The 230,686-nt window shown below is 39.2% G+C and carries 235 protein-coding genes and 2 riboswitches (1 of these 237 cut by a window edge); of the genes, 56 read left to right on the top strand and 179 right to left on the bottom strand.

All coding sequences use genetic code 11. The annotated features are described in order from the left end of the window. The 8 genes from IW510_RS05895 to IW510_RS05860 all read left to right on the top strand — a co-directional run. Positions 1-764, top strand: partial view of a T7SS effector LXG polymorphic toxin gene (locus IW510_RS05895; RefSeq protein WP_202057777.1) — the 3' portion only. The gene continues 154 nt to the left of window position 1, outside the view; the window shows 764 of its 918 coding nt (coding positions 155-918); its start codon lies off the left edge, out of view; the stop codon is at positions 762-764. 107 nt (positions 765-871) lie between these two features. Next, positions 872-1,252: a hypothetical protein gene (locus tag IW510_RS05890; protein ID WP_202057775.1), complete on the top strand. Its 381-nt coding sequence runs from the start codon at positions 872-874 to the stop codon at positions 1,250-1,252. 21 nt (positions 1,253-1,273) lie between these two features. After that, positions 1,274-1,609, top strand: coding sequence for a hypothetical protein (locus tag IW510_RS05885; protein WP_202057774.1), 336 nt, complete (start codon positions 1,274-1,276; stop codon positions 1,607-1,609). Between the two features lie 387 nt (positions 1,610-1,996). After that, positions 1,997-2,335, top strand: a complete 339-nt coding sequence (locus IW510_RS05880) for a hypothetical protein (protein ID WP_202057773.1) — start codon at positions 1,997-1,999, stop codon at positions 2,333-2,335. Positions 2,336-2,415: 80 nt separating this feature from the next. After that, positions 2,416-2,799 carry a hypothetical protein gene (locus tag IW510_RS05875; RefSeq protein WP_202057772.1) on the top strand — a complete coding sequence of 128 codons (384 nt, stop codon included), beginning with the start codon at positions 2,416-2,418 and terminating at the stop codon, positions 2,797-2,799. Positions 2,800-3,026: 227 nt separating this feature from the next. After that, positions 3,027-3,953, top strand: a complete 927-nt coding sequence (locus tag IW510_RS05870; RefSeq protein ID WP_202057771.1) for a manganese-dependent inorganic pyrophosphatase — start codon at positions 3,027-3,029, stop codon at positions 3,951-3,953. Between the two features lie 169 nt (positions 3,954-4,122). Then, entirely contained in the window at positions 4,123-5,022 is a 900-nt protein-coding gene (locus IW510_RS05865) for a DUF1803 domain-containing protein (RefSeq protein WP_202057770.1), read from the top strand. Positions 5,023-5,091: 69 nt separating this feature from the next. Continuing rightward, positions 5,092-5,550: a helix-turn-helix domain-containing protein gene (locus IW510_RS05860; protein WP_202057769.1), complete on the top strand. Its 459-nt coding sequence runs from the start codon at positions 5,092-5,094 to the stop codon at positions 5,548-5,550. On the opposite strand, the gene IW510_RS05855 is transcribed toward IW510_RS05860, so the two are convergent. Both IW510_RS05855 and IW510_RS05850 read right to left on the bottom strand, forming a co-directional pair. Further along, positions 5,510-6,445 carry a PTS sugar transporter subunit IIB gene (locus tag IW510_RS05855; protein WP_202057768.1) on the bottom strand — a complete coding sequence of 312 codons (936 nt, stop codon included), beginning with the start codon at positions 6,443-6,445 and terminating at the stop codon, positions 5,510-5,512. The genes IW510_RS05860 and IW510_RS05855 overlap by 41 nt on opposite strands. 156 nt (positions 6,446-6,601) lie before the next feature. Further along, positions 6,602-7,135 (bottom strand): DUF2179 domain-containing protein, encoded by a 534-nt coding sequence (locus tag IW510_RS05850; RefSeq protein WP_202057767.1) that lies wholly within the window; start codon positions 7,133-7,135, stop codon positions 6,602-6,604. A 737-nt stretch (positions 7,136-7,872) separates the two neighbouring features. Here IW510_RS05850 and IW510_RS05845 point away from each other — a divergent pair. From IW510_RS05845 to IW510_RS05815, 7 genes are all read left to right on the top strand, one after another. Next, positions 7,873-9,774, top strand: coding sequence for an endonuclease MutS2 (locus IW510_RS05845; protein WP_202057765.1), 1,902 nt, complete (start codon positions 7,873-7,875; stop codon positions 9,772-9,774). Between the two features lie 303 nt (positions 9,775-10,077). After that, complete coding sequence (locus tag IW510_RS05840; protein ID WP_202057764.1) at positions 10,078-12,750, top strand: AAA family ATPase; 2,673 nt, start codon at positions 10,078-10,080, stop codon at positions 12,748-12,750. Beyond that, positions 12,747-13,733 (top strand): HNH endonuclease, encoded by a 987-nt coding sequence (locus IW510_RS05835; RefSeq protein ID WP_202057762.1) that lies wholly within the window; start codon positions 12,747-12,749, stop codon positions 13,731-13,733. The genes IW510_RS05840 and IW510_RS05835 overlap by 4 nt, the downstream gene beginning before the upstream one ends. A gap of 83 nt (positions 13,734-13,816) precedes the next feature. Beyond that, positions 13,817-14,374, top strand: coding sequence for a histidine phosphatase family protein (locus tag IW510_RS05830; RefSeq protein ID WP_442896393.1), 558 nt, complete (start codon positions 13,817-13,819; stop codon positions 14,372-14,374). A gap of 252 nt (positions 14,375-14,626) precedes the next feature. Beyond that, positions 14,627-15,646 (top strand): hypothetical protein, encoded by a 1,020-nt coding sequence (locus tag IW510_RS05825; RefSeq protein ID WP_202057758.1) that lies wholly within the window; start codon positions 14,627-14,629, stop codon positions 15,644-15,646. Between the two features lie 381 nt (positions 15,647-16,027). Beyond that, positions 16,028-18,514, top strand: coding sequence for an ABC transporter permease (locus IW510_RS05820; RefSeq protein ID WP_202057757.1), 2,487 nt, complete (start codon positions 16,028-16,030; stop codon positions 18,512-18,514). 148 nt (positions 18,515-18,662) lie between these two features. Further along, on the top strand, positions 18,663-19,388 hold the full coding sequence (locus IW510_RS05815; RefSeq protein WP_202057755.1) for an ABC transporter ATP-binding protein: 726 nt from the start codon (positions 18,663-18,665) through the stop codon (positions 19,386-19,388). Positions 19,389-19,431: 43 nt separating this feature from the next. On the opposite strand, the gene IW510_RS05810 is transcribed toward IW510_RS05815, so the two are convergent. Beyond that, positions 19,432-20,172 carry a 4'-phosphopantetheinyl transferase family protein gene (locus IW510_RS05810; RefSeq protein WP_202057753.1) on the bottom strand — a complete coding sequence of 247 codons (741 nt, stop codon included), beginning with the start codon at positions 20,170-20,172 and terminating at the stop codon, positions 19,432-19,434. A gap of 518 nt (positions 20,173-20,690) precedes the next feature. Between IW510_RS05810 and IW510_RS05805 the strand changes: the two genes are divergently transcribed. The 4 genes from IW510_RS05805 (at position 20,691) to IW510_RS05790 (ending at position 44,482) form a co-directional block, all read left to right on the top strand. Next, positions 20,691-30,434 carry a non-ribosomal peptide synthetase gene (locus IW510_RS05805; protein WP_202057751.1) on the top strand — a complete coding sequence of 3,248 codons (9,744 nt, stop codon included), beginning with the start codon at positions 20,691-20,693 and terminating at the stop codon, positions 30,432-30,434. 42 nt (positions 30,435-30,476) lie between these two features. Then, on the top strand, positions 30,477-42,632 hold the full coding sequence (locus IW510_RS05800; protein WP_202057748.1) for a non-ribosomal peptide synthetase: 12,156 nt from the start codon (positions 30,477-30,479) through the stop codon (positions 42,630-42,632). A 91-nt stretch (positions 42,633-42,723) separates the two neighbouring features. After that, the gene (locus IW510_RS05795) at positions 42,724-43,410 is read left to right on the top strand and encodes a thioesterase II family protein (RefSeq protein ID WP_202057745.1); all 687 of its coding nucleotides are present in this window, start codon (positions 42,724-42,726) and stop codon (positions 43,408-43,410) included. Positions 43,411-43,477: 67 nt separating this feature from the next. After that, a complete protein-coding gene (locus tag IW510_RS05790) occupies positions 43,478-44,482 on the top strand; it encodes a 4-hydroxy-3-methylbut-2-enyl diphosphate reductase (protein ID WP_202057743.1) in 1,005 nt (334 codons plus the stop codon). A gap of 68 nt (positions 44,483-44,550) precedes the next feature. On the opposite strand, the gene fabI is transcribed toward IW510_RS05790, so the two are convergent. Next, positions 44,551-45,306, bottom strand: a complete 756-nt coding sequence (fabI, locus tag IW510_RS05785) for an enoyl-ACP reductase FabI (RefSeq protein ID WP_202057742.1) — start codon at positions 45,304-45,306, stop codon at positions 44,551-44,553. 389 nt (positions 45,307-45,695) lie between these two features. Here fabI and IW510_RS05780 point away from each other — a divergent pair, with 389 nt between their 5' ends. Beyond that, entirely contained in the window at positions 45,696-46,034 is a 339-nt protein-coding gene (locus IW510_RS05780) for a DUF3958 family protein (RefSeq protein ID WP_202057741.1), read from the top strand. A gap of 111 nt (positions 46,035-46,145) precedes the next feature. Next, positions 46,146-46,679 (top strand): ATP-binding cassette domain-containing protein, encoded by a 534-nt coding sequence (locus IW510_RS05775; protein ID WP_202057740.1) that lies wholly within the window; start codon positions 46,146-46,148, stop codon positions 46,677-46,679. A 442-nt stretch (positions 46,680-47,121) separates the two neighbouring features. Here the strand turns inward: IW510_RS05775 and IW510_RS05770 are convergent, their stop codons facing one another. The 10 genes from IW510_RS05770 to IW510_RS05725 form a co-directional block, all read right to left on the bottom strand. Further along, positions 47,122-47,316 (bottom strand): hypothetical protein, encoded by a 195-nt coding sequence (locus IW510_RS05770; protein ID WP_202057739.1) that lies wholly within the window; start codon positions 47,314-47,316, stop codon positions 47,122-47,124. A 278-nt stretch (positions 47,317-47,594) separates the two neighbouring features. Next, entirely contained in the window at positions 47,595-48,719 is a 1,125-nt protein-coding gene (locus IW510_RS05765; RefSeq protein WP_202057737.1) for a replication initiation factor domain-containing protein, read from the bottom strand. Between the two features lie 260 nt (positions 48,720-48,979). Next, positions 48,980-49,243 (bottom strand): hypothetical protein, encoded by a 264-nt coding sequence (locus IW510_RS05760; RefSeq protein ID WP_202057734.1) that lies wholly within the window; start codon positions 49,241-49,243, stop codon positions 48,980-48,982. 2 nt (positions 49,244-49,245) lie between these two features. After that, positions 49,246-49,959 carry an ATPase gene (locus IW510_RS05755; protein ID WP_202057733.1) on the bottom strand — a complete coding sequence of 238 codons (714 nt, stop codon included), beginning with the start codon at positions 49,957-49,959 and terminating at the stop codon, positions 49,246-49,248. Positions 49,960-50,065: 106 nt separating this feature from the next. Further along, on the bottom strand, positions 50,066-50,320 hold the full coding sequence (locus IW510_RS05750; protein WP_202057732.1) for a hypothetical protein: 255 nt from the start codon (positions 50,318-50,320) through the stop codon (positions 50,066-50,068). Further along, the gene (locus tag IW510_RS05745) at positions 50,310-51,485 is read right to left on the bottom strand and encodes a hypothetical protein (RefSeq protein ID WP_202057731.1); all 1,176 of its coding nucleotides are present in this window, start codon (positions 51,483-51,485) and stop codon (positions 50,310-50,312) included. Before IW510_RS05745 ends, IW510_RS05750 begins: the two co-directional genes overlap by 11 nt. Positions 51,486-51,604: 119 nt before the next feature. After that, entirely contained in the window at positions 51,605-51,868 is a 264-nt protein-coding gene (locus tag IW510_RS05740; RefSeq protein ID WP_202057729.1) for a hypothetical protein, read from the bottom strand. A gap of 57 nt (positions 51,869-51,925) precedes the next feature. After that, on the bottom strand, positions 51,926-52,087 hold the full coding sequence (locus IW510_RS05735; protein ID WP_202057926.1) for a hypothetical protein: 162 nt from the start codon (positions 52,085-52,087) through the stop codon (positions 51,926-51,928). Positions 52,088-52,104: 17 nt separating this feature from the next. Continuing rightward, on the bottom strand, positions 52,105-52,605 hold the full coding sequence (locus IW510_RS05730) for a hypothetical protein (protein WP_202057728.1): 501 nt from the start codon (positions 52,603-52,605) through the stop codon (positions 52,105-52,107). Positions 52,606-52,608: 3 nt separating this feature from the next. Continuing rightward, positions 52,609-52,854, bottom strand: coding sequence for a hypothetical protein (locus IW510_RS05725; protein WP_202057727.1), 246 nt, complete (start codon positions 52,852-52,854; stop codon positions 52,609-52,611). 253 nt (positions 52,855-53,107) lie between these two features. On the opposite strand from IW510_RS05725, the gene IW510_RS05720 reads away from it, so the two are divergent. Further along, on the top strand, positions 53,108-53,461 hold the full coding sequence (locus tag IW510_RS05720) for a helix-turn-helix domain-containing protein (protein WP_202057726.1): 354 nt from the start codon (positions 53,108-53,110) through the stop codon (positions 53,459-53,461). 603 nt (positions 53,462-54,064) lie between these two features. On the opposite strand, the gene IW510_RS05715 is transcribed toward IW510_RS05720, so the two are convergent. The 10 genes from IW510_RS05715 to IW510_RS05670 all read right to left on the bottom strand — a co-directional run bounded on the left by IW510_RS05715 (position 54,065) and on the right by IW510_RS05670 (position 59,797). Continuing rightward, positions 54,065-54,259 carry a hypothetical protein gene (locus IW510_RS05715; protein ID WP_202057739.1) on the bottom strand — a complete coding sequence of 65 codons (195 nt, stop codon included), beginning with the start codon at positions 54,257-54,259 and terminating at the stop codon, positions 54,065-54,067. A 278-nt stretch (positions 54,260-54,537) separates the two neighbouring features. Then, on the bottom strand, positions 54,538-55,662 hold the full coding sequence (locus tag IW510_RS05710) for a replication initiation factor domain-containing protein (protein ID WP_202057737.1): 1,125 nt from the start codon (positions 55,660-55,662) through the stop codon (positions 54,538-54,540). A gap of 260 nt (positions 55,663-55,922) precedes the next feature. Beyond that, on the bottom strand, positions 55,923-56,186 hold the full coding sequence (locus IW510_RS05705) for a hypothetical protein (RefSeq protein WP_202057734.1): 264 nt from the start codon (positions 56,184-56,186) through the stop codon (positions 55,923-55,925). A gap of 2 nt (positions 56,187-56,188) precedes the next feature. Beyond that, positions 56,189-56,902 (bottom strand): ATPase, encoded by a 714-nt coding sequence (locus IW510_RS05700; protein ID WP_202057733.1) that lies wholly within the window; start codon positions 56,900-56,902, stop codon positions 56,189-56,191. A gap of 106 nt (positions 56,903-57,008) precedes the next feature. Beyond that, a complete protein-coding gene (locus IW510_RS05695) occupies positions 57,009-57,263 on the bottom strand; it encodes a hypothetical protein (protein ID WP_202057732.1) in 255 nt (84 codons plus the stop codon). Next, positions 57,253-58,428 (bottom strand): hypothetical protein, encoded by a 1,176-nt coding sequence (locus IW510_RS05690; RefSeq protein WP_202057731.1) that lies wholly within the window; start codon positions 58,426-58,428, stop codon positions 57,253-57,255. The genes IW510_RS05695 and IW510_RS05690 overlap by 11 nt, the downstream gene beginning before the upstream one ends. 119 nt (positions 58,429-58,547) lie before the next feature. After that, entirely contained in the window at positions 58,548-58,811 is a 264-nt protein-coding gene (locus tag IW510_RS05685) for a hypothetical protein (RefSeq protein WP_202057729.1), read from the bottom strand. 57 nt (positions 58,812-58,868) lie between these two features. Further along, positions 58,869-59,030 (bottom strand): hypothetical protein, encoded by a 162-nt coding sequence (locus IW510_RS05680; RefSeq protein WP_202057926.1) that lies wholly within the window; start codon positions 59,028-59,030, stop codon positions 58,869-58,871. Between the two features lie 17 nt (positions 59,031-59,047). After that, positions 59,048-59,548 (bottom strand): hypothetical protein, encoded by a 501-nt coding sequence (locus IW510_RS05675; RefSeq protein ID WP_202057728.1) that lies wholly within the window; start codon positions 59,546-59,548, stop codon positions 59,048-59,050. Between the two features lie 3 nt (positions 59,549-59,551). Next, positions 59,552-59,797, bottom strand: coding sequence for a hypothetical protein (locus IW510_RS05670; protein ID WP_202057727.1), 246 nt, complete (start codon positions 59,795-59,797; stop codon positions 59,552-59,554). Positions 59,798-60,050: 253 nt separating this feature from the next. Here IW510_RS05670 and IW510_RS05665 point away from each other — a divergent pair, with 253 nt between their 5' ends. Then, positions 60,051-60,404: a helix-turn-helix domain-containing protein gene (locus IW510_RS05665; RefSeq protein ID WP_202057726.1), complete on the top strand. Its 354-nt coding sequence runs from the start codon at positions 60,051-60,053 to the stop codon at positions 60,402-60,404. Between the two features lie 386 nt (positions 60,405-60,790). Here IW510_RS05665 and IW510_RS05660 read toward each other — a convergent pair whose 3' ends face one another. From IW510_RS05660 to IW510_RS05580, 17 genes are all read right to left on the bottom strand, one after another. Continuing rightward, positions 60,791-61,783 (bottom strand): IS30 family transposase, encoded by a 993-nt coding sequence (locus tag IW510_RS05660; protein WP_202057725.1) that lies wholly within the window; start codon positions 61,781-61,783, stop codon positions 60,791-60,793. Between the two features lie 114 nt (positions 61,784-61,897). Further along, complete coding sequence (locus IW510_RS05655; protein ID WP_202057724.1) at positions 61,898-62,137, bottom strand: thioredoxin family protein; 240 nt, start codon at positions 62,135-62,137, stop codon at positions 61,898-61,900. 23 nt (positions 62,138-62,160) lie between these two features. Further along, the gene (locus IW510_RS05650) at positions 62,161-63,147 is read right to left on the bottom strand and encodes a permease (protein ID WP_202057723.1); all 987 of its coding nucleotides are present in this window, start codon (positions 63,145-63,147) and stop codon (positions 62,161-62,163) included. 20 nt (positions 63,148-63,167) lie between these two features. Next, complete coding sequence (gene arsC / locus IW510_RS05645) at positions 63,168-63,584, bottom strand: arsenate reductase (thioredoxin) (protein ID WP_202057722.1); 417 nt, start codon at positions 63,582-63,584, stop codon at positions 63,168-63,170. Beyond that, a complete protein-coding gene (gene arsB / locus IW510_RS05640; RefSeq protein ID WP_202057720.1) occupies positions 63,584-64,660 on the bottom strand; it encodes an ACR3 family arsenite efflux transporter in 1,077 nt (358 codons plus the stop codon). Before arsB (IW510_RS05640) ends, arsC (IW510_RS05645) begins: the two co-directional genes overlap by 1 nt. 27 nt (positions 64,661-64,687) lie before the next feature. Continuing rightward, positions 64,688-64,981 carry an ArsR/SmtB family transcription factor gene (locus IW510_RS05635; RefSeq protein ID WP_202057719.1) on the bottom strand — a complete coding sequence of 98 codons (294 nt, stop codon included), beginning with the start codon at positions 64,979-64,981 and terminating at the stop codon, positions 64,688-64,690. Positions 64,982-65,318: 337 nt separating this feature from the next. Then, positions 65,319-65,735, bottom strand: coding sequence for an arsenate reductase (thioredoxin) (gene arsC / locus IW510_RS05630; RefSeq protein WP_202057718.1), 417 nt, complete (start codon positions 65,733-65,735; stop codon positions 65,319-65,321). Further along, entirely contained in the window at positions 65,732-66,811 is a 1,080-nt protein-coding gene (gene arsB, locus IW510_RS05625; protein WP_202057716.1) for an ACR3 family arsenite efflux transporter, read from the bottom strand. Before arsB (IW510_RS05625) ends, arsC (IW510_RS05630) begins: the two co-directional genes overlap by 4 nt. A gap of 27 nt (positions 66,812-66,838) precedes the next feature. Continuing rightward, entirely contained in the window at positions 66,839-67,132 is a 294-nt protein-coding gene (locus tag IW510_RS05620; protein ID WP_202057715.1) for an ArsR/SmtB family transcription factor, read from the bottom strand. Between the two features lie 231 nt (positions 67,133-67,363). Next, on the bottom strand, positions 67,364-67,840 hold the full coding sequence (locus IW510_RS05615) for a GNAT family N-acetyltransferase (protein ID WP_202057710.1): 477 nt from the start codon (positions 67,838-67,840) through the stop codon (positions 67,364-67,366). A gap of 58 nt (positions 67,841-67,898) precedes the next feature. Next, complete coding sequence (locus IW510_RS05610; protein WP_202057709.1) at positions 67,899-68,450, bottom strand: PIN domain-containing protein; 552 nt, start codon at positions 68,448-68,450, stop codon at positions 67,899-67,901. Positions 68,451-69,327: 877 nt separating this feature from the next. Next, entirely contained in the window at positions 69,328-69,984 is a 657-nt protein-coding gene (locus tag IW510_RS05605) for an SdpI family protein (RefSeq protein WP_202057708.1), read from the bottom strand. After that, a complete protein-coding gene (locus IW510_RS05600; RefSeq protein ID WP_236674620.1) occupies positions 69,981-70,253 on the bottom strand; it encodes an autorepressor SdpR family transcription factor in 273 nt (90 codons plus the stop codon). The genes IW510_RS05605 and IW510_RS05600 overlap by 4 nt, the downstream gene beginning before the upstream one ends. Before the next feature lie 174 nt (positions 70,254-70,427). Further along, the gene (locus tag IW510_RS05595; protein ID WP_202057707.1) at positions 70,428-71,108 is read right to left on the bottom strand and encodes a flavodoxin; all 681 of its coding nucleotides are present in this window, start codon (positions 71,106-71,108) and stop codon (positions 70,428-70,430) included. 178 nt (positions 71,109-71,286) lie between these two features. Beyond that, on the bottom strand, positions 71,287-73,083 hold the full coding sequence (locus tag IW510_RS05590; RefSeq protein WP_202057706.1) for a penicillin-binding transpeptidase domain-containing protein: 1,797 nt from the start codon (positions 73,081-73,083) through the stop codon (positions 71,287-71,289). A 55-nt stretch (positions 73,084-73,138) separates the two neighbouring features. Further along, positions 73,139-74,071 (bottom strand): phosphotransferase family protein, encoded by a 933-nt coding sequence (locus IW510_RS05585; protein ID WP_236674619.1) that lies wholly within the window; start codon positions 74,069-74,071, stop codon positions 73,139-73,141. Between the two features lie 42 nt (positions 74,072-74,113). Beyond that, complete coding sequence (locus IW510_RS05580; RefSeq protein WP_202057705.1) at positions 74,114-74,809, bottom strand: class I SAM-dependent methyltransferase; 696 nt, start codon at positions 74,807-74,809, stop codon at positions 74,114-74,116. 339 nt (positions 74,810-75,148) lie between these two features. Between IW510_RS05580 and IW510_RS05575 the strand changes: the two genes are divergently transcribed. Next, positions 75,149-76,945, top strand: a complete 1,797-nt coding sequence (locus tag IW510_RS05575; RefSeq protein WP_202057703.1) for a heavy metal translocating P-type ATPase — start codon at positions 75,149-75,151, stop codon at positions 76,943-76,945. 113 nt (positions 76,946-77,058) lie between these two features. Here the strand turns inward: IW510_RS05575 and IW510_RS05570 are convergent, their stop codons facing one another. Next, a complete protein-coding gene (locus IW510_RS05570) occupies positions 77,059-77,742 on the bottom strand; it encodes an HAD family hydrolase (protein WP_202057702.1) in 684 nt (227 codons plus the stop codon). A 32-nt stretch (positions 77,743-77,774) separates the two neighbouring features. Then, complete coding sequence (locus IW510_RS05565; protein WP_202057701.1) at positions 77,775-78,515, bottom strand: class I SAM-dependent methyltransferase; 741 nt, start codon at positions 78,513-78,515, stop codon at positions 77,775-77,777. Positions 78,516-78,680: 165 nt separating this feature from the next. Between IW510_RS05565 and IW510_RS05560 the strand changes: the two genes are divergently transcribed. The 3 genes from IW510_RS05560 to IW510_RS05550 are packed head-to-tail and all read left to right on the top strand — an operon-like array spanning position 78,681 to position 80,589. Then, positions 78,681-79,259, top strand: coding sequence for a histidine phosphatase family protein (locus tag IW510_RS05560; RefSeq protein ID WP_202057700.1), 579 nt, complete (start codon positions 78,681-78,683; stop codon positions 79,257-79,259). Positions 79,260-79,300: 41 nt separating this feature from the next. Further along, positions 79,301-79,741, top strand: coding sequence for a MerR family transcriptional regulator (locus IW510_RS05555; RefSeq protein WP_202057699.1), 441 nt, complete (start codon positions 79,301-79,303; stop codon positions 79,739-79,741). After that, positions 79,738-80,589, top strand: coding sequence for an aldo/keto reductase (locus IW510_RS05550; RefSeq protein ID WP_202057698.1), 852 nt, complete (start codon positions 79,738-79,740; stop codon positions 80,587-80,589). The genes IW510_RS05555 and IW510_RS05550 overlap by 4 nt, the downstream gene beginning before the upstream one ends. A gap of 70 nt (positions 80,590-80,659) precedes the next feature. Here IW510_RS05550 and IW510_RS05545 read toward each other — a convergent pair whose 3' ends face one another. From IW510_RS05545 to IW510_RS05505, 9 genes are all read right to left on the bottom strand, one after another. Beyond that, positions 80,660-81,244 carry a GNAT family N-acetyltransferase gene (locus IW510_RS05545; RefSeq protein WP_202057697.1) on the bottom strand — a complete coding sequence of 195 codons (585 nt, stop codon included), beginning with the start codon at positions 81,242-81,244 and terminating at the stop codon, positions 80,660-80,662. Between the two features lie 30 nt (positions 81,245-81,274). After that, positions 81,275-82,144, bottom strand: a complete 870-nt coding sequence (locus tag IW510_RS05540; RefSeq protein WP_202057695.1) for an aminoglycoside 6-adenylyltransferase — start codon at positions 82,142-82,144, stop codon at positions 81,275-81,277. A 59-nt stretch (positions 82,145-82,203) separates the two neighbouring features. Further along, entirely contained in the window at positions 82,204-82,638 is a 435-nt protein-coding gene (locus tag IW510_RS05535) for a GNAT family N-acetyltransferase (RefSeq protein WP_202057693.1), read from the bottom strand. 42 nt (positions 82,639-82,680) lie between these two features. Further along, the gene (locus tag IW510_RS05530) at positions 82,681-83,217 is read right to left on the bottom strand and encodes a GNAT family N-acetyltransferase (protein WP_202057691.1); all 537 of its coding nucleotides are present in this window, start codon (positions 83,215-83,217) and stop codon (positions 82,681-82,683) included. A 17-nt stretch (positions 83,218-83,234) separates the two neighbouring features. Beyond that, positions 83,235-83,687 (bottom strand): MarR family winged helix-turn-helix transcriptional regulator, encoded by a 453-nt coding sequence (locus IW510_RS05525; protein ID WP_202057689.1) that lies wholly within the window; start codon positions 83,685-83,687, stop codon positions 83,235-83,237. A gap of 234 nt (positions 83,688-83,921) precedes the next feature. Beyond that, positions 83,922-84,401: a GNAT family N-acetyltransferase gene (locus IW510_RS05520; RefSeq protein WP_202057687.1), complete on the bottom strand. Its 480-nt coding sequence runs from the start codon at positions 84,399-84,401 to the stop codon at positions 83,922-83,924. Further along, complete coding sequence (locus IW510_RS05515) at positions 84,394-84,948, bottom strand: GNAT family N-acetyltransferase (RefSeq protein ID WP_202057686.1); 555 nt, start codon at positions 84,946-84,948, stop codon at positions 84,394-84,396. The genes IW510_RS05520 and IW510_RS05515 overlap by 8 nt, the downstream gene beginning before the upstream one ends. Before the next feature lie 66 nt (positions 84,949-85,014). Beyond that, a complete protein-coding gene (locus tag IW510_RS05510) occupies positions 85,015-85,548 on the bottom strand; it encodes a YcxB family protein (protein WP_202057684.1) in 534 nt (177 codons plus the stop codon). A 27-nt stretch (positions 85,549-85,575) separates the two neighbouring features. Next, on the bottom strand, positions 85,576-86,079 hold the full coding sequence (locus IW510_RS05505) for a hypothetical protein (protein ID WP_202057682.1): 504 nt from the start codon (positions 86,077-86,079) through the stop codon (positions 85,576-85,578). Between the two features lie 85 nt (positions 86,080-86,164). On the opposite strand from IW510_RS05505, the gene IW510_RS05500 reads away from it, so the two are divergent. Beyond that, a complete protein-coding gene (locus IW510_RS05500; RefSeq protein WP_202057681.1) occupies positions 86,165-86,476 on the top strand; it encodes a hypothetical protein in 312 nt (103 codons plus the stop codon). 90 nt (positions 86,477-86,566) lie between these two features. Here IW510_RS05500 and IW510_RS05495 read toward each other — a convergent pair whose 3' ends face one another. From IW510_RS05495 to IW510_RS05430, 14 genes are all read right to left on the bottom strand, one after another. After that, complete coding sequence (locus tag IW510_RS05495) at positions 86,567-87,433, bottom strand: aminoglycoside 6-adenylyltransferase (protein ID WP_202057680.1); 867 nt, start codon at positions 87,431-87,433, stop codon at positions 86,567-86,569. Positions 87,434-87,539: 106 nt separating this feature from the next. Beyond that, positions 87,540-88,145 (bottom strand): LysE family translocator, encoded by a 606-nt coding sequence (locus IW510_RS05490; protein WP_202057679.1) that lies wholly within the window; start codon positions 88,143-88,145, stop codon positions 87,540-87,542. A gap of 90 nt (positions 88,146-88,235) precedes the next feature. Next, positions 88,236-89,042 (bottom strand): HAD family hydrolase, encoded by an 807-nt coding sequence (locus IW510_RS05485; RefSeq protein ID WP_202057677.1) that lies wholly within the window; start codon positions 89,040-89,042, stop codon positions 88,236-88,238. Between the two features lie 19 nt (positions 89,043-89,061). Next, the gene (locus IW510_RS05480; protein WP_202057676.1) at positions 89,062-90,084 is read right to left on the bottom strand and encodes an ROK family protein; all 1,023 of its coding nucleotides are present in this window, start codon (positions 90,082-90,084) and stop codon (positions 89,062-89,064) included. Between the two features lie 599 nt (positions 90,085-90,683). Next, entirely contained in the window at positions 90,684-91,244 is a 561-nt protein-coding gene (locus IW510_RS05475) for a GNAT family N-acetyltransferase (RefSeq protein ID WP_202057675.1), read from the bottom strand. 118 nt (positions 91,245-91,362) lie between these two features. Continuing rightward, positions 91,363-91,773, bottom strand: a complete 411-nt coding sequence (locus IW510_RS05470; protein ID WP_202057674.1) for a GFA family protein — start codon at positions 91,771-91,773, stop codon at positions 91,363-91,365. Positions 91,774-91,892: 119 nt separating this feature from the next. Beyond that, entirely contained in the window at positions 91,893-92,333 is a 441-nt protein-coding gene (locus tag IW510_RS05465; protein ID WP_202057673.1) for a hypothetical protein, read from the bottom strand. 81 nt (positions 92,334-92,414) lie between these two features. Next, positions 92,415-92,870 carry a GNAT family N-acetyltransferase gene (locus tag IW510_RS05460; RefSeq protein ID WP_202057672.1) on the bottom strand — a complete coding sequence of 152 codons (456 nt, stop codon included), beginning with the start codon at positions 92,868-92,870 and terminating at the stop codon, positions 92,415-92,417. A gap of 157 nt (positions 92,871-93,027) precedes the next feature. Next, positions 93,028-95,139, bottom strand: a complete 2,112-nt coding sequence (locus IW510_RS05455) for a hypothetical protein (protein WP_202057671.1) — start codon at positions 95,137-95,139, stop codon at positions 93,028-93,030. A gap of 277 nt (positions 95,140-95,416) precedes the next feature. Next, positions 95,417-95,824, bottom strand: coding sequence for an FMN-binding protein (locus tag IW510_RS05450; protein WP_202057669.1), 408 nt, complete (start codon positions 95,822-95,824; stop codon positions 95,417-95,419). An 11-nt stretch (positions 95,825-95,835) separates the two neighbouring features. Continuing rightward, positions 95,836-96,447, bottom strand: a complete 612-nt coding sequence (locus IW510_RS05445; RefSeq protein ID WP_202057668.1) for a TetR/AcrR family transcriptional regulator — start codon at positions 96,445-96,447, stop codon at positions 95,836-95,838. Between the two features lie 151 nt (positions 96,448-96,598). After that, positions 96,599-97,081 carry a GNAT family N-acetyltransferase gene (locus tag IW510_RS05440; protein WP_202057667.1) on the bottom strand — a complete coding sequence of 161 codons (483 nt, stop codon included), beginning with the start codon at positions 97,079-97,081 and terminating at the stop codon, positions 96,599-96,601. A 143-nt stretch (positions 97,082-97,224) separates the two neighbouring features. Further along, on the bottom strand, positions 97,225-97,485 hold the full coding sequence (locus IW510_RS05435; protein ID WP_202057666.1) for a hypothetical protein: 261 nt from the start codon (positions 97,483-97,485) through the stop codon (positions 97,225-97,227). Between the two features lie 105 nt (positions 97,486-97,590). After that, on the bottom strand, positions 97,591-98,442 hold the full coding sequence (locus IW510_RS05430) for a leucine-rich repeat domain-containing protein (protein WP_202057665.1): 852 nt from the start codon (positions 98,440-98,442) through the stop codon (positions 97,591-97,593). Between the two features lie 134 nt (positions 98,443-98,576). On the opposite strand from IW510_RS05430, the gene IW510_RS05425 reads away from it, so the two are divergent. Continuing rightward, positions 98,577-99,128 carry a DUF1697 domain-containing protein gene (locus IW510_RS05425; protein ID WP_202057664.1) on the top strand — a complete coding sequence of 184 codons (552 nt, stop codon included), beginning with the start codon at positions 98,577-98,579 and terminating at the stop codon, positions 99,126-99,128. Between the two features lie 176 nt (positions 99,129-99,304). Continuing rightward, positions 99,305-99,706 (top strand): organic hydroperoxide resistance protein, encoded by a 402-nt coding sequence (locus IW510_RS05420; protein WP_202057663.1) that lies wholly within the window; start codon positions 99,305-99,307, stop codon positions 99,704-99,706. Between the two features lie 105 nt (positions 99,707-99,811). Here IW510_RS05420 and IW510_RS05415 read toward each other — a convergent pair whose 3' ends face one another. From IW510_RS05415 to IW510_RS05405, 3 genes are all read right to left on the bottom strand, one after another. Then, positions 99,812-100,396 carry a DUF1349 domain-containing protein gene (locus tag IW510_RS05415; RefSeq protein WP_202057662.1) on the bottom strand — a complete coding sequence of 195 codons (585 nt, stop codon included), beginning with the start codon at positions 100,394-100,396 and terminating at the stop codon, positions 99,812-99,814. 98 nt (positions 100,397-100,494) lie between these two features. Next, a complete protein-coding gene (locus IW510_RS05410; RefSeq protein ID WP_202057661.1) occupies positions 100,495-100,920 on the bottom strand; it encodes a cupin domain-containing protein in 426 nt (141 codons plus the stop codon). 161 nt (positions 100,921-101,081) lie between these two features. Continuing rightward, on the bottom strand, positions 101,082-101,858 hold the full coding sequence (locus tag IW510_RS05405) for a DUF4097 family beta strand repeat-containing protein (protein ID WP_202057659.1): 777 nt from the start codon (positions 101,856-101,858) through the stop codon (positions 101,082-101,084). 454 nt (positions 101,859-102,312) lie between these two features. Between IW510_RS05405 and IW510_RS05400 the strand changes: the two genes are divergently transcribed. Continuing rightward, entirely contained in the window at positions 102,313-103,599 is a 1,287-nt protein-coding gene (locus IW510_RS05400; RefSeq protein WP_202057657.1) for an MFS transporter, read from the top strand. A gap of 98 nt (positions 103,600-103,697) precedes the next feature. Here the strand turns inward: IW510_RS05400 and IW510_RS05395 are convergent, their stop codons facing one another. After that, complete coding sequence (locus IW510_RS05395; protein ID WP_202057655.1) at positions 103,698-104,366, bottom strand: HD domain-containing protein; 669 nt, start codon at positions 104,364-104,366, stop codon at positions 103,698-103,700. A gap of 205 nt (positions 104,367-104,571) precedes the next feature. Here IW510_RS05395 and IW510_RS05390 point away from each other — a divergent pair, with 205 nt between their 5' ends. Then, positions 104,572-105,111, top strand: a complete 540-nt coding sequence (locus IW510_RS05390; protein WP_202057654.1) for a LysM peptidoglycan-binding domain-containing protein — start codon at positions 104,572-104,574, stop codon at positions 105,109-105,111. Between the two features lie 15 nt (positions 105,112-105,126). Here the strand turns inward: IW510_RS05390 and IW510_RS21235 are convergent, their stop codons facing one another. The 10 genes from IW510_RS21235 to perR form a co-directional block, all read right to left on the bottom strand. Continuing rightward, entirely contained in the window at positions 105,127-105,447 is a 321-nt protein-coding gene (locus IW510_RS21235) for a GNAT family N-acetyltransferase (protein WP_236674618.1), read from the bottom strand. Continuing rightward, on the bottom strand, positions 105,341-105,628 hold the full coding sequence (locus IW510_RS21230) for a hypothetical protein (protein WP_236674617.1): 288 nt from the start codon (positions 105,626-105,628) through the stop codon (positions 105,341-105,343). The genes IW510_RS21235 and IW510_RS21230 overlap by 107 nt, the downstream gene beginning before the upstream one ends. 21 nt (positions 105,629-105,649) lie before the next feature. After that, the gene (locus IW510_RS05380) at positions 105,650-106,531 is read right to left on the bottom strand and encodes an SPL family radical SAM protein (RefSeq protein ID WP_202057647.1); all 882 of its coding nucleotides are present in this window, start codon (positions 106,529-106,531) and stop codon (positions 105,650-105,652) included. 79 nt (positions 106,532-106,610) lie between these two features. Next, entirely contained in the window at positions 106,611-107,105 is a 495-nt protein-coding gene (locus IW510_RS05375; RefSeq protein ID WP_202057646.1) for a cysteine hydrolase family protein, read from the bottom strand. A gap of 191 nt (positions 107,106-107,296) precedes the next feature. Continuing rightward, complete coding sequence (locus tag IW510_RS05370) at positions 107,297-108,163, bottom strand: YitT family protein (protein WP_202057644.1); 867 nt, start codon at positions 108,161-108,163, stop codon at positions 107,297-107,299. Positions 108,164-108,379: 216 nt separating this feature from the next. Next, entirely contained in the window at positions 108,380-109,432 is a 1,053-nt protein-coding gene (locus IW510_RS05365) for a helix-turn-helix domain-containing protein (protein WP_202057642.1), read from the bottom strand. Positions 109,433-109,577: 145 nt separating this feature from the next. Then, on the bottom strand, positions 109,578-110,210 hold the full coding sequence (locus IW510_RS05360) for a YczE/YyaS/YitT family protein (protein ID WP_202057640.1): 633 nt from the start codon (positions 110,208-110,210) through the stop codon (positions 109,578-109,580). Between the two features lie 182 nt (positions 110,211-110,392). Beyond that, positions 110,393-111,742: an NADH oxidase gene (locus IW510_RS05355; RefSeq protein ID WP_202057638.1), complete on the bottom strand. Its 1,350-nt coding sequence runs from the start codon at positions 111,740-111,742 to the stop codon at positions 110,393-110,395. Positions 111,743-112,197: 455 nt separating this feature from the next. Further along, a complete protein-coding gene (locus tag IW510_RS05350) occupies positions 112,198-112,578 on the bottom strand; it encodes a RidA family protein (RefSeq protein ID WP_330932584.1) in 381 nt (126 codons plus the stop codon). Positions 112,579-112,585: 7 nt separating this feature from the next. Further along, entirely contained in the window at positions 112,586-113,026 is a 441-nt protein-coding gene (gene perR, locus IW510_RS05345) for a peroxide-responsive transcriptional repressor PerR (protein WP_202057635.1), read from the bottom strand. Between the two features lie 359 nt (positions 113,027-113,385). On the opposite strand from perR, the gene IW510_RS05340 reads away from it, so the two are divergent. Then, complete coding sequence (locus IW510_RS05340) at positions 113,386-114,030, top strand: hypothetical protein (protein WP_202057632.1); 645 nt, start codon at positions 113,386-113,388, stop codon at positions 114,028-114,030. A gap of 87 nt (positions 114,031-114,117) precedes the next feature. Here the strand turns inward: IW510_RS05340 and IW510_RS05335 are convergent, their stop codons facing one another. Continuing rightward, positions 114,118-114,768, bottom strand: a complete 651-nt coding sequence (locus tag IW510_RS05335) for a phage head-tail adapter protein (protein ID WP_202057630.1) — start codon at positions 114,766-114,768, stop codon at positions 114,118-114,120. Between the two features lie 172 nt (positions 114,769-114,940). Then, positions 114,941-115,870, bottom strand: a complete 930-nt coding sequence (cysK, locus tag IW510_RS05330; protein ID WP_202057628.1) for a cysteine synthase A — start codon at positions 115,868-115,870, stop codon at positions 114,941-114,943. Between the two features lie 161 nt (positions 115,871-116,031). Between cysK and IW510_RS05325 the strand changes: the two genes are divergently transcribed. Continuing rightward, positions 116,032-117,030 (top strand): 4-hydroxy-3-methylbut-2-enyl diphosphate reductase, encoded by a 999-nt coding sequence (locus IW510_RS05325; protein ID WP_202057627.1) that lies wholly within the window; start codon positions 116,032-116,034, stop codon positions 117,028-117,030. A gap of 57 nt (positions 117,031-117,087) precedes the next feature. Here the strand turns inward: IW510_RS05325 and IW510_RS05320 are convergent, their stop codons facing one another. The 3 genes from IW510_RS05320 to IW510_RS05310 all read right to left on the bottom strand — a co-directional run bounded on the left by IW510_RS05320 (position 117,088) and on the right by IW510_RS05310 (position 120,573). Further along, the gene (locus IW510_RS05320) at positions 117,088-117,942 is read right to left on the bottom strand and encodes a glucosaminidase domain-containing protein (RefSeq protein WP_202057625.1); all 855 of its coding nucleotides are present in this window, start codon (positions 117,940-117,942) and stop codon (positions 117,088-117,090) included. Positions 117,943-118,237: 295 nt separating this feature from the next. Beyond that, positions 118,238-120,232 carry a transketolase gene (tkt, locus tag IW510_RS05315; RefSeq protein WP_202057624.1) on the bottom strand — a complete coding sequence of 665 codons (1,995 nt, stop codon included), beginning with the start codon at positions 120,230-120,232 and terminating at the stop codon, positions 118,238-118,240. A 98-nt stretch (positions 120,233-120,330) separates the two neighbouring features. Next, complete coding sequence (locus IW510_RS05310; protein WP_202057622.1) at positions 120,331-120,573, bottom strand: DUF896 family protein; 243 nt, start codon at positions 120,571-120,573, stop codon at positions 120,331-120,333. Positions 120,574-120,791: 218 nt separating this feature from the next. On the opposite strand from IW510_RS05310, the gene lexA reads away from it, so the two are divergent. Beyond that, positions 120,792-121,412: a transcriptional repressor LexA gene (gene lexA / locus IW510_RS05305; protein WP_202057620.1), complete on the top strand. Its 621-nt coding sequence runs from the start codon at positions 120,792-120,794 to the stop codon at positions 121,410-121,412. A gap of 125 nt (positions 121,413-121,537) precedes the next feature. Here lexA and IW510_RS05300 read toward each other — a convergent pair whose 3' ends face one another. From IW510_RS05300 to IW510_RS05190, 23 genes are all read right to left on the bottom strand, one after another. Continuing rightward, on the bottom strand, positions 121,538-122,377 hold the full coding sequence (locus IW510_RS05300) for an alpha/beta fold hydrolase (protein ID WP_202057618.1): 840 nt from the start codon (positions 122,375-122,377) through the stop codon (positions 121,538-121,540). 39 nt (positions 122,378-122,416) lie between these two features. Next, positions 122,417-122,911: a dihydrofolate reductase gene (locus IW510_RS05295; protein ID WP_202057616.1), complete on the bottom strand. Its 495-nt coding sequence runs from the start codon at positions 122,909-122,911 to the stop codon at positions 122,417-122,419. A 22-nt stretch (positions 122,912-122,933) separates the two neighbouring features. Then, complete coding sequence (locus IW510_RS05290; protein WP_202057615.1) at positions 122,934-123,881, bottom strand: thymidylate synthase; 948 nt, start codon at positions 123,879-123,881, stop codon at positions 122,934-122,936. Positions 123,882-123,895: 14 nt separating this feature from the next. Next, positions 123,896-125,788, bottom strand: coding sequence for an ABC-F family ATP-binding cassette domain-containing protein (locus IW510_RS05285; protein ID WP_202057613.1), 1,893 nt, complete (start codon positions 125,786-125,788; stop codon positions 123,896-123,898). A gap of 198 nt (positions 125,789-125,986) precedes the next feature. After that, entirely contained in the window at positions 125,987-126,457 is a 471-nt protein-coding gene (locus IW510_RS05280) for a hypothetical protein (RefSeq protein WP_202057612.1), read from the bottom strand. A gap of 40 nt (positions 126,458-126,497) precedes the next feature. Next, on the bottom strand, positions 126,498-126,707 hold the full coding sequence (locus tag IW510_RS05275; RefSeq protein WP_202057611.1) for a hypothetical protein: 210 nt from the start codon (positions 126,705-126,707) through the stop codon (positions 126,498-126,500). A gap of 222 nt (positions 126,708-126,929) precedes the next feature. Further along, on the bottom strand, positions 126,930-127,778 hold the full coding sequence (locus IW510_RS05270; RefSeq protein WP_202057610.1) for a DegV family protein: 849 nt from the start codon (positions 127,776-127,778) through the stop codon (positions 126,930-126,932). Positions 127,779-127,858: 80 nt separating this feature from the next. Further along, complete coding sequence (locus IW510_RS05265; protein ID WP_202057609.1) at positions 127,859-129,016, bottom strand: LCP family protein; 1,158 nt, start codon at positions 129,014-129,016, stop codon at positions 127,859-127,861. Positions 129,017-129,126: 110 nt separating this feature from the next. Continuing rightward, the gene (gene pheA / locus IW510_RS05260; protein WP_202057608.1) at positions 129,127-129,978 is read right to left on the bottom strand and encodes a prephenate dehydratase; all 852 of its coding nucleotides are present in this window, start codon (positions 129,976-129,978) and stop codon (positions 129,127-129,129) included. 8 nt (positions 129,979-129,986) lie between these two features. Further along, a complete protein-coding gene (locus IW510_RS05255; RefSeq protein ID WP_202057606.1) occupies positions 129,987-130,490 on the bottom strand; it encodes a shikimate kinase in 504 nt (167 codons plus the stop codon). Further along, the gene (aroA, locus tag IW510_RS05250) at positions 130,491-131,783 is read right to left on the bottom strand and encodes a 3-phosphoshikimate 1-carboxyvinyltransferase (RefSeq protein ID WP_202057605.1); all 1,293 of its coding nucleotides are present in this window, start codon (positions 131,781-131,783) and stop codon (positions 130,491-130,493) included. 130 nt (positions 131,784-131,913) lie between these two features. Further along, positions 131,914-133,011, bottom strand: coding sequence for a prephenate dehydrogenase (locus IW510_RS05245; protein ID WP_202057604.1), 1,098 nt, complete (start codon positions 133,009-133,011; stop codon positions 131,914-131,916). Positions 133,012-133,037: 26 nt separating this feature from the next. Next, positions 133,038-134,204, bottom strand: a complete 1,167-nt coding sequence (gene aroC / locus IW510_RS05240) for a chorismate synthase (RefSeq protein ID WP_202057603.1) — start codon at positions 134,202-134,204, stop codon at positions 133,038-133,040. A gap of 5 nt (positions 134,205-134,209) precedes the next feature. Continuing rightward, entirely contained in the window at positions 134,210-135,274 is a 1,065-nt protein-coding gene (gene aroB / locus IW510_RS05235) for a 3-dehydroquinate synthase (protein ID WP_202057599.1), read from the bottom strand. After that, positions 135,275-135,772 carry a GNAT family N-acetyltransferase gene (locus IW510_RS05230; RefSeq protein WP_202057597.1) on the bottom strand — a complete coding sequence of 166 codons (498 nt, stop codon included), beginning with the start codon at positions 135,770-135,772 and terminating at the stop codon, positions 135,275-135,277. Then, the gene (gene aroF / locus IW510_RS05225) at positions 135,762-136,781 is read right to left on the bottom strand and encodes a 3-deoxy-7-phosphoheptulonate synthase (protein WP_202057596.1); all 1,020 of its coding nucleotides are present in this window, start codon (positions 136,779-136,781) and stop codon (positions 135,762-135,764) included. Before aroF ends, IW510_RS05230 begins: the two co-directional genes overlap by 11 nt. 28 nt (positions 136,782-136,809) lie before the next feature. Next, complete coding sequence (locus IW510_RS05220; protein WP_202057595.1) at positions 136,810-137,679, bottom strand: shikimate dehydrogenase; 870 nt, start codon at positions 137,677-137,679, stop codon at positions 136,810-136,812. A 508-nt stretch (positions 137,680-138,187) separates the two neighbouring features. Continuing rightward, on the bottom strand, positions 138,188-138,871 hold the full coding sequence (locus tag IW510_RS05215) for a hypothetical protein (RefSeq protein WP_202057594.1): 684 nt from the start codon (positions 138,869-138,871) through the stop codon (positions 138,188-138,190). A 248-nt stretch (positions 138,872-139,119) separates the two neighbouring features. Next, the gene (locus tag IW510_RS05210) at positions 139,120-139,572 is read right to left on the bottom strand and encodes a hypothetical protein (protein ID WP_202057593.1); all 453 of its coding nucleotides are present in this window, start codon (positions 139,570-139,572) and stop codon (positions 139,120-139,122) included. An 84-nt stretch (positions 139,573-139,656) separates the two neighbouring features. Next, entirely contained in the window at positions 139,657-140,016 is a 360-nt protein-coding gene (locus IW510_RS05205; RefSeq protein ID WP_202057592.1) for a thioesterase family protein, read from the bottom strand. 2 nt (positions 140,017-140,018) lie between these two features. Then, the gene (locus IW510_RS05200; protein ID WP_202057590.1) at positions 140,019-141,233 is read right to left on the bottom strand and encodes a CCA tRNA nucleotidyltransferase; all 1,215 of its coding nucleotides are present in this window, start codon (positions 141,231-141,233) and stop codon (positions 140,019-140,021) included. Next, positions 141,230-142,015, bottom strand: coding sequence for a 4-hydroxy-tetrahydrodipicolinate reductase (gene dapB / locus IW510_RS05195; protein WP_202057589.1), 786 nt, complete (start codon positions 142,013-142,015; stop codon positions 141,230-141,232). Before dapB ends, IW510_RS05200 begins: the two co-directional genes overlap by 4 nt. Further along, complete coding sequence (locus tag IW510_RS05190; RefSeq protein ID WP_202057587.1) at positions 142,008-142,352, bottom strand: nucleotide pyrophosphohydrolase; 345 nt, start codon at positions 142,350-142,352, stop codon at positions 142,008-142,010. Before IW510_RS05190 ends, dapB begins: the two co-directional genes overlap by 8 nt. A 114-nt stretch (positions 142,353-142,466) precedes the next feature. On the opposite strand from IW510_RS05190, the gene IW510_RS05185 reads away from it, so the two are divergent. Further along, positions 142,467-143,357 (top strand): YitT family protein, encoded by an 891-nt coding sequence (locus IW510_RS05185; RefSeq protein WP_202057586.1) that lies wholly within the window; start codon positions 142,467-142,469, stop codon positions 143,355-143,357. Positions 143,358-143,425: 68 nt separating this feature from the next. Here IW510_RS05185 and IW510_RS05180 read toward each other — a convergent pair whose 3' ends face one another. From IW510_RS05180 to IW510_RS05160, 5 genes are all read right to left on the bottom strand, one after another. Further along, the gene (locus tag IW510_RS05180) at positions 143,426-143,968 is read right to left on the bottom strand and encodes a ReoY family proteolytic degradation factor (RefSeq protein ID WP_202057584.1); all 543 of its coding nucleotides are present in this window, start codon (positions 143,966-143,968) and stop codon (positions 143,426-143,428) included. Positions 143,969-143,976: 8 nt separating this feature from the next. Next, positions 143,977-145,236, bottom strand: coding sequence for a tetratricopeptide repeat protein (locus tag IW510_RS05175; protein ID WP_202057582.1), 1,260 nt, complete (start codon positions 145,234-145,236; stop codon positions 143,977-143,979). Positions 145,237-145,240: 4 nt separating this feature from the next. Then, positions 145,241-146,293, bottom strand: coding sequence for a hypothetical protein (locus IW510_RS05170; RefSeq protein ID WP_202057581.1), 1,053 nt, complete (start codon positions 146,291-146,293; stop codon positions 145,241-145,243). A 432-nt stretch (positions 146,294-146,725) separates the two neighbouring features. Beyond that, entirely contained in the window at positions 146,726-147,994 is a 1,269-nt protein-coding gene (locus IW510_RS05165; RefSeq protein WP_202057579.1) for a hypothetical protein, read from the bottom strand. Further along, entirely contained in the window at positions 147,972-148,484 is a 513-nt protein-coding gene (locus IW510_RS05160) for an RNA polymerase sigma factor (protein WP_202057577.1), read from the bottom strand. Before IW510_RS05160 ends, IW510_RS05165 begins: the two co-directional genes overlap by 23 nt. 213 nt (positions 148,485-148,697) lie before the next feature. On the opposite strand from IW510_RS05160, the gene IW510_RS05155 reads away from it, so the two are divergent. Then, positions 148,698-149,015 (top strand): phage repressor protein, encoded by a 318-nt coding sequence (locus tag IW510_RS05155; protein WP_202057576.1) that lies wholly within the window; start codon positions 148,698-148,700, stop codon positions 149,013-149,015. 416 nt (positions 149,016-149,431) lie between these two features. On the opposite strand, the gene IW510_RS05150 is transcribed toward IW510_RS05155, so the two are convergent. Beyond that, a complete protein-coding gene (locus IW510_RS05150; RefSeq protein ID WP_202057574.1) occupies positions 149,432-149,584 on the bottom strand; it encodes a hypothetical protein in 153 nt (50 codons plus the stop codon). Between the two features lie 435 nt (positions 149,585-150,019). On the opposite strand from IW510_RS05150, the gene IW510_RS05145 reads away from it, so the two are divergent. Further along, positions 150,020-150,259 carry a hypothetical protein gene (locus IW510_RS05145; protein WP_202057572.1) on the top strand — a complete coding sequence of 80 codons (240 nt, stop codon included), beginning with the start codon at positions 150,020-150,022 and terminating at the stop codon, positions 150,257-150,259. A gap of 217 nt (positions 150,260-150,476) precedes the next feature. Here the strand turns inward: IW510_RS05145 and IW510_RS05140 are convergent, their stop codons facing one another. The 5 genes from IW510_RS05140 to IW510_RS05120 form a co-directional block, all read right to left on the bottom strand. After that, positions 150,477-150,794: a hypothetical protein gene (locus IW510_RS05140; protein ID WP_202057571.1), complete on the bottom strand. Its 318-nt coding sequence runs from the start codon at positions 150,792-150,794 to the stop codon at positions 150,477-150,479. Positions 150,795-151,006: 212 nt separating this feature from the next. Beyond that, complete coding sequence (locus IW510_RS05135; RefSeq protein WP_202057569.1) at positions 151,007-151,282, bottom strand: HU family DNA-binding protein; 276 nt, start codon at positions 151,280-151,282, stop codon at positions 151,007-151,009. Positions 151,283-151,520: 238 nt separating this feature from the next. Beyond that, a complete protein-coding gene (gene der, locus IW510_RS05130; RefSeq protein ID WP_202057567.1) occupies positions 151,521-152,831 on the bottom strand; it encodes a ribosome biogenesis GTPase Der in 1,311 nt (436 codons plus the stop codon). Between the two features lie 91 nt (positions 152,832-152,922). Further along, entirely contained in the window at positions 152,923-153,390 is a 468-nt protein-coding gene (locus IW510_RS05125; RefSeq protein WP_202057565.1) for a GNAT family N-acetyltransferase, read from the bottom strand. Continuing rightward, complete coding sequence (locus IW510_RS05120) at positions 153,387-154,904, bottom strand: helix-turn-helix domain-containing protein (RefSeq protein WP_202057563.1); 1,518 nt, start codon at positions 154,902-154,904, stop codon at positions 153,387-153,389. The genes IW510_RS05125 and IW510_RS05120 overlap by 4 nt, the downstream gene beginning before the upstream one ends. Positions 154,905-155,091: 187 nt before the next feature. Between IW510_RS05120 and IW510_RS05115 the strand changes: the two genes are divergently transcribed. Then, positions 155,092-155,538 carry a hypothetical protein gene (locus tag IW510_RS05115; protein ID WP_202057562.1) on the top strand — a complete coding sequence of 149 codons (447 nt, stop codon included), beginning with the start codon at positions 155,092-155,094 and terminating at the stop codon, positions 155,536-155,538. 132 nt (positions 155,539-155,670) lie between these two features. On the opposite strand, the gene rpsA is transcribed toward IW510_RS05115, so the two are convergent. The 5 genes from rpsA to IW510_RS05090 form a co-directional block, all read right to left on the bottom strand. After that, complete coding sequence (rpsA, locus tag IW510_RS05110) at positions 155,671-156,882, bottom strand: 30S ribosomal protein S1 (RefSeq protein ID WP_202057560.1); 1,212 nt, start codon at positions 156,880-156,882, stop codon at positions 155,671-155,673. Positions 156,883-156,997: 115 nt separating this feature from the next. Beyond that, positions 156,998-157,675 carry a (d)CMP kinase gene (gene cmk / locus IW510_RS05105; RefSeq protein ID WP_202057918.1) on the bottom strand — a complete coding sequence of 226 codons (678 nt, stop codon included), beginning with the start codon at positions 157,673-157,675 and terminating at the stop codon, positions 156,998-157,000. A gap of 236 nt (positions 157,676-157,911) precedes the next feature. After that, entirely contained in the window at positions 157,912-158,442 is a 531-nt protein-coding gene (locus IW510_RS05100) for an SAG1386/EF1546 family surface-associated protein (RefSeq protein WP_202057559.1), read from the bottom strand. Positions 158,443-158,516: 74 nt separating this feature from the next. Continuing rightward, positions 158,517-159,947 (bottom strand): RecQ family ATP-dependent DNA helicase, encoded by a 1,431-nt coding sequence (locus IW510_RS05095; protein WP_202057557.1) that lies wholly within the window; start codon positions 159,945-159,947, stop codon positions 158,517-158,519. After that, a complete protein-coding gene (locus tag IW510_RS05090; protein WP_202057555.1) occupies positions 159,937-160,986 on the bottom strand; it encodes a helix-turn-helix domain-containing protein in 1,050 nt (349 codons plus the stop codon). The genes IW510_RS05095 and IW510_RS05090 overlap by 11 nt, the downstream gene beginning before the upstream one ends. A gap of 44 nt (positions 160,987-161,030) precedes the next feature. Between IW510_RS05090 and IW510_RS05085 the strand changes: the two genes are divergently transcribed. Next, positions 161,031-161,246: a ferredoxin gene (locus IW510_RS05085; RefSeq protein ID WP_202057553.1), complete on the top strand. Its 216-nt coding sequence runs from the start codon at positions 161,031-161,033 to the stop codon at positions 161,244-161,246. Here the strand turns inward: IW510_RS05085 and IW510_RS05080 are convergent. Both IW510_RS05080 and IW510_RS05075 read right to left on the bottom strand, forming a co-directional pair. Continuing rightward, positions 161,243-161,971 (bottom strand): alpha/beta hydrolase, encoded by a 729-nt coding sequence (locus IW510_RS05080; RefSeq protein ID WP_202057551.1) that lies wholly within the window; start codon positions 161,969-161,971, stop codon positions 161,243-161,245. The genes IW510_RS05085 and IW510_RS05080 overlap by 4 nt on opposite strands. 29 nt (positions 161,972-162,000) lie before the next feature. Next, positions 162,001-162,423: a GNAT family N-acetyltransferase gene (locus tag IW510_RS05075; RefSeq protein WP_202057549.1), complete on the bottom strand. Its 423-nt coding sequence runs from the start codon at positions 162,421-162,423 to the stop codon at positions 162,001-162,003. Positions 162,424-162,655: 232 nt separating this feature from the next. On the opposite strand from IW510_RS05075, the gene IW510_RS05070 reads away from it, so the two are divergent. Then, the gene (locus IW510_RS05070) at positions 162,656-163,483 is read left to right on the top strand and encodes a formamidopyrimidine-DNA glycosylase (RefSeq protein ID WP_202057547.1); all 828 of its coding nucleotides are present in this window, start codon (positions 162,656-162,658) and stop codon (positions 163,481-163,483) included. 89 nt (positions 163,484-163,572) lie between these two features. On the opposite strand, the gene IW510_RS05065 is transcribed toward IW510_RS05070, so the two are convergent. The 10 genes from IW510_RS05065 to IW510_RS05020 form a co-directional block, all read right to left on the bottom strand. Beyond that, positions 163,573-164,187 (bottom strand): ECF transporter S component, encoded by a 615-nt coding sequence (locus IW510_RS05065; protein WP_202057545.1) that lies wholly within the window; start codon positions 164,185-164,187, stop codon positions 163,573-163,575. Positions 164,188-164,369: 182 nt separating this feature from the next. Then, positions 164,370-164,492, bottom strand: a riboswitch (FMN riboswitch). Positions 164,493-164,712: 220 nt separating this feature from the next. Continuing rightward, on the bottom strand, positions 164,713-165,363 hold the full coding sequence (locus IW510_RS05060; RefSeq protein WP_202057543.1) for a GNAT family N-acetyltransferase: 651 nt from the start codon (positions 165,361-165,363) through the stop codon (positions 164,713-164,715). 22 nt (positions 165,364-165,385) lie between these two features. Next, positions 165,386-166,105: a pseudouridine synthase gene (locus IW510_RS05055; RefSeq protein WP_202057541.1), complete on the bottom strand. Its 720-nt coding sequence runs from the start codon at positions 166,103-166,105 to the stop codon at positions 165,386-165,388. After that, complete coding sequence (gene scpB, locus IW510_RS05050) at positions 166,106-166,723, bottom strand: SMC-Scp complex subunit ScpB (protein WP_202057539.1); 618 nt, start codon at positions 166,721-166,723, stop codon at positions 166,106-166,108. Next, positions 166,720-167,499: a segregation/condensation protein A gene (locus tag IW510_RS05045; protein ID WP_202057538.1), complete on the bottom strand. Its 780-nt coding sequence runs from the start codon at positions 167,497-167,499 to the stop codon at positions 166,720-166,722. Before IW510_RS05045 ends, scpB begins: the two co-directional genes overlap by 4 nt. Positions 167,500-167,651: 152 nt before the next feature. Beyond that, positions 167,652-168,008 (bottom strand): GNAT family N-acetyltransferase, encoded by a 357-nt coding sequence (locus IW510_RS05040; protein WP_202057537.1) that lies wholly within the window; start codon positions 168,006-168,008, stop codon positions 167,652-167,654. A gap of 17 nt (positions 168,009-168,025) precedes the next feature. Then, positions 168,026-168,919 (bottom strand): site-specific tyrosine recombinase XerD, encoded by an 894-nt coding sequence (xerD, locus tag IW510_RS05035; protein ID WP_202057536.1) that lies wholly within the window; start codon positions 168,917-168,919, stop codon positions 168,026-168,028. A 60-nt stretch (positions 168,920-168,979) separates the two neighbouring features. After that, on the bottom strand, positions 168,980-169,903 hold the full coding sequence (locus tag IW510_RS05030; RefSeq protein ID WP_202057916.1) for an alpha/beta hydrolase: 924 nt from the start codon (positions 169,901-169,903) through the stop codon (positions 168,980-168,982). 29 nt (positions 169,904-169,932) lie between these two features. Then, positions 169,933-170,565 (bottom strand): NUDIX hydrolase N-terminal domain-containing protein, encoded by a 633-nt coding sequence (locus IW510_RS05025; protein ID WP_202057535.1) that lies wholly within the window; start codon positions 170,563-170,565, stop codon positions 169,933-169,935. 185 nt (positions 170,566-170,750) lie between these two features. Next, positions 170,751-171,842, bottom strand: a complete 1,092-nt coding sequence (locus IW510_RS05020) for a DUF871 domain-containing protein (protein ID WP_202057534.1) — start codon at positions 171,840-171,842, stop codon at positions 170,751-170,753. Positions 171,843-172,023: 181 nt separating this feature from the next. Between IW510_RS05020 and IW510_RS05015 the strand changes: the two genes are divergently transcribed. Continuing rightward, positions 172,024-172,752 (top strand): peptidylprolyl isomerase, encoded by a 729-nt coding sequence (locus IW510_RS05015; protein WP_202057533.1) that lies wholly within the window; start codon positions 172,024-172,026, stop codon positions 172,750-172,752. A 57-nt stretch (positions 172,753-172,809) separates the two neighbouring features. On the opposite strand, the gene IW510_RS05010 is transcribed toward IW510_RS05015, so the two are convergent. Together IW510_RS05010 and IW510_RS05005 are read right to left on the bottom strand one after the other, a co-directional pair. Further along, entirely contained in the window at positions 172,810-173,304 is a 495-nt protein-coding gene (locus tag IW510_RS05010; protein ID WP_202057531.1) for a type II toxin-antitoxin system death-on-curing family toxin, read from the bottom strand. A gap of 91 nt (positions 173,305-173,395) precedes the next feature. Then, the gene (locus IW510_RS05005) at positions 173,396-173,941 is read right to left on the bottom strand and encodes a TetR/AcrR family transcriptional regulator (RefSeq protein WP_202057529.1); all 546 of its coding nucleotides are present in this window, start codon (positions 173,939-173,941) and stop codon (positions 173,396-173,398) included. Between the two features lie 202 nt (positions 173,942-174,143). Here IW510_RS05005 and IW510_RS05000 point away from each other — a divergent pair, with 202 nt between their 5' ends. Together IW510_RS05000 and IW510_RS04995 are read left to right on the top strand one after the other, a co-directional pair. Beyond that, a complete protein-coding gene (locus IW510_RS05000) occupies positions 174,144-175,478 on the top strand; it encodes a DUF1576 domain-containing protein (protein ID WP_202057914.1) in 1,335 nt (444 codons plus the stop codon). After that, complete coding sequence (locus IW510_RS04995; RefSeq protein ID WP_202057528.1) at positions 175,444-175,782, top strand: hypothetical protein; 339 nt, start codon at positions 175,444-175,446, stop codon at positions 175,780-175,782. The genes IW510_RS05000 and IW510_RS04995 overlap by 35 nt, the downstream gene beginning before the upstream one ends. Before the next feature lie 64 nt (positions 175,783-175,846). On the opposite strand, the gene IW510_RS04990 is transcribed toward IW510_RS04995, so the two are convergent. The 5 genes from IW510_RS04990 to IW510_RS04970 form a co-directional block, all read right to left on the bottom strand. Then, entirely contained in the window at positions 175,847-176,392 is a 546-nt protein-coding gene (locus IW510_RS04990; RefSeq protein WP_202057526.1) for a TIGR01440 family protein, read from the bottom strand. Positions 176,393-176,478: 86 nt separating this feature from the next. After that, the gene (locus IW510_RS04985) at positions 176,479-176,724 is read right to left on the bottom strand and encodes a KH domain-containing protein (protein WP_202057524.1); all 246 of its coding nucleotides are present in this window, start codon (positions 176,722-176,724) and stop codon (positions 176,479-176,481) included. Positions 176,725-176,735: 11 nt separating this feature from the next. Then, entirely contained in the window at positions 176,736-177,011 is a 276-nt protein-coding gene (gene rpsP / locus IW510_RS04980; RefSeq protein ID WP_202057522.1) for a 30S ribosomal protein S16, read from the bottom strand. Positions 177,012-177,159: 148 nt separating this feature from the next. After that, on the bottom strand, positions 177,160-178,059 hold the full coding sequence (locus IW510_RS04975) for a metallophosphoesterase (RefSeq protein WP_202057521.1): 900 nt from the start codon (positions 178,057-178,059) through the stop codon (positions 177,160-177,162). A gap of 236 nt (positions 178,060-178,295) precedes the next feature. Continuing rightward, the gene (locus IW510_RS04970) at positions 178,296-179,102 is read right to left on the bottom strand and encodes a GNAT family N-acetyltransferase (protein ID WP_202057520.1); all 807 of its coding nucleotides are present in this window, start codon (positions 179,100-179,102) and stop codon (positions 178,296-178,298) included. 192 nt (positions 179,103-179,294) lie between these two features. Here IW510_RS04970 and IW510_RS04965 point away from each other — a divergent pair, with 192 nt between their 5' ends. Then, positions 179,295-179,849 carry an NADPH-dependent FMN reductase gene (locus IW510_RS04965; protein WP_202057518.1) on the top strand — a complete coding sequence of 185 codons (555 nt, stop codon included), beginning with the start codon at positions 179,295-179,297 and terminating at the stop codon, positions 179,847-179,849. A gap of 47 nt (positions 179,850-179,896) precedes the next feature. On the opposite strand, the gene IW510_RS04960 is transcribed toward IW510_RS04965, so the two are convergent. Continuing rightward, entirely contained in the window at positions 179,897-181,081 is a 1,185-nt protein-coding gene (locus IW510_RS04960) for a cation:proton antiporter (RefSeq protein ID WP_202057517.1), read from the bottom strand. Positions 181,082-181,123: 42 nt separating this feature from the next. Then, positions 181,124-181,202, bottom strand: a riboswitch (Fluoride riboswitch). Positions 181,203-181,378: 176 nt separating this feature from the next. Next, entirely contained in the window at positions 181,379-181,942 is a 564-nt protein-coding gene (locus IW510_RS04955; protein WP_202057515.1) for a DNA-3-methyladenine glycosylase I, read from the bottom strand. A gap of 174 nt (positions 181,943-182,116) precedes the next feature. On the opposite strand from IW510_RS04955, the gene IW510_RS04950 reads away from it, so the two are divergent. The 3 genes from IW510_RS04950 to IW510_RS04940 are packed head-to-tail and all read left to right on the top strand — an operon-like array spanning position 182,117 to position 184,478. Further along, positions 182,117-182,500: a GntR family transcriptional regulator gene (locus IW510_RS04950; RefSeq protein WP_202057513.1), complete on the top strand. Its 384-nt coding sequence runs from the start codon at positions 182,117-182,119 to the stop codon at positions 182,498-182,500. After that, complete coding sequence (locus IW510_RS04945) at positions 182,497-183,393, top strand: ATP-binding cassette domain-containing protein (protein ID WP_202057511.1); 897 nt, start codon at positions 182,497-182,499, stop codon at positions 183,391-183,393. The genes IW510_RS04950 and IW510_RS04945 overlap by 4 nt, the downstream gene beginning before the upstream one ends. After that, positions 183,390-184,478 carry a hypothetical protein gene (locus IW510_RS04940; protein WP_202057509.1) on the top strand — a complete coding sequence of 363 codons (1,089 nt, stop codon included), beginning with the start codon at positions 183,390-183,392 and terminating at the stop codon, positions 184,476-184,478. Before IW510_RS04945 ends, IW510_RS04940 begins: the two co-directional genes overlap by 4 nt. Positions 184,479-184,583: 105 nt before the next feature. Here IW510_RS04940 and IW510_RS04935 read toward each other — a convergent pair whose 3' ends face one another. Next, positions 184,584-185,567: a helix-turn-helix domain-containing protein gene (locus IW510_RS04935; RefSeq protein WP_202057508.1), complete on the bottom strand. Its 984-nt coding sequence runs from the start codon at positions 185,565-185,567 to the stop codon at positions 184,584-184,586. 124 nt (positions 185,568-185,691) lie between these two features. Here IW510_RS04935 and IW510_RS04930 point away from each other — a divergent pair, with 124 nt between their 5' ends. Then, positions 185,692-186,981, top strand: a complete 1,290-nt coding sequence (locus IW510_RS04930; RefSeq protein WP_202057507.1) for an MFS transporter — start codon at positions 185,692-185,694, stop codon at positions 186,979-186,981. Positions 186,982-187,065: 84 nt separating this feature from the next. Here IW510_RS04930 and IW510_RS04925 read toward each other — a convergent pair whose 3' ends face one another. The 7 genes from IW510_RS04925 to IW510_RS04895 form a co-directional block, all read right to left on the bottom strand. Further along, entirely contained in the window at positions 187,066-188,505 is a 1,440-nt protein-coding gene (locus IW510_RS04925) for a glycoside hydrolase family 1 protein (protein ID WP_202057506.1), read from the bottom strand. Positions 188,506-188,615: 110 nt separating this feature from the next. Then, positions 188,616-189,887, bottom strand: a complete 1,272-nt coding sequence (locus tag IW510_RS04920) for a PTS sugar transporter subunit IIC (RefSeq protein ID WP_202057505.1) — start codon at positions 189,885-189,887, stop codon at positions 188,616-188,618. Positions 189,888-190,051: 164 nt separating this feature from the next. After that, the gene (locus IW510_RS04915; protein ID WP_202057504.1) at positions 190,052-190,831 is read right to left on the bottom strand and encodes a MurR/RpiR family transcriptional regulator; all 780 of its coding nucleotides are present in this window, start codon (positions 190,829-190,831) and stop codon (positions 190,052-190,054) included. Positions 190,832-190,912: 81 nt separating this feature from the next. After that, positions 190,913-192,331, bottom strand: a complete 1,419-nt coding sequence (gene ffh, locus IW510_RS04910; protein ID WP_202057503.1) for a signal recognition particle protein — start codon at positions 192,329-192,331, stop codon at positions 190,913-190,915. Between the two features lie 6 nt (positions 192,332-192,337). Next, positions 192,338-192,676, bottom strand: coding sequence for a putative DNA-binding protein (locus IW510_RS04905; RefSeq protein ID WP_202057502.1), 339 nt, complete (start codon positions 192,674-192,676; stop codon positions 192,338-192,340). A 48-nt stretch (positions 192,677-192,724) separates the two neighbouring features. Continuing rightward, the gene (locus IW510_RS04900; protein ID WP_202057500.1) at positions 192,725-193,369 is read right to left on the bottom strand and encodes an NUDIX hydrolase; all 645 of its coding nucleotides are present in this window, start codon (positions 193,367-193,369) and stop codon (positions 192,725-192,727) included. Continuing rightward, positions 193,356-193,838: a DUF523 domain-containing protein gene (locus tag IW510_RS04895; RefSeq protein ID WP_202057498.1), complete on the bottom strand. Its 483-nt coding sequence runs from the start codon at positions 193,836-193,838 to the stop codon at positions 193,356-193,358. Before IW510_RS04895 ends, IW510_RS04900 begins: the two co-directional genes overlap by 14 nt. Before the next feature lie 485 nt (positions 193,839-194,323). Between IW510_RS04895 and IW510_RS04890 the strand changes: the two genes are divergently transcribed. Beyond that, on the top strand, positions 194,324-195,037 hold the full coding sequence (locus IW510_RS04890) for a response regulator transcription factor (RefSeq protein ID WP_202057496.1): 714 nt from the start codon (positions 194,324-194,326) through the stop codon (positions 195,035-195,037). Continuing rightward, on the top strand, positions 195,034-196,794 hold the full coding sequence (locus IW510_RS04885) for a sensor histidine kinase (protein WP_202057494.1): 1,761 nt from the start codon (positions 195,034-195,036) through the stop codon (positions 196,792-196,794). The genes IW510_RS04890 and IW510_RS04885 overlap by 4 nt, the downstream gene beginning before the upstream one ends. Positions 196,795-196,856: 62 nt before the next feature. Here IW510_RS04885 and IW510_RS04880 read toward each other — a convergent pair whose 3' ends face one another. From IW510_RS04880 to IW510_RS04860, 5 genes are all read right to left on the bottom strand, one after another. Then, positions 196,857-197,681: a YwqG family protein gene (locus tag IW510_RS04880; RefSeq protein ID WP_202057493.1), complete on the bottom strand. Its 825-nt coding sequence runs from the start codon at positions 197,679-197,681 to the stop codon at positions 196,857-196,859. 143 nt (positions 197,682-197,824) lie between these two features. Further along, positions 197,825-198,412 carry a DUF1129 family protein gene (locus tag IW510_RS04875; protein ID WP_202057491.1) on the bottom strand — a complete coding sequence of 196 codons (588 nt, stop codon included), beginning with the start codon at positions 198,410-198,412 and terminating at the stop codon, positions 197,825-197,827. 1 nt (position 198,413) lies between these two features. Then, on the bottom strand, positions 198,414-198,734 hold the full coding sequence (locus tag IW510_RS04870) for a PadR family transcriptional regulator (RefSeq protein WP_202057490.1): 321 nt from the start codon (positions 198,732-198,734) through the stop codon (positions 198,414-198,416). Positions 198,735-198,943: 209 nt separating this feature from the next. Next, positions 198,944-199,831, bottom strand: coding sequence for a phosphate ABC transporter substrate-binding protein PstS family protein (locus IW510_RS04865; RefSeq protein WP_202057488.1), 888 nt, complete (start codon positions 199,829-199,831; stop codon positions 198,944-198,946). Positions 199,832-200,530: 699 nt separating this feature from the next. Next, on the bottom strand, positions 200,531-201,697 hold the full coding sequence (locus IW510_RS04860; protein WP_202057484.1) for a pyridoxal phosphate-dependent aminotransferase: 1,167 nt from the start codon (positions 201,695-201,697) through the stop codon (positions 200,531-200,533). A 484-nt stretch (positions 201,698-202,181) separates the two neighbouring features. On the opposite strand from IW510_RS04860, the gene hisC reads away from it, so the two are divergent. Next, positions 202,182-203,228, top strand: a complete 1,047-nt coding sequence (gene hisC / locus IW510_RS04855; protein WP_202057483.1) for a histidinol-phosphate transaminase — start codon at positions 202,182-202,184, stop codon at positions 203,226-203,228. Between the two features lie 129 nt (positions 203,229-203,357). Here hisC and IW510_RS04850 read toward each other — a convergent pair whose 3' ends face one another. From IW510_RS04850 to IW510_RS04770, 17 genes are all read right to left on the bottom strand, one after another. Further along, positions 203,358-204,260 carry a LysR family transcriptional regulator gene (locus IW510_RS04850; protein ID WP_202057481.1) on the bottom strand — a complete coding sequence of 301 codons (903 nt, stop codon included), beginning with the start codon at positions 204,258-204,260 and terminating at the stop codon, positions 203,358-203,360. Positions 204,261-204,272: 12 nt separating this feature from the next. Next, the gene (locus IW510_RS04845) at positions 204,273-204,983 is read right to left on the bottom strand and encodes a carbonic anhydrase family protein (RefSeq protein WP_202057478.1); all 711 of its coding nucleotides are present in this window, start codon (positions 204,981-204,983) and stop codon (positions 204,273-204,275) included. A 268-nt stretch (positions 204,984-205,251) separates the two neighbouring features. Next, the gene (gene pyrE / locus IW510_RS04840; protein WP_202057477.1) at positions 205,252-205,884 is read right to left on the bottom strand and encodes an orotate phosphoribosyltransferase; all 633 of its coding nucleotides are present in this window, start codon (positions 205,882-205,884) and stop codon (positions 205,252-205,254) included. Next, a complete protein-coding gene (pyrF, locus tag IW510_RS04835) occupies positions 205,885-206,601 on the bottom strand; it encodes an orotidine-5'-phosphate decarboxylase (protein WP_202057475.1) in 717 nt (238 codons plus the stop codon). Then, positions 206,598-207,527, bottom strand: a complete 930-nt coding sequence (locus tag IW510_RS04830; RefSeq protein WP_202057471.1) for a dihydroorotate dehydrogenase — start codon at positions 207,525-207,527, stop codon at positions 206,598-206,600. Before IW510_RS04830 ends, pyrF begins: the two co-directional genes overlap by 4 nt. Then, complete coding sequence (locus IW510_RS04825; protein ID WP_330932581.1) at positions 207,527-208,333, bottom strand: dihydroorotate dehydrogenase electron transfer subunit; 807 nt, start codon at positions 208,331-208,333, stop codon at positions 207,527-207,529. The genes IW510_RS04830 and IW510_RS04825 overlap by 1 nt, the downstream gene beginning before the upstream one ends. 172 nt (positions 208,334-208,505) lie before the next feature. Beyond that, the gene (gene carB, locus IW510_RS04820; RefSeq protein WP_202057468.1) at positions 208,506-211,694 is read right to left on the bottom strand and encodes a carbamoyl-phosphate synthase large subunit; all 3,189 of its coding nucleotides are present in this window, start codon (positions 211,692-211,694) and stop codon (positions 208,506-208,508) included. Beyond that, a complete protein-coding gene (locus tag IW510_RS04815) occupies positions 211,687-212,772 on the bottom strand; it encodes a carbamoyl phosphate synthase small subunit (protein ID WP_202057466.1) in 1,086 nt (361 codons plus the stop codon). The genes carB and IW510_RS04815 overlap by 8 nt, the downstream gene beginning before the upstream one ends. A 2-nt stretch (positions 212,773-212,774) precedes the next feature. After that, positions 212,775-214,058, bottom strand: a complete 1,284-nt coding sequence (locus IW510_RS04810; protein ID WP_202057459.1) for a dihydroorotase — start codon at positions 214,056-214,058, stop codon at positions 212,775-212,777. 10 nt (positions 214,059-214,068) lie between these two features. After that, complete coding sequence (locus IW510_RS04805) at positions 214,069-214,995, bottom strand: aspartate carbamoyltransferase catalytic subunit (RefSeq protein WP_202057457.1); 927 nt, start codon at positions 214,993-214,995, stop codon at positions 214,069-214,071. A gap of 135 nt (positions 214,996-215,130) precedes the next feature. Beyond that, a complete protein-coding gene (uraA, locus tag IW510_RS04800) occupies positions 215,131-216,441 on the bottom strand; it encodes a uracil permease (protein ID WP_202057455.1) in 1,311 nt (436 codons plus the stop codon). Between the two features lie 33 nt (positions 216,442-216,474). After that, positions 216,475-217,017: a bifunctional pyr operon transcriptional regulator/uracil phosphoribosyltransferase PyrR gene (pyrR, locus tag IW510_RS04795; protein WP_202057453.1), complete on the bottom strand. Its 543-nt coding sequence runs from the start codon at positions 217,015-217,017 to the stop codon at positions 216,475-216,477. Between the two features lie 278 nt (positions 217,018-217,295). Continuing rightward, complete coding sequence (locus tag IW510_RS04790; protein ID WP_202057449.1) at positions 217,296-218,198, bottom strand: RluA family pseudouridine synthase; 903 nt, start codon at positions 218,196-218,198, stop codon at positions 217,296-217,298. 49 nt (positions 218,199-218,247) lie between these two features. Then, positions 218,248-218,715 carry a signal peptidase II gene (gene lspA / locus IW510_RS04785; protein ID WP_330932580.1) on the bottom strand — a complete coding sequence of 156 codons (468 nt, stop codon included), beginning with the start codon at positions 218,713-218,715 and terminating at the stop codon, positions 218,248-218,250. Positions 218,716-218,720: 5 nt separating this feature from the next. Next, entirely contained in the window at positions 218,721-219,428 is a 708-nt protein-coding gene (locus tag IW510_RS04780; protein ID WP_202057443.1) for a CBS domain-containing protein, read from the bottom strand. Continuing rightward, positions 219,418-219,810 (bottom strand): hypothetical protein, encoded by a 393-nt coding sequence (locus IW510_RS04775; protein WP_202057441.1) that lies wholly within the window; start codon positions 219,808-219,810, stop codon positions 219,418-219,420. Before IW510_RS04775 ends, IW510_RS04780 begins: the two co-directional genes overlap by 11 nt. Before the next feature lie 586 nt (positions 219,811-220,396). Beyond that, positions 220,397-222,067 (bottom strand): formate--tetrahydrofolate ligase, encoded by a 1,671-nt coding sequence (locus IW510_RS04770; protein WP_202057439.1) that lies wholly within the window; start codon positions 222,065-222,067, stop codon positions 220,397-220,399. Positions 222,068-222,248: 181 nt separating this feature from the next. Here IW510_RS04770 and IW510_RS04765 point away from each other — a divergent pair, with 181 nt between their 5' ends. Then, positions 222,249-222,449 carry a cold-shock protein gene (locus IW510_RS04765; RefSeq protein ID WP_202057437.1) on the top strand — a complete coding sequence of 67 codons (201 nt, stop codon included), beginning with the start codon at positions 222,249-222,251 and terminating at the stop codon, positions 222,447-222,449. Between the two features lie 149 nt (positions 222,450-222,598). On the opposite strand, the gene IW510_RS04760 is transcribed toward IW510_RS04765, so the two are convergent. After that, entirely contained in the window at positions 222,599-223,018 is a 420-nt protein-coding gene (locus tag IW510_RS04760) for an Asp23/Gls24 family envelope stress response protein (protein WP_202057435.1), read from the bottom strand. A gap of 410 nt (positions 223,019-223,428) precedes the next feature. Next, entirely contained in the window at positions 223,429-224,658 is a 1,230-nt protein-coding gene (locus tag IW510_RS04755) for an acyltransferase (RefSeq protein ID WP_330932577.1), read from the bottom strand. Positions 224,659-224,979: 321 nt separating this feature from the next. Here IW510_RS04755 and IW510_RS04750 point away from each other — a divergent pair, with 321 nt between their 5' ends. Beyond that, a complete protein-coding gene (locus tag IW510_RS04750) occupies positions 224,980-225,156 on the top strand; it encodes a hypothetical protein (protein ID WP_202057433.1) in 177 nt (58 codons plus the stop codon). A 127-nt stretch (positions 225,157-225,283) separates the two neighbouring features. On the opposite strand, the gene IW510_RS04745 is transcribed toward IW510_RS04750, so the two are convergent. Both IW510_RS04745 and gdhA read right to left on the bottom strand, forming a co-directional pair. Next, positions 225,284-226,633, bottom strand: a complete 1,350-nt coding sequence (locus tag IW510_RS04745; RefSeq protein WP_202057431.1) for a glucose-6-phosphate isomerase — start codon at positions 226,631-226,633, stop codon at positions 225,284-225,286. 256 nt (positions 226,634-226,889) lie between these two features. Beyond that, positions 226,890-228,236 (bottom strand): NADP-specific glutamate dehydrogenase, encoded by a 1,347-nt coding sequence (gene gdhA / locus IW510_RS04740; RefSeq protein WP_202057429.1) that lies wholly within the window; start codon positions 228,234-228,236, stop codon positions 226,890-226,892. Between the two features lie 313 nt (positions 228,237-228,549). On the opposite strand from gdhA, the gene IW510_RS04735 reads away from it, so the two are divergent. Next, positions 228,550-229,836 (top strand): NAD(P)/FAD-dependent oxidoreductase, encoded by a 1,287-nt coding sequence (locus IW510_RS04735; protein ID WP_202057424.1) that lies wholly within the window; start codon positions 228,550-228,552, stop codon positions 229,834-229,836. Positions 229,837-230,057: 221 nt separating this feature from the next. Continuing rightward, positions 230,058-230,489: a hypothetical protein gene (locus IW510_RS04730; protein ID WP_202057422.1), complete on the top strand. Its 432-nt coding sequence runs from the start codon at positions 230,058-230,060 to the stop codon at positions 230,487-230,489. The last annotated feature ends 197 nt before the right edge of the window (positions 230,490-230,686 follow it).

The raw sequence follows: 230,686 nt of genomic DNA, 5'->3' as shown, positions 1-230,686 counted from the left end.
AACTATATTTCACCACTGTCTACCCGCCACTGGTCAACGGAGTAACAATGGTTTGCGATGCTCTGACTGAAGCACATCAAAAATTCCCGAATGAGTTTGAAAGCTCAGTGGATACTTGCGATGTGAAGGAAAGTGAACTCAGTGAGAAAATCGCACAGGGAGGACAAGTATTGAAGGCCCAATATGCTGCGATTGATAGCCTGGAAAAGGCTGACCCGGTATTGGAGCGCAGCATTATGCGGACACAGGCAGCAATTGCGAAATTAGAAGAGACGCGGAAGCATCTGTATGAGTTCAACGCTTCCTCTGCCGGCATTTTTTCCGAAGTTGAAAGCTTATTAAGCCAGCTTAACCAAGGAATTGCCGAGGTAGGAAAGGGCAGCGCATGGAATGCCAGTACCGGTACTTTTGAACTGGACCGTATGAGTCTGTCATGGATTCAACCGTTGAATGAGAAGTGGAACACACGCAATCAACCAAAAATGGATAGTGAACGCAACGAGGAACTGAAAAAGTACACATTAATCAAGTGTTACGATGAAATCACCGATAGTGTCACTTGGTCCATTGAGCATAATGGAAAACGTTTAGACAACGCTGAATTACAAGCTTATTTGAAAAAAGTAGGCGAATATTTAGATGAATCAGACTATGATATACTAAAACTGAGCCCCAAAGAATGGGAAACACGCATCAACAACCAATGGAAACATGGAACAGAATATTCAACGGAACAGATGTCCCTTGGTTCTACCAAGGCCTAGGACACATTCAAGACTTCGTCGGCAAGAGACAATCGGATGGGACTTGGGATTTAATTATTAATTTTGGCTATGTTTATGCGTTCAATAAACTGCAGAGTATGTATAAAGTGGGTGTTAAAAAAGCCAGTGGGGTTAACACCTTAAATCCAGAACTTCAAAAATTACATGGGGAATTGGATATTTTAGCGGAGAAACATTTATTACCACAATTCAGTGAGATAGATCCTAATCTTGAGGCTGGATATACTGGGTCATTTAAAACGGGTACAGTTGGTAACCCAAATAAAAGTACTTTTGGTCAACCAATAGATTTAACTAATTATGATATAGATTTCTATATAAAAAGTGATGTATTATATGAATTGTATGGAAATAGTGTCAAAGCAAACCCGCAATTCCGAGAAATATTGTCACAAACACCAGGATTTGAAGGTTTAAAGCCAAATAAACAAGGATTTTCAATTAAATTTTTGCCATCAGGTAATTAGAGATTAGGAGAGTAATTAATTATGAACGAGAATAAGTATGGAATGAAAGCAAGAGTAAGAATAGTGTTTCAAGGTGACTTAGAACAATTATCTGTTTTGTTACAAGAAAAGTTAAATATACCAGAATTTTGGTTTGATACAGATGAACAGCCACCTCATGGTGAAATTGGATTTTGTGAGGTGTTTGGGTTGGAAGTGGAGATTAAAAATTTTGAAGGTGATTCGACAAATTACATCTTAGATGTTATCACAACAGATTCTTTTACGGAAATAGCAGCTGGTAGGATGTATGACATCTCTCAATGGCTTGCAGATTATATTGCCTTCTCATGCAAACTAACAACATTTACTGATTAAATATTTCATGTATACAAAGAAATATTTTTTGTGTGTAAGAATATTTAAGATGTGCGTAAAAGTGATGAGGAAAATAAAAAGGCACTCTACCGATTGACGGGAATCGAGGAGATAGAGCCTTGACTAGTAAGAGCGAACTCACTAATCAAGTTTGAACATCAAAATTCATTAGAAGGGAAATTAAGTGTTTTATTCGAGGAGAATGTAAAACAAACTGTGGAAGTAGTGACTTCTAGATATGTTGCTCATACAGTCTTTCTTTTTTTGTAGCAGACTAAAACAATAGATTATCCGAAAGGGATATTATAAAAATAGAAAATATGTTTTTATTATCCCTGATGGAACAATCATTCAGAATATGGTAAAAGTTGAGAGGAAGTTTGTTTTATGTGGAAAGAGTTGAAATTGAGTAATGTACAAAAAATTGAAAAAGTATCTGCAGAATTCGTGATTTGGATGCACTCAATATTACCTTATGGAAAGATGAAAATAAGAGTTTATGAAGATCAAGAAGGAAGCTTTAGTGGACTTACTGATTTGCATGTAAAAAGAAAATTTGATGGAGATTTCGAAGCGGCTGTAGGCTTTGGAAAAACGATTGAGGAAGCTTTATCTGAAACTATTCGTAACTTCAATGAAATCATTGAACAGGATTATCCAAAAGATCAATATCCTAACGGTCTATCAGAACATCACATTGAATACACCGAGCCATCAGATTTTTAACACATGTAATTGTCGACTAGAGGCTTCAATCCTTTTACAAATTTAGAAGATAGGTTGAGTAACTCAGTAGGAGGAAGCTCATGCAGTGGATTATATTAGTTGGGAATGAAAATCTAACGATTCAAGAGATAAAGAAAAAAGACTACTACAATTGTAAACAAGTAACACAATTAGAAAATGATAGAGTAGTAGTGGACTATGGAGCTGAGCATGTCTTTTTCGATTTTTTAGATAACTTGATTGAGGATTATGAGAAGGAAGAGCTAGAACTGCTCCCCTTTAAAAATCCTCATTTTATAATGATGACATTTACTTCAAAGAAAATTTTAAAGCAAGTGCTGATGCAAAATAATTTCCCAACGAATTTGTATGTTGATGATGACGATGGAATGATTATGAAAATGGATAAATATATCAGATTATTGAACGAGAATAAAGATAATCCTAGAGGAAAATTTAAGTAATAATTCGTTGATACGGTTATGGAATAAGATTTCCTCTACAACTTAGAATATAAAGACTAAATCCGTCATAAAATTGTTGTTCTTTTTAGAATTTTTGTTATTATTAATAATGAATGATAAAGTGTACCCGTTCAATCATCAATTGGATAGTGGACACAGGACCTGAAAAAAACAGAGAAACATGTCTGGTTATTCTAGGTCAATACGTTAGAGGAGTGAAAACAACTATGTCAGAAATTTTTGTTTTTGGACATCAAAACCCCGATACAGATGCAATCGGAGCAGCAATCAGCTTTGCTTATCTACAAAAGGAATTAGGAAAGAACACTGTTCCGGTGGCTTTAGGAACACCAAGTGAAGAAACACAATACGCATTGGACTATTTTAATGTTCCTGCACCACGAGTTATTGAAGAAGCTGGTTCAGAAACAAAGCAAGTCATGCTTGTCGATCATAATGAGTTTCAACAAAGTGTTTCAGATATCAAGGACCTGACAATTTTGGCAGTAGTCGATCATCACAGAATCGCTAACTTTGAAACTGCGGATCCATTGTACTACCGTGCTGAGCCTGTAGGTTGTACCAGTACAATTATTTTCAAAATGTTTAAAGAAAATAATGTTGTTATCCCTACACAGATTGCCGGTATGATGGTTTCAGCGATTATTTCTGATACATTACTGTTCAAGTCTCCAACTTGCACAGAAGAGGACGTACAGGCGGCTAATGAGCTGGCTGATATTGCAGAAATTGATTTAAATGGCTATGGTTTGGATATGCTGAAGGCTGGAACGAATTTAAGCGACAAATCAGCAGAAGTATTACTGGACCTAGATGCAAAAAGCTTTCCTCTTGGAGATATAAATGTGCGTATCGCGCAAATCAATACGGTTGATTTCAATGATATTCTTAGTCGTCAAGCGGAATTAGAAGCGGCCATGACTGCTGAAATCACAGCCAACGGCTACGAAATGTTTATCCTAATTATCACGAACATTTTGGATAGTGATTCTGAGCTATTAGTTCTTGGCAATTCATTAGACAAAGTAGAAAAGGCCTTCAATATTACATTAGAGAATAATCGCTCCTTCCTGAAGGGTGTTGTTTCTCGTAAAAAACAAATTGTACCTCAGTTAACAGCAGCATTTAATTAACAGAATAAGCAGGCGGGACTTGGATCGTGAACGGCTAAGTCCCGTTTTTCCAGTACATAGGCAGAAGATGTCATGGCACAGTTTCCGAATAAGCTGCCGGCTTGATGACAACTCTTTAAATGAAGACAATTGTCACATTATTTCACGATGTTAGGTTAGGAGAAGAAGAATGACAGTCACTTACTATTTTCAACATAAGAATCAAAAAAAATTAGAAAAACTAGTGAATAACCCGCTGTTCAATCAAATTGTTACTTACTTTAGCGAGCACAGAGCAGAGAAAATTATCTTAAGAGAGTTGAAAAAAATATTTCAAGAAAGAAATTTTGAGCAATTTTTAGAAGAGATGATTGATTTTCAGTTGATTCGGCGAGAAGAACGACGTTACTATATGGAGATTCCTTTTTTCAATACGAATGGACTTGAGAAGGAAAAAGAAGCAGCCAAGTTATTTGTTAAAAAACATAAAGACGAAAACGTAGAAGAGTCCTGCTATTTATTCGGAGAAGCATTGTGGGATGAGCTTTTTAGCGCGGAAGATTCCTTCTTTTTTGGTGTAATTGATTCATCGGATAACTTTTTTGAAAAACAAGCTTATGGGAATGAGCAATTGACATTTGTTTCGATTCATCAGAAAAATAGTCAACCACTTGATTTTGCTTCTTATTTTGCAGCAATGGAAGCGACATCCGGTGACAAGTTGCCAAAGGTCTACCAGCCTTTGCAGGAACTAATTGGAGATGTGGATAGTAATTATTTTGCAGCACAGACGTATAGAATCATCCGAGCAGTCCTTAAAAATAGAAGGGTAGCAGATAAAAGAAATATTTTTCTTGAATCTCTAGTGATGATTGAGCAGCTTAAGAAGACAGAAGACGGGTGGCAGCTCCTAGCTCCTGTAATTCAAAGAGAAACCTCAATCTCGAATGAACAGCTTTATACTTATGTAGCAACGTATAAGCAAATTGATGACCACAATCAACGTGTGTTTCATAAAATGTACTTCTACTTTGAATGTTTAACAACATTTTTAGCAAATCAGGAATCATTAAGTTATTTGGTTATCTAATTAACTATAATTATATTATGTAAACTAAATAAACTCAACTGTGGAGTGAATACGAAAGGGGAATCATTGATGGTAGACTTAACACAAGTGTTAACCTTTACAGAAGCAGCTGAAAAGTGGCAGCTGGCAGGTGGGAATACCTTACGGCAAGCAGTAGCTAGAGGGCGATTTCATGAAGAGGAAATTCGGAAGAGTGGAACTGTCTGGTTGACTACCTACGAAGCAATGACTCGTGTTTTCGGTCCGATACCAACAGCTCAAGAGCAGAAAGCTCCGTTGGTTCTTGAACAAAAAACAGTTTACCTATCACTAAAAAAAGGTAGAACTTCACTAGAGTTTCTTGAAATAGAGAAAAAGGCCGCCCTTGCTTTCAGCGAACAAAGGCAGCTTCATATCAAAGAGACCATTTTTGGAAAAGAATTCATTTTATACGTATTTACGGACCAAGATAAGTGGAATAGTTGGGTTACTTTAGCAGAACGCTCCTTTATTCCCAACTCACCAGACCAAAAAAAGCCGACTTTCTAATTTTTCTGGGCGGTGGGGTTTCCCATTCTGCCGAGCTAATTTCTCTTGTATACTCTGAATTATAAACAAGACCATTAAGTATTGTTTCGAAACGGTGAGCTTCTGCTTCACCGTTTTTTATTGCAAGACAGGTGGCTTCAAAGACAAATACAGGAATGTCATAGTCATTGAACCATTGTTTTTTCTTTTCAAGTACAGGATTAGAAAAGGGAACGATCAGCACAGCATCAATTCTTCTGGAAAGTTTAGCAAATTCCTCCTTAACAATCAAATCCGAACTGCCAAATAATACTCGAACATCAAAATCATTCTTTGGATGAAAATCGTAGAGTGACTCCAAAGAGTAGCTCTCTGTAAGGACTCGTAGCTCAAGGGACTCCCAGACACTAAAAAATGAGGTGAAAAAGGAATCTGATTGATCAGCACCGAGTATAAGCAACTCAATGTTTTTGTCACCATTTTTTGTTTCAGGGTGTCTTGAAGAGACATAGGAGCGTTCATAGTCTATCCCAATTAGTTCGTCCAATAAATTATTGTAGGCCACAGGACCATCCATAGTTCCAAATGTTTTCATTTCAATATCCTTGACGATAACCGGATAATCCTTTAAAATTTCCTGTTTGCTCTTTGTCATATGCCGCATCTGCGGAGAAACGAAGACAACGTCAAAAATTGTACCGAAGTCATAGGCATTGTATGCTTGAATATAATTGATTCCACCATAAGCAAATACTAAATCATAATTTCCTTCAAATTCTTTTTTTCTCCGTATGATAGTTCCTATATCATCAAAGACTGCTTTTAGTGGTGATTCAACAGCATCGATTGCTTTTACAATTCTTTGACAAAACATGCTTGAGGTCATTCCTCCGGAGCAGCCAACATAGATAAACATAAAGTAACCTCCTTCCTTGTCACTAAGTCGTTACATGTATTTTAACAAATATTTTGCTATTTGGAAAGCCTGAAGGCAAAGCAAAGACAAAAACAGCGATTCATCTGCTTGTGAGATGATGAATCGCTGTTTTATTAGGAAAATAATAGGGGATAGCTAATTTCGATTTCTTACTTTCTTTGTCCAAAAACCACCGGAAATATATTTGGGTTCATAGGAAATGATAAAGGCTCGAGGTTCAATATCATTAATCAGCCGATAAAGTTTTCGTTCGTTTTTTCTCGGAGACAGTATTTCCAAGACCAGCCGTTCACCATCACGTCCCATTGCTACACTCTCAGTAACACCGTATCCGTTTGAACGCAAATTATCAGGGAGGTTTAACTGCTTTGTAGTCGAGGGAAGAATGACAGTAACCATAATATAGCCAAGTGCCAGATGATCCTCAATCTTAATGCCTACACTGATACCGACTGCATACCCTAAAGCATACACTAATAGATTTAGGGGCTCGTCCAGTCTATTTAAGACCATACTCAAGCCTAATACATAAATAGTGATTTCAGCCATACTCACAATTGGAGCGAGCACTCTATACCCCTTCATCGTCAACATAAATCGTATGGTGTTCAGGGTAATATAAGCGAAATTAATCACAAAAATCATTGCAAGCATCTTAAAGTCAACCATTTTTATCCTTCTTTCCAGCACGTATGATAGGTCATTATAGTAATAAATAATTAAGAAGTCAAAGAAAATGAGGGGAGATATTATAGAAAATATCTGTTGTTTTCTTATTCAATAAAATCAATCTATCCATGGTTTTTCAAAGGAGAAAGCAACTGCATTGAACTAGGGGAGAAATGCCAGTATCAAAGCTTTTACGGTATAGCTCACGACTGTTAAAAGAGGAACGGTTGAAAGCAGTCAAGCAGGGAAGATTACATAAGAGAGATTGTGAACAGTCTATGGTTTAGAAGAGCATGAAAGGAAGTAACGAAGCTTAGAATGATTTTAAGTAATTACTTTTTATAAAATAAAAGATTGCATTTCTTTCCATTTTAAGTATAATAGTCTTTGTGAACAAAGTTGTTCAATAGAAGAAATGAGGTATTTTGGTGAGTGTTTTAGGTATCTAACTAAGCAATTTAATAGATGAATAAGAGATGCTTATTTGTCATGCTCATGAGATACCTGTCAAATAAAGAGTAATTAGTAGGTGCACAAACAAAAATTCGGCACAAATTCATAAAACATTCGTAGATGTTTGTAAGAGTTTGCTTTGCTGAGTAATTGTTTTTATGTGCCACTTCATTCGAATTTAATGGGTAGGGCAATTTTCAGATTGATGATTGCCTTACCCTTTTTTTGAACAAATTTTGTTGACATCATGTCAGGTATCTCTTCTGATGAAAGGAATGGATATCATGAATAATAAAATCTATCAAGCAGTACAATTTGATACAATAAAAAACGAATTAAAAAAATATGCCTTCAGTAATTTTGCTAAAAAGGCCATTGAAAAAAGAGAACCATCTTCTTCTTTACCAACCGTTCAACGATGGTTGGATGAAACAGAGGAAGCAATCACAATTTTAGCCAGTGGACAACATGTACCCTTTATGGGCTTAACAAGAGTTGAACAGCTGACGAATCAAATAAACAAGGGTATGGTTTTAGAGCCCGGAGAATTAATAGAATATGCGGACTTTTTGAGAAGCTTCCGCTTAATTGCTAAGCTATTTGAAAAAAATAAATATCAGACACCAATTTTATATTCCTATACCAATGACTTAACTGATTTTTCTCAAGTAGATGCAACAGTTTACGAGTTTATTCAGGGAAACAGAGTCAAAAGTGAAAGCTCAAAAGCATTGAAGCAAATTAGAAATCAGATTGCCAAGCTGGAAAAGGAAATCGATCAGCGCTTACGGAAATTTATGGCCAACAGCCAAAATCAAGCGAAGCTGCAGGACCGCCTAATCCTAATTAAGGATGATCGCTATACAGTTCCAATAAAAGCAGAATACAAGCAAAAAATTGGTGGGACGATTGTCGATCAATCCTCCAAAGGAACAACCGTTTTTGTTGAACCTGAAACAGTAAGAAAATACAATGATCAATTAATTATGGAAAAGGCAGCTGAAGTAGGTGAAGTATATCAAATTCTTGCTTACCTGACCGGATTAATTGGAGAGCGAATGTCAGAAATCACCTATTGTATTGACGTAGTCACTGAACTAGAGGTCATTTTTGCACGAGCAAAATATAGTCGGGTAATTGACGGGAAGAAACCAAAGATTAATAAAGAGGAACGTATTATTTTCAATCAGGTGAAGCATCCTCTGTTAAATAGTCCAGTTCCGCTAACCTTAAACCTTGGCATTGACAATCGCGCCCTAATCATTACAGGAGCGAATGCCGGTGGTAAAACAATCGTACTGAAATCTGTTGCATTAGTTTCCTTGATGACAATGACAGGAATTCTAGTTGCCAGCGGTGAAGGAACCGATATTGCTGTCTTTGATGACATCTTTATCGATATCGGTGACCAACAAAGCTTGGAAAATTCCTTAAGTACATTTTCCGGGCATATGCAAAATCTTTCAGAAATCATCAAAAAAGTGAAGCGGCATACACTCGTTCTTTTAGACGAAATCGGCAGTGGAACAGATCCAAATGAAGGCGCCGCATTGGCTATTGCTTTGATGGAGGAGATGTATAGAAAGGGTAGTTTGGTAATTGCAACCACTCACTTTGGCGAAATCAAAGAATTTGCAGTAAAGCATGAAGATTTCACTACTGCCGGAATGGCATTTGATGCTGAAACACTGACACCGAAATACAAGCTGCTTTTAGGTGAGACCGGTGAAAGTCACGCATTCTGGATTGCTGATAAAATGAAAATCAACGAACGTGTTCTAGCGAATGCAGCTGAATACTTGGAAAACCGATCCTATGATTTAATAAAGCAAGATTTCCAGCCAACAACTCAACCACAACAAGCTATCACCGCAGCTAAGGTATATGATTTCTCTAAAGGGGATCGTATACGTGTGAATGACACCGGAAAAATTGGATTGTTTTACGAGCCAATAGATGATTATCAAGCAAATGTTTATCTTGAAAAGGAAATGCTCGAAGTTCCTTTACGACGACTAACACTAGTATCAACAGCAGAAGAGCTATATCCAATGGGGTATGACCTGGATACGTTGTTTGAAGACTTTGCTGACCGAAAATACAAAAAGGACTTAGCCCGCGGCTCAAAGAAAGCCCATAAAAAGCTAAACAAAGAAATGAAGCAGCGAAGAGAGCTTGCTGAATGAAGAATGATTAACAAAGATAGGAGAAAAGCTGGATAAAAACAGTTTTTCTCCTTTTTTCCATCCCAAAAGAACTATCTTTCATAATTGTTGGTATGGTATGCTGAAAGTAATAATAAATGATAGGGGGAGATTGTCTTCTTTTTCTTTAATCAAATTATTGACAAGGACAAAGTGATTGGCATTTACCATAATATTTTTATAAGCTGGGAGCATGATATAGACGAAATGCTCAATTCAATCATTAAAGAGTTATCACTTGAGGTAAATAACCTCGAAAATGAGCTTTATGCTAAAGTAGAAATCATGGATATAATCTTGGGGACACTTTCAGGAAAAATTAGTGAAGAACTAGAAACTGAGTACTACTTTTTTGCAGTGGAGCTTATCGATGCAGATATTTCTCTTTTTATGGAAAATTTCCAAGTAGAAGCTGAAACTTTTGAGTTTGTCATGGCTCGATATCCTAAAAACTATAGTCTTAGTAATGATACCTGGAATAGTGTATTAACACATGTTTTATCCTGCTATGTTAAAAGATCCGGAACTGTTGATAATCTAGGATATTTGTATTCTGGATTGAAATTAATCGAAACGTATATAGGCCGAATACACACAAATATACTTCTGAAGCTTTTGGCAGCGTTTGATCCAACAAGCATAATCAGAGATGAATTGACCCGTCATCAGATAGTTACCATCATTTTAAAAATGGAATTGTCTGAACAAGAAAAAGTCTATCTGAAAGCATTACTTATTGATGTATTGCTGATTGTTGATGCAGGATTTAGAGAAGGAAATAGATTAGTTGATTGGAATACTGTTTATGATGGAAATACTAATGTAGGTGATGTGTATTCTGCAAGGATAGATTCTGACTTGCTCATAAAAAGTTGGGAGCGTACCATCGATTTTTTGATTTCCTCTTCAAATCAATCAGAGGAAATAGAGGTATCACTCAAGCTTCATTTTTCCAGCGGAAGTGTTACTATCATTCATCCGGAACATGAGCGCATCGAAATGCAAGTTTATCTATTATCAGAAAAAAATGATTTTTCTATACGAATAGACACAGCGACAATTGCTACCGGTGATATAAATGATTGGCGAATCAACTGGTTTTCTGTACGGCAGCAACGAGAAGAAATTCACGCTGCTATTTCAAGCATTATCCAGCCTGGCGCAGTCATTCAAGAACATACTACTGCATATAGAGATTTTTCTTTCAGCTATGTCTATCTAAGTAATTATAGAGGAATAGAGGAGCGCAGCTTTTCTTTTGATCAAGCTTGGCATTTAGAAGAAGGGGTTATTGTTGAAGACCACACAGAAAACGGCAAAAGATACTCAACTGAAATCTCTGATTTAAGCTGCATTGTTGGAAAAAACGGTGCTGGAAAGACAACCTTCATCAATTTTTTAAAAGATGAATTTCCAACTTTAGTGGAAAAAACATATAAAAAAAAGACTGAAGAAGTCTACGAGTATTTAGTCATCTATAAACTCAAAAATCAATATTACTATTTAACGAATATGTCAGTAAAAACCAATAAATCTAATCTGCACCTACACTATGCTGAGGTATTGGCAGATTGGCAAAACATTGGGAAAATCCATTATTTCTCTAATATGATGAAAGTGGAACCCTTAACAGAAAAAAGCAGCCAAATTCTCGTAGATTTTTCTGAACAAGCAACCCTAAACCGATATATTGCGCAATTAACGGTTGAAAAGAACAGAGTTTTACCTAAAAAAAACAAACAGTCACTACTTTCGACGGACCTCCTATACCAACTATTTTTCTTACGAACGATTAAGCCGGAGTTGCTGCAACGCTATTTTGAAAATAAGCTGAAAAAAGAAAAATTAACTCTTGATTCCGGAAGCGAGCAGTCAAAATTTTTCCAGCGTATGCTTGATAAAAAAAGGAAAAAAAGTGGAGACCTTGAACACCTAATCATGTTGCTAAATGAAAATGTGAAAATTTCAAATCTATCCTCAGGTCAGCAAGCAAAGCTTCTGTTTCTTTCAAAGTTGTATTGGTCTTTAAATAAGCAATATGTATTGAAGGATGCCTTAATAAGCGAATTAACCAAAGTAGATGGCAATTTGATTGATTACAATGAGTTTATCGAAGAAGGAGATGCTTCTGTCATTTTTATCGATGAAGGAGAACTGTATTACCATCCAGAATGGCAGCGTAATTTTCTTAGTGAAATCATTGAACTTCTTGAAATTAGCCGCTCAACAACGGAGGGGGTTCATCGAAGTATTCAATTGGTCATTTCAACAAACTCACCATTTATTTTATCCGACATTTATCAGGAAAATATTATGTTCTTAAGTGATGATAAAACACTGAATACTCTCGCAACTTCTAATTCGCTAACTTTCGGGCAGAACATTCATACACTACTGAAAAATAGTTTTTTCTTGAATTACACAATAGGCGAATACGCAAGAAAAGAAATCACTAAAATGATCGAACTTTTAAGCCCTCCAAAAGTCATACCATTTACTGAATTTAAAATGATGCACCCAGAATATCCTATTTCTCTACCTCTTACGATTGATGAGAAAACGAGGGAAGATATTCTTATTTATGTGGAGGATAGTCAAAGCTTTGAAAAGAAATTGGGGAAAGAGAACTTAAAAGAGATTGTTTACACTAAAAAAACAACTACATTGAAAAAAGAATACAGAAGTTTTAAGGAATCACTTAGGCGCTTCTTTCAACCAAAAATCCCGACTGCAAAAGACTTAACCGTCCAGCAGCTCTTAAAGTATTTAGATATGGAGATAGAGGCTGTAGGCGAACTCGTCTATAAGGAGCTTTTAGAAGAATTGAGAGATGTGTGTATAAATAGATTTAGTGAATTTTTGATAGTAGATAAGGAAGTACTGGAAAAAGAGAAAGAAAAGCTTATGAAAAGATTATCAGAAATAGATACACAGCTTCTTGATGAGGGACCTTTATGATATATGTCGGACGTTATCCCGAAGAATTAGTAAAACAGTTTGCGGAAGAAGCTGAAAAGAAATTCAAAAATAAGCTAAAAAGGAAATATGTTGCTCATATCCAGTCTTTAAAATACCAAGAAGCTTTAGATGAAATAAACAGAGTATTTGATCCTATCGTAAAAATTGCGAATATTCAAGAACTCTTTCGTTTCTCACCGGAAGAGCTAAGAGAAATCAGCATTTTTCTTGAAAGCAAAGATAGGGCACCTAGTTATTTTTATAATGGTGAAGCAATACAAAATAATTTGAAATTTCCTTACAAAGAAATCTATGACCTATACACACCAATGTCTAAGTATCCGCTATTGTTTGCGGGAAGTCCGATGTCGTACGGGGATATCTATGAACCAGTTACTCAAAAGATAAAAATGAGTGTATTAATGACACTGTGCTTAAACCTTCAGGTCTGTCCCTATTGTAATAGGACGTATATCAATTACCGAGGTTATAATAACGGTGGCGCTCAATTAGATCACATTTTAAGCAAAAATAAGTACCCTATTTTCGCAAGCAGCATAAATAATCTAGTTCCCACATGCGGGACATGTAATCTCACAAAGGGAACATCGGAGACTAGTTTTTCTCCATTTATACAAAATGAGGGAAATGAGTATCATTTTTCCTTTGATCCCACAGAAAATGAGATAGGGATTGATTCAAAAAATCAAAGCACAATCGATTTTATTGAATCTATACGTCTAAAAGAAGCCTATCAAATACACCGTATGGAAGCAGCTGATATTTTGAAGAAGCTTGAAATCTATAATCGCTCTCAGAAAAATGAGCTACAGGAGGTCATCTATCAAGCAAGTGGCTCAACAATCAACATAGAGGAACTGCTATTTGGAAAGGGACTCTTTTCCAGGGAAGAGTACAAAAGATACCCTCTTGCTAAGCTGCGTACAGATATACTACGAGCCAATAATTTTAAAAGAAAGTAAGATGAACTACTGACTTGAAGCACGTATTAAACTTTATATAACCACACAAAAAAGGAGGACTATTTTTGAAGAAAACATTCTATATGATGAGACATGGACAAACACTTTTTAATGTTAGAAGAAAAATACAAGGAGCATGCGATTCTCCGTTAACAGAAATCGGCAGACAGCAAGCAGAAATTGCCGGTGATTTTTTGAAGGATATTGCCTTCGATCACTTCTATAGCTCATCAGCGGAAAGAGCCTGTGACACACTTGAAATTGTTACACAAAATAAGCAGCCCTATACGCGATTGAAGGGTCTAAAGGAAATGAACTTTGGTGCCTTTGAAGGCGAAAGTGAAGATTTGAATCCGGAGAATGAAAAGAAAAGTACATTCTTTCTGGCATATGGTGGAGAATCAAGGGAACAAGTCGAAAAGAGATTGGTGGCCACTTGTCGAGAAATCATGAGACAGGAAGACCATCACACTGTTTTGGCCGTTTCTCATTCCGGAGCCTGCCTTTATTTTTTGGGTGCATGGCAAGACCCGACACCTGAACTTGAAAAAGGATTTCCCAATTGCATGATATTAAAATACGAGTACGAAACAGAGGATGAATCCTTCCGTCTACTCGAAATTTATCGTCCAGTAGATTAATATAGCGCATCAACTAACCAAGTCACTGCACGCGCTTGGGGCAGACAATCTCAAAAATGGGGAGACCTATTTACAGATTGTCTGTTTTGGCATTAGTTCTCTATGAACAGAATGGCTACTAGCGAATCCCATTCAAATCAGTGTTTGAGAGCTGTGCTGAAGGGGCTTTTTTGAGCGTCATCATTTTATTGTTTATGGTATCAATGAAATAATCTATTTATAATAAAGAAAAAGAAAAAATGGAGGAAGAAAATGTTTAGGTTGTTTAAACAAAAAGAAGTGTCAATTTATTTGCGAATTTGCGAGGAAATAAAGCAGTATCACCATATCAGACCAGCTTTCGAGCTGACAAAAAGCGAAGAAGGGCAGCTTAGGTTTGCTCCGGGTGCAGCGGATGGGATGATTATCTATCATTCTTTCGGCAATCGAGAGGATGGAATTTGTACAGAGCTGTTTTCTTTAATTGAAACCTATTTAACTACTGGAAATAAACGGAGCCTTAAGGCAGTCATTGATTTCATCGATGCAAGTAACTCTCTGGCGATTTCGGCAGCGGACATATTGATAAGAATGGTCATGGAAAACATAGACTTAATCAATACACATATAGAACGTTACGCCAATTTAGCCTACATTTTACTTACTGAAACATCTTCTGTTGAGACGGTAAAATTCGGAATAATACTTTCTGAACCGCTGATTGGCCCCTATAGTGAGAAGTTCATCAATCCATTAAAAACAATTGCCTATTATGATGAATTTACTTATTTCTGCCTTATTTCCCTTAAAAATAAGCTGGAAGCTTCATCGTTCAATCACCTTTGTATTGACTATGCAGACAGTACAGATGGCTGGGGAAAGGTTCATAGTATTTCAATGCTTGAAAATCCAGACAAGGAACAGCAAGAATGGATTATTAAGAATGGTTGTTCAACCAGTACCTTGGACATGTATTTAGGGCATGAGTGTTTAGAGAAAGGGAATGTTCGTCAGTTATTAGAATCAACCAGCCCATTGGACAAAGAATTACTTGATGGGATTACAAAAATATTTTTAGAATTACTAAACAATGACGGTCCGTTAGCGGGCTTTGAGGTAGTAGTGAATGATCTTGACTTGTTTGCCGCTTACATCAAGCAGCTGCAGCCACACGCCCTGACAGCAGACCAGAGAACGGTGCTGGGCAAGCTCGCTGTGTATATTCCTGAACAGCATGAGGCTTCTGCGGAAGGGCAGAGGCTTGTTAAAGAAATAGAACAATTAGAATCGTAAAAACAAAAGGCGAAGCATACTCGTCTTTAGGAAGGTGTTTGTTATTGTTCCAGCAGATAGCTGAGAAAAAAGAAGGCGTTGCTCGTTATCCATCCGTTATTACCTGTAGCCAAAGATTAACTTGGCACTATTGACGTCTAAAATTTATAAGTACATTTTTATAATGGCTCTTGTATATATGTAGAAGTACTGAAGCCGCTATGTTTTATTCAGAATAATGAATAGAGCATAGCGGCTTCTTTGTATCAAAAAAAATAACAATACAATTTGGTTGTTATTTATATTTAAAAGTCCGCTTTGTTGTGTTACTATTGTTTTGTTATGTTGTAAATTATTTACAAAAGACACATATTTATTAACAAAAGTTGGAAGGAGCGGGTTATGAGAATTCTGATCAAATATATTTTGAAAAGTATGATAAAAAACAAAGGCAGGCTTTTAATGCTCATTGTCTCCATTGCTTTAAGCACGGGATTATTTATTGGCAGCCAAAAAGCATTTGAAACAGTTATGGATTCCCAGAAAAAAATTCAGATGGAAGCTTATGAGGGAAAAGAGGTTTCTATTACAAAGAATGACTATTCATCGGGAGCTGGGATTGATCCAAAGGAACTTGAGCTTGTAAAAATGAAAAATGAAGTACCTGAAATTCTCTTGAACAAAATCAAGCTGAAGGAGAGCTCAGCTAAGTTTGACAGCTCATTGACTCTCCGAGGGCGATTAGAAAAGGATCTTCCAAAAGCATCGGCTTTTACAGAGATTTCGGGAAAGAACTGGTATGAGAACAGCGTTAGTATTAGTCAACGTGCCAGCAAAGAATTGAAGGTTGCGCTTGGAGATACACTGACTATCCATATCAATAATAAGGATCATCAGTTGAAGATTGGTGCAATCGCTCAAAATCAAGGAATGTTTTATAATGACACACGCGGAAACTATACGATTCTATTTGAAAAAGAATACTTAAAAGAAATTTCCGGGTCAGACTATACAGTTATATTCGCCGAAACCAACAAGAGCACAGTTGTTGAAGCCATTAAGGCGTTTAATCAGAAAAACAGCGACTATACAGCAACTGAGGTCTATGATTCCGGTCAGATGGAACAAATTGTTAATCAGATTACTATGGTTATCACGTTTATGTTTTTAATGGTGGTTCTAGCAAGTATCTTGATTATTAATGGTGCCTTTCGTCTAACGATTACTGAACGAATGAACACGGTAGGAACATTTCTAAGTCAGGGAGCCACACATAGACAAATTCGCCTGTTGTTTCTTTCTGAAAGCGGCATTTACGGTCTGGTCGGTGGTCTTCTGGGTGTGCTAATCGGCTACGGACTTACGGTCGTAATCAACCGAGTGTCATCACCATTGGCAGAGTATGGCATTTACGAAGCTGTTTCGTTCTCACCTATGTTAGTTCTAACCGGCTTATTATTCTCAATCGGATTAAGCTTAGCAGCAGTTTTACTGCCAGTTGTCCGCTTGAAAAAATACTCAGTCAAAGAGGTCATCCTCAATGAGTTTACGGTCGAAAAGCAGGCCCGATGGACCAATTTCTTTATCGGTATTTTATTGCTGCTTATTTCTTTAGGCGCATATTTTCTTTTTGGCGATCAGCTCCTTGTTATCATTTTACTTCTTGTTTTGGTATTTATTGCTTTCTTGCTTATCTATCCAAAATTAACAGAAAAACTGATGAACGGTCTGTTTTCCGGACTTAAGAATAAGATGAGTTTGCTGGCTTTATCTGCCCAAAATATGGGTACCTCTAAAATTATCCGGAGCAACATCACCTTGTTTGCTGTAGGTCTGATGGTTATGCTTTTGATTAATGGTATTGAAAACAGTATGAGAAATACGATGACCAGTGTTTACGCCGGCTATCACTATGATATAAATGTTCAGGTTCCGGCAAATGGCTTGAGCAGTCAGCAAGAGGAAGTTACGGAAAAGCTTCAGGAAACAGGTTTAATTGAGAGTAATTTCCATAGTGAAATTTTAACAAATATCAAAATCGATAACTATGCTTATAATCTAATCGCTTTCGATGATCCGTCAGCATATAGGAACTACTACTCTTATATTGACTGGCAGGATAAAAGCTATGATGCTGTTTTTGAGCAGCTTGGGGATGGGTCTGATTCCTTTATGACCACGTATAGCTATGCGGAAAAGCTTTCGCTAAAGGTGGGAGATACAATTGTCTTTCCGTTTGGTAATGAGGAAAAAGAAATGAAGCTCGTTGGCTTATATAAAAACAAGTCATCCTTTAATTACTTTTTACTAAATCTTGATCGATTACCGGAAAATGTCCGTGCCTCATTAACAACAAATTATTATTTCAACTCAACGAAGAAACAAAATGAATCACAGAAAATCCTTAAGAAGGAATTAAACGATTATACGGCGGATGTCTACACGAAAGATGAACAAACACAGCAGAATACAGAGCAAAATGAATTGATGATTACCATTTTCAGAGCGTTCTCCTTAATGACAATCATTATAGGAAGCTTTGGGATTATCAGCAATACCACAATCAGCTTCCTGCAACGTAAAAAGGACTTTGCTCTCTATGCCTCATTAGGTATGACTCAAACGCAACTGATGGGAATGCTGCTGTGGGAAGGGTTTCTGACGGTTGTCATGACCTTTATTGTCGGCGTTCCATTATCCTTTGCTGAAGCCCATCTTGTTGAAAAAGTTATGGAGCAATTAATGGAAACTGATTTTCCAATAACTATCAATGTGGGGTATTTACCAATTGTTTTCGTCTTGCTTTGGTTGATTGTCATTGTCTCTTCCATACCGGCACTTTGGAAATTACGAACACTGACAATTATTGAAGAGCTGAAATATGAGTAAAGATTGCAACAGGTCGTTCAAACACAAAATATCAAGCTGATATCTGAAGCCGATTCATTAGATGAAAATACTATTATGTTTAAAAAACAGAGTGGAAAACTGGAATCTGTACCAGCTTCCTCAACTATAAATAGCAAGGAGAGAACCAATGAGAAAGAAGGAATCAAAAAATATCATTCGTGTAGAAAATGTTCAGAAAACCTTTGAAGTCAATCCTGAGTTGCAGGTTCAGGCCTTGAAGGACATTTCATTCTCAGTAAAAAAAGGACAGTTTTTATCCATTATGGGCCCTTCCGGTTCAGGAAAATCGACACTGCTGTACATCCTAGGGGGGTTAGATGACCCAACAGCCGGTAAAATATGGATTGATACAAAGCCTTTAAGCAAGATGTCTGCAAAGGACAAAAGCCTTTTAAAGCGCAGAGATATAGGCTTCATTTTTCAATTTTATAATTTAGTTCCTAATTTGACAGTAGAAGATAACATTTTATTGCCACTAATCTTGGATGGGAAAAATATCAAGGATTATCAGGAGAAACTGGATATTTTGTTGAAAAAAATTGGTATTCGGGATAAAAGAGAGGCATATCCAAATGAATTATCAGGGGGGCAGCAACAGCGGGTGGCCATCGCACGAGCGTTGATTATTGAACCTAAAGTTATTCTTGCCGACGAACCAATCGGAAATCTTGATTCAAAAAATGGACAGGCTGTTATGGAACTTCTGAAAAAAATTAATCAGGAAGAAGAAACAACCATCGTACAAGTGACACATTCCGAGGAATCTGCCGAGTACGGATCTCATGTCCTGCATATGAAAGATGGCGTAATTATTGAACACAAAAAAACCGATAGGGAACTGAAAAAAGACTAAATGAGCCTGCTCATGAAGTCAATCAGAGTAAACAAGCGCGGAATCATACGAAACCGCGCTTTTTCCTATTAACAAGAGGAAATTCGTTCATTAAAAGCTCATCTAACCCGGAAAAAAAGACTGCTGAAGATAGGTGATTCCTAGCAAAAGGAAGGTCGGTATTTTCCTGCGTACAAATCGTGTAGGGATGTTTTGCATCAAGCCAATCAGAATAAAAAAAACAGTCAGCTGAATTATCTGACAGAGAAAGCCCTTCATTTTTTTCTTCTATGGAAAAAGAAGAGAGAGGGCAGCTAAGTCCTTTACCTAAATATTTTACATAGCTTTCCTTTGCAGTCCATATTTTATAAAAGTATGGCAGCTGTTTATGTTTACGTAAGTCTTGAATCTTTCTGTGCTCCTCTGGATGAAAGAAATGCTTAGCGATATCAAGATAATCAAAAATGATTTCAGTTTTTTCCACGTCTATGCCAATAGGTGTGTCACTCCAAGCACAAAGCAGCCAGTCACCGGAATGAGAAATATTGAAATGGAAAGGTGCATCCAAGAACTGTGGTTTCCCCTGAGCATTGTTAATCAATATAGCTTCCTTTTTGTTCATTTGGTAGCAGCACCTTGCTACATATTGAAGCAGCAATCCTGAAACAGCGCAGACAATACGATCCTTTTCAAATTGTAAATGCTGAATTCGAAGCAGACGTTCTTGTTCTAATAAAGGGTAATAATCCGCATAGTTTATTGTTGCAGCAAAATCCTTCAGGTCAATTGTATATAGCTGAATCATCTTTTATCCTCCTCAAATAACTTCTAAACAAATTATAATACAAATAATACTTGTTGGAAATAAAATATGTCGAATATCACAAAAACAACGAGCTTCAAAATAAAACGGCACACACTTCTCCGTATAAACTATTTTTTACACAAGAGAATTGTTATTTTACACTATATAAGCAATTTTGTATTGAATTCCATTTTCGTTTTATGTATACTTTAGTTTACCAAATGTAAAATAACGTTTGTTTAATGGTTGACTAGCATTTGAGAATGTCATTTCCTTTGAAAACAGTGATATAAAAAAGATGTTTTTATTAAAAATAAATAATGAGAAATTTAAAATAAAAACATATATTATATGTAATATATTAATTACTTAAACGAATTTATACATTACTTTCAAAGGTGTGGCAAGGAAAAGCTGTAGTTATTTTGTACGCATAAATTTTTTTAACTATGCCTTATTTTTTTATTTTTTATACCTGTTTTATGCGTAAGATTGTTATTGAAAAGGGAGATGGATGAATGAGCAACAACAGATATACCAAAAAGCACAACCAACATATTCAATTGGACGGAAACAGAGTAAACAGCCTTTGTGAAAAAAGTGGACTAACAAGAGATGAATTTTTTGCGAATGTCTTTCTTATTCTTATGTGCAAAACGAAAGGGAATAATGCTTACTCAATGGAGTTGGTTCAAAAAAATCAATTTGTCGGTACGTTAACCTGCACTATACCTAAGCAGGGAACCCTTTTAGATGTATTGACTGCCGCCACATTAAAAGCTTCAAATGCAGACAAGCAGACAAATGATGGAATTAAGGGAATCGTTTGGTCGAGTGAAATGTCTGCAGCCTTGCAAGAGCAGATTCTTTGCGAGTTACTGATACAAGTGAATGAGGATGCGGAGCAAAATTTGTTAGTTGATTACTTCTATTCTTCTGAAGTATATGAGGAAGAAGAAATAGATATCCTTCATCTTCATTTCCAGACATTGCTTACAGCAATCCTACAAAATGAGCACGGGGAGATATCTGCATATGACATTGTTTCTCAAAAAGAAAGAGACTTACTAGTTGAAGTAAATCAGACAGATTATGATTTTTCTACAGATGCATGTGTTCATGAAATCATTGAAGATACTGTAAAAAAATACCCAAATAAGACAGCTCTTGTTTATGAAGGCGAAGAGATTACTTTCGAAGAATTCAATCGACGCTCGAATCAGATTGCTGCTTTTCTTAAAAAACAAGAGATACAAGCAGGTGATTATGTTGCGATTATGGCTGTCCGTGGCATTGAGCTGATTTGCTCAATCTTTGGTGTTTTAAAAAGCGGTGCTGCGTATGTTCCGATGAATCCTATCTTTCCAGTTGATCGCCTCCGTTTCATGCTTGAAGATAGCCAAGCAAAAATGATTTTATCAACAGGCTGTCCGGAAGAACTAAGTGAGTTTTGCCCAATTGTTGATTTAAACGATTCAGCACTGTATGAAGGAAATGCAGGTAATCCAGGCCGACAGGCGGGTTCAGATGACACCCTTTGTCTGATTTATACCTCGGGAACTACCGGAAATCCTAAGAGCGTAAAAATCAATCATGGCGCAATCGTCAATTATTGCGAGTTCAATGCCTTTGATTTCTTAAAGCTGAATAAAGACGATAGAGTACCACAATTTGCGCCAATCACGTTTAGTACAGCAATCAGTGAGATAACGACAACCTTGCTTTCAGGTGCAACGTTGTATCTTGTCACAGACGAGGTAATTAAAAACATTCCTCTTTTCAATGAGTTTATTAATGAAATTCAAGCCACTATGTGTTTGCTTCCACCAATTTATTGCGATTATGTCCAGTTACCAAAATCTGTTCGCATGGTGGAAACCGGTGGATCTGCTTGTCATAAAGAAGCGGCAGAACGAATGGTTGCACAAGGCGCAAAATATTACAATGCTTATGGCCTTTCTGAAGGAACGGTCATCAGTGTTTGGGAGCACCAGCCGGGAGAAGAAGTGAAGAAAATTCCGATTGGTAAACCTGTTGCAAACAGTAAGGTTTATGTAATGAATGGCGACAAGGTCAACGGACTGTATATGCCAGGAGAGCTTTGTGTGACTGGTATGGCTGTCAGTAATGGCTATCTAAACCTGTCTGAGCTAAATGAAAAACGTTTTATCCCTAATCCTTTCGGTAAAGGAAAGATGCTGAAAACAGGGGATATTGTTCAATGGAACCATAAAGGGGAGTTGGAATACGTTGGTCGTAGTGACAATCAAGTCCAAATTCGAGGAATGCGCGTTGAGTTGGAAGAAATTGAGCATTCACTTCTGAGCGATCCCGCCATTGTCAACGTCGCGGCTATCAGTCGAGATGACCAACATGGAGAAACCAGCATTGCTGCTTTTGTTACCAGTAAAGAGCAGCTGGATATCCGAGAAATAAAGAAGCAGCTGCGAAAACGATTAGTGGATTACATGATTCCTGCAAACATTGTTCAGTTGGAGACTTTACCGTTGACCGTTAACGGCAAGGTCGATAGAAAAGCTTTAGAAACAATTCCGATTGAAGAGCAGACAACCTTTGTCGCTCCGGAAACAGCAGTTGAGAAGCAGGTTGCACAATTTTTCGAAGAAATATTAAAAACAGACAACATCGGAAAGCAAACGGATTTCTTTGAAGCCGGTGGACACTCATTGCGACTGACTCGATTAATCAATTCGATTGAATCATCCTTCAACATTCGACTGTCAATTGCAGACATCTATGAACATTCTACGGTTGAAGCGATCAGCTCTCAAATTGAATCTGGCACTCATCAGGAACGAGAAATGATTGCACCTGCTGAAGAAAAAGAATTCTATGCGTTGTCCTCGGCACAAAAGCAGATATATATTGCAACAGAGCTTGATGATACAACGAAATCCTATAATGTTCCGGTCATGTTGTCATTTGATGGACCATTGGAAAAAGAAAAGCTGACTCACGCCTTCCAACAGCTGATTGAACGTCATGACAGCTTGCGAACAGCCTTCAAAACAATAGACGGAAAGCCCGTGCAGCATATAAAAGAAGCAATAACAGCGATTGTCGAGACTGAAGAAGTCCAGAAAATATCTACGAACACAGCAGAACAGAATTTCCATTCATTTGTTCGTCCGTTTGATTTACAGCATGCGCCATTGATGCGTGTGAAGCTTTTAACCAATCAAGAAAAAAGTTATTTGTTCATTGATGTTCATCACATTATTTCGGATGGCGGTTCCTTCAATGCACTGATAGAAGAATTTTCTTTGCTATACAGCGGCCAAACATTAGCACCATTACCAATCCAATACAAGGACTATAGTGAGTGGCAAAAGCTGCAAAATTTGGACAAGCAAAAGCAATTTTGGGTTAAACAGTTTCGTGATGCGCCGGAGTCTTTGGACCTGCCATTAGACTATAAACGAACGGCAAGACAAAGCTTCAAAGGGCAGACTGTAAAATCAATGATTCCGGCTGAGACAAGAGACGCTTTGAAAAAACTCGCTGAGAAAACCGGAACGACAGAATATATGGTATTGCTAAGCGTAGGAATGATTATGCTTGGAAAGTACAGCCGACAGGAGGATGTGGTTGTCGGGACTTCTATTTCAGGAAGAACACGTCAGGAAATAGAAAACGTTCAAGGGATTTTTGTTAACACATTGGCTATGCGCGGACGTCCAACGAGGAAGAAAACAGTCCATGACTTTCTTCAAGAGGTAAAAGAAACTAGCTTACTGGCTTATCAGAACCAAGAGTTTCCATTTGACGAGTTGATTGCATCTCTGGATATTCCACGAGACCTTTCTCGAAACCCACTGTTTGATGTTATGTTTGTTCTGCAAAACAATGAGCAGCCTGAACAGCATTGGGGAGATGCAGCCATTGTCTCAGCCGTTATGGAGGAACAGGGAGCGAAGTTTGACTTAACCTTTAGCATTTCAGAAACCTCTGAAGGCTACGAGCTTTCACTGGATTATCGAACGGCCTTATTTAAAGAAGAGTCCATGAAGCAAATGCTGCAGCATTATCTAGTGCTCCTTCAAAATGCCGCTTCTAATGCCACACAGAAAATAGGTGAGCTTTCGGCTGTAAACGAAGAAGAGAAGCAAAGAATTATGACTCAATTCAACAAACCTCAAGAAGTATCTGGCTACAAAGACCAGACAATTACTGAAATTTTTGAAAAGCAAGTTGCTTTGTTCCCGAAAAAAGAAGCTGTAATCTATCAAGATCAGGTACTGACCTATCAGGAATTGAACAACAAAGCAAATCAGCTGGCACATACCTTACGAGAGGCTGGTATCGGTACAAATGATTTTGTTGCAGTAGAGGCGAGACGAGCACCGGCAACAATTATCGCCATTTTAGGAATCGTCAAGGCAGGAGCAGCTTATGTACCAATCGATTCGGAATATCCGGAGGAGCGAGTGACGTACATGCTTGAGAACTGCCAAGCGAAGGCAGTTCTGGCTACAGATAGTTTCACTCATCAAACAGCAAGACTTTCTCTGCCTTTTTACTCCTTGAATACATTGCTGGAGGAATCAGCTAGTAGCGATAATCTCTCAGTCATTAATAAGGCAGACGACTTGCTTTATCTGATGTATACTTCCGGAACGACTGGTAAGCCCAAAGGAACCATGATTGAGCACCGCAATGTGTTTCATCTTCTTGAAGATTCTGAACCAGTCGGCTTAAGTCCCGATACGATCATGCTACAAGCGGGTTCACTGAGCTTTGATGCAGCTACCTTTGAAATTTGGGGAAGTCTGCTAAAAGGCGGAACATTGGTGCTTACAGATAAAGAAAACTTCTTGAACAGTCAATTATTAAAACAGACAATCGAAGACTATAAAATCAACACACTGTTTCTGACAACTGCGCTATTTAATCAGCACATTGAGCTGGAACCGCATGTTTTCAATCACCTAGATTGTCTTCTGTTCGGGGGAGAAAAGCTGTCTGAACGTCATGTGCGTCAGTTGCTGGAAGAAAATCAACACACTCAATTACTCCATGTTTATGGACCAACGGAAGGAACGACATTCTCTGAATTCCACCTCATTCAAAAAGAAGAGCTGGATACCGTTGTTCCAATCGGAAAACCTTTTCCAACAACAACTGCCTATATCTTATCGGATGATGGAACTCTTTGCGGTGTTGGTATGAAAGGGGAGCTGTACATCGGAGGAACAGGACTTGCCAAGGGCTACTGGCAAAATCCGGAGCTTACAGAAAAAGTATTTGTTGATTCGCCATTTGGACGGTTGTATCGTACCGGTGACTTGGCAAAATGGCGCGCGAATGGGTCCATTGATTTTCTTGGAAGAGTAGATAACCAAATCAAGTTACGGGGCTTCAGAGTAGAGCTGGAAGAGATTACTAATACAATTTTACGAGTAACAAAGATTCGTCAGGCAATTACCATTCTAACTCCTGAACAACAAATTGCCGTGTATCTTTCTAATGATACCTCAATAAATATCAAAGAATTGAAGGAAGAGCTGCGGAAGACACTGCCTGAATATATGCTGCCTGAATTGATTCTGCAGCTGGATGAACTGCCGGTTGCACCAACAGGAAAAATTGATCGAAACGCTCTACCACGCATCGATGAATTGCCTGTCGAGCAAGGTCTGGCACCAAGAAATGAACTTGAGAGCAAGATAGCTTCAGTATTTTCAGAGGTGTTGGGACACGAAATCAACAGCATCTCAACAAGCTTCTTCGATCATGGCGGACACTCATTAAAAGCAATGCAGCTCTTAAATAAACTGGAAGCAGAATTGTCTACTAGAATTCCATTAAAGGACTTTTTTGAAAATCCAACGATTGAAGGTATTGGGAAAAGGGTTGAGGCGACTGCGTCAGGTACCTATGAACGTATTGAAAAAGCAGCGAATCAAGAGGCTTATCCTGCTTCTTCAACACAAAAAAGACTCTATGTCATTCAAGAGTTTGACGAAACAGGTATTGCCTATAATATTCCGGTTGGTCTTTCCTTTAATCAGGTAATTAACTTGAAGAAAGCCGCGCAATGCTTTGAACAGCTGATTGAACGCCACGAAGCATTAAGAACCTCTTTCTATACGGCGGCTGATGGAATGGTGATGCAAAAAATCGTGAGGACGGATCAGGTTTCGTTTGTTATTGAAACAGGCCAGATGAAGAACAAAGACGAGCTTACAGATATCCTGCAAAGCTTTGTACGACCATTTGATTTATCAGCAGCACCGCTATTCAGAGCAGGAATTATTACTACATCTGATGGAGGGTCATTGTTCTTACTTGATATTCATCATATTATTGCGGATGGTTTATCGGTTCAGCTTCTTCTTAAAGAGTTTGCAGCGCTATACAATGGACACTCATTGAACAATCAGGAGCTGCAATATAAGGATTACAGCGAATGGCTGAGAAAACGTTCTATGGACGAGCATGAAGCTTTCTGGAAAAAAGAATTAGCTGACGATGCGCTTCCGGTACTTGAACTGCCATTGGATTATCGACGTCCGCAGCAGCAGACGTTTGCCGGAGCAACCGTAAGTGCTCGAATTGATGGTGAAATGAAGGAAAAACTCGCTGAGCTGGCGAATAAAACCGGAACAACCGAATACATGATTTTACTGGCTGTTTACCAGATTTTACTGCATAAATACAGCCGACAGGAAGAAATCGTTGTCGGAACTTCTGTTTCAGGTCGAACCCACGCAGATGTTGAATCAATGCTTGGTATGTTTGTTAATACGCTGGTTTTGAAAGGGAAACCGGAGAAACAGAAATATTTCACTGACTTCCTTGCAGAAATCAAGGAGCAGAACCTGCAAATGTTGGAGCATCAGGACTTCCCATTTGAAAAAATTGTCGAACTATTGGATTTACCACGAAGTATGTCTAGAAATCCATTGTTTGATGTTATGTTTGTTTATCAGAACCAACAAGACGAGGAGATTTCTTTAGAAGGGAATCAAGGAACTGAGATTGAGGCAGAAGGAACGATTGCAAAATTTGATTTATCCTTCCGTTTTACTGAAACAGCAGAAGAGTATCAGTTAATTGTGGAATATGCTAAAGACTTGTTCCGAGCCGAAAGTATTCATTACATGCTTGGTCATTTTCTTGTTTTACTGGAGGATGTTCTTACTCATTCTGAAAAGAGAATTAGCGACCTTGTGTTGATTGACGAACAGGAAAAAGTACTGGTTTTAGAGCAGTTTAATCATCGTACTGAAATTGTTGATTTAGAACAAACAGTTGTTTCCAGCTTTGAAGAACAGGTAGACCGTTGGGCGGAGAAACCGGCATTAGTTTACCAGTCACAGCAGATATCCTATAAGGAATTCAATCAGCGGGCCAATCAAGTTGCTCATTATTTGAGAGCAAATGGCGTTGGAAGAGATGACTTAGTTGCCGTTCTCGCTGAACGAAGTGTTGAAATGCTTGTCTGTATGTTGGGAATTATCAAAGCAGGGGGTGCTTATGTACCAATCGATCCATCTGCACCTGAAGAACGAAGAGAATATTTGCTGACCGACAGTCAGCCCAAAGCATTGCTTACAACCTTTGAACTGCCGGAACAGCTATATGGAATTCCTGTTGTTTCTGCTGAGTTGGAGACCTTCCGTTCCTTCAGTACAGAAAATCCTGAAAGAATCAACCACAGCAACGATTTACTGTACTGTATTTATACCTCAGGAACAACAGGTAAGCCAAAAGGGGTATTAGTTGAACACAAAGGCATACTCAATGTAAAACAGTACTTTAATCAATCCTTGGGTCTTACTAGCGACGATCATATGCTGCAATTCTCTAATTATGTGTTCGATGCATCCGCATTGGAAATATTCACTGCGTTGTTAAACGGTTCTGCTCTTCATCTAGTTGATGCAGAGGACTTAAAAAATCCAACATTTATTGAAAACTATTTATCCGAGCACATCAGTTTCGCTATTTTGCCGCCGCAATATGCAGCGAGTATTCAAATCAACAATGTGGGTACAGTAATGACCGGTGGTTCTGTTGCCACTCGTAAAATCGTTTCAAAAGAAAGCGGCAATACGATTGAGCATTACTTGAATGCTTATGGACCAACAGAAGCGACTGTTTATACGACGAGCTGGTCTTACCGTGCACAAGAAGGTGACATCGAACTGCCTGAACAGCTGCCGATTGGACAACCAATTACAAATGTGGAAGTTCACATTATAGAAGAAGGACAGCTTTGCGGCGTGGGCATTATTGGCGAATTATGCATCAGCGGTATCAGCTTAGCTAGAGGCTATCTAAACCAGCCTGAGTTAACTGCAAAAGCCTTCATTGATCATCCGTTCGGAGAAGGCAAGCTCTATCGTTCCGGTGACTTAGCACGCTGGACGCCTGATGGACAGCTGGAATATCTTGGTCGTGTTGATGAACAGGTGAAAATTAGAGGATATCGAATCGAACCAGGTGAAATCGAGAGTATTCTAAGAACCGCAGAATTTATTCAAGATGCAGCGGTCATTGTAGATACTTCAGAACAAGAGCCGAAGCTGGCAGCATATTTCGTCAGCGAAACAGCCATTGATAGTCTGGAAATACAAAAATATCTTGCAACACAGCTACCGGAGTATATGATTCCAACAGCAATTATGCAGCTTGATGAAATTCCAGTGACACCAAATGGAAAATTGGATAAAAAGGCCTTACCGTGCATCGTTACAACAGGTACAGAACAGCTGATTAAACCGACAAATGCGATAGAAAAGCAATTGGTACAAGTGTTCCAAGAGATACTTGGGCTAGAAGAAATCGGAACAAATCAACACTTCCTGTCACTTGGAGGAGATTCGATTAAGGCAATTCGAATCGCTGCGAAGATTAGAGAAAACGGGTATGAGATTTTAGTTAAGGATATCCTTCAATATTCAACGATCGCACAAATCAGTCTGCAGGTTCAGACAACCGGTGATGATCGAATGGCTGCAGCTCAGGCAGAACAAAGTGGCGTGGTTGCTTTGACCATGGTTCAGAAGCAGTTACTGAATGATTCATCAATAGAAAATCACACCTTGCATTTACACTTTGACACAGTCATTGACGAACAGCTGTTAACCACAGCATTTGATGCATTAATTCATCATCATGACATGCTGAGAGCTGTTTATCAAAACAATCAGCAAGAGCTGCTGCGAAATGAAGACACTGCGGCATTCCAATTAACGACAGCGACACATCAAGATAATCTGCGGCAAGAGCTGGTAGTACAAGCAGAGAAAGACCTGCAGCTAGTGTCCAAACAGGAAGAAAATCTATTAAACGGACATCTTCTGCAATTCCAAGAAGAAAGTCATCTGGTTATCGGTATCTCACCACTAATTGCTGATAGGGTATCTGTACAGATCCTACTTGAGGATTTAATTGCAGCGTATCGCAGCTTAGCAGAAAAGGGACAGGTGCTGCTGTCGGAAAAAACACTTCCATTCAACACATGGATTGAAAATAATCAGCTGCAGCAGAAGGAGTTATCTATCCTTAGTACAGGTGGGGAGTTACCAAAAATCAAGGCTTCCAGAAATCAGCTGCAGTATAGCATAAAGGAAACGTTATCTATCAACCAATTAGAAACAGCAAATCAAGCCTTCTCAACAACAATAGAAGAGTTATTATTAACAGGTCTTGTTACTGCCTTTGAGGAGTGGCAGCAGCAGGCAGTATGCGAGGTGATTCTTGAAAGAGATGGCAGAGCACATGATGCACAAGCCTTCAATCGAACAGTAGGTCAGTTTACAGAGCTTCAACCACTTCAATTACAACGTGGTGCGAGCTTGACAGAAACCATTCTCCAGACGAAAGAAGGCAATCGAAGAGTACAGAAGCAAGCAGACAAGGAAAAAGTTTTAGAGTTGACCAATCCAGTCCTATTCCGTTTAAAAGATGCAGAACAAGCATTTTTAGATACTGAAACAGAGAAGCTATTCAGTAAAACAGTTGATTCAAGAAAGTTGTATACGCCATGTTATGCAGATTTGGAGCTATCCATTGTGTTGAATGGCACAGAGGTCCAGTTGACCGTCGATTATGCCGTACAGGCGTTTTCAGAGGAACAGATTAGAGCCTTCCAAAAGAATTATGAAGACGCACTGGTACAGCTAGTTGATTACTGCTTGATGCAGGAGGATTCATTTAGAACCGTTGAAGATTTTGACGTGTTCGATATGGAAGCTGATGAGATTGACTTGTTAAATACACTATTGGACTAAATGGAATAAGGATTTGTGTTTGGATTTGAGAGGGGATTGCTCATGGTACAAAAAATGAAGCAGCGGACAATCAACAAAAACGTTGCAGGTATATACGATTTAACAGCGATGCAATCTGGAATGATTTATCACAAGCTATTAGATGAAGCATCCAGTGAGTATTTTCTACAGCAAAGCTTTCAATTGAACGGGACAATTGATGAAGAACAGTTAACGGCCGGGATTCAGCTGTTAAACAGGAAGTACGAAAGCTTACGAACCATTTTTCTCTATAGAAAAACGGCGAAGCCCAGACAAATTGTTTTAAATGAAAAAGAACAGGAAACAACTGTGATTGACCTACGTGCTTACGAGCCCAAAGCACAGGAACAACGCTTGGAAACAATTAAGGAAAAGGATGTTGCACGAGGTTTCGATTTGGAACGAGATTCATTGCTTCGAGTGAGCTTTGTTCGATTGAGTGAGAAAAAGACAGTGATGATTTGGAGTGCGCATCATATTATTCTCGATGGCTGGTGTTTTTCAATCCTGTTCAAAGATTTTATTCACTATTACAACGCACTGCTTTCAGGTAAATCGTTTGAAGACCTTAAAGCAGAGGCGGAACAGGAAAAGACAACCATTTTTTCTTTCAAGGAGTATGTTGATTGGCAAAAACAACAGGACCTCTCACTAGGTATGGACTATTGGAAAGAAACCTTGACGGACTATTCAGAGGTTGCCGAAATCCGCCCGATGTACACCGGAGATTCGACTGATCCACAGCAGGTTCGAACTGAAAAAATTACGCTTGATGAAAAGATTTGTCAGGAGCTTCATCAAGCGACACTCTCTATGCAGATCACCATGAGTTCGCTCATGGAAACTGCTTGGGGAATTACACTGCAAAAATACAATTGGACAGATGATGTTGTGTTCGGAAAAATAGTTTCCGGAAGAAATGCGCCGTTAAAAGGTATTGAAGAAGCGGTTGGATTATTTATCAATACAATTCCTGTCAGAGTGGATGCACGAAACCAGAAAACACCGGCGCAGCTGCTTCAAACAATGCAGCAGCAAGCGACAACAAGTAGTAATTTCGATTACTTCTCCTTAGCAGATGTGCAGCAGCAAAGTGAACTAGGCAGTGATTTGTTTAAAACATTGCTGATGTATGAAAACTATTTTGATGCTGATTCATTCAAAGAAACAATGACAGACATTGATGTTGTCCCCGATTCAATGCGGGAACAAACAAATTATCCATTAGCGATGAAGGTGTACCATTCTGCGGACACGCATTCTCTAAGCTTAGAAGCACTTTATAATCCAAGGATGTATGGCAGTGAAGAAATGAAGCAGCTGCTTGAAACCTTCAAAATGATTTTGATTGAAACGGCACTACGACCTGGACAAGAAATTACTCACATGAGCTATTTGACAGAACCCGAAAAACAAAAGGTTCTTTATACCTTTAATGAGACAGAAAAACCTTGGAAAAAAGGCAAAACGATGGTAGAGCTGTTTGAATCAGAGGTTGAGAAAACGCCCGAAAAAGTCGCTGTGATTTTTAAAGATGAGCAGGTTACTTATCACGAACTAAACCAGCGTGCCAATCAGTTGGCGGTCGAGCTTCGAGAGCTAGGCATTCAACCAGATGACCGAGTGGCCTTATTTACCGCTCGAAGCGTAGAGCTTTTGGTGGCGATGTTGGGTGTTATCAAGGCTGGCGGCGCCTATGTTCCGATTGATCCAACATTTCCGGAGGAACGCATCCAGTACATGATGGAGGACAGTGAAGCGAAAGCCGTTCTAACTGCACATCGTGACTTTCCTTTAGAAACTGCGTTGCCTATTATTGATGTGGCAGCGAACAAAGAGAAGTATGCGGTCGATATTTCCAATCTTCCAACTGTGAATAAGCCGACAGATTTGTTCTGTTGTCTCTATACATCAGGAACAACAGGTAAACCGAAGGGGGTTATGCTGGAGCACCGCAATATCGTAAACTATTGTACCGGAAAAATGGCTTTTGGCGATTCTTTCCTTAGTCATCCGAACCCAACCTTTGTTTCTGTGACGACGTATTGCTTTGATATCTTTATTAAGGAAAGCTTTTTACCGCTTTTGAATCAGATAAAAATCGTACTGGCAGATGAAGAGGAACAGGAAAGCCAATATTTGCTGGCACAGCTGATAGAAAAGCATCAGGCCAATTTGCTGGTCACAACGCCTTCTAAAATGAAGATGTTTATGATGGACGAAGCCAATTGCGACTATATGCGTCACCTCACTACAATTATCCTTGGAGGAGAAGTATTTCCAGGTACGTTGTATGAACAAATGCGTGAGAATACAGATGCACGCATCTTCAATATGTGTGGTCCAACCGAAGCAACGGTTTTAATTGTGACCCATGAAGTAACGGACAGCGGCTATATCCCACTAGGAAAACCGGTGCCGAATAATCAAATCTATGTCATGAATGAAGATGTACTTTGTGGTGTGGGAATACCTGGTGAGCTTTGTATCAGCGGAGAAAACCTTGGTCGTGGTTATATGAAACGGCCTGAGCTGACAGCAGAAAAATTTGTCCCCAATCCGTTTGGTTCAGGCCAACTGTATCATGCCGGAGACTTGGTTCGCTGGCTGCCGAATGGTGATTTGGAATACCTAGGTCGAATTGATGAACAGGTCAAAATTCGTGGATTTCGTGTGGAGCTAGGTGAGATTGAAAGCGTGTTGCGCAAACAAGAAGCTATCAGCAATGCGGCTGTAATCGTAAAAAATGATCGTAATGGGGATCGAGCAATCCATGCCTATGTTGTTTCTGATCAAGCAATTGATTTGCAGCACATGCGCGATATCTTGAGAGAAGAGCTGCCTGAGTTCATGATACCGCCATATATGATGCAGATTGAACATATTCCGGTAACAGCAACCGGAAAAGTCAATCGACGAGAGCTCCCTGAGATTCAAACAAATTCAGATGAGAAAGTACGTGTAGCACCTGTTAACGAGCTTCAGCATATTATCGCGGATATCTTTGCGGAAGTATTGAATACCGAAGAGGTTAGCATCACTGACAACTTCTTTGAAATAGGTGGTCATTCACTTCGTGCGACTCAGGTTATCAACAAGCTGGAGGCGGCAACGGCTGTTCGCTTACCTTTACGTATGCTGTTCAGTGCACCGACAGTGGAACAGCTAAGTGAGATTGTCCAAGAACAAAAACAGCAGACAGCCTATCAACCAATCCCTAAAGCAGAAGAGCTGGATTATTACCCAATGTCTTCTGCACAACGAAGGATTTATGTGATGAACGAGCTGAATGATTTAGGCGTTGCCTATAATTTACCGGCAGCTATTCGTTTTGAGGGAGCTTTGGATATTCTCAAAATGAAAACGACCTTTGAAAAAATTGTACAGCGACATGAAATCCTGAGAACCAGCTTCCATACAATTGAAGGTGAAGCAGTTCAAAAAATACATGAGCAAGCAGATGTAACGTTTACCCATGAAACAAGCCATTCATTAGAGGAACTTTCGCATTTATTCAATCTTTTTGTTCAACCATTCGATTTATCTCAAGCACCTTTAATGAGAATCAAGCTACTTACATTTAGCGAGAATACACATGTGCTGTTCTTTGACATTCATCATATCATTGCAGATGCAATCTCAATCAGTCAGCTTTTCGAAGAATTTTCGAGTCTTTATGCAGACTCAACCTTGGAGCTCCCTGCTCAGACAGCTTCCTATAAGGACTACAGTCAGTGGTTTGCTGCGAAAGACCTGCAAGAACAAAAGAAATTCTGGACGGAGCATTTTAATGATGAACTGCCTGTTCTCGATTTACCATTAGACCATCCAAGACCGCTTCAGCCAACCTATCGTGGGGCAATGCTGAAAAAAATATTGGTACCGGAGCTGAAACAAGGGGTTATGGAACTAGCTCAGAAATACGGGGCAACAGAGTATATGGTTCTACTCTCTGTTTGTATGTTACTGCTTCATAAGCACAGTCGCCAAGAGGATATCATTGTTGGTACATCAATTTCCGGACGGACACATAAAGATACCGAAAAAATTCTTGGTATGTTTGTTAATACACTGGCGATGCGAGGAAAACCAACACCTGAAAAATCCTTTGACACTTTTCTGCGAGAAATCAAAGACGAGAGCTTAAAGGCTTATGAGCACCAAGAATATCCATTTGAAGAGGTCGTTGAAGACTTATCATTAGCCAGAGACTTCTCAAGAAACCCATTATTTGATGTTATGTTTGTTTTGCAGAACAATGAAGCAGCCAATTTCAATTTACAGGATATCACCGTGGAAGAGTTAACACTGAATCATCCTGCTGCAAAGTTTGACTTAACCTTCAATTTAATTGAAAAAAATGAGGGCTATGAATTGAGTGTGGAATATGCCACTGATTTGTTCAATGAAGACTCTGTTCACTACATGATTGCCCATTACGAGCAATTGTTGCATGAGGTTGTTCATCAGGCGCAGCGCCCAATTCGTTCACTTCAGGCAGCACCACTTGGAGAACAACAGTTGGTTCTTCAAGAATTCAACAATACAGAAACACCTTCAGAAAAAGGCAAAACCATGGTTGAGCTTTTTGAAGCTCAGGCGGCTCAGACGCCAGATAAAGTAGCTGTTGTTTTCAAAGATCAGCAGGTCACTTATCACGAGCTGAACCAGCGGGCAAATTGTCTCGCTTGGTACTTACGTTCCATTGGAGTTAAGCCGGATGATCGTGTCGCACTTTTCACGGCTCGAAGCGTAGAGCTTTTAGTCGCAATGTTGGGAGTCATCAAAGCCGGAGGGGCTTATGTGCCAATCGACCCAAGCTATCCGGAAGAGAGAATCCACTATATGCTGGAGGATAGTGAAGCAAAAGCCGTTCTGACAGCTCACAGAGAGCTGCCGCTTGATGTAGATATTCCAGTTATCGAAGTCACAGCTCCGCATGCAGATAAGGAACTGCCTGAGCTAGGTAATTTGCCGACAGTAAACACACCAACAGATTTATTCTGTTGTCTGTATACTTCCGGAACAACCGGCAAGCCAAAAGGAGTTATGTTGGAGCATCGCAATATCGTGAATTATTGTACTGGGAAAATGGCCTTTGGCGATTCCTTCCTTAGTCATCCGAACCCGACCTTTGTTTCAGTGACGACCTACTGCTTTGATATCTTTATCAAGGAGAGTTTCTTACCGCTTCTGAATCAAATCAAAATTGTGTTGGCAGATGAAGAAGAACAGGAAAGTCAGCAATTATTGGCTCAATTGGTGGAGAAGCACCAAGCGAATTTACTGGTAACAACGCCATCTAAAATGAAGATGTTTATGATGGATGAAACAAATTGTACATTCATGCGTCATTTCACCACCATTATCTTAGGCGGAGAAGTGTTTCCCGGAAGTCTCTATGAGCAAATGCGCAGACACACGGATGCACGAATTTTCAATATGTGTGGTCCGACGGAAGCAACCGTTCTAATCGTGACACATGAGGTAACTGACAGCAGCTATATTCCTTTAGGAAAGCCTGTACCAAATAATCAAATATATGTAGTAGATCAAGGCGAGCTTTGTGGAGTAGGGATGCCGGGTGAGCTCTGTATTGCCGGAGAAAATCTTGGTCGTGGCTATATGAAACGCCCGGAATTGACAGCAGAAAAATTTGTTCCGAATCCGTACGGTCCCGGACAGCTCTATCATGCCGGAGATTTAGTACGCTGGTTGCCAAACGGAGACTTGGAATACCTAGGACGAATTGACGAACAAGTGAAAATCCGCGGCTTACGAGTAGAGCTTGGTGAAATCGAGAGTGTACTGCGTAGACAACCAGATATCAATAATGCTGCTGTTATCGTAAAACCAGATCACACAGAAGAGCCAGCCATTCACGCTTACTTGGTTAGCCAGACAGCACTGGACTTGTCAGCATTAAGAGAAGTATTGCGACAAGAACTGCCAGACTTTATGGTACCTCCATATATGATGCAGCTTGAGGAAATTCCCGTTACATCAACTGGTAAAGTAGACAAGCGCCGATTACCACAAATAGAAATTTCAACTGAGCGTGACTATGTTTCGCCAAGTAATGAGATTGAGCATTCTCTTGTTTCTGTTTTTGAAGAGGTTTTAGCTGTATCTCCAATTGGTATCACAGACAGCTTCTTTGAGCTTGGTGGGGATTCAATCAAAGCAATACGTGCTGTATCTAAGATGAGAGAAAAGGGTTATGAAGTTAGCGTAAAGGATATCATGCAGCTTTATACCATTCAATCAATTGCCTTACGGATCGGAACAGCAGCAGTTGTCACGTATGAGCAAGGCGAGGTAAACGGAGCAGCAGCGCTGACCCCTGTACAGAAGCATTTCTTTAACACAGGCTATAAACACCCAGAGCATTTTAACCAATCCTTGATGTTGAAGTCTGCCGAACGGTTGGATAAAGGATTTCTGAAGAAGGCAATCAATCAGGTTGTTCGTCAGCACGATCAACTGAGAGGTGTATATCAAGAGAGACAGCAAACTATTTTAAGTACCGAGGAAAGTGCACAATCGGAATTTCAATTTGTCGATTGGCAGCAGGAAACATCCGTTGAAGAGAAGATTATTGACGGAAATAACCGCATCCAATCGAGTATGAGCCTTGAGAAGGGACCGCTTGTAAAAGCTATTCTTTATCGCTTAAGCGATGCAGATCATCTCTTTATCTGTGTGCATCATCTAGTGATTGATGCAGTGTCGTGGCAGATTATTTTGGAAGATTTGGCAGTAAGCTATCAGCAGCTAGTACAAGGGCAAGCAATTGCTCTTCCTGAAAAGACGGCTTCCTTTAACCAATGGGCAGTTACTTTAGAAGAGTATGCTCAAAACAGAGAGTTAAAAAATGAAGTTCATTTCTGGCAAGGTATTTCCGATGAAATCAATGAAGCTGGAACTGAAACCGAACAGACGACGGAAGGGAATTCAACCTATAAAGAAGCTAGTTTAGCGTTGGATCAGAAGGTAACAGATATCCTTCTTTATCAAGCAGGAAAGGCTTATGGGACAGAAATCACGGAGCTGTTGCTTAGTGGGTTGAGTCGCGCAGCTGCACAGCTTTTAGGTAAAGAAAAAATCAGTATCCAATTAGAAAGCCATGGACGGGAAAAGCTTCAGGATTTCCCTGCAATTGACCGCACAGTTGGTTGGTTCACAAGTCTCTATCCATTTGTCTTAACAGACTATCCGGAGTTGACAGAAACAATTGTTCAAACCAAAGAAGCAGTACGAAAAATTCCGAATAATGGATTGGGTTATGGAGTTATCAAGTACAACAGTCAGTATGAGCTGCCGAACATACGCACAGAAGTGGCCTTTAATTATCTAGGCAACAACTCACAGGCGGCCAATGATTTCTTCCAACCATCCAGCTACAGTACAGGGACTAATATTGCTGAAAATAATAAGATGGAACAGCCATTAACCATCAACTGTTCCATCATTTCGAAGCAACTACAGGCAGCGATTATCTATGATGCGGATAAATATTCCGAGAAGGCAATCAATGATTTTTGTGAAAACTTCAAGAAGCAGCTGCAGGAGCTGGCAACACATTGCTTCGCTCAAAAAGAGCCTGTATTGACTGCTTCAGATTTCAGCTTGAATATACCGGTAGAAGAATTCAACCAATTGCAACAACAGTTACCGTTGGAGGAAGCTGAAGCTATTTATCCATTAAGTCCGATGCAATCCGGTATTCTATATCATCGCCTGAAAAATAACCGTTCCGGAGAGTATTTCATGCAACAGATTCTTCGTTTAACGGTTGCGGCAGATACGGAGCTACTACTTGAGAGCTTTAGACTGCTGCAATACAAATATCCTGTCTTACGAACAAAAATCTTATTTAAGGATTTAATTACTCCTGTTCAAGCAGTGATGAGGACGATGGAGCTGGAAACAGCAGTTGTTGATTTAACACAATCTGTTGAACTGCAAGAGATTGACACGATTGAAGCTGATGTAGAGCGCGGCTTTGATTTTGACAAAGACTCATTGGTCCGTCTAACCATTCAGCGTACTGAAAGCGAAACGTTGTTGATTTGGAGTGCCCATCATATCATCCTGGACGGTTGGTGTTTCCCAATTTTGTTTAAAGATTTTATGGAAAATTACCAGAAGCTGGCAGAAGGAATGAGTAGTAAAGCTATTGCTGAAAAGGCGAGGGCAGAGGAGACACAGCTGCCGGATTACCAACAGTACATTCAATGGCAGCAAGCACAGGATAAGGAAGAGGCGCTCGGTTATTGGCAGGAGTTGCTGGTGGATTATTCTGAGACTGCGGAGCTTGTACCGATGTTAGGTGAGAGGGAAGCGACAGATGAACAGGTAGCAGATGCACATACTCAGTTGACAGAAGAAGAGAGTAGGGGACTGGTTGAGCTTTCTGTCAAGAACCAGCTGACGATGAGCAGTATCCTTGAAACCGCCTGGGGGCTGACGCTGCACCAGCTAAATCACACGAAGGACGCCGTTTTCGGAAAAGTTGTTTCCGGAAGAAATGCGCCGCTGACGGATATCGAAAAAGCAGTAGGCTTGTTCATTAACACAATTCCTGTACGTGTAACCAACGAAAAGGATCAATCGATTATTGAGCTATTAAAAGGGATTCAACAACAATCGATTGACAGCAGCAGCTTTGACTACTTACCACTAGCGGAGGTTCAGCAGCAGAGCAGTTTGGGCTCTGAGCTTTTCAAAACGCTGTTTATCTTTGAAAATTATTACATTGACGAAAATGTCCGTAAATCTGTGGAGCAGGGCACGGCCTTTGAAACAAAAGCTGTCCGAGAACAGACAAATTACCCAATTACTGTGAAGGCCTTCATGAATGAACAGTTAACGATTGAAATTCTGTATGATCCGACGATTTATAAGAGTGAAGAAATTCAGTTACTCTTAAAACGAATGAAACAGCTTGTTCAAGTAATAATCAACCATCCGGAACAGCAGTTGAGCCAAGTGAATCTGCTAGATGAAGAAGAAAAACAGCTCGTCATGGTAGATTTCAACAATACTGAAATACCTTATGCAAAAGGAAAAACAGTCGTGGAGCTTTTTGAAGCAGAAGTGGAGAAAACACCGCAAAAAACAGCGTTGATTTTCAGAGGAGAAGAGGTTTCATACCAGACCTTAAATCAACAAGCGAATCAATTGGCTGTGAAACTCCGCCAAATGGGGCTTCAACCAGATGATCGTATTGCCTTATTCACCGCTCGCAGCGTAGAACTCTTAGTTGCGATGTTAGGGGTTATCAAGGCGGGTGGTGCCTATGTACCAATTGATCCTAGTTATCCGGAAGACCGAATACAATACATGCTGGAGGATAGTCAGCCAAAAGCTGTTTTGACTGCCCACACAACACTGCCAATCACTACAGGCATTCCGGTGATTGACCTTTACAAGAATTCAGAATTGACGCAATTACCAGATGTAAACCTGCCAACGGTCAATAAGCCAACTGATTTGTTCTGTTGTCTCTATACTTCGGGCACAACAGGAAAACCGAAAGGCGCAATGTTGGAGCATCGTAATATTGTCAATTACTGTACCGGGAAAATGGCTTTCGGAGATTCCATGATGAGTCGTCCGGAACCAACCTTTGTTTCGGTAACAACTTACTGCTTTGATGTATTTATCAAGGAAAGTTTCTTACCACTCTTGAATCAGATGAAGATTGTATTAGCCGATGAAGAACAACAGGAAAATCAAGCGTTACTGGCTGAGTTAATGGAAGAAAGCCAAGCAAACTTAATGGTTACGACACCGTCTAAAATGAAAATGTTTATGATGGATGAAGAGAACTGCAGCTATATGAGACATCTTACAACGATTGTTTTAGGTGGAGAAGTCTTCCCCGGCAGCCTGTATGAACAGATGCGCAGACATACAAATGCACGAATCTTCAACATGTGCGGACCAACAGAAGCGACAGTTTTAATTGTGACCCATGAAGTCACAGATAGCAGTTATATTCCACTAGGTAAACCCGTACCAAACAACCAAATTTATGTAATGAATGAAGGAAGACTTTGTGGTGTTGGTATGCCGGGCGAGCTGTGTATTACAGGAGAAAATCTTGGTCGAGGGTATATGAACAGACCGGAGCTGACTGCAGAAAAATTTGTACCAAATCCATTCGGTTCAGGTCAACTGTATCATGCAGGAGATTTAGTACGCTGGCTGCCAAACGGCGTACTGGAATACATGGGCCGAATCGATGATCAAGTGAAAATCCGAGGTCAGAGAGTGGAGCTGGGCGAAATAGAAAGTGTTCTTCGCAAGCAAAAACAGATTCAAAATGCAGCAGTAGTCGTCAAGCCGGATCATACCGGAGAATCAGCGATTCATGCGTACATGGTCAGCCAAGAGGAATTAAATCTCTCTCAATTGCGAGAAGCAGTACGAGCAGAGCTTCCTGATTATATGGTTCCGCCATATATGATGCAATTGACCTCTATCCCTGTTACTGCGACAGGTAAAGTGGATAAACGAAGTCTTCCACAGATAGAATTGAAAACCGACAGACAGTATGAAGCCCCCGTTGGAGACAATGAGAAGATGCTGGCGGAAATGTTTGAAAAGGTACTGGGATTAGCTCAAGTAGGAAGAACAGATGATTTCTTCGAGCTTGGAGGAGATTCCATTAAGGCCATCAGTATTCTGTCATTGCTAACCAAGAAGCAAATAAAGCTTTCCGTTAGAGATATCTTCCAGTATCGAACAGTGAAGGAGCTTGGCAGTAAAATTACAAGCAGTCAACAGGAAACCGTTCAGGTGGTTTCATCAAACAATGATGTTGAGGAATTGAACGCCAACACAGCAAAATCAATTGATGAACAGCTAGAGCATGCACAAAAAGAAATTGAGCAGTATAGCAATGAAATACTCTCAGCAAAAGCTGTTGGAACAGTACCATTATCTGCCTCTCAAAAAGCGTTACACACGATGGAGGTTATGGGATCATTTGGTCGTATTCAGGTAGCACGTCCTTGGCGCAAACAGGAATTTCTTGCCATTTGGAACGCATTACTGCAAGAACAGGAGATGCTGCGCACTCAAATCAATTTGGAACAGCAAACAATGACACGCTTTGATAAAAAGTCAGTTGAAACAATTCCATTTATTGATTTATCTGTTTATAACCAGAGGAACAGAGCGGACTATCTCAAAAAAGTCGAAGCACAGATTGAATGTTACAGTAAGCCTGAATACCCTCTTCATAAGAATCTGACACATCATTTGGTAGTAGTTAAGATGGATGAACAGCAATACGAAGTCCTGCTTCCTGTGTCACATTTAACCTTTGACGGTTTCAGCAGTGAAGTGTTGAATGCAAGATTTTATGAGTTGTTAGCCATGGAGCAGCCTAAACCAGCTGAAATTGCTTGTTACGAAAGCTATACCCAGCTATTAGCGCAAGGACCTACAGCAGCTTCAGAGTCTGAGCTTGTTGAAGCGTTAGGACTTTCAGTGTTCGATCAAGCCTTAACAAGCTATCAGACTGAAAAAGCTGCAACAGACTATACAAGCATTACCTATCATCATGAGATGAATGACTATGATTTGGCAGAGGACGAAGGCTTCATGTTAGCTGAACACCTATATTTAACTGCTTTGAAGCATACATTCCCGGAAATTGATATTCCACTCTTGATGATTCAGATTGGCAGAAGCTATGGGAACGAGCAATTTACAGAGCAAATCGGCAGCTATATCGATTTACTGCCATTAACAGTCAAGAAGGATCAGAATCAAACCTTGACGGAAACAAGTCGCAAAAGTCTGGATTATATGAGCAAATACCATGTCCATTTATTAAGTCTGATGGAGAATCCGGCATTGCAGCAAAGCTATCCGAGAGCAGCTGATATTGTTCAAAGGATAGACCTGACTGATTTACCTACTCAAATCGTGAACTTCCTGATGATGTTCGATCAGGAGAATAGTCTGTTCGATGAGCGTCAGCTATTAGCAAGTGACGAAGTGGTTGGTAATGCCAACAGCAGCAAAGTAGCAAATATTCTTCATACGAAAGAACGAATTATTTTAACAAATCTTGAATGCAAGCGTGGATTAGAGGATGAACTGATAGAAGCACTTAATTATGAGCTGGAACAGTTTGTCCGTTCTATGAAAAAGAAATGATCACTCGCTTCGGCGGACATTTAGGTATTGTCCGCCGAGCGTGATTCATTATAAACAAAAGTGTAAACAATTTATAACAGGAGGTCTTGTAATGGGAGTTATCAACATACTTTGCCTTCCTTATGCCGGAGGCTCTGCATCTGTAGTAACGGATGTGCTGGCAGGAAAGCTGGACAAAAATAGATTTACTGCCGTCCCCTTGGAATTACCAGGGCGGGGGATGCGTTTTGGAGAAGAATGTGCCTTGACGACAGATGAGCTCTATGAAGCTATCGATTCACTATTGTCGGACTATACACAACAAGCAGCACCTTATTATCTTCTTGGTCATAGTATGGGAGGAGAGCTTTTACCTCATTTATACCATAAGATTATTGAACGCGGCGGAACTCCCCCGAAAGGCCTTATTATCTGTGGAGCGGAGCCGCCTGAGCATTTGACATTGGCGGCGACAGATGAAGCTTCACTTCTAACTGAAATGAAGAAGGGGGGTGCAACATCTGAAGAGTTCTTTGAAAGTCCGGAGCTGGTAGAGCTGTTTCTGCCAATTGTTCAAGCGGATTATCGGTTATTAAACTCGTTGGTTTCACAGATACCTGAACCGATAGATTGTGAACTGATTGTAATCAACGGGAAAGAGGATGCTGAGGCCTTGGAACATCATGAAGACTGGCGCAGCTATACTACCGCCGAATGCAGCTTCTTTCAAGTAGATGGCGGTCACTTCTTTATCACAGAAAACACTGAAACCGCGGCAATTATTAATAAAGCTATATAGCACCTACTTCATACGTATTTAAATGAAACAAAAAATTTATCCAAAACAGAAAAGGGGATTTTATTAAATGAATGTACTGAATATTACACCAAGAGGGCACTGTTACGGCGTTGTTGATGCACTGGTTTTATCAAAAAATGTAGTGAAGGATACAAGCTTGCCTCGTCCAATCTACTCATTAGGGTATGTTGTCCACAACACAATTGTCGCAAAAGCATTTGAAGAAGCTGGAATCATCGTAATGGAAGGGGACCGGGAAGAGATGCTGGAAAAAATCGATTCCGGTACAGTTATCTTCACCGCACACGGTGTATCACCCAAGGTTAGAGAAATAGCTGCGTCTAAAGGCTTGGCTGTCGTTGATACGACTTGTCCGGAGGTTGCCATCATCCATGAGATTGTTGAGCAAAGAGTCAATGACGGTTTTGACGTTCTTTATATAGGCATGGCCGGACACCCAGAAGCTGTAGGAACAATTGGCATCAATCCTGAGAAAGTCCATCTAATCACCTCTCTTGAGGATGCAGAAGCAATTGAAATTGATAATGACAAAGTGTATATCTCGAATGAAACAACAATGAGTCAGTGGGATGTAGAAGAGATGACGGAATACTTGATGAAGAAATTCCCGAATGCTATTTACAATAAAGACATCTGCAGTGCGACAATCGAACGTCAAGCTGCAGTCGTTGAACAAGCAGGGGACTGTGATCTTTTGCTTGTAGTCGGCGATGCGAAAAGTAATAATAGTAACCGCTTGGCACAAGTATCGATTGAACAAACTGGCACACCGGCTCATCTGATTGAAGATATTTCTGATATCAAAATTGAATGGCTGAAGGATGTCAATGTCGTTGGAGTGACCGGCGGAGCCTCTACACCAACATATGTAATTCGTGAGACGGTTAGTTTCCTGACCCAGTTTGATTACGCAGACCCAATGACTTGGGATCGCGAAAGCAAATGTACGTCAGATAAAGTCTTGCCAAAAGGCAGTACAAAAGAAATCAGCCAATCCAGAGATCGTAAGATGGATCAGCTAAGAGAACGCTATATGCAGGTACACGCTTAATATAGAAAAATAGTAGAAGGGGTTGAGACATTAATACGTCTCAACCCCTTTTCAAACTATACCTAGACTTAAGTTAGATGAACACCTTTATCTACATAAACAATATCTCCAATAATTCCACTTGAAAGAGGACTCATTAGAAAGGCACAGGTATTTCCAACCTCTTCAATAGTAACACCGACTTTATCCGGTGTACGGTCTTCAGAGAGCTGAATCAGCTTTTGATAATCCTTAACACCTGTCACAGCCAATGTCTTGATCGCGCCGGCAGAAATACCATTAACACGCACGCCTTTTGGAGCAAGCTCCGCTGCCAGATAGCGAATAGCAGACTCCAACGCCGCTTTAGCAATCCCCATCATATTATAATTAGGAATTGCTCGGACAGCACCCAAATATGAAAGGCTGACAATTGCACTGTTTTCATTTAATACTGGTAATGCATATTTAGAAACAGCAAGGAGAGAGTAGCTGCTGATATCCTGAGCCAAAGCATAGCCATCTCGACTTATGTCCGTTACATTTCCGGAAAGCTCTTCTTTTTTTGCAAACGCAACAGAATGAACGACACCATCAATTTTACCAACCTTGCTTTCGATTGTCTCAAAAGCGGCAGCAATACTTTCATCACTAGCCACATCACACTCAATAAGCAACGCTGCATCATCGACCAGTTTTTCGACTGATTTTTTCATACGTTCATTTTGATAAGTGTAGATTAGTTCCGCTCCTTGCTCCAGCATAGCATTTGCACATCCCATAGCAATACTGCGTTTATTGGCTACACCCATAATTACAATTTTTTTACCATCTAAAAATCCCATCTACTGTTATTCCTCCTAATCGGCTTTAACATTCATGCTGTTTTTTCCGTCATATAATAATTGCATCTTCGATTGTTGAAGACTCTATTGACTATTATTAAATAAAATACTTTGATTGTCAAAATAATTATTCTCAATAATACCATATCCTCAGTAAAATAAACTGTCTCAATTTTTAAAAAGATTAACTACATAAAAATTAAACAGTTTTTTCTAAAAATATTTGATGTACAGCAATTGATCCGAGAGAGAGGGGAGAAATACGTTAAAATAGAAAAAATATTCTTGATACTAATAGTCTTATAAATTAAACTATAGAAAATAGACAGTTTACAGATAAAAAGTATCTGAACTATAAAATTTTATCAGAGAGGAGTTATTTGCAGTTTATGGAAGGAAACGAAGAGCAGCTTAACCAAAAATTAACCCAAGTGTCGATAGATCAGGAATTGAATCGGAAGGAACGTTGGCAGCTAGAAGAACTGGAGCGTGATTATCAACGATTATCTATGCAGCATGAGGAATTTCTCACTGATATCATTCAGTCAACCCAGGATAAGAAAACAAGCCATTATTTTTCATCGATGGAAGAAGAAATAGAGTATCTCCATAAACATAATCTCTCCGATTTGGAAGATAAAAAGGAGTATCTGCAAAGAAAAGCAAAAGAGTTTATTCATTCAGAGCAAACACTTATTGAAGAACGAAAGAAAAAATTTCAGGAATAATAATACACAGCTTTCTAACAATGGTATAATAAGTACGCGTTAAGAGACAGATCGAAGTTCCTAATTCGTTTTGTCTTTTTGTGTTACAGGTGGACAGAGAGGAGAAATGATATGAAAATTATGATTATCGGACATAGCGGTTGTGGTAAATCAACATTAGCGTCATATCTTTCAAAAATGAAGCAGATTCCGCTTTTACATCTAGATCAGGTGTACTTCAACACCGGTTGGCAGCCAAGAGACACGGAAGAAGCTCTTTCTATTGTGAAGCAGCAGTTGGAGAACGAAAGCTGGATAATCGAAGGAAATTATCAAAGCCTTTATCAAAAAGAACGTTTAGAGCAAGCAGATCAAATTATTTTCTTGGATTTTCCTCGGTTGTCCTGTCTAAAAAGAGTCATTCAACGCTATGCCAGATATCGTGGCAAAACGAGACCCGATATGGCTGATGGTTGTATAGAAAAGCTGGATATGGACTTTATCTGGTGGATTCTTTACAAAGGTCGAGACAAGAAAAAACGGCTGGCATTCAACAGTATTGAAAGAAACTATAAAGACAAACTGAGGATCATCAAAAATCAAAAGGAACTGGATATGTTTTATGCTGCTATGGATAAGATAAAGCAACCAGAAGGAGAGGCATAGCAAGAGAGCCGACAGCCCGTGATAAATGGTTAGTTGAATAAAATCATTTTTACTAGTTTACATAATATATATTATACGAAGTTGTTTTATACCAGTTTTGAACCTGTTTTGCATTAAACTTATTGCGGAGTTTGCTAGATAAGCCAATCAGTAAACCATGCTACTAATTGAACTAGCAGAACTATAAGCCCTACAACAAGCCCGAACAGCAAAGCGAACCAGTCCTTTTTTCGTCTTGCACGATATTCTGCTGGAGTTTCTTTTCTTCTGTTAAATCTAAGACGTGCCAAAATATTTCCACCTTTACTATTCTTAGTTAAGTATATTATACACTACAAATAATAAAACTAAGCAGAAAACTCAATACAGCACCCACGCAAAAAACTATTACAATAAATTCTAGAGCAATTCTAAATCTATCTTTTTGCATTCCGTCCACTGGCTATAATTCCTTTCCTTCAATACGACGAATTATCTTATCATTTTCTATCAGCATTTCAATAACGTCGCTTTTTGTCCATTTTTTGTCCCAACCATATAATTTCTTGTTTTTTTCGTCAGCAAGCTTTTCTAAATATTTCCATGATGAATCGTAAAGCGTAACATTCGCCCTTGTTTTCCCTTTTTTTATACCCATTCTCTTGCACGTCCTTTTCTTTTCTAAGTCCTTCAGCAAAAAGTGAGTCACCACTCCTGAACAAGTGAGCCACTTTTACCTTCAGAAGAAAGTGAGACACCTTTTGCCGGTGGCAAGTGACCCACCTTTATCCAGGATAAAAGCGAGCCACTTTAAATCGATTTTCATAATTGAGCTGAAAGCTCCACAATTCTCAAACACAACAAACATATATATACCGCAACTATTCCCATAAAAACAAGTACATTATCTTCTTCATTCAATGTCCTACACCCCTTTCACAATTCATTAAATAGACACTTGTGCAATTCTTTAACAACATTATCTGTAGATTGTTTATCTATGATTATATTTGCGTGTGAAGCTTCTTCTATGATTCCCTGTAGTAACATTTGAATATCCGAATCTGTTAAGTTGATTCTTTGTGATTGGATACGTTTCAACAAGGTGTCAAGGGCAGTATCAGCGCCATATACGAAGAAATCACGCATATATAACATTAGTTCAGCCTTATCGGGTCCATGATTCTCTAACCAGTTTTCTTTTTTCTTAAGTGTGGGCTTATCAGATTCAATCAGTAGTTTCGTCTCTTTCGCACCGTTTAGAAACTCTTTCCACCACTTTGCATTATCACGCCGAGAACGGTTTTTATCTCCTGTAAGGGTAACAAATCGATAATGGGCAGATAAAATGCCTGCCCAAAGATCCGCAAGCGCCCGACCGTCAGCAAGTTCTAAAACAGCCATATGTGCCTTATCTCCAAATAACCGAAGTTCCCACCTTGTCCAATTCTCAACGTCATACTCTTCTTTGGCTCGGTCGAAACGTTCCCCTTTTTTGTCGTATATATTAAGCTGTTGTGGCTTGTCTCCAATGTAAATACTAGCGTTGAAATCTGTCCCAGTTTTTGTGTTAATCTTGTTATACCGCTTTACATTCCCCCGATAAATCAATGTTTTCTTATAGATTTTTTCAAGTAAAAACTGCCATGTATATCTTGAATTTATGAAGTCCTGAGCGATATCACAACGAGTAAAACGAGCACCAGCCGATACTAATTCTTGGATAGTGTTATACCATGTCCATTTACGGTTATCAGACCACCGAAATAGTTCGAACTGTCTGCAAGCTTGACCGCTAAGATTGACTGTAATACCTGAGTTCATACCGTTCTCAATGTCTGCTTGAGTAGAATAATACACATGGATATGTTCGAATTTCGCAGTATTTCCATAGTGATATTTGCGACCAACACCGCCAGATTCAAAAATGAAGTCTCTAAAATTCATATGAAGAATTTCATTGATAAATTCATAAACGTCCATTTCCAAATTGAAACTAGCAGTTAAAAAGTCAAGTGTGATATAGCGAACTTCTTTTGTTTTAGCTGATATCTCTTTCATAAAAAGCCCCCGTTATGTTTTTTTGGCAGTAGTCTTGCCATTAACAAACCCCTGTATCTCTTGTGCCTGTAGGTGTGTACCTACTAACTATGTATTGTAGACCCCCTTGTTAATGTGTGGGGGTCAATCAAAAATCTGTTATTTTATCTTTGTTCTGTCTAACGTCGTCAAGCGCAACCGCTTTGACGAGGCGACCGCCTGACAGATTCGGAAGTCCCTTCCCAATCCGCCCGACCGTCGAATGTCAAGTGTTGACTAAATCACGAACAAAGTAGCAAGCCGTTGACACAAAACCGTATCTGTTGGACACCATTCCCACATTGGAAGAATCGAAGATTCAGCTTGACCTTATCGCCTTTTTTCAACTCGGAAATATCGTACTTGTTCGCAATGCTTAAGCTGAAAATTTCACGAGATTCAGGAAAGCGAAACTGCAATGTTTGAGTGCGCCACCTTTGGCCGAATCGATTTATTTCGGTAACCAGCGACTTATGTACGATGACATATTCATATTCCGTATACATGATTACACCTCGTTTTGAATAATGACAACATTCCGAGGGTTATTCTTTTCTTCTTTTGCCTGTTCCTGCAATGTCTTAATAACTGCATAACTGTCAAAGAGTTCTCTTAGTTCGTCAGTTTGAACGAATTTCAATGTTCTAATACGGTGCAAACGTCGCTTCTCTCGTGGTTTATCAATGTTTTGACTATATTCTTCGGCGTCGTAGAACCGAGCTTTTGTATAACGTTTCAGCAAGGTGTTACATTCAACAACTTCAAAGCATTGTTCTCTCAGAGCCTTGGAAACACGTGTAAATACTTGGCTAGTACCGAGTATCTTTATTTTTTGTTTCCGCTGTTGTGTAACGATTTTGAGAACGTCCCTAGAAACTTTACTGAAACTATCAAAATCATTTTGAATTTCGTCCCAAAGAATCAAGACACCTGCCTTCTTCAATCCTTTGGCAATCAAAATAGCTTCTGGAATATCGGCTAAAGATTTTAGTGCCATATCAGCATGAATATAGCCGAAGTTAGAACAGATAAATATATTTTCATGTTTCTCTCTCAGGCGTTCAGCTTCAAATACCATACTCATGGTTTTACCGCTTCCTTGTCGCCCTGTAAACAACGTAAGACCAAACTCATTAAAAGGACGAATCCCCTGCTTTATGAGCCCCCTATAACGCTTATAATCGATATATTTGTATTTAATAAGTTTAAGAGCATTTCCCATTCAAACACCCCTTTCTTTGAGTTTTAAATCTATATAAACTATTTCCGTTATAGTTGGTAAGGTCTAAAATGCTTACCTGCTCGCGCAGGTCTGCATTTTTAGATCCTTATCCCCCTATAAATGGAATTTTCTTTATTATGAAATTGAAAATCTTCAAAATAAATTGGATATTTTGAACAGCGAGAAGCACAGCTATAGCAGTAACCATGGTGCCGATTGGGAAAAAATAATCAGCAAGCCCTAAGAACTCAGAAAAGGCAGTAGTGTCAGGCATTTCAAAATTGAAGTCTATAGCAGGAATTAAAGAGAGAAACAAATCAACAAGACCAAATATAAGCTTGAAAAACAACTCAATTATCATTGATAAGGTCCCCCTGTCCTGTCAGTTTTCTATACAGGTAAATCGCAACAATAAACCAGATAAAAAGTGAGATTACAGCACGAAACTTCGGAACATATTTATCAAGTGCCGGCTTTCCTTCGTTTGCGTCGAAACTCACACCCATGAACTCAAAGCTTACAGCGTTTAGAAAATCTGTTTCTGTAGGTGTGAAAGCTGATTTTATCTGCCCGCTTAAATCTAAAATGAATGAAAATTTACCAGTGAATTTATCACTTATATCACTAAAACCGTCGTCTAAAAAGTCAAGATTTTCAGGAACAATCAGGCTTATAAGAAGTTTCGAAAGCTCCAGAAGCAAATTAGATAATGTTTCAATAATCTCCGCAGTTGCTTTTATGACTTCTCCGCTTAAATCAAAAATACCGTCAACCAATTTCCCTAGAACGTCCCAAATGTTAGTACCAGCTTCATTAGTAATATTCTGAAAAATATCTCCAAAATCAATACTTCTTAAGGCTTTTATAATTTCGTCCAGCTTTTTTATAATGTCACTTGAATTACCACCAGTAATATTTCCTGTATTCGTCGCTATTTGTTTTATCCAGTAAAACAAGCCTGTACTTGTCGTCCCTTGCACAAAATTAGAATAGAGCTTGAAGGCACTCAATAAAGCGCTCAAGTCTTGACCTATTTGTTTTATCCAGTAGAACATGCCTGTACTCGCAGTCCCTTGCATGAAATTAGAATAGAGCTTGAAAGAGCTAGATAAACTGCTCAAATCTTGACCCATTTGTTTTATCCAATAGAACATGCCTGTACTTGTCGTCCCTTGCATAAAATTAGAAAAGTTCGTAAAACTGGTTGCATACGATGAAAGGTCTTGACTAGTCTTTCTAACCCAATAAAACATACCTGTAGAAGTCGTTCCCTGCATAAAACTGGAATAGCTGCCAAAGCTCGTTGCATACGTTGATAAGTCCTGACTGGTCTTTCTAACCCAATAAAACATACCTGTAGAAGTCGCTCCCTGCATGAAATCAGAGAAGCTTGTGAATGCTTTTGAATAACTACTAAAATTATTCGATAAAGTGGATAAAACGTAATATAGTTCATTGTGCTTAGTCACAAGTAACTTCGCTTCAACAAGTAACGCCCTTAAAATGTCAGCTTGACTGGAAAACATAGTCGTTAGACTCACTTCAAAGCTTAACCACTGCCGACTGATAAAATCTTCTATATTCTTCCCGAAGTCATAAAATAACTTGTCGAAAAAATTGAACAGCGAATCTAATAATGAGTCTATTATTCCGCTCCAGAATCCCCCTTCGTCGTCATTCTCCGTCCCCGACGCTCGATATTGAATAACTTCCGTAGTGTAATAGTATCTCGGTTCTGAATCGCTTTGAACGCTAGATATACCGCTCTCAGAAGATACAGACAAATAGCGAATATTACCGTCAATACTGTTAGCCTCAGCAACAATGAAGCCAGAAGTTCGAAAAAAGGGATAAATACCACAACTACCAATAAAAGTAGTCCTATCATAATTTTCTTGAATGCTTTCATGTGATTCTCCTTTCCAAAGAAAAAAGGCTAGAGCCTAAACTCTAGCCCACTAATAAATTAAGCTCGATTGATAAAGCCTTTGATTAGGGCAAAACCTTTTTCAGCAACGAATGACACTGCCATGATTGAAGCACCGACACCAACGGCAATAGGTACGATTGATGTAATACCTGTAACAACAGGCTCAAACATTTCAGCAGTAATAATGGCTCCTAGCATTTAAACACCTCCTTAAATTAAAGCGCAGTAGAGATAATTCGATAAAGTACTTTATAAAACAAGTAAGCAGGAACGCAACCAAGTAGAAAAAATATGAGTGTAAGGTCTGAGAATCTGGCTATTTCGTTCGCTGTTTCTTGCTTGTCTAACTGTTCCACCAACGCAGTCAAATTTAAATCTATTGATTCCAGAAGCTCCTTATTTTGATCGCTCGCACTTTCCGAAAGTTCGTCTAAACTTTCTAAAACAGACAATCTAAACGTTGATAACTCCTGTTTCTCAATCTCGTTTGTTTCAGCTTGAGAAGCTTCCTGTTCTGCTTTCTCAGCTTGTTCGATTTCACGTGCTTCTTTTTCAGCCTGTTCAGCTTCCAATTTTTCGGAGGCTAACTTCTCATTCTCAGTAGCAAGTTCTTCTCTTTCGCTATTTTGACGTTGAAGTTCTTTTTCATACAGTTCTTTAAGCGTTGTAATTTCACTTTTCAGCTCGTTCAAATCTTCCTTAGTGACTTCGCTCATATCTTAGCTCACGACGGTTACAGACTTACATGTAAGATTTTGATTGAAACCGTTTCGTGACAAATCAAGCTCTACTTTACAAGGTTTTCCCATGACACCAGCGTCAACAAAATCACTTGTAACAAAAAACTCATACCGTTCATACTTCGCAGGGTCAGCAACGTACAGAAGTGTAAACTCTCTTCCAGTCTTATTGCTTTTCTTCGTTTCTGTACCTTGGTAAATTAATTCTCCGTCATTTGATAACATTCGCATTCCCCTTTCTATCTGATATATATATTAAACACTAAAAAGCGTGTAATACCGTTCGTATTTTGTTCGTATATATTTAGTACAATTAGCAAAACCAATTCTCGTTTGGGCATTCTAACGCTTTAACGTTTAAGTTAACGCATTAGTATTAACTAATATCAGATTAACACAATTGCGTTAATTGTCAACACTAAAATGTTAATTTTTATCTAAAAATTGGTTATAATTACATAGTAAGGAGGGAAGTAAAATGGCTAACGAAGAACACGAGCTAATAGTACAACGAATACAATACTATTTGGACGAACAAAACATAACACAAAACAGACTCGCTCAATTAGCAGGTATAAGTCAATCTACCCTAAATGCGTTAATGAACAGAAGCACAGCAATTCCAAAAGTCACACTAATTCATAAAATATGCCTTGGATTAGGTATTACTGTTAAAGAATTTTTTGATTTTCCACCCTACAATTCTATCGATGAAGAAGTCTCTGAAAAAGAACTTGGTCAAACTTTAGTGAGTATCAAACGTGAAATAGCAGCATTAGAAAAAAAACTAGCAGACAGACACTCAAATAACCTTGATATGGGAGTTGATTAATATAATAAACCGAAACAACTTCAAAAAGATTAAAGGCAGTATAATCAACTACGCAAGCATTGAGGATATTATCGAACTAGCTGAACTATTGAAAGAGCGTAAAAAGATTTTAGAGCTACAACACGAAGCAGAAAAAAGCGGTTTAATAATCAAAAAATTAGTAAAGAAAAAAGACTAGCACATTCACGTGTTAGTCTCTTTTTGGTTCAAATATTAAATAACATTCTATATATTATACGAAGTTGTTTTATACCAGTTTTGAACCTGTTTTGCATTAAACTTATTGCGGAGTTTGCTAGATAAGCCAATCAGTAAACCATGCTACTAATTGAACTAGCAGAACTATAAGCCCTACAACAAGCCCGAACAGCAAAGCGAACCAGTCCTTTTTTCGTCTTGCACGATATTCTGCTGGAGTTTCTTTTCTTCTGTTAAATCTAAGACGTGCCAAAATATTTCCACCTTTACTATTCTTAGTTAAGTATATTATACACTACAAATAATAAAACTAAGCAGAAAACTCAATACAGCACCCACGCAAAAAACTATTACAATAAATTCTAGAGCAATTCTAAATCTATCTTTTTGCATTCCGTCCACTGGCTATAATTCCTTTCCTTCAATACGACGAATTATCTTATCATTTTCTATCAGCATTTCAATAACGTCGCTTTTTGTCCATTTTTTGTCCCAACCATATAATTTCTTGTTTTTTTCGTCAGCAAGCTTTTCTAAATATTTCCATGATGAATCGTAAAGCGTAACATTCGCCCTTGTTTTCCCTTTTTTTATACCCATTCTCTTGCACGTCCTTTTCTTTTCTAAGTCCTTCAGCAAAAAGTGAGTCACCACTCCTGAACAAGTGAGCCACTTTTACCTTCAGAAGAAAGTGAGACACCTTTTGCCGGTGGCAAGTGACCCACCTTTATCCAGGATAAAAGCGAGCCACTTTAAATCGATTTTCATAATTGAGCTGAAAGCTCCACAATTCTCAAACACAACAAACATATATATACCGCAACTATTCCCATAAAAACAAGTACATTATCTTCTTCATTCAATGTCCTACACCCCTTTCACAATTCATTAAATAGACACTTGTGCAATTCTTTAACAACATTATCTGTAGATTGTTTATCTATGATTATATTTGCGTGTGAAGCTTCTTCTATGATTCCCTGTAGTAACATTTGAATATCCGAATCTGTTAAGTTGATTCTTTGTGATTGGATACGTTTCAACAAGGTGTCAAGGGCAGTATCAGCGCCATATACGAAGAAATCACGCATATATAACATTAGTTCAGCCTTATCGGGTCCATGATTCTCTAACCAGTTTTCTTTTTTCTTAAGTGTGGGCTTATCAGATTCAATCAGTAGTTTCGTCTCTTTCGCACCGTTTAGAAACTCTTTCCACCACTTTGCATTATCACGCCGAGAACGGTTTTTATCTCCTGTAAGGGTAACAAATCGATAATGGGCAGATAAAATGCCTGCCCAAAGATCCGCAAGCGCCCGACCGTCAGCAAGTTCTAAAACAGCCATATGTGCCTTATCTCCAAATAACCGAAGTTCCCACCTTGTCCAATTCTCAACGTCATACTCTTCTTTGGCTCGGTCGAAACGTTCCCCTTTTTTGTCGTATATATTAAGCTGTTGTGGCTTGTCTCCAATGTAAATACTAGCGTTGAAATCTGTCCCAGTTTTTGTGTTAATCTTGTTATACCGCTTTACATTCCCCCGATAAATCAATGTTTTCTTATAGATTTTTTCAAGTAAAAACTGCCATGTATATCTTGAATTTATGAAGTCCTGAGCGATATCACAACGAGTAAAACGAGCACCAGCCGATACTAATTCTTGGATAGTGTTATACCATGTCCATTTACGGTTATCAGACCACCGAAATAGTTCGAACTGTCTGCAAGCTTGACCGCTAAGATTGACTGTAATACCTGAGTTCATACCGTTCTCAATGTCTGCTTGAGTAGAATAATACACATGGATATGTTCGAATTTCGCAGTATTTCCATAGTGATATTTGCGACCAACACCGCCAGATTCAAAAATGAAGTCTCTAAAATTCATATGAAGAATTTCATTGATAAATTCATAAACGTCCATTTCCAAATTGAAACTAGCAGTTAAAAAGTCAAGTGTGATATAGCGAACTTCTTTTGTTTTAGCTGATATCTCTTTCATAAAAAGCCCCCGTTATGTTTTTTTGGCAGTAGTCTTGCCATTAACAAACCCCTGTATCTCTTGTGCCTGTAGGTGTGTACCTACTAACTATGTATTGTAGACCCCCTTGTTAATGTGTGGGGGTCAATCAAAAATCTGTTATTTTATCTTTGTTCTGTCTAACGTCGTCAAGCGCAACCGCTTTGACGAGGCGACCGCCTGACAGATTCGGAAGTCCCTTCCCAATCCGCCCGACCGTCGAATGTCAAGTGTTGACTAAATCACGAACAAAGTAGCAAGCCGTTGACACAAAACCGTATCTGTTGGACACCATTCCCACATTGGAAGAATCGAAGATTCAGCTTGACCTTATCGCCTTTTTTCAACTCGGAAATATCGTACTTGTTCGCAATGCTTAAGCTGAAAATTTCACGAGATTCAGGAAAGCGAAACTGCAATGTTTGAGTGCGCCACCTTTGGCCGAATCGATTTATTTCGGTAACCAGCGACTTATGTACGATGACATATTCATATTCCGTATACATGATTACACCTCGTTTTGAATAATGACAACATTCCGAGGGTTATTCTTTTCTTCTTTTGCCTGTTCCTGCAATGTCTTAATAACTGCATAACTGTCAAAGAGTTCTCTTAGTTCGTCAGTTTGAACGAATTTCAATGTTCTAATACGGTGCAAACGTCGCTTCTCTCGTGGTTTATCAATGTTTTGACTATATTCTTCGGCGTCGTAGAACCGAGCTTTTGTATAACGTTTCAGCAAGGTGTTACATTCAACAACTTCAAAGCATTGTTCTCTCAGAGCCTTGGAAACACGTGTAAATACTTGGCTAGTACCGAGTATCTTTATTTTTTGTTTCCGCTGTTGTGTAACGATTTTGAGAACGTCCCTAGAAACTTTACTGAAACTATCAAAATCATTTTGAATTTCGTCCCAAAGAATCAAGACACCTGCCTTCTTCAATCCTTTGGCAATCAAAATAGCTTCTGGAATATCGGCTAAAGATTTTAGTGCCATATCAGCATGAATATAGCCGAAGTTAGAACAGATAAATATATTTTCATGTTTCTCTCTCAGGCGTTCAGCTTCAAATACCATACTCATGGTTTTACCGCTTCCTTGTCGCCCTGTAAACAACGTAAGACCAAACTCATTAAAAGGACGAATCCCCTGCTTTATGAGCCCCCTATAACGCTTATAATCGATATATTTGTATTTAATAAGTTTAAGAGCATTTCCCATTCAAACACCCCTTTCTTTGAGTTTTAAATCTATATAAACTATTTCCGTTATAGTTGGTAAGGTCTAAAATGCTTACCTGCTCGCGCAGGTCTGCATTTTTAGATCCTTATCCCCCTATAAATGGAATTTTCTTTATTATGAAATTGAAAATCTTCAAAATAAATTGGATATTTTGAACAGCGAGAAGCACAGCTATAGCAGTAACCATGGTGCCGATTGGGAAAAAATAATCAGCAAGCCCTAAGAACTCAGAAAAGGCAGTAGTGTCAGGCATTTCAAAATTGAAGTCTATAGCAGGAATTAAAGAGAGAAACAAATCAACAAGACCAAATATAAGCTTGAAAAACAACTCAATTATCATTGATAAGGTCCCCCTGTCCTGTCAGTTTTCTATACAGGTAAATCGCAACAATAAACCAGATAAAAAGTGAGATTACAGCACGAAACTTCGGAACATATTTATCAAGTGCCGGCTTTCCTTCGTTTGCGTCGAAACTCACACCCATGAACTCAAAGCTTACAGCGTTTAGAAAATCTGTTTCTGTAGGTGTGAAAGCTGATTTTATCTGCCCGCTTAAATCTAAAATGAATGAAAATTTACCAGTGAATTTATCACTTATATCACTAAAACCGTCGTCTAAAAAGTCAAGATTTTCAGGAACAATCAGGCTTATAAGAAGTTTCGAAAGCTCCAGAAGCAAATTAGATAATGTTTCAATAATCTCCGCAGTTGCTTTTATGACTTCTCCGCTTAAATCAAAAATACCGTCAACCAATTTCCCTAGAACGTCCCAAATGTTAGTACCAGCTTCATTAGTAATATTCTGAAAAATATCTCCAAAATCAATACTTCTTAAGGCTTTTATAATTTCGTCCAGCTTTTTTATAATGTCACTTGAATTACCACCAGTAATATTTCCTGTATTCGTCGCTATTTGTTTTATCCAGTAAAACAAGCCTGTACTTGTCGTCCCTTGCACAAAATTAGAATAGAGCTTGAAGGCACTCAATAAAGCGCTCAAGTCTTGACCTATTTGTTTTATCCAGTAGAACATGCCTGTACTCGCAGTCCCTTGCATGAAATTAGAATAGAGCTTGAAAGAGCTAGATAAACTGCTCAAATCTTGACCCATTTGTTTTATCCAATAGAACATGCCTGTACTTGTCGTCCCTTGCATAAAATTAGAAAAGTTCGTAAAACTGGTTGCATACGATGAAAGGTCTTGACTAGTCTTTCTAACCCAATAAAACATACCTGTAGAAGTCGTTCCCTGCATAAAACTGGAATAGCTGCCAAAGCTCGTTGCATACGTTGATAAGTCCTGACTGGTCTTTCTAACCCAATAAAACATACCTGTAGAAGTCGCTCCCTGCATGAAATCAGAGAAGCTTGTGAATGCTTTTGAATAACTACTAAAATTATTCGATAAAGTGGATAAAACGTAATATAGTTCATTGTGCTTAGTCACAAGTAACTTCGCTTCAACAAGTAACGCCCTTAAAATGTCAGCTTGACTGGAAAACATAGTCGTTAGACTCACTTCAAAGCTTAACCACTGCCGACTGATAAAATCTTCTATATTCTTCCCGAAGTCATAAAATAACTTGTCGAAAAAATTGAACAGCGAATCTAATAATGAGTCTATTATTCCGCTCCAGAATCCCCCTTCGTCGTCATTCTCCGTCCCCGACGCTCGATATTGAATAACTTCCGTAGTGTAATAGTATCTCGGTTCTGAATCGCTTTGAACGCTAGATATACCGCTCTCAGAAGATACAGACAAATAGCGAATATTACCGTCAATACTGTTAGCCTCAGCAACAATGAAGCCAGAAGTTCGAAAAAAGGGATAAATACCACAACTACCAATAAAAGTAGTCCTATCATAATTTTCTTGAATGCTTTCATGTGATTCTCCTTTCCAAAGAAAAAAGGCTAGAGCCTAAACTCTAGCCCACTAATAAATTAAGCTCGATTGATAAAGCCTTTGATTAGGGCAAAACCTTTTTCAGCAACGAATGACACTGCCATGATTGAAGCACCGACACCAACGGCAATAGGTACGATTGATGTAATACCTGTAACAACAGGCTCAAACATTTCAGCAGTAATAATGGCTCCTAGCATTTAAACACCTCCTTAAATTAAAGCGCAGTAGAGATAATTCGATAAAGTACTTTATAAAACAAGTAAGCAGGAACGCAACCAAGTAGAAAAAATATGAGTGTAAGGTCTGAGAATCTGGCTATTTCGTTCGCTGTTTCTTGCTTGTCTAACTGTTCCACCAACGCAGTCAAATTTAAATCTATTGATTCCAGAAGCTCCTTATTTTGATCGCTCGCACTTTCCGAAAGTTCGTCTAAACTTTCTAAAACAGACAATCTAAACGTTGATAACTCCTGTTTCTCAATCTCGTTTGTTTCAGCTTGAGAAGCTTCCTGTTCTGCTTTCTCAGCTTGTTCGATTTCACGTGCTTCTTTTTCAGCCTGTTCAGCTTCCAATTTTTCGGAGGCTAACTTCTCATTCTCAGTAGCAAGTTCTTCTCTTTCGCTATTTTGACGTTGAAGTTCTTTTTCATACAGTTCTTTAAGCGTTGTAATTTCACTTTTCAGCTCGTTCAAATCTTCCTTAGTGACTTCGCTCATATCTTAGCTCACGACGGTTACAGACTTACATGTAAGATTTTGATTGAAACCGTTTCGTGACAAATCAAGCTCTACTTTACAAGGTTTTCCCATGACACCAGCGTCAACAAAATCACTTGTAACAAAAAACTCATACCGTTCATACTTCGCAGGGTCAGCAACGTACAGAAGTGTAAACTCTCTTCCAGTCTTATTGCTTTTCTTCGTTTCTGTACCTTGGTAAATTAATTCTCCGTCATTTGATAACATTCGCATTCCCCTTTCTATCTGATATATATATTAAACACTAAAAAGCGTGTAATACCGTTCGTATTTTGTTCGTATATATTTAGTACAATTAGCAAAACCAATTCTCGTTTGGGCATTCTAACGCTTTAACGTTTAAGTTAACGCATTAGTATTAACTAATATCAGATTAACACAATTGCGTTAATTGTCAACACTAAAATGTTAATTTTTATCTAAAAATTGGTTATAATTACATAGTAAGGAGGGAAGTAAAATGGCTAACGAAGAACACGAGCTAATAGTACAACGAATACAATACTATTTGGACGAACAAAACATAACACAAAACAGACTCGCTCAATTAGCAGGTATAAGTCAATCTACCCTAAATGCGTTAATGAACAGAAGCACAGCAATTCCAAAAGTCACACTAATTCATAAAATATGCCTTGGATTAGGTATTACTGTTAAAGAATTTTTTGATTTTCCACCCTACAATTCTATCGATGAAGAAGTCTCTGAAAAAGAACTTGGTCAAACTTTAGTGAGTATCAAACGTGAAATAGCAGCATTAGAAAAAAAACTAGCAGACAGACACTCAAATAACCTTGATATGGGAGTTGATTAATATAATAAACCGAAACAACTTCAAAAAGATTAAAGGCAGTATAATCAACTACGCAAGCATTGAGGATATTATCGAACTAGCTGAACTATTGAAAGAGCGTAAAAAGATTTTAGAGCTACAACACGAAGCAGAAAAAAGCGGTTTAATAATCAAAAAATTAGTAAAGAAAAAAGACTAGCACATTCACGTGTTAGTCTCTTTTTGGTTCAAATATTAAATAACATTCTATATATTATACGAAGTTGTTTTATACCGGCACTTGTCAATATTAAATGCAACATCTTAAGTAAATCTTAATAACGTTCTTAATAGTTTTCATTATACAATTTTGTTCCGCTTTTTTCAATGGTTTGTTTGGAAATGCTTTTCATTGAATAACATTGTTTTCATGTTTTAGCGTATTCCAAATGGAATTTATGGTTCGCTGATCTCCATTTGAATAGCTTTCTTGGCCGATCATTGATCTCGTTTGTTGATTGATCGATCTTTATCTGAGATACCTTATTAAAATCTGTAGGCTTTGGAAAATACTCTCTGAGCAGCCCGTTATGGTATTCGTTTGACCCACGTTCATGTGGCGCATATGGATGTGCATAATACGTTTTAATACCATAGGTATTCTCCATGTGTTTCACATTATTGAAGTTCACAAATTCAATTCCACGATCACAAGTGATTGATTTCACGCCGGTTGGATACATTTCGACGAGACGTTCCATTGCAGCCAACATACAAGCACTGTCCTTTCGAGTCATTTTAATGGCCACATAGTGTCGTGATTTGCGTTCTACGAATGTAGCTAGACAAGTTTCTACACCACGCTTGGAAAGCACTGTATCAGCTTCCCAGTGCCCAAAATCAGTTCTTAGAATCGTTGCTTCAGGTCGATCAGTGACCAGACGATTCTCATAGAATTGCGGTGATGGGGTTTTCTTCAGTAATCTACCGCTATATTTTCTCCGGTATCTCTTCCCTTTCAGTCGCAGCTTCTTTATTGGAAATTTGATCAAACCAGAGTAAATCCAGTTATAGATGGTATTTGTAGACACATTGATGCTACGTACACCATGAGCGATTTGTTCCGGAGAGTATTTCTTCTTCAGGTATTTCAAGATAGTTTTTGTATTATGTACTGTTGCTTTGGTAGTGGTTCCGCAGTTTCTTTTTCTCATGCCAGCCAAATTCCCAGCACTTGAAGCCTGGTAGCGCAATGCTGCCAGGCTGTTTGCTTTTCTCTCTTCACTGTTTCTCCGGATCTCCCTGGAGATTGTTGAACGATGCCGGTCTAAACGTCGAGCGATTTCAGCTTGTGATAACCCTTCGTCCAAATATGCTTCAATTTTTCCCCGATCTTCTGCTGTTAAGTGATTGTAGCTCATTTGAATATTTCTCCTCTCAAATACTTGTAGTAAGATTGATATTACATTCACACTGTGAAAAAACAAGGCTACATTGTACTCATAGCCCCGTTTATAGCTAATTTTGAAAAATTTCTATTTATCCTTTTGGAGCAGCTGTATGATTTCTTTAGGTTTTGCTACACGGCCACTTACGACTACTTGATCGTCAATAATAAGACCAGGGGTCTTTAATACACCTGTTTTAACGATTTCGGCCATGTCTTCAATTTTAGTAACCGTTGGTGTGATTCCCAACTCAGAAATAGCCGTTTCTACGTTCTCTCTTAGCTTCTGGCAGTTTTTGCAGCCAGGACCTACTATCTTTATATCCATGTCTTCTCTCCTTTGTAATCACTCTATAGAGGTACGCTATTGAAAATAAAACCAATCAATAGAATACCAACAATACAGATAGCGATGAATGTCTTTAAAAGTTTAGGTTTTACTACTCTGCTTAACATAATTAAAGAGGGTAACGATAATGTTGTGACAGACATCATAAATGCCATAAGAGTTCCAACAGGTACTCCCTTTGAAAACAATGCTTCTGCGATAGGCAGCACACCAAAAATATCGGCGTAGATTGGCGCACCAATTAATGTAGCCAATATCAATCCGAGCGGATTATTGTTACCTAAAATTGTTTGAATGAAGCTTGTAGGAATCCAGTTATGAATCAATGCACCGATACCGACTCCTACAAGGACATATGGCCAAACTTTACCGGCAACTTCCTTTACTTGTTCCCAGCCGTAGGCAACTCTTTTCTTGAAATCATACGTTTCAGTTTGGCTAAGTCCTTCTTCCATTTCACGAATATAGTCTTGAATCTCATTCTCCATATGCAACTTATCGATAAGTGTTCCGCCGGCTACAGCTAAAATCAGTCCTAAGACTACATACGCCAGGGCGAACTTCCAACCAAAAAAGGACATTAACATGATGATTGATGCGATATCAACCATTGGAGAAGAGATCAGAAACGAAAAAGTAACTCCTAAAGGCAAACCAGCTGTTGTGAAACCAATGAATATCGGTATACTTGAACAGCTGCAGAAAGGTGTCACGGTTCCCAATAAAGCCCCAAGAAGGTTGCCTTTCCACCCCTTTAAACCACCTAAAAGAACTTTGGTTCTTTCCGGAGGGAAAAACGTCTGAATGTATCCCATAAAAAATATTAGGACCGTTAATAAGATGAATATCTTAATTGTGTCGAAAAGGAAAAACTGAAGACTTGCTCCAACCTTACTCTCAACAGAAAGGCCAAACAACTCGACAAATTTTCCAGCTAAATCATTTAACCAGACCATTTTGAAGATCTGGTCACTAATCCATGTCCACATGCATAGTACAACCCCTTAACTCATGAATTGAGCGTAGTGGCTAACTCAATCATGCGTTTTTCAATTTCGTCTCTTGTTTGCTGAAAAGCAGCCGTTATTTCTTCTTCTGACCCAGTTACTTTCGCAGGGTCTTCTAAATCCCAATGCTCATGTACACTTCCTTTGGGAATGACAGGGCATTTGTCAGCGGCGTCTCCGCAAAGCGTGATAATTAAATTTGATTGATTGAAATACTCCGGATCGATCAAATCAGACGTTTGGGAGGAAATATCGATACCCGCTTCTTTCATGGCTGAAACAGCCCTAGGGTTTAGACCGTGGGTCTCAATGCCGGCACTATGAACTTCCCATTGCTCCCCTAAATATTTTTTTGCGAAGCCTTCAGCCATTTGACTGCGACAAGAATTTCCTGTACATAAAAAGTAAATCTTCTTCATTAGTTGTCCCCTTTCTCTGCTGGAAACCAGCTGCGTGTATGATTAACCATTTTTACCAATAACAACATAACTGGGACTTCCGTGAGTACACCAACCGTTGTGACAAGAACGACAGGTGAATTAACACCAAATAGTGTAATTGCTACAGCGACAGATAGTTCAAAAAAGTCTGAAGCACCAATTAAAGCTGCCGGAGCTGCCACATTATGTGGTTGTTTCGTCCATTTACAGGTAAAATAAGCAAAGTTTGCTGTGATAACGTTCTGTAAAACCAATGGAACAGCGATCATAAGCACATGCCAAGGATTGTTCAATATAATGTCTCCTTGGTAGGTAAAAATGATTACTAGGGTCAGTAGTAGTCCAATGGTCGTGATCGTGTCAAACTTAGGTAAGAATTTTTGGTTGAAATACTCGATGCCTTTTCGTTTGATCATAAAGTATCGAGTGAATGCTCCCCCAACCAATGGAACCACGACAAACAGAACCACTGAACCAAAAAGAATGTTCCAAGGAACGAACACATTGTTCACACCTAATAGGAATGAAACGATCGGTACGAAAAGTACAATAATCAGTAGGTCATTGACAGATACTTGGACCAACGTGTGAGCTGGATCTCCTTTTGTTAGATTAGACCAAACAAATACCATTGCGGTACATGGTGCTGCACCCAACAAAACAGCTCCGGCGACATAATCTTTGGCCAAGTCAGCTGGTATGAAATTACTGAAGACAACATAGAAGAAAAATGAAGCTAATCCGAACATAAGAAACGGTTTGATCAACCAGCTAGTTATACTGGAAATCAATATTCCTTGATACGTCTTTCGAACGTTTAAAAGAGATTTAAAATCGATCTTCAACATCATAGGAAAAATCATGACCCAAGTCAGAACAGCGATCGGTATGTTTGTATTCAATACTTGATAGCTTTCTAATCGATCTGCTACACCTGGTAAAAAAGTACCAATGAGCATACCGGCAGCCATACATAAAAGTACCCATACCGAAAGGTATTTCTCGAAGAAATCAATCCCAGGTCTTTCTACTGCTTCATTATTAACATTATTCATTTCAAAGGCTCCTTAAGTTCGTTTGATTTAGCTTACAGTTGATTCACTTAGAAGCAACCCTTTTAGATCGGATAAAAATTGCTGAACAAATTCTTCCTGTAAAGAGTAATGATGCCACTGGCTCCTTTTTTCTACTTTCACGATGCCAGCCTTTTCGAGTATCTTCATATGATGAGATAACGTAGGCTGAGTAAAATCAAAGTGTTCAAGTACGTCACACGCACAAAGAGATTCGGCAGCAGAAAGAAGATCAATGATTTTAAGGCGCTTAGGATCAGCTAAAGCTTTGAGAATGACAGACGTCTGTTCATATTTTTCCATAAAGGTTCCCCCTATTTTATAAGATAGATAATTATCTATATATAATATAGACGAATATCTATGTATCGTCAACAGTTTCTGTCTCAATACTTCTATCTTTTTTATTCCATAACAAAAACACCCAACAAGAGTATGCTGAGTGTTGCATTTTATTCTGACATGTAGGAGTTGTTTTAAATATAGATATATGTATAGTAATTAGTTAGCTAATCAAAAAGCAACACTACGCAGCTCACATAGCATTGCTTTTTAGTGAATCTTTGAATTTGTTGATTCCTTTCAATTGTACTAAGTTTTACTGCTTGAAAACCTAGACACTATCTATAAACATATAAAGTTACGAATTGACTGTTGCAGCTAATTCAATTATACGTCTTTCAATTTCGTCTCTTGTTTGCTGAAAAGCTGCCGTTATTTCTTCATCTAATCCAGTTACTTTTGCCGGGTCTTCTAAATTCCAATGCGTGTGAATACTTCCTTTTGGAATGATGGGACATTTGTCAGCTGCGTCTCCACAAAGCGTGATAATCAAATTTGATTGACTAAAATACTCTGTATCAATCAAATCAGATGTTTGCGAAGAAATGTCAATTCCTGCTTCTTTCATAGCCGAAATGGCTCTAGGGTTTAGACCGTGAGTCTCAATGCCGGCACTGCGAACTTCCCATTGCTCCCCTAAATATTTTTTTGCAAAACCTTCAGCCATTTGACTGCGACAAGAATTTCCAGTACATAAAAAGTAAATTTTCTTCATTCAGTGTCCCCTTCCTTCGCTGGAAACCAGCTGCGTGTGTGATTAACCATTTTTACTAATAACAACATAACGGGTACTTCTGTAAGTACACCCACCGTTGTCACAAGAACTACTGGTGAATTAACGCCAAAAAGTGTGATTGCTACAGCGACAGATAGTTCAAAAAAATCTGAAGCACCAATCAAAGCTGCCGGAGCAGCCACATTATGTGGTTGCTTTGTCCATTTGCAAGTAAAATAGGCAAAGTTTGCTGTAATAAGATTTTGTAAAACCAATGGAACAGCAATCATGAGTACGTGCCAAGGATTATTTAATATAATGTCTCCTTGGTAGGTAAAGATGATGACCAATGTCAGTAGTAGCCCGATGGTTGTTATCGTGTCAAATTTAGGTAAGAATTTATGATTGAAATACTCAATTCCCTTTCGCTTAATCATAAAATATCGAGTGAACGCTCCCCCTACCAATGGAACTACGACAAAAAGAACTACTGAACCAAAAAGAATATTCCAAGGAACGAATACATCGTTCACGCCTAATAGGAATGAAACGATTGGTACGAAAAGCACAATAATCAGTAAATCATTGACAGATACCTGTACCAATGTGTGTGCCGGATCTCCTTTGGTTAGATTGGACCAGACAAACACCATTGCGGTACAAGGTGCTGCACCCAGCAAAACAGCTCCGGCGACATAATCTCTTGCCAAGTCAGCTGGTATAAAGTTGCTGAAGACAACATAAAAGAAAAATGAAGCTAACCCAAACATAAGAAACGGTTTGATTAACCAACTGGTTATGCTTGATATCAGGATTCCTTGATATGTCTTTCGAACGTTCAAAATGGATTTGAAGTCAATTTTCAACATCATAGGAAAAATCATGACCCAAGTTAATACAGCGATTGGTATATTGGTATTTAACACCTGGTAGCTCTCTAATCGATTCGCTACACCTGGTAAAAAAGTACCAATGAGCATACCAACAACCATACACAGAAGTACCCATATAGAAAGGTACTTCTCAAAGAAATCAATCCCAGGCCTTTCTGCTGTTTCATTATTAATAGTATTCATTTCAAAAGCTCCTTGAGTTCGTTTGTTTTAGCTTACAGCTGATTCACTTAGAAGCACCCCTTTTAAATCAGATAAAAATTGCTGAACAAATTCTTCCTGTAAAGAGTAATGATGCCATTGGCTTCTCTTTTCTACTTTCACGATGCCAGCCTTTTCGAGTATCTTCATATGATGAGATAAAGTAGGCTGAGTAAAGTCAAAGTGTTCGAGTACGTCACACGCACAAAGAGACTCTGCAGCAGAGAGAAGGTCAATAATTTTAAGGCGCTTAGGATCAGCTAAAGCTTTGAGAATGACAGACGTCTGTTCATATTTTTCCATGGAGGTTCCCCCTATTTCGTAAGATAGATAATTATCTATGTACAATATAGACGATTATCTATATATCGTCAACAGTTTCTGTCCTATGCCTTCTATTATTGTTATTCCATGACAAAAACCCTAGTCTTAAGATTAGGGTTTTTTGCGCTTTATTCTGAAGTGTTGGCCTCGTTCCAAAGATAAAATATAAAACTCTTAATTACTTGAATAGTTTCTAAATAATGTTTTTTCCTATTTTATTTTTTTCGAAAAAATAAGGAGTTGTCCATAGTCGGTTGGAACAATTTTGTTCGTATCTTGAAAATGACATTTAAGATATAGATTTATCGCTGGTTGATTTTTAGCATTTACAGCCAGCACAACTTCATTTATTGAGGGGAAAAACTCTCTAATGTATGGACTCAGAAGCTTCAATGAAGCCTGCGCATACCCTTTACCTTGATAGGCATAATTGGTTGAGAAACTTCTGAGTAAAATAGCATGTTCATTTGTTGAATAGGGTTCTACCCCTTGGTTTTTATGAAGTATAAAGAACACTGGCAACTTGTCTTTATCAATCAAAAACAATGGATGTTTGTCCGGATTACTTTTAGCGGATTGGATTGCATCTTTCGGTACTCCTGAAAAAATGGCTTGTTTATCTGGAAGCTGATAATTATTTATTGCTGGTATAAACTCTGGCTGACCACAATATTCTATTAATTCCATGTCTCTTCACTCCTACCAAAAACACCCAACAAGAACATGCTGAGTGTTGTACTCGATTCTACAGATGTGGTTTAGCAAATTTATAAATCTTCTTTCCTAGCTCTCCATAAGTCTGGACGAGTTCATTATGTATATCACACAATTTTTTATTTTTTCCTTTGACTATTTTAACAATGTCTTCAAAGGTACTTTGATTGATATCAGGAAATAATTGCTTAAATTTCTCTTCAAATTCAGTCGTTTTATTACTCTTTTTAGATTTAGAAGGCAAATCTCTTTTTACTTTAATAGTGATATTCATTTTTCTCCAAAAATTTACGACAAAATCATAGCCATAATCATTACTAACAATCGTAAACCCTTGTTTCTCACCAACCTCCTTTGCAATTAAATAGCCCAAATAACTACTTAACTGAAAATCTAGCGCGTTTTGTCCAGAGCATACTTTAATAAGGTACCAATCAGCCAGCGCTATTGCTTGTAGTTGATCCAATGATATTTTCTGACATTTATCTGTATAGAAAATATAAATTTTATCTTGAATAGTAAGTTCTCCAAGCATTTCATGAAAATTCGCAGAGACATTTTCAAAATCAATTAAATAATTCATATAAAATCACCTCTTCTACCACACGACTAAAAAACACTTTCTTTGCTATGTTAAGTCTTCCTTGAATCTCAGATAAAAAAATACATAAACGCAGCAGCCAATACAACAACTAATAAAACTACAAGCAGTACATTATTGCTTTTCTTTGAGTTCTTCGTACTCTTATTAGAATATCGCTTTCTATAATAATCTCTATCCTCAATGCCCATATATATCACACCTTCCGATGCCGTTATTAATTCAATCCAATAAATAGTAATCTACAGCTAGGAAAAGCCTAAAATTTGATTGTATTTCTATTGTATAAATAAACTCCTATAAATACAGCTAATACAATAAGGAGAATAGTAGCAATTGAAACAAGAAATTTATTCGCCCCTCTCTCCTTTTCCCAAGAATATTGCGCCTTTTTTCTTTTTCCCAAAATTGAAAATAATAGTATTCCAATGATGATAAAAAAAGACAGTTCAATAAAAAACAAATTGACCATTTCACCGCTATTAGTAATCCACACATTATCCACCCCTTATTTTACATTTCAAATTAATTATATCATAAAAAACGGATTAAAAAGATATTTAAAAGATATAAATAAATATCATATCAATACATAAGCGTTTTTTTCTTAACATTTTTTATTTATGATGTCTTAACTATTCATTTGATTAATAATTTTCACCATATTTCTATAAACACTTTATGCATATATTTGTTTCATCTACTTTTGATAAGCAGAAAACCTGTTGAAAATGCCCATCATTAATAAATTCCAGAATCAATTCCATCACAAAAAACACCCAACAAGAATATGCTGAGTGTTGTACTTTAATTAGTTTTGCTTGAAGCCTCACTTTATTTCACGAGCCTACTTCAACAGTCAAGCATTCGTTTTCACATATGCTATATAAGAAAGTAAATAGCTGCCTAGAACAAAAACTCCAATTGGGACCAAAAGAATAACAGCAAAATTGTTGATTGGTAAAAGGAGATTGAGTAAGATAATAATCATACCACAAGCCATGCATAATATACCCACTAATTTCTGAGAATAAATCCATGTTTTCTCGTTGCTGATACTCCACACATTTTTAAACCCAAAAGCACTTTTAAAGGAGGCCCTTGGTAATTGATTCCCATAAACAAGTAATAAGATACCTACAAAATATAGTGTAAAATTAGTAGTAATCGTAATGCCTGATTCAGGGAATGATGTGTTGCTGCCCATTCCTGCAAAAAGTATCCAGATGACTAGTGCCTGAAGTAGGAAAACAATAACTGTTGCAAGCGACATAACGAAGCGTCCATTTTTTTGCATGCCCCCCCTCTCCCCTCTTGCAACCCAGAAGTAACAGCCCCAGCCGATAGCAACCGGAATAAGTACAAATACTATCAATTCGTAGCGGCTGCCAAATCGAGCAGGAACGCCATCCAATTCATATTGCCAAGCGAATTGCTCTTTCATAAATGGCAAAAAGCCGAGTAATAGCAATGGTGTTGTAGAGAATATTTTTAGCATAGCTGCCCGTGATTTCATTCTTCCTCATCTCCTTTTATGGTCTTCAGCCAAATGATTAAATTATCAAAAACAGTTGTATTCAACTCGTAATAAATAAAATTTTTATACTTGCTCTCGTAGATTAGGTTTGCTTTTTTTAAAATAGTCAAATGATAGGAAATTGCTGGCTGCGTAACATTAAAGTGGCTCGCGATATCTCCGGCAGACATTCTCCCTTCTTTTAGAAGGTCTAATATCTCTCGCCTCATCGGAACTGCCAAAGCCTTAAAGCTTTCAGATATGCTCATAACATTTCTCCTTGCATCTATTTAAATATTTCTTTAATTAGATTGTATCAGCAAAAGACGTAAGTATCAACTCTATTTAAAAAAACATTTAAATAGAATTGATACTTACGTTTTATATAATATATAGATCCAGCAAGTGTACATGAAATTTAGGGCAACGTCTCTTTGCTTGTACTAAAGACCTATATCCAGTAACCAATCACGCACGTCATCTTTAGAGTCAGAAATATCATTTCTGGAAATTGTAAGTACATTTTCTGTTTCAACTTCTGCATCTGGCTGTAAATTAGCAATAGTAGAGATAGTAGTTGAAAAGCCGCTGCCGCCATGCGTGGAGAATGGGATAATTCTTTTTCCTGATAAATCTGTGTTTTCCAGAAACGTATAAAGAGGTGTCGGAATATCTGACCACCAGATAGGATAGCCAATAAATATAGTTTCGTAATTATCCAAGTTTTCTACAGTAGTGATCAATTCCGGACGAAAATCGCTTGAAAGCTCTTCTTTCACTTGATCTACCAACTTTTCGTGGTTTCCTGGATACGCATTGACAGTTACAATTTCGTGGATATCACTGTTTGTTTCCTCCGCAATCCATTCGGCCATCAATGCCGTATTTCCAAGTATTCGATTATCATATTCTGCTCTGCTTGCACCAGCTACTGCATCTGTTCCTTCAGACTCCGGTTCCGAATAATAAATGATAAGTGTGTTGCTTTGGCTTTGTTTGTTTTGTACAGTTGTAGATTCTCTACTGACTGTTGTCTTTTGTTGATTGCTGTCAGTATCAGCTGAACAACTACCTAGCATAGCCGTTACTAACAGTGTAGTCCCAAAAATAATACTATTTTTCATCAAATCTCTCCCATCCTTTAATACAAAGAGATACACTCTATGTATTAAAGGATAAACGATGAAGTGCACTTCATAGCAACAGTTATTTTGGATATTAGGAAAATAATCAAATTTGCCTCTCACATTTAAAACACACTCCAAAAAATGGCGGAACAGAAAAAAGATTCAACTATTATGCTTAGTTGCTTTCTCTGAGAGTCATTGCACGAGTCAGCATTTGATTAGATACCGTTGAAATAATATCATTTGCTGTTGTGCCGTCTAAAGTCGGTGCTTTAATTGTCATATAAAAAATATATTTAGGGTCTTCTTTTGGTGCGATTTGTACAACGGAATGGAGATAGCTTTGTTTATTATAAATACCATTCTCAGAGAATTCAGCTGTTCCGGTTTTAGCGACGGTGCTGATTCCTTCTATTGCATACTGATTCCCTGTTCCATACTCAGCATCATGAACAACATCACTCATGTATTCCAGCACTCTCTCTGAAACTTCTTTTGAAATTGGTGTTCCCACAACCTCAGGATTTGTTACCTCCTCTGTACCATCCGGATAAGTAATCTTCTCTACTAGATATGGCTTCATCATCTTGCCTTCATTGGCTATTGCGGTATAGGCTTGCTGCATCTGTAAATGTGTCACCGAGATTGCCTGTCCATAAGAAGTCATTGCTCTATCAACAGGTGTTCCGGTCTGAACTGTACCGGAAACTTCATTCGCCACCTTGATATCTGTTGACTTCAAGAAACCGAATAACTCAATATATTCTTGCCATTTTTCAGGCATCCGCTCTTCAAGAGTGACCATGCCTACATTACTTGACCATGCCAAAGCTTGGCGAAAGGTCATTTCTCCTTTTCCTTCACCATTATTCCAATCATTAATTGACACATCATAAAATTCCAGTTGGCCGGAAAGAAAGCGCTCATTCTCATCATAGATTCCTTCTGACATCGCTGCTGCCATGGTAAAAGGCTTCATTGTTGAGCCGGGTTCATAATCCTCTTCCGTTAATAGATTTAGCCACACAGCACTTTCTTCATCCAGTCCTGCCAGTGTTTCTGGTTCAAATGTTGGTCGCTGTGATAATGCTAACAGTTTGCCCGTCTCAGCTTCCATCAAACTCGCCGTAATTAACTGTGGTTTATACTTATCTGCTGTTTCCTGCAATAGCTCCTCTAGCTTGAGCTGCAAAAGACTATCTAAAGTTGTGGTGATAACCGCACCATCCTGTGCAGGCTCTATTACCTGTTCTGTACCTGGAATACTGTTCTGATTCTTATCTTTTTGATAAATGACAGACCCTTCTTTTCCCCTTAAAATGTCATCATAGGCTGCTTCAATTCCCATCATCCCAACCTCTTCATTTTCCGTGATGCTTGTATAGCCTAAGAAATAAGAAGCAAACTTACCATTCAAATATAAGCGCTTCTTGCCCTCCCTAAAGTAGATACCGGAAATCTCTTTTTTCTCTAACTCGTCCTCGATTTTATTCTTTACATCAAAGTTAAGCCCGTTCCCTTTTTCACCAAACTCCACTGTTGTAATTAAATCGCCCGCTTCATTTTTTTGAGGGGTTAGCTGCTTGATAACCAAGCTTTTTTCTATACCGGCATGGGTATGTAAGATATTAGCAATTGTTTCTCTATGTTTTTCCTCTACATATAGTTTTGTCCCGTCTGTCTGTACATATTCTTCGTCCAACACTGCATAGATAGAGAATGAAACGGAATCTTCTGCCAAAATATTGCCGGAGCTGTCTAAAATACTGCCTCTTTTTGCTGAAATTTTGTCCATGCCATTATATAACTCTTTGGTTTTTTCTTTCAGAGATACACCGGAAACCTCATCACTTGCCACGATTTTAATTAGCCTGCCTGCTAATACAACAAATACCAACAGCGTAGTCAGCAATAAAATGATACCCACCATTTTTCTGTTCTTTTGTGGACTATGCTTACTTTTTAATTTCATACCATACACCTCTACCTTTTTGGTTTATTTTCATATTCACAGAAGTTCATTACTCCTAGATGTAGTAAACATAATTTTGCTTGATTAAAACATGTTCTTCATAATCCTGTATCCCTTGCTTTAGCGACGCCAATGCTTCTTCAAGCAGATCCTTCATATCAAAAGAATAACCCAAAAAGACATTTTCGAATTGTGCATAAAATGCATTAAAGCCGCATTTCTTTTGGAGTATGTCTAGCTGATTATAGTTATAGTATGTTAGCAGAGTCTTTACAAATTCTTGGTCAAAGCCCTCTTCTTCACTCTGAAGAAGACAGACAAAGTCGATATCTCTATCGTAAATCGCAACATCTCCAAAATCGATAATCCCGCATATCTGATTCGATGCTCTATCAAAAAAGACATTACTTGCCCCAAAATCATTATGAACGAGACAGGTTGTATCTTCAAAATCAGCAGTCAAAATGTGTTTGTACAGTGTATTGATTTTGTCTCTTGAATCTGAGGATACAGCTGGAAGAACCAATGACTTGATGACGTCAAACTCCTTTTGACATTTTTCTTTTTTATCGACGTGAAGTCCTTGAATGGATGTTGTCAGCTTAATCTGGTGCAATGCGCTAAAAAATCCGGCCAGTTCTTTTGCCAGCTTGTTTAGTACCGCTTCATCAAGCGTTTGAATAATTTCAGGAGTCAGTGCTTCTCCCTGTATTCTTTCATAGCCGACAAACACCATCTGCTTAAAATCATCACTTGGTCCAGTGAATAAAACTTGAGGGACATTTATTTGTAATTGGTCTCTTATTTCCATTAACACATGAGCTTCCTTATAAAGATTGGCAGCGGCTGTTGCATGCCTTGGAAACTTAAAGACAAATTGCTCGTTCACAGCATAGGCTTCGCTGTCATAGCCAGCACCTAAAAACTCGATAGATGTTACTGTGAGCTCTGGATAAAAACTGTTTATCATGCATATCTTATCTTTCAATAGGCTTCTACCTCCTTAATGAAAAAACTGCTTGGAATAAAATCAAGAAGTAACTCTAAGAAAATATTGAATCATAGGACCGACTTTTTCTTTACTGACAATTTCAAATTTATCACAAAGTAATCCTTCAAATTCTTCGGTAGACAAATTGTACTTGTCTGGTCTTCCTAAGTACTCCTCAATCATCATGGAAATACGATTTTCCGGACTACCGATATCAGGAACATCAAGCACCAGCTTTGTATTCGGCTTCATGATTCGATGTATTTCCTTCAAAACACTTTCAACAAACGGCTGGTCAAAGTATTCAAGTACACCAATGCATGCACCAATATCAAACTGGTTGTCTGCAAAGGGCGTTTCATGAATGCTACCACAATGCAGTACCCCAACAGTCAAATGTTCAGATTCAACAAAATGCTGCAATAGCTGAATCGTTTTGCTGCTAATATCCACACCATAATAGGTCGAAGGCCATTCCTTGTACCCGCGAAACATCAAATTTAGACAACAGCCTAAATCAACAAATGATTGGCTCGCTGTCGGATTCAGATAGGCAGCTATTTCTTTACGTCCGCTATCAGAAAGTGTGTTGTTTTCGGCAAGTCTTTGATAAGCTGGGTAATCCGGATCATCAATAATGTATTTTGGCAGCTCTTTATACAAATCAATCCCTTTTCTGCCATACTCAATTGCTTTATCATAGGATTGCCTAATTTGTTCAATCTGTTGCTCCACCCTTATTCCCTCCTTATTACGGCTCAATCTGTTCTTTTGTAATAAGTGTATCATAGTTTTTATATGGCTAGAAAACTTTCTTTTATTAAAAGCTGTCAGCGTAAAATTATTCGGTGAAGCATAGCAAAGTGGGGATTCGTTTAACATGCTTATAGCCCTTTTGTGTTTATCTCTGTTAGCTGTTCGAGTGGTATGACTCTAAATTTTGGGTCCCTACTCCCCTTTAGATACAGCTTGAAATCGCTTATAATGATTCTCGTTTTCACTTAGCCCTATTTGTTATTCCTTGAATCAGCCTGATGCTATACTTAATCTAACGAGTCTAAATGAGGTGTTAGTATGAGTAATTTCAAAAAATTTTTAAGTACAATTGCTATAGGAGCAGCTGCGTTAATCAGCGAGTTCGTTTTTAATCAGCCAAATATCGCATTTTGGTTGATTGTTCTTGTTGGCGGCATTACAACCATCTCCATGCTAGTGGGGATGATTCAAACACTAAAATCAGGAAAATATGGTGTAGATATTCTGGCAATTACTGCAATTGTCGCTACCCTTGCAGTTGGCGAATACTGGGCAAGTCTGATGGTTCTGATTATGCTGACAGGCGGAGATAGCTTAGAGGATTATGCCAGTAAACAAGCCGGCAGAGAGCTGCGCTCCTTACTTGATAATTCTCCGCAAACAGCTCATCGCATCCTGTCAAACACCATTGAGGATATTGCTGTAAATGATGTCGAAGTAAATGATTTGCTTCTAGTTAAGCCAGGTGAATTGGTTCCGGCTGATGGTCTTGTTCTTGAAGGGGAATCCTCTGTTGATGAATCTTCATTGACCGGTGAATCAAAGCCTATAGAAAAAAAGCGGTCTGATGAGTTGATGTCCGGTTCAGTAAACGGTGATGCTGCACTTCGGATTAAGGTAACAAAAAAGGCCGCTGACAGTCAATATCAGACGTTGGTTAAGCTAGTCAAAGAGTCTGAAGCAAAACCCGCACACTTTGTTCGTTTGGCAGACAGATATGCAGTCCCTTTTACAATTGTTGCCTATATTATCGGCGGCTTGGCCTGGTTTATTTCAAAGGACCCTGTCCGTTTCGCTGAAGTTTTAGTCGTCGCCTCTCCCTGTCCCTTGATTCTGGCAGCCCCAATCGCTTTAGTTGCCGGCATGAGTCGTTCCAGCCGTAATGGTATCGTTGTTAAAAGCGGGACAACAATTGAAAAGCTGGCACGGGCAAAAATGATTGCCTTTGATAAGACAGGTACGCTAACTGAAGGCAGGTTATTTGTTGATTTAGTCGAACCTGCTTCTTCTCATTTTTCTGCTGAAGAACTACTACGGTTAGCTGCCAGTGCAGAACAGGAATCCTCACATATTCTTGCTCGTTCATTGGTTGCTTATGCAAAAGACACAGAACTGCCGCTCTATTCCGTATCCAATTTAGAAGAGCAAACCGGTCAGGGAATTCAAGCTGAGGTCAATGGGCATTTGGTCAAAGTAGGAAAAGCTGCTTTTGCAAGTGCTCCGCAAGAGGATATGGCTGAACAAACAAGTGTCTGGATAGCCATCGATCAAAAATATGCCGGAAAAATCAGCTTTAAGGACAGTATCCGTCCAGAATCAAAAGATACAATTGCCACATTAAAACAATTAGGATTACAGCGTATCCTAATGCTTACCGGCGATCAGTCCGCTGTTGCCAATCAAATCGCTAATCAAGTGGGGATTACCGAAGTACATGCTCAATGTCTGCCAAAAGAAAAAATTGACGTGCTAAATCAGGCGCCTGAATCTGACCGTCCTGTAATCATGGTTGGTGATGGTGTTAATGATGCACCGGCTTTAGCTATTGCAGATATTGGTATTGCGATGGGCGCCCGTGGTTCCACAGCTGCCAGTGAAAGTGCCGATGCCGTTATTTTGAAGGATGATTTAACTAGAGTATCTGAAGCAGTTAAGATATCACAGGATACAATGCGCATCGCCCGTCAGTCGGTATTAATCGGCATCTTCATTTGTGTATTTCTAATGCTTGTTGCAAGTACAGGGGTTATTCCAGCATTACTGGGCGCTGCCCTTCAAGAAGTTGTTGATACAGTCTCTATCCTATCTGCTCTGCGTGCACGACGAGAGCGATGAATCGCATTAAGGAAGAAAAAGCCGGTGATAACTCCCCTTTCGGTCTTATCACTGGCTTTTTTAGTATAAATAATTAGACTTTGCTGATAATTGTAGGGTAAAGAAACGAATCTTTACCTACGATTTAGATTCTCAAAATGAGCAGTGATGATCGCTCTGATTTCACACATATCTTCGCCTGAATAATCAGCTTCTGACTGGTCGATAGCCATACGTGTCTCTTTATAGGCAATGGTCTGTATTCCTGCCTCTTTGGCTGCCCGTATCCCATGACTGGAATCCTCAATCGCTAACGCGTTTTCAGGAGTAACCCCTAGCTTTTCCAATGTTTTTCTATAGATTTCAGGATTTGGTTTGCTTTCCTTTACGAATTCACCACTGTAAATCACATCAAAATACTTGTCAATCCCACAAGCTTCAAGCACTTCGAGGATATGAGCATATTCTGAAGAAGAAGCAACAGCTAGTAAGCGATTCTGCTGCTTTGCTTCTTCCAAAATAGCTTTGATGTCCTTTCGAAAGAGCGCCGGATAATCTAAGCTATGGTATCTTTCTTCATTGAAGCGAATAAATGCCTGCTTCAGCTCCTCCAAAGAATACTCCTTATTGAGAAACGTCTGCATTGTTCGATACAAATCATCATAGGAACGTCCAACTAACGCACTGTAATCAACAGCTTCATCGTTTGAAACGGCCCCATTTTCTCTCGCAATAAATTCCTTCTGAAACTGATAATCTAAAAACTCAGTATCAACAATAACGCCATCCATATCAAAAATAATCGCCTGTTTGTTCATGCTTTTCCTCCGAATGTTTTTCGTTAAGTGTTCTACTTTACAGCAACAAAGGTTACTAGAGAACTATTGGGGTCTTTTCCATAGCCGATGTCACTCTCTACTGAAGAAAAACCGACAGCTTTCAGAAGCATGGTAAATTCTTCAATTCCGTACCAATAAAGAACGAAGTTAGAAACCTCAGTTTTTTCTATCAATCCTTCTCTCACCAAATCATATCGGTGAATATAGGCCGTTTTTTGTTCGTGCCAATTCATCGTTTGTGCTGTACTGGTGAAGAGAATACCAGATTCCTTGTCCATTGGATAATGACTTGTCGTGACTTCATTTTCAACAAACCATGAAGGCAGTTCCAAATCAATAATTACTTTTCCTCCAACAGTCAAGTGGGTATAAAATGAATGCAGCACAGCAGCAGCATGGCTCTTAGGCAACAGGCAAAAACTGCCAGTCGGCATCATGATTGCTTCATAAGCCACGTTCAACTGAAGCGCTGTCAAATCACCTTGATAAAGCTTTCCCTCGAGCCCTTCTTTTACTAAATTCTTTTTGCATTGCTCCAACATGTGTTCAGAAAGGTCCACACCCTCAATAGTTAACCCTTTCTTGATAAAGGGAATCATCAATCTGCCGGTTCCTACACCTGCTTCTAAAATTTTCCCTTTAACTGATGCCAGCTGTTGATAGTAATATTCCAAATCGCCATTTATTGAATAGCCGATTGGCTTGGTCAGCTCATACATTTTGGTACTCAACTCTCCATACTCAACAAACATAACCATCCTCCTTAAAATCATATTTTCCTATAAGCCAAGTGTAGCGTATTGCTTTCTGATTGTATACCAGTCAATAAAAATAAAAATTTTTTAGTTTTCGCTTGCCTTGAAGTCTACTTCAGGGTTTATGATAAAGGTAAGAAATTGATGAAAGGAAGCGAAAATATGAAAACATTGTATCTGATGCGCCATGGAGAAACACTATTCAATCAACAGAAAAAAATTCAGGGCTGGTGCGATTCTCCCTTAACTGAGAAGGGAAAACAGCAGGCAACGATTGCCAGAGACTACTTTATCTCAAATAACATTCAGTTTGACCAAGCCTTTTCCTCTACCTCTGAACGAGCTTGTGATACATTGGAGCTAGTAACAGACAGTGACTACAAGCAGCTTAAAGGACTAAAGGAATGGAATTTCGGCTCAATGGAAGCGGAGCATGAATATCTAAATCCTCCACTTCCCTATGGTGACTTCTTCGTAGCTTACGGTGGCGAGGAGGAGCAGGCGTTCAAAAAGAGAGTTTCTGACACCCTGCTGAAGCTTATGCAGGAAAGCACTGGTGAGACGATTCTTGCCGTCTCTCATGGCGCTTCCTGCAGACAATTCATGAGGAATTGGGCACATACAAGTACCGTTGACCAAAAAAGCAGGATTGGCAACTGTTGCATTTTAAAATTTACCTTTGAGCAGGACTCGTTTGAGCTTGTAGAAATAGTCAATCATGACTTTTCTGCTCTTGATTAGCTTAGAGATGCACCCTAATTTAATACAGAAAGGAAAAGCCTATGAATATTAAGCAAGTGGCCGATATGTTTGATTTGACTGTCGAAACGATTCGCTATTACGAGCGTGTTGGTGTTATTCCGCCGGTGAAAAGAGACAAGAATGGGTACCGTATATTTACAAAACGTGACTTAAACTGGGTATTTCTAGCCAAAAGCCTTCGAAATGCTGGGCTTTCTATCGAATCTTTGATTGAATTTGCTGCGTTATCTCAATATACGGATGATAAGCGCTTGGCCCAGAAAGATATCTTGAAGGAACAGTTGAAAGAGTTGAATGACAAAATTGAGGATATGGTCCGTGTTCGTGACCTTTTGGAATATAAGATAGAAACCTACGATGAACATCTTGCGAAATTCAGGAGCGGCGATTTACCAGATGACGAAGTTGAGGAACTATGGAAAAGAACGCATTTAAAAGATAATGGAGGGAACCTTTTATGAAAACAATAAAAATGAATAATGGTGTCGAAGTACCTGTTTTGGGATTTGGCACCTTCCAAATTACTGATCCAGAGGAAGCAAAGCAAGCAGTGATGGATGCGATTCAAGCCGGCTATCGACATATTGACACTGCTCAATCTTATCAAAATGAGAAAGCCGTTGGTCAAGGAATTGCCGCTTCCGGTATTGATAGAAATGAGCTGTTCATTACAACAAAAATTTGGGTGGAAAATGTTTCTTACGAAGGCGTCAAAGAGTCCTTCCAACGTTCTCTTACACGACTAGGGCTTGATTATGTTGACCTATTACTAATCCACCAGCCCTACAATGATGTCTATGGTGCTTGGCGTGCAATGGAAGAACTGCTTGAGCAAAAGCTTGTCCGTTCTATTGGGGTTTCAAACTTCCCTGTCGATCGTGCAGTTGATTTAGCCGAGTTCAATAAAGTTACTCCGCAAATGAATCAAATAGAAATCAACCCCTTCAATCAGCAAACAGAAGTTATTAAGGCCTTGAAGGACGAAGGCATTATTCCCGAAGCCTGGGCACCTTTTGCAGAAGGAAAAAATGATATTTTTAACAATCCAACGCTTAATGAAATTAGTAAAAGACACAATAAAACAGTCGCTCAGGTCATTCTCCGCTGGCTTGTGGAGCAAGAGCTTGTCGTTTTGGCAAAATCGGTCAAGCCAGAGCGTATGGCAGAAAATTTAGCGATTTTCGACTTCTCTCTAACGACTGAAGATAAAAATGCTATTGCCTCCTTAAATCAAGGTGAAAGTCAGTTCTTCTCTCATGCTGATCCGGCAATGATTCGATGGATGGCAGAAAGAAAGATGGATGTATAGACTTTGAAAGACAGGCAATCCTGCAGAAGAACATTATCTCTGTCAGGATTGCCTGTCTCTTTATTTCTCACTATTCGATTCCCTTTTCTATAAAATGCTCAGGATACTGCTCCCAATACCCTTGGTACGTGTCATTTTTCTCATCAAAATCAAGCTGATACATTCTAAAGGTCACTTGCTTATTTTTAGGCTGCCATTGTTCCTTATAGGAATACCTGTAGGTTAGTCCAAGCTTTTTCATGACTGCTCCACTTGCAGGGTTATTGATATCATGTGTCGCAGTAATATAGGGCCAGCCTTGATTTCGCAAAAAATCAATGACTGCTGCTGCCGCTTCGGTTGTTACGCCTCGATTCCAAAAATCCTTTCTCACGCCATAACCGAAATCATGATTCTTCTCACCGCTTGCTGTAACATAGCCGATTGGTCTATTATCTTCCTTAAAACATATGGCAAAATAGAAGCCAGCTTCTGTTGAGCAATTTCTCTTCGCAATTCTTTCATGATAAAAATCCAGCGCTTCCTTTTGGCTTTTCAATGGAAACCATGGAAGATAAGTATTCACTTCCTCATCTGCTAAAATCTCATACAACGCCGCGATATCTTTTTCTGTAGATTCAAAGGCTCTAAGAATCAGCCGGTTTGTTTCTATCATTCTTTTCCTCCCACTCATGCTTTTCCTCTATCACTCAAAATAAGCAGCCAGCTTTGCTTGATTTTTACTTTTCAAGTATTTTGTCGGCACCTCATTAAGAGCAGTCAGCTGTTCAAACTGAAACCCACCGGCTCGACCAAGGAGAGGCATATACTTCTCCTCTAGTCTCTTCATCTGCTTAAGAGCAGAAAAAATTTTTTCCTGCGAACCTGTATCAAAGGTTTGAAGCAGCTGCTCTCTTTCCAAATCACATAAATAGTCTAAAACTCGTGTATGCTGCTTTCCATAATTCATTTCATACCCATTATCACAAGCAACTGTCCATGTCATTAGTTGAATCAGCTCTGCTCTTGTAAGATTTAAATAGAACTGTGCCAACAATAGCTCCCCTCTGATTGTCGCCTTTAACGTATTATTGAATTCCCACCAAAACTCTTTAATTGACTGCTCATAGCTGAGCTGTGTTGGCTGCTTCAACCAGTAATCAGAATCATCAGGCATCGGTTTAGTTTCCACCAGTCCTTCTTTGTCTCCAATAATCAAGGTCAAGCTGTCTTCTTCGAGATAAGCAGCTAAAGACGCCAAGGAACGGAACTGGCAATCAATCCGGACGCCATTCGTATATTGCACCAGATAAATGTAGCCATCTCCATTAGGAAACAGCGGTGTTACTGCATCAAGCTCCGGTTCTGTATAAAGAAGAACCTCACCAAATTGAGCTAAAAAGTCCTGATTTTCCTTGTACTTTGAAACCTCTTCAGTAAAAAAGACTACATCATAATCCTTGAAGCAATCATCCGGAATAGCTGCATTGGTTTTTGAACCATTCATTCCAAAAACAAGTAAATCATTATTGCTCTCAAAAAAATCAAGCAGCTGCTGCATCGTTTTATCTTGCAAAAAGACCTCTCCTTATTTTAAGATATTTTCTAATACATTCTTCTATAAATTTCGTCTACCTATAGTAAGATGCTCATCTTGTAATCGTCAATTTCAAGGTGCTCATTACGGATAGGACCATCAACCACAATAAATCCGCATTTTTCATAGAAAACTTTGGCTGTAGCTCGTGCATCAACATTTACTCTTTTGAACCCGCTCTCTGCCAAGTCAGTCACTAAAAAATCCAACAACAAACGGCCATACCCCATTTTCTGATAAGCTTCCTCAACTGCAAAAGCAGTCACATGTGCAATAGAGGGCGCCTCGTCATACGCGCTAATTGTTGCGATCAGCTGCTTATCAACTAAAATACCGTAAAATTTGTTTTGCCGTTCAATTGAAAGGTCCTCTGCAAAGATATCTTTCCCAAGAGGCAAACGTAATATTCGGTTACGAAGCATCAATGACTCTTGATAAATTATTGAATTGCTTTCATATTTAATGCGTTCCACGCTCTTCCCCCTTAATCAGATAATGCACGACTTATTATGTGTTTATACTTCAGTCTGCGCCTCAGCCAAAGATTTCACCATAATCAAATCTATTTGTTCGTCCTCTCCCATAAAAAAGGAATGCTGACCGGATTGAACAAACCCCATTTTTTGATAAAATTTGCGAGCAGCAAGATTCTCTTCCCAAACACCCAACCAAATATTCTTTTTCTTTTTTTCCTTTGCTAGTGCGATAGCCTTTTCAAGTAGTCGATTTCCTAAGCCCTTTCGTTTAAAATTGCTACGAATATAAATACGTTCGACCTCTAGTCCCTCTTCTATAGGATGTTCTGTCTGTGCAGCATTGATATTAAGCTTTAGATACCCCGCCAGCTCTTCCTCCATGTAGATAAAGAAGAAGAAGCTTTCCAGCTGTTGCATTTCCTCTGTTAATTTTTCCAACGTATACGCCTTTTCCAGATATGCAGTAAGATTCTCCTGTGTATTCTGAGCGGCAAACGTATCTGTAAAGGTCTCTATACTGATTTTTTGAAGCGTCTCTAAATCATCAATGGTACATTCTCTAATAAATACTTTCATTCCATTTCCTCCTTTTGCTAATATGAACGACTATTTCCCTTTTTGACATATTCCCAGTCACCTTCAACATTGCTTCTCACTCTTTGAAGCAGCTGCGAAAGTACTTCTGCTTCCTCCAAACTGAAGCCTTCCAGCGCTCGACCATTGGAGTAAATATTCTCTTTGATGATATAAGCTGCTGCCTGCTCTCCTTTTTTTGTTGAAAAGAGTCGTTTATTTTTCTTGTTCTCTTTGTCCATTTTCTTTTCAATAAAGCCATTGCTCTCCAGTTTTTTTATTGCCCTGGCAGCTGTTGTGCGATCCACTTTGATTGTCTCAGCCAGTTTATCTTGAATAATACCGGGATTTTCAAAGATTCTAACTAAATAGAGATACTGCCCTCGTGTAAGCGCAAGGTCCTTGAACTCGATGTTGGCGATAGAATCCAATGCTCGATTAATGATACCAATATCTCTAAGAATATCTACCATCGTCTATTTCTCCTCTCGTCTATTCTCTATTATTCATCTTAAAACAATTTAGTTGCAAATGCAACAAAAATAAGTTTAATTTCTTTTTTAGTTTACATAACATAATTATAGTTAACTTAACATTTATCAATACGATACACATACTTAAAACTTAATTTTTACAAAAAAGCTGAGTACATCTCTGCACTCAGCTTCTATATCAATTCTTATCCCCAAAGACACACTTACTTCTTTTTATTCACCTTTAAAAAGAAATATTGGTAAAGAACGATTGGGAATCTGAGTTTCCTGTTCCCCAACCAACAAAAAGCCCAGCTTTTCATAAAAACCTTTTGCATGTGGATCAGCAACTAGATAGAATGATGTGGCATGTTCCCTTACACACCAAGCAATTAAAAATTCCACTAACTGCTGACCAAGCCCCTGTCCAATGTAGTCAGGCTCTATAAATAAATTGTCTAAAGAACCACTGACCACAAAACGATGTGACCCAATTTCCAGGTCCTTGTTTTCTTGAATAAATGATACATAACCAAGAATTTCCCCTTCATCCTCGAACACAAATACCGTATTCATTTCAATATACTGTTCATGTATCGTCAGGTCCTCTGCCCAGGCATCCATGTAATTCTCCGGATAGCCCCAGTGCTGTTTTGAGCGTTTCGTCAGTATGGTAAGTAGATTCGCTTCTCTTGGCAAAGCCTTTCTAATCATTGTATTCAATGTCCTTCAGTTCAGAATAAGGAATAAATTCCCGGTGTTCTTTAGACTTCAATTTTTTTTGCATCCAAACGACATCGTACCATGTGTCAAACTTATAACCGACTTTTTCAAAAACGCCAACATATTTGTACCCCAACGCCTCGTGGAATCGAATGCTACCTTCATTTTGACCGGTGATGCATGCAGTCAGATTCACCACTTGCTGTGCAGCAAGCTCTTTCTCAAGTGCTTGATACAATAGCTTTCCAGCACCCATCCCTTGAGCAGCTTCCGCTACATAAACAGTCACTTCCACCGTCCAGTCATAAGCTTTTCTTGGTTTATAGTTATGTGCATAAGCATAACCAACAATTCCCTGCTTCTCATCCTCTGCAACAAGATAGGGGTAATTAGGTAAGGTGTCTAACACCCTTTGCTTAAACTCTTCCAGCGAAGGAACACTGTACTCAAACGTAATGGGTGTCTTCAATACATAAGGTGTATAAATAGCGAGTATTGCCTCGATATCCTTTTCTGTAGCTTGCCGAATTGTTAACATAGTAAAACTCCTCCCGAATCCTTCATTTTTCCCGATTTTATTGACTATTTGCTACTTTCTTTCCCTTCAAGAAAACCAGTCAATCACTTGCTGCTCGTTCACAAGCTGCTTCAACGGAATAATCGAACCATCATATTTACTTGTATAGAAAAAGATATACTCATCTGTAATTTCCGTCAGATTAATATCTGATTTCCTAATTGTTTTTGTCCGATCTTCTGAGATGATTGTTAGTTCCTCTTCTGAAAATGCTGCTTCTATTGGTACTTTCTTTTCAACATCATTTTCAAAAAACAGCTTAATCATATCTTTTTTTGCCTTCAATCGATACCTTTTCCAATACAGCTTTGTGGCATTCATCCAGAGTAACCCAAACAGTGCCAACGCAGCCACCGTAATGATTGCAGTAATCTTGACAGAATTTGTTACCATAAACGTAAACAACGGATACAATACAACGATTAATAAAAAAGAAAACCTAGTCCATCGTCGAATACTATCTATGATACTTGGATTTTTATTACTTAAAAAGACCTTTTCTTGATAAATTAAATTATCATCTACTGTCAACTCATAGGAAATCCTAAATTGCTTATCCATCCTTTTCCAACACCAGCTTTCATCAATCTATTTCAGCTCTATTTCAAAAAAACGCAGCTCACAATCATCAATCGTCTGAATCGAACAGGTCTTTCCACCCCAAGGCTCTATCTTGACCGGAGAAATATCTGACCAGCCAGCTTTCTTCACAAAGCTATGTAGCTGTTCAATTCCAGAAACCTTTAAGAAAGCGACCATGCCTTGCTTAGGCTCTCCATAGAACAAATGAATACCGGTAAATGGAGCCAAATGTAGATTCTCGAAGACCGGTGGTGTATCGTAAACACAGCCGTATAGCCCATCTCCGTTTGAGTTCCTTTCATCCACTTCACTATACCAGCCGAGAACAGTTTCAAACCATTGAATGGTCCGCTCCATATTCTTTGTATAGTATACTGGTCCTGTTTCTCTAACAACATACCCTCTTTTCTGGAACGTTTCCACTTCACTCACCTCTCTCAGCAAATTATACCAAAAACACTTGATGTATTTAGCAAAAATATGCTTTTTCTCTACTTTTTTATTTGACATGGCAAGCCTATAAACGAACCGCTCTGATACTGAATAAAAGGATATATGATATAATAGTATAAGATTCAGACAGGAGATGAACAAAATGAGTATGGGTGATAAGCGCTGGTCTGTTGGAAAAAATGATATCGATCGAGATAACAAAATGCTAAGCCGAGATCCTAATCTTTCTGCCTATGTTCCCTCTGATGACTCTATTACGTCGAATTACTCGAAGAAAAACGTTCGAAGAAGAATAATTGCGTTAGTTTTTGCGATAGCCACATTTGCTGCTTTCTACTTTGGCGGAAAAATCCTTCCACTAGAATTATATGACACTATCTGGTTCTTGTTAATTTCCTTGATGGCAAGCTTTGCAGTATATAGATTTTCTGTTAGAAAACGGAAAATGATTTGATGAAACCGCTCTGCTGAATGTACGATCAGCAGAGCGGTTTTTTACTATTACTGTTTTGCTATTCTGTCACTTCTCTATTTAAAGTAAAAATCATTCAGCAAGAAAGTGATTGTTCTTACTCTTAATCCAATGAATGACATTCTCTTGTAATCCGTTCTCAACGTCAATATTTGCGATTGTCTGGACACTATTAATCAATTGCACAAATAATTTGATTGAATGTTCCAAGGCTTTCCAGCTGTCAGCCAATTCAAAATGACCAAAAACATCAAACAGCTCAGCGTAAATATCAGGTTCTGCCCATTTTTTTAGGAAACGACCCCCATGCCATGTATCATAGTCCGCTCCATGCAGGCATTGCTCGTACCATTCAATCAATTGTAAAAGAATGTTCTTATAGTCCATATCTCTAGCTTTAGCCGACCAGTTTTCTTCGCGCAAAAGCTGCTTGCTAATATACATAGTCATAAACCAAAACATTTGGTTAACCTCATTCAGTGTTGCTTCATTCAACGGGAGCTTCTCCGGCAGTACCTCTTGCGTTGGGAGTAACTGCTCTGCCCGCTTGTCATGAGCCAAAATCAGTTTGGCGCCTCTTTTAAATAACCAGGGAATTTCTCCGGAAGCAATATAGCCTTCATATTCCTTACTATCCTTTACGACTAAATCGACCTGATAGCCTCCTGCAAAAAGTGTGAGCCGCTCACTATCACCACCTAGAGTTTTCGTTGTGAAGGAACTCCATATTTCTCCAAACTGAGTCAGGTACTCATTGCTTTTTAAATAATAATCCGGCGTATCTGAGTACATCAAAATATCCAAATCAGACCATTCGTCTGCGGGATGCTTTTTCCTTGCTCGAGAGCCGATAATATAGGCAGCCTTTATATCTTTTCGCTTTTGCCCGACTACTGCAAACTGTTCAACAAATTCAGTATAAAAATCTTGTTTTCCCATCCTATGACCACTCCATTCTTTTCTTTAGTATATCATTTATCGATACACAGCCAGCAGTTATTTTGAGCAATCATAGGCATGTCAGGGCAATCGTTATACTACCTGCTCAATTATTTTCTGAGAAAAGCTTGATTCCGAAAATAATAAGTACGAAACCAGATAGCTTATTGATGATGTTTTGGACTATAGGCTTTTCCAAAATCCCCTTCATTTTCGCCAATAGCAATACATAGCCGGTGTAAATAACCAATGTCAACAGCACATAGGTAAGTCCCAAAAATGCGAACTCTCTCCAACTGGGCGTATCAGAAGAAACAAATTGCGGAAGAAAGGTCAGAAAAAATACCGCTACCTTTGGATTTAGAATGTTCGTAAAAAAACCTTGAACCCAGCTGTTCTTTTTTTCAGCTTCTGCAGTTGTTGTGAGCTGTGTCCCTTTTGAAAAGAGAGAGCGAACCCCAAGATATAAGAGATATACTGCGCCTAGATATTTCACTGTTGTAAATAATGCAGCTGATTTGGCAACGAATGCCGATAAGCCAACAACAGCAAAGATTGTGTGACAAAAAAGTGCTGCGGCAATCCCAAAGACCGTTTTTATTCCTGCAGACTTTCCGAATCCAACCGCATTTTTCGTTACAATGACATAATCAGGTCCCGGTACCAAGATCAATAGAATAACTAAAAATAGAAAACGATAATACTCCCCCATTTTTTTCCCCTCATTCTTTCTTATTTTCTAGTAAAAAACAACCGGAACATTGAAAAGTCCCAGTTGCTTTTTTTAATATAGTATCCGATATTATTTTTTCTGTAAAGACAAAATTTGCATAATCGTTTTCATGACACTGTCATCCTCATTGGTACGAATAATATAATTTGCGGCCTCTTTCGTCTCCTCAAATCCATCACGCATGGCGAAACTGAAAGCACCTCTTTCCATCAGCTCAACATCGTTTAGCCCGTCTCCGAAAACCATCGTTTCTTCATAAGTAATTCCCAGCATATCCTGAAGCTTTTCAACTGTCGTTCCCTTATGCACATTCAAGTTAGAAATATCAATCCAAGCAGCTTCAGAAGCAACAATATAGGCCTTATCAAAAAATTCAGCCAATTTCTCTCTTGTTTTAAAGCATTGTAATTTTTTATCATGAATCGTAATTTTAACAAAATCCTCTTCGATTTCAGTGAAATCATCCAGCTGAATCACCTTTGCATAGGAGCCTTTAACTATTTTCAGTTCATCCTCTGTAATACTTTTCTTTACAAAAGCGGCTGTTGGCGTACAAGCAATAATGGTGTATTCCAGACTGATTGACTCAAGCTTCTTGATAATGCGTAGTCCCAGTTCATTGGGGAGTAATGATTGATAGGCATAGTCATGATTATGCTTGATACGAGTCGCACTATCGCCGAGAATCCAAAAATCCTTTGCTGTTTCAGCACCAAAAAGCTCTTCAATTCGCTCACACTGCTTTCCTGTACATGGTGCGAAGATGACACCCGTTTCCTTCAAGAGCTGCTGCATTTCTTGGAAAAGCTCGCGATTAAAATCACCCTGTCGATTAAGAAAGGTTCCATCCATGTCTGATAAAATTAATTTGATCATTTGTTTTCCTCCTGCCTTTTTAGCTGAATGTATTAAAATAGATTGATTCCTTCATTGCCAACCACTGAATTCCTTTGAAGACATTCTCATCAAAAGAGTCTGTTACCTTTATTTCAGGTCGATTGGGCTGACGTACATAGCCTTCCGTTTCTTCTAACTGCTGCTTTACCTCCACTGCTGAAAAATCATAACCGGATTTAAAGATGACAACCGTGTGCGGTGCGGCAACTCCGTTATAAAGTGTGATAAGATCAATTAAATTCTTAGAGTATTGCTCAAAACTGATAGTTCGAGTGTCCTCTTGATTTAGAAACATAGGTAGATACTTTGCTTCTCCTGCCAACCCTTGATTTCCAACAAGCAAGTAGTTGTTCACAAATATTGAAACACCCGGCATACTCTTCTCAGGATAGTAAATCCCTGTAACTAAGTACATTTTCGGTATCCCCTGATCGATACAATACCCTATTGTAGCCAAATTGGCATCATTCTGAATGTACACAGGTAAATTAACTTCCTCATTGATGCTCTTTTTAAAGTTCCAGCCGTTCATTCTGTCGTACCAACTGGAGGTCACGATATCACCTGCCATTTTTCCGGGAAAAGAGATACCAATTGTCATGATGGAAGGAACCTCTTCATAAAGCTCTTTACTTAGAGCGACTAATTGATTGACGTCAACCGCGCTAAAATCTTCCTCTTTTTCCAAGCGAACAATCCCTTTTAAATTAACAACTCTTACTTTGACTTGCAGCTGCTGCTTTTTTTCTTGGATAGAAAAGAGTAAATAATGTTGGTGGTTGTAATTGAAATAGTAATTCGTCGCCGGCCGTCCCATTTCCTGCTGCACCTGTGCTCCTTCAAGAAAAACACCAGACTCTACCAGCTCCTTTACCAATGCATTGGAGGTGACAACACTTATATTCGCTGCCTCAGCAAGCTCAGCTTTAGTCGCTATCTCCTTTTGATAAAGAAACGTTTTCATTTTCTTTAAGTTCTCTTCTTTAATCAAATGCTTTTTGGTTACAGTCAAATGATCCATACCTCCCGCCCTTAATTAATACACTTAATTAAGTTGTTTAACTAAGTATATATAAAAAAGAAAGAAATGTAAATACCTATTAAATTTATTTTGTAGATGAAGGGTCTTTATGGATTCAAGACAGGCTATATGGACGAGCCAAATAATGATAGACAAACGATTCTTTCAATGGTCAATGACTTACATGCATCTTGCATCTTCATAAATGTAATTAATTTCTTTCATAAAACTATTGAATTGTAGATAAATGTATGTTATTTTATTATTATATTAAGAAATAAGGAGGTTACTCGAATGTCATTCATTTTTGGTGCTTTACAATTTTTATATGATGCAGCTATGACTATCATCGGCTTCTTCTTCTAATCTTTAGAAGCTATATTGTCCTTTAACCCTTCTTTTCTGAGAAGGGTTTTTCTAAAAAAAAACTAGTTGTATCATTCTTATATAAAATAAATAGAAAGGACAGCGAAGACAAGACTCAACTCTTCACTATCCTTCTTCATTTATTTTTGTTTTACATAGAAGCTCAGACCTCATCACCTCTAATTTGTGCAAGCACTTGGATCATTCAGTGACCAAGTCATCAGTTAATGACTCTAATCAACGCTGGCTTGCTGCAGCCAACATTTTTTTGTCAACTTTGTAAAATGCTCAACACGGTATTCATCCAGTGGCGGAACAAACAGCTCTTTTTCCGTCCGCTCATAGAGAAACCCTACCTTTTCCTGTACCCTTTTAGACTGCTCATTTCCTTCATAGTAGCCACACCAGATGTTTTCCACTGCGAGTTCCTCAAAGCAATACGTCAGCACTCTTTTCACAGCTTCAGGAATGTAGCCATTGCCCCAATAGGGAACACCTAACCAAAAACCAATTTCAGCATCCTTTCGATTCATGAAGGGAAACCGAAGTTCTTCATCATTCAGCATAACCCCGATATTCCCAATTACTTGCTCTGGCTTTGTCTTCAAAGCAACTGCAAAAGTATGATCCTGCATTAACAGTTGTTGAATAATCTCCTTGCTGTTTTCAACGCTTGTATGCGGCGGCCAGCCTGTAATCGGACCAACACGTTCATCTTTTGCATACTCAAACAAACACTCCGCATCACTTTCTGCCCAAGGCCTTAGAATTAATCGTTTTGTATGAAGTATCATCTTTTCCCTCCGTTCTAATCATCAGATCCAATTTCTTATTGTTCCTTTTGTAAAAAGCCGTTACTGCCATAATCTTTCACTGTATACTTTTGTTCGCTGTTTTCTATTTGAACTATCCTTACATTTCTTCCCAGCTACTACTCATTTTCTTTGTTTCATTGGCAAAATCATAATAGTGTGGTTTTCTGTCATAAAAAACCTGAAGACCAAAATTTACCTGCTTGATAATGTCAGGAAATAGCTCTGCGTTCATACAATAGTGATCCCTTGCAAGATGGTGCCAAAATAGATAGGTCCCGCATGTTGAACAAAAAGCACGCTCAACCTCAGGGCTCGAATGGTAATAGGTTACAGAAGCTTCATCAAGATGCAATTCAATGTTATCGCTTGTTTCCGGATCGACAGCCATTACGGGACCAGCTGACATCTTTCGGCACATATCGCAATGACAACTATATACGAAGTTGCCATACTCCTTTATGACCAGATGATTTTTCTCGCACAGACAAGTACCTTGGATATTTTGCATAATTTTCTCTCCTTTATTGTCTTCTAAAAAGAACATTTGTTCTTTTTAGTATAGCAGAAAACTAAAGAGAAGGTAACCTGTTGAAGAAAAATATTCGCTTAACCTTGATAAAGAATTCCTTAGTCCCAACAGTTAAAAATGACCTCTCCTACCTTTTCCGGTTGCCAATATGTGCATTGGCTCTGCTCTTGCTCATCGAATGAAAAATAAGCAGCTTGAAATTGTTCTTCCAGCATTTCAGCAGTCAAACAAATGAATGTTGGTGATAAAACAACTGATAATTGCTCACAGTCCACATATTCTCCTTGTTTATTTTGAAAGCCGGCATAGGCATAGTACTCATGTATAAAACAACTAAACTGCTCTTTCCCAAGAACAAACAGGACTTCATAAAAATTTTTGGGATAGGTCGGCGGCTTCCAAGAAATTATTTCTGCCTGTGCTTCCCTTGCAGCTTGATAAAATAAGGTTTTCGGCTCTTTCAGAATATGTCCTTGTTTGACTTCTTTTCCAAAACCAGTGATATTCTTAGGAAAGAATCCTGTGCTAAGTATTTCCATATCCATCCTTCTTTTCTTATTTTTCAGCATACCAGACGGTCTTTTTTACACTTAACCTGTTCTTTTTTTGACAAAAATGGGTCAATATAATGGGACAGAGTAAATTCGACTCTTTTCTCCCCATGGATGATAGCCGTCTCCAATATATGAAAAGCCAGACTTTTCATAAAAACCCACATGATCGGTACATAGGTACAGGTGCTTGAAGCCAAAATGTTTAGAATCCTGCTTAGCTTTATCTATCAGTAATCTGCTCAGCTTCTGTCCTCGAAATTCTTCCTCAATGTATAACGCGCAGAGCCAAGGGTAAAGATCCATTCGGCTAATAAAGTCATTTGTAATTAAACCGGCACAACCTATAATTTGCTCTCCATCGCACAGTAAATACCATTGTGGCAATGGGCCTTCAGCTGTCATTGCGTGAGTAATTGAATTTTCATATAACTTATTCGTCTCCTCACTTCCCCAGTGCAGTTGGAAATAGCTTATTGCTGCCTTCAAATACTCTGGGTGCTTTCTTACTGATATAACTTGCATCCTACATACTCCTCTTTCTAGATAATATAAAAGACTGGGACAATCATACAATCCCAGTCACAAAAAGTCTATTAAAGCCTAACCTATTACTTCCTACTATCAAATCAAGCAAAATCGATAAAACTCATTTTTTCTAGCTTTGCGCGCTTTTTCTACCCTATCCCTGACGCCAGGTAAGGATTTGATCAAGATAGATGCTGAGTAAGTGATAGGCCTTTATTTTTTCCCAAACCGTCTTTTTTAGCTTAAAACTATTCTGGTTGAATAGAGACTCTTTCTTATTATCGGCCTTTAAAGCATCTAAAAATTCCGGTAATTCGTTGACTTTTTCCTCAAAATTATCTAATCCGAAGAAATGATAGTCTTCTTTGTCCAACACCGCATTTTCCCATCGATATTCGATATAGTGAACATGGGTGATTGATTTTCGATAATCAAACTTGCTCAATCGAACCTGCTTATCAAAGCGAGGAGCACTTTCCAGCTCTGAAAAACGTTCCTTTAAGGCCTGGAAATCGGTTTGGAATGGATTGACATCCGGGCGTTCCCTAGGTTGCTTAGGCTTCACATCCACCTCTGACGCTTTCGGTATTATTCGTTGTACTGTTGGTTTCTTTTCATTTGAAGGCTTTTTCTCATCCGGCAGCTTCTCTAATTTGGCATCTACCTTCTCAATTCTTCGTTCCGGTTCTAGGGGTTTCGGCTGTTCCTCTTTTGCTTTCTCTTCCTTATCATCGGTCTCTTTCTCTACTTTTACGGCTTCTGTTTTTTTCTCTGTTTCAGGCTTTTCTTCTTCTGCTAACGGTTCTTCTTCAGTCATCGGAGGAAGAATATTCTCAACGGGTTGTTCTTTCTCCGTTTGTTCTTCTGAAACTTTTTGCATATCAGCTATCAGAGCTTCAAGGTTATCAATTTTACGAGTAAGCATGATATTCTCTTTTTGCAGTGTTGAAAATAACGGCGTAATCTGATTTACATTATCGTCCAGCATCCGTTTCATTTCAGTTAGCTGTTCTTCAAAATCAATCATTTCATGCAGTTTATCAGCCTCAACAACTGTTGTTTGTTCAGACTGCATCACTTCATTGAGCTTCGATAGCTCCTCTTCAATTTTTTGATTCAGATCAGTTTTTAGCTCACTAATTTGCTTCAAAACACCTTCATTATATTCTTCTGATTGAATGGTTAGCTCTTTGTCCAGTTTTTCAGAAATTGCCAAGATTGATTCTTCAAGATTGTTGAGCTTGTTTTCATCTGCGGTTTTCTTTGCCTTTAACAAAACAGTGATAGGCTCAATGTTTTGTGCTGTTTGATGCAGCTCCTTCTTCAAGTCATCCACTTGTTGATTCAACTGTACCGCTCTTTCCAATGATAAATCGGTTGTTGCTTTCATTGCCTCATCTAGCTGAGAGAACCGCTGAACGTTTCTCTCTCCATCTTCTTCCAGCCTTTGTGCTAAATCGGTTCCCAGAAAGCTTATCTCTTCTTTTAAATCAAAATTGCTTTCATCAATTTCACTGGAGAGCTTCTCCTTCAAAAATTCAATTTTCTCCAAGTTTCCTGCAGCGGTTTGTTGATAGACCTCTTTAAGCTGACTTTCAAGGGCTTCATTTCTTTGCTCCGTTGACGAATCTAACGCAGCAATACGCTTCTTCAGTTGTCCAAAGCTGTTCTTTTCCTTTTGAAGGATTTCCTGAAGATGCTCTGTCATCAGCTCATTCCCCAGAACGACTGCTTCCTGAAGCTCCTGATAATGAAGTACCTGCTGCTTTTCAGCTGTCATCAGCTGCTGGCTGATTTTCTGTTCTATTGCCGGTTGAATCGCAGACACCTGCTCTGAAAATGACTTTCTCAGCTCACTGACTTCTTGAACCAGACGGTTATTCCACTCATCTTTCATTTCCTGAAGCGCAGTCAACACAGGTCTTTCCTTATTTTCAGCTTGACGTTTGCTCTCTAAAAGAGCCTTTTCCTCGTTGGTCATTTTAAACGCAACAATTAACTCTTGCTTTAAATCTTCAATTCTTCTTTTTGACAGCGGATACTTACAAGTACTTTCAATTCTCAGTTTAATTGAGCTGTCTTCAAAAAATTCAATAAATCCATCTTCTACTTTAATATACGGATTTCTCTTCTGGAAGGTATTTAGTCCTCCTGCAATAATCTTCTCAATTTTCTTATCATCGGTATAATTAGAGAAAACCACTTCAAAAATACTAATGCTTCCCTCTTTTTCGTCCAAAAACTGGACATCCATATAAAAATTCATGTGTCTCTTCTCCCAACATTCTTTTCGCTCTAACTCTTTTAAGTTTTTTCATTCTAAAATAATATATTTTTGAAGAAAATCGAAGTTGATTTTCTTTTTAAAAACTCATTTTTCTACAAATGAACATTTCTTATTCTAATTATAGCAAAAACACCAGCCAAAATAACTGGTGTTTTCATAGTTTTTTGAAATTTATTGGTTTTTCTGTATGAAAAGTACTCTTTTTCATTTTTAATAGAGAAAAACTGTTTTTTTAAGAAGGGGAAAGCTGTAGGTATTAGTCATTCGACTCCGAATTTAGTGCATTGTCAATTGATTTCAAAATGACTTTACTGCTGTTTGTCGCACCACTGACTGTGTCAACCTCTAATGATTGCTGACTTACAACATCCTCAACAATCTTTTCTGCTTTTTCACCAAGCTCAGTTTTGTGTTCAACGAGCTCAACAGCCGAAATTTTATGACCCTTCACAGTTACCTTTGTTTTCGCACCAACCAATAAGGCATCAAAATGGCCTGAGTATACACCATCAGAAACCTTTGCCAAGTCAATTGGTTGAATCTCAATATCCGCTACTATCTGCTGGTACTTATACGCCCTATAAAGATAATTCCCACCGAAGATCAAGCCAATACCAACAATGAATCCTATCCCGGAAAGCAGTATTTTTTTCTTATTTTTCATTTGTATTCCTCCTACATCAAACCTTGAAGTAAAATTTTGAACCCGTAATTTCTAAAAGCTGTCAGCGACATATCTGATGTTTGCGTGAAATACGCTTCTTTCTTATCAGCCATTCTGATTATTCCGGAAATTGAGGACCACATTAGGTAAATAACCTCAGGAAACTTTATCTCACTGGATATCATACCGTCTGCAACCCCTTTTTCTAAAAGCTGTTGCAAAATACCGTTTATCTCCTCACCAATATCATAAATGGCATTCAAAATGGGCAATTCCGAATTAATATCTATTGTTTCCAGTAACGTATCAAAATATAGAGGATACTTCTTTTGAAAATTAACCATTTCCTGGCATAGAGAAAAATATTGATCAAAGAAATTTTGTTCCTCTTCAATCACTTCTTCCAATATCTTTTTTTGCATAACAAAACTACGATACGTAACTGTATAATAAATCTCTTGCTTACTTTCAAAATACTTGTAAAGAGTAGTTTTGCTATAATTTGCCTTTTTTGCAATCATATCCATTGTGGTTGTTTCTACACCATTATCTAAAAACAGGCTTTCTGCGGCTTCTATTATTCGTTCCCTATGAAATTGGATCACAGCTTCTCTTTTGTCCATTATTCATTACCTTTCTGTACTACAAGTTCATTAATTATACCAATAGTACACTTCATATTCAATAAAAAAAGACAAATATCACAACAAATAGCTGCGTATATTCGCCTAAATTCTGAAATTAATGCCTAAAATCAGCTTTTTCTGCTCCTCTTTAAAACTGATAAAGCATAATGAACTCCTCTTCATTTTCATCAATAATCTTAAACCCTAAATCTTTATACATGAAAAACGCATAGTTATCTTTTTGAACAGCAAGTGATGCTTGAGCATAACCAGCTCTTTTTAGCTCGACTAGCATATGCTCCATCAAGCTTTTTCCTATCCCCTGCCCTCGAAACTCCTCAAGTACTGAAAGCGCAAATTCGGGGGTCTCATTATTCAAATGACCAAAGCCCTTTGTAGAGCCTCCAAGAATTCTTGTCCAAACAGCTCCAACTACTTTAGCGTGAGATTCAGCGACTAGGCAATAATCTGTCTTCTTTCCAAAATCTTTTATGTATACATTGATATCAGGTTGCTGAATAATACTTTTAGGCAGCTTTTCGACTCCCGGACGTTGGAAAATGGCTTCATAGATAAAGGTATCCAGCAAATAGATTTCTTCTGACCTTAGTGCTCTGATTTTATAAGACATTGTTTCCCCCTTTTCAGATAGTCTATCATAACCAACCATGCTTCTATTCTAGCATTTTTATTGTTCAATACTAACTATTTTTTTTGGCTCATGACACATAAAAAAAGAGCAGAGGATTGTTTGCTCTGCTCATCAATACTTTTCTATTGATTCAATCGATTCCACAGACTTTGATTCATATCAGCAGCACTAAATGAAAAGATATAGCGGCTATTCTGCTCGATAAATGTTAGTTGGACACTTGTATCACTACAATCAACAGTTATTTGATCAAATGGAATGATTAAGCTTTCCTGATGCTCCTCTTGAACTGGAATCAAATAAAGATTTCGCTTTGAAAACGAAAAATGAACAGTTAATTTTTGTTGAACTGCTCCCTCAATTGACCTTAGTGAGCCAGACACGTGCATCGCCTCCTTTACTGTATGAAATACATAACAATAATAAGTATACACCTTCAAGCCCACTTCAAGTCAACTATTACGATAACTCAAATTAGTTTGGTTTCACTATAAATAGACAATACATTCTCTTGCTCTTAGCTCCTTCAACCATAGTGGTGGAACAAGTTCGTGGTTCCATCGAAGATCCAACCGCTGAAGCTGTGGAAGCTCTAGAACTTCTATCGGCAATGTTTCCAGCCTATTACTTCTTAGATCAAGCTCAATTAAGCCTTCGGCAAGTCCAATTCCTTCCGGAAGAATTGACAATTCATTGTTTCTTAAATTTAGTCTCTGCAAGTTTTTTAAAGTAGAAAAATCAAAACTGATGTCACCTATTTGATTGGCTTCTAAGTCAAGAACACGTAATTTATGCCAGTTCAAGCTCTTAAAGGAAATATGGTTAAGCCTATTTTCACGCACATGAAGCTCTCTTAGTTCAGCGAGATTTGCTATCTCCTTAGGAAGTTCTTCCAGAAGATTATTCATGATTCTCAGCTCAAGCAAGTTCTTAAGCTTCCCAATACTTTGTGGCAATTCTTTTAGCTGGTTGTCACTCAAATTCAAATATTCAATTTTATCTGTTTTATCAAATAAATCAGGAATTTCCTTTAGCTGATTATTATGAAGATAGACGTACTCCTTCAAATCAGTTAAAGAGAAAAAAGCTTCCGGCAGTTCGTCAATTTGATTATGCCCGAAGTCTATCGATTGCAATTGATTTAAGCGCTTAATTTCGTTAGGAATTTTTTTAATCTGATTGACTGAAATATTTAAGTTCACTAAATTTACCATATCAAATACCTCTGATGGAATTTGTTCAAACTCATTATTATAGATATTACACTCCGTTATTTCCTCTAATTCCCCGTGGAATTCAGGTAATGTAGTTAAACGCTCAGACATACATACTAATTTCATATTTACTCTCCTTATTTTCAGAAAGTGACCTATAAAGAAATGTCACTTATAGTCTTTTATCTTGATTAGAAACCTATATTTTCAGTTAATAGTATACTATACTATTTGGTAACATTAGGAAAGAGGGGATTTGATTGGAGACATATATTGCACTGCTGCGGGGAATCAATGTCGGTGGAAAGAACAAGCTATCTATGCCTGCACTAAAAGAAGCTTTTGAAGAAATTGGCTTTTCAGACGTAAAAACATACATCAATAGTGGAAATATTATTTTTTCAAGTAAAAATCAAGACAAACAAGCCCTGATACAATTGTGCGAAGAGTTAATTACTGAAAAATTTATGCTGACCATTCCTGTAACAGTCCTAGTCGCTAAGGATTTATCAGATATACTAAAGCATACACCTGATTGGTGGGATATAGACAAAGAATCCATCCACTATGCGATTTTTGTTATTTCTCCCGTTCGTGTTGAGGATGTTTATGAAGCTGTCGGTGAAATAAAACCTGAATATGAACAAATTGCACATCATGGAGAAGTGATTTTCTGGTCGGCACCGCGAAAAACCTTTTCAAAAGCCCGATGGTCCAAAATTGCCAGTTCATCGGTAAACAATCATGTAACCATACGAAATGCCAATACGGTGAACAAACTGATTCAGTTATCCCAACAAGATATAGTGTAAATTTTTTTTCTATCTTCGTCCAACTGTCCGGTTTCTTCCTACATTACGAATGTTATTTTTTCTACCTCGTTTATAAACAGTTGTTACTTTTCTTCTTCTCTCTTAAGTCGAATCAATTGAATGATAGAGCATAAGGCAATAGAATAAAGATAAGGAACAGAACGGAGGAATAATAAATGAAAAAAATGTATGAAACAGCGATGACCAATCATGGTGGTCGAGACGGCTATGTAGAAGCTCCGAATGGTGCCATGCACATGAAGATTACACCACCCGGACTCCATGCTGAAGGAACCAATCCGGAACAGCTTTTTGCTGCCGGCTATGCTTCATGCTTCAACGGAGCGCTACAACATGTATTGAAGGAAGGAAATATCGAAGCAGAATCCACAGTAAAGGCTCGAGTTTCTCTCTATACAACGGATGACGGCGGTTATCAAATCGGTGTTGTTATGGATGTGCATATTGATGGACTTGACGAAGCGACAGCAAAAGAATACTTAGAAAAGGCGCATGATTTCTGCCCGTATTCCAAGGCGACTCGTGGAAATATTGACGTAGAGCTGGAGTTAGTTTAGTTTCCAGTCAAGAGAGCGAATAAACACACAGAGGATAGAAAATATATAAGGATTCGCTTAAAACTCGACCTCTTTATACTCTTCTACCCTCTGTTTTTCTGTCTATTATTTTCCTCGCCTCATATCAGCAAGGCAATGATCCTTTAGTACGATTTCTCTAAATATGCCTCTACCGCTTTGACCTAGCGGAGATTGTGCCGAAAACCCTACTTTAAGCTCCTCTTTGCAAGGGAGAGAAAAATAACGGACCATCCGATAATCTTCACCATCTAAAGAATAATGCATTGAAAACAGCTGGCCTTTCCTTGATAACTGAAGCCAAACATTGTCTTCTTCAATGGATTGACCATTTGCATCATCAGAAGTACCATCTGTAATAACGCTGACAACAGCATTCTTCCCAATATCAGTGTATTCAAAGCATAATTTCCCCCAAAGCAGCTTGTGATCATAAAATAGAAAGCCGCAAGCATCGTACACTTCGCTGAACGTAGGGGATACATTAGCTCGAAGCGTGAAATCTCCATGGATTGTTGTATATAAAAATGGGGCGTTCAAGGATTTCTTCCCCGTTGCAGGATCAACAAAATAATCAGAGTTTGCTGTTGCTTTGATTTCCAGCACCTCTTCTTTTACAGTACACGACGATTCGTTTATCCACTCAAATCTTTTTCCGTTCATCTCCATCATTGTTTGTTCCACTCCTTTTCTTGGGTCTACTGGTTTCCATCAGCCATTCCTGTTAAATCTTTCTAGAAGAAAAAAATAAGTATGTCTCTCTCCTAAGTCTATTCCTTATTACTCAGTAACAACTGAATTTGGTCCTCTGTATATGTACGTTTATCACGCTTAATCTGTTCCTGCTTTTCTTCACCATCCGGTAAAAAGCGAAAAACAATAAACTCGGCACTATTCTCCTCATCATTTCTCAATCGATGCACGCTGTTTCTCACCCGAGCAACATCTCCCTGCTCCACACAAGTAGAAATAAGCTTTTGGTTCTCAATTGTCTCAATGATGAAACTGCCTTTTGTACAAACAATCACTTCCTCCACCTGCGTATGTGCATGCCACTCTTGAATAACTCCGGAAGGTAAACTATTCCTATGCACCTCAAACTCCGGGTAGAGAAAATAATTAACCTCTGTCCCCTCTGACTTTTTCACAAAAATAGATTCCTGCAGTTTTTTCAAGTCTAATGATTGATTCTCCATACTTCCCTTCCCTCATTTCTTTGCTGCTCTCATTTCTTCAAGCTGTCATGATAAAAGTCTCCATATCCCCTATTTTATCAAAGCCCTTTCATTTTTTGAAGCTAGAAAAAAGCTGCGACACAGATTGCCGCAGCCTCTTATCATTGAATAGCTATGCTTAATCAATCCTCACTAAAGTCTACACGAATGGCCCCATTCGTTGTTTTTAGTCTCAAATCTTTACTGCCGGACTCTGAATTACTTAAGCTGTTATCTCCATTTGTCGTTTTCGAATCGATTTTGAAATCTTTTTGACTCCCTTCAATTGTACCACTGATTTTCCCATTAGTGGTTTCAGCCTTAAAAGAGTCCTCCACAAGTAGCTGATCAAAGGTAATCTTAGCGTTCGTTGTATCAATCTTGATATCCTTCGCCTGCACATTTGCCATTTCTACCTTACCATTTGTTGTTTCCAGCTTCAGTGAATTTTTAGCTTGAGTATCTTCCAGCAACAGCTTCCCATTTGTTGTTTTTAGTTTTGCTTCACCGACAGTCAAATTTTCGACAACAATCTTACCGTTTTCTGTTTTAACCGTCAGATTTTTCAATTGATTCTCAGGAACCTGGACTGTCACTTCGATATCTTCAAAATTCCAGTTAAATAAGGAAAAAATATTCCAGCCAAAAGATTGCTTTTTCTTTTTCATCGAAACTTTATTGTTGTCATCATTAATTGTATAAGTCACATTCTTACTTTCATAATAATCAATAGTTAACGGCTGTTCGCTAGACACACCAACTACATTAATTTTCATATTATCATCCGCAATTTCAAGTGTTTGGACATCCCCAATTCCTTCATAATGCTTCTCCTTGTAAGAAGAACTGCCTGAAGATTGACACCCTGCCAATAAGAAACACATCCCAAATCCTGCTACCACTAATCCTGTTTTTTTCATTTTATTATCCCCTAACTAATCTCATTTATACATTTAGTATATAGTAGTACAGCGAATTCTCCTATAAGTCCCGCGACGGATATTTTATGGGACAAACGACGGATTTTATTGTTTAAATGAGCTTGGCACAAAAGTGTACTGCTGCAAAAAAACAGTGTAGAGAATTTGAGCTATGCCCATACCTTTTCAATCTGTTCAAATAAACCAGTGCAAATAAAAGGATTTTTGTACTTCTTCCGCCTCTGAAAGCATTTATTTCCCCTCGTAACGGAAAATGAAATCCGTTATAATGAAAGAATATGAAACAGACAAGGAGGAAACAACTATGGTTATTTGTATTAAAAAACTCCATGCAAAGTCTTTGGAACAGCTTGCATGGAGTAACCATTAATTAGATGTTCCAAATGACTTTGCATATTAATAGTGTCTACTACATTTATTAAGGAGCAAAGTCATGATGAAACAAAAAAATAATTTAAAAAGCTTTATGATTCTTTGGGTGACACAAACACTCTCATCCTTTGGAAGTTCTATGACCAGCTTTGCGCTGATTATATGGATTTACCAACAACAAGGTTCTGCTCTAACGATGGGCTTACTTACAGTTTGTTCTTATGCCCCTTATGTTCTGCTAAGTATGTTTGCGGGCGCCTTCAGTGATAAGTGGAACAAGAAAAAAACGATGCTGTTCTGTGACAGTGTCGCTGTGCTGGGAACGCTGGCAGCTTTCATTCTGCTGCAAACAGGTCAGCTTATGGTCTGGCATCTTTATATTATCAATATCATCAACGGGATAATGGGCGCTTTTCAGTCCCCAGCTTCTGATGTCGCAATTACTCTGCTGGTTCCCAAAGAGTATTTTCAGAAGACCAGTGGTTTACGGTCCTTTTCCAATGCTCTTGTAACGATGCTGACACCTGTCTTAGCAACCATGCTTTTATCATTTTTCAGTATTCAGGCTGTATTATTGATGGATGGATTAACCTTCAGTATGGCTTGCATTGCGTTGCTCTTTTTCGTTCCTATCGATCAATCCAGTATTTCTTCCAATGAAAACAGTAGCGAAAAAACGTCTGTTTTCGAGCTGATAAAAGAAGGAATAGGTTTTTTAAAAGAGAACAGAGGCATTCTTGAATTGATTCTCTTTCTTTCTGCAATCAACCTGATTGCTTCAATGTCTGATACTGCATTGCCGGCTCTTGTTCTCGCAAAATATCCGAACGATGAGACTGTATTAGGCTTAGTAAATGGTTGCACTGGCTTGGCCAGTCTGGTTGGCAGCATCATCGTCTCGCTTCGCGCAGCGCCTAAAAATCGAATTCAGGTCATTTGTACCGCTTTATTCATTTCTATGGCAACAGAGAATTTCATTTTAGCTTTAACAGATTCTATTCCGCTTTGGTGTTTCAGCGGGATTCTAGGCTGGTTGCCAATTCCCTTCATGAGTGCGAATATGGATGTGATTTTGAGAGAAAAAATTCCATTGGAAATGCAAGGCCGAGTCTTTTCCGTGAGAAATGCACTTCAGTTTTTCACTATTCCTCTTGGACATCTTCTTGCAGGATTATCAATTGATGAATGGTTTGAACCATTGATGCAGCGGCAAGTTTCGCCATTCCTCTCATTATTCGGAGAAGGAAAAGGTGCTGGCTCAGCTTTTCTGTTATTCATTTTAGGAATATTCGGCATTCTAGTTTGTCTTTTCTTCAGTTCACTAAAAAGAATGCAAGCACTCGGTTAATCTTTTTCATTTATTTTCATATAAATAGGTTGGTCTGTAGGTTGCCGTGCTAGACACGTGCCCCCTCCCAGATCAACCTTTATTCATAAATGAGGCTCTTAATCCTTTTTACATTCTCCCCACTCTTCGAGAAATTCTTCCAGGAAAAGCAAGAGGAAATCATGCCTTTTCTTTCCAACACGCTTGGCATAATCCGTATACAACCCGTTTTGAAGCTTCAACAGCTTCTCATAAAAGTGATTAATTACTGTCGTGCCCTCTCGGTATTCCTCTTTCGTTGCAAATTGTTGCAGCATCCTTTGTGGATCGTGAATCAAGTGTCCCTTCTTTCCGCCATAATAAGCTGTACGAATAATCCCTATCGCTCCCATTGCATCCAGACGATCGGCATCTTGAACAATTTTCGCTTCTATCGACAGTGAATCAGTCTTCCCATGGAGAACTTCCTTACTATAAGAGACATTTGTTATCACATGAAGAATTTTTTCGATTATTTGTGCATCAAGTCCAATATTGCTCAAGAATTCAACAACTGCTTTACAGGCCTCTGCCTCATCGGCAACTAATTTGTCATCAATGACATCATGCAAATACGCACCAGCCGTTACAATGAATAGAGAGCAGCTCTCCGTTGCAGCAATTTTCTCAGCTTGTTGAACCACTCGGCGAATATGTGCTTTATCATGACCCGTCATATCTTCCGCCAATATCTCTTCTGCATATGCTTTAATTAACAGTATCTTTTCTTCTTCACTTGCTGACAACATGGAAATACCTCCTTTTTATCCAAATCCTCTATTGACGACCCGATAGAAAGACTGGTAACATATAATTGACAAAAGAGCTTGTTTTCGTTCAATTGATTAGATTCTATTATTTTTAAGTTAAATAACAGAATTTTTCAAAAACACAAGTTATTTTAAAACAGATGTGCTATACTACATTTGATAATTGAGCAAAGGGGAGTTTTTAATGGGAGATAAACACACAAGCCGATCAGCACGAAGAGGGGGCGGCTCCTCCGGCATTTTTATATTTCTTCTGATTTTATTACTTGTAAATACACTAGGCTTAGGCTATTTGGTCTATCATGCCTATCAATCGGATAACAAACAAGAGACATTTGCTACTCAAGTCTCGCGTCTTGAAAGTGAAATAGATAAGCTTGCTAAAGGCAGCTCTACAGTATCGACAGCAGGTAATACAACAAACACAATACCGTCGACAGGCTCATCATCCACAACCGAATCATCTGCAGCTCCGGCTGATACAAGCGCCAGCTCAGCTGAAAATCAGGAGCTACAAAACAATGCTGAACCTCCTGTTTCTGAACAACAGCAGGCAAGTCCTGAATCATCTACTCAGGAGCAAGCAAGTACCTATGTCGTTCAAGCAGGCGACTCGCTATCACTGATTGCTGAAAACCACGGACTTTCACTTGATGAACTGATGCAAAAAAATGGGTTGACAGACACGACTGTTTTAGTTGGTGTCGAGTTACTTGTCCGATAAGAACGAAAACAGCTGTTAACTCAAAATTTTTGACATGTAATATTCATCCTGATAAACGCCATTTTGGAAAATGGCGTTCTTTTTGGTGCCCTCTATTTCAAATCCGGCCTTTTTGTATAATGCGATTGCACCTGTATTTTGAGTAATTACAGTCAGTTCCAATCGCTTGATATGCTGTTCTTTCGCCCATTGGTCTAATTTTCTAAAAAAGTAGGTAGCGATTCCTTTTCTATGCATTTTTTTCTGCAGTCCAATCACAATATAAGCAGAATGGCTTATTTTTTTTGACTTCGCCTCTTTCCGCATAAATATACCCGCTAATTTGTCCTGAATCATCCAACGCGACATAGAGAAAGTCGTTTCGAGCAAGCACATCTTCAACATGCTGTTCAGATTGTTCATTTGTTGTTGTTCTCTCCTCCGGCAACAGCAGCATAAAGTCACTTTCTTGATCCAACTGACGCTGCATGGCTAAAAATGCTTCTCCATCTCCTTTACGAATAGACCGAATAGTCATTGTCTTCTCCCTCTCTCTTCATCAGAATAGGCTTCCCTGTTCCGTTTGATACTGGTCCTGATAGCCGGCAATAATATCTGCCATCTTATAGCTGATTCCCAATTTTATACATAAATTTTTAAATGTATCATTCAACCGCTCATAGTCTTCTGCCGGAAAAAAATACTGGTTCACTTTATCGTTTTTGTATTTGTTGGCAATTTCCGGAGACAGCTTTTCCAAGGCATTGATATAATAGTCCTTTTGTCTATCTCTCAGTGTCATGCCAAAAAGAGGATAAATGTAGTCAGTATTTGCTTCATGTGCCTTATAGATCAAGTCAACCAGCAGCTTCAAATTATCTGTAATATACGGTAGAATCGGCATTAATAAGATGCCGCTATAAAGATTGTTTTCTTTGCACTTTGCCAAAGCTGCAAATCGTTCACTAGGCAAAGAGACATGCCGTTCTATTTGACTGGCAAGCCTGTCATGCGATGTGCTGAAAGAAAAACCGATATTTACCGGCGAATGCTGTTGAATCGATTTAAATCGTTCGATATCTCTTTCCAGTAATGCACTTTTAGTAGCCAACGAAACACCAAAGCCATGTGTGTCAATCAACTCTAAGGCATTTTTTGTGAGGCATTTCTTTCGTTCCAGATGATTGTAAGCATCTGACATTGCACCAAAACCGATAACAGCCTTCTTTCTCTTGCCTTGCAGCTCCTGATTCAACAGCGCAAGAGCATTTTCCTTATAGGTTACCTGATCGAAATTGTCGATTTGATAGCATTCGCTTCTTGAATCACAATAAATACAGCCATGGTGACACCCGCGATAAATATTCATCGTGTAATCAGTCCCAAACCATTCTCGATTCTTAGTCTTTGTCAGAAGCTTCTTTGCTTGAATTTTTTCCATCAGAATTTCTCCTTTCAAGAATAGGTCGCTTTCTTTCATTCAACGATACACCCTGACCTTAGGAGAGAGTCAAGCATCGTTAGATAAATGTCAAAAACCGATTGTCCCAGATTGCTTCATGATGTTTGATAATCTGAGAGGCCTTCAAGTGACCGTTGTCAGTAGTCGTCGCTGTCCCTGGTCTCATAAATAAGCGATACCCTAAACCGTGTGCCATACGAATGGTTGTATCCACACAGTATTCCGTTTGTGCTCCGCATATTTCAAGCTCGTCGATACCTAGCTCTTCCAGTAACTCACTAAGTCCTGTTTTATAAAACGAGTTGGCATGTGTCTTTCCAACATAGTAGTCCTCTTTCGTTGCATTCAGCTCAGGAAAAAGCTGCCAGGACTCAGATGTTGCGACGAGCTCTTCATCCTCATGTTGAACAAAAATAATTGGTCGATTACTTTGTCTAAAATCATTAATCTGTTCATTTACTTTCTTTATGATCTCATCTAATCGATACAGCTTCTTTTCTTTGGATTCCACACCAATTTGTAAATCAATGACTAATAGCGCTCTTTTATTCATCTATCCCACACCTTCATTGTCGAAAACTGACTGACAAAAATTTATTGTCTTATTATACCAATATTTTCCATTCTAAAAAGTCATTTCAGAAAAAATTATATCTTTATCCGAAAAAGAAGCTGCAAAAAACAGCAGATTGTTTAGTCGCTTGACTATCTAATCTGCTGTCTCTTAAGATTCCTATTATAAAGCTATTCCATATAATCAAAAATACGCTGTAGGCTGAAGCCTCTGCCAAAGACCTCGCTGGCAGCCATGGATACAATGAATGCATGCTCATCAATCTGAAGCAGGCTTTCTTTCAATTTTGGAAAGTCCTTTTCTTTGATGACGGTCATAATCAGCATTCCTTTTTTCTCATGATAGCCGCTTTCTATCGGGATTAAGGTGACTCCCTTATCTAAGTTTTTCAACAGCTCCTGTTTCATTTCCTCATACTGAGGAGAAACGATGAAAACATTCTTTGAGCGAACAACACCAACTTGGATAATATCAATCACTCGTCCTGTTAAGAACAAGCAAATCATTGAAAATAAAATGCGGTCCACATCAAAGGCCAACAGCCCCGAAAGAATAATAAACCCATCAACAATTGAGACTGATAAACCCAAGGGCACTTTAAAATACTTATGAATAATCTGTGCCGGGATAGCCGTTCCACCTGTTGAGGCATTCCCTCGAAAGACCAGTCCCAGACCAACCCCAACACCGATTCCTCCATAAATTGAAGCAAGCAGCAAATTATCCGTAAGTGCCGGAATATTACCTGTAATCCCTACAAAAAAAGGAAAGATTAAGCTGCCATATAATGTTTTAAACCCATTTTCCTTTCCTAAAAAAATAAAACAAAGTACTAGCAAGGGAATATTAATTGCGTATAGGGTCAGGGCAGGATTCCACCCGAAAAAATGATTTAATACAATACTAAGCCCTGAGACACCACCGGAAACAATAGACATAGGCAATAAAATACTGTTAATTGCTGCAGCCAATAAAAAAGACCCTACGGTCACATACAAAGCATCTCGAACTGAATTTTTCATAATAAACGTTTTCATCTGCGTGCTCCTCTCTCATTTATATCCTTCGTTATACTACCATGGATGATCCTATTCTGTATCAAAAATGAGAGGAATTTTAATAAACCAATTTGAATCTGTTGCTATGATTTACAAAATAAAAAAGACTGCAGCGGTGTGTGCCGCAGCCCTTAAAATTGAATAGCTATATCTCAAATAATTTATCTTCGAAAAAGTCTTAGACTTCTATCATGGCTAAAAAGCCGCGACAATTTTTTTTGCTTCTTCATAGGCATCGCATCCTTCTAAGTCACCAAACTCTGCTAACATTTCTTGCACGTATAGTTTCCTAATCTGCCTCTGCTCATTATCCCCTGCTGATAACTTAATTGAAGAAAATAGGAAATGCTCCTTCCAATTAAGAGATTGTTCGGTCAGAGTCAACATGTGTTTTTTCAACTCAGCAGCCGCTTGTATTTCATCCCCAGCCTCTATCAACCTTCTGATTTTTCTTGGTTCTGTCACAGATGGGGTAATTAATTGAAATAGCCCTTCTAGTTTTTCAAGCAGCTTAAAACAAACGGTTGCCTGCTTTGGCTCTTCGGTCTGTTCATACAGTCTCCCAGTTATAGCCAACAAAGAACACAGCTCATTGGTTCGACTAAAAAGCTTTGCCAAAGAAAGTTCTCTTGCCTGCAAATATTCTCCTTTTCCTTCCAAAACATGCAAGGTCATGTAAAAGGTATCGTAGTCGGCTGTCGGAATTTTCTGAAGCAGGTCTTCTAATTCATTTAGCCGATTGGCAGTCATTAAAATAACTGCTCCGCTGTATAAGGCATTTAATCGCATCAGCTCATTGTCGGAATCGAAAAGCTGCTCATATAGTTCAAATGCTTTCTCGCGTCTTATAAGCACTTCCTCTTCACTCTCAAAAGGAACAAGAAGGCTATATGTCCAAATTAAATGTGCTGCTTGATAAACAAGCGCTTCTGAATGGGGATACTCTGCGATATACCTTTCTATCAAAAGTAGTCCATCTGAGAAGGAGCCTTGTTCAAATGAGGCAATAATATCCGCTTTGATTGTCTGAAGTTGCTCATCTGACAAGCTAAGTGAAAAGCCAAACAACTCATCCAAACTCACCTGAAGCGCATTCGCTAACGGAATCAACAGCTCTGTGTCAGGTAAAGAAGCACCTGTTTCCCATTTACTGACAGCTCCTGCTGAAACATTCAATTGGCTGGCAAGGCTTTCTTGTGTCATTCCTCGCTTTTTTCGATAGCTTCGAATCAACGTGTTCACATGCATATCTACTCCTCCTTTCATCTACTAAAACCATACCACGGAACAGCACTAGCGACAATGGAGTAACTAGATAGAAAAGCCGGATAAACTTGAGCAGCAGGAACAAAACCAGCAGAAAGCTCTAAACTATCTGCTGGTTTTTCCAAAATTATTTTTTTGCTTGAGCCTCAATCAGAGGTTCACTCACTTTTTTATTCCAGAACTCAATCAGCGGTCCTGTAAAGAACGCATTAATAACTGTTCCTATTCCTACCGGACCTCCGAAAATGAAAGCCAGTAAAACAAAACCAATATCCTGACTCACACGTACAACACGGTAGCTGGCCTTTGTTCGGTCGACAATTATCGGCGCGATAGCATCATAAGGCGCATTTCCCAGCTTTGCTGACATATAGAAGGAAGCACCGAAGGTAAAGATTAACACTCCTGCAATTAGCAATATCGCTCGTATCACAAGTGTCAGCTTGATAGCAAAAATATCTGTGTACACCCACGTGAAAAAATCAATAAAGAAGCCGGCAAGAACCATATTAATGATTGTGCCTATACCGATATATTTTCTTCCAAAAATAAAAACCAAAATCAAGATGACAATATTGATTGCCAACTGATAGACACCTAATGAAAGTCCTAATGTGTCACCAATCCCGATATTCGCAGCTGTATACGGGTCTAACCCAACCTGACCGATTCGCAAGGTAGCTGCACCAAAAGCTAGAATGGCTACCCCTAAAAGCGCGAACAGCGAACGAATGACTGTTTCCTTTAACTTGTTATTCATTTTTTCACCTCATTTTTTTCCTACAGATTAAGCATCTCAAAAATAGTTGAAAAAGGCAAAATATTTACCTTATGCTTACCCACTATTGCTTTTTGTACTGGTAGTTCTCATGGTTCGCATAGAAAAAAACGAGTATAGGGTATGACACCTATACTCGCTCTCTTCATAGTATCAGAACTTGCTTATTTATTGTTGATATCTGCTAATGCTGCTTGCGCCAACAGATTTAAGTAGTTCCAAGGTCTGTCAAAATGTGGTTGGAAGAAGAAATCTGAAATAGCCAAATCTTCAACAGTCATTTTGTTCTGAACTGCAAGAGACAGAGTATTTGCAGATTGAGTAATGTCATATTTAGACATCAGCTGCCCACCGACAATTCTGTTTGTGCCTTTTTCATAAACTAGTTCCATCATAACCTTTTCAGTTGTCGGCATAAATTCAGGACGATAGTTATCCTCAAAATAGGTTGCTTCAACGTCTAAGCCATTCAATTTTCCGCTCTCCATAGTGACACCTGTAGAACCGATTTTCCAGCCAAACAGATATAGACCGGATGTTCCCTGTGTCCCACGGTAAGCCAGTTTATTTTCTGTCAAATTGTAGCCCACCAGCATTCCTTGGCGAACAGCATTCGTTGCCAATGGAATATAATTATTCGTTCCGCTTGGGTTATAGTGTACAACTGCACTATCACCTGCAGCAAGAATATCAGGGTTGCTTGTATGCATATAATCATCAACAATCAATGCACCATTTGGCAGCATGTCTACCTTGCCTTCAAGAAGCGCTGTGTTTGGTCTGAAGCCCACACACATAATAACCATATCGGCATCAAATTCTTGGCTTGGTGTAATTACTTTAGTTACAACACCTGAATCATCAGCCTTGAACTCTTTTACATTCTCGCCTAGAGCAAGCTGCACACCACGGTCAACAAGCTCTTTCTCTAATACATCTGTGAAAGCTTTGTCTAAGTATTTATTCAAAATACGATCAAGCCCATCAATTAAGGTTACCTGTTTACCGGATTCAACAAAGGCTTCTACCAACTCGATTCCGATATAGCCGCCGCCGACAACGACAACTTTTTTAGCATCCTTTGCCTTTTCGATGATTACATTTGCCTGATTGTAATTTTTACACAATAGGATATTCTCAGATTCAATTCCTGGAATTGGCGGGATAATTGGCCATGAACCAGTTGTCATAACTAATTTGTCATAAGCAACAGTTTCAACGGTTCCAGTATTTAGGTCTTTTGCAACAACTTCTTTGTTGTCGACATCAATAGATTGCACTTCATGCTCCATATTTACTTTAGCACCCAATGATGCCAGTTCTTCTGGATTGGAATAGAACAAACCTGCAGGATCTTTCACGACTCCTCCAACATATAAAGCAATCCCACATGATAAGAATGACACATTGTCATTTCTTTCATAAACAGTTACTTCTGCCTCCGGATGATTTGCCAAAATGTTTTTTACAGCAGCTGTTCCAGCATGAGTACATCCTACAACTACAACTTTCATTATGTGTTCCCCTTCTTTCAACGATTTCTAGTATGAAGCCTTATTAACTCTGTATAAAGACGATGAATGAAACGTTCATTCTCTTCGAATTGAAACAAATGACTCAGACTGATACACTCATTTTTTAAACAAAATTAATAGATAAATACAGCTTACAATTAGAACTATAGCAAACTAAGAATCATTATTCGATTTTTGTGCTTGTGAATTCAAAATTATTTTTTCACAAACTTTTCCAATATACTTATGATTTGTAAGTGAAATAGGTTCATTCTTTAAAAAAAACGAAAAAAGAAGAAGCTTCTTCGTTATACTCTTGAGCAAAATGATTGACTAAAACACATTAACATCGGGAAAAAACGGGATTTCCTTTTTGTATACAAAAAAAGAACCGACTGTCTCCAATCGATTCTTTTTATTTGACTTTTCCTGACAAACATTTGTGAAATCGCCTATCATTCATTAACTGAAGCAATTACTTCAATCTCAATTAGCACATCTTTTGGTAAACGAGCGACCTCTACAGCGGATCTTGCAGGAAGGTGATCAGTAAATGCTCCTGCATAAATTGTATTGAATGCAGCAAAATCTTCCATATTTTTCAAAAAACATGTTGTCTTAATCACTCGGTCAAACGAACTGCCGGCTTCTGCCAAAATAGCTGCGACGTTTTTCAATACCTGCTCTGTCTGAGCTTCAATTGTTGTACCGACTACTTCTCCGGTTTCCGGATGCAGCGGCACTTGACCTGACGCAAACAAAAGACCGTTTACAATATTACCTTGAACATAAGGTCCAATCGCTTTTGGCGCCTTATCCGTATGTACTTTCTTAATCATGAACCTACTCCTGTTCCTTCAATTTTTGACAATCCGGACATAAACCATATAGTTCCAGACGATGCTCGTTGATTTCAAATCCAGTCAAACGGCTGGCAGCCATCTCAACATCTTCCAGACCAGGATAGTGAAAGTCTACAATCTTGCCACAGTTTTGGCAAATTGCATGGTAATGTTTTTTAGAACTGAAATCAAAACGACTTGAGGCATCCCCATAGCTCATCTCCTGAACAAATCCAATTTCAGTAAATAGTCTCAAATTATTATAAACAGTAGCAACACTCATATTAGGAAAACGACTCTCTAATGCTCGATAAATCTCATCTGCTGTTGGATGGGTATGATTTTCAATTAAATACTCTAAAATCGCATACCGTTGAGGAGTAATCCGAATATTGGCTTCTTTCAATTCTGCCATTGCATTTTTGACCAATATATTATCCATTGATAAATCCCTCCTTTTATTAAATAATACTATTTCTAATCAAGCTTGACAAGAATAATCACCAACAAACCTGAAAATCAAAGGGAAAAACGCTAATTTCTTCAAATTTTCTTATTAAATAATAAATAATACAAATTAATAATGAAAAATCTTTCTATTGATTTAAATAATTAAGAAACTTGATAGTACTAAGTGTCCGGCTGTTTCATCAATCGTTTTCTATTCTATCCTTACAAATCTCTTTTTTTAATTGTGCTACCACGAATGAAAGCGTTATCAGTTGCCAGCATTTCTACTTGATATCCTCTGACTTTTAACTATTCATTTCGTACTATTAATTTGATTAGGAGGGAATTCACATGGTCAAAGCATTTTCGTTTTCTACCTTTTCACTGGCTGCCTGGGTAACAATCAGCATTCATATTTATCTTCAAGGAAAAAACATAGGAAAAATCAACTATTTTCTACTTTTTCAGCTGCTTGTCGGTTTATTTTTAGTGTTTCTTCCAAATCTGATTCAACGAATTTTTCATATTTCCTTCCCCATTCAGTTGTTCAATTTCTATCAGTTATTCTTAATCGCCTCTGTCTTTGTAGGAACTGGTTTGAATTTTGTCAACAAAATCCCTCATTGGGATAAAGCACTCCATGTGTTGTGCGGGATTCTATTTAGTCTGCTGGCCTACAGCCTCCTCACACTGATAGTTGATACCCGCGCCTCTCACTCTATCTGGCTTTTTATCTTTGGCGGACTTTGTTTTTCCTTGACCATTGGTGTCCTTTGGGAGTTTTGGGAATTTTTCTGTGATAGCTTCTTTGGTATGAACCTGCAGCAGTTTAGCGGCCCCCAGAAAGTACCTAAGCTAGGACAGCTGGCCTTGATGGATACTATGATTGATCTTTTAGCAGATTTTGTTGGAGCACTTGTAATTGCCGTGCTCACTCTATTTCAATATTTCCATCAAGACGATTATCTTCTTCGCTATCTGATAATGAAAAACTGAAGTCGTACTAGCAACACAAAAGAGGTTCACAAGCAATACTCTTCCAAACCTTCGCTGCGTGACACTTCTGCTCTTCAGCAATAACCATCATTTTAAGAGCTTATTTTTAATCCTTAGACTGGCTTCAATATGCATAAGCCAATGCCTGGAAAGCGGCATTCGAATTAACCCGGAAATATCTTTGCTGCACCAATAATCCACCAGCCAGGCCTCTGAGGGAGCTACGGATTCTGTCAGCAATAGTTTTTCCTTGTCAGCTTCAGTCATTTTAACTTTGGTATCTGAAAAACTAAGTTCATTCAATAGTCTGGTTGTAGCGCCGTCTACTTCTGCTCCGTAACGATACAGCGACTCCAAATCTAAGCCTTGTGAAAAAATGGCAATCTCTTCCTTTACTAATTCATTTCCAGTTGTTTGTATGGAAGCACCCATACCAGTTTGAAAGCCTTGCCGGAAGAACAATTGCTCTTCCTTTCTCATCAATGTTTGAACAACAATATCTTCGATTCGAAATATATGATAAAGAGAATAGGCGATGGTTTTACTGTGATAGCCTTTTGCATTTGGAAATGGTTGTGCACTAAAATCCGCTTGAGCTAATTCTGATTGAAAGCGAACCGTTTGCTCCATCAGCTTTTTCCGCAAAGACAATAACGTGTCTATCCCTTGATTGAATGTCTCTTTCTTCTTCAACTGTTGCTGCATCCTCTTGTTTTGCTCTGACCATTCTGTATTCATCACTGCCTCCAATTTTATTCCTTTCCCACATTATATCAAATTCGGCTTATAAATCTGATATATTCACTAAAAAAGGAGACGATTTCGTCTATCACCTTCACTGGTGTTGACCAAATTGTCTCCTTCATTTCTGATAGTTATAAAAATTTATATCTGTACGGTATTCAAGAGGTTAGTCTTCTGTCTGATATAACGCAGTAGATAGATAACGCTCACCATTATCCGGTATGACAGTTAGCACTTTTTTACCCTTGCCAAGCTTCTTCGCTGTTTCTATAGCTGCATGAATAGCTGCACCGGCAGAGATTCCTACAAGTAGGCCTTCTTTTTCGGCTGCTTGACGAGCTGTTTCCATTGCTGCATCACTGGAAACAGCAAGTACTTCACCATAGACCTCTGTATCTAAGACCTTAGGAACAAAACCAGCCCCAATCCCTTGAATTTTATGTGGTCCTGGCTTTCCACCCTCTAAAACAGGCGACTCTGTTGGTTCAACAGCGATAATTTGAATTTCCGGATAAACTTTTTTCAACTCATGTCCTACTCCGGTAATCGTTCCGCCTGTACCTATCCCAGCAACAAAGGCATCTAGTCCCAGACCCTCAAAAGCAGCTTCTACTTCTTTAGCAGTTGTTTTTTCATGGATGGATGGATTTGCCGGATTATCAAATTGTAACGGCATGAAATAACCATTTTCTTCAGCAAGGCTTGTTGCTTTTGCAATGGCCCCCTTCATCCCTTCTGCTCCGGGAGTTAAAATCAGCTCTGCACCATACGCCTTCATTAACTGACGACGTTCCATGCTCATTGTGTCAGGCATCACAATTTTAACCTTGTAGCCTTTGGCTGCTCCAACCATCGCTAATCCAATCCCTGTATTGCCGCTTGTCGGCTCAATAATTGTGCCTCCGGCAGAAAGCTTTCCTTCTTCTTCTGCACGTTCAATCATACTTAACGCAATTCTATCTTTCACGCTGCCTCCCGGATTGAAAAATTCCAGTTTCACGTAAACGTCTGCAGCCCCCTCAGGAACAATTTGTTGAAGCTGAACAATTGGTGTTTGTCCTATCAGCTCTGTTACCGATTTAACAATCTTTGTCATGCTATTTCCCCCATCCAAGAATTTTTAATCTTTTTTTAATCATAGCCCATTTTTTGAAATCACGCCATTAATTTGCTATAGTTAAACAGTTGGACATAGAACTTTACACAATCTTAATGTAAATGTTGTATAGTAGAAAAAAACTATAGGAGTTTATTCATATGGAAATCGTAAATATAAGTCCCAGAGGATATTGTTATGGGGTCGTTGACGCAATGGTCATCGCAAGAAATGTCTCTTTAGATGAATCGTTACCCAGACCTATCTACATACTGGGAATGATCGTGCACAATAAGCATGTGACCGAAGCTTTTGAAAGTGTTGGAATACATACTCTTGATGGAGAAAATCGTGAAGAAATCCTACAACAGGCTAACTCAGGAACAGTCATTTTAACTGCCCATGGGGTTTCACCCAAAATCAAGCGACTTGCTGAAGAGAAAGGGCTGACAGTTGTTGACGCGACATGTCCTGATGTCATGATTACCCACGAAATCATTGAAAAAAAAGTTCGTGACGGCTTCGATGTCCTATACATTGGCAAAAGGAATCATCCGGAGCCGGAAGGAGCCATCGGTGTGGCACCGGAACATGTACATCTGATTACTTCTATTGAAGATATTGAGCAATTAAATTTTTCAGAAAACAAAAAATTATTTCTGACGAATCAAACAACAATGAGCCAATGGGATGTTCTTGATTTGATTGCCTTAATTGAGCAGAAATATCCGAAGGTGGAAATCCATCAAGATATCTGTAAAGCGACTCAGGTTCGCCAGGAAGCCGTTGTAGAGCAATCTCAGGGCTGCGACTTAACAATTGTTGTAGGAGACCCTAAAAGCAATAACAGCAATCGTCTGGCTCAGGTCTCTGAACAACAGGCCGGCGTAAAAGCGTACCGTGTCTCTGATGTTTCCGAGATTCAAGCTGATTGGCTGAAAAATGTAAAAAAAATCGCTGTAACTGCCGGCGCTTCAACCCCTACGCCGATTGTTCGTGAAGTTCTCAGCTACTTACAAAGCTTTGACAGCGACAACCCTGTTACCTTCCATCAAGAAAGCACCGTAACAGAAGAAGCTATCTTACCGAGACCACGAAAAAAGGATATTACAAAAAACCGCGAGCGGCGATTAGAAGAATTGCGAAATGGCAAGCGATAAAACATGCAAAATCCCCCTGTTGAATCTTCAGTTCAACAGGGGGATTTCATTTTCTTCTTACCTTACTTGTATCACTTGACCGACAGTAATCAAATCAGCTGATAACCCGTTAAGAGCCATCAATTGATCAACAGTGGTACCATAGCTCTGAGCAATTCCCCAAAGTGTATCCCCTGCATTTACTGTATAGTTCGTTAATCCTGATTCAGAATAGATAACTGCCTGACTCTCAGTATCAGAATAATAGCTATATCCAGCAGCTCCGGTATCAAAACGTGTCAGTCCATATGTTTCAATCAACCAGTTCAATTTCTGAGCATAACCGGGGTCTGTTGCATAGGTGCCGGTTAATGCCGCTGTAGCGTCCATATAGCTCGTTGTATTGCTCTTCCAGACATTAGAGTAGTAATAGCTGCCATAACCGGAAACAGCGTATAAGATTACATTCGCGTGATCTAGAAAAGATTCATAATAAGAGGAATAGACACGAAATGGCTCAGAAGTTATCAACCATTCACCATTCATATACTCTGTTGTTGACATATATACTGATTGACCTGCATAGCTTCCCTTCACCCCAAAAAGGTTATAGTTCGGTGCACTTGCCAATTGAGAATTTCCATAGCTGCTTTCCAACAATGCCTGTGCAATCATTACTGAAGCATATAAGTCATTTGCACTCGCAACAGTTGAAGCGGAGTAGCCAATCGATTCAATGAAATCCAACGGTGAAACAGAAGAAATCTCTTCATAGGCATAGGCCTCCGTCTCATCAGAAAAAAGGGCCGTTCCACCTGCTAACGGGACAGATAATAAAGCAACTCCAACACCTGAAGCAAAACGATTCGCATTTTTTCTTTGTTTCATTGCTTTTTCTATATGCTTACTGCTGCGTGTTTCACGTTTCTCCATTCACTTTGTTCCTCCTTAAATAATTATCATGATAATAGTGTATGATAATTAAAAAAAAGAAACAACAATATAGAATCTCATATATGCAAATTTAATCTAATTGAAATTTGTTCGAAATATAATTGACTCAAAAGAAAGACAAAATTATTTTTATTAACATAATATATACTTTACATTTAGGAAATAATTAATATCTATGTTGAAAAATGAATGACATGGTGGCTTAAAGAATAAAAAATCAGACAGAACATTTCACATAATGTTCTGTCTGATTTTATAGTTCTCTATTTAAATATTAAAGACTATTATATTTTTCTGTTACATTTTCCACTGTAAAACCAAATTCTCTCAACACAGTGTCGCCAGGAGCAGAAGCACCAAAACGATCAATTGTTACAGTTGTACCTTCGAAACCAACATAACGATCCCAACCAAATGATGAAGCTGCTTCAATTGCTACACGTTTTCTTACAGCTTTTGGTAAAACAGATTCTTTGTATTCCTCTGATTGCTCTTCAAACAAATCAAAGCTTGGCATAGAGACAACGGAAACATCTTTACCTTGTTCTGCTAATGCTGTTTGAGCTTCAATTGCCAAATTCACTTCAGAACCGGTAGCGATAAGAATTCCCTCTGGCTTCTCTCCTTTTTGTGGAGAGATAACATAGGCTCCTTTTCCAACAAATTCTTCCGCCATTGCTTTTGTTCCTTCAATCACAGGAAGATTCTGACGACTCAAAACAAGAATCGTTGGTTTGTCTGTAGAAGTCATAGCCAACTTCCACGCAGCAACAGTTTCATTGCCGTCAGCCGGACGAATTACTTGAACACCAGGCATACAGCGAACACTTGCCAGTTGTTCAATCGGCTCATGTGTCGGACCATCTTCACCAACTGCAACAGAATCATGTGTTAGAACATACGTAACCGGTGTTTTTTGAATTGCTGCCAATCGAATAGCAGGTCTCAAATAATCTGTAAAGACGAAGAATGTTCCTCCATAGACTTTGGTTCCTCCATGTAATTGGATACCATTCATCGCAGCTGCCATGGCAAACTCGCGAACGCCAAACCAGATATTGCGCCCTTCATATTGTCCCGGTTCGAAATCCTTCTCATCAGCTACCATTGTATTGTTGGAAGCTGACAGGTCAGCAGATCCGCCCCAGAAGCTTGGGATTGCTTTAGAAAGTGCCTGAATTGTTTCTTTACTGGTTACACGGCTGGCTGCGCTGCTGCCAACTTCGTATACCGGTAATTCTTTGTCCCAGTTTTCAGGTAATTTATCCGCAAACGCATCTTTGAATTGTTTTGCCAGTTCAGGATGTGCTTTACTGTAGTTTGCAAAAAGCTCATTCCATTCGGCTTCAGCTTTTTCACCTTTTTCAATCATTGTTTCGCGGAATCGCGCTGCAACTTCCTCAGGCACCGTAAAGTCTGGATAATCCCATCCATAAACTACTTTTGCTGCATCAATACCTTCTTGTCCTAATGGCGCACCATGAACAGCTGAAGTACCTTCTTTTGGCGCACCAAAACCAATAACTGTTTTTACTTCAATTAATGTTGGTTTATCTGTTTCAGCTTTAGCTTCTTCAATCGCTTTTGAGATAGCTGCCAAATCATTGCCGTCTTTTACTAAAATATGCTGCCAGTTATATGCTTCAAAACGTGCACCAACATTTTCAGTGAAGGCTTTCGATGTTGGTCCGTCCAATGAGATATCATTTGAATCGTACAATACAATCAGCTTGCCTAATTTCATATGTCCGGCCATTGATGCAGCTTCTTGAGAAACACCCTCCATCAAGTCACCATCACCACATAGAGCGTAAGTGTAATGGTCAACAACAGAGAAGCTGTCCTTGTTGTACACTGCAGATAAATGTGCTTCCGACATTGCCATTCCGACTGCCATTGCAATCCCTTGCCCTAGTGGACCAGTTGTTGCTTCTATACCATCCGTATGATCCACTTCAGGATGTCCCGGAGTTTTACTGTCCCACTGACGGAAGGATTTTAAATCATCCATCGTCACATTATAGCCGGATAAATGGAGCAGGCTGTACAATAACGCAGAACCATGACCTGCAGATAACACGAAACGATCACGGTCAGCCCAATTTCTAGAGGTCGTTGGGTTCACCTTCAAATGTTTTGTCCATAACGCATAGGCCATTGGTGCTGCACCCATCGGTAATCCCGGATGTCCTGAATTTGCTTTTTGAATCGCTTCAATACTCAGTGTACGTACCGTATTCACACCAAGCTGATCAGTTTTGTCGAACAAAAAAATCATCTCCTATTTAGGTTTTTTTTACCTTTATTATCAATATTGTAACCCATTTCATCGATGAAAGCAACGAATTTAAGTAAAATTCACTGTAATTATTTCCGATTGTGCAACCCTTTTTCCTTCTGAATCTGTTTCAATTTATCAGGTGTCACGTCATTTCCTTTCGGATCAACGACCTTCATCCCTTCTATATGGTGACGCATCCCTTTTCTAAAGGTCTTGATATACTCTTCACGCAGCGTCTTTTGCTCTTGCTTTTCTGCAGCAGTCAACTCAGATTCTTTAGACTTCTTAGACAGTTCATTAATCCGAGCAAGCTTTTCTTTTGACAGCACAGTTCTTTCCTCCTTCTCTTCCATGAACCTCAGCAGTTTACTGTTGTGATGATTCATGCTCATATAGTTTCTATGACTACTTTATCAACACTCTAATAGTATAAGAAGTAACAGAAAAAAACAACTAAATTCCACGAAAGAAAAACACGAACGCTTGTTTGATTTAAATTATTAAGTGTGATAGACTGTAACTATAAAAGTGAAAGAAGGTGCGGATATTGGCAAAGCGTACTGAAACAAGACAAGTCGAAGTATTAAAATATATATATGAACAAGTTGAACTTAAAGGATATCCCCCAACTGTAAGGGAAATCGGAAAAGCTGTAGACCTCTCTTCAACCTCCACTGTCCATGGCCATTTGGCTCGCTTGGAGAAAAAGGGACTAATTTTAAGAGACCCGACAAAACCAAGAGCTATTGAATTAACTGCAGAAGGACTGGAGAAAATTGGTGTTCAGCCAACAACAATTCCCATGCTTGGAGTTGTTACTGCCGGCGAACCAATTCTGGCTGTTGAAGAAGCCTCTGACTTCTTCCCACTACCCCCAGACCTTCGTTCAGAAGAAAATGCCTTATTTATGTTAACCATTCGTGGAGAAAGTATGATTAACGCCGGTATTCTCGATGGGGATCAGGTTATTGTAAGAAAACAGCCGAACGCAACAAATGGAGATATCGTTATTGCCATGACTGATGAGGATGAAGCAACCTGTAAACGTTTCTTCAAAGAAAGCAATTATATTCGTCTCCAACCTGAAAATGATGCCTTAGAGCCAATCATCTTAGATAATGTCAGTATTTTAGGCAAGGTCGTTGGTCTTTATAGAAATCATATTTAAAAACAGCGTATGGATCAGATTCCTTTTGGGAATCTGATTTTTTTATGCAAAGAAGCTGAGACAAAACTCAACTAGTTTTGTCTCAGCTTCTGGAAATCCAGATAAACGATGGGATCGAAGCAACACTACACTTCTGTCCCCTTCTCTTTTGATTCGTTAACATGTGTCAACCATTTCTTAAATGTTTCTTGAAACAGAACGGGTTGTTCAATTTGCAAGTTATGTCCGGCATTATCAACTACCAGAAATGTGGCACGAGAAAATGCAGGAACCAACGCAAAAGCATCTTGATACCCCACACAATCATCCTGCCTGCCCGTTAAGAAAGTTACCGGTTTATCAAAACCAACTGTATTGAACGCTGATTCAAATGATAATTCATACCCATTGGCTTGATAGTTCGTTACAAATCCTTCATCTGCTCTCAGTAAACCAGGTAAAATGTCTTTCTTATAGCTCGTCCAAGTCCTTTCATTGGCAATAACCGCCATTTCCATGAAGTCAGAAAAGGCTGCTGCCTCAGTTTCTTCTACAAGAAACTGAGGCCTCTCTCTAAGCTGCTTTTCAGGAAGCGTTCGATGCTGTCTATCTGCCTTCACACATGGACACAAAAGAAACAGCCCATCGACCTTTTCTTGGTCAACCAGCGTTAGCCCCAGAGAAAGATAGCCGCCATAGGATTGTCCAACCAGTAAAAACGGTTCATTCTTAATGACCTGCTGAATAAATGCTTGAATAATCGCCAACATATCATCTGCCGTCTGAATCGCTTCAGAAGGTGTAGATTTTCCCATTCCGGGTAGGTCTAAATAGATTCGCTGATAACCATCAAGCGCTGAAAAAGCAGGTTCAATGCAATGCAGCATGACCTCATGATCCTCAGGAAATCCGTGAAGACATAGTACAGGTCGCCCTGTACCAATAATCTCATAATGAATCGAGCAACCGTTGATAGCGATATTCATCACAATCTCTCCTTTCACAGTCCTCCATAAGCAGAATAACTAAGTTGCTTTTCGTTGATACGTCTCAAAATCATGAGAATACTTATTTTTTTCATCAACTTCGCCTTCACTGGTATTGATAAGAGTCCACTCGTCCCAGTTGATTTCAGGGAACACAGTATCCCCTTCAAATGTTTCATGAATAACTGTACGATACAACACATCACAATGGGGCAGAAAATCCTGATAGATATTTGCACCACCTGCGATAAAGGTAATTCCGGAAAAGGCTTCGGCAAACTGCAGAACCTCATCAACACTATGCATCACCTCAATTGCTTCACCTTGATATGCTTGATCTCTCGTTAAAACAATTGTTCTTCTATTTGGAAGAGCTTTTCCACCCATTCCTTCAAAGGTTTTTCTCCCCATAACAATCGTGTTGTTCTCGGTCATTTTTTTGAAGAATTTCAAATCATTCGGCAAATGCCACGGAAGGACATTCCCCTTACCAATCAACCCCTGCTCATCTTGAGCCCATATAGCTGCTAACATACACCTTAACTCCTTTCAACTCTTATACTGCGATTGGTGCTTTAATTGTCGGATGCGGATCATATCCTTCTAAAGAAATATCACCCATCTCAAAATCAAATACAGATTCTTTTTCTTCATTCAAGATTAGCTTTGGCGCCTGACGCACGTCTCTTGTCAACTGTTCTTCCATTTGTTCAATATGATTCGTATACAAATGAGCATCGCCCAAGGTGTGAACAAATTCGCCGACAGCCAAGCCGGTTTCATGGGCAATCAAATGGGTCAGAAGGGCATAGCTGGCGATATTGAAGGGAACCCCTAGAAACACATCTGCACTTCTTTGATATAGCTGACAGCTCAATTTCCCGTCATTCACATAAAACTGAAACATGGTATGGCAGGGAGGAAGTGCCATCGTTGGAACGTCCTCTGGATTCCACGCTGAAACAATCAGTCTGCGGGAGTCTGGAGATGTTTTAATCATGTCGATAACATTTTGCAGCTGGTCAATAAACGAACCATCCTTTGTTTCCCAATGCCGCCACTGTGCTCCGTAAATATTTCCTAATTCTCCATATTTATTCGCAAATTCTTGATCATTCAGAATCTTTTCGCAGAATAGCTTGTGCTGTTCTTCGTAAGCAGCCTTGAACTCTTCATCCTTCAACACACGATGACCAAAATCCGTCATATCCGGTCCCTGATAGTCAGCACTCTTAATGTAACGCTCAAAAGCCCACTCATCCCAAATGTGATTGTTATGCTCTAGCAGGTAGCGAATATTTGTGTCTCCCTTAAGAAACCAGAGAAGTTCACTTTTAATCAAACCAAAGGGTACTCTTTTGGTTGTTAATAAAGGAAAGCCTTCTGATAAATCAAATCGCATCTGATAGCCGAAGATACTTTTCGTCCCTGTTCCGGTTCTGTCACCCTTGAAATGCCCTTCCTCTAAAATTTTTCTCCCTAAATCAAGATACGCATTTTCCATACTATTTCCTCCCGCTAATCGTCTGTATATTGACTCAAATAATCCCAACGTTCAATTTTCTCTTCCAGCTGATGCTCCAACTCATCCAATCGCTTTTGGAGCTCCTGAAGACGAGTAAAGTTATCGCCTTGATGATTCATTTCTTCTGCAACCTCTTCTTGCTCCTGCTCAAGTGCTGCAATCTCCTCTTCAATAACGTCCCACTCTTTTTGCTCCATGTAGGTTAGCTTCGTTTTTTCCTTTTTCTCAGAAACTTCAGCTGCAACAGCAACTGGTTTTTCCTTCTTAACTTCGGCCATCTCATCAGTCTGTTGTGCCAAATATTCGCTCATTGCGCCATAAAATGTCGTAATCTCAGCCTCTCCCTTAAAAACAAGCAGCTTATCCGCTGTTTTATCGAGGAAATAGCGATCATGAGACACGGCAATAACAGTGCCGCTAAACTGACGAATATAATCTTCCAATACTGTTAATGTATCAATATCTAAATCATTGGTCGGTTCGTCCAGCAAAAGAACATTGGGCTGACCAATTAATAATTTCAAAAGATATAATCGGCGTTTTTCTCCGCCGGAAAGCTTGCCAATCTTGGTTCCATGCATAAATCGCGGAAAGAGGAAGCGCTCCAACAGCTCAGCAACCCCAATCATTTGACCATCCGCTGTCCGGGTTTCTTCGGCTGCCTCCTGTAAATAAGCAATCATTCTCTTTTCAGGATCCATCTTCTCATTTTGCTGTGTGTAGTAGGCCAGACGTACGGTTTCACCAATCACGTAGTTTCCACTATTTAAAGTAAGCCGACCAGCTAACAGGTTTAACAAGGTTGATTTGCCAGCACCATTTTTTCCGGTGATACCGATTCGCTCCCCAGCCTGAATAAGCAGAGAAAAGTCCGTAAGTAATTCTTTCCCTTCAATACTGTAAAAGCCATGTTCGATTTCCAGTACCTTTTTGCCTAAACGCTGTGTTGCCAAATTCAAGTCAATGGATTCCGTTGTCTTCACTTGATGAAGATTCTCCTTCAACTCATGAAAACGATCCTGACGTGCCTGCTGTTTTGTCCCTCTCGCCTGTACACCTGCACGCATCCAAGCCAGTTCTTGCTTAAACAACTGCTTTCTTTTTGTTTCCTGCTCCACCTCTACTCGCTCACGTTCAGCTTTAGTAGCAATGTATGCTTCATAATTTCCGACATACTCATGAAGCTTCCCAAAGGAAAGTTCAAAAATTCGATTCGTTATTCGATCTAAGAAATACCGGTCGTGGGTAACCATCATCAGCGCTCCGGAATAGCTTTTCAGGTATTTTTCCAACCAGCTGATTGCCTCGTAGTCCAAATGGTTCGTCGGCTCATCCAGCAACAATAAATCCGGTGCTTCAATCAAGGTTTGTGCTAAGCTGACTCTTTTCTGTTGACCACCGGATAAAGTACCGATTTTCTTTTCTAATGTGCTGATTCCCAGCTTTTGAAGAATTATTTTTGCATTTGTGTCAGCAGACCACGCATCTTCTTTATTCATGTTTTCTTCGGCACGAGCGTATTGCTTTTGTACGGCTTCATTCATTCCATCTTGATTCAATGCCAGCAAGGCTAACTCATATTCCTTCACTGCACGAATAATTGGCGTATCCCCTTGAAAAACTGCTTCAACAACTGTCAGCTCCGGATCAAATTCATTGGCTTGAGACAAATAGCCGATTCGATAATCCTTTGCCTGTTTAACCGGATTGATATCGCCATCGCCAAAATCTTTTCCGGCAAGTATATTCAGTAAACTTGTTTTACCTGTTCCATTGATTCCAATCAACCCGATTCGATCCTTTTCGTGGATCAAAAAGGAAAGGTCATCAAATAGCGTTTTCTCTCCAAATGTTTTGGTTAACTGTTCAACTCTTAATTCCTTCACAGGTTCACATCCTTTTCATTCTGATTCATTGTAACAAAAAAACTGTAAAAAAAGAAGCTGGATTTCTTTTCAAAACTTTAGCATAAAAAAATTTGACAAATCATTTGTCATTTACTGTTTATCTGAGAATCTTAATAAAAAATCCCCCAACCTTGCCAACTACCTATGGCTCAGTTAAGGGAAAATAAATTGTTTGTGTTATTCCTCAATTACAATATCTATTTCTAAATCCTTTGCTACCTTATCAGAAAGAAATGCCAGAAAATTATCTAAAGGCATCGTAAAATGTAAAATTGGACCTCTGCGGCCATTTCGGAAATAGTTCATGCTCAAATTCTGGTCCTTGACCTGTAATACAATTTTTTCCAGCTCAGAATACTGTATGCCGCGATTATCAAAAGAATTCGTAATGATTCTAGTATCTGCTAATCCTTTGCAATCAAGTAAAAAGCTGAATAACAAGCAAGCTGTCAGGATATCCTGCATCTTATCATTTAAAGTCTGAGGTGTGAACAGCCCGAACAAAAGAAAAATGGCACCTAAGCCTACACCAATGATTGCCGGTGCCGGTGATCGCTTGGCAAATAGTTGAACGCTTTTTCTAACCAGTATCAAGTAAGCATATAATATGATAACAAACAGTAATAAAATTATCGTGAAGAAATCCAAAACAAGAAAAACCTCCTTCTAGTATCTATGGCTTATTTTCTTATTGTTTCTTTGCCGCGCTTTTTTGCTGATCCAATTCTGTTAAGCGCTGGTTTATTTTTTTGATTTTATCTTTGGAAATCAAGATATCTCGAATCATCTGATCCCGTTTCTCCCCTTTAGGCAAACGGTTGACCACTTGATAGTATGCTGCCAGCAGTTGGACTTGTTTCATTTTTTCCTTCTGCAGTCTATCTTCTGTGAGTTTCATCGATCAGTCTCCTTCAATGAACAATTTGCTGAAAAATAGATGTACTGTAATATTTTAACATACATCTATCTTATGTAGAACTATTTCTGCACCAAAGAAAAAACAGGTCCGAAGCTTTTTTGTCCTCTATCACTCAGCGAAAAAGAAAGACCGAGGAAAGCAGCTTTACATCTGCACTCCCCAGTCAGTCAAATAACTAAGAATAATTTCTCTTTTTATTTATTATTGTGCTGAAATAGCGATTCCAATCGCCTTTTCCCCTAAATGTGTGCCGATAACCGGACCAAAATGACCAATTTCAATTTCAGCTTGCGGATACTGCGCTTGAAGCTTTTGTTTTTCTTCTTCCGCCACTGTTAAATTGTTGGCATGAATCACATAGAGCTTTACAGGATGCTCAATTTCTGCATTTCGCTGACCGATGACCTGCTCTGAGCGGGTAAATGCTTTTTTGGTTGAACGAATTTTTTCGAACAAAACAATTTTCCCATCTTCAAATGTCAAAATCGGTTTGATTTTTAGTAGGCCAGCAATCAGAGCTGCCCCATTCGTTAGACGTCCGCCTCGTACCAAATTATTCAAATCCTCAACAATCAAATACGCATAGGTGTTATCTCTTATCGTATCCAGGTTCGAAAGAATTTCTTCAATCGATGTCTCCTTCTGAGCGCCTTCTAAAGCAACTTCAACCATATGTCCCATTGGCATACTGGTTATCTTAGAATCATAAGGATGGAGATCAATTCCCTTTATACTCCCTTTAAGTGAAAATAAAGTACTGACAAATCCTGATATTCCAGCCGAAAGATGGATGCTTAGAATGGTATCATATCCTTTAGCCGCAATTGATTCGTATAATTCTATTACTTCTCCTAACGCCGGTTGCGAGGTTGTAGGAAATTCCGAACTGCTATTTAATAACCCATAATATTCATCTGCTTCAATATCTATTCCTTCATTATAAATCTTTCCATCTAAAATGACAGGGATTGGGATAATAAACAAATCCTCATGCTTTTTGATTCTATCTGGTAAATAAGCTGTGCTGTCAGTTACAACCGCAAGTTTCATATAAAAAACCCTCGTTTCATTTTTCTAAACTTTAATAAATATAACATACTCTGAAATAGATGAAAACTGTCTTTTTCATGCTAATTCGCTAAAAAATTCTGAATCGCTTGTTGATTCATCCCAAAATCAATCTCTAAAACACTTCCGGCGTAATCATAATAGCCATCTGCCCAAGAGCCTTCAATTGGAACCGCTAGGCGGTCAATTCCAGATGCTCCTTTTAGCGCTAAGGAAGGACCATTCATCAAAAGATAACTCATTGGGATATTATTCGCCATGTATCCGACCAGCTTACCAGCTGATTCAGGAGTACGCAACAAAACAAGCGGGTTCTTCAATTGGGAAATAACCGCAGACATTACTTGCTGTTGTCGTCTGACACGGCCAAAGTCTCCCTCTTCATCCATCCGGAAGCGCGCATATTGAAGCAGCACATGGCCATCCATTTTTTGATTGCCTTGAGCAATATCAACGCCATCCAAATTAATATCTTTTTCAGCATCAATTTTGACACCGCTAGGGAACAACGAATCAATAACCTTTTCAAAACTTTGGAAGTCAACCTTAGCGTAATACTTACAGTCTATTCCAAAATTTTGAGCCAAGGTTTGACGAACCAATTCAGCGCCGCCCAAAGCATAAGAAGCATTAATCTTGTTTGCATCATATCCCGGGATATCTACAAAGGTATCTCTCATGAAGGAGATCAGCTTAGGTTTTCCTGAGGGACCATCCAGCTGCAAGACCATGATTGTATCTGCTCGCCCGGCATCCTCACCTCGTGTGTCACTTCCAAGAAGCAGAATGTTTTTCGAGCCATCCGCGCTGGTTACTCCGTTAAACGCCTCCGCTGCTTCTTTAGGCAAAGACGTATCATTCTCAGCAGCATATTTACCCTTAAAGAAAAAGACGACCGGAAGCACGATTAAAAGAAACAGCGCCAGTAATAGCCATCTAAGCCACCTTCTTTTTCCACGCTTCTTCACTTTTTTGGGTTTTATCGGTTTTTTGGGAGGTATCGAAGCCCCATTGTTTTCTGAATAAGTAGCTCGTTGGTATGCATGATTTCTATCTTCATCCACTTGCTGTGACTGTTGATAATATTCATCATTATATTGATTGTCATAGCGTTCATCGAAACGCCCAGTCTCTTTTGATTTTCTTGGATTGAAGCCCGTTTGTTTTTCTTCCTTATCGGATTCTTTATGTATATGTTTATATCGATCCATTCTACTCATTATTTTACGCCACCTTTTTTAGCTTTCAGAAATAAGCATACCCTATTTCATGAAAAAAGTCTTTCATAGACAGTGATTTTAAAGAAAAATAAAAAGACCTTTTCAGATCTTTATATTCCATGAATGGGATGAATATTATAATTTCCAAATACCTTGACCTCTCCACCCATCAGCTGAATTTCCTGTAAAGCAAACTGAATCAGCTCAACAGGCTTTTCCGAAATAAGGTCAATCAAGAAAAAATACTCTCCCAATGCTGTTTTTAAAGGTCGAGACTCTATCTTGCTTAAATCTATCTCGCGCCAGCTGAAGGCTGACAATGCTTTGTGAAGGGCTCCCGGCATATTGTTCGGCATGGTGATTGCCAATGTCATTTTTCGTTTTTCGACAGGCATATGAGGAAGGTCCACCTTTTCTGAACCAATCACCCAAAATCTGGTTCGATTAATTGCTACATCTTGAATGTCCTCTTTCACAATCGCCAAATTATAGGTTTCCGCAGAAAGCTTCGGGGCAATTGCCGCAATTTTTCGCTGCGGATGCTCAGAAACAAAATTTGCAGCATATGCGGTTGACGGTGTCTGTTCCAGCTCCGCATCTGGAAAATACTTGTTTAAGAATGCCTGTGACTGTGCTAATGCTTGAGGATGGGACAATATCCGAGTAACTTCTCTCCAGCTTTTCTGATTTTCCTTGCTGACCATCAGCTGTTGAAAAATCGGCAGCACAATTTCTGCGCCAACAGGAATGGTACTTTGGTGAAAAAGGTAATCAACAGTGGTATTGACAGACCCTTCCAAGGTGTTCTCTATTGGCACAACGCCTAAATCGACCTCTTTAAACTCTACGGCCTTAATACAGGCGGGAATTGAGTGAAAAGGCACTAATGTTTCATTTGGAAATGCTGTTTTTGTTGCTGTATGTGTGAATGAGCTCTCCGGCCCAAGATAACCAACCTTCATCGCTTCACCTACTTCACATTCGCTAAGATTTCTTCAACAATTTCTTCCGGTGTTCGCTGGTCTGTACTGACAATCATACTGGCTGTTTCTTTATAAAAGGTGATACGTGGTTCAAACACCTGCTTAATTTCTTCCGGCGATTTCGATACAACAAGTGGCCGGACAGTGGTATGATCGTTCTTCAATCTAGGAATGAATACTTCCGGTGTTGTTTCTAAATAAACGACAGGTGCCATTGCTTTTAAGAGCTCTCGATTTTCTTGCTGCATCACGATGCCGCCGCCAGTTGAAATCACGTAATTGTGATCGATATACTTTTTCAAGACCTTCGTTTCTTTTTCCCGAAATGCAGCTTCCCCATTTAAATCAAAATATTCCTGAATCGTCATGCCTATTTCTTCCACTATTTTGTCATCAAAATCAATGTGTGCCATACCGGTTTGTTTAGAAAGAAGCTTTCCAACCGTTGTTTTTCCTGCTCCCATAAATCCAATTAGCGTAATGCCCTTCATCTAGTTTCCTCCTGCTCTATATAGTTTTTCCAAATCATCAAAAAAGTTCGGGTAGGAAACGGCAATCGCTTCTGATTTTTCCAACTCTACTTCTCCTTCACGCACCAATAATGCAGCAATCTGCAGCATCATACCAATACGGTGATCGCCATAGCTCGTCACTTTTCCGCCTTGCAATGCTGTTTTCCCCTGAATAATCAAGCCATCCTCTGTTGGCGTGATTTCTGCACCTAAACGGTTTAGTTCATTTGCCACCGCATCAATTCGATTGGTCTCTTTCACCTTGAGCTCTTCCGCATCACGAATCACGGTTGTCCCTTCTGCTTGTGTCGCCATTAATGCAATAATCGGCAATTCATCTATTAATCGTGGAATAATTTCTCCTTTAATTTCAATTCCCTTCAGCTCACTGGTTTCTACAGTAATCTTTCCAGATTTATTATTTTCGCCTTCTTCTTCAATCGTGATTCTTCCGCCCATTTGCTTGATAACATCAATAATTCCTGTTCTCGTTGGATTTAATCCGACATTTTCCAAAACGATTTTGCTTTCAGGCAAAATCAAACCAGCGACTAAAAAGAATGCGGCAGAAGAGATGTCACCGGGAACAACTACTTCCTGACCAGTCAAGCGCTGTGGTCCCTGTACACGAATTTCTTTTCCTGTAACCTCTATCTTACCACCGAACTGACGAATCATGTCTTCGGTATGGTCACGGGTTCTTTCCTTCTCAATGACTACTGTTTCACCGGAAGCCTGTAAAGCGGCAAATAGAATCGCTGACTTTACCTGAGCACTCGCTACAGGCATGTTGTAGTGTAATGGCTGCAGCTGCGGATTCCCTTTGATGGTAAGTGGTGGGTATTCACTACCCTCACGACCACGACAATCTGCCCCCATTTGATTTAGCGGATTCATTACCCGTGCCATTGGACGCTTGGCAATTGAATCATCGCCATATAACTCAGTGCTAAAATCCTGTCCTGCCAATATGCCGCTGATTAAGCGAATGGTCGTTCCCGAATTGCCAACGTCTATCGGTTGTTCAGCTGGCTTTAGCCCTTCAAAGCCAGTACCGTGAACAGTTATCGTTTCCCCATCATCTTCAATAGCCACTCCTAATGACCGAAAAGCTGCAAGTGTACTCAGACAATCCTCCCCACGCAGGAAATTCTTGATTGTGGTTGTTCCATGGGCAATTGAACCAAACATAATACTTCTATGTGAAATAGATTTATCACTTGGGATATTGATGGTTCCTGATAAGCTTTGTTTATTTGTTGTTAATTTCAAAGTACCCCTCCTCTTTCCAACATACTCTACTCAATAAAGAAAATAGTTTTCTGTTACTTTCCCTTGATTAAGTAAGACTTCATTATTCACTCTTCATTTTTTATAGGTTACTAAATGATAGATTCAATTATTATTTCTCGTAACACAGATAGCTTGTCTCTTTTTCCAGTGTTTCTTTTGCCTTTTCCAAATCTTCTTTTCGCTTAAATGTCAGCTGAAGGATTCCAAAGATGTCTTCTCTTGTTTCAAGAATCTTTAAATTGATAAGAGATAGCTTCTTCTTACCTAAGATACCGGTTACCTCCGCAATAACACCTGGAACATCGGGAATATCTACAAATAAATCATAGAACGCCGGAATTGCGCCTTCTTTATGCACAGGCATTTGATTTCTAGTTTCTTTGGCTTCATAAAAGAACTGAAAAATCGCTTCCTGATTATTTGATTCTAGCCAGCTTGACACATGTGACATCTCCGATTGCCATTCTGCTATCAGCTCCAATAAGATGGTTTTATTATTTAATAAGATATCTGTCCACATCTGCGGATCAGAGGAAGCAATTCTGGTAATATCTCTAAAACCACCGGCGGCCAGCTGCTTCGCACGCGGATGCGCAGCATTGAAAACCTTGCTTTGATTCACAAGTCCTGCAGCAATTACATGCGGTAAATGGCTAAGCATACCGGTAATCTTATCGTGCTCCTCAGGTTCAAGCGTCACAAACTTCGCCTGAGTACCTTTTAAAAGTTCCTTTAGCTCATTGATTTTTTTGACATCAGCTAATGGACTGGGTGTCATGATATAGTAGGCATTTTCAAACAACCGCTCATCGCCTGCTGTGACACCAGATTTATGGGAACCAGCCATTGGATGACCACCAATGAAAGTGTTCATCCCTAGTTCAACAGCAGTTTCAACGATTTCTTTTTTCGTACTGCCTACATCGCTGATAATTACATTTTCTTTCAAGGTCAGCATGCTCAAGGCTGTTAACTGCTGCTTCACAATCTCTACAGGAGAACAAAGTAAAATGACATCTGCTGATTTTGCTGCTGTTTCCATAGAAGTCGTTCGAGCATCAATAATGCCTCGTTTCAGAGCAAACGCTTCTGACTCCTCTTGAATATCTATTCCGGTGATTGTTACCTCCGGATGACTCTTTTTTATAGCTAAAGCCAAGGAACTTCCGATTAGGCCTAAGCCTATAATTAATACATTTTTCTTCATGCTCTACACTCCAATTTAATTATTTTTTAGAATTGTTGGGTGTAGAGACGATAGGCCTGTACATCGGCCTTCATTCGACTAAAAGAATCACTATCAAATTTTTCTAAAACGGCCTGTGCGATTTCTGTTGCCACAACTGCTTCACAGACAACACTGGCAGCAGGAACTGCTGTACTATCTGAACGCTCAACACTGGCCTTATACGCTTCTTTCGTATCAATATTCACACTTTGCAACGGCTTGTACAGCGTCGGAATTGGCTTCATCACTCCCCGAACAATTACAGGCATCCCATTTGTCATACCACCTTCAAATCCACCGAGATTGTTAGATGTTCTTGTGTATCCTGTTTGCTCATTCCACACGATTTCATCCATGACCTCACTCCCCGGTCTATGGCCCATTTCAAAGCCGATACCAAATTCTACGCCCTTAAAGGCATTGATACTGACCACTGCTTGTGCAATCTTTGCATCCAGTTTGCGATCCCATTGTGTGTAGCTTCCCAATCCAACAGGTACGCCACCGACAACAACCTCTACTACGCCGCCGATTGTATCGCCATTCTTCTTAGTTTCATCAATCAGTTGTTTAATTTCTTCTTCGACTGTCGGATCAACAACCCGAACCTCTGACTGCTCAGATTTTTCTTGAATTTCCTTAACAGTTAAGTTCTCAGGTAACGTTGCTTGAATCCCGCCAAGAACGACGACATGACCGGCAACGTCAATAGAAAGTTCTTTAAGAAGCTTCTTAGCTACAGCCCCAATTGCTACACGCATCGTTGTTTCTCTTGCAGATGAGCGTTCCAAAACATTTCTTAAATCCTCATGGCCATATTTTATTCCTCCAACAAGGTCTGCATGACCGGGTCTTGGCTTGTTTACTCGTCGTATGTTTTTCTCTTTTTCGGAGACCTCTTCAACAGACATCACCGATTGCCAATTCTTCCAGTCATTATTTTCTACAACTAACGTAACAGGAGCACCTAATGTTTTTCCATGGCGAACGCCGGAAGTAATTCTTACCCTGTCTGTTTCTATTTTCATCCGTCCGCCTCTTCCGTACCCAGTTTGGCGACGAGCAAGCTCTTTATTGATATCCTCTGCACTTAACGGCAGACCTGCAGGCAATCCTTCAATGATAGCTGTCAGCTCAGGTCCATGGGATTCTCCAGCCGTGATAAATCTCATCTGACTCAACTCCTTTTCAAATAGTCTTTCATTTCTTCTATATCTGTCGGAACAATTTTTGCTTTACCAATCTCATCAAGTAAGATGATTTTAATCGCTGTTCCTCTTGTTTTCTTGTCATGGGTCAACGCTTGATACAAGGTTTCTTCATTCCACTGTTCATAGCTGATCGGCAGACCAAATTTTTTCAGCAGCTCTATCAGCTGTTGCGTCGTCTGCTTTGGTGTGAGCCCTTTTTCCTCTGCAACACGATTGATTTGAACCATACCGATTGCTACGGCTTCACCATGGCTGACAACACCATACCCCGCGGTATTCTCAATCGCATGTCCAATGGTGTGCCCAAAATTGAGAATCAAACGAATACCATTATCCAGCTCGTCCTCTTCTACAACCTTGCGTTTTATTTCTAGGCAAGCAGTTATAATAGTAACAGCTTGTTCCAGCAATTCTTGTTCATCCTTCAACCCGCTTAACAGCTCCCACAAATGACGGTCTGCAATTGCAGCTGATTTGACAATCTCGGCAATGCCTTCCCTTACTCGACGTGGTTCCAATGTATTTAGTGTATCCGGATCAATCAATACGCCATCCGGCTGCCAAAACGCACCAACCAGATTCTTAGCATTCTTAGTATTCACACCAGTCTTCCCACCAATACTACTATCAACCTGTGCCAGCAAGGTTGTGGGAACTTGTAGAAAATGAATACCTCGCATATAGGTAGCTGCTGCGAAACCAGCTAAGTCACCAATCACACCCCCACCTAAAGCTAAAATACCGTCACTGCGTGTGAACTGATTTTCCGCCAAGTGCTCATAAATTCTTTCTGTATTTGCCAGGGATTTACTCGTCTCTCCGGCAGGAACAGCAAATTTTGTCACTTCAAAGCCCTGTTCTTTGAGCTGTGTTAACACTGTTGAACCATATAAGGCATCTACTGTTTCATCTGTGATAATAGCAATTTTTTGCGGCTTCCATAAACTCGCAGTCCATGCTCCTATAGCTGATAGGCTTCCTTTTTCAATAATGATTTGATACTCATGTGTGGGTAACTGAACTGTCAGCATCTAACTGACCTCCTTCTGGAAAAAAATAATCGTCATATTTGATTGAACCTTTTCTGTCTTGCCAGTTGGAACATACCCCAGACTTTTGTAAAAATTAACCAGATACACTTCCTGTTTGATTGTATCCAAGAGCCAACGCCTACAAGCTGGGTATTTTTCTTCGATTTGCGCCATTGCTGCTTTCCCTATTCCCTGTTTCTGATAGGTTGGCAAAACAGCAATTGGCCCTAATTTGATTGTTTCATTTGGTAGATGGGAAAGCTTGATACTGCCTACAGCTTTTCCGTCTACCAGAATAAAAAGCTGCTCATCCGTTGGACTAGCATGAAGCTTTTCCAACTGTTTCATTGTCACAGTTGCAGGATTCGTTTCATTATCCTGATACTTTTTCAAGAGCCCTCTAAAAGCTTCTTGATACATTTTTTGAAGCTGTGGAAGCTCTTCTGCAACAACTGCTCTTATGGATAACTCAATTCCGTCCTTTTTATTATAACGCATCAATCTCTTTCATTGCTTTTTCCATAATCTGAACTTCTTTCATCATTCTCATGTAAGTCTTTTCGTTCAATGATTGTGGACCATCAGACCAAGCATTCGCAGGGTCAGGATGAATTTCGACGATCATTCCATCTGCTCCGGAAGCAACACCGGCACGTGCCATTGGCGGTACTAAATCCCAAATACCTGTTCCGTGACTTGGGTCAACGATGATAGGAAAATGACTCAGTTTTTTAATTAATGGTACTGCACTTAAATCAAATGTATTTCTCGTTGCTGTTTCGTAAGTACGGATACCACGTTCAATGAAAATAACATTATTGTTGTTTTGAACAGCAATGTATTCAGCTGCATTCAACCATTCATCAATCGTTCCTGAAATTCCACGTTTTAGTCCGATTGGTTTACCGGTTTTCCCTACAGAAGCCAACAATTTGAAGTTCTGCATATTCCGTGCACCGATTTGTAGAATATCACTATACTCAGCGACCATATCAATGTGTCCTTCATCCATTACTTCTGTAATGACCTTCATACCCAGCTCATCTGCTGCTTGACGAATGTATTTCAGACCTTCTTCTTCCAATCCTTGGAAAGCGTAAGGCGATGTTCTAGGCTTAAAAGCACCCCCACGCAGAATTTGAGCTCCGCCTGCCTTGGCAATTCGTGCACATTCTCTGATTTGATCTAATCCTTCGATTGAGCATGGACCTGCCATTGTTACGAATTCACCGTTTCCGATTTTCACGCCATCTACGTCCACCACAGTATCTTGAGGATGAAACTCTCTTGAAGTCAGTTTATAAGTGTTTGAAATCCGTACCGTATTTTCTACACCTTCATAGCTGTTAAATGCAACATCCTGCATTTTACGTGTATCACCTAAAAGACCAATAACCACATGATCCTTGCCTTGATTGATTTGTACATCCAGCCCTTCTTTTTTCACTCTTTTTATAATTGAATCCACTTGTTCTTTGGTTGCGTTTGCTTTCATAATAACGATCATAATAATTTCCTCCTGAATTTTCTCTATTTTAGTTGTTTTCAATAATTGGTTTAATTTTTTCGACCGGCATTTCTTTGCCTGTCCATAATTCAAAAGCCGCAGCTCCTTGGTAGAGAAGCATTCCTAAGCCATTCATCGTTTTCGCTCCTCTGGCTTTCGCTTCCTTCAACAGCTTTGTTTCTCTTGGTGTATAAATCACATCATAAACGGGAAGATCCGCTCGGAGAATTGAGAAATCCTCCACAGGAGAAGCGTCTAAATTCGGCTTCATTCCTACTCCTGTTGCATTTACCAGCAAGCTGCTATCCAATGTATCTTTAGCCAGCTCTTCCTTTTCAGCTAAATCATGTAAGTGAATCTTACAATCTGTGCTCTCTTCGATATAAGCCAGCTTTGCTTTTACCTTTTCAAAAAATTCATCCTTGCGGTTATAGACAGCCATTTCCTTCACGCCGTCCAATGCCGCCTGTACAATAATTGCTGTTGCTGCACCGCCTGCTCCGATAATCGTCATTTTTTTCCCGATAATGTCGATTTCCTGATCCTGCAAACTCCGCATAAAGCCGGTGCCATCTGTTGTATACCCGATTAGTTTCCCATTTTTGTTGACGATTGTGTTAATCGCTCCTACCAGTTTTGCCGCTTCACTCAGCTCATCCATCATCGGAACAGCCGCCATTTTATGGGGCATGGATAAGTTTGCACCCAGCATGTCAAGCGTGCGGATAGAGTCAATCGCTTGAGAAAATCGTTCCTCTCCCAGCTCAAAGGCCAGATAGACAGCATCGATGCCCAATGCTTGAAGTGCTGTGTTTTGGATCATTGGTGAAACGCTGTGACGAATTGGATCAGCAAAAAGTCCAATCAGTCTTGTGTGACCTGTAATTGTGTTTTCCATTGTTCAACCTCCATAGTATATAAATCTTATTAAGCAGTGATACAGGTTACCTCCTTCATTTGTTCCACAATCAAGGATGCTTCCTGTGTTGAAATAACAAGATTTATACCGAATCAAAATAAAAAGCAAGGTACTCACAGTAAATTTACAGAAAATCTACAGTGAATACCTTGCAAAATAAGATAAAAGAAAAAGCCACTATAGATTTTCATCTACGCGGCTTGAAAGTCATGTTGAAATCCCTTAGCCATCATAGATACAAACTTGCGTTTTGCATTGTTTGCACCCACGATACTCATGAATACAAACTCATCTAAAATAGCTAAAGTAATACTTATTCAGTTGTGTTTGCTTTTGAATTATTGTTTTCATGTCAATCACTCCACTACTGTTTTAAGAATTGAAGTAAGTATACTCCCCAATTTGATAGATTGTCAACTGTTTTTTATAAAATACGTCAAAAATTTTTTTCAGCCTGTTTTTAAGGCGATAAATTCCGGCTCCCTTTTCACTCCGAGTGGCTGTCCGCATCACTGAAATCACTACTCGTTGGCAACAAGCGCTCTTCCTTCTCAACAAATCTGAAAACAGAATAGAACACACTTCCTAAAGTTATCACGACGATTAACAGGAAAAAAAGCAGTTCAAGTCCCAATTGAGGCTTATAGGCAGCAACAGTCATTTGAAAAGCGCCCAACGCTTGAATATCCGCCAACAATCTTTGAAATACTTGCGTACCCAGTACAAGTGCAACACTCCCTAGAAGCAGCAAGACATAGCCGGCTTCCAACATAAAGGTCAAAGAAATAATTGATGACGTCTCCCCCAACAAACGTTTAGTCAACAGCTCCTCCTGCTCAATACCTGCTTTTTGTTTATAAAAATGCTTGCTATAAAGAATTGCCGCAAGTATCAAAATAATACTGACAACCAGTGTTCCTGTTTTTAAAATAGTAAGCAATAAAAGCAAGGGTTGAAAAGAGCTTGCTTCTAAATCCGGTGCTTTTTCTTGAAGGCTTCGCTCTAAATCAATCCATGAAGAAAAGAAGCTGATCCCCTTCCAAGAGAATGAAACAAGAAAAAACAACAAAAAAATCATGACAAAGGATGATAGATAGCCTCTCCTTCTTATTAGTGAATAAAAGGAATCCATGACCATATAATATAGCTTAATCCAAGTTACCCGATACATTTTTCGCCCTCCATGCCTTTTATTATAATGCAGCAAGGCAGCAGTAAATTTACAATTGTCTATCAAGTGATGACAACTAAATAACAAGTATTAAAAATAAATCAAATAATAGCAAAATTGAAGGAAATACTTGCTTTACATGATTGAATCATCTACTGAAAACAAGTCAATACCAGTTTATCTGTCAAAAAAATGAAAAAAGAAGTGAAACCCAGAGGATTTCACTTCATATACAATTCATCTACTTATTAAAACTCAGCTGCATAAACATCGTCTACTGTTTGAGTAGGATCGATTACAATATATAAGCTGTTTGTTTTTTCGCTAATTTTAGTTGATTGGTAAACATTGTCCAGACCTTCATCACTCTTATCTTTGTATGGGAAGTATACCAAATCAGGTGTTCCGCTTTTATAAAGAATTTCCATACGTTCGATATCTTCGTATTTCAATGCACGAGCAAACATCCCTGACTCCAATCCGCCCATGTTGATGTCATGCGTCTGTACATGGTCTCCTTCTTGGAAAATTTCAATTTTGAAGCCTGCGCATGGGTGAATTTCTACGAATTCACTTCCGTTGATACGTCCAAAGCTTGTTGTGATTTGCTTGATCCACAGATCGCCAATATAACGACGTCCGATTGTCCAAGTTTCACCATTTCTGAAATAAAATTTTAACCCAGTCATTTCTCTTGCCATAGTATTTTTCTCCTTAATAAATAAATTCTTAACACCTTTCAGTGTAGCATACTTTGTGAAAACTGCCTAAAAATACGCCTGTAATTATAACCTACTTAGAAAAGCTTCTGTTACTACGACTGCTCGTTGATGTGTCCCCTTTGCAATAAGCTCTGAGCCTTCATAGACATCAAATGAAAAATCAACTTTTACCTGTTTTTCTGTTTCTTGTTTCACATTCACAGTAATTTCGGCACCAACTGCTGATGGTCTTCTATGCACCATATCAATTTTTGTTCCAACGCTGGTTTCTTCTGTCGTTAATACTTTGGCGAGAAGTACTTTTGCTGTATTCTCAACCATGGCAATTAAAGCCGGCGTCGCCAGAACATCAAGATCACCTGAACCAAGCTCTCTGGCAGTTTGGTTTGCTGCAACAATAAAAGACTTCGAATAGACAGCCATCTCTATTCCCCCTTTTTCACAAACTTTTCACTATACAAAATTAAGTCTGGTTTGTTATTCACAACTTCTCCGTTGATTACAGCAGCCTCAAGCTCATTAATAAGAATACCTAACCATTTTCCCGGCTTCTTATCAAATGCAGCCAGTAAATCATTGCCGCTTATTTGCAGCTGCTTGCGTTCTGTAATCGGCAATGCTGAATATTTCTTTTCCGTCAGTTCAAGATTGACTTCATGCTGGTAAAACGACAGCATTTTTTCTACAGACAAAGCTTTTTCCAAGCCCAATCTGAAAAGGTCCTCTGCCTTCCAAGCCCCAGTCAGTCTAACCTCCAAACCATAAAGAAGCTCCGACACATCATGCATTAAGTGATTAGACAGCTTCCATTCCTTCAGAAAGTCTCGAGTCTCTGAAACGGGTATCCTGAGTTCTTTGAGTAATAATGCCCAACCTTGCTGTTCTTCTTCAATCAGTTGATTTGGCAGCTTCGAGAAAGCCGTTAATCCGTCCAGTCTGTCCTTAAGTCCAGGACAGCTTTGGTAGCAGGCTGTCTCTATGAACGGCAACAGACCTTTACAGCGATTTTTTCCAAGAAGCAGCTTAATGAACTCAATCGCAATCCGTTCAACCGAAATCTTGGATAGCAAAGAATGATAAAGGTCAATAGCTTCTAATGTTTTCGTCTCTATTTCAAAATCTAATTCACTGGCAAAACGAAGTCCTCTCATCATGCGCAGCGCATCCTCATGAAAACGCTCCTTGGGATCGCCGACAGCTCGAATGACTCCATGATTTAAGTCATCAAGTCCATGAAACAAATCAATGATTGTGCCTTCTTTATCCATCGCTAATGCGTTGATTGTAAAATCTCGGCGCTTCAAATCTTCTTCAAGGGAGCGAACAAAAGTTACTGTATCCGGTCTTCGATAATCTTGATACGTCGATTCTGTTCGGAATGTTGTGATTTCGTACTGCTCCTCTTCATAAAGTACCAAAACGGTTCCGTGGTCAATCCCGACATCGACGGTACGTTTGAATATTTGCTTGATTTCCTCAGGGTATGCACTCGTCGCTATATCAACATCATGACTTTTTTTTCCCAGCAAAGTATCGCGTACACTACCGCCTACAAAGTATGCCTCAAATCCATGCTTCTCAATTTCCTCAATGACCGCTGATGCTCTGACAAAAACATCAGGTATTTTCTCCAGCCTCATAATAGATTTTCCAATCCATAGACCAGTTCATCAAGTGCAACAACTTTTTGACAGCCTAGAGCTACACCCGTCATAAATGAGCTTCGATCATAAGAATCATGACGAATCGTCAAGCCTTCACCCGTTCCGCCAAACTGCACCTGCTGATGAGCAATTAACCCTGGGAGTCTGACACTATGAATCTTCATGCCATCATAATCTGCACCACGAGCTCCGGCGATTAATTCTTCTTCCTCCGCATGACCTTGTCTCTTTGGTTTCCTGACCTCCGCCATCATTTCAGCGGTTTTCAATGCCGTTCCGCTAGGGGCATCCAGCTTATTGTCATGGTGCAGCTCAATGATTTCCACATCCGGAAAATAGGCTGCAGCTTTTTTAGCAAACTGCATCATCAAAACTGCGCCGACAGCAAAGTTTGGCGCAATCAACCCACCAACCTTCAGCTCTGCTGAGCGTTTTTTCAAGTGAGTCAGTTGTTCCTCTGTAAAACCAGTAGTACCGACAACCGGAGAAATTTTATTTTCAATAGCAAAGCTCGTATTTTCATAAGCAACAGCAGGAATTGTGAAATCAATCCAGACATCTGGTTCACTTATCAACAGAGCCTCTTTCGTTTTAAATACAGGGATATCTGCTTCATACCCAGAGACATCCTTTAGACTCGCTTCTTCTGAAAATGGGTCTAAAACACTGACAAGCTCCAGTTCAGGGTGCTCAAGAACCATATTTACTGCTGTACTGCCCATTTTACCTTTAAATCCCGCAATCGCTATTTTAATCATGTGTTTTTCCATCCTTTCGTTCAAAACGATAGTTATCCCGTTGGTTAAATTTCTTCATATTTCTATTAAAAACCTCTGTCAAATCAATCGACAATGAGTTAGCCATAATCAACGTAACAAAGAGGACATCTCCCAACTCCTCTTCAACCGTTTTCGGCTGTTCATCCGCTTTTTTCGGCTTTTCTCCATAATAATGATTGATTTCCCGGGCTAATTCTCCAACCTCTTCTGTTAACCGTGCCATTTGGCTTAATGGAGAAAAGTAGCCGGCTTTAAACTGTTTGATATAGGCATCTACCTCTGCCTGCATTTCCTTTAACGATTCTGATTTATCCATTATGCTCAACCTTCCTTCCTTCACATCTTAACAAAAACTTTTTCTATTGAAAAGATTCTTCTTGTTGTTTTTTAGAGAGAGTGATAAAGTGGTGAAGGAAAAGGAGGCGTTTGTATGGAAGAAAAGAACGTTTATATCAAAGATATTATTATTATTTTAATTGGCACTGCCCTCTATGCATTCGGACTTGTAAACATTAATATTGCCAATGATTTGGCCGAAGGCGGTGTGACTGGGATTACATTAATCCTTCTTGCATTATTCAAAATCAACCCTGCCTACTCAACCTTACTCATTAATATTCCACTGATTTTAATTGGCGGAAAAATTTTAGGAAAACATGCATTTTATTACACAATCCTTGGAACAGTCTCGCTTTCCAGCTTTCTTTGGATTTTTCAACGAATACCTGTAGCAATTAATTTAGACCATGACCTCTTGATTGCTTCTTTATTAGCTGGTCTAGCTGGCGGAATCGGCAGTGGGCTGATTTACCGAGTCGGAGGAACAACAGGCGGCAGCGATGTCATTGCCCGCATACTAGAAAAGAAATTCGGCGTCAGCATGGGACGTTCTTTATTCCTATTCGATATTTTCGTTTTGACATTGTCTCTGACTTATCTGGATGTAAAACGAATGATGTATACGCTGATTGTCTCCTTTGTTTTCAGCAAAATTGTAGACTCTGTTTTAGATGGGGCTTACTCTGCAAAGGGAATACTGGTTATCTCCAACCATTCTGAGGATATTGGTGAAGTGGTCATGCTGCTATTAGAACGCGGTGTTACTTATCTGCCCGGACAAGGCGGCTATTCACAGGTTGATAAAAAAATTCTATATGTTGTTGTCAGTCCCAGTGAAATTATAGAAGTAAAGCGAATTGTTCATGAGCTTGATCCAACTGCTTTTCTTTCAGTTATCAATGTTCACGAAGCAATTGGAGAAGGCTTCACTTATGCTAAGCCATCTAAAAAATTGTTTAAAAAGAACCGAGCAATCACTTAAAATAGAAAATGGACCGACTTAGGAAAAATTTTCCTAGGCCGGTCTATTTTTTTCAGACACGCCCAATCTCAGGCCTGTGTTTTCATCCGATTCAGTTCATCGGACAGCTCCAGAAAGGCTTCGTAGTCACCATCCTCCAGTGACTGATCAATTTGATTGCGCAACAGATTCATTCGCGCCAACTGTTCTTCACGTTCAAAATAGGCTTCTATTTCTTGAACCGTCTCCTCACTCACATCATCCTTCCAAGGGGCAAAGGGATTGTCCTCCAAGATGGAAAGATAATCCGGATTCTGGAATGCATCGCCGAAGGCACATTCTAAATAGAGTGTATCCTTCCAGTTCATCCGAATTTCATGAAAAATCTGGTCAGTATCTGTAAACATCTTTCCTTTGATAAATAAAATAATAGGCTCATCTTCGATTTCAGAAGATGCAATTTGAATGCCGCGGTCTGTTTTTTCTGCATGTTCAACAAAAGCAACATTATTCAAAATAACCTCATGATTGATTAAGTAGTTCAAAATCCAAATGATTTCTCGTTTGCTAAAGGAAACATTGTTGACCAGCCAAACAAGAAAATTTTTCTTATCCGCAACATTGATGTCCATACAATCACCTAGCCTTCCTCTAAATCATCAAGTAAGGATGCCGCTTCATTGTCTCCCGGTTCATGGGTCAGATAATGCTGCAGTATCTCTTTTGCTTCTTTCAACTGCCCCTCTTCTCTCAGAAAAATACCATATTCCTTCAAAAAGTCCGGTTCATGAGCAAGCTCTTGATAGGCTTGCTTATAATGCAGCTTCGCTTGTTCAAACTCTTCCAGTTCATTATACGCATTCGCTAAATTCCACTCTGCATAAGGATGTCCCGTTTCTTCCATTCCTGACAGTATCTCAACAACATCATCAAATCGTTCTTCTGTTCGGTATAAATTACTTAGCGTCAATAAGCTTTCGTCTACTTTCTCACCAAGGGCAACAGCCTCTTTCAACAGCTTTTCTGCTTTCTCCGCATCATGTAGTCGGTAAGCATTTTCTGAAGCCAACTGATAAAGGTCCACTTGAAACGGATTTTCTTTAATTCCTTCTTCCAGTACCGTTTGTGCTTCTTCAAGCAGTTCCTCTTCCTGTAACGCTTCGCCCAAGTATAGATACAGCGACTGATACTGGGGATTTAACGCTCTCAACTGTTGGAAAAGAATAATCGCCTTTTGATTCTCATGCATTTGAATATAAGTGAACGCCAGTTGGAATAAGCGATCATCTGTCTGTTCTTCTTTCAAACTATTTTCTAAAAATGGAACAGCTTCTTCAAAATGCCCCATCATACTATAGCTTGTACCCAAGCGCTCATTGATTGATATACCTGAAACCTCTTTCGTTTCATGTTCTTCTATTAGACGTGTATATTGCTCAACTGCTTCTGCAAACTGACCGTTCACAAAATACAGCTCCCCGCGGGCAAAGATAATCAGCGGCTCATCAGGCAATAGCTGCTCCGCTTCCTTCAGCTTTGCTTCACTAACTTCAGGAATGCCCATAACCTGATACAAATCAGCCAACACCAGCAAACTTTGAACATAGCTGGGACTATCTTTGGATACCAGCCCCAAGTAGTCAAGCGCCTCATCAAACTGATCATTTTCGATGGCTATCTCCGCCAACGGCAAATTCAACCCATCAGCATCTGGGTAGTCAATAACAAGCTTTTGAAAGATTTGCTCGGCTTCCTCCAAGAAACCAATCGAAAGCAGCTCCTCTCCCAGGTCAGCCAGCGTATCGCCATCATCGCTTCGCAGTGCCTCCTGTAGTAATAATTGTGCATCTGCTAAATTCTCACTGTGTAATGCTTGAAGCATCTTTTCACTATAGGTCATCTCTTCACGTTCCTCTTTTTATGTTTTCTATCATTTTTTTATACTCGTCTATCGTCTGAAGCAGTTCCTCTGCATCAAAATATTCTTTTCCGCCGGGAACACCAATATCTTGTAAAACCAACGCTTCACCATATTCCTCTGCACAGTTCAACAGCTCCTGGACATAATCACTTACAAAGATTTGATCCGGAAATTCAATGGGATAGCCCAAGCGAATCAGCCAAATCAAAAAATTCTTGATGTGAAAGGAAAATCCTGTTTTTTGTTGTGACCAAAGCAGCTGAAGCAAACTGCCAAGCAAACGTTTCATATAAACTGACAGCAGATGTCCACCGTCAACTGTATAAAAGGCTTGTTCGAACAAATGGCCAAAACCGCGTACCAGCTCTTCATCCTGTTGATAAAAGTTAAGTAATGATCCTATCAAACCGTTGAAAGACTGCTGCTCCAAACGGCTTCGATCATTAAAATTCTTATAAAGCTCTCGTAAAAATTCGTGGCTGCAAACCAATGCGCATTCCACAAAAATTAGAAAATCAATCAGCTGACGATCCCCTTCTTTTTTAATCATAGTTTGATCGTAGACAATCCGTTGAGCCAATGAAGACACAGCCAGCGCTTCTTTATGTCTTAACTCAATGAATCCTTTGCCTGTTAATGACTCACTCAACGATTGTAAGGAAAGAGGCATCAGCCATAATTCAGTTGTCAGAACTGTCGTATGAGCCACAAAAGCGGAGAGATTCATCACGCCTTCATTTCCCAAACCAACCAGCAGGTAATCTTTTTTTTCAGGAAAACTGGCGATAAATGACAATAGTGCTTCCAGCTCTGAAAAATTGTTGCAGTGACTGTCATTCTTGCAAATATACCAGTCTAAATCCTGCCGTTCGTTGAACAGCTGAATCAGTTTATCAGAAAACAAATCATAATATCTTTGATTCGCAATCAAAAGGATATGTCTCTCTCCCAATGCTTCATTTTTCAAAAGAGAAGCGACTGTCTCTCCATAAACAACTTGGCTGTGATGATCGTCTTTCTCATAAACAAATTCCATGCGACACCTCCTTGATATATTTTACCATTTTTTCTTTACAGCAGACATTGCAATGTCCTGAAAAATGTCTGTATATATCCATTCTCTGTAAAATCAAGAAGCCTATCCATCTCCTGCTTTCATATTCCCCAAAAATCCTTTATTTATATAGGGACTTTCAACTATAAAGGAAAATCAGAAAAAAGCAACTACTCAAATTTAAATCGTTTGTCGTTCCTCTAGCTGCCAATTATATAAAAATAACTAAATAAAATATAAATAAATCTTTTTGTAAAGTTAAGAAAACTTAAAATATTTTCTTATTGTTTATTTTACTATTTTTATAGAAAATACACGAATGATTTGATAGTTTTACGCGTTAACGGATATAGCAGCTAATCATTCTATCAGAAAAGAGGAGCACTCGGATAACCAGTGCTCCTCTTTTTATACTCACTGCCAACTACGGCTGTCCATCCATTCAGCTCCTATTACACCCACCATCGGAACGCGTTCATCGGCTAGTAAAGCTGTGAACTCTTTTGGGGAAACGAGTAGTGTCGCTTGAGTAATAATTACTCCATTCTCTTTTACATAGTCTTTTGCCTCAGCTAAAGACTGATTGTGTGTTTTCAGTTCGCCAATAACAGAGACATCATCCGATTCCATTGATTGAGCGGCGTAAACTGTTGGATTAAAGACCTGTTCAATCTTTTCGCCAAGCTCTTCATTATCCAATAAATAGTTCAACATAGAGAGATAATATTGCTCCAGCATTTCAGGATCTGAATTAATCATAACTGCCCCATTTTGAATCAGGTGGGGATATTCCTTATTTATTGCTCTTATCTGTGCCATATTCATCCACGAACGCCCATCACCATAGCCTCTATAGCTATTATTAAAGCGAATACCAAATGTAGACATTCCTGCTATATCATATTCTGATGAAGCAACGCCAACGGTAAGCAAACGCTGAAGCTTGTGGTCCAACACTAAGCTCTTGATATCTGCTAAGCTTGTTTGACTATAACTATCGAAATGTAGATTTACCTTCATAATTGCTGTTTCAGGCAATTTACTAACCTTTTCTTTCAAGTCCTCCAATTCCTGATTAGGCTGTGCTCCAAACATTTCTCTAGTAGAATAGGTCCTATAAGAATATAACGGGGCTTCCACTACTCCGGAAGTCGCTTGTCTCTCAACTTGTCCGCGCTTTAAAACAACGGCCTGAACCTTTGCTTCATTTTTCAGTACATCATAGTAATTATATCTTAATAGATACGACCCAATGCCTGTTTGTTCAATCTGAATATCTTCCAAAGTATCTCCCGTAATTAACACGGCATTATCAATCTTTTGATATAGCTCATAGTCACTGTAAGTTTCTGCCGTTCGCCCTGCTGTTGGATCAAAATACAGCTTATTAAGCAGAGGTCGCCCTAAGCTCCAGCCTCCAATCAAGATAATTAGGAGGATGAATCCGGTAATAAAACCATGCTTCAACCACTTCCTGCGAACAATGTTTCTAACTGTGACAGTTGAGCTTCCTTCAAAATCCGGCGTATTATTAAGAGAGGGAAGCTCTTCAGAATCAAACAAGTATTCTTGAAGAGCTTCTGCTTTTTCAAGTTCCCTTTCTACATACGCCTTTTCCTCGTCATTTACCTGCCCCCATTTGTATCTCTCCAACAACTGTTTAAAGTCTTCTGAATCCTTCATTGAGCAATACCTCCTTTAGTTTCTTTCTTCCACGATACAGAATTGTTTTTACTTGATTATTGTTCATTCCAAAATAATGAGCAATTTCTTTTACAGACATCTCTGAGTAATAATAATGGAAAATCACTTCTTTATAAGGAGAAGCCAATGCTGCAATCAGTGATGCCAGTCTTTCCTTACTTTCCTGATTGATTAGCTCTTGCTCCGTGTCTTCTTGGTTCCATAGAGTTTCTTTTATTCGATGGAACACATCCGTTTTCCACCGCTTGCGTTTTCGTTCAGAGTCAATAAAATCATTACGAATGACACGCAACAACCAAAACTTTTGCTGCTCTTCTGAAATTTTTTCAATGTTCAGCAAAAATTTATAGACTGCATTTCCAACCAAATCATCCGCCTGTTCCCGATTTTTTGTCAGATAAACAGCATAACGGAAAAGCTCTTCATAATACTGCTCAAATACCAACCCAAATTTCTCTTTTTCATTCATTTCAAGCCTCCCTTTACACTATATACGAATAGATTTCAAAAAGGTCACAAACTTCTGCAATTTTTCTCATTTTTTTTAAGCGCTCATGTTCAATTGTTGCAACACCTCATTAATTGTGCTGCCAACAGCTTCCTTTTATAACCTTCAAATATCACACCACTATTGAATCATAAAATAACCTATGCTATTCTAAATAGAGAAAGGAGGCTGAACATGTCTAAAGCAAGCTTTATTGCTTCTCTTCTTCAACAAGGAAGATTTGTTGAGAAGTACAAAGAAGCAGGAAACTCGATGCTGCCGCTACTGAAATCCAACCAGCCAGTTAGCTTAGAGCCAATCACAGATGACTCTGAATTAACTGTAAAGGACATTGTTTTTTGTAAAGTCAAAGGAAACTACTATACTCACCTTATCTCTGCGATACGTACAAGAAACAATCAGGTAGAGTATCAAATTTCAAATAACCATGGATTCGTAAATGGATGGGTTAAGCGAAAAAATATATTTGGCAAAGTCGTAAAAATTTGGTAATCTTACCAGATTTTATTTTTTTGCTTTCCTGACAGCCCCAGTCTGCTATTTTTCTTCAAATCTGATAATAATTCTCCCTGATTTATCAAACCAGACATAGTTCTCTTACTAAAAACGAATTTATCATTCGAAGTGACAAAATAAAGTACATATGATATCTATTGAAATACTCAGACCTTTGAGTCGTTGGAGGGTTAGCTTGAGTCTCATCCGCAAACACGTCGATTTGCAACAACTAGTGATATTCTCTGATAAATAGACGACAAAAAGCAATGATGTGCTGTGACAAACAGATCCTCATTGCTTTTATCAAGTGATTTCTTTCTTTGAAGCGATACAGTTGAATAATTCTCAGACTTTTAGTGAGACCAAAACCGAACTGATACCTTAGCTACAGTCTTTTGAAAACCTCTCTATTATTCTTTCTTTTCGCCTTTACCGGCAAACACGCCCGTAACACCTAAAGCAGTGCCAATTGCCAAACCGATTGCCAAATTATCAAGCAATAGGCCAAATATCAGACCCAATGAAATACCTATCGCCAAAGAACTGCCATCGTCCTTCTTCATTCCATTTTCCTCCTCGTTTTAGGACACCAAATAAGATGACCTATTTTCTTCAGCCTGCGCTCGTTTTCTATCAACTATAGTCTTCCTACACTCTCTATGGTACCATTAATACGAAATAGAAAGGAGGTTACTTATTATCTATTCTGAAGAAATACTTAAAGAAGCCCATCATTACTGCACTAGAAATAAACCGTCTCTTGATACAACAGATAAATGCGGCTGCTTCTATTGTTTAAAAATATTTTCACCTGCTGAAATAACGTTCTGGCTAGATGAATTCCAGAGCAAAACAGCGATTTGTCCTTATTGCTCGATTGATTCTGTTATACCTGATATTGAAGAGCTTAGGATTTCGGAGGCGTTTCTTGCTGCCATGCATAAATACTGGTTCTAGGGAATCCCCCAAACAAAAAGATCATAAATGAGGTGTGTTAAATGACTATCCAGCTTAATCTATTTCTAGCGTTATTATTACTTGCCTATCCGCTCTTTGCATTACCGGGCATTCTGCGTTCAAAAAAGGAAAAAGGGAAATATTTTTCTGATCCCAGATTTCTAATTCCTAAATATCAAGGAAACGGAAACAGTCTGAACATGCATAATGTGTTTGGTTTCACGCTAACCTTGATACTGGGACTGACCCTTCTGATTACCAGCTTAATTACCTTGTTTTAATAATTAGCGAGTACAATTCACATCGCCTAATGATTCCTGACTCCCCAATAACAGCTTCATAAGAATCATTGAAACTGTTTCTCTTTTATTGAAACAGCTTTTTGAATTTTCTTTAGACCATTCTCCGCTTCAAGCTGTTCCATTTTTCTCTATACATTTTTTGTTGGTTGCATGTTCACCGTTAATAAACTTTTCTGTATACGTATTCTCATCTATCCTATCGCTTCAGGTCTTCATTAAAAATTTGGATGATTTTTGCATAGCCAACTATTCTTGCGCCTTCTTGAAAAGAAATTCGTTGCCCTACCTCCAAAGAATGTCTATAAGATGGCGGATCAATAAATTTTATTGTTCCCAAAACGGTTTCCCCTAAGGCTACCCACTCCTTTTCGTAGTACGTATGGCGACCACAGGTTAGATAATCCGGTTTTATTAAATGATCCGGTCGATAACCACTCTTCGTGGGAGTTTTTCGACCACCTTCCTCTGTTGTCAAAAAACGAAATTCTGCTTCTACATCCTCATTCTGCAGCAAATAATCCCCTCCTTTACAATGTGAAGCTACATAAGCTTTCTTTTATTCATTACTGAAATTACATATGTAAAAACGTGACATCCAGCTTCCTTCTTCCATTTTATCAGTCAGAATAAAATCTATGTACTTTTTCGTAATATAAACTTCTATCACCATAACTATTCATAGAAACAAAAAAGAACCCTTGAAAATCAAGGGTTCCCATAACTGTCCTATTTAACAGCATCTTTCAACGCTTTACCTGGTTTGAACGCAGGTACTTTACTTGCAGCGATTTGGATTTCTTTACCAGTTTGTGGGTTACGTCCTTTACGTGCAGCACGCTCACGGACTTCAAAGTTACCAAAACCGATTAATTGAACTTTTTCACCTTTAGCAAGTGTTTCTTGGATTGTTGAAAATACAGCATCTACCGCTGCAGTTGCGTCTTTTTTAGTTAAACCAGTTGAAGATGCAACGCTTTCGATTAATTCCGCTTTGTTTGCCATGGATTATTTCACCTCCTCCATAAGGATAGGATGCCTAAAATAGACATCAAATGTATTTTATCTCTGAGTGGTCCAAAGGATAAAATATAAATATTGAATTGGATCAATATTCTTTAACAAAGATATCATAGGAAGCTAGTAATAGCAAGGTTTTTAACACGTTTTAAGCAGATTTTTTCTTAAAAGTGTGTTTTCTCTTAATATGTTTGAACATTTACCAAAAGTGTGGTAGAATGCACTATTTTCGTCTTCTAGGGATAATTTTGATTGGTGTTCCTTCAAACGTAAAAGCATTCCGAACTTGATTTTCTAAAAAGCGGGAATAAGAAAAGTGCATTAGTTCTTCTTCATTCACAAAAATGACAAAGGTTGGCGGCTTAACGGCTACCTGTGTTGCATAGAAAATCTTCAATCGTCTGCCCTTATCCGTCGGTGTAGGGTTGATGGCCACAGCATCCATAATCACATCATTTAGTACCGCTGAAGGGATACGCAGATTTTGATTCATACTAACTGTTTCAATCATCTCCGGAAGTTTGTTCAAGCGTTGCTTGGTCAGCGCTGAAACAAAGACAATCGGCGCATAATCCAAATAACGAAACTCATCACGAATCTCTTGTTCAAACTCACGCATCGTATTTGTTTCCTTTTTGATTGTGTCCCATTTATTAACGACAATAATCACACCACGACCTGCTTCATGGGCAAAGCCTGCTACCTTTTTGTCCTGCTCTCTGATTCCTTCTTCCGCATTCAGAACCATCAAAACAATATCAGAACGCTCAATCGCACGCATGGCACGCATTACGCTGTATTTTTCCGTAGTTTCATAGACTTTCCCACGTTTACGCATTCCCGCTGTATCAATCATCAAGAACTTCTGTCCATCGGCTGATTCAAAATACGTATCAACGGCATCTCTAGTCGTTCCCTCTACCTCTGAAACAATTACGCGATCTTCGCCTAATATTGCATTGATTAAAGAGGACTTGCCAACATTTGGACGACCAATCAAACTGAACTTAATCAGTCCTTCTTCTTCCTCTTCTACCTCTGTAGAAAAATGCTTAACCGCTTCATCCAATACATCACCAATACCCAAACCATGACTTCCTGAAATCGGGAATGGTTCACCTAAACCTAAGGAATAGAACTCATAGATATCTGCGCGCATTTCCGGATTATCTACCTTATTCACTGCTAAGATTACCGGTTTCTTACTGCGGTATAAAATTCTAGCTACCATTTCATCTGCATCTGTGACGCCTTCACGTCCACTGGCTACCAAAATAATCACATCTGCTTCATCAATCGCAATTTCCGCTTGATGCTTAATTTGATCCATAAAAGGTTCATCGCCCAAATCAATCCCACCAGTATCAATAATACTGAATTCTCGACCCAGCCATTCCCCTTTTGCATATATTCTATCTCTTGTAACACCTGGCGTATCTTCTACGATTGAAATACGCTCGCCGGCAATACGGTTAAAAATTGTCGATTTCCCAACATTTGGACGACCGACAATTGCTATTGTTGGATTTGCCATTCTAAAACTACCTCCTTGACAGTTTTCAATCTTGTTTAGTTTACCTCATAATTCAGTGAATATGCAAGAAAAACTCAAGGAAAACCAAACATTATCCCAGCTTTTTCACCATACTCTTATCCGAAAGTGAAAATTCAGAGAAACCCAGTTTTTTATATACCGGATATCCTAAAGCTGTAGCCAGTAATTCGACCTTATCAAGCTGAAGTTTTACAGCTTCATCAAGCAACTGCTGAACCAATTTCCCTGCAATTCCTTGGTTTCGATATTCTTGTTCTGTATAAACGTTAAGGATGGTGCCTGTTCGTCCATGTTTACGCTCAGGATGAGGCAAACGCTCTGCAATTTCAAGAAAGGCAACTGCAACCAGCTGATTGTCTTTTTCTGCATGCCAACTGATTAAGGTATCATCCAAATGCTCAGCCAGGAATGCTCTTGTTTGTTCTTCAAATAATCTTTGCTCTTCTTCGGTGAACATATGATTTTCTTCAAAAAACCTCCGCCTCAGTCGAGCTAATTGGGCGTTATCAGTATGCGTACTTCTTCTTAACTGTATCATGCTTGTTCCTCCAATATCTCAAGAAAATATCTTTGCAGCTTTTCTTCATAAACTGTTTTCATTGTATTGTAAACACCGAAAAAGTCATCCTTCAGCGAAGTCAATGACAGAGTCAGTGTTTGAATCTCTTCGTCCTTCATATGGAAAAGCTTAGAGGGATAGACTAGTAAATCAATCTTCTTGCGATTATCTAAAGTATAAGGAATCAGCTCTACAAAAGTAAAATCAGCAAGCATGCTTTTCACATTATTGATATAGACATAGTTATCCTCTGAAAGGATAGCCACGTTCAGCTTAATACTCTTTTGATGCTCCTTCAGCGTTGGTAAAATCAACTGTGACATAATCAAGCTCATGTCATTCAGGCAGCCATCTTGCCAGTTGCTGCTAAAGGGATAACTTTCAATAAATCCATATACCCTACTATAAATAATAGGGAAAATAACTTCATCCCCTTCAATAACTTCACGTTGCACCAGACTAAAAAAAGGAATTCTTTGTCTGAAGATCATGTAGTTGAAAAGAATATTGACAAGGTTTGCTTCAAGTAAGGTGATTCTACCCGGATTCGGATAATTCTCAAGTAACGGATGAAGAACTTTTTTATTGAACTCAGTAAAAAACTGATACATGTCGCTGGAACGATGCTTCAGCTCATCTCTGGATACATCAAAAAGCGGGTCATCTTCAAATGAATAGGTCGGCCCATAAAAGGCTAGGAATGCTAAAAAACGTGCTTCTTTTTCAGCTGTTTCTTCTGATAAATCAAACAGCTTTTGTAAAGGTTGGAAGTTCCCTGTATAGTTCCCTGCTATCAAAATGTCATACTCTTTTTTATCCTCAACCGTATGCCCTTTTGCTAATCGCCTGTACATAATCTCACCATGAAGCTGCCTTAGTTTGTCACTATATCGGTAAGAATCAGACGTTTTCGGAGGAAGCAGCAGGATTGGATCGAAGGCCTGACCAATTTCCTCAATGGTGCAAAATTCTTCTCTGAACTCATCGCCAAAGCTGCAATTCCAGATAAGATAGGTCATTATAATTCGAATCAAGCGTTCATCTCCGATAATTCTAACGGAAGAAATAATCACATGAATATCAAATCGATCCAAGTAAGAAACCAGTCCTTTTGTATTCCGTCTGGTGTAAGACTCACTCACATTATGTGTTTCACAAAAAGCTTCAATGCTTTCTTCTTCCTCCGATAACAAGGCAATTAGAAATTTGTAGCTGATACTATTCTTTAGGATGTATGTCACATAATAATCTAAGAAAATCCATTTTGAGGAAATCACTACTTTTCCATCAAATAAAATACTAAGTTTTTTTTGTGTCAGCTCTTCAATATCTTGATGAATGTCATCTAAAATTGCGCCCAAGCGATTGTATGAGAAAGAAAACTCTGCTACAAGTCCATTCTTACTATAAACACCTTCCGGTAAAGAGGTAAGCAACGCATAAACCTCTATTTTTTCCCGTTCGTTTTTATTCAACATTGTTTCATAAATCATTTTATTTACCAACTTTCAAAAATAAATTTTACTATTTTGACATTTCACAATTATTTTTTTATAGAAGTATTGAATAGTCTGCATCCCTACGACTTTTCTAAAAAAAGGAAATATTTTCTCCTTATTTGAAAATCATTCGATTATTCCTTATAATTACTGATAGAATAAAAGAAAAAGGAGGCTCACTATGATCTACTCGGAATTCGATAATCCATCCATTCCTAACGGTCCGTTACCCCTAGGCATGGAGTGTGTCTATTATTCTAAGGATATCAGAAAAACATTGTCATGGTTCAACACTGTTTTAGGATGGCTAACAAAAATTGAACTGGAAGACGATGCACAGACAATTACATATGCAATAGCTTACACTGTTCCATATCAACATTTCTCAACTATTGGTGACATTCAGCCAAAAGCTAAGGTTCATATTCTTCAAGGAGAGCCTCGTCAGGAAATCGTCTCTATCATCCCAACAACAAAACTGAAAAAGCTTGTTGATTCAGTTAACAAGGTTACTGAAGAAACGATCACCATTCAACAGGCCGAAAACGGCAATTTATACGCTCAGTTAATTACAGTCGATGGCTCCATTTTAACATTTTATCAAGAAGCTTCATACAATGATTTGTAATATAAAAACAACATGAATAAATAGGTGACAAAATAAAAATAAAGAAGCAGTTAGACAATAACACGTCTCAGCTGCTTCTTTATTTAAAAAAAACGTCAGGACAGAAACAAGTTCTGTCCTGACTCTTACTTTTTATTCGTCAGATCCTTGACCTTTTAATTGGTCGCCAAGAATGTCGCCCATTGTGAAACCTGTGCTTTCTTCCGGCATTTCATATGTTTCAGTTTCTTCTTTCGGTTGTTCCTGAACTTCCGGCTTCGCTTCCAAAGCTTTGATACTTAAAGCAATGCGGTGTTCTCCCTCATTGACTTCCAATACCTTCACTTTAATTTCATCTCCCTCATGAAGCACTTCATGCGGTGTAGCAATATGCTTATGAGAAATTTGCGAAATGTGCACCAGACCTTCTACCCCAGGAAAAACTTCCACAAAAGCACCGAAGCTTGTCAGACGTTTCACCGTTCCATCAAGAACTGCACCGGCAGGAGCTTTTTCAGCGATATCTGACCAAGGTCCAGGCAATGTTTCCTTGATAGAAAGAGAAATACGCTCTTCATCAGGATTGATTGACAAGATTTTAACCTTCACTTCATCGCCAACATTCAATACATCACCAGGCTTCTCAACATGCTGGTGTGCAATCTCAGAAACGTGCACCAAGCCATCAATACCGCCCAAGTCAACAAAAGCACCAAAGTCAGTCAATCTTGCTACTTTTCCTTCAACAACATCTCCATCGTGAAGATCAGCAAGGATTTCTTTCTTATGCTCTTCTTTCTCGGCTTCAACAACTGCTTTATGAGATAAAATCAAACGATTTTCAGAAGGTTCAATCTCAATAATCTTAAATGTCATTGTTTTCCCTTTATACTCAGAGAAATCATCAACAAAATGGTCTTCGACCATTGATGCAGGAACAAAGCCGCGTACACCAACATCAACAACTAAGCCGCCTTTTACAACATTTGTAACTGGGGCTTCGATGATTTTTCCAGCTTGGAAATCTTTCTCAATATCTTCCCAAACTTTTTTCGCATCTAAGCGGCGTTTAGACAACAGATAGCTACCATTTTCCTTGTCCTTACCGATTGATGTGATTACTACCAGATCCAGAACATCATGTAATTTCACAAAATCATTGATGTCTTCAACCTGTGAAGTAGATAATTCTTTTGCTGGCACAACACCCTCAACACCGGCACCTTCAATCCCGACAATAACCTGCTTGTCTTCGATTGCTAAAACCTCGCCCTTAACGATGTCGCCAACATTCACTTCTTGAAAGCTGTTCAACGCATCTTCCATTGTTACATTGCTGTTTTCTACTTGCTTCTCTTCTGTCATGAACACTTATCCTCCTATACACCAACAAAAATTCGTTAATAATGACTTGTTTCTTTAATATTAAGGGATTTCGAGCAAAAAATAAAGCGATTTCTCTTAAAATATCATATTTTATTTAATCTAAACCTAATTTTTCTGAAATCACTGCTTCAATTGCCTCAACAACTTCAGAAATTGACATCCCTGTTGTATCGATTCGAACAGCATCCTCAGCTTGAACAAGAGGCGATACTTCACGCGTTGAGTCAATACGGTCTCTTCGTTCAATTTCTTTTTTCAGTGTTTCAAAGTCTGTTTCAATTCCTTTAGAGATATTCTCTTTGTAGCGTCTTTCTGCACGTTCTTCCACACTGGCTACTAAAAATATTTTTACTTCAGCATCAGGTAAGACAGTTGTTCCGATATCACGGCCATCCATAACAATGCCGCCCTTTTTACCAATGGTCTGCTGCAGCTCTACCAATTTCTCACGGACCTCGCCGTGAGCAGCGACAATAGACACAGAGTTTGTGACATCCTGTTGACGAATCGCTTCTGTCACATCTTCCTCATCAACAAATACTAACTGACCGTCACTTTGCTGCTTAAAAGAAATCGAATGTTTTGAAAGTAGCGCACAAAGAGCAGGTCCATCTTCCAAATTCGTTTTAGAGCTGATAGCTAAATAGGTGACTGCCCGATACATCGCACCGGTATCACAATAAATATAATTCATTTTTTCTGCTAATATTTTAGCAACTGTACTTTTTCCGGAAGATGCCGGACCATCAATAGCAATACTTATCTTTTTCATCATTCTCTCCACTCTCCAAAAAAGCTGAACAGTTCATAACGCCATTCGTTGACTGTTCATCTAAAATATGCAGCACTCTCAGTATCCAAGTTAGTAGACTGCGCTGCTTTTATTTATCTGCGGCTTCCATCAGCCTTCTTCCCCCAAAAGGTCAATACCGATGAAAAAGCCCCTGTATCCAATAGTAAGGACTGAGATAATGTAGCTATCCCAGTCCTGCATTGTTTTTATACTTCTTATTGTACTCGCAATGAATCTCCCGGATGCAGAACAGCATCTGCTGTTAATCCATTCAATTCTAGAATCTGTTCTACGGTCACACCATATCGTTCGGCAACCTGTCTAAATCCTTCACCAGCTTGGACTTCCGCGTATACAGCATCCGTCTCCGCTTCCGGTGTTGCATTTGGATCCTCTACTGATTCTTCAGGAGTTGCATTTGGGTCTGCTGCAGACGATTCCTGTGGTGTAGATGAAGTCGGAGCTGAGCTTTCCTGTGTAGAAGAAGCTGCGATTGATGATGTTGTTGTTGCTGTACCACCTTTGTTTTCGCTTGGCTTATCTCTTGCTACCCACCAAAAAGTTCCTATAGGTAAGGCAATGATCATTAATAATAAGAAAACCAAGATCGTCAAAAAGACTGTATTTCCTTTTTTGTACTGTCGTTTTTCGATTCTTGAGTGTCCGGCATCATCCTTAGTATCATAAATAGATTGTTCCCAAGGTTCATGCGCCTCAGTTGGTTTATTGTTATTTCTTTTGCTCACTGTCTTTCCTCCTAAAATCGTATCGTTTGATATTATAACATAGCTTGCTTGTGTATGCAGAGATAAAAAGCGGATTATTTTTCTTCTTTAAATAATCTTATTAATATATCCTGCCAATTTTGTCTGGATTTTTCTTCTATGTGCCCATCTTCTTCTGCTATCTTCATAATTAATCCGCAATTATCGCAGCACTGATTCTCTTCACTTTGTGCTGTTTCAGAAAAATACTGCATAATGAACCCGCGTCTACATTCTTTTGTGTGGATGTATTCCAACATCTGCGTGAGTTGATAATATTTTTCCCGATGCTTTTTCTGCAATCGTTCCTTTAAGACATCTAATGTGTAGGAGCCGCTCAGATAGCCTTGAAGCCATTTCTGCTGAATCTCACTCATTGACTCAATAAGCTCCGGAGAGAACTCACTGCCCCCATCTATCAGCTGCTGAAGCACCTTCAGCTCCTCTTGGACTTCATCTCTGAAAAATCGATGAATTGCTTCATCGCCATTTTTATATAATAGTATTACTGTTGCCGGAAGTCCGTCTCTGCCTGCACGACCTATTTCCTGTACATAGTTTTCCATGCTGGCCGGGCAATCATGATGAATGACAAAACGAATATCCGGCTTATCGATGCCCATACCAAAGGCATTTGTCGCAAATAACACATCGATTTCATTTCCAATGAACTGCTGCTGTATCTTACTTCGCTCACCCGCAGTCAGTCCTCCATGATAAAATGCCGTTCGAATCCCTGTTTGACTCTGAATAGTCATTGCCAGATACTCCGTCGTCTTCCTTGCAGTACAGTATACAATCCCTTTCCTGCGTTGCTTTGTCAGATAGTCTAAAAGCAAGGGCTCCTTTTCGTCTGTCTGCTCAACAATCAATGAAAGATTTTTTCGATTAACAGAATAGATAAACGAGCGGACAGTTAGTGCCTCTCTGAATAAATACTCTTTGATTTCCTCCTGCACATGCAGTGAAGCTGTTGCAGTCAGTGCCAATGTCAAAGGAAAGTCTAATTTTTTTAACACGTCTTTTATTTTAACATATTCTGGTCTAAAATCCACTCCCCACTGCGAAACACAATGGGCCTCATCAATGACGAAAAGAGACAGCTCCATTTTCATTAACCGCTCAAGAACCTCTTCCTTCATCAAAGACTCAGGACTAATAAAAATAAACTTATATTCATGAAAACGTGCCAAAACATACTGCTTATCCTCATAGGACAAAAAGCTGTTATAAGCAACCACCCTACGTTCTCCATGCTTTTGCAGCTGTCTAACCTGATCCTCCATCAAAGAAAGCAGAGGCGATATAATTAAGACTGTATGCGGCAGTACCTGCCCCATAAATTGGTAGGTAAGTGACTTTCCTGTCCCTGTTGGAAGTACAGCCAACGTATCTTCTCTATTTATCAATGCTTCAATAATTTCACGCTGCCCATCTCGAAACGACGGATAGCCAAAATGATGAAGCAATAGTTGCTCAAGCTCCATAATATTTCCCACGTTCTTTCTTGATTTGCACAATTTGATAGAGTCGGAAAGAAAAATAGTCCAGCTCAAACTGTTGCCTTAATTCAGCATAGCGCCAACTCTGGCAAGGTGGCGGAAGCTGTTGAAGCTGTATTTTAGTTTCTTCCGGCAGAAAATCCTCCAACATCTCTACTTCTTCACTCATTGCCATTTCTAGGAAGTGATCGTTAACGGTACTTGGCTTCATCTGTCGCATTTGAGCGATTTCCGTTAACGAGTAGCCGCTTTGCCATAGTTCCTTTGTTTGCAGCATGCTTTGATTTTTGTTCTTTTCCAGCTCTTCCTTTATCGCTCGTTGTAGAATAGCCGTTTGAGGCAAAGCTTCAATACAATGAAATAGATGGTGATAGGTATTCTTTCGATACATTGTTCGTTTGAAGCTATCTGCATCTGACAAAAGCTGTTGTTCTGCCTTCCCATTTATTTGGTAACCGGAAAATTGCTGAGCAATAAAATCAGCCTCTCCTTCAGATAATACTTCTAAAACACTTTGCCATTCCTTTCGCATGCTCAAACCAATTGCCTGCTTGTTAATTTCGGATACAAGAGCCTTCATTTTTACCTGATAGCGAGGCGAAGCCTCCAAAGGAATGTACTGTTTGTTTTGATAGGATAAATTCGATGCTACTTGTACCAAAAATTGCAGCATGCGCCACATTTCCTCTTCAGTTTTAGCGTATTTATACCCATCTAAATGGTTTATGTACGGAATAACAACCGCCTCTTGCTCAAGTAAATGCTGTCTCCCGGCATCTGTAATTTCAGCCTCCATTGTCTCTTTTTCCCAAACCAAAAAGCCCTGATCTGTCAACTCCTGCAGCAAGTGATAGAATGATTCTTCTTTTAGAGTAGGAAATAAATGAAAATAGGAAAAATTATCAAATAGGAAGCCGTTCATCAATACTGAGACGGTTCTTTTTCCTTTGAGTAAATGGTAAAGCGTGGATACTTTTATCTTGTAACCCTGCTTGAATAACGATAAAATGAATAGCGTCTTCATAGAATAAACCTTTCATAAATAAAATAAGATAGGAGCTGCTTGTTATGGAATGCAAGATTATTCCGGAAAAATGTATCGCCTGTGGACTCTGTCAGGTATATGCACCAGAGATATTTGATTACACAGAGGATGGAATTGTTCTTTTCCTAAATGATCCTGACACTGTATCCCTCTCAATTGATGACAAAGATGCCGCTGCTGTGACAACAGCCTATCGCAAATGTCCGGTTCGCGCAATAGAAATAAGAGAAAATACTTAGTCCGCTAAGCGGGAAGCCCAACGAATAATCATAGCAGCAACAATCCTTTGCTGCTCTTCATCCGTAATTTCCGCCTGTCCATCGCCTTTTTGCTTTCCATAACTGCCAAAGCCAGCATGGTTTCCTCCCTCTATTTCTTCAAATAGTGTATAGTCAGGAAGGTGTTCCTTTGCCTCTAGATATTTCTCTTCATTCAGCACTTGATCTTCTTCTGCTGTAATCGAAAGAACACTGCCATCAAAGCTTGATAAATCCCCATTCTTATCTGGATAGCTGGCTAAAAAGAAGACCCCTTTTAAACGTTCATCTCCCAAATGCTCATGAGCAAAGCGACTGCCAATCACGCCACCAAGTGAATGTCCTCCAATTATATAAGAAGTCAATTGCTTTTCCTCTATTATTTTCTCTGCACTGTTCTGCCCAAGAATCGCTAAATTCAATGGCTGCCTTAACAGATAAACATTGAAGCCGGCCGCTGCAACCTGCTCTGCCCAGATACTGTAGCTGGTATTCTCAACAAATGCTCCTTGATAGAATAAAATCGTTGGATTCTTCTGTTCTCCCTCAAAAAATAAAACATCCTTCTCTTTACTTGCAGATTCAGCTGCTTCAATTGCTGCAGCTGTCGGGGTATAGGTACTTCTCTGTACATAAAAAATACCAGCAAGAACCCCTATAATCATTACTATTCCTATGTAAATACTAAATTTTTGCCATCGTTTCATTTGCTTCATCTCTTCATTTCCCTTCTAATTCATCCAAGCCGTTTAGTGAAAAACAGCTCCATGGGCTGTTCATATCCCGGAATAGTGAGCAGTAAACCACCCGCATCCAGATAGCCAAGCTTTCTATAAAAATGCTGTGCTTCTTCATCCGCTTGAGTGGATGTCATAAGCATGCCATAACCCAGACTCAGCATTTCTTCCTCCCAAAACGCCATTAGCTTTGCACCATACCCCTTATGTTGGTGCGCATCATCAATAAACAGCATCGTACAAAATGGCGTATTATCCCAGAAAAGATTATACCTCAAAATCCCAATTGGTGTGCTCTCCTGTAACAACACATAGCCCATTCTATCTCTTATTTTCTTTTCAAACTCTTGCTTTGATAAATGATTGTCCAGAGAAAACCAAAATGCCTCATCTTCCTTTTGCACATATCTGATTGATATCATAATTAAGCCTCCATAAAATTAAGCTCATCACCATTGGTAAAACAAAATCAAAACTAAATGGTACAGGTTTGAAAGAACGATTCCAGTCCATGCTGCACACGACAGAATAAGCTACGCAATTTCTCTTAAAGAACTTGAATAGAATTCAAATGTGTACCTCCCCGACCATTGTCTTTTCCTATTTTATCAGATACACTAAAAAAAAGAAGTAAAACAGTTGGGAGGACAACAAATGTTGGAAATACCGGAAACCTATGCCTTTTCTGAACAGCTCCATTCACTGCTTAAAGGAAAGACAGTTGATTCAATCAAAAAACAAAGCTCTCCTCATAAATTTGCCTTTTTTAGTGAGGACACAGATTATGGCTTTTTTCTAAGCAATCAAAAAATTAACGCAGTCTATCCTGTAGCAGCCTATATCGTGATTGAATTTGAAGAACAACTGCGGCTTGTTTTTAGAGATGGTATTCGCTTTTACTATGCTGAAAACGAGACCGAACTGCCAAAGAAGCACCAGCTCTTATTGTGTTTTACTGATGGCACTTATTTAGCCTGCTCAGTAGCTATGTATGGTGCAATGCTACTCTATCCCGGTGATCAACACCCGACAGATATGTATTACCAAGCGGCGGCTGAAAAACCAGTTCCCTATAGTGAAGCATTTGATTTCACCTATTTCCAATCATTGATTCCCGAAAAACCAAAACGAATGTCCGTTAAGGCCTTTTTAGGTACTGAACAACGCATTCCCGGCATTGGAAATGGGTGTATGCAGGATATTTTCTTTTTATCCGGGCTTCATCCAAAAAGACCGATTGCTTCCCTTGAAAATGCGGAGTTGCAGCAGCTTTATCAGCAAACCATTCAGACGTTGACAAAAATGAGAGAAGCCGGTGGCAGAGATACTGAAAGAAATATTTTTGGTCAGCCTGGCGGTTATCAAACGATTTTATCCAAAAACACCTACAAGAATGGCTGCAAAGTCTGTGGTACTGATATTGTGAAGGAAAGTTATCTAGGTGGTACAATCTATTACTGCCCCGAGTGTCAGAAGCAATGATTCATTGATCCAGTCTGCTACCTGAAGACAACTAAAATCAAAAAAAGCCGTCCCTACTATGATTAGTAGAGACGGCTTTTTTTCATTCATCAATTATTGTTTATTTTACTCGGAGTGTTTCCCACACGAGTTTGTTTTTTATTTAACCACGGAAGTATCTGTGTATAGAAAATCATGAATACCGTACTAATGATTACACCTTTAATTAGGTTAAACGGAATGATTCCTACAGCAATATAGCTTTCCATTGACCTACCTAAAAATGACTGGGCTGTTACTCCGTATAAGCTCAAGTAGAGCGGAGTGATAACAAAGTAGTTTGCAATACTCATAAACGCGGTCATAGCTAAAATACCTGATGCAATCCCGGCAATCTTATTTCTCAATTTGTGTGTTCCCTTGTTGAAGAAGTAGAACATTGGCAATGTAAACAATGTCGTTGCCAAGAAGCTGGCAGCGTCACCAACCATATTTTGCGGTGATGGACCTGTTAACACTAAATGCAAAATAGAACGAATCAATGCTGTTACAATTCCGGCAAACGGGCCAAACAAAAACATGCTGACCATTACTGGAATGTCACTAAAATCGACCTTCAAAAAGGCCACTGACGGTAATAATGGAAAACCGAAAAATTGCAATGTTGCACCAAGTGCAGCTAACATCGCCACTACCACCATTTTTAATACTCTGCTGTTTCTCATTATGAAATCCTCCTGACAAGGATCCATCTTCAAACGAACCATTCAAACAAACAATTTTTCATAACGGACAAGCCCTAGATCCGTAAGACTATCTACCTCTTTCTGCAGAAAAAAACTCTATTTTTCTGCAGGGAAAAATAGAGTTAGAGTAATCTTATCTGAAAAAAAGCTATTCAAATAAGCCCTATCTTCTTTATCCAGACTGTACTGTCGGTATTGGAATTTCACCAATTCGGCTACTTTAAAAAGTAGGTCGTGGACTATAACCACCGGTCGGGAATTGCACCCTGCCCCTGAAGACGAACCTTTATTAAATTATGTTACAAGCACAATTATACATCATTCTCCACAGAATGCAATAGTTACGACTTTCACAAGTAGAAAAGCAGAACAAGCTTGGACAGCTTCCAAACAATGAGGCGAAACATGTCTCGTGATAAAGAGCACCACGTGCAGTTTCGCCTTAGTGTTGAGAGAAGCTAGACAAAGTAAAAAGCTGTACTTCTTGCAGTACCTATCGACAAATCATTCATAACTGTTTGTATCTATTTTGCTGGCTGCTTTCTCAAATTCCAAGTGACTGGCTTGAACCTTCTTTTCCTTTGGTGGAAAAGTCTGGTCAAATGCCTCCAAACCTGATTCATCCGGATACATCGCCGGTGAAAAATGGATACTGCCTGTTATGCCTTCCAAGGCACCCTCGTATAAAGGTAAAGCCATAATCCCAGTATAGAACTTTCCATCCGGCATCGAAATATGATACTTTTTCGTACCAACAAAGCCATATGGATGATAATGATAGGGATAGCCTCCAATGATAATCGCTGAGAATCCCAACTTCTTAGCTTCTTCAATGGAGTGCTCAATTAACAGACGACCATATCCCTGCCGATGGTACTTGGGTAAAATACAGACAGGTCCAAAGGAAATGACCGGATGCTCATTTCCAGCATCGTCGATAACCTTCGCTTTGGTATACATAATACTGCCGATTACTTCACCATCCAACTCAAGCACAAAGGTTAATTCAGGAATAAAATCTGACGAGCTTCTAATTGTGTGCGCCAGAAAATGCTCAGTCGCTCCTGGTACATATAAATTCCAAAAGGCTTCCCGAGTAATTTCCTCTACTCTTCTGTAGTCCTTTTCTTCTTCAAGTCTAATCGTAACAGTCATTTTTTTACCTCCTAGTTAAAACCTATGATTTTATCTCGTTCAGCAGACTGCTGATTTCTTTCTTGTTAAGACTGCGATATTCACCAGGTCTCAGCCCTTGAAGAGTTAAATTACCAAAACGTTCCCGTTTCAGCTTCTGTACCGGATAGCCCACTGCCTGAAGCATGTTTTTAACCTGATGATTTTTCCCTTCATGAATAGTCAATTCGATAATTCCAGTGCCGGTTTTCAAATCAACGGATAGAATCTGAAATTCTGCCGGTGCAGTTTTATAGCCGTTCACTCGCACACCTTTTCTCAGTGGTTGTAAATCATGCTTTTTAGGAACTCCCTTGACCTTAGCAACATAGACCTTGTTCACTTCGTGACTGGGGTGAGTCAGCTTTTGGGAGAAGTCACCATCATTTGTCAGCAGCAAAATACCGGAAGTGTCATAGTCCAAACGTCCAACCGGATAAATCCGTTCAACCACACTAGGGAAAAAATCTGTTACAACCTTTCTCCCCTTGTCATCTGAGACCGAAGAAATAACCCCTTTAGGCTTGTAGAACAAGTAATAGACATATTCTTCTTGGTAAATCGGCACATTGTCCACTTCAATTAAATCGTTGCTGCCAACCTTTGTGCCAAGCTCCTTCGTTACTTTCCCATTTACTTTAACTCTTCCTTGTTGAATATATTCCTCCGCTTTACGGCGTGAAGCGACACCCGCATGAGCGATTATTTTCTGCAATCGTTCCATTTATTCTTCCTCCTTGGTCTCTGTTTTTTCCTCAGTGGTTGCAGGCAGCTCTTCATCCTTGTAACGATCAAAAAAGAGATCCAAAGGAAGTTCTTCATTAATTTCTTCTTCCATTTGATGGATATCAGGCAGCTCATCTAATGCTTTCAGCCCAAAATAATCCATGAAATAGTCTGTTGTTCCATACAAAATTGCTCGACCGGGACCATCTACGCGCCCTTTTTCTTCAATTAATTGCTTGGCAGCTAATTTCTGAATAGAGCCGGCAGATTGAACGCCACGAATTTCATCTACCTCAACTCTTGAAATTGGTTGCTTATACGCAACAATTGACAGTGTTTCTAAAGCTGCCTGAGATAGATTATTAGCAATCGGTGATTGCGCATATTTTTTCAACAGCGGTGCAAAATTCTTTTTTGTAGAAAGGACAAACTGATTGCCCACCTCCAAAATATTTAGTGCAGACTGTTTATCCTGTTCATAACGTTCTTTCAACGCCTTTAGCAGTTCATAAGATTTCGCTGTTGACAATTCAAGCAGATAGGAGATTTCCTCCAGACTGATGCCCTCATCACCAACAACGAAAAGAATTGCTTCAATTTGACTCATTGTTGTCACGGTGTTTCCTCCAAATCATTTGTTGTTTCCTCTTCCAAGTCGTTATAGAGCAGGATGGAGCCATAATTGCATTCCTGTTCTACACGAACAAAATGCTTCTTCATCAGCTCGAGCAACGCCATAAAGGTTGTCACAATTTCCTGCTTCGAATAGGTTATAAAAAAAGATTCCAGTTTAATCGGCGTATCCTTTTTCAGTTGTTTGATTGTATCGGTAATCTCTGCAATCTTTACTTCAATTGAAACGTCTTCTCCGGCAACCGTTGTCTCCACAGGCTGTCGGCTTTTTCGTTTTTCAAGCATTGAATGAAAAGCAAGAAACAAATCAATCGTGTTGAGCTTATTCGGTTCAAGAAGCGGCTGTTCCTCTCTGTATTCATCAATGTCCATGGGTTCTTTTGTGTAATACAAGCTGCGTTCTGCTTCCTTTTCATGGAGTAAGCCGGCAGCGTACTTGAACTTGCGGTATTCCAACAGCTGAGCAACCAAAGCCTCACGCGGATCCTCGCCTTCAAGCTCTTCATCATCGACAACCTCAAGCTCCTGCTTAGGCAAAAGCATTTTACTTTTGATTGCCATTAATGTAGCTGCCATAACCAAATACTCACCGGCAACCTCAAGCTCCAAGGATTGCATTGCACGGATATAGCCCATATACTGCTCCGTAACTGCTGCAATAGGAATATCATAGACATCTATTTCCAATTTTTTTATCAAATGAAGGAGCAAATCCAATGGTCCTTCAAATACATCCAATTTTATATTGATTTCCTGCAAGCTGCTTCCAACTTTCTTGTTAAAAATCTCTGTTTCTTCTATTTCTGCTATTTTTATCTAAAAAACCTCAGCTGTCCTATAGCTCAGTTCTCGTGTTTAACTACTACGTTCAAAAACAACGCATTTTTTCTGTTTTTTAGGTGTTCAGCTATTTAGAGCTGACGCCATTTTTCCAGATAATCATTTGTTGCTGATGTGCCGATTATCTCAGCATCGGTATATTTCTCTTTTAACTCATCCAATACGTGAAAGCCTAAGCCTTCCCCTCTAAAGGACGGGTTAAGACTGATATCGTGCAGAATAAGCCGACTGCTCGATAGATACTCAATTCCCAGCAGGCCTTGGATGTTCTCTCCCTGCGCAGGAATCCAAAAGAACAGAGCAAGTTCTTCTTTCTGCTCGTACATATCTATTTCATTAAGTAAAGAATGATACTTTTCCATTTTATCATGAAAACTAAGAAGTCCAACTGCAATTTTCTGGTGTTCCTTTCGATAGGCTATCAGCATGTTCTTCTCTTCCCTTTCTAAGCTCTTGGAAAATGCTTTTTATAGACATCGGCCATTCGTTTCTTAGTGATATGGGTATAGATTTGTGTAGTGGAAATATCAGCATGCCCCAGTAATTCTTGGACGATTCTTAAGTCTGCCCCATTTTCCAATAAATGAGTTGCAAAGCTGTGTCTTAATGTATGCGGGGTAATGTTCTTCTGAATACCAGCCTCCTGTACAATCTGCTTCAAGTTTTTCCAGATACCCTGTCTAGATAAGGAACGACCATGATGATTAACGAAAAGCTGAGGGATATCCGCAGATGGCTTCACAAGGTTTGGCCGACCTTCCTCCAAATATTTTTCTATCCAATAAATCGCATGGTCTCCCAAAGGAATAATTCTTTCCTTCTCTCCTTTTCCAATCGTTTGAAGTAACCCAATGGATAAGTGAAGATCCCGCATTTTTAATTCAATCAGTTCAGTCACACGCAGCCCAGTGGCATACATCACTTCAAGAATCGCACGATTTCTAATACCTAGAGGCGTAGAAATATCCGGCGTTTCAATAAGCAGTGTAACTTCTTCAACAGACAACGTATCCGGAAGCTTCTGCGCCTTTTTGGGAGAGTCAATATGCTGCATCGGATCATGCTCAGTCTTTCTCTCCTGACGTAAAAACTGGTGATACCCTCTTAAGGTAGAAATCATTCGAATCACAGAAGCGGACGAACTCTTCTCCTCATGAAGCTTCTGCAAAAATTCCATGACAACAAATCGATCCACCTGTTCCCATTTTTCTACCTTTACCTGTTCCTTTAGAAAGTTGACATATTTGGTCAGGTCTCTTTCATAACTTTTTCTTGTGTTTAAGGACAACCCTCGCTCTATTTGTAAATAATGCAAATATTCCTTGATGTCCTCATCCATCCGTGTTCCTCATTTCTTGTTTGATTTTCTCTTATCTATTCGTTTTCTAAAAAACTACTTTTAATCAATATACTTTGTCAAAAACTCTGAAACTCGTTGTTCATACATTTCGGGGTCTTTTTTATAGGCTTCCCCATGCTTCGCCTTTGCAACAACATACTTATCTTTAGGTACATCCGTCGCTTCATAGACTTCATCCAACATATAAAATGGGACAAAATCATCGGCATCACCATGGATGAACATCATCGGTGTTTTATTTTTTTTCAGCTGCTTAATCGCACTTGCCTCTCCAAAAAAGTAGCCTGCCCTTATCTTTGTAATACCGCTTGTGACATAAATAAGCGGAAATTCAGGTAAGTTAAACATATCCTTCAGCTGATACGCCAGCTCGTCTTTTGCTGAAGTATACCCACAATCTTCAACAATTGCTTTAACATTCTCCGGCAGGTTTTCGCCGCTGGTCATCATAACTGTCGCAGCACCCATACTAATACCAAATAACGTAATTTGCTCGTCTTGTCCGTTTGCATCAATCACCTTATCAATCCACTGAAGATAATCCTTGCGTTCAGGCCAACCGAAGCCAATATAGTTCCCTTCGCTTTCACCATGACCACGTGCATCCGGTACCAGAACGTTGTAGCCCCAATCATGATACATTTTGGCATACTTGCCCATAGTTTCCGCTGAGCCCATATAACCATGAGCCAAAATTGCGGTTTTATCCGTTTGACCTTCGGCAGCGATATAAATAGCCTGAAGCTTCAAGTCATCCTCAGAAGTCAACTGCCAAGTCTCTCGGTTTGCCTCGTCCTTAAACCAAGTTTCTTCCGGAGAAACGGTCACATCGGTTCCTGAAGTTCCCTCTTCAATAAATGATTTTTTTGACGGTACAACGGCATAATTGTAGAAATACATGCCTGCACCAAATAATATTACGGCTATAAGAAGTAAGACACCAATCATCACTTTTTTCCACATCTTCTTTCGTTTCAACCCCTATACTTTATTTAGTCACAGTTTATTCTTTCTTTGTGCGGTGAAAAATGATCCTCAAATAGCATCTCTATGTCCGCATAAGTGTTTCGCTCTTCTGAAAGCGCTAGTTTCTGAACATCTGCTCTTGAGAAAAAGCGCACATCGGAGGTTTCCAACCCTGAAGTCAGTTCTCCCTCGACAAACAGACAAGAAATAAAGAGCTTATATGTATATATTAACGCTGGCGGATAATCACGCTTCGCTTTGTCTCTAACAGCAATCAAGCGATCTCCCGTAACCTGAATTCCAGCTTCTTCAAATGTTTCCTTTTCTGCGATTTCCATAGGAGAATAACCAATATCAGCCCAACCGCCTGGTAAAGCCCAGCGAGCATCACTTTTTTCCTGAACTAGCAATAACCGATCTTGTTGATCAAAAATCACTGCCCGAATATCGACCTTTGGTGTCGCATAGCCATCATCTGCTGAAAGATAGACAGTCAATCGATCGTCTGGAATTGTTGGATACAGCAGCTTAGCTAATTGACCGGTGATTTGCTTCAGCTCATCGTACCGTTCCAAATCATAAGGGTCTTTTGCATATGTCTTACCTGTTTGAGCAATGCCTTGCAACTTAGCTATCAAAACAGCGAGCTCCTTCTCCATTATCACCACTCCATTCATGTCATCAGTATATTTTACCACTTGTCCTGAAAAAAGTCTTTTTTTCTCAAGCATAAGGCAGAAATCAACGAAAACAGCAAGAAAAACCGGCTGATCAGAAAGTTTGAACAGCCGGAAGCTTATGCACCTGCATAAGGATGAAAAAACCTTCACAGGACGTACATAAATTATTTATTTTCGATTAATTTGAAGCTTGACCATGGTCGTAAGAAGTCCAGAAGGAACAGCTCGTCTTCTGAAATTCGACCGACAACATTTACACGTCCGTCATTCTTCATTTCTTTTAGCGCAATTTGTGTTTCGCCTTTATATTGTCCATAGCCGACATTGTCAATTAATACATCACCTTTTACAATGTCACATGTATTGTGTGCAGGAAACTCTTTGTCTTTGTAATACACTCGTGTCATTGTTGAGCGGAGCATATACTCAGAGCGGTCACCACGATAGCTATGCAGGTTATCGAAAAGACATACGCGTTCGTTTTCTGTGATGCCTTCTTCTACATCTACTTTTAATGTTGGATAATCGGCATTAAACGCGTCAGCCATTGCTTTCAGCTCCTCTTCAGAAGCGTAGGCGTTACCAATCAGCACGTCATCAATCAAGCCGGTTAATACAAGGTGCTTCACTTGTGTTGCAATTTCCAAATCACGATGGTCTTCTAAAGAACAAAGACCGTCAGATGTTGGCCAAGGACCAAATTCGGCAGTTTGTGAATTAACAAAGGCCATAGTATTGATATTATATTTTCTGAATTTTTCAGAGCAGTAAACGAAATGATCGTAGCCTAACCCAGAGTAACGATGCGGATAGAAGTTATGAGAGCCTAAAAGGTTATTCGTATTTGGTGAATAACTCATAATATTATCTACATAGCTTGTTCCGGTACTCATGTTGATTTCTATCTTGATACCATAAGGGTTTCTTGTCATTTTTGCTTCTTCGCTACCAGTAAAGCCAATATCCAGACGGACACCATAAGCACCCATTTCATGGAAGAAGGATAAGTCGTCATAAGAAATGTCCAGCTGCGTGAATAATGCCGGGTTGATATCCACCATCACTTCCATGTCCAGGCTGTTTGCATAATCAACTACTTGCTTGAATTCTGCAAGAACCTTTTCTTTGTCGTCTTCAATTTGAAGTAAGCTTGTAAATACGCGTTTGTACCCGTACTTATGTGCTAAATCCAAATATGCCTTATCTTTTTCAAATGTTGAGCGTTCAGGATAAATAGAAATCCCTAATTTTCCCATTTGTGTTGCCTCCTAAGTTTTCGTCTTTATTGACAATCTAAGTCAAAATTTATTATAACAGAAGGCTGTAAAATGGTCTACACCTTTCATTTTTCAAAATTGTTAGAAATAGACTAGCAGTTGGTCAGATGTTTTGTTATCATAGACAAGGATGATTAAATCAAAGGAGCGTATTATTTATATGAAATTAAAAAAAATCGGAACCTCTATTTTTGCATTATCTGCTGCAGTAGTTTTACTTGCAGCTTGTGGAGATAATAGTTCTTCAAGCTCATCAAACACTACAAAACCTTCCACAGAGGAGTCTGTTGACCTGAATGCATTGGAGCTTCCTCAGTTAGAAGCTGAAGTGGCTGACAACGAAGATTTGATTGAGATGGTTACAACTGAGGGAAGCATTGAAATTAAACTGTTCCCTGAAATTGCACCAAAAACAGTAGAAAATTTTATTACACATGCAAAAGACGGCTATTATGATGGTCTTGCATTCCATCGTGTAATCAATAATTTCATGATTCAGGGCGGTGACCCCGAAGGAAATGGTACAGGCGGCGAAAGTATTTGGGGCGAACCCTTTGAAGATGAAATCAGCAATCAGCTGTATAACCTTCGCGGTGCGCTTTCAATGGCCAATGCCGGACCAGGTACGAATGGCAGCCAATTCTTTATCGTGCAGAACTCTGATGATGTATCTGACGGACTTTTGAAAAACGAATACCCAATGGCTATCATTGATGCTTATAAAAATGGCGGCACACCTCACTTAGACGGTGCACATACAGTCTTTGGGCAAGTTGTCAAAGGGATGGATATCGTAGATAAAATTGCAGAAGCAGAAACAGATGAAAACGATAAACCTAAAAAAGATATTAAGATTGAAAAAATTAATATCCTGCAGGAAGCGAAATAACACATAAAAAGTGCTCTAACAGTTGGTAATACGGCTGTTAGAGCACTTTATTTATGCTTAAGTCAGGGATAACTCTTCAACTACTGTTCTAAGCTCTGCGTCTTGTTGATAGATAGTCTCCAGCAAATCGGAAAGCTCCTCTACATCTACTAAACGTTTATCCTTTTCAACCGATTTCGCCAGCAAATCCTCAATTGCTTCATCTGCCATTTTTCCAGCTGCGATTGCTATTGCTGCATCATAAAAAGCCTGCTTTGTGATAGTCAGTCTAAATCCATTCATCACTAGAAATACATACGCTGTAACAAGACCTGTTCGTTTGTTTCCATTATAAAAGCAATGGTAGTTTGTAATCCCACGCCATAGAAACGCCGCCTTACTAGTTATCGTTGGGTAAACATCTACGCCAAACACGCTTTGCTCAACAGAAGCAGCAAGGCTTATCAAGCCCCCCTTATCTCTTACTCCGTACATGGAGGTCACTTGCGCTTCTGTCTTTTTTTGACAGAACTCATTAATCTTGATGAGTACTTCTTCATTCAATTGCTTCATTCCGATATCCTTTCATATACTTAATAAAAAAACGCTGTTAACCAGAACAATCAGATAGATTATTCACGGTTAACAGCCTCTATTCCTTCTCTTATAGAAAATGCTTCTGAATCGATTCTTCCAACGTTTCATTAATTTCTGCCGTTGTCATAATAATGGTTTCCGTAGCAAGTAAGGTTGCTATCCCAGCAGCTGTTATCCAAATTTTTTCATAGATATCTGCCAATACCTCGTTGGACACGCCTTGATATTTTCCAATTAGCTGCAACTTCTTTATTAATCCCTCATAAGACAAGTCTCGAAGCATATCCCCATACCCATGGGGGTCGATATACATATACATAAATAGCTTACGATCCTTCTTCGCAAATTCAATGATATTTAAGCCCATATCAATAACAGGATCTCCTGTAGGCTGTCTGTTATAGTATTCGTTTTCCAACTCATCATATATCAGTAATAGTAAAGAAACTTTCAAGTCTTCCATATTTTTGAATTCTAAATAAATTGGCTGTGTAGAAATTCCCATCTTGTCCGCGACATTTCTGGCGGTTATGCCGGAAAATCCTTCTTTCAAGATAATACTATAAGAAGCTTTCAAAATCTGATCTTTTGTGTACACTTTTCTTCTTACCATTCTTTGTCCTTTCCGGTGATGAAATACTCCATTTCCTGATGTTCGTTTATATTCATTTTACACTGTTCCATCGTTGCGGTTCTATCAATAATTGTGAAAATCATTAAAAAACATGATAATTTCACTGATTTTTATTGACCTTACACACTAATTATAGGTATATTAACAGTATATAGACGATAAAAGGGGGGATTTTTTGGAGATAAAAAACGAAAGTATCACACTACTTCACACTGAGAAGGAAAAGTTTCGAGAAAAGAACGGCGAGCTGTCTTACATACTTCTAATTTCTTATTCGATCTTATTGATTCTTATTGGGCTATTCAGCGGTCCTCTTTCTCAACTACTGACCGGAACATTCAATATACTGACCTCTCCCAGTCATTTGCTGACTGACTATATTCGATTGGGTTCTTTTAACAGCGCTTTCTTCAATAGCGGCGTATTGACGCTGGCGAGCGTTTTGCTGACTAAAAGACACAAGCTTTTAATTACCGGACCGGTAATCGCTGCTCTTTTTACCGTTTCCGGCTGCTCTTTTTTTGGGAAAAACCTCTATAATTCAATTCCCATCATAATTGGCGGCTATCTTTACTGCAGAATTACAAAAAAGCCTTTTTCTTCTGTCATTGTAGTTAGCTTATTCGGCAGTGCGCTCTCTCCGATTATTAGCTACATTACATTCGGCTTATCACTTCCATTAATTATCGCAATCCCGTTAAGTTACACGATTGGCATCTTTTTAGGTATGATTTTACCTCCACTGGCCTCTCATGTTCTAATTTTCCATCAAGGTTTTTCACTTTACAACATCGGGTTCACTTCCGGCTTAATTGCTATGCTGTTTACCAGCTGTTTAAGGATGTTTGACAAACAAGTGGAGACCCAGAACCTTGTATCTACAACAGCCCATGGAAAACTATTGATTTTTCTCCTATTTCTGTTTACACTAATGTTCGGTACAGGCTTTATTTTAAATCACTTTTCTTTCAAAGGATTAAAAGCAATCAGTAAAACCTCAGGGAAACTGGTGACGGATTTCATATCTATTACATCCGTTGGACCAACCTTGATGAACATGGCCATGATGGGTTATCTGCTCATCGCCTATGTCTTAATTAGTAAAGGAACGCTAAACGGACCGATTCTGGGTGCTATCCTCTCGGCTGTTGGCTTTAGTGCGTTTGGGAATCATCCGCTGAACAGCTTTCCGCTGTTAGTTGGCATTTTTCTTACAGCCAAGTTTTCTTCTGTCTTTCAGGTTGACCAGACGGTTGTTGTCATGACAGGTATCTTCGGTACCAGCTTGGCACCTATTGCGGGATTTTATGGGCCGGTTTATGGTGTGATTGCAGGATTTTTCCATATGGCTCTAGTCACAAATGTCAGTTTTCTGCATGGCGGCTTGAACCTCTATAATAATGGCTTCTCTACAGGATTTGTTGCAGCAATCATGGTGCCGCTGCTTGATAATATTTTTCAAATTAGAAAGGTGAAACAGAATGCAGGAAAGAGAAAAAGCAAAAAGAATTATTGACGAACTGCTGACCTACTTCTTTTCCAATGATATAGAAGATATTCGAATCGGTTTGGATTTTGTTGAAGAAGGATTTTATATTGAAATGCAGGGAAAAATCGATGAAGAACCCTCTGATGTTCTCCATTTACTGGAGCTTTTGAACACACCAAGGGACCCAAGTATTGAGTCTTATTATGATGAGCTGTTAGGAATCACCCATCATGAAGAAGAAGACTATCATCTGCTTGGATTGATGATCGATGAAGCTGAAATCACCTTTGATTCATCAATTTTTGATATTAAAGTGTTTAGAAAACGCTAAATGCTAAAAAATCCGGGAAGCATTATTCTGCTTTCCAGATTTTTTTTCTGTTGACTGAAAAAAACTATGCGTATACTGCCCTCGGACCACCTATCAGCTTTGGTCGCGAGGTCAAGAAGGTTGTATGTGCTGCACCAATCTCTTTGATGCTCGTTCTGACAGGGATTTGCACATGCTTTACATGCATACCGATTGATGTATCCCCTATATCTATTCCCCCCGCCGCCACAATATGCTCCACTACCACCGGATCAGAAAATGTCTGGAAAGCGGCTGTCGCAGCTGCACCTCCTGCTTGTAATGAAGGAATAACCGTCACGATTTCAAACCCAAAGCGTTCTGCAGCTTCACGTTCAATGACTAACGATCTGTTTATATGTTCACAGCCCTGAACCGCCAAAAAGAGTTTTTTCTCACTCAATAGCTCCTGCAACGTCTCAATCACCATTTCCCCTACAGACAGAGTAGAGTGACTGCCAATCCGTTGACCAATAATTTCACTGGTACTGCACCCTAGGACAAACACCGCTCCCTCCTGCAAACGATTTTGGCCAAAATAATCTATAAGCGCAGTGACCAGCTGTTGCCTATATGTATTGATTTCTTCCATCGTTTTCTCCTCCTTCACGCTTTCATTATCGCTGAATGGTATACAAAAAACCAGCAAAACAATTGTTTTGCCGGTTCAACATTCTTCTATTGTCCATCAAGGATATTCAAACGAACCTTTTTAGGTCCATCTGTACGAACACTGTAAACGATAGTACGAATGGCTTTCGCTACTCGACCTTGTTTCCCAATGACCCGTCCAATATCTTCCTGTGACACAGTCAAATTGTATTCTAGGAAGCTGTCAGACTCTTCGATTTCCAAAGAAACAGCCTCCGGATGACTAACTAACGGACGAACAATCGTCAATACTAACTCTTTTACATCAGTCATAATCAATCACCCTATTTCTTTACGAATTTAGCTTCATGATGTTTTTGCATCAAGCCTTCTTTTGAAAGGATGTTACGAACAGTATCAGAAGGTTGAGCACCTTTAGATAACCAGTTCAACACTAAATCTTCTTTTAAAACTACTTCCGCAGGATCTTTCAAAGGATTGTAAGTTCCTACAGTTTCGATGAAACGTCCATCACGAGGAGAACGTGAATCAGCTACTACAATACGGTAAAAAGGTTTCTTTTTAGAACCCATACGTTTTAAACGAATTTTAACTGCCATTTTTAATTACACCTCCATATAACTTAATCACAAATGCTAGTTTACCAGATTACTCACAGGCTGTAAAGAGTTTTTTCTTGACACCCTCTAAAAAAATGAACAAAGCATCCTCTTTTTATTAGCCGCTTGTATTATTAGCTCTTTTCAGCTAATAATCAATAATCGTCACACCTTTTGAAAACTCTTCCTTCAAATGCTGCAAGCGATACTCCTGAAAAGCTTCTCTATGTGTCTTTAATATGCCCCTAACCTTCATGGGATTGAACTGCTCCGCCAACCTCTGTGTCAAAATGAACTCGCGAGTAAGCTGCCATTCAAAATAGTAGCCAAAAGGATGACAGCTATAGATGGTTCCATTAATGATTTGATTTTCAAAGCGACGGTGTGTATGTCCAAAGACCACTTGTTGAATATTCGTATACTGATCCAACAGCTCGCCGGTTTTTGCAGCGCCCAAAAAAGCATTCAACTCGTTCCAACGCTTGTACTTGCCTTTTTGATAAACAATAAAGGACTGTTTTGGCACGAAATGTGTAGCAATAACTACTTGCTTGCTCTCTCTTGCCAGATTATCTAATACAAGCTTTAATCGATCAAGAATCTCCTGATTGATTACCGGATCAGACTCGCCACGATGAATGAAGCGGTCATACCAGTAGAGATTTTTCGCAGCAAGAATCTTTTTATTATCTGTTTCATCTGAAAAACTATAGTCGTACCAGCCATTGAAGGCCAGCAAAACCAGCTGATTGTTTAGCTCAAATGTCCGCTGATTCAAGAAAGAAGCGTCCGGATAACTTTCAATTTCTTCTGCTTTATCAAGACTCGGCATTTCATGATTGCCGAAATTATAAGTAACAGGTATATGGTGACTACGAATAAAATCAAGTGTTTCAAGCACACGTGGTACATGATTGGCGGTATCTCCCGCCAAATGAAGGTGTGTGACTTGTTTTTCTTTCAATACATCTATCAACAATAACAGCTCTTGTTCACTAAACTGATTAATATCAACATGTAAATCACTAATGATTGCTAACTTGCCCATAATTGATTCCTCCAAACTATAAGTATACCTTAAGTCAACAATAATGAAATGAAAAAGAACTGATTTATTAGAGCATTTCTTTCAACCAAAAATGAATCGAAATATCCTGACAACTATCATTGCCTGATACGAACGACTTGTGATATAGTAGTCCTACCTTGGCAGGGGCAACTTATTGCCTTAGCCGAACAAAAAAGAGCAAGCTCCACGCTTCACTCTTTTTTGTTCGGCTATTATTATTTACTCAAGTTATAGTAATCATACTGATTTCTAACATCAAACCCAATGCTTTGGTATAAATGATACGCTGGCTGGTTGTCTGTCTCAACTTCCAGATAGATGCTTTCAGGAGCACGCTCCAATATAAGCCCAATGGAGGCGGTAAGTACCTTTCTGCCAAGTCCTTTTCCACGTTGGCCTTCTTGAACAACAAAACCAAAGATTCCCCATTCGCCAGTCGTCTCTTCCAGTCGAATACAAGCCAACAGCTGTTCATTCTCTTTATAGACATAGGTATTGGCTAAATCTTCTTCAATCGGACGACCGCCCAATAATTGCTCAAGCTTCGGCAAATCAACTGAGCTTGGAGAAACCAGCTCAATAGCTGTTGCTTCTGTTCCTTCTACCCAATCCATATTTAGCAGCATATAGTACTCAGAAAATTGTTTCTCAATACCCATTTCCCTAAATTGATCAGCTGAAGTCTCATCTGCTTCATCAGCGATTAGTACCACGCTTGTCACCTTATGCTCATCTGCATAGCGATGTATCTCAGTCAGCATTGTAGACAAATCCGTTTTGCTATCGAACAAAATAAGTGTCAACTCAAGCTCAGATGGGTCAAAACTTGTTGCCCAGCCATATCCTGCAAGCTCGCCGTCTTTCCAATAAAGCAAATGCTTGGCATACCCTTTTTCTCCATCGGTAAAGCCTAAATCCAGCTTATAATTCATCGATAGCTTTGCTTCATTTTCCTTTTTCAGTGTAAGAATTTGTTTCTTTTCTTCATCTGTTAATACTTTTTTCCAATCAAATTTTTTCAAACGCTACTCCCCTTTTTCTTTTTAATACGCGACACCCTTTTAAAAATGTGTCCGCATTCATCGGTCAGTTTCCTTGATTATACTCGAACAAACTGAGGAATACAATGCCGAATGAATAGCGTATTTCTTGCATTTATTTTGCTTGAAGCCTATGATGGAGATAGAATATCAAGCAGAATGGAGGAAATAGTTATGACAAAAAAAATTGGCTTCTTTGTCGGTAGTTTAAGAAAGGATTCTTATAATAAAAAGGTGGCTAAAGCACTGGCTGAGCTATTACCGGAAAATTACGAAGCTGTGTTTGTCGATTTAGCTCCTTTAGAAATATATAATCAGGATTTGGATGATGAAGGAACACCTACTGCGGCTTGGACAGCTTTTAGAGAACAGGTAAAGGCTCTGGATGCCGTTGCATTCTTTACGCCTGAATATAACCGTTCCGTTCCAGCAGTATTGAAAAATGCTTTAGATGTCGGCTCTCGTCCATATGGACAAAGTGTCTGGGATAAGAAGCCGGGACTAGTCGTCAGTGTTTCTCCAGGTGCTATCAGCGGCTTCGGTGCAAATCATCATTTAAGGCAATCTCTGGTTTTCCTGAATGTTCCTACATTACAACAGCCGGAAGCCTATATCGGTAATATTGCAAACTTAATTGACGAAAATGGCGGAATTGTTGAAGGAACACGCAACTTCCTTCAAGTCATCGTTGATGCCTTCATCAAATTTGCGGAAGCAAACTATCAATAGTAACCAAAAACTCGACAGCCAATTACTTGGCCGTCGAGTTTTTTTATTTAAGCAGTATCTTTTGATAAAAGTTTTTTATAAAGCAGATCAATCCCTAATGCCCCAATTGGTGCTGTTGTTAGTATCGAGATAACGGCAATTGTCAAAATCATTTCTCCATTATTGATACCTAGCGCCAACGGAATTCCTCCTATGGCTGCTTGTACGGTAGCTTTAGGAAGGTAACTGATTGTACAAAAGATTCTTTCTTTTGTTGTCAAATTGGTCCCCATGACTGCCAGAAAAACACCCAGCATCCTCACACCTGAAACAAACAAAATCAAGACGAAAGGCTTCCAGCCCGCTGAATAAGCAAATGCTATATTCACACTCGCTCCAACAAGAACGAATAAAAATATTTCTGCTGCCAACCATAGTTTATTAAACTTAACCGCCAACCTTTGAGCAACCGGCTTTCGGAATCGATACAGCATCAAACTTAGGCTCATTACACTCAACATTCCCGAAAAAGCGAATGAACCCGCCAGCACATCCTCCAGCCCCATCAAAAGAAAGCAAAGACTCAACATAATCAATACCTTTATAGAATCTCTCATATGGTACATTGAAAACAGCTTGGCTAACAGCCAGCCGACAACAGCCCCAACCAAAAGACCCGAAATAATTGAGCTTGGAATTTGAAGCAAGGTACTTGCTGTAAAATCTGATCCTTGATTCATTCCTAGAAATGCACTAAAGAGAACCAGCACAAACACATCATCGACAGATGCTCCTGCCAAGATAATCTGAGGAATATGCTTTTCTCGACCATAGCCCTCCTGAATCAGCTTTAGCATCCTTGGAACCACAACAGCCGGCGACACCGCTGCAACGATACTTCCTAACAGCAAGGCTTCGGAAATAGAAAAGCTAAAAAGCACCGGTGCCAAAAGAACAGTCGCCCCAATTTCCGCAACCGCCGGTACAAAACACATCAGCAACGCCGGTCGACCAACCTTCTTTAACTCGTTAATATCCAAGGACAAGCCGGCACGAGTCAGAATCACGATTAATGCCAACTCCCTAAAATCTGCCGAAAGTGCCAGAAACTCCGAAGACAACACATTCAAAACAGATGGTCCTAAAAGAATTCCTGTTAAAAGATAGCCAACAAGTGAAGGCAGATGCAGCCGCTTCATCACCTGCCCTAAGAACAAACCTAAAAGAATAAGAACAGCAACACTAATTAACATAAAAATACCTCCAAAAAAAGATGACTTCTACACACCAAATAAATGGTGGTAGAAGTCATCAGCAGAATAATTGCGGTTTTGACATACTATGTCTAGGGAGAACTTCATTCCCTATTACTCATTTATTATTACTAAAAAGAACAGAAAAGTCAACCATTAATCTACCTCTGACTGTTACTAAACGACTACCCTTCTTCAAAAAATATGCCTCTTATCGCCAGCCGCAGCCTTTACATGGCACTTACCCCGCCTTATAATTTCAGCGCATCACATCAATAAAGAAAAACGAACCTATGCTCATCCGCCTAGCTGCTTGTATCGGAAGCATTCTATCTCATGATCATTGATAATCCCGATGGCCTGCAGGTAAGCATGAATAATTGTACTGCCAACGAACTTAAAGCCGCGCTTCTTCATATCTTTACTAATCGTATCGGACAGCTCACTGGTCGGAGCCATCGCTTCATTTTTATGCCTGTGTGTATGAACTATCTGATGATCGGTAAACTGCCATAAATAATCTGAAAAGCTGCCACATTCGACTTGAACTTTTTGTATAACCTGTGCGTTATGAATAGCTGCTTCAATTTTGCGGCGATTACGAATGATTCCCGCATTTTGCAGCAGCTCTTGAATTTTCTCTTCGTCATAACCAGCAACCACTTCAAGCTCAAACTGGTCAAAGGCCAAATCAAACGCAGCCGATTTATTCAAGATGGTTTGCCAGCTAAGGCCCGCTTGATTAATATCTAAAACCAGCTTGCGAAATAACAGCCGATCCTCATAAATCGGTACACCCCATACCTCATCATGGTAGCTCTCCATATTTTCACTTGTTTTTGCCCATTCACATTTTTCCATTTCCAGACCTCCTCATTTAACATTTGCTTTATCTCCTAATCGTCTATCTACTCTGCCATTCTGCGGAACAAAGAAACATTCTTGATCCCATTGTACAAAAAAATATTTACTTCCACAACTGTACTATGTATACTAGTACACATAAAACACTTTAAAGAAATGAGCGAAAACAATATGGTTTTTATCGATAAAAGCAGCGGTAAGCCTTACTATGAACAGCTTATGCTAGGCATCAAAGAAGAAATAGTCAGCGGTATTTTAAAGCCCGGAGACCAATTGTTATCTGTCAGAGAGATGTCTCGGGAGCTGACAATGAATCCCAACACCGTAAGCAAGGCCTATAAACTATTAGAAGCACAAGATGTCATCATTACCGTAAAAGGAAAAGGAACCTTTGTAAAAGCATTGACTACAGAAATGGACCCAAAATCAGTAGAGAAAATTCAACGACAACTTTCAGAATTGACCATTGAAGCCTACTATCAAAATATTTCTTCTGAAGAATTGAAACGATGGGTCGAAGACAGCTATAAAAAAATTAAAGGAGAGCACACATGAAAATCATCTCTATGTATAAGTCCATCAATCAAAACCAGCAATTGAACAATATTAATTTAACAATCAAAAAAGGCGAAATCATCGGTCTAATCGGTAGAAACGGAGCAGGAAAGACAACCCTTTTCCGCTGTCTCACAAACCAATACTTGCCGGACCAAGGAAGCATCACTATCAATGAAAAAGATATCGCTACCCATCCGGAGCTTAAGGAAAATTTTTTTTATATAGATGAACAGGCTGATTTCCTTTCAGCTTATTCATTAAGCACCATTCAACATTTTTATGAAGCCGCCTATCCTAAGTTTGACTGTCAGCATTATTTCCAGCTATGCACGACGTTTCAGCTAGATAAACAGGCACGCTATCGGTCATTGTCTAAAGGGATGCGCGGTATTTTCAAGCTCATCTTGGGTATTGCTTCAAACGCCGAGTATCTTTTTCTGGACGAGCCTTTTGACGGCTTAGATGCAATGGTCAAAAAAGAAATGATTCAAGTGATTTTGGAGCATATGGCGATCCACGGAAACAGTATTCTGATTACCTCCCACAACTTAAATGAGCTGGAAACGATTGTTGATCGATGCCTCTTTCTAGTAAATGGTGAAATCAGTTATGACGTTTATCTGGAGGATTTACGAACTCAGGGACAAAAACTGCAGCTTGCGTTCGCCAAAAACAAAATACCTGAAGTGGTTCGTACACATGGTCAAATACTCACTAAGCAAAGAAAGACACTGACCGTCTTCTTCCCCTACTACTCGGAGACCATCAGACAGCAGCTAATGGATGAAGCCCCTCTTTTTATAGAGGAAACAGCTTTCTCTTTGGAGGACTTGCTAAAACTGGCAGCTGCCGCTACAATCACTATGCCAAAAAAGGAGACAATTGAATGAATAAACAATTATTGGAAATTTTTAAAAAAAGATATGCCCTATTTGTATTGTTTGGCTGCTTAGCTATTATTGGTATTTTTCTCAACGATAGTCGAAACAACAGTAACCGTTGGCAGGAATATAATCATCCAAATACGACCAATACAATTGCATCTGAAGCAACTGGCAGTACAGAGCTGCTGACACAATACAACATGGAAAACCAATCAATGGTCTTCGTTGAAACTGGTCCAAATAGCAATGTGTACTATAGTTTCTATTTTAATGAAAACTTTTTAGCAGCAATAATCATTTTAGCTGCTGGTTTTCTTATGTTTTTTGTCGATTTAAAAACCGGCTTTAACAGCTTTCTTTTCTCCTTAGGATTTCCTAGAAAACACATCTATTTTGCAAAGTATTTATTTATCGGTCTGCCCCTATTACTAAGTGTCTTAGTGGGTAAGCTTTTGATGAGTCTTATTTTATTCTTCACTATCCCAACTGAATTCATGAATCTTTCCATTCCAGAGCTTCTTCTTGGGATTGGAACAAGCTGGCTGACCTATGTTTTCTATTTTGCTTGCGGTGCTTTCATCGGCCTCGTTTCCGGAAACACAATTCTTGGATTATTGACCATCTTTGGTTTTGGTTTATCCATTAATTTCTCCATTCCGGGCTTCGTCCATGCTGTGCAGTATGCTCTTTATCATGATACAGAACGTTACCCGCCATTGATGTCCAACCTGTTTTCCATTTTTATCACAAAATCGGTTCCGCTCTGGCAAGGATATGCTGTTTTCATTTTGTTAAGTGTAGTCTTAATTATATTCGGCAATACTTTGTACAACCGTTTATCTTTAGAAAAAAATGGGAACTATCTGCTCTTCGACAACCTTCGACTCCCTACATTGGTTTTAATAACTTTTTACGTTCCTATTGCCTTTGTTTTCTCGGGAAGTAATTTTATCGGTATTGATAAATCTCCATTTCCTTCAAGCTTTCTTTTCTCTCTGCTCGCATTTATTATTGCCGGAGGTGTCATTTTCAGTAAGGAAATTATACGGTTGCAAACTAAATTAACCAATAACTTGCTAAACAAAGCGTAATCTATAGCTAGTAATAACCTCAACTTTAAAAAGCCTGAAATAGGCGAAGGACTGATTTTCGTCCTAACCTATTTCAGGCTTTGCTTTATTCCTTTTGACTTTTTACTACACAAACACCATATACTCCTTCGGGTTTTCTTTGTGCTGTAAAATAACTTCCAGTAGATACTCCGTGTGCTTTACCAACGTCGGCTGCTTCAAAATACGAAAAATCGAAATCGCCTGTTGACATTTTTCAATGCCTTTTTCTTCTGAACCTGTAATGATTTGGTACCACCCTTTAAAAAACAGCAAGTAAATACTATTGGTAGAATCCTCTGTATCATACAGTGTTTTTTCAAGCAGTGCCATTACCTCTTTGCTTTCCTCAAAACATCGAAAATTCAAAAATGATGCTAAGGCTGAAAAGATTAAACTTGCTCTCATCTCCCTCATCAAAGGCAAACCAAGCTCTTTTTCTGTTCTCGAAACGGCAGTAGGTAACAGCTGATGAATCGTTTCCACCGGAAAAGTAAACTGAAACAAACGGAAAAGCAGCACTTCAAATACACCCCAGTTTTCTACGCTATAAAGATAACTGACAACCGGACGACTCATCACTCGAAAACGCTCAACTATTTTTTTACTGTCCACTTCCTCTGATTCACTTAGGTTTGCCTCGTAAGCCTCAATCAACAGCTGACAAAAAATTTGCAGGTATTTTTGCCAACGAATCTCCTTATTGAGCTCAGCTGAAAGCTTCTTCATCTCGATGATTCCCTTTTCAAAATCTTGCTGATGCTGATTGTAGTGATTATTGATTACTTGGATACGTTCTAAAAAAGAAAAATACGGTCCGGTCATATAGCTGAACATATTGGAAAAACCAATAAAGATATCCATTTCAGATTTGGATGCGCGCAGATAGTAAAATTCTTCAATCGTTACATTGATGTTATCCAACAGCCGCTCCATTCGATGCATTGTAATATGAGAATTGCCCTTTTCAAATTTACTGATAAAGGAAACGCTGTTCAATTCATCAGCGACTTGCCGTAAGCTTAAGCCTCGATCCTTTCTAAGCCGGCGAAACAGTTGTCCTTCTTTCATAAATAACCATCCTTTTTCCACTATAGTGGATTTTCATCCTCCATTCTATCTTACCTCGATTATAGTAAAGATACAAAATGAATTTAGTCGGCCGCTAAAAATCACACCTTAAAGGAGTATTTTTATGAATGAATATCTAACAAACAAGGGGTATCGTGCGTTAATAAATGCTGCACTGCTGAATGGTATCGGCAATAGCTTATTCAACATTGTTTTTGTCATTTATGCCAGTACCACTCCATTTAAAACACTGGCGGTTTCACTGGCCTCTATGGCATTGCTGGTTCCCAGCCTGCTGAATATTTTGACCGGCTACTTTGCTGATCGGACAAAACAAAAAACAGGGTGGATGATTCTCTCAAGAATCGCTCAGTTTGTACTCTTTGCCGGCTTAACCTTACTGATTCGTTTGCCCGCAACCTTCCCCTTATTCTTAGTATTATTGATGATTAATATCATTTCAGATTGCCTTGGCGCTTATGGAGGCGGTCTTCAGCTCCCCTTATTGCGGCGACTGCTGCCAGAAGAGGCACTAGATGAAGCCATGGGTTTTCAAATGGCTGCACAAACACTGGTTCAAATCATTTTTCAAGGTCTTGGTGCCTGGGCCATTGTTTTATTGAATTACGATTTTTCTCTTTTTGGTTTGATTAATGCAATTACCTTACTATTAGCGGGACTATCAATTGTACAGCATAGAACTATTTTGCGAAATGCAGAACCAGATACCAATCAGAAAACAACTGAAACGAAGCCAACCAAAGGATTCCGCTCAAGCCTAAAAACAACCATTGGACTGCTGTACAGTAACCGTTTTTTGAAAACTATTATGATTTTTGCTCTAGCTGTTAACACATTGGCAGCCTGTATTGATGGTCTAATGAACATCAGCCTGTTGGAAATGACGCAGCTGCTTCTGCAAAACTACGGCAACACCCTTGCAATCATCAGTATTACGATATCCTTTGGCACAATTCTAGGCTCTCTAATCACCGGTGATTTCTTTAAGCATATTGGTACGCTGCGAATTGTAGCCTATACAATGTTGTCCCTTGCTCTTTTAGCACTGAACTTTTTATGGATTAAAAATGTTTGGCTGATGCTGGGCTGTCTTTTCTTTATTGGCTATACCAGCGGAAAGATCAATCCGCGAATGTCTGCTTATATGATGCGTGAAGTCGATGAGGAACGTTTAGCAGTTACCAGTGGAATATTTACAACGATTGTCTTGTTGGGTGGTCCCATCGGCCAAGTATTCTTTCTCGGCATTGCAAATGCACTGACCATAGCCATTAGCTGGCAAATCTACTTATTGACTGCAGCAATCATTGGCGGTGCTGCGTTTGCACTCTCCCGACGACTCAGTGAACCTAATGTCGGCACAGCGGAAAGTATCAGCGAAACAACTGAATAAATATGGCACATACTCTATGCTGACATTTTTTAAAACAGGCGAGAGAATCATCCATCGAATCATTCTCTCGCCTGTTTTATTTTTTTATGCTAATTCTTCCCCATTTGAATCAACGACTTGCTTATACCAATCGTAGCTTTTCTTCTTGTAGCGTTTCCCGCTTCCTTTTCCATAGTCATCTAAATCAACATAGATAAAGCCATAGCGTTTGCTCATTTCAGAAGAGGAACAGCTAACTAAGTCAATCGGTCCCCATGGATAATAGCCAATCAGGTCTACGCCATCATGAATTGCTTCTTTCATCGCTTCGATATGCAGGCGAAGAAAGTCAATACGATAGTCATCCTCAATTGTATTTTTTTCATTCAGCTGTTCATAGAAGCCCATTCCGTTTTCAGTAATCATCAATGGCAGCTGATAGCGATCATAATATTCGTTCAAAGCGATGCGCAAACCGATTGGGTCAATAGCCCAGCCCCAGTCATTGGCTTCCAAATATGGATTTGCATAGCTCGGGTCTTCCTTTTTACTACTTTCAGCATCAATGATTCGAGTGTAGTAATAAGAAAATGTCACAAAATCAACCGTATTACGGAAATCTTCCTCATCCTTTTCACCAAAAACAATATCAATTCCTTTATCTTCAAAAAAGCGATACGCATAGCCAGGATAATACCCTCTAGCCAAAACATCAGAATAGAAATATTCCATTTGATTGTTTTTCAACGCTGCCAAAACATCCTCTGGCTTACAGCTTGCAGGATAAGAGTTGCCATAATAAGACATCATACCAATTTGGAAGGCAGGATCAATTTCCTTCGCAATTTTCACCGCACGGGCACAGGCAACCAACTCATTATGCACCCCCTGATATTTTGCCTCCAGCAGGTTTTCTACTCGATCTGACGGAATACCTAAATGATTGAAGGATTCATGGGTAATCAAGTTCATCTGATTTACCAATATCCAATAGGTGACTTTGCCTTTATAGCGATTAAAAAGCACTTCAGAAAAACAGGTAAAGAAATCAATCATTTTCCGGTCATGCCAACCATTGTATTGCGTAGTCAAGTACAGCGGCATTTCATAATGAGAAAGGGTAATTAACGGCTCCATTCCGTTAGCAATAATCTCGTCAATCAATGCATCATAGAATTTCAACCCTTCTTCATTCGGCTCAAGCTCATCGCCTTTGGGGAATATTCTTGCCCAGCTAATCGATGTCCGGAAAGAATTCATCCCTGTTCCTGCCAGAAGCTTCAAATCTTCCTTAAACGTATGGTAAAAATCAATACCCGCTCTTTTTGGATAAATGCCTTCTTTATCATTTATCGCAAACTCAATATCTTCTGTCGCAATTTCCTTGTTTCCTTTTTTCCGAATATCAATATCATCTCTAAATCGATTGATATCCGCGACACTTAGTCCTTTTCCTCCTTCAAGATAGGCACCCTCCAGCTGATTCGCTGCCACAGCGCCTCCCCAAAAGAAATTATCTGGAAATGTTGTTGGATTTTTTTTCATGGTTGAGCTCCTTTACTTTTTTTGTAAAATAAATTTCTTATTTTTCCCTCTAAATTTGGGCATCACTGTTCTAGTCTATAGAAAGTCGGAGAATGCTTCGTTCTATCCTCTTACTTCGCCCCTTCGTCTCCTAATTCCTGCTGTACCATTTTCCGTTCATAGGTCTTGAAAAATGGATAATAAATGACCAGATAAACAAGGAAGTTGAATACAACAAGCAGACCGCCTCGAATACTAGCTGTTGCAATTACTCCGGCAAAGACACCGGGAACCGTCCAAACAGCGGCTAATGGATACCCCATGCCAGGAACAATTCCTGTTGTGAACGCGAAGTACGTAATAAAGGTACATACGACAGGCGCCAGTACGAACGGAATCGCCAAGGCTGGATTCAATACAATCGGTAAACCGAATAACAGAGGCTCATTGATATTGAAAAAGCCCGGGATAATACTTAAGCGACCTAGCTTCTTTAAAAATTTGGATTTTGAGAAGCACATCAATCCACATAAAGCCAGTGTTCCTCCGCCACCACCAATCCATAAAAAGGTGAAGATGAACGGCTGTACACCGATATTGGGAATAGCTGTGCCTGCTTGGGCTGCTGCCATGTTGGCCTCAGAATTCAGCAACCAGATTGGCAACATGACTGTTGCCAAAATTTGAGGGTGAATCCCAAATAACCACATCAAGCATGTTAGCAGAACGTACATTAACGGTGCGGCAATTGAGTTGGATGACACGCTTAGCAGAGGTGTAATGATGTCTGCAATCAACTCATTCACGTTAAAACCAATCACATGAGTAACTAACCACACAATCGTCATTGAAAAGAAGACAGGTATCAAAACTTCAAAACTACTGCTGACATTACTTGGAACTTGCTCGGGAAGACGAATACCCACGTTGTATTTTTTACAAAGACGCATAACCTCCACAGCCAGAATCGCTGTCAAAATACTGGTAAACATCCCTTCGCCACCTAGATATTTCGTACTGATAAAAGAGCCTTCCTCTGTTACAGTAAAGGATAATGTCATAAAGAAAGTAAAAATTGCTGAAACACCACCGGCCAGACTATCCATATCATAGCTTTGTGCCAAACGTGAACCAATGCCAAAAGAAGAATAAATAGATAAAAGTCCCATACTCATATTAAATGGCAGAATCAGCTTGCTGACCAACTCAGGATTATTTCCCATAAAATCAACATACGACTGCGGCCATGGAATGTAAGGTATCAACAAGAATATTGAACCGATGACGGTAATTGGAATTGTCGCAATCAATCCATCACGTACTGCGCTCAGATGACGTTGATTGGATACTTTCATCATCGGAGGCATTATTTTATTTTCAACAAAGTTCATTAAGTTATTCATTTTCTTCCTCCTAGTTTTTTTTAAGAGACCTCTTAGTTAAAATATAAGCGCTCTCATACCTATTCACAATAAAAACCATTTTCCAAAATTGGAAAATGGTTTTTATTATGCTGTGAGTGATTTAAACCACACATTATATAAACAATCTAAATACTTTTTACTGTCTACTCAATTTTTAAAAGGATAGACAGCAAAATAATCCAAGAATGGATGACTTTTTGCGAATAATAATTAGAGGACAAAAGAAAATCAAATTGATCAAAATGAATAATTTCTTCAAATAATGTACTATATTGTGATTGATCAGACTGGGTTAATAAAAAAAGAGGCTTATGGAAGGTTTGCAGAAATTCTAGGTTTTTCTCTACCCAATCCGCTGTTAAACTGATGATGAATACTGCCTCTACCTCATTAAAAGATGATGTCAGTATATCTCGAGCAGCTCTACGGTTGACTTCATAGATCGTATACCCTTGTTGACTAAACAATTCTCTAAACAAATTTACACCTGAAAAAGAATAGGTATTCCCCAAAACAGCAAGCTTTTCCATCTCTGCTATTCTATTTGCGATGCGCAGACATTGCTCCTGATCCAATAAAGAAAAAATTTTTTTCTGAATCAGCTGGTCTTGCTCAATAAAACCTGAGATTGCTTCTTCTATTCCTGATGTTACATTAATCCCATCAAGAAACATTTCTTCTGTATACACTCCAATATCGGTGCGCATTTCCTTGAAGCTGCTGTAACCGATACGCTTACAGAATTTTGTCACACTGGCAGGAGTTGTGTTAGACAAATAAGCTATTTCTTCAATATAAATATCCGGAAACGTTTCTACATGCTCAATCAAATGCTTGGCAATCGTATAATTTACGTCTTGCTTGACACACTTAAATAGAAATTCGGTTAAACGAACATACACACGACTCGCCCTCAGGTTCATCTCATGGCCTCCTCTTCTAGCCTCTCGTCCTTCAAAAAAAGAGCAGCGAAACTCCGTCATTTCCGCGCTGCTCTCTCAAATTTATTTTTTCTTTTTCTTCTTTTTTCTGTTCTTTTTGACCATACGGTTCATTGCCATCTTGCCAAGCTTTCCTTTGATGCCGCCGCCCATCATTTGCTCCATACCGGGAATATTCATGTTTCCGTTGGTCATTTGCTGCATCATTTTCTTGGATTCTTTGAATTGCTTAATCATCTTGTTCACTTCAACCACAGTATTTCCTGAACCCGCAGCGATTCTGCGTCTTCGACTTGGGTTAAGTAAATCAGGATTTTCACGTTCAGCGGGCGTCATAGACAAAACCATGGCTTTTTTACGTGCCATATCCTTTGGATCAATCTGAACATTTTCAAGCCCCGGCATTTGACTCATGCCCGGAATCATCTTAAGAAGGTCTTCAATAGGTCCCATGCCCATCACCTGATCCATCTGCTCGATGAAATCATTGAAATCAAAGCTGTTTTCCTTCATCTTTTGAGCAAGCTCTTCAGCTTTTTTCTCATCGTAATCCTGTTGCGCTTTTTCAATCAGCGTCAGCATATCCCCCATACCTAGAATACGACTGGACATTCGATCCGGGTGGAATACCTCTAAATCAGTCAGTTTTTCACCGGAACCGATAAATTTAATCGGTGCACCGGTTACTGCACGGATTGACAGTGCCGCACCACCACGAGTATCGCCATCAAGCTTTGTGATAACAACCCCGGTAATTCCCAGCTGTTGGTTAAAGCTGTCTGCTACATTTACAGCATCCTGCCCTGTCATAGCATCTACAACGAGTAAGATTTCATTCGGCTGAGCAATCTCTTTGATTTGCTTCAGCTCATCCATCAATGTTTCATCAATATGAAGACGACCCGCCGTATCAATTAATACATAGTCATTTTTCTTTTCTTCTGCAAGCGCCATCCCTTGCTTCACAATCTCAACTGGATTGGTATCTGTTCCCATGTCAAATACAGGTACATCCAACTGCTGACCTAATACCTTTAACTGGTCAATCGCTGCTGGACGATAAACATCGGCAGCAATCATTAACGGACGTGCTTTTTCATTTTTAATCAGCTGATTGGCCAATTTACCGGCAAAGGTCGTTTTACCTGCCCCCTGCAAACCAGCCATCATGATAACGGTTGGAATCTTCGGTGATTTTGTTAGTTCTACCGTTTCTGAACCCAACGTCTGAGTCAGCTCTTCATCAACGATTTTTACGATTTGTTGTGCCGGAGAAAGACTTTCCAGTACCTCAGATCCAACCGCGCGTTCTCTTACTCTTTTCGTAAAGTCCTTAACAACTTGGAGATTGACGTCGGCTTCCAATAAAGCCAAACGAATCTCTCTCATCATTTCTTTTACATCTGCCTCAGATATCTTGCCTTTACGGCGTAATTTACTCATCGCCTGCTGCAGGCGTTCTGTTAAGCTCTCAAATGCCATTTTCTATCATTCCTCTATTTCCTGAATTTGTTCGATATAACTGATAAGTGTTTCATCCTTCGGGTATGTCTCTGCGGTGTACGTTTTCAGTTTGTCCAGCAGCTCACCACGAACAATATAGTCAGAGTACAAGTGAAGCTTTCTCTCATAGTCTTCAATGATTTTTTCTGTTCGTTTAATATTATCATAGACCGCCTGACGACTGACCTCATATTCCTCAGCAATCTCTCCCAAAGAGAAGTCATCCGCATAATACAATTCCATATAATTCATCTGCTTTTCAGTCAACAATGTGGAGTAAAATTCAAACAGGGCATTCATACGGTTCGTTTTTTCTATTTCCATGTTTTCTCCTCCATCTCAATCCCTTTTAGGTTACCGATTTCACTTGCATTAGTCAAGAGTCTTCCACTCATTTTCAAGGATTTTTTCAAAAGAATGAATTAACCGATCATAGTAGGTGTATGCATTCGCGCAGAAGTCTACCTTTTTAAAGGTTTGGTGGTCAATATATTGCTCGCTGTTCTTTTGACAAACCCCTTCCAAGGTAAGTGATTCAACCACTCCCTGAAAGATTTCCTTCAGCTGTTGAAGGCGAACTGGAAAAAGCCCTTCTACTTCTTCCTCTTGTAAAAAGAAATCTCCTGATGCCAATTCTCTTCGAACCAAAAATACATTAGTAAACTCATGGTCGATAAATCCCTCTAAGTCAATTTCTACAATAAAAACACCTAAGCTTTCTGCTGCATCCTGAGAAACATCAATGCCTAGCTCTTCCTTTACCTCTCGAAACCCATCAGCTACTTCTTCACTATCCAAAAGATGACCGGCTGCTGTAATATCCAGCTGTCCGGGAAAATCTTTTTTATCCAATGAACGTTTTTGAAAATAAATAACCAAATCATCCTTATCTATTGTATAAAACCAACAATGAAAAGTTTCATGCCATAGTCCATTCGCATGTACCTCATCACGGCTGGCTGTTCCAATCGGTTCATACTTGTCATTAAATATTCTTAAGCGCTCAGTTTCCGCCATGCTGTTTATTCTCCTTTAGCACTGTTTTCCAATGCGTTTCCGAAACAATATCGATACCTTGTTGACAAAAATAGGCAGTTGCCACGCCAACTCCTGATTTTTTATTCCCCGAAAAACTGCCATCGTAGATAGCACGACTTCCGCATGAAGGACTATTCTCCTTCATCACGATGCAGGAGATGTCCAAATTCTTCAACTCTTCGTAGGCAATGACCGCTCCTCGTTTAAAGGCTTCTGTTACATCCTCACCTGTTATCGTCATTACTTTTGCGTTTCCCTGCCAAACATCATAGCCGTCTCCGCCAATAATCTCTGCCGGTGCTCTAGGAATTGGCAGACCGCCTAACACCTCAGGACAGACCAATAACGCTTCTCCCTCTTCAGCTAATACAGATAATTCAGGAATCGTTTTAGACTGACCATCATACCGGCAGCAAAGCCCTCCCAAACATGAGCTTATTCCTATCATTAGTTCTCCTCCTCAGCCTTCCGTCACTTTATAATAAGCCTTCAAATAAGACGATTCAATTCTTGTTTTTTTCACGTACTAATTTATTCGGTTAAAGTATTTTTACTTTGAAAAGTACACATTTCATGCAAATCATCGGAAACTTCTCGGCGAAAATAAAAACTCGCAAAGTTTCTCTCCCATTATACCATTTCCAATTGCTCTACGTAGGGTTATTCCTATTCTGAATTTTTTAAAATATGATAGAATAGAAGCAGTACAATGAATAGCTTTAGCAAAAACAAACACTGCTTCACACATAGAAAGAAATACACACAGCTTCTTCGTGAATTTCACAATAAAACTCTATGTTTGAACAAGCTGTACTGCGTAATCATTGATTTTGATTCTACTCATAGATAGTGCCGGCACTCTTTAGCCGTTGGTTTATCTATAGTGGTATCAAGAAATAGTTGACTAAACAAGCAAATAAAAGGAGCGACTCTATGAAACATGTATTAGTTGTGGATGATGAACCATCAATTTTGACCTTACTGAAGTTTAATTTGGAAAAAGACGGCTATAAAGTGTCTACGGCAGAACATGGTACAGAAGCCTATGAACTGGCTTTGGATCAGTCTTTTGATTTTATTATCCTTGATGTCATGCTTCCCGGCATGGATGGTCTTGATATCACAAAAGCGTTACGTCGAGAGAAAGTAGAAACACCCATTTTGATTCTCACAGCAAAGGACGACCAAGTAGACAAAATTATCGGACTGGAAATTGGCGCAGATGATTACCTCACAAAGCCTTTCAGCCCAAGAGAAGTTTTAGCACGAATGAAGGCAATTTTCAGACGAACCGAGGGCTCGAAAAAGACAGTTGAGACAACTGAGCCTGTTGAAAAAGCACCACTTACGATTGGTGACATTCATGTAGATGAAAATAATTATGAAGTATTTGTTCGCGGAGAAAAGATTGAGCTTACGCCAAAGGAATTTGAGCTGCTCGTCTATTTCATGAAACGGAAGGATCGTGTCATTAATCGTGACACCTTGTTAGAGCGTATTTGGCAGTATGATTTTTCCGGTCAAAGCAGAATCGTGGATGTTCATGTCAGTCATCTCCGTGACAAAATAGAAAAGGACCCAAAACGTCCTGCCTACCTGGTAACTGTTCGAGGCTTCGGCTATCGTTTTCAGGAGCCTAAAAAATGATTAATCGACAGCGCTTTGAATATTTTGTAACAATTCTGATTATGTCACTTCTATTCTTTGCCAGCATGTTCACGGTCAACTCTTTTTTTAAAAACGAGCTGCTTAATCAACAAGAAAGCTATCTTCTGAAAAAAGCAGAATTTCTGGCAGAACAACTGTCCGATAGTACCTTTCAGCAAGAGACTGTGACACAAGAAGAACAACAGTTTATTCAAGACTATGTTGGCATGAACGATGAACGTATAAGCTTGCTTACTGATAACGGTGACGTGTTCTATGACACAGATGATAGTAATCTGTCTGATTCTCGTAAGGATCGACCGGAAATCAAAGCCGTTCTTGCCGGAGCAGACTTTGGCTCCGACCATCGCACAAGCGGCACCTTACATGTTGAGCTACTGTATCTGGCTATTCCTATTGAAATTAAAGGAAAGCTGATTGGTATCCTACGTATATCTGAAGAGGCAAGCAAGTTTTCAAGCAGCATTTCTGCATTCCGTAATTTCCTAATATTTATATTCGGTCTGCTATTTTTAATCATTACAGTCTTTCTGCTTCTAATGATTCGTCAGAAAAACAAACCATTATTAACTGTGTTGCCTTTCCTAAAACGAATGATTCAAAATCCGCAAAAAGGTCGTTCAATCATTCAGCAATCCTCTGAATGGCACGAGCTCTATGAAACGGCGAATGAGCTTAGCAGTCAGATGAGCGAAACCTACCGCGCCTATTTATCCTCAGAAGAGCAGCTGCATATTCTCTTAAATGAGCTAATGATTGGCATGTTCATTATTGATAAAAATGGTGATCTTGAGTTGATTAATCCTGTGATGTGCGGTTTTCTTGGTATCCCTTCTGTTCCACAAGAACGTGTAAGCTACCAGCAGACAATCAACGATCCGCTGCTGATTCAGTTAATTAATCAGGCAATCACTGAAGAGCGCTCACTCCATCAGGAAATCACTTTAAGCGCTGAAACAGAAGAAAAGATTGTTGATTTATCTCTTCATTATTTTAATAACGATTTTAATCACCACCAGATTTTTGGTGTTGCCTATGATCTGACTCAGGTTCACCGATTGGAAAAAATGCAAAAGGATTTTGTAGGAAATGTTTCCCATGAGTTAAAAACACCAATCACGTCCTTGATAGGTTTTACCGAAACTCTTATTGATGGTGCCAAGGATGACCCGGAAACTCTGACACAGTTTTTAGGTATCATTCAAAAAGATGCTTATCGATTACAGCGACTCATTCAGGAAATCATTTTGCTGTCCAGAGATTCGAAAAGCACCTATGATAAACAACAAGTGCCTCTTCACTCATTGATTTATGAGGTTGTTCATTCTTATCAAAAGACGATTGATGAAAAGCACCTGCAGATAGTCGTAAACGGAGACCATGAGCTAATTATTTCTACCGTTTATGAACTGTTTTATCCGATTATCAAAAACTTGATAGAAAATGCCGTACAGTATTCAACAGACGAAGGAAGTATTATTGTTGATTTCGTCGTCAAAAAGAACGAACTGCTTTTGTCGGTTGAAGACAATGGCATTGGCATTCCATTAGAGGATCAAAACAGAATATTTGAGCGATTTTACCGAGTTGACAAAGCACGTACACGCTATTCCGGCGGTACAGGACTTGGTCTTGCTATCGTTCAAAATTACACCGAATTATTGGGAGGAACAGTCACTTTAGAAAGCTATCCAGGAGTAGGCTCCTCCTTCATGCTGAGAATTCCATTGAACTAAAAAACAGGATTGAATCGGAAATGGCTTGACCATCTCTTGATTCAATCCTGTTTCTATTTACATTATCCGCAATCCCAATTGTACTGGATATCGGTAAAATCTTTGCTTTCCAGCGCTTGCCGGTTAATGAAAAAGTTACCGACCCCCATATCACCCCACATAATTGGCCAATCTTCGTCAATCTTCTCCGTGTCTAATTGGAAGAGCAAGGTATCATAGTTTGTTGTTTCTTCATAAAGTCGAGGATCTTCCTGTGTGAAGTATGGATAGCCGCCTACTTTACTTCCAGCAGCTGTTTCCCACAGACCATTGTAAATTTTTTCCTGCTGCTCTTCTTCCGAAGAAACATCACTTAACCACTCATACATTGTTTTTCCAAAGAACTTTTTGAACTCATAACAATCACTGCTAAGATAGGTTATTTCTTTTGAAGCAGTGAGTCTATATTCCCCTTCAACGACCTTATATAGCTCATCTGAAATTTCGGCTTGAAGCGCCAGCTGCTGTTCTCTACTATAAGAAATAGCAGAAGTATCTTCAAAAAACAACACTCTAAAGCCAGCTTGAGCAGCAGGCGCATCAAAGTCTAGCCCAATTAAGTCGTCTGTATAATCAACATAGAATGATAGAATTCCCTTTTCCGGATAGGATGACAGCGCTGGCAGCTCAGAAAAATTGAGCTGAGCCAACAAGAACAAGGGCACATCATTCTCTGTGCTTCTAGGATATTCCTGATTCAATGGTAAATAACCAATACCACCAACCTTACTTGCATCTAAAGGTAATTCTCCTTCATTACTGAAGCTAAGCTTAAGATATTCCTTTTTTGTCTGAACAAATCGTTCCAACCACTCTTTCGGCAATAAATCTTTCAATGTCTCTTCCATTCTATTCCTCCTCTTTTTTCTTCTATCTTAGTCTTTTAGTCAACCCATGTAAAGATGAAACAAGCAACCAACTCACCCATTCAGCATGAACTTACTGATTTTCCAACCTAGATGACAAGGGATTTAAAAGCAGTCTTCCTTCTTTATGGAATTCTAACCATCCAGATTGACGGTGTGAATAACTGAATGAAAACAAACACACTAATGGTAAAAATAGCGGCCAGTATGAAGATGAGCGCGCTCCTCTTTTTACCAGGTTTGAAAAATCCAGTCTTAGCATAAATTGAATGATGAAGGTATTTAAATACTACAAGGGACATTCCTCCTGCAAAAATAGCGGAAAGAAGATACTCTAAGACATTCAGCTCAATCGGTCTACTTCCTGTAAAATCGCCAACTAATCGAAACAGCCAAAATACACCAATAAATAAGACACTTAGCTTAATATGTTCTTTGGTACTTCCCTTTTTAAAATAACGAAGCAAATCATCAGCCATCTCCTTTGCATTAGCGCCAAAGTATTCCTCTGCATCCTGACCATTGTTCTGAGCCTCCAACAAATCACTGCCTAGCTCATATAACTGCTGATTGATTTCTCCTTCATCAGAAAAGATAGTTGCAGTCAAAAGATAGAGCCTCAAATCACTAAAAAACTGTTTGTTACTTCCTGTCAACTTGTCCTCAATAGCATTAGCACCCTCTCTATACGCAGCTATCTGTTTATTATCCATACTATTCCTCCTCCAGAATATGTTGAACTTTCTCTGTTAATCCATACCATTGCACAGTAAATTCCTCTAAATAGATGCTTCCATCATTTGTCAGAGAGAAATATTTTCGATCAGGACCTTCCTTGGACGGCTTAAGCCTGCTTACTATTAATCCTTGCTTTTCTAGTTTTTGAAGCAATGGATAGACAGTTCCACCAACAATCGTCGGGAAGCCATTTTCTTTTAAATATTGTACGAGCTCATACCCATAGATTTCTCTTTTCCCAATAACCTTTAGTACACAGCCATCTAAAACACCCTTTAATAATTGTGTTTCTTTCAAAAGTATCCTCCTCTACTATGTAATGCAAACTACCTCCTCATTACTATAACAGAACACTACTAGTTTGTAAAACACACTAGTGAAATATATATTTTTTTGCTGATATGACTATTTCCTAAAAATAAATAAGCGCTGCATCGAAGAAAAATTCCGATACAGCACTCAACTATTTTTATTTAGGATTTTGTTATTATTTTTAGTGTTGCTAATTAATTATTCGTTACCGCACCATCAACGCTTCGTTCGATTTTCATGTCTGTGATTGGCACATAGCCTAGCTCTTTAACAATACTCTTTTGAACGTCATCACTAACAATATAATCTAAGAATTTTTTGACCCCTGCATCTGGCTCGCCGTTTGTATACATATGCTCATAGGACCAGATTGGCCAAGAATTATCTGCTACATTTTCTTCTGTTGGTTTCACTCCATCAAGACTTAAAGCCACGGTAGAATCGTCCATGTAAGAAAAGGCCAGATAACTAATCGCTCCCGGTGTTTGAGAGACAATTTGCCGAACCGTTCCTGAAGAATCCTGTTCCTGAGATTTAATTGAGGTTGCTCCGTCTAATCCCCACTTTTCAAACGTAGCTCTGGTTCCGCTACCTTCAGGGCGATTGATTACTTCGATTGCTTGGTCCTTACCCCCCAAATCTTTCCAGTTGGTGATTTTTCCTGTAAAAATATCAATCAACTCTGATTTAGTTATTTCTTTAACACCGACATCCTTATTGACTACAGGACCCATGCCAACTACAGCTACTTTGTGATCAACTAGCTTGTCCGCATCAATCCCTGATTTTTCTTCTGCAAATACATCTGAATTCCCAATAGTTACTGCCCCATCTGCAACCTGAGAAAGTCCTGTTCCGCTTCCTCCGCCTTGGACAGAGATGGAATAGTTAGGCTCATCTGCCACGAATTGATCCTTCGCTGCATCTACTAATGGTTGTAAAGCTGTTGAACCCACTGCGACTATTTTTACCTGTTCATTCGTTGTTTTATCGGTTGCTTCACTACTATTGGAATTACTGCCGCAGCCAGTCAGTACAACACCTGCCGCGATTGCCAATGTAGTCAAAATCATTTTCTTCATTTCAACACTTCCTTCGTAATTAGTTACAAGCATAGTTTAACAACTCAGTGTTAAGGCTGTTCCAAAATCTTGTAAATAATCGGTAAAGAAATGTAAAAATTTAGTGTAGCTATGCCAGTTCGACTGGATATTTCATTAGTCGAATGGTATGCGTGACGTCAATCATACAAAATTTTTTTCTTAAAAAGTTCTGTGCTCCTTTTAAATAAGTTAGCTGCTCATGAAGCTAGACAAACAGAAAAGCTGAACGAGTCGCTTAGCTCATGCGCGATATAGGAAAACGGACCAAGTGTAACGTTTTGTATCGAGAATCGCAGTAAAACGAGAATCGTAGATACACATTATAAATTTTTTGGTACGTTAACTGAAGGCAAGTTATCTTATTGCCGATGAAGTTAGTCTGTGAAGCTAGACAAGTAGAAAAGTTGAACGAGCTCGTCCAGCTAGACGGTTGTTCCATTGTTAATCCTTGGTATCACTGAATTCACAGCCATGAAAATTTTATAATCCCTTTTGAATCAAAAAAAGCTCAGGCTATTCGCATCAGGAAACATTCTTTCAGCAATCGCTGGGACGAAAAATTTTTCCAGTCTTTGATAAAAAATAATGTCCAGCTAATAGCCTTAAGCTTATAAAATCAGATTTTTATAAATTGTTGTCCGCCTCCAACGATTCCATCGAAGTCGGTTTTTCTACTCACTACATGTCATTCATAAATGCAGTCAGTCGTTTCATCGCTTCTTCCAGTCGCTCCATATCTGCTGCATAACTGATACGAACATATCCTTCTGCTTCCGGTCCAAAAGCAATTCCCGGAATGATTGCCAGTGCTTGCTTGTTGGCAAGCTCCAAACAAAACTTCATTGAATCCTGTTCGAATCCATTTGGAATCTTCGCAAAAATATAGAAGGCACCGTTAGGACGAGCAATTTCAAAGCCTAAGCCAGACATTTGCTCATAAACAAAATCACGACGTTTCCGATATTCTTCTCTCATGATGACACCATCATTAATTCCTTCTATAAGCGCACGAACCGCAGCCTTTTGTGAAATCGTTGAAGCCGCAGTTACAAGATATTGGTGCACCTTAATAATTTCACTTGTCAATCGTTTGTCACCAAAAATGAAGCCGATTCGCCAGCCAGTCATTGCATGGGATTTTGATAATCCGTTAATGACGATTGTCTGTTCAGGGATAAACTCTGCAATGGAAACATGTGTTTCTTCGTAAGTCAGCTCACTATATATTTCATCGCTGATAACAAATACCGGATATTTTTTTAGAACCTCTGCAATTGCCTGAACCTCTTCACGATTGTAGGTCACACCAGTTGGGTTGCTTGGATAATTTAGAATCACTGCCTTGACCGTATCTCCATGCTCGGACATTGCTTTTTCAATCATTTCCGGAGTCAACACAAACCCATTTTCCGTGGTATCAATGTAGACAGGCACGGCCCCTGCCAACGTAATAACTGGTTCATAGCCTGGATAAATCGGTGCCGGCATCAACACCTTATCTCCTGCCTCCAGCATCGCCAATAAGCTGGCGGAAATAGCTTCTGTCGCCCCAATCGTCACAAGCACTTCAGACAATGGGTCATAGGATAGACCATATTTTTCCTTCATAAAATAGGCAGCTGCTTCTCTTACATCAGTCAATCCGGCCATCCCGGAATAATGTGAAAAGTTCTCTCTGATAGCGGTCTGTCCAGCTTCCTTCACATGCTCCGGAGTGTTAAAATCCGGCTCACCCAACGTCAGCTTCAAAATATCTGGAATCGCTGTGACCTGCTCATCAAATCTGCGAATCATCGAAACAGCGATTTTATACACCTGCTTATTAAAACGGCTTGTTAGTTCCATTCATTTTCCTCCTCTGTGCGCTATCAAGTCACTACTAAACGGAATAATTCAATAATGACTCATAATCCCACTATACATTAACTTCCTGCCAGTAAAATGGCAAGGAGAATGCTAGTAGTTGGCTATTTACTTGGACATAATAGTACCATAATCCAGTGTAAAATGAAAATCCTATTTAAAAAAAATTTTTTTCCTCCTTGTTTTCTCATTTTACACTTGCAATTCACTTTTCTTTTATCTACTATATAAGAAAGAATGCCACTCATTATAGGACTATAGAGAGCATTCTTAGGATAACGAATAATCCATTCTACAAAATCAATTCTTATAAGCGAAAGGATATCCGTATCAACATATATGTTCGCCCAAATTCGATACAGATTTTTGAGCTAGCCGCCAATGCTCGTGGCGTATGCAACAGATTTTTTCTCCTATTGTTCACTTCACCGCATTGACATATTTAACAGAGAGGGTTTGAGTACACATGAAAGGCATTAGAAAAATTGCTCCTTATATTCCGGGGATTCAACCAAACACACAGGACATGATTAAAATAAACACGAATGAGAATCCTTATCCCCCTTCTCCCAAAGTGGCTGAAGCACTAAAGCAATTTGATAGTGAGCGGTTGAAACGCTACAGCTCATTAGATAACCTTGCTTTGAAGGAAGCCTTAGCTGAAAAACATGGCATAGCAGCCAATCAGCTGATGATTGGTAACGGCTCGGATGAAGTGCTTGCTTTTAGCTTCCTCGCCTTTTTCAATAGCAAAGACCCTGTTCTCTTTCCTGATATCACTTATGGCTTCTATAAAGTGTGGGCAGACCTTTTTCATATTCCTTTTAAAGAAATTCCGTTGAATAAGAAATTTGAAATTGATTTCCATGATTATCAGCAAATAAACGGCGGCTTGGTGATTGCCAATCCGAATGCACCAACAGGGCTTTTCAAGACAATGGATGAGATTCGTGCTCTTTTAGAGCGTCATTCTGATGTGATTGTTATCATTGATGAGGCTTACGCAGAGTTTGCGGAGGAGTCGATGTTTTCCCTACTAAATGACTATTCAAATCTAATTATTGTTCGAACGCTTTCTAAGTCGCAAGCACTCGCCGGGCTGCGTATCGGTTATGCTGCCGGTGCACCTGAATATATCGCTGTTCTCGAAAGCATTAAATCTTCGTTCAACCCTTATTCTGTTGACAGCCTAGCAGAAGCGTTGGCAACTGCTGCTGTGGAAGATACAGCTTATTATCAAAAAATTACAGACGAAATTTGCATGACAAGGGAATGGTTCAGCCAACAACTGGAAGAGCTGGGATTCACGTCCCTGTCTTCTCAAACGAACTTCCTTCTTACGACTCATCCTGACCTGGACATGGCACAGCTGTATCAATACTTAGAAGAAAAAAATATCTTTGTGCGCTATTTTTCTAAGCCAGAGCGTCTAAACAGCTATCTGCGTATCTCGATTGGAACAAGAAAAGAAATGGAAGCTGTCGTTTCAGCTATCACGAACTATCTTAACTAAAGAAAGAAATTTAAATGGACTGTGACACATTGTATCAGGGACTTCTCCAAGATACCTTGTGCCACAGTTTTTTTCTATCAAAAAACCGGAATGCGAACGTCTCACTTCCGGTTAATGCTTGATTCCTATTTAGTCTTCTTTATTGATTGTTTTTCTTAATAGCTTAATGAAATAATCAGAAACTTCATTCCTTTGCTGATTCTTTTGGTAAAGGATACAAATTTGATTTTCCTCCTGCCCAACCAAAGGAATCAATCGTATTTCCTTTTTAGTAAATCCGGTAATGATTCCTGATCCGGTAGCATACGCAGTTGTTCCAGCCAAAATATTCATCAATGTTCCTCGATCACTCACTTGAATAACGCCCTGCGGACCTGTTTCAGCTATCAAATCTTCCGAAAAATAATTGAACTCACTACCTTCTTGGATGAAACGAACCTGAGGATAGTCAGCTAATTGATCCAAAGTTAACACCTTTTTTTGTGCCAGCGGATGCTGCTTTCCTATAAAGACATGAGTAGTAAAACCGCCAATGACCTCATAAGCCAAGTTTGTTGCGGCTAAGTGTCTTTTGATACCTGAACGATTTTGACTATTCAAATAAAGAATGCCAATATCACTATGATAGCTTTTAACGTCCTCAATCACCTTTAAGGTCGTTGTTTCAAATAAACGAAACTCTTTGTATTGCTCTTCAAATTCCCGAATGACCTGAGCCATGATTCCGCCCAAGAAATCATAATGCTGCGAAGAAACAGAAAACCGTTCTTCTTTTTGGTGATGTTGAAATCTATTCTCCATTAGCGCTAATTGGGTCAAAATCTTTTCTGCATGCTCTAAAAAAGCGATTCCTTCCTCTGTTAAGGTCGCACCTTTATTGGTTCGGACAAACAGCGTGACTCCCAGCTCTTCTTCTAATTCCTTAATTCCATTAGACAGACTCGGCTGCGTAACAAACAGCCTTTTCGCAGCCTCCCGAAAACCACCGCTGTCCGCTACTGCTACAACATATTTCATCTGCTTAATATTCATCATTTTTCTCCATCATTCAACAAAATAAATCTCTCTGCTGTTTTTGTTCTGCAAAGGCCGATTATTGTATTCCAGCATACCATTCTTCAACAGATGAACCAATGACCAGTCCATTTTCTGAACCTCTTGGAAAACAAACCATGGAATCGGGCCTTTGGTAGGCGGAGTTGTTAAAGAGCCAGTATAATGGAAGTGTGCTTGATGTTCAGGTAAAAACAACGAGGGATTAAAAGAAAACTCGTGTGTTCGCTGACTGACTTCAATCAGCTCTTTTAAAGCAGAAAATTTGTTTTCCGCCTCCACAAGCTCAAATAGACAGCCAACCACTAAGTTTTGTCCCGCTTCATTCATATGCACAAGGTGAAATTCTATTGGGTATTGGATATCCTCCAATATGTGCTCACTTGGTGTGTGGAAATGAATATCAGTCAGTCGATACCGTACATCTTGAAAAATTAGATAGCTTTCCATATTTGGCGGAACGAAATGAATCGTGTTTTTAAATTCCTTTTCCGAAAACTTTTCTTCTTGATAATGAAAAGAAATACTCTCATTAAGTGTCCTTTGAATGCAAGTAGACGTATTTGTTAAAGCTATCGGTGATTGATCTGGAAATGCTGCTCCCTGAGCGAACCAATCACATAGACTATGCCAATGTTCCGGTCCCCGATCGCCGGAATAGCTCCATTCGACATCCATATTTCTAATATTTCTCTTTTTCATACAACCCTCCATTATTTCTTTGAGTGTATTATTTTATTTTGAATACTTTATCTTATTTCCGTTTATCCGTCAAATAATGCGGATGAAAAAGTTTCAAAATCGAAGTACTTTATCAAGTAAGACTGAACAATGCTCTGATTAAAGTATCCCGCCTTCAATCAAGCATGACAGAAAAAGAAGAACAAGGTTCATTTTACTGACTGTCCTTCTTTTTTCCTCATACGATTTTTTTAATAAAGATTGTAGTATTTATTGAGATATCCGCTTTTTACTTCTTCCATGCCTCTGGATTTTGTTTCCATTCCTTCAGCAAGGCTAAGTCCTTTTCTTCAATATACTGTGATTCCAGAGCGGCTTCCAACAAAGTAGAATAATTTGTCAGTGTAATTAAATCAATGTCTTGTGCTGCAAAGTTTTCTTTTCCTTTAGGCAATTCATACGTAAAAATTGCTGCGACACCTAACACGTCTGCTCCTTCACGTTTTGCTGCTTCAGCTGCTTCCAAAACGCTTCCTCCGGTAGAAATCAAATCTTCAATAATAACCATTTTCTGCCCTTCAGAAATACGTCCTTCAATCTGATTGCCTTTGCCATGCTCTTTTGCCTTACTACGAATATAAACCATAGGCAGGTCTAAAATATCAGCTACCCATGCCGCATGAGGAATCCCGGCAGTTGCTGTACCAGCAATGACTTCTACCTCTGGATAGGCTTCTTTGATTTGGTCTGCCAAGCCTTGTGCAATTTCTTTACGAATCATCGGATAGCTCATTGTAATACGATTATCGCAATAGATTGGACTTTTAATGCCGCTTGCCCATGTAAATGGATCATTCGGGCTTAAGAAAACAGCTTCAATTTTCAATAAATCCTTGGCAATGTTTTTTGCTAATTCAGTCATTTATTTTTCCCCATTCCATTCTTTTTTAATTGTAAGATAGGCTTGATACGGCTCCTCCGCCTGCGTAATTGGACGTCCTACGACAATATAATTTGAGCCTATTTCGGCCGCCTGTGCAGGTGTCATTACTCGTTTTTGGTCTCCAGCGTCACTTCCCGATGGTCTGATTCCAGGAGTCAGACATACAAATGAAGAAGAAGTCTTTTCCTTAATCAATGCGACCTCTTGAGCAGAACAAACAACGCCATTCAGTCCAGCGGTCTCAGCACATTTTGCATAGTGCTGGACACTTTCTTTTAAGGATACCTCAATCAGCTGATCGTGATGCATCTCCGCCTCACTTGTTGATGTCAGCTGTGTCACAGCAATCAATACAGGAGTCGGGCAACCCTCGTCCTTGCCAGCTTCCAAGCCTCGTTTGGCAGATTCCATCATTTTGATGCCTCCCGCAGCATGAACATTGGTCATATCCACACCCAGCTTCGCCAGCCCCTTCATTGCATGCTCGACAGTATTCGGAATATCATGCAGCTTCAAGTCAAGAAATACAGAATGACCGGCAGCTTTTAACCATCTGACAATTTCAGGTCCTTCCTGATAAAATAGCTCCATCCCAACCTTGACGTATAATGACTCAGTTTTCGGGAATTTAGCTAAAAAATCGGCTACGGCTTCTTTTGAAGGAAGGTCTAATGCGATTATTGGTCGATGACTCATGATTGGCGCTCCTCTCTCACTTCTTTTCTTAATTGCTCCAATGATTCGATGCCCAACTCAGCCATACGAATCGGTAATGCTTCAATCAATTTAGGACAAATATACGGATCGGTAAAATTCGCTGTACCAACACCGACTGCACTTGCTCCCGCCATAAACATTTCCAGTACATCATCAACCGTCTGAACACCGCCCATTCCAATGATTGGCAACTCCGACACTTGTGATACCTGATGGATTAATCGAATAGCAACCGGTTTAATGGCCGGTCCTGACAATCCGCCTGTGCCATTTGCTAAAATCGGCTTTCTTGTTTTCAGGTCAATTCGCATACCCAATAACGTATTAATCATACTAAATCCGTCTGCACCACCGGCTTCAATCGCCTTGGCAATCGGTACGATGTCCGTTACATTTGGAGAAAGCTTCACATAGATGGGTACTTTCGCTACTTTCTTGACAGCTTGGGTCAGCTGGAAAGCCACATCGGGATCAGTTCCAAAGGCAATTCCACCATGCTTTACATTCGGACATGAGATATTCAGCTCGATTGCTTTAACATTTGGCGCATCCCCAATTTTGGCACATACTTCTACGTAATCTTCTTCACAAGCACCCGCAACATTGGCAATTATTGGTAGATTGTATTGCTCAAGAGCAGGCAGTTTTTGTGTCATTACTGCCTCTAAACCCGGATTTTGCAGACCAATGGCATTCAGCATGCCACTTGGTGTTTCCGCTACACGAGGAGTAGGATTACCAAATCGAGCTTCTGCAGTTGTTGCTTTAATCATGATTGAACCAAGCTTCCCAATATCATAATACTTTGCATATTCCTCTCCAAAACCAAAACAGCCGCTGGCAGGAATAATCGGGTTTTTCAAGTCTAACCCCGGAATATGAATCGCTAAAGGATTTTTTTCCATTACAGTACAACCTCCTTCGCTCTAAAAATGGGCCCTTCGTCACACACCTTAACACTTTTCGTACCCGTTTCATCATCAGGAACATGGCAAACACAAGCGTAGCAAGCACCCATGCCACAAGCCATCCGTTGTTCTAAAGAAAGGAACACATTTGGATTTTCTTCAAATAGCTGAGCTACTGTCTTTAACATTCCGTTTGCGCCGCAAGCAAATACTGCAGCCGGTGATTCTTCTTTCATCGCTTCCATCAGTAAATTACCGACATTCCCGTGTACCCCAAAGGAACCGTCATCTGTAGCAAATCTTGTATCACCTAAACCAATAAACTCATCTTGAAAATAGGCAACCTCCTTAGAGGCATATCCCAGAAAATGAATCACTTCAACGCCTTTTGCCTTAAGCTGTCTAGATAGCTCGTACATTGGAGGAATACCAATACCTCCACCAACGACAAATGCTTTTTGTCCCGGACTCAGAAACGAAAGATCATAACCATTGCCTAGCGGGCCCATCACATCCAGCTGTTCTCCAACGGACATGTTAGAAAAATAAAGTGTGCCGTCTCCCTCTGTTCTATAGATAATTGAACAGGTTTTATCTTCCTTATTGATTTGATTGATGCTGATTGGTCTTCTTAGAAGTAAATCTTCTCTCGGGACCTTAATATGTAAAAATTGTCCAGGTAGTCCCATTTCATTGACCAGTTCACCAGTCAATGTTAACTGAAAAATTCTGGGTGCCAGCTGTTTTTGTTCAACGATCGTCATCATTTCCTGTTTCATTGTCCGACTCCTTCTATCCTGTATTTTTGTTTCTAAACACGTTGAAGCCCTTGTCTATATGCTAACATAAAATTGCCAGTATCTTTTCTGTATCAAAGAACGATTTCACTGCTTTCTGCTTTTTCGCTAGGCAGAAAGCAGATTCATCGCCTAATTGCTCTACAGCAAATTCCCTATCAATTACTGTAGATACGTCTTATATCGCTTCTGTTGAGAAGGCTCTTGATTCCAATACCTTTAAGATTGCATTAGCTGTATCCAGAGAGGTAAATAATGGCACACCATGCTCAACTGATTCTCTTCTGATAATGAAGCCATCTTCATTTACAGAAGAACGGTTTTTATCCATCGTATTGACTACCACCTGTGTTTGTCCGTTACGAATCAAGTCAACAACTGTTTCCTTGCCCTCTTGCTGCTCCTCAATCTTCAATACTGTTTTTACGCGAAGTCCGGCTTCTGCAAAATATTTCGCTGTTCCGGAAGTCGCCACGAGACTGTAGCCGATACTATTGAAGCGTTTCGCAAGCTCCAATGCTTCTTCTTTGGTTTCATCCGCAATCGTAAAGAGTACTGCGCCATAGCTTGGTAAATGCAGACCAGATGCTTCGAAAGCCTTATAAAGAGCTTTTTCCAAGCTGTAATCTGAACCCATAACCTCACCAGTTGATTTCATTTCAGGGCCAAGATAGGTGTCTACTTTTTGCAGCTTCGTGAAGGAGAAGACAGGTGCCTTGATATGAACCTGTTCGCATTCCGGATATAAGCCATCTGAGTAGCCAAGCTCTTCCAGTTTCTCACCAAGAATGGCCTTTGTTGCAACCTGAGCCATTGGAATACCGGTGATTTTACTTAAGAATGGCACTGTCCGACTGGCTCTTGGATTAACCTCAATGACATAAACTGTTTCTTCATGAATAACAAACTGAATGTTCATCATCCCAATGCAGTTCAGACCAAGAGCAAGTTTTTTCGTGTATTCAGCAATCGTTTCTTTAATCGACTCAGAAAGTGTCTGCGGCGGATAAACGGCCATTGAATCTCCTGAATGGACACCCGCACGCTCGATGTGTTCCATAATTCCAGGTATCAAAACTGTTTCTCCATCACAGATGGCATCAACTTCACATTCACGTCCAAGCAAATAGCTGTCTACCAGAACCGGATGCTCAGGAGAAGCTTTCACTGCATTACGCATGTAATCCTCTAGGTCCTTCTGATTCTCCACGATTTCCATTGCCCGACCGCCTAATACATAGCTTGGACGAACCAATACTGGATAACCAATGCGGTTAGCAATCGCAACTGCTTCACTTTCACTGATAGCTGTATCTCCGGGAGGCTGTGGAATGTTTAACTGATTTAACGCTTGTTCAAATAAATCTCTATTCTCAGCACGATCCAAGTCTTCAATCGTTGTCCCTAAAATCTTCACGCCGTTTTTTGTTAAAGGCTCAGCTAAATTGATTGCCGTTTGACCGCCAAACTGAACGATGACACCGATTGGCTGTTCCAAATCAATGACATTCATCACATCCTCTAAAGTCAGCGGCTCAAAGTATAGCTTATCAGAAATCGAGAAATCCGTTGATACTGTTTCAGGGTTGCTGTTCATAATAATCGCTTCATAACCAGCTGCTTGTATTGCCTTCACAGAATGAACCGTTGCATAATCGAATTCAACCCCTTGACCTATTCGAATCGGTCCTGATCCTAAAACTAATACAGATGGTTTCTCTGAACGAATACTTTCGTTTTCAAATTCATAGGTGCTGTAGAAATATGGTGTTTGAGATTCAAACTCTGCCGCACAGGTGTCCACCATTTTATAAACAGGGATAATGCCATGATTTTTACGAAGCGCAACGACGGCCTCAGCTGTTGTATTCCAAAGCTCAGCAATTTTACGATCCGTGAATCCATTTTGCTTTGCTTCCTTCAATATATCTAGGTCATTGATGTTTTCCGCCAGCTCATTTTCCAGCTCGACAATATGCAGCAGCTTATCCAAGAAGAACAAATCAATTTTTGTTAGTAAAGCCAGTTCTTCAATCGTATAGCCTCTTCTCAATGCTTCTGAAAGATAGAATAAGCGATCATCCTGTGCTTTGACTACTTTCTCTGTTAAGGCATCGTCAGAAACATCCTTTAACTCTTTCAGCTCATTATGATGTGTGCCGATTTCCAGTGAACGAACAGCTTTCAGTAGCGATTCTTCAATATTTCTGCCAATCGCCATGACTTCGCCTGTAGCTTTCATCTGTGTTCCTAACAGACGGTCTCCCTTTTCAAACTTATCGAAAGGCCAACGGGGAATTTTCGCTACAACATAATCCAAGGCTGGTTCAAATTCTGCATAAGTTGTTCCTGTAACAGGATTTTTCATTTCATCCAAGGTCAGACCGACAGCAATTTTCGCTGCCAGCTTTGCAATCGGATAACCTGTGGCTTTACTTGCCAATGCAGAGGAACGAGAAACTCGAGGGTTTACCTCAATGACATAATAGTTAAAACTATGTGGGTCCAAAGCTAGCTGAACATTACAGCCACCCTCAATTTTCAATGCGCGAATAATTTTTAAGGAAGCATCTCTAAGCATTTGATATTCATAATCTGATAATGTTTGGCTTGGTGCAAATACGATAGAATCCCCTGTATGAATCCCCACCGGATCGAAGTTTTCCATGTTACAAACAACAATGGCGTTGTCTGCTGAGTCACGCATAACTTCATATTCGATTTCTTTAAAGCCAGCAATACTTTTCTCAATCAGACATTGTGTCGCCGGAGAAAGTTTTAAGCCATTTTCAGCAACGATTCTCAGCTCTTCTTCATTATCACACATGCCGCCGCCTGTCCCACCAAGTGTAAAAGCAGGTCGAACAATAATTGGATAACCAATCTTATTCGCAAAAGCAACTGCTTCTTCCACCGTATGAACAATATCACTTTCAGGAATTGGTTGACCTAGTTCTTCCATCAGTTGTTTGAACAGGTCGCGATCCTCTGCCTGATCGATTGCACTTAGCTTTGTTCCTAATAGCTCAACATCCAGCTCATCAAGAATTCCTGAAGCTGCCAGTTCCATCGCCATGTTCAAGCCTGTTTGTCCGCCTAGCGTAGGTAATAACGCATCGGGACGCTCTTTACGCAAAATTCTTGAGACAAATTCCAAGGTAATGGGTTCAATGTATACTTTGTCGGCGATTTCCTTATCTGTCATAATTGTTGCAGGGTTTGAGTTGACTAATACAACTTCGTAGCCTTCTTCTCTTAATGCGAGACATGCCTGTGTGCCTGCGTAGTCAAATTCCGCAGCTTGTCCAATAATGATTGGTCCTGAACCGATAACCATAATTTTCTTAATATCTGTACGTTTAGGCATTTCTCTGCTCCTTCCAGGCATCCATTAATTCCATAAATTCATCAAACAGGTGGAGTCCATCATGTGGACCAGGTGCTGCATCCGGATGATATTGAACAGTAAATGCAGGGAATTCTCTATGTCTTACCCCTTCAACTGTTCCATCGTTGATTTCAATATGAGTGACCATCAATTTTTCAGGGTCAATTGTTTTCTCGTCTACCGCATACCCATGGTTTTGTGAGGTAAAGTCAATACGACCTGTGGCAATTTCTCTTACCGGATGGTTTAAGCCGCGATGACCAAACTTCATTTTATACGTATCAGCGCCATTGGCTAATGAGAACAGCTGATAGCCTAGACAAATACCGAAAATCGGTACTTTTCCTTGAATTTCTTGAATCATTTCAATGGCTCCCGGTACGTCTTTAGGGTCTCCCGGTCCATTCGTCAGCATCACACCGTCAGGATGAAGATCCAAGATAGTTTGAGCATCTGTATTATAAGGAAGTACGGTCAGATTACACTGTCTTTTAGATAGCTCTCGTAAGATACTATGCTTTAGACCAAAATCTACAACTACGACATTTCTACCTACTCCCGGACTTGGGTACGGCTTCGTTGTAGAAACTTGCGCTACTTGATTATGAGGCAATACAGTTGCTTTCAGCTGATCGAACAGATGATTCAGTTCGTCTCCCTTATCAACCAGCATCCCCTTCATCGTTCCTACAGAACGCAGTTTCTTTGTCAGAGCACGTGTGTCAATCCCGGCAATCCCCGGAATTCCTTTACGCTTTAGAAATTCATCTAAAGTCAACTGATTCCTCCAATTAGAAGCCAGACGTGCAAATTCTTTCACGACTACCCCTTTACATGTTGGTGCAATCGATTCATAGTCATCACGATTGATTCCGTAGTTTCCTACCATCGGATAAGTAAAGGTGATAATCTGACCATTAAAGCTTTGGTCAGTAATTGTTTCCTGATAGCCAGTCATACTTGTTGTAAATACGACTTCGCCTACTACATTTGCATCTGCTCCAAAGGCCTTTCCTTCAAAGACAGTTCCATCTTCTAAAATAAGTAATCGCTTCAACGTCACACTTCCTCCTTAGCCCATACCAGCTTTCCATCCACAAAGGTCATCAATGTATTTCCTTTAACCTTCCAACCGACGAATGGGGTATTGACTGCTTTTGATTCAAACTCTTCATCATTAATTGCTTCTTCCAGTGTTAAATCGAAAATCGCAATATCTGCTGCACCACCGATTTGCAGTGTTCCTGCGCGTAAACCGAAAATTTCTGCCGGTTTAACTGCCATCCACTCAACAACCTGTTCTAATGTGAATCTTCCTGTTTCTACAAAGTGTGTGTAGATAAGCTGAAAAGCTGTTTCACTTCCCACAATTCCGAACGGCGCTTTTAGGAAAGTTTGATTTTTTTCTTCTAATCCATGAGGAGCGTGGTCCGTTGCGATGCAGTCAATCGTGCCGTCCAACAGTCCATCAATCAATGCCTGTCTGTCTGCTTTTCCTCTTAGCGGCGGATTCATTTTCCAAAAACCATTGTCCTCAGGAATATCTTCATCAATTAATAACAAGTGATGAGGAGAAACCTCAGCTGTCACATGAATCCCGGCACGCTTAGCATCACGAATGACCCGTACGCTTTCTTCTGTAGATACATGACAAACATGATAATGAGCACCCGTTTCTTTTGCCAAAGTAATATCTCTAGCAATCTGAGAAGCCTCAGTAGCACTTAGAATTCCGGGAAGACCTAACTTTTTAGAAATTTCCCCTTCATGCATGACACCACCGAATAACAAGGATTCGTCTTCCGTATGTGCAACAAGCGCCATATTATTTGCAGCCGCTTCTTTCATTGCCAGATACATCGTACCTGCAGTTTGAACGCCAACGCCATCATTGGTAAAGGCAAATGCGCCGGCTTCTTTCAAAGCTTTTTGGTCTGTCAATCGCTCACTGCGCAGCTCTTCTGTGATGGGTGCATATTGCAACACTTTAACAACAGCATCTTTTTGAATAATATCGTAGATTTCTTTTAACTTTTCAGCTGTATCAGGTACCGGATTCAGATTTGGCATCGCGCAGACAGTGGTAAATCCACCTCTGGCAGCTGCTTTACTTCCAGTTTCGATTGTTTCTTTATAGGTAAAACCTGGTTCTCTTAAGTGAACATGCACGTCCACCAGCCCAGGCGTGATAAGCTGACCTTTGGCATCATAAACTTCATCAAATTGCGCTTCATCGAAAGATTTTCCAATCGCGTAGATTTTTCCCTCTTCAATCCAGATAGAGACCTCTGTTAATTCATTGTTTTTTTCTACAATTTTCCCGTTTTTAATCAATGTTTTCATACGTTGCCACCTACGCCTTTCCTGCTAGTACAGCTTCTAAAATCGCCATTCTCATGTATACACCATTACTCATTTGCTGAATGATTCTTGATTGGATACTTTCTACAAGTGAATCTGCCAGTTCTACATCACGATTGATAGGAGCCGGATGCATAATAATTGCTTGTTTCTTCAAACGTTTGGCACGTTCTACAGACAGTCCATACTGCTGATGATACCCTTCCTTGGAAAAGCTTTCCGTGCCATCATGACGCTCATGTTGCACGCGAAGCAGCATCATCACATCTACATTTTCAACAATATCATCCAAATCGCCATACTCGCCATAAACATCAAACTGCGAGTCATACCATTCCTCCGGACCGGAGAAATAGATTTCTGCCCCAAGTCTCTTAAGCATCTGCATATTGGATTTTGCCACTCTGGAGTGTGTCAAATCCCCTACGATGGCTACCTTCAAGCCTTCAAAGTAACCAAACTCTTCATAGATTGTCATCAAGTCCAGCAGACATTGCGTCGGATGCTGTCCACTGCCATCACCACCATTGATGATGGAGCATTGAATTGTTTTACTTTGAATCAGCTCATCGTAATAATTCTCCTCCCCATGACGAATAACTGCTACGTCTACTCCGATAGCAGACATTGTCAGAACCGTGTCATACAAGGTCTCACCCTTTTGTACTGAGCTGGTGCTTGCTTCAAACTCAATTACCTCAAGCCCCAACTTCTTTTCTGCGACATCAAAGCTCTTATGTGTTCGTGTGCTGTTTTCAAAGAAAAGATTCGTTGCAAAGTATTGTTTTCCTGCCGATTGCCAGACAGCTCCCTTTTTGAACTCCTGCCCTCGTCGAATCAACCCCATCACTTCTTGATCACTTAGTGCTTCAACTGTCAGCAGATGCTTCAAGCTGACACGTTCTGATGTATGAATCATTCGTCATTCCTCCTTGTGTATTTTGTGACTAATAACTTTAATACGTTACTCTGTTTTTACCTTCGTTCGTTTGCCTACACACTTATAGAAAAGAATGCTTCCTGTTTTTACCGCATTCTTTTGTAGTTCCTCAGACTAAATATCCACTTCTTTTTGTGTGCCTTCACTTCGTGCATGTGCCGGTAATACCAAGTTTAGTGTAATTCCTAAAACAGTTGCCAAAGCCATACTGGTCAACTCAAAGCCGCCGATTTTCAGGTATGCCCCACCAATTCCGATAACCATAATCGCAGAAGTGATGACTAAATTTCGTTTCTGGTCATAATCGACTTTGTTGTCAATTAAGATTCGTAATCCGCTAGAAGCAATTACTCCGAACAACAGAAAGCTGATGCCGCCGATTACCGGTGTTGGAATACTTAAGATTAAAGCACTGACTTTTCCAATAAAGCCTGCCAAGATTGCCAGAACAGCTGCGCCACCAATAACATAGACACTATGAACCTTCGTGATTGCCAATACACCAATGTTTTCTCCGTAGCTTGTTGTTGGCGGTCCACCTGTAAAGCCTCCGATAATCGTTGACAAACCGTCCGCAAGCAACGTTTTGTTCAAACCAGGTGATTTGAAGAAATCTCTTTTCGTAATTTTGCTCAATACCATCAAGTGCCCCATATGCTCTGTCATCGTAACAAAAGCGATTGGTGCCATACTCGTTAGTGCTGCCAGCGAGAAGCTCACATCGTAATCAATGAAAGGAAGCTGGAATGCCGGCAAGCTGAACCATGCAGCTTCAGATACAGGCGTTAAATCCACGATTCCAACAATCATTGCAAAGATGTAGCCGGAAACAATTCCCAGTAAAATTGGAATCAAACTCAAGAAACCTTTTAGATACATGTTGAAGAAAATTGTAATTCCTAATGTAAATAATGCCACCATAAAATACTTACTGTCATAAACCGATTCCCCATTCGCCAAGGTTTTATACATTGCCTGATTCGAGGCGGTTGAAGCTAAGCCCAGGCCGATAACCATGATTACCGGACCTACGACAACTGGTGGTAACAGCTTGTTAATCCAGTCAGAGCCGATTTTAGCGATAACTAAGGCAACGATCAGATAAACAATCCCCGCATAAATAATTCCCTGTGCTACCGCAGGATAGCCTTGTGTTGCCATCAATGCATTGATAGCTGAAATAAAGGCAAAGCTGCTTCCTAGATAGGCCGGTACAGACCCTTTTGTTATTAAAATATATAGCAACGTACCGACACCTGAACTAAATAGGGCAATGCTTGGCTCTAATCCAGTCAATATTGGTACAAGTACATTTGCGCCAAACATTGTAAACAAATGCTGTAGGCTCAGCCCCATCCATTGCAAGGGCTTTGGTTTATCATGAATATCCAGTACAACATCTGTATTTCTAAACTTCTCTTCCATCTTTCTTCCATCCAACTCTCTTCAACAATTAATTTATTCTGCTTCTTTTTTGATTAAGATACGGTCTTTCCCGTCAAGCTCTTCCATTTCCACAACAATCTCTTCTTTAATGGACGTTGGAATATTTTTCCCTACATAATCTGCACGAATCGGCAGCTCTCTGTGACCTCGATCCACTAATACTGCCAGTGAAATCTTCTTTGGTCTGCCTAAATCAATCACAGCATCCAGTGCTGCACGGATTGTTCTGCCTGTGAATAGTACATCATCGACTAAGATTACTTGTTTTCCTTTTACAGAAAATGGAATGTCAGAAGAGTGAAGCTCCGGCTCTTCCAAGGTGTCATCTGCAACATCATCTCGATAAAGAGTAATATCCAGTTCACCAACAGGAACATCAATGTTTTCCAGCTGCTTCAATCGTTCCGCAATACGGGCTGCGATGTAAATTCCTCTTGTTTTAATCCCAACCAGAACAATGTCCTGAATTCCTTTATTTCTTTCAATGATTTCATACGTGATACGTGTCAATGCTCGTTTCATTGTTACCGCATCTACAACTTCTTTGCCTTGCATGTTATTGCCTCCTTATATAGTGAAAATTTTATTTTAATCATTGTTCCTCCTGTTTGTTATTCCGGCAATTTATGTAACATCGGTCAGAATAACAAAAAAACTCCTGCCCAAGAAGGCAGGAGGATAGCTTACTAGTTTACAAAAGTATACTGTAATACATACAGACCAACATCAAGCGCACCTGATTACATCTGCATGTGTCCTTCTTAGCCTCACGGGACTACTCTTAAAGGAATAATATTTAACTAGGGATAGTGTACCTTTTATTCAATAATAAATCAATGATTATTTCTTAATTGATCCAAAGTTTTTTCAAAAATCTCAGGAAGCGGCGATTCAAACTCCATATATTCACCTGTTGATGGATGAATAAAGCCAAGTGTCTTCGCATGTAAAAATTGTCCGTTCCCTTTTAGCGTCTTTTTCGGGCCATATAACGGGTCACCTGCTACTGGATGACCAATGTATTTCATATGAACACGAATTTGATGTGTTCTGCCAGTCTCAAGCTGCAATTCAATTAGTGTGTAGTCTTTAAATCGTTCTACCACTTCAAAATGTGTGACTGCCTCCTTGCCATTCTCGATAACAGCCTGCATTTTTCGATCAACCTTTGACCGACCAATTGGGGCATTGATTTCACCCTTTTCATGACCAATCTCACCATGAACCAATGCTAAATATTTTCTAACTGACGTTTTTTCCTTTAATTGTTCAGCTAACGACTCATGTGCTTTATCATTTTTGGCTACCATCAATAAACCTGATGTATCCTTATCAATCCGATGGACAATCCCCGGACGAATAACACCATTGATAGAGGAAAGGTCTTTGATATGATACATTAACGCATTGACCAGCGTGCCATTCGCATGACCTGCAGCCGGATGGACAACCATCCCCTGCGGCTTATCAATGACTGCTACATCTTGATCTTCATATACAATCGTTAATGGGATATTTTCTGCTTCAATAACCAGCTCTTCCGGTTCAGGAATGTTTATTTCAATTTGATCCTCAGCCTTCACTTTATAGTTTGAACGAACAATCTCACCATTTACTGTAACGAGCTGCTCCTTCAACCAAAGCTGAATTTGCGATCTTGAATAGCTTAGCTGCTCACTCAAGACCTTATCAATTCGGCCTTTCTCTTCTTTTACTGTAAAATTAATTTGCTCCATGCTTTGCCATCCTTCGTCTATTCATAATAATTATTTCTTTCAACTTTTTCTATGATTTTCCCTTTTTCTCTGCACGTTCCTCCAGAATTAAATGGATGAATACACAAGCAACACCAATGACCAATGCCATATCTGCAATATTAAAAATTGGAAAATCAATAAACTCTGTCTTCAGCATGTCCACAACATAGCCTAAACGTAACCGATCAATAAAATTCCCCAAAGCTCCGGCCAAAATCAGACTCAAGCCAATCGTAAACCATTTGCTGCTCTTGATATTTTTCACAAGAAGATAAAGCAAGACAGCAACTACAGCTACCGTCATAATGTAAAAGAACATCATTTTACCTTCTAAAATGCTCCATGCGCCACCTGTATTCCTAATATACGTGAATGAGAGAAAACCTGAAATAAATTCCTTCGTTTCTCCTAACTGGATATTCTCCACCGTTAAATATTTTGTCCATTGATCAAGACCAACAATCAATGCACTGATAACCAGATATATTGCTAACAACAAAATCATTCCTTTTCACCATTATTGTATAGGTCTCTTGGACGAATGATGCCCAACAGATTCCCATTTGGATCGCCATCCTTGGTAATTAATACAGCTTCCAGACGATCCCGCTGCTCAAACAGCTCTTCTACGTGATATACATTTGTGTCCTTATCAATAAACTGATAATTTCCCTGTTTATAGTTATCTGCCAGTAAGTCACCAGCCGTTTTTCCATCCAGATGAATAGTACCTTTGCTGTTCAAACTTTCAACAGCCATCCAAATTCCCAAGCCTCTTACCGTAATTAAGCCTTTAAATTGTCCCGAATGATAAATAGGAAATTGCGAATACTGCTTTTTTGCAACAATTTTCAAAATCTCTTCCAACGCTATGTTCATTTCAAAGCCAGTCACATGCTTGGCAAATTTAGGCAACACCTTCTCCGGTGCAATCAGTTGTTCTTCAATAGACGTAATTCGCTGCACAGCCCATTGATTTGGCTCAGCAATTACAAAATCCGCTGCAATTCTCTCATGAACAATCGCATTGCGAAGCTGCGCCAATTGTAAAAGGTCGTTTTCCAATGGAGCTACCTGCGATTGTTTTTTCCTGGCCATTCTTCTAGTCATCTCGCTGAACCCCATACTAGATGGATTATTTAATTGCTCCTTCAGCCATTTCTCGATTCGATTAAAGCTGTTCAAAAACTGTTCTGCATTATGCCCCATCATTTATCTCCTTGATTATGTACGCCTTTTTTAACATAAAAAACATAAAAATGAAGTAAAGAAGCAAAAATACCAGGATTGCCGCAATTGACATCCCAACAAGAGGAATCATCAGCATTAAAACGAAAAATACCAGATAGTTAGACAATAAGATAGGACTCATTGTGATTTCCAGCTCTTTCTCTGAAGCATCATTCTTTAAATAGAGTATTTCACTTTTCATAAGATAGAAACGAACCTGAACCTCTATTTGCTCTTCAGACACTTCCATTGTCTTTTCCGAATTATTGGCAATCATGAACCAGCGCTCACCGTTCTTCAGCACTTCAATCGGTGTCGCCATTCCATAAAATCCTGTTTTTCGTGTCACATGAACATCCATCGCTATCCCTCCATTGCAACTCCTAACAAGTATATAATAAAACATGCGGATAGAAAAGAAGAACCGTTTTTATTTGGTCGTTTCCCTCTACAGAAAAAAAACTGCCGATATCATCTACCGCAGTTGTTCGCTTTGCCATTCTCTCATTTTTGAGCACAAAAATAGTCTGACAAGTGTTTTTCTTCTTTTCATACACATCTGAATTGAGGTTCTTATGTCCACTCAATCCTTATCATTAAACACCTGTCAGACCATATTCAGTTAGTAAGGAGTTGCTCAAATTCCCACGTTCCTTTCTTGATTGCCAGTTCGGCTTCCGTCTTCAATGCTATACTGCACTGTTCACTATTCCCCTGTACTTGTTCTACAGGATTATTAGGGAATTTCTATTACCCCTTACACCTATTTTATACCATATTTCTAACGATTTTGCAAGCGCTTTCTACTGAACATGAAATACTATTGATAGCTTTTCTATTTATCAAAAGAAATAATGCTTCATTCGAAATATTTCTTCTATATTCTTAGTTTCATTCAAAAAAACTCAGCTGAAATTTCCTCACAGCTGAGTTTCCTAACTTATCTCTTAAAACAACCCGATAGCATTTCCATCCTTATCGATATCCATATTCAGTGCTGCAGGTTTTTTCGGTAAGCCCGGCATTGTCATTACATCACCTGTTAGCGCGACTACAAAGCCCGCTCCAAGCTTTGGTACCAGTTCACGGATTGTTACAGTGAAGTCCTCCGGCTTACCAAGCTTAGTTGGATCATCCGATAATGAATACTGGGTTTTTGCCATACAGACCGGCAACCGATCCCAGCCATATTTCGTAAATGTTTCCAGCTGTTTTTGTGCCTTTGGAGAAAATGTGACTTCCTTACCGCCATATATTTTTTTGACAATGGTTTCTATTTTTTCTCCAAGACCAATGCCCATCGAGTAAATTGTCCGGAAATCTGCTGATCCCTTATCTATCGTCTCAACGACTGCTTTAGCCAGCGCTTCGCCGCCCTCTGCTCCTTTTTCCCAAACCTGAGTCAATTCAACAGGAACACCCGCTTCGGCACAAAGCTCAAGGAGGATTTCAACTTCTTTTTTCGTATCACTAACGAACTCGTTGACTGCAACAATAACTGGCAGACCGTAGCTTTCCATATTTTCAATATGCTTTTTCAAATTGGCAAAGCCCTTTTTCAAAGCAAAAACATTTTCAGTGCTTAACTCATTTTTGGCAACGCCGCCATGCATTTTAAGCGCTCGAATTGTAGCAACAATCACTACTGCATCTGGTGATTTTTTCAAGTTAGGCACTTTAATATCAAGAAATTTTTCTGCTCCCAAATCCGCACCAAACCCAGCTTCAGTCACAACATAGTCACCTAGCTTCAATGCTGTTTTCGTTGCCAAAATACTATTACAGCCATGAGCGATATTGGCGAATGGTCCCCCATGAACCAATGCAGCTGTACCATAAATTGTCTGAACCAAGTTTGGCTTGATCGCATCCTTCAGCAACAGAGCCAGTGCGCCTTGAATCTCTAAGTCACTGACAGTAACTGGTTCACGATCGAAGGTATAGCCAATAACGATGTTACCTAGTCGCAGCTTCAAGTCTTCTAAATCCGAAGCAAGACAAAGGATTGCCATAATCTCACTGGCTACGGTAATATCAAAGCCATCTTCTCGAGGAACGCCTTGAATCGGACCGCCCAAACCAACAATTACTTGTCTTAATTCCCGATCATTTAAATCAACAACACGCTTCCAAATAATTCTTCTTGCATCTATATTTAGTTCATTGCCTTGTTGAATGTGGTTATCCAACAAAGCTGAGAGGGCATTATTAGCCGTTGTGATTGCATGCATGTCTCCGGTAAAATGAAGGTTGATATCTTCCATCGGCAATACTTGAGCGTATCCGCCGCCGGTCGCTCCCCCTTTAATCCCCATTACAGGTCCCAAGGATGGTTCTCTAAGAGCAATAACTGTCTTTTTCCCGATTCGATTTAGTGCATCACCCAGACCGATTGTCACCGTTGACTTTCCTTCCCCCGCAGGAGTCGGATTGATTGAGGTAACCAGAATTAATTTTCCGTCCTCTTCTTTATCCAGACGCTTCATAGATGGAAAATCAATTTTTGCCTTGTATTTCCCATAAAATTCCAAATCATCTGCATGTAAATCAATGGATTCTGCTACTTTTTGAATGGGCTGCAGTTCTACTTCTTGTGAAATCTCGATATCTGTCTTCATTTTTTCCTCTTTTCCCGAACTTTATCCTGTTACTCGTTTATTTTTGTTAAGATATTTTTTATTATAACCCTTCTTTTTTCACTTTTCCATGATTATCTAACAGCTTTTCCAAAATGTTGACCTTTTCTTTGTTTGTCATTATAATGAGACTAGTTTCAAATCTCAAAGGAGCGTGAACAGAATGGAAAAAGGTTTCGTTAAATGGTTCGACAGCAAAAAGGGATATGGATTTCTTGTATACAACGAAGAGGAAGAAATTTTCGTTCATTTCACAGCAATAGAAGAAGAAGGTTTCAAAAATCTTGAGGAAAATCAAGAAGTAACATTTGAAGTTGTTGAAGGTAATCGCGGACTTCAGGCTGCTCACGTGAGAAAAGTTTAAATGATTATAAAGAAGCTGAGATTTTACGATTGTCAGACGGATAAAACATTTCCGTTTAAGTAATCGCTAATTTTCTAAGCTTCTTTTTTATTGCAAAGGTTCCGCTACTTCTTTAAACGCCTCTAAAAAAATAACTCTTCTATTAAAATTTAACGTTTGTCTGTCATACTTTCTTCTGTTTTTTCTCCAGGAACAGCTAAAGCCTTCTCATACGCCTCTTTGGTTACAATGTCAGCAACATGAACATTTACCTCAACTACTTCAAGATTGGTCATTCGCTGTACTTCCTCTGAAATTTCTCTCTTTATTTCTCGAAAAATTTTCGAAAGATTTTTTCCAAATTCAATAACAATCGCTACATAAATTTTTACTTGTCTTTTTTCTACCTCAAGCGTTAATCCCCTACTTGATTCCGATACTTCAGCTAAAGGAACTGTTTTTTCTGTAGGAAATAGCTCTCCCTCTGCAGACAGCAAGCCCTCTATGTTGTTTAGTGAAGCCTCGACAATCGTTTCCAGAATCTTTTCTTCGAAGGTTAATGCAGGATCAATTGTTTCTTTTTCAGCCATATTTTTCCTCTCGCTTTCCTATCGATGACGATAATCACCAACATTCTATATACTTATAGTAAAGAACATCGTCGAAAAAAACAAAAATATGTATTTATCATTAATTAGATTCTCTCTTATTTAAACAAAAAAACTGCCTCATTTGGGTTAATGAGACAGTAAAAGGAGTTTTACTCTAAAAATAGAGTAAAGTAAAAAAATAAAAGGTTGTTAGGGTTTTATTATAAACTTTATCAAACTAAGTGTCAATTAATTTTTATAAAATAACATTTTTATAATTTTAGAACTATTTCTACAAAACTATTTCTTGTTGTGAAAAGTATAAAGTAATGGCTCATTTAGAAGAAGCAACATCGTCAGCCTTTTTACTTCTTCCCTGATATTCTATCTTTTTTTCGTCCAACTACTTTCTAAACTGTATTTTTTCCTAAAAAGTAGTTGGTTCTCGCTTCCCTAAGCTGTAGTATTTTGCTTATCAACACCACTACCATCATTGCATAACAACTTAATAGGCAGATTGCTACTTCAAGCTGAATAGGTATCGACACTATGTCAAAAATGAATAAACAGTTGACTGCCACAATGATGCAAACCAACCCTTTCAGATGAGATGACAGCCAAACAAACTTACCAACACTACGTTTTTTCAGTCCAATAATGAACATACTGAGAAAATGCGTGAGCAAATAGATTAGGAGAAAGCTTCCCAGCCCTTCACTGAAAAACGACAGCTTAAAGGTACTGCCTACTTTGAGTACAAGCAAAATACAAATTGGATGGATGAAATAGTAATAGTGTGATAACTCTCTCAATTTTGCAGTATTAAAGGGCAGTCGAACAGTTGTTGTTATTCCCAAGAAAAACAAGATAAAGCTAACTGGGACCAGAGCAATTAGAAAGTTGCAATCCAGTCTCAATATATTGAAGACAACGATCCCCTCTACGAAGAGCAATGAACAAGAAAAGAGAAGTCCCAACTTAAACTGATTTCTAAATTGTAAAAGCTTTTCTTCATAATCAGAGAGAAAGAAGCCTATAGCTGTAAAAATCAAGCCGTAAAATAAGCCATTTCTGGTAGTAAAAAACAGTCGGATAAATCCATCGAAAAGTGTTTTGAACCAGTCACACGTTATCAACCCATAATACGTCTCCAGACTGCCCAATAAATAAAGAGAAAAGGCAATGAAAAAAATCCACTTATAGGAAAGATAGTGACGTACTTTAGCAATAATTAAAATGGATAGAATCAATGCCGGGATATACCACAGATGGTAGTAGGTGCCTGAATAGGATAGACCAAACAGCAAGGCTGCAGGGTAAAGAGACTGACTAATAGATAAATTTTGATTAATCCAGTCTAAACCAATCGGAATAAAGACGACACTCCAAAAGAGATACTCCTTAACCAAATGAAACAATTTCGTTTTGAGATACGCACCATTTTCTGCAGTACTCTTTCGAATGAAATAGGCGCTGCTAACAAAGAACAGAGGAACAGCTATTCGGCAAAGAATATTTTTCACTAAAAAATTTAGCCACTCATTCCCACTAATTTGATTGCTATGAATGCAGACAACCATAATTGCTGCAATAAATTTTAGTAAATCAATCATTTGGAGACTCTTTTTTGTATTTCTCACTTACTTGTTCCTCCGTCTACTTTTCAGATAGTACTTTCAGTTTAGAAAAGATTCCTCTTGGTGTCCTCCACCTTAAGAATGAACTTTCAATACAACTATTACATGAGTCTCTTGTTGTTTCCTCTTCTAAAAAAATTCAATTGTCACCCTCTATACTGACTTTCGACGTTTTCTTCCTTCTTTAAAACTCAGAGAATTTTTCTGTTTTCTCAAAAAAATAAAACAATTGTTATTTTTTCGATAGAAATACGCGTTTTTTCTCTTTTATGATATTGACTTCCTTATTTTCTTAGTAGAAAATGATAAACAGGAGGTAGATTGATGAGAATAATTATTTTTGGGGTTGTTCTTTTTGTTGCTGCTTATATTTCTTATACAGTAAATCCCAGTCTCTTTGCCCTTTTGAAAGAGCCGAGATCACTCATCAAGTTGACTTTTTTTCTGGGAATCATTCTTGTTGCTTTTCGAAAAAAAACAACTATTGATGAAGGCGAATAGACAACTATTCCATTTATAATGCACTCAATATTCCCGTATAGCTAGAGCTTTTATTAGAAAATCTAACCTCAAAAAAACACCGAAAAAAGATAAGCTCTTTTTCGGTGTTTTTTAATTGATTATTATCTTACAGACGTTCGTTTAGCTCTTTTGCTAACTCTTCAAAGCCTGGTTTGCCAAGTAATGCAAACATGTTTTTCTTGTACGCTTCTACTCCTGGTTGGTCGAATGGATTCACACCATTAAGATAACCTGAAATCCCTACTGCGATTTCAAAGAAGTACATTACATATCCAAGTGAATAAGCATCCATTGTAGGAACTTTGACGATCATGTTTGGTACATCACCATCAGTATGCGCCAACAATGTACCTTCAAAGGCTTTTGTATTCACATAGTCGATTTCTTTTCCTTGCAAATAACCTAATCCATCCAAGTCTTCATCCTGTAGTGGAATAGTTAATGAATGGCGAGGTTTTTCGATTTTAACAACTGTTTCAAATAAGTTACGCATGCCATCTTGGACATACTGACCCATAGAATGCAAGTCTGTTGAGAAGTCTGCCGCTGCCGGGAAGATACCTTTTTGGTCTTTCCCTTCTGACTCACCATAAAGCTGTTTCCACCACTCAGAGAAGTAGTGCATTCCTGGTTCGTAGTTAATCAGCATTTCAGTTGTTTTTCCTTTACGGTATAAAATGTTACGTAATGCAGCATACTGATACGCAGCATTTTCTTTTAAATCAGTTGTTGAAGCATATTCTTTACGCGCATCATTGGCACCTGTCATCAGGCCATCAATATCCGCACCACTAACAGCGATAGGCAATAAGCCAACTGGTGTCAATACGGTGAAACGTCCGCCAACATCATCCGGAATAACAAATGTTTCCCAGCCCTCAGCGTCTGCTTCAACTTTTACAGCACCTTTTGCTCGGTCAGTTGTTGCGTAAATACGTTTGTTTGCTTCTTCTTTACCATATTTTTTAATCAGTAATTCTTTGAACACACGGAAAGCAATCGCCGGTTCTGTTGTTGTTCCTGATTTAGAAATAACATTGACAGAAAAATCACGGTCTCCGATTACATTGATTAGGTCAACTAAATAAGTTGAACTGATACTGTTTCCTGCAAAGAATACTTGAGGCACTTTGCGTTCCTCTTTTGTTAATGCATTGCTGAATGAATGCTGTAAGAACTCTATCGCAGCACGTGCACCTAAATAAGAGCCCCCGATTCCAATGACAACAAGCACATCTGAATCAGATTGGATTTTTTCAGCTGCTTTCTTGACACGGGCAAACTCATCTTTATCATAATTTTCAGGTAAATCAATCCACCCTGTAAAATCATTCCCCGCACCAGTTCCCTCACGTAACGCTTTATCAACAGCATCTACCTGAGTTTGCATATATTCCAATTCATGATCAGCAACAAAAGGTGCTAATTTGGAATAGTCAAATTTAATGTGTGACATTCCTTCTCCTCCTTGAAAATAAACTTAATACACTACTACTTTACGTTTTTTTGCAACTTTAATCAAGTAATTTATAAACGTATAGACCAATATAAAAGCTGAATGAGCCGATTAGCTCATGAGTGATATAGAAAACTGACATAGAGGTGCTTTTTTCCTCTATAGGCAGTTTATCTTATCATCGATTGAGTTGGCTCATGAAGCTAGATAATACTAAAAGCTGAACGAGTCGTTTAGCTTTTAAGCAATAAATGAACTATACTAAGCCTTGACTAAGCATCGCTTTCGCTACTCGTTCAAATCCTGCCACATTGGCTCCTAAAACGAAATTATTTTCCTGTCCGTATTCCTTCGCTGTGTCACGGCACATCTCGAATATATTTTTCATAATATCGTCCAACATGCCATCAACTTTTTCAAATGACCATGATAAACGCTCTGAGTTTTGACTCATTTCCAAAGCAGATACAGCAACTCCACCAGCATTCGCTGCCTTACCAGGACAGTAAAGAACACCATTCTGTTCAAAGACATGAACTGCATCAAGTGTACATGGCATATTTGCTCCCTCTGCCACAATCTTCGCACCATTTTTTACTAAAATAGCTGCTTGGTCTGCATTTAATTCGTTTTGTGTTGCACATGGCAATGCAATATCATAGGCTTCCTTAAGGTCCCAAACAGATTGTCCATCATGATAAACTGCATTTTTACGTGTCTCAATATAAGTTGAGATTCTTTCACGTTTCTTCTCCTTAATCTCTTTCACAAGCTCAACGTCAATTCCTTCAGGATCATAGACAAATCCATTGGAATCTGAGCAGGTCAAAACAGTTGCGCCCAACTCTTTTGCTTTTTCCATTGCATAAATGGATACATTCCCACTACCTGAAACAACCACTTTTTTCCCTTCAAAACTATCATTCAAATCATTCAGTAGATGGCGAACAAAGTAAACTGCACCATATCCTGTCGCTTCTGTTCTCGTTTGACTGCCCCAATAGGTTAGAGGCTTGCCTGTAAGAACGCCGGCGTCGTAATTTCTGATTCGTTTGTAAGTGCCGTACAAGTACCCGATCTCTCTGGCTCCTACACCTATATCTCCAGCTGGTACATCTGTATTTGGTCCGATATGCTTATGAAGCTCGGTCATAAAGCTTTGACAAAAACGCATAACCTCTGCATCAGATTTGCCTTTAGGGTCAAAGTCACTACCGCCTTTTCCGCCGCCAATAGGTAACCCAGTCAAACTGTTTTTAAAAATCTGCTCAAAAGCCAAAAACTTCAACACACTCAAGTTAACACTTGGGTGGAAACGAAGACCACCTTTATAAGGACCAATCGCAGAATTGTATTGAATACGATACCCACGATTCACACGCCAGTTCCCTTGATCATCTTGCCAAGGTACTCTGAATTGAATCACTCTTTCAGGCTCAATCAGCAACTCCAAAATATTTGCTTCCGCAAACTCAGGGTTTTTAGCCAAAAATGCCTCCATACTAGGTAAAAATTCATCAATTGCTTGCAAATATTCCGTTTGCCCGTTATCCTTTTCTCCAAGCTTTTCCCGAATCTCTTCTACATACTTTTTAATATCCATACATTCACCTTCCTTTAAGTTTGTTTTAATTTTACCCTAATTACTGAATTTTTCCACTTATATTTACAGAAAAAATGAAAAAATATGTGAATCACGTCAAATTGATAGAAAAAAGCCTGATTTCTAGTACCTAAAAAGTAAAAACTGCTTTTCTTGAAAAAGAATATTCAACAAGAATCTTATGAAAGAAATTGCGATTCCTTTGCTATATACTTTGTGCAAAGGTCACTTTTCGTGTAATGAAGCTTTCATAGGAATTATATGGTCGAAAAACAATTTTATGGTACACTATTAACTGAAATGGAGGATGAAAATGAACAAATTTGATGTAATCATCATTGGTGCAGGTACAAGCGGGCTGATGGCTGCCATTTCTGCAGCAGAAAATGGCAGTCGTGTCCTTTTGCTGGAGAAGAACAAACGAATTGGAAAAAAGCTGCTTCTAACAGGTGGTGGTCGATGTAATGTAACCAATAGCCATTCGCCAGAGGAAATCATCGCACATATTCCAGGTAACGGAAAATTCTTATATAGTGCATTCTCCCAATATAACAATCAAGACATCATTCAATTTTTTGAGTCAAATGGCACAGCTCTAAAAGAAGAGGATCATGGAAGAATGTTTCCGACAACGGATCGTTCTCAAACCATTGTCGATACATTACATACAAAGCTGAAAGAGCTGGCGGTTACTCTATATACAGAAGCACAAGTTAAAAAAATACTAAAAAAGGACAATCAAATCATTGGTGTAGCACTGGAAAATCAGAAGTTCTATGCTCCCTGTATTATTCTGGCAACTGGCGGAAAAACGTATCCGTCCACTGGGTCTACGGGTGATGGCTATCGTTTTTCAGAAAAGCTCGGCCATTCGATTACCCCACTATACCCAACTGAGTCGCCCATTCGATCAGAAGAAAGCTTTATAAAAAACAAAGTACTACAGGGAATTTCTTTGAGAGATGTTCAACTCTCTGTGTTGAATACCAAAGGAAAACCAATTGTTTCTCATCAGATGGATTTATTGTTTACGCATTTTGGGATTTCTGGTCCGGCAGCCTTGCGCTGTTCAAGCTTTGTCAATCAACAATTGAGAGCAGAACCAAAACGACCAGTCCAGCTTTCGTTGGATATTTTTCCTGAAACCTCTGAAAAGAAATTGACTGCAGACCTCAAAAGAAAAATTCAGGCCGAGCCTGAAAAACAATTAAAAAATATCTTCCGACAACTAGTACCAGAGCGTTTGCTTGAGTTCCTATTGGAAAAGGAACAACTCAATGACATAAAAGGAAGACAGGTCTCTGAGCAGCAGATGACAGCTTTTGTCCACAGCTTAAAAGATTTCCGGCTGACTGCCAGCGGCACATTTCCCTTAGAAAAATCCTTTGTAACGGGCGGCGGAATTTCTTTAAAAGAGATTCAGCCTAAGACAATGGAAAGCAAGCTCATTCAAGGTCTGTTCTTCTGCGGTGAACTATTAGATATCAATGGCTATACAGGAGGCTATAACATCACTGCTGCCTTAGTAACCGGTCATACTGCCGGAAAGCATGCGAGTGAATTAGCTGAGTACACAGGCTATGTTATAGAGGAATACTAATATGAGTAAAAACAGATAGCTTTTTCCAGTAACTGGCTCTCAATTGTAACTGCTAGCCAATGTACTTGTCTGTTTCTCCGCTTACTACGACATACAGAAAAACAGGTCGTACGCTGAGCTACAACTACAGCATGAGAAAATAATTAAAAGAAATCAGTCAAAAGGCTGATTTCTTTTTCTGAAAATCATGGGAAAATAGATTCATACAGGAGGTGAGCACAATGAAAATCAAACTAAAAAAACAAACACATTGGGGCTGCATGAAACCTTTAACGGTTTATGTAAATGATAAAAAACAAGGAAAATTATTCAACTGTATTTCGATGGAACTGGATGTTCATTCAGGAGATGAAATTAGTTTTAAAGAAGGTCCGTTGCCTACATTCAAAAAAATTGAGGTTTCTTCTAATACAAGAGAAATCGTGATTACAAATTCAAACAACTTACAGCAATTATTTGCGAAGCTTATGCTATTATTTTTGATTCTTGTTGCTTCTTGTCTGCTGATTCAGTCTATGTTGACATTTTCAGCTTTAGGCGTTGCACTTCTTCTAGGTTTTCTTTACCTTTTCAGAGTACAGTCTTACCGTTTCGAAATTGACGGTCAGTCTGAATGGCATACTTTTTCAGACTCAATGCGACTTTACAAATGACAATACTATTCCAAATGATTTACTATATAAAAACGGCTGAGCCAGAGGATTGGTTCAGCCGTTCTTTGATTAACGACTTTAGTCGGTTTCAATCACTAAAGTGATTGAAACAAAAAAACCACGCGTACTGCGCGTGGAAGAAGTAGCTTTAGCGATAAAACTCCTTTCGATATACTAGATAAAGGCTACCAACCGTT

The sequence above is a fragment of the Enterococcus sp. BWR-S5 genome (assembly GCF_016745255.1).
Classification (GTDB): Bacteria; Bacillota; Bacilli; order Lactobacillales; family Enterococcaceae; genus Enterococcus_L.
Note: the sequence above shows the minus strand (reverse complement) of the source record. Positions and strands in the feature narration are given on the sequence as shown.

Excerpts from the sequence above, each read along its gene's own strand:
- IW510_RS05885 (WP_202057774.1), top strand. The coding sequence starts at position 1,274 with ATGAACGAGAATAAGTATGGAATGAAAGCAAGAGTAAGAATAGTGTTT.
- IW510_RS05880 (WP_202057773.1), top strand. The coding sequence starts at position 1,997 with ATGTGGAAAGAGTTGAAATTGAGTAATGTACAAAAAATTGAAAAAGTA.
- IW510_RS05875 (WP_202057772.1), top strand. The coding sequence starts at position 2,416 with ATGCAGTGGATTATATTAGTTGGGAATGAAAATCTAACGATTCAAGAG.
- IW510_RS05870 (WP_202057771.1), top strand. The coding sequence starts at position 3,027 with ATGTCAGAAATTTTTGTTTTTGGACATCAAAACCCCGATACAGATGCA.
- IW510_RS05865 (WP_202057770.1), top strand. The coding sequence starts at position 4,123 with ATGACAGTCACTTACTATTTTCAACATAAGAATCAAAAAAAATTAGAA.
- IW510_RS05860 (WP_202057769.1), top strand. The coding sequence starts at position 5,092 with ATGGTAGACTTAACACAAGTGTTAACCTTTACAGAAGCAGCTGAAAAG.
- IW510_RS05855 (WP_202057768.1), bottom strand. The coding sequence starts at position 6,445 with ATGTTTATCTATGTTGGCTGCTCCGGAGGAATGACCTCAAGCATGTTT.
- IW510_RS05850 (WP_202057767.1), bottom strand. The coding sequence starts at position 7,135 with ATGGTTGACTTTAAGATGCTTGCAATGATTTTTGTGATTAATTTCGCT.
- IW510_RS05845 (WP_202057765.1), top strand. The coding sequence starts at position 7,873 with ATGAATAATAAAATCTATCAAGCAGTACAATTTGATACAATAAAAAAC.
- IW510_RS05840 (WP_202057764.1), top strand. The coding sequence starts at position 10,078 with ATGGATATAATCTTGGGGACACTTTCAGGAAAAATTAGTGAAGAACTA.
- IW510_RS05835 (WP_202057762.1), top strand. The coding sequence starts at position 12,747 with ATGATATATGTCGGACGTTATCCCGAAGAATTAGTAAAACAGTTTGCG.
- IW510_RS05830 (WP_442896393.1), top strand. The coding sequence starts at position 13,817 with ATGATGAGACATGGACAAACACTTTTTAATGTTAGAAGAAAAATACAA.
- IW510_RS05825 (WP_202057758.1), top strand. The coding sequence starts at position 14,627 with ATGTTTAGGTTGTTTAAACAAAAAGAAGTGTCAATTTATTTGCGAATT.
- IW510_RS05820 (WP_202057757.1), top strand. The coding sequence starts at position 16,028 with ATGAGAATTCTGATCAAATATATTTTGAAAAGTATGATAAAAAACAAA.
- IW510_RS05815 (WP_202057755.1), top strand. The coding sequence starts at position 18,663 with ATGAGAAAGAAGGAATCAAAAAATATCATTCGTGTAGAAAATGTTCAG.
- IW510_RS05810 (WP_202057753.1), bottom strand. The coding sequence starts at position 20,172 with ATGATTCAGCTATATACAATTGACCTGAAGGATTTTGCTGCAACAATA.
- IW510_RS05805 (WP_202057751.1), top strand. The coding sequence starts at position 20,691 with ATGAGCAACAACAGATATACCAAAAAGCACAACCAACATATTCAATTG.
- IW510_RS05800 (WP_202057748.1), top strand. The coding sequence starts at position 30,477 with ATGGTACAAAAAATGAAGCAGCGGACAATCAACAAAAACGTTGCAGGT.
- IW510_RS05795 (WP_202057745.1), top strand. The coding sequence starts at position 42,724 with ATGGGAGTTATCAACATACTTTGCCTTCCTTATGCCGGAGGCTCTGCA.
- IW510_RS05790 (WP_202057743.1), top strand. The coding sequence starts at position 43,478 with ATGAATGTACTGAATATTACACCAAGAGGGCACTGTTACGGCGTTGTT.
- fabI (WP_202057742.1), bottom strand. The coding sequence starts at position 45,306 with ATGGGATTTTTAGATGGTAAAAAAATTGTAATTATGGGTGTAGCCAAT.
- IW510_RS05780 (WP_202057741.1), top strand. The coding sequence starts at position 45,696 with ATGGAAGGAAACGAAGAGCAGCTTAACCAAAAATTAACCCAAGTGTCG.
- IW510_RS05775 (WP_202057740.1), top strand. The coding sequence starts at position 46,146 with ATGAAAATTATGATTATCGGACATAGCGGTTGTGGTAAATCAACATTA.
- IW510_RS05770 (WP_202057739.1), bottom strand. The coding sequence starts at position 47,316 with ATGGGTATAAAAAAAGGGAAAACAAGGGCGAATGTTACGCTTTACGAT.
- IW510_RS05765 (WP_202057737.1), bottom strand. The coding sequence starts at position 48,719 with ATGAAAGAGATATCAGCTAAAACAAAAGAAGTTCGCTATATCACACTT.
- IW510_RS05760 (WP_202057734.1), bottom strand. The coding sequence starts at position 49,243 with ATGTATACGGAATATGAATATGTCATCGTACATAAGTCGCTGGTTACC.
- IW510_RS05755 (WP_202057733.1), bottom strand. The coding sequence starts at position 49,959 with ATGGGAAATGCTCTTAAACTTATTAAATACAAATATATCGATTATAAG.
- IW510_RS05750 (WP_202057732.1), bottom strand. The coding sequence starts at position 50,320 with ATGATAATTGAGTTGTTTTTCAAGCTTATATTTGGTCTTGTTGATTTG.
- IW510_RS05745 (WP_202057731.1), bottom strand. The coding sequence starts at position 51,485 with ATGTTTTCCAGTCAAGCTGACATTTTAAGGGCGTTACTTGTTGAAGCG.
- IW510_RS05740 (WP_202057729.1), bottom strand. The coding sequence starts at position 51,868 with ATGAAAGCATTCAAGAAAATTATGATAGGACTACTTTTATTGGTAGTT.
- IW510_RS05735 (WP_202057926.1), bottom strand. The coding sequence starts at position 52,087 with ATGCTAGGAGCCATTATTACTGCTGAAATGTTTGAGCCTGTTGTTACA.
- IW510_RS05730 (WP_202057728.1), bottom strand. The coding sequence starts at position 52,605 with ATGAGCGAAGTCACTAAGGAAGATTTGAACGAGCTGAAAAGTGAAATT.
- IW510_RS05725 (WP_202057727.1), bottom strand. The coding sequence starts at position 52,854 with ATGTTATCAAATGACGGAGAATTAATTTACCAAGGTACAGAAACGAAG.
- IW510_RS05720 (WP_202057726.1), top strand. The coding sequence starts at position 53,108 with ATGGCTAACGAAGAACACGAGCTAATAGTACAACGAATACAATACTAT.
- IW510_RS05715 (WP_202057739.1), bottom strand. The coding sequence starts at position 54,259 with ATGGGTATAAAAAAAGGGAAAACAAGGGCGAATGTTACGCTTTACGAT.
- IW510_RS05710 (WP_202057737.1), bottom strand. The coding sequence starts at position 55,662 with ATGAAAGAGATATCAGCTAAAACAAAAGAAGTTCGCTATATCACACTT.
- IW510_RS05705 (WP_202057734.1), bottom strand. The coding sequence starts at position 56,186 with ATGTATACGGAATATGAATATGTCATCGTACATAAGTCGCTGGTTACC.
- IW510_RS05700 (WP_202057733.1), bottom strand. The coding sequence starts at position 56,902 with ATGGGAAATGCTCTTAAACTTATTAAATACAAATATATCGATTATAAG.
- IW510_RS05695 (WP_202057732.1), bottom strand. The coding sequence starts at position 57,263 with ATGATAATTGAGTTGTTTTTCAAGCTTATATTTGGTCTTGTTGATTTG.
- IW510_RS05690 (WP_202057731.1), bottom strand. The coding sequence starts at position 58,428 with ATGTTTTCCAGTCAAGCTGACATTTTAAGGGCGTTACTTGTTGAAGCG.
- IW510_RS05685 (WP_202057729.1), bottom strand. The coding sequence starts at position 58,811 with ATGAAAGCATTCAAGAAAATTATGATAGGACTACTTTTATTGGTAGTT.
- IW510_RS05680 (WP_202057926.1), bottom strand. The coding sequence starts at position 59,030 with ATGCTAGGAGCCATTATTACTGCTGAAATGTTTGAGCCTGTTGTTACA.
- IW510_RS05675 (WP_202057728.1), bottom strand. The coding sequence starts at position 59,548 with ATGAGCGAAGTCACTAAGGAAGATTTGAACGAGCTGAAAAGTGAAATT.
- IW510_RS05670 (WP_202057727.1), bottom strand. The coding sequence starts at position 59,797 with ATGTTATCAAATGACGGAGAATTAATTTACCAAGGTACAGAAACGAAG.
- IW510_RS05665 (WP_202057726.1), top strand. The coding sequence starts at position 60,051 with ATGGCTAACGAAGAACACGAGCTAATAGTACAACGAATACAATACTAT.
- IW510_RS05660 (WP_202057725.1), bottom strand. The coding sequence starts at position 61,783 with ATGAGCTACAATCACTTAACAGCAGAAGATCGGGGAAAAATTGAAGCA.
- IW510_RS05655 (WP_202057724.1), bottom strand. The coding sequence starts at position 62,137 with ATGGATATAAAGATAGTAGGTCCTGGCTGCAAAAACTGCCAGAAGCTA.
- IW510_RS05650 (WP_202057723.1), bottom strand. The coding sequence starts at position 63,147 with ATGTGGACATGGATTAGTGACCAGATCTTCAAAATGGTCTGGTTAAAT.
- arsC (WP_202057722.1), bottom strand. The coding sequence starts at position 63,584 with ATGAAGAAGATTTACTTTTTATGTACAGGAAATTCTTGTCGCAGTCAA.
- arsB (WP_202057720.1), bottom strand. The coding sequence starts at position 64,660 with ATGAATAATGTTAATAATGAAGCAGTAGAAAGACCTGGGATTGATTTC.
- IW510_RS05635 (WP_202057719.1), bottom strand. The coding sequence starts at position 64,981 with ATGGAAAAATATGAACAGACGTCTGTCATTCTCAAAGCTTTAGCTGAT.
- arsC (WP_202057718.1), bottom strand. The coding sequence starts at position 65,735 with ATGAAGAAAATTTACTTTTTATGTACTGGAAATTCTTGTCGCAGTCAA.
- arsB (WP_202057716.1), bottom strand. The coding sequence starts at position 66,811 with ATGAATACTATTAATAATGAAACAGCAGAAAGGCCTGGGATTGATTTC.
- IW510_RS05620 (WP_202057715.1), bottom strand. The coding sequence starts at position 67,132 with ATGGAAAAATATGAACAGACGTCTGTCATTCTCAAAGCTTTAGCTGAT.
- IW510_RS05615 (WP_202057710.1), bottom strand. The coding sequence starts at position 67,840 with ATGGAATTAATAGAATATTGTGGTCAGCCAGAGTTTATACCAGCAATA.
- IW510_RS05610 (WP_202057709.1), bottom strand. The coding sequence starts at position 68,450 with ATGAATTATTTAATTGATTTTGAAAATGTCTCTGCGAATTTTCATGAA.
- IW510_RS05605 (WP_202057708.1), bottom strand. The coding sequence starts at position 69,984 with ATGAAATCACGGGCAGCTATGCTAAAAATATTCTCTACAACACCATTG.
- IW510_RS05600 (WP_236674620.1), bottom strand. The coding sequence starts at position 70,253 with ATGAGCATATCTGAAAGCTTTAAGGCTTTGGCAGTTCCGATGAGGCGA.
- IW510_RS05595 (WP_202057707.1), bottom strand. The coding sequence starts at position 71,108 with ATGAAAAATAGTATTATTTTTGGGACTACACTGTTAGTAACGGCTATG.
- IW510_RS05590 (WP_202057706.1), bottom strand. The coding sequence starts at position 73,083 with ATGAAATTAAAAAGTAAGCATAGTCCACAAAAGAACAGAAAAATGGTG.
- IW510_RS05575 (WP_202057703.1), top strand. The coding sequence starts at position 75,149 with ATGAGTAATTTCAAAAAATTTTTAAGTACAATTGCTATAGGAGCAGCT.
- IW510_RS05570 (WP_202057702.1), bottom strand. The coding sequence starts at position 77,742 with ATGAACAAACAGGCGATTATTTTTGATATGGATGGCGTTATTGTTGAT.
- IW510_RS05565 (WP_202057701.1), bottom strand. The coding sequence starts at position 78,515 with ATGTTTGTTGAGTATGGAGAGTTGAGTACCAAAATGTATGAGCTGACC.
- IW510_RS05560 (WP_202057700.1), top strand. The coding sequence starts at position 78,681 with ATGAAAACATTGTATCTGATGCGCCATGGAGAAACACTATTCAATCAA.
- IW510_RS05555 (WP_202057699.1), top strand. The coding sequence starts at position 79,301 with ATGAATATTAAGCAAGTGGCCGATATGTTTGATTTGACTGTCGAAACG.
- IW510_RS05550 (WP_202057698.1), top strand. The coding sequence starts at position 79,738 with ATGAAAACAATAAAAATGAATAATGGTGTCGAAGTACCTGTTTTGGGA.
- IW510_RS05545 (WP_202057697.1), bottom strand. The coding sequence starts at position 81,244 with ATGATAGAAACAAACCGGCTGATTCTTAGAGCCTTTGAATCTACAGAA.
- IW510_RS05530 (WP_202057691.1), bottom strand. The coding sequence starts at position 83,217 with ATGAAAGTATTTATTAGAGAATGTACCATTGATGATTTAGAGACGCTT.
- IW510_RS05525 (WP_202057689.1), bottom strand. The coding sequence starts at position 83,687 with ATGGTAGATATTCTTAGAGATATTGGTATCATTAATCGAGCATTGGAT.
- IW510_RS05520 (WP_202057687.1), bottom strand. The coding sequence starts at position 84,401 with ATGATTAGAAAGGCTTTGCCAAGAGAAGCGAATCTACTTACCATACTG.
- IW510_RS05515 (WP_202057686.1), bottom strand. The coding sequence starts at position 84,948 with ATGTTAACAATTCGGCAAGCTACAGAAAAGGATATCGAGGCAATACTC.
- IW510_RS05510 (WP_202057684.1), bottom strand. The coding sequence starts at position 85,548 with ATGGATAAGCAATTTAGGATTTCCTATGAGTTGACAGTAGATGATAAT.
- IW510_RS05505 (WP_202057682.1), bottom strand. The coding sequence starts at position 86,079 with ATGTCAAATAAAAAAGTAGAGAAAAAGCATATTTTTGCTAAATACATC.
- IW510_RS05500 (WP_202057681.1), top strand. The coding sequence starts at position 86,165 with ATGAGTATGGGTGATAAGCGCTGGTCTGTTGGAAAAAATGATATCGAT.
- IW510_RS05495 (WP_202057680.1), bottom strand. The coding sequence starts at position 87,433 with ATGGGAAAACAAGATTTTTATACTGAATTTGTTGAACAGTTTGCAGTA.
- IW510_RS05490 (WP_202057679.1), bottom strand. The coding sequence starts at position 88,145 with ATGGGGGAGTATTATCGTTTTCTATTTTTAGTTATTCTATTGATCTTG.
- IW510_RS05485 (WP_202057677.1), bottom strand. The coding sequence starts at position 89,042 with ATGATCAAATTAATTTTATCAGACATGGATGGAACCTTTCTTAATCGA.
- IW510_RS05480 (WP_202057676.1), bottom strand. The coding sequence starts at position 90,084 with ATGGATCATTTGACTGTAACCAAAAAGCATTTGATTAAAGAAGAGAAC.
- IW510_RS05475 (WP_202057675.1), bottom strand. The coding sequence starts at position 91,244 with ATGATACTTCATACAAAACGATTAATTCTAAGGCCTTGGGCAGAAAGT.
- IW510_RS05470 (WP_202057674.1), bottom strand. The coding sequence starts at position 91,773 with ATGCAAAATATCCAAGGTACTTGTCTGTGCGAGAAAAATCATCTGGTC.
- IW510_RS05465 (WP_202057673.1), bottom strand. The coding sequence starts at position 92,333 with ATGGAAATACTTAGCACAGGATTCTTTCCTAAGAATATCACTGGTTTT.
- IW510_RS05460 (WP_202057672.1), bottom strand. The coding sequence starts at position 92,870 with ATGCAAGTTATATCAGTAAGAAAGCACCCAGAGTATTTGAAGGCAGCA.
- IW510_RS05455 (WP_202057671.1), bottom strand. The coding sequence starts at position 95,139 with ATGAATTTTTATATGGATGTCCAGTTTTTGGACGAAAAAGAGGGAAGC.
- IW510_RS05450 (WP_202057669.1), bottom strand. The coding sequence starts at position 95,824 with ATGAAAAATAAGAAAAAAATACTGCTTTCCGGGATAGGATTCATTGTT.
- IW510_RS05445 (WP_202057668.1), bottom strand. The coding sequence starts at position 96,447 with ATGGACAAAAGAGAAGCTGTGATCCAATTTCATAGGGAACGAATAATA.
- IW510_RS05440 (WP_202057667.1), bottom strand. The coding sequence starts at position 97,081 with ATGTCTTATAAAATCAGAGCACTAAGGTCAGAAGAAATCTATTTGCTG.
- IW510_RS05430 (WP_202057665.1), bottom strand. The coding sequence starts at position 98,442 with ATGAAATTAGTATGTATGTCTGAGCGTTTAACTACATTACCTGAATTC.
- IW510_RS05420 (WP_202057663.1), top strand. The coding sequence starts at position 99,305 with ATGAAAAAAATGTATGAAACAGCGATGACCAATCATGGTGGTCGAGAC.
- IW510_RS05415 (WP_202057662.1), bottom strand. The coding sequence starts at position 100,396 with ATGATGGAGATGAACGGAAAAAGATTTGAGTGGATAAACGAATCGTCG.
- IW510_RS05410 (WP_202057661.1), bottom strand. The coding sequence starts at position 100,920 with ATGGAGAATCAATCATTAGACTTGAAAAAACTGCAGGAATCTATTTTT.
- IW510_RS05405 (WP_202057659.1), bottom strand. The coding sequence starts at position 101,858 with ATGAAAAAAACAGGATTAGTGGTAGCAGGATTTGGGATGTGTTTCTTA.
- IW510_RS05400 (WP_202057657.1), top strand. The coding sequence starts at position 102,313 with ATGATGAAACAAAAAAATAATTTAAAAAGCTTTATGATTCTTTGGGTG.
- IW510_RS05395 (WP_202057655.1), bottom strand. The coding sequence starts at position 104,366 with ATGTTGTCAGCAAGTGAAGAAGAAAAGATACTGTTAATTAAAGCATAT.
- IW510_RS05390 (WP_202057654.1), top strand. The coding sequence starts at position 104,572 with ATGGGAGATAAACACACAAGCCGATCAGCACGAAGAGGGGGCGGCTCC.
- IW510_RS21235 (WP_236674618.1), bottom strand. The coding sequence starts at position 105,447 with ATGATTCAGGACAAATTAGCGGGTATATTTATGCGGAAAGAGGCGAAG.
- IW510_RS21230 (WP_236674617.1), bottom strand. The coding sequence starts at position 105,628 with ATGACTATTCGGTCTATTCGTAAAGGAGATGGAGAAGCATTTTTAGCC.
- IW510_RS05380 (WP_202057647.1), bottom strand. The coding sequence starts at position 106,531 with ATGGAAAAAATTCAAGCAAAGAAGCTTCTGACAAAGACTAAGAATCGA.
- IW510_RS05375 (WP_202057646.1), bottom strand. The coding sequence starts at position 107,105 with ATGAATAAAAGAGCGCTATTAGTCATTGATTTACAAATTGGTGTGGAA.
- IW510_RS05370 (WP_202057644.1), bottom strand. The coding sequence starts at position 108,163 with ATGAAAACGTTTATTATGAAAAATTCAGTTCGAGATGCTTTGTATGTG.
- IW510_RS05365 (WP_202057642.1), bottom strand. The coding sequence starts at position 109,432 with ATGCATGTGAACACGTTGATTCGAAGCTATCGAAAAAAGCGAGGAATG.
- IW510_RS05360 (WP_202057640.1), bottom strand. The coding sequence starts at position 110,210 with ATGAATAACAAGTTAAAGGAAACAGTCATTCGTTCGCTGTTCGCGCTT.
- IW510_RS05355 (WP_202057638.1), bottom strand. The coding sequence starts at position 111,742 with ATGAAAGTTGTAGTTGTAGGATGTACTCATGCTGGAACAGCTGCTGTA.
- perR (WP_202057635.1), bottom strand. The coding sequence starts at position 113,026 with ATGGATAATATATTGGTCAAAAATGCAATGGCAGAATTGAAAGAAGCC.
- IW510_RS05340 (WP_202057632.1), top strand. The coding sequence starts at position 113,386 with ATGGTCAAAGCATTTTCGTTTTCTACCTTTTCACTGGCTGCCTGGGTA.
- IW510_RS05335 (WP_202057630.1), bottom strand. The coding sequence starts at position 114,768 with ATGAATACAGAATGGTCAGAGCAAAACAAGAGGATGCAGCAACAGTTG.
- cysK (WP_202057628.1), bottom strand. The coding sequence starts at position 115,870 with ATGACAAAGATTGTTAAATCGGTAACAGAGCTGATAGGACAAACACCA.
- IW510_RS05325 (WP_202057627.1), top strand. The coding sequence starts at position 116,032 with ATGGAAATCGTAAATATAAGTCCCAGAGGATATTGTTATGGGGTCGTT.
- IW510_RS05320 (WP_202057625.1), bottom strand. The coding sequence starts at position 117,942 with ATGGAGAAACGTGAAACACGCAGCAGTAAGCATATAGAAAAAGCAATG.
- IW510_RS05300 (WP_202057618.1), bottom strand. The coding sequence starts at position 122,377 with ATGAATATCGCTATCAACGGTTGCTCGATTCATTATGAGATTATTGGT.
- IW510_RS05295 (WP_202057616.1), bottom strand. The coding sequence starts at position 122,911 with ATGTTAGCAGCTATATGGGCTCAAGATGAGCAGGGGTTGATTGGTAAG.
- IW510_RS05290 (WP_202057615.1), bottom strand. The coding sequence starts at position 123,881 with ATGGAAAATGCGTATCTTGATTTAGGGAGAAAAATTTTAGAGGAAGGG.
- IW510_RS05275 (WP_202057611.1), bottom strand. The coding sequence starts at position 126,707 with ATGAAACTCACAGAAGATAGACTGCAGAAGGAAAAAATGAAACAAGTC.
- IW510_RS05270 (WP_202057610.1), bottom strand. The coding sequence starts at position 127,778 with ATGAAACTTGCGGTTGTAACTGACAGCACAGCTTATTTACCAGATAGA.
- IW510_RS05265 (WP_202057609.1), bottom strand. The coding sequence starts at position 129,016 with ATGAGTAGAATGGATCGATATAAACATATACATAAAGAATCCGATAAG.
- pheA (WP_202057608.1), bottom strand. The coding sequence starts at position 129,978 with ATGAAGGTTGGTTATCTTGGGCCGGAGAGCTCATTCACACATACAGCA.
- IW510_RS05255 (WP_202057606.1), bottom strand. The coding sequence starts at position 130,490 with ATGAAGGGCATTACGCTAATTGGATTTATGGGAGCAGGAAAAACAACG.
- IW510_RS05245 (WP_202057604.1), bottom strand. The coding sequence starts at position 133,011 with ATGAAGAAAAATGTATTAATTATAGGCTTAGGCCTAATCGGAAGTTCC.
- aroC (WP_202057603.1), bottom strand. The coding sequence starts at position 134,204 with ATGAGATTTATCACGGCTGGAGAATCCCATGGACCTGAGCTGACAGCT.
- aroB (WP_202057599.1), bottom strand. The coding sequence starts at position 135,274 with ATGCTGACAGTTCAGTTACCCACACATGAGTATCAAATCATTATTGAA.
- IW510_RS05230 (WP_202057597.1), bottom strand. The coding sequence starts at position 135,772 with ATGCGTTATAATAAAAAGGACGGAATTGAGTTATCCATAAGAGCAGTT.
- aroF (WP_202057596.1), bottom strand. The coding sequence starts at position 136,781 with ATGATCGTTATTATGAAAGCAAACGCAACCAAAGAACAAGTGGATTCA.
- IW510_RS05220 (WP_202057595.1), bottom strand. The coding sequence starts at position 137,679 with ATGGAAAACACAATTACAGGTCACACAAGACTGATTGGACTTTTTGCT.
- IW510_RS05215 (WP_202057594.1), bottom strand. The coding sequence starts at position 138,871 with ATGTATCGGGTAACTTGGATTAAGCTATATTATATGGTCATGGATTCC.
- IW510_RS05210 (WP_202057593.1), bottom strand. The coding sequence starts at position 139,572 with ATGGCAAGAGAAATGACTGGGTTAAAATTTTATTTCAGAAATGGTGAA.
- IW510_RS05205 (WP_202057592.1), bottom strand. The coding sequence starts at position 140,016 with ATGGCTGTCTATTCGAAGTCTTTTATTGTTGCAGCAAACCAAACTGCC.
- IW510_RS05200 (WP_202057590.1), bottom strand. The coding sequence starts at position 141,233 with ATGAGGCTGGAGAAAATACCTGATGTTTTTGTCAGAGCATCAGCGGTC.
- dapB (WP_202057589.1), bottom strand. The coding sequence starts at position 142,015 with ATGATTAAAATAGCGATTGCGGGATTTAAAGGTAAAATGGGCAGTACA.
- IW510_RS05190 (WP_202057587.1), bottom strand. The coding sequence starts at position 142,352 with ATGGATAAATCAGAATCGTTAAAGGAAATGCAGGCAGAGGTAGATGCC.
- IW510_RS05185 (WP_202057586.1), top strand. The coding sequence starts at position 142,467 with ATGGAAGAAAAGAACGTTTATATCAAAGATATTATTATTATTTTAATT.
- IW510_RS05180 (WP_202057584.1), bottom strand. The coding sequence starts at position 143,968 with ATGGACATCAATGTTGCGGATAAGAAAAATTTTCTTGTTTGGCTGGTC.
- IW510_RS05175 (WP_202057582.1), bottom strand. The coding sequence starts at position 145,236 with ATGACCTATAGTGAAAAGATGCTTCAAGCATTACACAGTGAGAATTTA.
- IW510_RS05170 (WP_202057581.1), bottom strand. The coding sequence starts at position 146,293 with ATGGAATTTGTTTATGAGAAAGACGATCATCACAGCCAAGTTGTTTAT.
- IW510_RS05165 (WP_202057579.1), bottom strand. The coding sequence starts at position 147,994 with ATGAAGGATTCAGAAGACTTTAAACAGTTGTTGGAGAGATACAAATGG.
- IW510_RS05160 (WP_202057577.1), bottom strand. The coding sequence starts at position 148,484 with ATGAATGAAAAAGAGAAATTTGGGTTGGTATTTGAGCAGTATTATGAA.
- IW510_RS05155 (WP_202057576.1), top strand. The coding sequence starts at position 148,698 with ATGTCTAAAGCAAGCTTTATTGCTTCTCTTCTTCAACAAGGAAGATTT.
- IW510_RS05150 (WP_202057574.1), bottom strand. The coding sequence starts at position 149,584 with ATGAAGAAGGACGATGGCAGTTCTTTGGCGATAGGTATTTCATTGGGT.
- IW510_RS05145 (WP_202057572.1), top strand. The coding sequence starts at position 150,020 with ATGACTATCCAGCTTAATCTATTTCTAGCGTTATTATTACTTGCCTAT.
- IW510_RS05135 (WP_202057569.1), bottom strand. The coding sequence starts at position 151,282 with ATGGCAAACAAAGCGGAATTAATCGAAAGCGTTGCATCTTCAACTGGT.
- der (WP_202057567.1), bottom strand. The coding sequence starts at position 152,831 with ATGGCAAATCCAACAATAGCAATTGTCGGTCGTCCAAATGTTGGGAAA.
- IW510_RS05125 (WP_202057565.1), bottom strand. The coding sequence starts at position 153,390 with ATGATACAGTTAAGAAGAAGTACGCATACTGATAACGCCCAATTAGCT.
- IW510_RS05120 (WP_202057563.1), bottom strand. The coding sequence starts at position 154,904 with ATGATTTATGAAACAATGTTGAATAAAAACGAACGGGAAAAAATAGAG.
- IW510_RS05115 (WP_202057562.1), top strand. The coding sequence starts at position 155,092 with ATGATCTACTCGGAATTCGATAATCCATCCATTCCTAACGGTCCGTTA.
- rpsA (WP_202057560.1), bottom strand. The coding sequence starts at position 156,882 with ATGACAGAAGAGAAGCAAGTAGAAAACAGCAATGTAACAATGGAAGAT.
- cmk (WP_202057918.1), bottom strand. The coding sequence starts at position 157,675 with ATGAAAAAGATAAGTATTGCTATTGATGGTCCGGCATCTTCCGGAAAA.
- IW510_RS05095 (WP_202057557.1), bottom strand. The coding sequence starts at position 159,947 with ATGGAGCTTGAGCAACTATTGCTTCATCATTTTGGCTATCCGTCGTTT.
- IW510_RS05090 (WP_202057555.1), bottom strand. The coding sequence starts at position 160,986 with ATGAAGACGCTATTCATTTTATCGTTATTCAAGCAGGGTTACAAGATA.
- IW510_RS05085 (WP_202057553.1), top strand. The coding sequence starts at position 161,031 with ATGGAATGCAAGATTATTCCGGAAAAATGTATCGCCTGTGGACTCTGT.
- IW510_RS05080 (WP_202057551.1), bottom strand. The coding sequence starts at position 161,971 with ATGAAACGATGGCAAAAATTTAGTATTTACATAGGAATAGTAATGATT.
- IW510_RS05075 (WP_202057549.1), bottom strand. The coding sequence starts at position 162,423 with ATGATATCAATCAGATATGTGCAAAAGGAAGATGAGGCATTTTGGTTT.
- IW510_RS05070 (WP_202057547.1), top strand. The coding sequence starts at position 162,656 with ATGTTGGAAATACCGGAAACCTATGCCTTTTCTGAACAGCTCCATTCA.
- IW510_RS05065 (WP_202057545.1), bottom strand. The coding sequence starts at position 164,187 with ATGAGAAACAGCAGAGTATTAAAAATGGTGGTAGTGGCGATGTTAGCT.
- IW510_RS05060 (WP_202057543.1), bottom strand. The coding sequence starts at position 165,363 with ATGACTGTTACGATTAGACTTGAAGAAGAAAAGGACTACAGAAGAGTA.
- IW510_RS05055 (WP_202057541.1), bottom strand. The coding sequence starts at position 166,105 with ATGGAACGATTGCAGAAAATAATCGCTCATGCGGGTGTCGCTTCACGC.
- IW510_RS05040 (WP_202057537.1), bottom strand. The coding sequence starts at position 168,008 with ATGCTGATAGCCTATCGAAAGGAACACCAGAAAATTGCAGTTGGACTT.
- xerD (WP_202057536.1), bottom strand. The coding sequence starts at position 168,919 with ATGGATGAGGACATCAAGGAATATTTGCATTATTTACAAATAGAGCGA.
- IW510_RS05030 (WP_202057916.1), bottom strand. The coding sequence starts at position 169,903 with ATGTGGAAAAAAGTGATGATTGGTGTCTTACTTCTTATAGCCGTAATA.
- IW510_RS05025 (WP_202057535.1), bottom strand. The coding sequence starts at position 170,565 with ATGGAGAAGGAGCTCGCTGTTTTGATAGCTAAGTTGCAAGGCATTGCT.
- IW510_RS05020 (WP_202057534.1), bottom strand. The coding sequence starts at position 171,842 with ATGGGAAAATTAGGGATTTCTATTTATCCTGAACGCTCAACATTTGAA.
- IW510_RS05015 (WP_202057533.1), top strand. The coding sequence starts at position 172,024 with ATGAAATTAAAAAAAATCGGAACCTCTATTTTTGCATTATCTGCTGCA.
- IW510_RS05010 (WP_202057531.1), bottom strand. The coding sequence starts at position 173,304 with ATGAAGCAATTGAATGAAGAAGTACTCATCAAGATTAATGAGTTCTGT.
- IW510_RS05005 (WP_202057529.1), bottom strand. The coding sequence starts at position 173,941 with ATGGTAAGAAGAAAAGTGTACACAAAAGATCAGATTTTGAAAGCTTCT.
- IW510_RS04995 (WP_202057528.1), top strand. The coding sequence starts at position 175,444 with ATGCAGGAAAGAGAAAAAGCAAAAAGAATTATTGACGAACTGCTGACC.
- IW510_RS04990 (WP_202057526.1), bottom strand. The coding sequence starts at position 176,392 with ATGGAAGAAATCAATACATATAGGCAACAGCTGGTCACTGCGCTTATA.
- IW510_RS04985 (WP_202057524.1), bottom strand. The coding sequence starts at position 176,724 with ATGACTGATGTAAAAGAGTTAGTATTGACGATTGTTCGTCCGTTAGTT.
- rpsP (WP_202057522.1), bottom strand. The coding sequence starts at position 177,011 with ATGGCAGTTAAAATTCGTTTAAAACGTATGGGTTCTAAAAAGAAACCT.
- IW510_RS04975 (WP_202057521.1), bottom strand. The coding sequence starts at position 178,059 with ATGGGCAAGTTAGCAATCATTAGTGATTTACATGTTGATATTAATCAG.
- IW510_RS04965 (WP_202057518.1), top strand. The coding sequence starts at position 179,295 with ATGACAAAAAAAATTGGCTTCTTTGTCGGTAGTTTAAGAAAGGATTCT.
- IW510_RS04960 (WP_202057517.1), bottom strand. The coding sequence starts at position 181,081 with ATGTTAATTAGTGTTGCTGTTCTTATTCTTTTAGGTTTGTTCTTAGGG.
- IW510_RS04955 (WP_202057515.1), bottom strand. The coding sequence starts at position 181,942 with ATGGAAAAATGTGAATGGGCAAAAACAAGTGAAAATATGGAGAGCTAC.
- IW510_RS04950 (WP_202057513.1), top strand. The coding sequence starts at position 182,117 with ATGGTTTTTATCGATAAAAGCAGCGGTAAGCCTTACTATGAACAGCTT.
- IW510_RS04945 (WP_202057511.1), top strand. The coding sequence starts at position 182,497 with ATGAAAATCATCTCTATGTATAAGTCCATCAATCAAAACCAGCAATTG.
- IW510_RS04940 (WP_202057509.1), top strand. The coding sequence starts at position 183,390 with ATGAATAAACAATTATTGGAAATTTTTAAAAAAAGATATGCCCTATTT.
- IW510_RS04935 (WP_202057508.1), bottom strand. The coding sequence starts at position 185,567 with ATGAAAGAAGGACAACTGTTTCGCCGGCTTAGAAAGGATCGAGGCTTA.
- IW510_RS04930 (WP_202057507.1), top strand. The coding sequence starts at position 185,692 with ATGAATGAATATCTAACAAACAAGGGGTATCGTGCGTTAATAAATGCT.
- IW510_RS04925 (WP_202057506.1), bottom strand. The coding sequence starts at position 188,505 with ATGAAAAAAAATCCAACAACATTTCCAGATAATTTCTTTTGGGGAGGC.
- IW510_RS04920 (WP_202057505.1), bottom strand. The coding sequence starts at position 189,887 with ATGAATAACTTAATGAACTTTGTTGAAAATAAAATAATGCCTCCGATG.
- IW510_RS04915 (WP_202057504.1), bottom strand. The coding sequence starts at position 190,831 with ATGAACCTGAGGGCGAGTCGTGTGTATGTTCGTTTAACCGAATTTCTA.
- ffh (WP_202057503.1), bottom strand. The coding sequence starts at position 192,331 with ATGGCATTTGAGAGCTTAACAGAACGCCTGCAGCAGGCGATGAGTAAA.
- IW510_RS04905 (WP_202057502.1), bottom strand. The coding sequence starts at position 192,676 with ATGGAAATAGAAAAAACGAACCGTATGAATGCCCTGTTTGAATTTTAC.
- IW510_RS04900 (WP_202057500.1), bottom strand. The coding sequence starts at position 193,369 with ATGGCGGAAACTGAGCGCTTAAGAATATTTAATGACAAGTATGAACCG.
- IW510_RS04895 (WP_202057498.1), bottom strand. The coding sequence starts at position 193,838 with ATGATAGGAATAAGCTCATGTTTGGGAGGGCTTTGCTGCCGGTATGAT.
- IW510_RS04890 (WP_202057496.1), top strand. The coding sequence starts at position 194,324 with ATGAAACATGTATTAGTTGTGGATGATGAACCATCAATTTTGACCTTA.
- IW510_RS04885 (WP_202057494.1), top strand. The coding sequence starts at position 195,034 with ATGATTAATCGACAGCGCTTTGAATATTTTGTAACAATTCTGATTATG.
- IW510_RS04880 (WP_202057493.1), bottom strand. The coding sequence starts at position 197,681 with ATGGAAGAGACATTGAAAGATTTATTGCCGAAAGAGTGGTTGGAACGA.
- IW510_RS04875 (WP_202057491.1), bottom strand. The coding sequence starts at position 198,412 with ATGGATAATAAACAGATAGCTGCGTATAGAGAGGGTGCTAATGCTATT.
- IW510_RS04865 (WP_202057488.1), bottom strand. The coding sequence starts at position 199,831 with ATGAAGAAAATGATTTTGACTACATTGGCAATCGCGGCAGGTGTTGTA.
- IW510_RS04860 (WP_202057484.1), bottom strand. The coding sequence starts at position 201,697 with ATGGAACTAACAAGCCGTTTTAATAAGCAGGTGTATAAAATCGCTGTT.
- hisC (WP_202057483.1), top strand. The coding sequence starts at position 202,182 with ATGAAAGGCATTAGAAAAATTGCTCCTTATATTCCGGGGATTCAACCA.
- IW510_RS04850 (WP_202057481.1), bottom strand. The coding sequence starts at position 204,260 with ATGAATATTAAGCAGATGAAATATGTTGTAGCAGTAGCGGACAGCGGT.
- IW510_RS04845 (WP_202057478.1), bottom strand. The coding sequence starts at position 204,983 with ATGAAAAAGAGAAATATTAGAAATATGGATGTCGAATGGAGCTATTCC.
- pyrE (WP_202057477.1), bottom strand. The coding sequence starts at position 205,884 with ATGACTGAATTAGCAAAAAACATTGCCAAGGATTTATTGAAAATTGAA.
- pyrF (WP_202057475.1), bottom strand. The coding sequence starts at position 206,601 with ATGAGTCATCGACCAATAATCGCATTAGACCTTCCTTCAAAAGAAGCC.
- IW510_RS04830 (WP_202057471.1), bottom strand. The coding sequence starts at position 207,527 with ATGGAAAAAAATCCTTTAGCGATTCATATTCCGGGGTTAGACTTGAAA.
- carB (WP_202057468.1), bottom strand. The coding sequence starts at position 211,694 with ATGCCTAAACGTACAGATATTAAGAAAATTATGGTTATCGGTTCAGGA.
- IW510_RS04810 (WP_202057459.1), bottom strand. The coding sequence starts at position 214,058 with ATGAAAACATTGATTAAAAACGGGAAAATTGTAGAAAAAAACAATGAA.
- IW510_RS04805 (WP_202057457.1), bottom strand. The coding sequence starts at position 214,995 with ATGATTCATACATCAGAACGTGTCAGCTTGAAGCATCTGCTGACAGTT.
- uraA (WP_202057455.1), bottom strand. The coding sequence starts at position 216,441 with ATGGAAGAGAAGTTTAGAAATACAGATGTTGTACTGGATATTCATGAT.
- pyrR (WP_202057453.1), bottom strand. The coding sequence starts at position 217,017 with ATGCAAGGCAAAGAAGTTGTAGATGCGGTAACAATGAAACGAGCATTG.
- IW510_RS04790 (WP_202057449.1), bottom strand. The coding sequence starts at position 218,198 with ATGGAGCAAATTAATTTTACAGTAAAAGAAGAGAAAGGCCGAATTGAT.
- IW510_RS04780 (WP_202057443.1), bottom strand. The coding sequence starts at position 219,428 with ATGGGGCATAATGCAGAACAGTTTTTGAACAGCTTTAATCGAATCGAG.
- IW510_RS04775 (WP_202057441.1), bottom strand. The coding sequence starts at position 219,810 with ATGGATGTTCATGTGACACGAAAAACAGGATTTTATGGAATGGCGACA.
- IW510_RS04770 (WP_202057439.1), bottom strand. The coding sequence starts at position 222,067 with ATGAAGACAGATATCGAGATTTCACAAGAAGTAGAACTGCAGCCCATT.
- IW510_RS04765 (WP_202057437.1), top strand. The coding sequence starts at position 222,249 with ATGGAAAAAGGTTTCGTTAAATGGTTCGACAGCAAAAAGGGATATGGA.
- IW510_RS04760 (WP_202057435.1), bottom strand. The coding sequence starts at position 223,018 with ATGGCTGAAAAAGAAACAATTGATCCTGCATTAACCTTCGAAGAAAAG.
- IW510_RS04750 (WP_202057433.1), top strand. The coding sequence starts at position 224,980 with ATGAGAATAATTATTTTTGGGGTTGTTCTTTTTGTTGCTGCTTATATT.
- IW510_RS04745 (WP_202057431.1), bottom strand. The coding sequence starts at position 226,633 with ATGTCACACATTAAATTTGACTATTCCAAATTAGCACCTTTTGTTGCT.
- gdhA (WP_202057429.1), bottom strand. The coding sequence starts at position 228,236 with ATGGATATTAAAAAGTATGTAGAAGAGATTCGGGAAAAGCTTGGAGAA.
- IW510_RS04735 (WP_202057424.1), top strand. The coding sequence starts at position 228,550 with ATGAACAAATTTGATGTAATCATCATTGGTGCAGGTACAAGCGGGCTG.
- IW510_RS04730 (WP_202057422.1), top strand. The coding sequence starts at position 230,058 with ATGAAAATCAAACTAAAAAAACAAACACATTGGGGCTGCATGAAACCT.